The organism is Caballeronia sp. LZ035, from assembly GCF_031451175.1.
Taxonomy (GTDB): domain Bacteria; phylum Pseudomonadota; class Gammaproteobacteria; order Burkholderiales; family Burkholderiaceae; genus Caballeronia.
On record NZ_JARUXS010000001.1, the window covers coordinates 1670991 to 1896934 of the forward strand.

Here is a 225944-nt window from a genome sequence, read left to right on the forward strand (position 1 = left end):
CTTGTGCGTGTAGGTCATCGCATAGTGGTTCGACAGCATCGCGAACACCACCGGCAGCGTGAAATACGTGTTGTGCACCGAGCGCTGCTTGCCGCGCTTGCCGTAGATGGCATTCGGCGTTTCGCCCTTGAGCATTGCCGCGACCATCTTGCGCTGCCCCGGAATGATCACGAAGAACACGTTCGCCGACATGATGGTCGCGATCATCGCGCCGGTGATCAGGTAGGCGGCACGGCCCGCGAACACGTGGCACGCGATGAACGCCGCGACCAGCACATAGATGCCCACGCAGATGCCGAGCAGTTTGTCGTTGGTGCCGAGCACGCGGCACAGCGTGTCATACACGATCCAGCCGGCCATCAGGAAGCCCAGCGCCGCCGACACCGCCACCACCGGACCCATGTCCAGCACGCTCTTGTCGATCAGGTACGTGGACGGCGACAGCAGATACAGGACGAAGAACAGGCCGAAGCCGGACATCCAAGTCGTGTACGACGGCCAGAACGACCAGTGCAGGTTCTCCGGCATGTCCTGCGGCGCGACAGAATACTTCTGCATGTGATAGAAACCGCCGCCGTGCACGTGCCAGAAGTCGCCGAACACGCCGCGACGGCGCGCGTTCGGGTCAGTGGGCGGTTTCAGGCTGTTATCCAGGGCGACGAAGTAGAACGATTCGCCGATCCAGGCGATCGCCACGATGACATGCAGACAGCGCAATACGAGATTGAGCCAGTCGGTGACAAAGCCTTCCATGTACTCCTCCACTACCGATTTGTTTTATGCGCGCCGTCTGCGAGGGGACCAAGGGCAGGGCGCGAAGTCATTGTCCTTAGCGTGTGCTCAACTGCCGCGATACGTGCTGTACGCCCACGGCGAAACCAGCAGCGGCACGTGATAGTGCGACGCCGCGTCCGCGATGCCGAAGCGCAGCACCACGCGGTCGACGAAGCGCGGTTCGGGCACCTTCACGCCCAGCTTCGCGAAGTAATCGCCGGCATGGAACACGAGTTCGTATTCGCCGATGCTGAATTCGGCGCCTTCGAGCAGCGGCGCATCGGCGCGGCCGTCGTCGTTGGTGTGGATGGTCTTGAGCGCGCGGCGCGTGTCGCCGTCGAGCGCGAACAGTTCGACCTGAAGATGCGCGCCCGGGCGGCCGTGCGCGGTGTCGAGGACGTGGGTAGTGAGCTTGCCCATTCGCAGTTTCCTTGAGTTATGCGAGATCTGGCGGAGCGCTGATCCGAAATTCCGCGGCCCCGGGGGCGGGGTGCGTGTGCGGCGGATCGAGGCTCCACGTCAGTGGCTACATACCCGTCGGCGTTTCGGATGCGCGCCGTGTACAGCATTGTAGGAAGTCGCCGCGCGCTGTGCGCCCGCGATAGGAAAGATAATGCCCACCGCATGAGCGCTGTCCAAAACGGCCCTCGTGCGCGTCCGCCGGGTCTCTCGGCGATGCTAACCGCGCCAAAAATCAGGAATATATCGGGGCGCTGAGGACGACCATGCCGGGAGTCTGATTGCGGCCGATTTTTTGGCTGCGGACAGTGGCATTGCGCGCACGATATCTGGATACTGTGCCGCGTCCCGAAGACGGCGACCGACGCTGGGTAACCGGGGCTTAACCGGACCTCAACGCCGTTTTCAGGAGCAACCCAGATGCAAGCCAGAACCCTGCTGGTCAGGAACGCCCACATGCTTGTCACGATGGACGCGCAGCGTCGCGAAATCGTCGACGGCGGCATATTCATCGAAGGCAACCGCATTGTCGTCGTCGGGCCGACGAGCGAACTTCCAGAAAGCGCCGACGACATCCTCGACATGCGCGGCCACCTCGTGATCCCCGGCCTCGTCAACACGCACCATCACATGTACCAGAGCCTGACGCGCGCCATTCCCGCCGCGCAGAACGCCGAGCTGTTCGGCTGGCTCACGAACCTGTACAAGATCTGGGCGCATCTCACGCCTGAGATGATCCATGTCTCGACCCAGACCGCGATGGCCGAGTTGCTGCTCTCCGGCTGCACGACGTCCAGCGATCATCTCTACATCTACCCGAACGGCAGCCGGCTCGACGACAGCATCGCGGCGGCGCGCGAGATCGGCATGCGCTTTCATGCGGCGCGCGGCAGCATGAGCGTCGGGCAGAAGGACGGCGGCTTGCCGCCCGATTCCGTCGTCGAGAAGGAAGACGCGATCCTGAAGGACACGCAGCGCCTCATCGAAACCTACAACGACGCCGGCCGTTACGCGATGCTGCGCGTCGTCGTGGCGCCGTGCTCGCCGTTTTCCGTGAGCCGCGAGCTGATGCGCGACGCCGCGCTGCTCGCGCGCGAGCACGGCGTCTCACTGCATACGCATCTGGCCGAAAACGTCAACGACGTCGCCTACAGCCGCGAAAAATTCGGCATGACGCCCGCTGAATATGCCGAGGATCTCGGCTGGGTCGGCCATGACGTATGGCACGCGCACTGTGTGCAGCTGGACCGCGCGGGCATCGAACTGTTTGCGCGCACCGGCACTGGCGTCGCGCATTGTCCGTGCTCGAACATGCGGCTGGCTTCCGGCATCGCGCCGATTCGCGCCATGCGCGATGCAGGCGTGCCGGTGGGAATCGGCGTGGATGGCTCCGCGTCGAACGACGGCGCGCAGATGGTCGCGGAAGTGCGTCAGGCCTTGCTGTTGCAGCGCGTGGGCTTCGGCCCCGACGCGATGACCGCGCGCGAGGCGCTCGAGATCGCCACGCTTGGCGGCGCGAGGGTGCTGAACCGCGACGACATCGGCGCCCTCGCGCCCGGCATGGCAGCGGACTTCGTGTCGTTCGACCTGTCGCAGACGGCGTTCGCAGGCGCGCTGCACGACCCGGCCGCGGCGCTGGTGTTCTGCGCGCCATCGCAAGTGTCGACGAGCGTGATCGACGGCAAGGTCGTCGTGAAGGAAGGCCGCCTGACGACGCTCGATCTCGGCGCGGTCGTCGAACGGCACAACCGGCTGGCGGGCGAGCTGGCGAACCGGTCTTGAAAAACAAGCGGGGCGCCTTTCAAGCGCCCCGCAACGGCATTACGGCTGATCGATCAGCGAGCGCGTCGCCTCCGCGACGAGCCCGCGCAGCCAGCGGACTTCGTCGGAGTAATGGCAGCGCTCGTGCCACAGCTGGTAGTACTGCATCGGCGGGAAATCGAGCGGCGCGGGCACGACGGCAAGCGGCAGGAAGCGGGCGTAATGATCCGCGAAGAGCCGCGTCGTCGTGAACACGAGGTCCGACTTGATGAGCACGTAAGGCGCGAGATTGAAGTACGGCAGCGTCACGACCACATGGCGCTTGAGCCGCTCGCGCGCCAGATGCACGTCGATCGCGCCGCGCTGGCCGACCGAATAGGGCGTCGGCGCGAGATGCGGGGCGTTCAGATACTGGTCGAGCGTGAGACCGCCGCGCTTGGCGAACGGATGCGTATTGCTGACGAGACAAACGATCTTGTCGACGAACAGATTGGACAGATGCAGTTGTTCGGGCGGCTCCGGCCAGTTGCCGACGACGATATCGAGCTTGCCGTCCTCCAGCGCGAGTTCGTAGTCGAACGCCGGGCCGAGCGAATGAAACTCGAGCGTGGCGTCGGGCGCGGCCTGGCGGAAACGTTCGACGACCGTCGGCACGAACAGCACGTTGAGATAATCGGGGCAGCCGATGCGATAACACCGCACCGACGTCGACGGATCGAAGTTGTGCTGCTGTACCTTGATGCGCTCGATTTCGCGCAAGGCGTTCTGAGTAGGTTCGAGGAGGCGCAGGCCGTATTCGGTGGGCACCATGCCGGACTTGCCGCGTACCAGCAGCGGGTCGCCGGTGATATCGCGCAGGCGGCGCAGTGCCGCGCTAATGGCAGGCTGTGACTGATTGAGCTTGACGGCCGCGCGGGTCACGCTGCGTTCCATCAGCAGGGTGTGCAAGACGCGCAATAAATAAGTATCGATCGCCTCGCGTTGCTGACTCATGTTATCTCCACTATACGTTCTGCCTGATATCAGCAGGGGTTGTCCATATCATTTTTAGTATGTAGCGAAAATTTCGTCAAGGTGTGGCTTACCCGCAAAACGTGGCTGCGCGTGATTTGGCGCGTTATTTTGAGTGATCGACTTGGAGACCCGAATTCTGTACATTCTGCCCGCGGCCCGATTTGCGTGACGTCCGTTCGTCACGCGCCGGTTTCGCGGTAACTTTTTCCAGCCTGGCCTGCTCGGTGGCCGGGCGCATTTCTGGATCTCAATGGGCGACGCCATCCAATCGTCGACGACGCCACCGCGCCTGGCGTTGTCAGGCATCAGCAAGCAGTATCCGTCGGTCAAGGCGAACGACGGCGTGAATCTCGTCGTCATGCCGGGTGAAATCCACGCCGTGCTGGGCGAAAACGGCGCGGGCAAGTCCACGCTGATGAAGATCATCTACGGCGCCGTACGGCCCGACGAAGGCGAGATCCGCTGGGAAGGCGAGGCCATCGAGATCGGCAGCCCGGCGGCGGCGCGCAAGCTCGGCATCGGCATGGTGTTCCAGCATTTCTCGCTGTTCGAGACGCTGACGGTGGGCGAGAACATCGCACTCGCGCTCGACGAGAAGTTCGACATGAAGGCGCTCGGCAAGCGCATTCGCGAGGTGTCGAAAGACTACGGGCTCGATGTCGATCCGCAGCGCCACGTACACAGCCTGACGGTCGGCGAACGGCAGCGCGTGGAGATCGTGCGCTGCCTGTTGCAGAATCCGCGTCTGCTCATCATGGACGAGCCCACGTCGGTGCTCACGCCGCAGGCGGTCCAGAAGCTGTTCAAGGTGCTGCGCCGGCTCGCGTCCGAAGGCTGCAGCATTCTCTATATCAGCCACAAGCTCGACGAAATCCAGTCGCTCTGCGAGAACGCCACCGTGATGCGCGGCGGCCGCGTGACCGGCAATGCCGATCCGCGCCGTGAAACGCCGGCGTCGCTCGCGCAGATGATGGTCGGCCATTCGCTGCCGGACTACACGCGGCGCGAGCACCAGCCGGGCGAGATCCGGCTCGCGGTGAAGAACCTGTCGGCGGCGAGCCCGGATCCCTTCGGCACCTCGCTGAGCACTGTCTCGTTCGCCGTGCACGCGGGCGAGATCTTCGGCATCGCGGGCGTGTCGGGCAACGGCCAGGCGGAACTGCTGGCGGCGCTCTCGGGCGAGATTCGCGACAGACACATTGCCGCCGACGCCGTGTCCATCTGCGGCAAGCCCGCCGCGCGCCTGAGCGCGGGCGGACGGCGGCGGCTGGGCTTCGCGTTCGTGCCCGAAGAGCGGCTCGGACGCGGCGCGGTGCCGGCCATGTCGCTCGCGGACAACGGGCTGCTCACGGCGCATCGCGAGAACATGGTGCGCGGCGGCTGGATCCGATCGGGCGCGGTGCAGGCGTTCGCAGACCGCTGCATCCAGTCCTTCGACGTGCGTTGCGGCGGCAGCGGCGCGCTCGCGCAGAGCCTGTCGGGCGGCAACCTGCAGAAGTTCATCGTCGGCCGCGAGATTCTCCAGGAGCCGAAAGTGCTCGTGGTCGCGCAGCCCACCTGGGGCGTCGATGTCGGCGCGGCAGGCTTCATCCGCCAGCAATTGCTCGATCTCGCGGCGCGCGGCGTCGCGATTCTCGTGATCTCCGAGGAACTGGAAGAACTCTTCGACATCTGCGACCGGCTCGCGGTGATCGCGGGCGGCAAGCTCTCGCCGGTACGCCCGACGAGCGAAACCAATGCGGAAGAAATCGGCCTGTTCATGGCCGGTCTGTTCGACGGCAAGCGCGCGCAGTCGGCCGAACTCGATTCACTCCCGAAGTAAGCGAACGATGATCTTTCCCTATCGACTCGAAGCGCGCCCGACGCCGTCGCGCGCCATGCAGCTTGCCGTGCCGGTGGTCGCCGCGGTCGCGACGCTCGTCATCGGCTTTCTGATTTTCAGCCTCGTCGGCCAGGATCCGCTGCGCGCGATGCACGCGTTCTTCATCGAGCCGCTGTCGAGCGTCAACGGCTGGTCGGAACTCGTGCTGAAAGCGTCGCCGCTGTGCCTGATCGGCCTGGGGCTCGCGGTCGGCTATCGCGCGAACGTGTGGAACATCGGCGCGGAAGGGCAGATGCTGCTGGGCGGCATCGTTGCGGGCGGGATCGCGATCCATGCCGGCGATGCCTCCGGCTGGTGGACGCTGCCGCTGATGATGGCGGGCGGCGTGGTCGGCGGCATGCTGTGGGCGGCGATTCCCGCGTTGCTCAAGAGCCGTTTCAATACCAACGAGATCCTGACGAGCCTGATGCTGACCTACGTCGCGGCGCAACTGCTGATCTATCTGGTGAGCGGCCCGTGGCGCGACCCGGACGGCATGAACTTCCCGATCTCGGCCATGTTCGGCGACGACGCGCTGTTCCCGCGGCTCTACGGCGACTGGCACTGGGCGTGGCTCAAGGGCACGCGCATCAACGCGTCAGTGTTTCTCACGGCAGTCGCCATTCCTTGCGTGTGGGTCTTCATGCGCAAGAGCTTCGCGGGCTTCCGGATGAACGTCGGCGGTCTCGCGCCGCTGGCCGCGCGCTACGCCGGTTTCTCCGACAAGAAGACCATCTGGACCTCGCTGCTGCTCTCGGGCGGCCTCGCGGGCCTGGCCGGCATGGGCGAGGTGGCCGGGCCGATCGGCCAGTTGCAGGCGGGCTGGTCGCCCGGCTACGGCTTCACGGCGATCATCGTCGTGTTCGTCGGTCGGCTGCATCCGGTGGGCATCGTGCTCGCGAGCCTGCTGATGGCGCTGCTCTATCTCGGCGGTGAAGCCGTGCAGACCTCGCTGCAACTGCCGCAGGCGCTCGCGGGCGTGTTCCAGGGCCTGCTGCTGTTCTGCCTGCTCGGCTGCGATCTCTTTGTGAACTACCGCATCACGCGGCGTTCGGCGCATCACACCGCTTAAGCTTAACGAGAGCAGAAGACCATGGATATCAATCAGGCCAGCAACCTCGCGTCCAGCGCCGTCATCGCCGCGATCCCGCTGATGTACGCCGGCGCCGGCGAACTCGTCGCCGAAAAGTCGGGCGTGCTCAACCTCGGTGTGGAAGGCATGATGCTGATGGGCGCCGTCACCGGCTACGCCGTCACCGCGATCACCGGCAGCCCGTGGCTCGGCATCGTCGCCTCCGTGTTCGCCGGGCTCGCGATGGCGCTGCTGTTCGGCTTTCTCACCATCACGATGCTTGCCAACCAGGTCGCCACCGGCCTCTCGCTGACGATCTTCGGCATCGGCTTTTCGGCCTATGTCGGCAAGCCGTACACCTCGGCGGCAGTGCGCGCGAGCATCGACGTGATGCCGATTCCCGGCCTCTCTTCGATTCCCGTACTCGGCCCGGCAGTGTTCTCGCTGACGCCGCTCGGCTATCTCGCGTTCATCATGTTCGCGGTGATCGGCTGGTTTCTCTACAAGACACGCGCGGGGCTCGTGCTGCGTTCGGTCGGCGAGTCGCCGGCGGTCGCGCATTCGGTGGGCTTTCCGGTCGTCGGCGTGCGCTACGGCGCGACGCTCTTCGGCGGCGCGATGGCCGGTATCGCGGGCGGCTATTACTCGATCGTCTATCTGCACGTCTGGCAGGAGCAGCTGACCTCGGGACGCGGCTGGATCGCGCTTGCGCTCGTCGTGTTCGCGACCTGGCGGCCGGGACGCCTGCTGATCGGCGCGCTGTTGTTCGGCGCGGTCATGGCGTTGCAGTTCTATGCACAGGCCATCGGCGTGCCGGTGCCGACGCAATTCCTCGCGATGCTGCCGTACATCGCGACGATCGTCGTGCTGGTGCTGATCTCGCGCAACCCGAACACCATCAAGCTCAACGCGCCGGCTTCGCTCGGCAAGCCATTTTTCGCGGCGAGCTAGCGGACCGTCACGGCGCGCGCGGCGGTTTCGTCCGTTTTTTTGGCTGACCACACTCTGTCACACGCACAACCGATTCACACACAACATCGACCAGGAGAATCACAATGAATAAACCATGGCTCAAGGCCGTCACTGCGACGGTCGCGCTGTCGGCCAGCGTCGCGGCGATGAGCACGCAGGCGGCCGATGCGCCGGGCGTCGCATTCGTCTATCTCGGCAATCCGGGCGATGCCGGCTGGACCTTCGCGCACGACGCGGGCAGCAAGGAAGCCGAGGCGAAGTACGGCAGCAAGATCAAGATCACGCGTGTGGAGAACGTGCCGGAATCGGCCGATTCGGAACGCGTGTTCCGCGATCTCGCCAACAAGGGCAACAAGGTGATCTTCGCGACGAGCTTCGGCTATCAGGATTTCGCGCTGAAGGTCGCGAAGGACTTTCCCGATACCACGTTCCTGACGGCCACCGGTTTCAAGAAGGCGAAGAACTTCGGCACCTACGACGTGCGCATGTACCAGGGCGCGTATCTCGCGGGCGTCGCGGCCGGTTACGTGACGAAGACCAACACGCTGGGCTTCGTCGCCTCGGTGCCGATTCCGGAAGTGGTGCGCAACATCAACGCCTACACGCTGGGCGCGCGCTCCGTGAATCCGAAGATCCACACGAAGGTCATCTGGATCAACAGCTGGTTCGATCCGGGCAAGGAAAAGCAGGCGGCCGAAACGCTGATCGGCCAGGGCGCCGACGTGCTGTTGCAGAACACGGATTCGAACGCGACACTCAACACGGCCGCCGAGAAGCACGTGTATGCCTTCGGCTGGGATTCGAACATGAAGAAGTTTGGTCCGAACGCGCATCTGGGTTCGGTGGTCGCGCACTGGGGCGTCTATTACAACGACGTGATCCAGAAGGTGATCGACGGCAAGTGGAAGAACGATCCGGTGTGGCTCGGCATTCCGCAGAAGGCCGTGGACCTGGAAGACCTGAATACGGGCGTGATTCCCGCGAAGGCGGTGCAGGCGGTTGCCGCGAAGCGTGACGAACTGCATGGCGGCAAGTGGGATGTGTTCAGCGGTCCGATCAAGGATCAGTCCGGTGCGGAGAAGGTGCCGGCCGGCAAGACGCTGACGGATCCGGAACTGCAACGCATCAACTGGTACGTGGAAGGCGTGGACGGTTCGCTGCCGAAGTAAGGATGCTGGCCAGGCGGTCTATCGGGCCGCCATCAAATCAAAAGCCGCGCTCCGTTGCGAAACGAAGCGCGGCTTTTTCATGCGACGTGTGAACGCGTCAATCCTCGAGGCGGATGCCGACCTTGAGCGTCACCTGCCAGTGCGCGACCTTGCCGTCCTCCACGTGCCCGCGCGTTTCCGTGACTTCGAACCAGTGAATGTTGCGCAGCGTCTTCGAGGCTTTCGATAAAGCGACGCGCACGGCGTCGTCGCTGGACTGGGGCGAGGAACCGGTGAGTTCGATCTGCTTGTAGACGTGTTCCGACATGGTGTTCTCCGTTCTTGATGAAGGGCGGCGCGATTGGCCAGTGGCGTCGCGAGAAGCTTGCAATGTCGTTGCAGCAAGGCGCGCGCCATTGCCTGTGGCGGCGCGCGGCTTCCATTAGAGAACATGAAAGCGTGCGGGAATAGTGGGGGTTTGCGCGAGGGACCTGCTCGATCCATGGCCGTGAACGCATCGGGCCTCGCAGGGAGGCCCGATCGATTCGCGCTACGGGAGATGCCGGATGACTCAGCGCAACGGACGTGAAGCGGCGTCACCCGCATCCTGCCGGCGCGCGCCGCGCCGCCTGCGTGCCGAAACGGTGGCGCCGAAGTCGTTCAGGATCTGGGTGCGGGCACGGCTCGCGAAAACAAGGAAGCCGAAGCCGTTGGCCTCGTACCAGTAGCCGCCGTTCTCGAGTCCGTCGAGCGGTTGTTCGAGCGCATTGGTGATGGATTCGACACAGCGCCTGTGCAGTTCGTCGATGGCCGGATAGGGCGGCTGGGCGCCGCGCACGCTGCACAGGAGGACATCGAGTCCGGGCAGCACATGGGCATAGAGCACCGGTTCGTCCTGCGCGCGAGCGCGCGCGATTTTGGTGTCTAGCTGACCGAAAGGCCTGAAATGCCGGAGCACGGCGAGAAACGACTCGTCGCCGTCGGCTTTCACGCGTTTACGCTTTTTCGGGAAGGACATAAAAACTCGCCTGAAAAAGAATTGCAAGAAACGCAGCGTCCTCATGCGGCCACTCCCGTCTTGCGCGCCGCACGTCGATCTTTTATAGCGCATCGATGTGAATAGGTCACGGTGATTCGGGCCAAGGATCACGACCGCCGATTTGCACGGTCTCCTGCCTGATTGCACGATCCTGGCGCACGATTCATGCCGTTGACCGATTGGCGGCCCGCTTGGCATCCAACTGGGCATCCCTCTGAGCATCTAATCCCAATAATAGTCCCGCTCCTGCCCGCAGGAACAGCTTTCGTAAAGAAAAAAGCGGTAGGGCGCACCAACGGAAGTGGGCTGCTGTTTGTGCAGACCCGCGCACGCCGCGCGGGTTCCTGAGATTCTTGAAGGATCGGCTGGCTAGACGCGCGGCGCGTTCTTCAGTTCGTCGCGGATTTCGCGCAGCAGCAGCACGTCTTCGGGCGTGGACGGCGGCGGAGCCGCTTCAGTGGGCTTGCGCAGGTTGTTGATGAACTTGACCATCAGAAAGATGATGAACGCGAGAATGATGAAGTTGATCAGCACCGTGATGAACGAGCCATAGCCGAACACGGCCACGCCGGCGGTTTGCAAGTCCTTGTACGAATCCGGATTGCCCTTGAAGGTTGGGGGTATGGGTCCGAGTTTGACGAAGAGATTGGAAAAGTCGAGGCCACCGGTGGCAAGGCCGACCACCGGCATGATCAGGTCCTTCACGACGGAATTGACGATGGTCGAAAACGCGCCGCCGATGATGACGCCGACCGCGAGGTCCATGACATTGCCCTTCAGGGCGAAGTTCTTGAATTCATCGATCATGCTCATGCGCGGCTTCCTCCAGTTGAAGTTCGGGACGGTGTAACGGGGTAGAGCGGCAGCAAGGGCTATGCCATTGAAACGCCGGTAAGCCGCGCCGCGTCGGGCAATGCGGCGTGGACAGCGTCCATGATAGTCAATTCGACTGCGCGCCGCCCGCGCTCCGCACATTCCGTCTTGCGCCGCGCAGGCCTCACTTCGCCGGCACGCGTCCCTGGCTGATCGCCGCGCAGAACGCGGCGTGATCGGCCACGGTCTGCGCGCCATAACGCTCGGCCCAGCTTGCATAGGCGGCATCGAGCTTGTCCGAGCTGCCGCAATAGCCAGCAATGAGCGCGGCATCGCCGGTGCGGGCGTGGGCGCGCGCGAGCAGCATGCCGAGGCACCAGGCGTAGAAATCGAACGTGGCGCCGTGCAGCCAGTCGACTGGAATCGAGCCGCGAATCTGCTTCATCTGGCGTACATAGAAGTCCCGGCCGGAGATCGTGGTCCAGCCGAGCAGCGCGTCGGACGAACTCTGCATCAGCCGCTGCCCGTGCACGACGCGCCGTCCCTGATGCTGGAACGGCTCGTCCAGCGGCGGCACGAACGGCGCGGCGGCCGGCACGATGCCTTCCTTCACCTGCACGAACAGCGGATCGCCGAGCGCGCGGCCGAGCATCAGCACAAGGTACGCGCGCGTACCGACGCTGCCCACGCCGACCACCCGATGCGCGACATCCGCGACATCGTAGCGTTCGAGCATCATGCGCCACTCGCCGGCGATGGTCTGCAAATAGGCCTTCAGGCCATCAATCACATGATTTTTCTCGGCGGCGTCGAGCTGCGTGAGGATCGGCGGATCGACCTTGAAGCGATAGCCCTTGCCCACTGGCTCGGCCATCTTCGCCAGCATGGTCGCGTGCGACCGCTTCATCGCACGCTCGACGGTCTTCTCGATGGTGGCCTTTTCTTCCGCGTCGAGGCGGGTCGGCGCGTCCATGTGCAGGGCGCTCGCGTAGCTGCGCATCTGCCAGAGATCGTACGGATTCACCTGCCAGAGCGTCGCCATGGTCGTGCGATAACCCGCGCACGCGGACCGCACCGCGCGCTCGCGTCCGGCCAGGTCCACGCCGTTCTCGCGCGCCGCCACATTGATGCTCGCAGTCAGGCGTTTCAGGTCCCATTCCCACGGTCCGACGAGCGTCTCGTCGAAGTCGTTGAGGTCGAACACCACGTCCTGACGCGGCGTGCGGAACAGGCCGAAATTATTGATATGCGCGTCGCCGTCGATGATGACGTTGTGCCCGATCGAAGGCGACTTCGCCAGGTCCCAGGCCATCACGGTGGCGGCGCCGCGCAGGAAGGCGAACGGCGATTCCGCCATGCGCTGCATGCGCAGTGGAATGAGCCGTTCCTGGCGGCCGGCGTTGCCGGCGAGGACGCGCTCGACCGGATCGGGGCGGGCGGAGTCGGGCTGCCAAGCGGCGTGCTGCTCGAACGGCACCGCGTCGCGCAGGGAGCGGCCGGCGGCGCGACTGGCTTCGGCCGTGCCGGCGGCCTGGGGGTTTGTCGGGGTGGAACCGGGGCGCGTGGACAAGGCGGGCTCTCCTTGGGGTTTGGACGCAGCAAGGCGTCCGACAGATGCGCCAGGCGCGCAACGGCGTCATCGACAGGCACGTTTTACACGGTGTACGCGTCGGGCACATGGCGGCGCAAAGAGCCATGCCGCGCATGAACGCCCGATGCAGCGCCAAGCAAGCCGCGCGCCGCGCCGTGTCATGGGCACGCAAAATGCTCTTTTCGATCCGCCTTACACGTCCGCAATGCACGGCCGCAATACACGCAGCAAGCGCCGCACGATCCCGACGCCGCGCGCGTCATCACTCGAATCCGATCATCTCATGCCGAACGAACACCGCATTGCCGAAGGCTCCCCGTTTCCGCTCGGCGCCACCTGGGACGGAAACGGCGTCAACTTCGCGCTGTTTTCCGCGAACGCCACCCGCGTCGACCTCTGCCTGTTCGACGAGAAGGGCGAACAGGAACTGCACCGCATCGAACTGCCCGAATACACCGACGAAGTCTGGCACGTCTATGTCCACGATCTCAAGCCCGGCACCGTCTACGGCTATCGCGTCCATGGTCCCTATGACCCCGAAGCCGGCCATCGCTTCAACCCGAACAAGCTGCTGCTCGACCCGTATGCGAAGGCGCACGTCGGCGAGCTGAAGTGGGACCCGGCGGTGTTCGGTTATACGCTGCTCGCCGAAGGCGACGATCTCACCTTCGACGAACGCGACAGCGCGCCCTTCATGCAGAAGTGCCAGGTGGTCGACCAGAGCTTTTCCTGGACCCACGCCACCCGCGTGCGCGTGCCCTGGGAACACACGATCTTCTACGAAACCCACGTGCGCGGCTTCACGAAGCGCCATCCGGCAGTGCCCGAGCACATGCGCGGCACCTTCGAGGGCCTCGGCCAGAAGGAAGTGGTGGAGTACATCAAGAGCCTCGGCGTGACGTCAGTGGAACTGCTGCCGATCCACGCGTTCGTCAACGACAGCCATCTGACCGACAAGGGCCTGACGAACTTCTGGGGCTACAACACGATCGGCTTTTTCGCGGCCGACCCGCGTTACTTCGCGCGCGGCGCGGGCGCCGTGGCCGAATTCAAGGAGATGGTGGACCGTCTGCACGAAGCCGGTCTCGAAGTGATTCTCGACGTGGTCTACAACCACACGGCGGAAGGCAACGAGCGCGGCCCGACGCTGTCGTTCCGCGGCATCGACAACGCGTCGTACTACCGGCTGATGCCGGAAGAGTCGCGCTACTACATCAACGATACCGGCACCGGCAACACGCTGAACCTGTCGCATCCGCGCGTGCTGCAGATGGTCACCGACAGCCTGCGCTACTGGGTGACGGAGATGAACGTCGACGGCTTCCGTTTCGACCTCGCGACGATTCTCGGCCGCGAGCCCTACGGTTTCGACGAGGGCGGCGGGTTCCTCGACAGCTGCCGCCAGGATCCGATTCTCTCCAGCGTCAAGCTCATCGCGGAGCCGTGGGATTGCGGTCCGGGCGGCTATCAGGTCGGCGGTTTCCCGCCGGGCTGGGCCGAATGGAACGATCGCTATCGCGACACGGTGCGCGGTTTCTGGAAGGGCGACGAAGGCGAAGCGCCCGAGCTTGCGACCCGCATGACCGCGTCCGGCGACAAGTTCAACAAGCGCGGCCGGCGTCCGTGGGCGAGCGTGAACTTCCTGACCGCGCACGACGGCTTTACGCTGAACGATCTCGTCTCCTACAACGACAAACACAACGAGGCGAACGGCGAAGACAACAAGGACGGCCATTCGGATAACAAGTCGTGGAATTGCGGCGCCGAAGGCCCGACCGACGATGACGAGATCCGCACGCTGCGCGAGCGCCAGAAGCGCAATCTGCTGGCGACGCTGCTGTTTTCGCAAGGAACGCCGATGCTGCTGGCCGGCGACGAGTTCGGCCGCACGCAGCAGGGCAACAACAATGCGTATTGCCAGGACGACGACATCAGCTGGGTGAACTGGGATATCGATGAAAACGGTCTCGCGCTTACCGAGTTCGTGCGCAAGCTGACGACCTTGCGGCATACGCTGCCGGTGCTGCGTCGACAGCGCTTCCTGACGGGAGAATATCGCGAGGATCTGCAGGTCGCGGATGTCAGGTGGCTGAGCCCGAGCGGCGACGAGCTGACGCAGGAGCAGTGGGACGACCCGAACATGCGCTGCTTCGGCGTGGTCATGGACGGGCGCGCGCAGGCGACGGGCATTCGCAAGCCGGCGTCGGATGCGACCTTGCTGCTGATCGTGAATTCGTATCACGATGTCGTCGACTTCACGTTGCCGGACATTCCGGGACCGGACGAGTGGATCTGTCTGATCGACACCAATGCACCGGTTCGTGAGGAGTTGCCGGTGTTCGGTTCCGACGATGTCTACCAGGTGACGGGCCGCTCGCTGCTGCTGTTCGCCCTGCAGCCGCGCGGCGCGACGCGACGCATCTTCAAGCGTCTGGAAGAGGCGCTGACGGATGAAATCCCGCCGCAGGGCGAGTCGAGGCCGTCGGAGCCGGGTGGCGGCAGGTGAGTCGCTGATCGGCGGGGCGGTATCATGCGATCTTTGCGATTGCAATCGAAGGCGGCGCGAGCCGCCTTCTTTTTTCTCCTGATTTCGCTGATGGCCGCTTCGACCTTGCATGACCGCGCGGGCAATTGCCTCCGCGCCACGCCCGCCGCATGATGCTGCGGACGCTGCTCTACCTCGCGAACTGGGATCAGCTGGAGCGGATCTGGGCGTTCGTCGTCGGCTTCTTCAAGTTTCTGTGGGGCTTGCTGCGCTTTCTCGGCGGTGGCGGCTGAGCGCGGTTGTTTCTCGCGCCTCCTCAAAAAAAACAGGCCCCGCGTGCGGGGCCTTGTCATGTGCGAGACGGGTGAATCAGGTATCGCGCCAGCCGTCGTCGTTGTTGCCGAGGTCCATGCCGCCGCCTCCGCCACCGTCGCTCCAGTCGTTGGAGCCGTTGCCGAAGTCGAGGCCGCCACCGCCGCCGTTGTTGTTGTTGCCAAAGTCCAGACCGCCGTTGTCGTTCTGCGCCGGGCGATCGACCGGCACATCGCGCTCGATCACGCGGTCGCGTCCGTGCGACAGCGCTTCACCCAGCAGCACGCCAGTCAACAATCCGCCCATGCCGCCGCCAAACCCGCCGCCGCCTTGCTGGATGATGACGGGCGGTTGCCCTTGCTGCGGCGGATAGGGTCCTTGCTGTTGCGGATAAGGCGGCTGTTGGCCACGGCCAAAGCGCTCGGCTTCCTGTGCATACGGCGAACCGTTCGGCGCACCGGCTTGTGCGGCAGCCGGGTCCGGGCGACCTTCGGCGCGGGCCTTGAGGCTCGCAACCTGATTCTCGAGATCCTCGATGGCATAGGGCGGCACCGGATTCTTCGCGTTCGTCAGCGACTCGACGGTATCGCGCAACTGCGCTTCTGCACCCTCGACGTCCTTCAGCAGCGCTTCATGTCCCGGCGCGGTCGAGAGCCGCACGTCGAGCTTGAGCGAGCGCACTTCGTTGAGAAGATCGGTGGCGCGCTTGAGTTGCCCGCGGCGGTCGGTTTCGGCCTGACCGTCGTCGCGTGCGCGGGCGCGCCGCAAGCCCCAGCGCAGCACCAGCGCGATGGCCGCGATCAGCACCGCGAAGCCGATCCACGCACCCATGCCGATGCCGTGCTTCTGCGGCGCGGCAGCCGCAGCCTGGTCCGGGTTGAACGGATTGCGCACCGCCGTCGTGTTGCCACCGTTGTCCGAACGCGGCGAGATATTGGCGCGGGTCGAATCGGCCTGGATGCGCGCCTGCGTCGCCGCGAAGCGCGCCGGGTCGGTGAAGCTCAGCGAAGGATCGATCGTCTTGGCCTGTTGCAAATGCGATAACGCATCGCTGTAGCGTCCTTCGCGATCCAGCACCTGCGCATACAGATAATGCGCGTGGGCATTCTTCGGATGGGCGTCGAGCACTTCGCTCAACTGCGAGTCGGCTTTCTGCCAGTTGCCCTGCGTCATCGATTGCTCGACCTGCTGCGCCGTCGGTACGGCGAACGCGAGCGGCGAAGCGAGCGACAGCGACAAAGCCACGGCCGTCAAAAACTTTTTCATGAGGCGGGCCGGACGCGATAAACGTCCGTCTCCTTTCGAAGCTGCAAACGAAGCTGCAAACATGTCCTGCTCGAGATAACGCATGATGCTCCTACGCGCCGCGAAGCGTTGAGTTCGCGGCGCGCCGGACGAAGTACTTGCACCTGCACGCGCCCGCAATTACTGCGCCGGCGGGTTGACTTGCTTCTTCAGCGCTTCGAGACGATCTTCCACCGACGGACCGCGATTCAGCGCGGCGAGCTTGTCCTCCAGCGCCTTGCCGGATTTCTGATCGGCCGAATTCAGGCGCGCATCCGAGCGGGCGTTGGCCAGCTGAATCTTGTCTTCGAGCTTCTGAAAGTCTTCGGAAAGATTCTTCCCGCCGATCCCGCCCAGCGCGGTGGCCGCGGTGTCCTTCGCCTGTGCGATCTGCTGCTTCGCCTGAAGGATGTTCGAGCGCGCGTTGAGATCGTTGCGGCGTTGACGCATATCGGCGATCTGCGTCTTCAGATGCTCGACTGACGGCTCCAGCGTCTGGAGTTCACCGGCGAGCGCGTCGCGTTCGGTTTCGGCGTTGGCCTGCGCGGCGAGCGCTTCGCGCGCCAGACCTTCATCGCCGGATTGCAGCGCGCGCCGGGCGCCGTCCTCGTATTTCTTCGCCTTGTCGGCGGCGGCGTCGCGCTTGCTTTGCTGCGTCGCGACCTGCGCCTCGATCTCGATGAGCGAGTTCTCCGCCTTCGCAATGCTGTCGTCGAGCTCGCGCACGATCTGGCGCGCGTCACGCGACGGATCCTGCATGGTGTCGGCGGCGTCGTTCAAGAGACCCTTGACCGTGCGGGTGATCGAATCGAAAAGCGACATGTATTTCTCCTGGATGAAGACTGCGGCGCCTGCGCCGCGTGCTCGCTGCGCGCAGCGGGCGTGCGCGGCGCGTAGTTGAAGGGCAAGGTGCGGGATTGCAAGCGTGGCTCGAGAAAAACTTCCCGCGGATGCATGCGAGTGTGCAAGCGCGCCGGGTCGATTCGCCCATTAGAGCACGCCCGCGCTTAATCCGACCTTAACCTGACGTTAAGGAGTGTAACCACCGATAGATGTTCCACGGTTTGCACGGGACGCATCGTCCACGGGCAAGGCGGTGTCAATGGCTAGAACCTGAATCATCAGTGAGCGAGGCGTCTTCGCCTGTACCGAGTGAGTCGTCTTCGTTGAGGGTGTCGTCGGTGTGCGGGAGCGTGCCCGCTGCGGCGCTGGCGGCAGGCGGCTCCGCGTGACCCCGGGGCGGCTGGGCGGCGCGCTTGGTCGCGTTCGCCGCCGCTTCACGCGCCTCGCGCGCAGCGGCCTTGGCGGCGACGCTCTTCAACGCGACATCGAGCGGATCGGGCGCCTTCGGGGCGCGCAAGCGGTCGACGATGCCAGCCACCTTGATCTGCTCGCTGGTGGCGTTGAAGTTCAGCACGGCGCGGCGCATGAGTTCGCTCACGCTGATGCCGAGCGTGTCCGCTGTCTTGCTGATGGCCAGCTTCTGCGCGGGAGTGACGAAGACAACGATGCGTTCGCTGGGTTTGGTCGACATGAGCGGCTCGCAAACAGTAAGGCGATCGTAACCGGACGACTGGCTGGACGAATCGCAACTTCGGTTCATCAAACGGCACGACATCTTTACCGCAGGGTTCGCGCATGACCGACCGGGAACCTGCAATCCATGCATCCATCATATCGGTTTGCGTGTGGACGTGGGTCGGGGGCCGGTGTGCCGCCGCTCTCAGGCCAAATCTTGAGCGCGACGCGAAATCGCCTTGCGTTCAGACACTTGCCTATATTCTCATACAGTTGTCCACAACCCTGTCCACGTCCACTGTGGGTAACCCAACACAGGAGTGGGATAGGGGCCGCAGACGCCCCTCTGCGCACTCGCTTACAAAAAATCCCGGCGGTTTTGCGGTGACGCGCGCGAATTCTTTAAAATGCGCTGTTACCCTCGGTCGAAACCGGCCCGCTCATTCGCTCGCCCGTCTTTGCAGTCGCGCCCGCACAGCAGTGCAGCGGCGCAGCGCGCGCCTCCGGCGCACGCCGAACGAACCCAGTCATGCCTATCATCAAACGACCCGACTCATCGAATTCCACGCGACACGATCGCGAACCCAGCTGGAACGAATCACGCAACCAGGCACGCAACGACTCCGACTCCCGCAGCCGCCCTGGCCGCGGCGGCGGTGACGGCGGCGGCGGCCGCCGTGGCGGCGGCAACGACCGCAATGACAGGAACGGCGGAGGCGGCCGTGGCGGCCGCTCCGTCATGGCGCGCATCGCACTCTGGTTCGCCGGCCTCGTGGCGCTGGGCGCCGTGGTGGGCGGACTTATCGTCGGCTACGCGCTCGTCGTCATGGAGCCGAACCTTCCGTCGCTGAATGCGCTGATCGACTACCGGCCGAAAGTGCCGCTGCGCGTCTATACCGCGGACCACGTGCTGATCGGCGAATTCGGCGAGGAACGCCGCAGCCTCGTGCGCTTCCAGGACATTCCCGACCAGATGAAGAAGGCCGTGCTCGCGATCGAAGACTACCGCTTCTACGATCACGGCGGGGTCGACTTCCTGGGCATCCTGCGGGCGGGCGTCGCCGACCTGATGCACGGCGGCGCATCGCAGGGCGCGAGCACGATCACGATGCAGGTCGCGCGCAACTTCTTCCTCTCGAGCGAGAAAACCTACACCCGCAAGGTGTACGAGATGCTGCTCGCGTACAAGATCGAGCGTGCCTTGAGCAAGGATCAGATTCTCGAGCTGTACATGAACCAGATTTATCTGGGCGAGCGCGCGTACGGCTTCTCGGCGGCGGCGCGCGTGTACTTCGGCAAGGATCTGAAGGACATCTCGCTCGCCGAGGCGGCGATGCTCGCGGGCCTGCCGAAGGCGCCTTCAGCCTACAACCCGGTCGTCAATCCGAAGCGCGCGAAGGTGCGCCAGCAGTACATCCTGAAGCGCATGCTGGACCTGAACTTCATCACGCGCGAGCAGTACGACCAGGCGGCCGCCGAGGAACTCCACACGAAGTCCGCCGGCACCGAGTATGGCGTGCATGCCGAGTACGTCGCGGAGATGGTGCGGCAGATGATGTACGCGCAGTACAAGGAAGAGACCTACACGCGCGGCCTGACGGTGGTCACGACCATCGATTCCGCCGATCAGGACGCCGCCTACAAGGCCGTTCGCAAGGGCGTGATGGACTATGAGCGGCGCCATGGTTATCGTGGTCCGGAAGGCAACATCAACCTGCCGTCGAATGCGGACGACCGCGCGGAGGCCATCGAGGACGCGCTCGTCGATCACCCGGACAACGGCGAACTCGTGTCCGCCGTGGTGACGTCGGCGAGCCCGAAGCAGGTGACGGCGCAGTTCGTCGGCGGCGACACCGCGACGCTGTCCGGCGAGGCCCTGCGCTTCGTCGCGGCCGCGCTGCGCAGCAATGCATCGAAGACGCTGGCCATCAAGCCGGGTTCGATCGTGCGCCTGATGCGCGACGACAAGGAGAAAAGCGGCTGGCAGATCACGCAGTTGCCGCAGGTCGAGGGCGCGCTGGTGTCGATGGTGCCGCAGGACGGCGCGATCCGCGCGCTGGTCGGCGGCTTCGACTTCAACAAGAACAAGTTCAACCACGTGACGCAGGCCTGGCGCCAGCCGGGGTCGAGCTTCAAGCCGTTCATCTACTCGGCGGCGCTCGACAAGGGGCTCGGACCGGCGACCATCATCAACGACGCGCCGCTGTTCTTCCCGGCGACCAACGGCGGCGATCCGTGGGAGCCGAAGGACGACGATCAGCCCGATGGCCCGATGTCCATGCGCACGGGCTTGCAGAAGTCGAAGAATCTGGTGTCGATCCGCATCCTGTCGTATATCGGCACGAGCTACGCGCAGGACTTCGTGACGAAGAACTTCGGCTTCGACAAGGACAAGACGCCGCCGTACCTGCCGCTTGCGCTCGGCGCGGGTTTGGTCACGCCGCTGCAATTGTCCGGCGCGTATTCGGTGTTCGCGAACGGCGGGTTCCGCATCAATCCATATCTGATCGGCGAAGTCGACGATGCGCGCGGCGCCGTGATCTCGCGCGCCAATCCGTTGACGGCGGGCAGCAACGCACCGCAGACACTGGAGCCGCGCAACGCGTACATCATGAACAGCCTGTTGCATACGGTGGCGACTCAGGGCACGGGCTCGGGCACCAATGTGCTGAAGCGCAATGACCTGCAAGGCAAGACCGGCACGACCAACGACGCGAAGGACGGCTGGTTCGCGGGCTATCAGAAGCAACTGGTCGCGGTGGCGTGGATGGGCTATGACCAGCCGAAGACGCTCGGCAGCCGCGAGTTCGGCGCGCAACTGGCGTTGCCGATCTGGGTCGAGTACATGGGACGCGCGCTGCGCGGTATTCCGCAGCAGGAGATGACCCAGCCGGACGGCATCACCACGGTCGACGGCGAGTTGTTCTATGCCGATCGGACGCCGGGCATGGGCTTCGTCGCGAGCGTCGGGCTCGACAACACCAATCCGATGGCCGGCGATGCCACCACCATGGGCGGGGTCGGCCCGGCGGGCATGCAGGCGCCGCCGCCGCAAGTCACCACCGACGAGCGCAAGCAGATCATGGATATGTTCAGCAAGCCGTAACGCGCGGTGACTGCAAGCGCGACGCTGTCAAGCAAACGCGCCGGGTTCGCAAAGAACCCGGCGCGTTTTTTACTTCAGCCGGCTGCTTGTCAGTGACCGGTGGCGCCTGCCGGTTTGACCGAGCAATTCATCTGCAACGTGGACTTGTCCGAGAACGTCAGCGTGAGCGGAATACTGGAGCCGACCTTGAGCGGCTTGGCCGGTTCCTCCAGCATCAGGTGATAGCCCTTCGGCGCGAAGTCGAGCTTGCCGTGGGCGGGGACCTCGACGGAGTCGACCGGCGACATCGTTGCCGTGCCGCCCTTCATTTCCGATTTGTGCATCATCGCCATGCCGAAGGCGGGGGTGTGTGCGTCGGTGAGCGTGACGGGCGTGTCGCCGTTGTTGTCGAGGTTGAAATACCCCGACGACGGCAGCGTGGGCGGCATCGCGCGAATCCAGCAGTCATGCGCTTCGAGCGTAGCGGCCTGAGCGAGAGATGCGCACGCGAGCGCGCCTGCGAGGAGAACAATTTTTTTCATAGGGTGCTCACTTGACGGTGAAGTTGTAGTGGCCTTGCGTGCGATGCCCGTCTGCGGCGAGCGCGGTCCATTGCACCTTGTAGACGCCCGGTTGCAGCGCGGGAAGCGCGACGCTCATGTGCTTCTTGTCGCTGTCGGCGACCACGGATTTTTCGGTGTTGACCTGCGTGCCTTGCGCATTCGTGACGAGTAGCTTGCTGAAGGTCGGTTCGAGCGCTTCGCCAAAGTCGATGGCGACCTCGTGCGGCGCGCTGACCGTCGCGCCGGGGCCGGGTTGCTGCAGCTTGGGCAAGGCGTGGGCGAGCGCGAGTTGCGCTGCCAGGGCGCAGGCGAGCGCGAGCGCGCCGCGCATAAGCGATGATGGCTTCATGACGTGTCCTTGAAGGCTCCGGACGTGGTGTGTCGCGGATGGGTGTTGATGAGGAACGGAGGCGCGGCGCGCTGGGTTCAGGCGCGCGCGTCAGAGGTCAGAGAGCGGCGGGCGGGGCACGGGGTTGTGCAGTGCGCAGTCGTGCGCTGAAGGGTGCGTCGGCGCTGACCAGTGTCGTGAACGGTTCACGGGCGGCTTGCAGGATGCCTGGGCTGGATGGCGCTGCGGGCGGCGTGGGCGCGTGCGCGATGAAGTCGCAATAGGCGCAGGCTTGCAGGTGCGCGAGCCTGTCGTGGTTCGTGCGATGAGCGGAAGCCGGCTGGTCTGAGTGCGCGGTGGGCGCAACGGAAGCGCAGACGGAAGCGAGCAATGCGTCGATGCGCGCATGTTCGAGCGCCTGCGACGCGACGGGCGCAAGCGAGAGCAGCAGTATCGCGCAGAGTGCCGCGATTCCGCCGATCTTCCTGACGATGGCCCGACGCAAGTGATGCATGCCGCGTTCGATGTTTGGACGATGCTGAACGATGGATTATGCCATGGGGGTCTGGCGGGAAGGCGTCGGGTGGGGGAGGCGGTTCGACGCGGGAGGAATGCAGAAGAAGAATTGCAGACAACAAAAAACCCGCTCGATGGCGGGTTGATGTGTACGACGTGTTGCCTGATTCGCTGGCTTGACTGAAGCCGTACTACATAAATCTTCAACTGTGGTTGCGGGGGTAGGATTTGAACCTACGACCTTCGGGTTATGAGCCCGACGAGCTGCCAGACTGCTCCACCCCGCGTCCGTCGAAGAAAAGATTATATGCCATCGCTTACTTGAGCGCAATGGTTTGCTCGTCTTTCGATCCATATCGAACTGAAGTGCCTGCTCGGGGCAACCCCGCCTCAAGTCGCTTTAACACCGATGCATGGCCGCTTCACATGTTGCTCTTGCATTCGCGCGTGTCAAAATCGCAAGCCTCGGCGGTATGCCACGCACAAAGCGGCACAAAGAAAGCGTGGCACTTACAAGCCGGATACCCCTCACGCAAGTCAGTCAAGGAGTCGCACGCTCATGGACATTCCACACGTTCTGCAGGCCATCGCGCATCAGGAACGCACGCTCGTGTTCCCGCAGTTTCATGCCGAACAGGCGTGGCAGATCGGCTCGCAATTGCGCGAGATGGCGGTGGCGCGCGGCGCGGCCGTGGCCATCGATGTGCGTACTTTCGGCCGCAAGCTCTTCTACATCGCGCTCGACGGCACCACGCCCGACAACGCGCGCTGGGTCGAACGCAAGTCACGCACCGTCGAACACTTCCGCCGCAGTTCGTATGCGCTCGGCCTCACGCTGCAACAGGCGGGCACTACGCTCGCCGACAAGTTCAGCCTCGACCCCGCCGCTTTCGCCACGCATGGCGGCGCATTTCCGCTGCGCGTCACGGGCGCGGGCGTGATCGGCTCGGTCGCGGTATCGGGACTGGCGCAGCGCGATGATCACCAGATGGTCGTCGAAGCGCTCTGCGCGGTACTCGGCCACGACTTCAGCCAGCTGTCGCTCGGTCAGGACTAGTCACGACGACCGACACGCACCCTCCAACCCCTCAAAGGAATCGATGCGCTCAACCGCTTATGTCCTGCTCGCGATCGCGATCGTCGCCGAGGTCATCGCGACCTCCGCGCTGCGCGCCTCCGATGGCTTCACGCGCCCGCTTCCCGCCGCGATCGTCGTGGCCGGATACGGGGTGTCGTTCTATCTGCTCTCGCTGACGCTGCGCGCGTTGCCGGTCGGCGTCGTCTATGCCGTATGGTCGGGCGCGGGCATCGTGCTGATCACGCTGGTCGCCGCGCTGCTCTTCAAGCAGACGCCGGATCTGCCCGCGCTGCTCGGCATGGGCCTCATCGTGGCGGGCGTCGTGGTGCTCAACGCGTTCTCGAAAATGAGCGCGCACTGAGAATCATCGAATGACCGGATCGTGCGCACGCAAACGCTGCGGCGTTACTTGCAGCGGACGATCATCGAACGGTTCTTGACGTTCGCCGAGATCACGTTGGTGATGCCGCCGCCGGTCGGGCCGCCTTCCTCGTTGTCCTTCGACACGATGTCATAGCCCGTCGCACCGCACTTCTCGCCGGCCAGGACGTAGCAGCTGGCCCAGCTGGATCCCGCATCGGCGCCGCTGCAGTTGACCGCGTAGCCGGTCTGGCCATCGGGCAGGTTGATCAGCGATGCTTCGTTCGACGATGCACACGCGCCGAGGCTCGCCACCGCGAGCGCCGCCGCGCCGATCAGGGCGGCACGCAACCAGGAAGCGTTCGCAGCGCCGGATGGGGTGGCGCATGCCGAGTGTCGGCGCATGCGCCGGCCGTGATCCTTCATCTTTACCTCGTGAGAGCAAATGACGTTGCGCCGCTCGCAGGACAGTCACAGGACCGTCGCGCGAGGGCGTTTTTTTGAGAGAGGCATTGTCCCATACGCGCCTTACGTGACACGTAAGCGCTTGTTAGCGCATCCCTCTGCCGGGCGCGATGCTTGCGAAAGAAGGCGGACGGGGGCGCGCCGCAGCCAGGCAATCGCGGCGCAATGGAAACAATTGGAACGAATGAACTAATTTCCGGATCCGACGCCTTACTGATCTGATTGCCGGTTGAAATTGCCTGACCGAAGCGTCACGAACTGCGACGCGCGGTCCGCAAAAGGAGGAAGAAACATGGCAGAACGAGTCACGGGGCCATACCGGGGGTATTACATCAGCGCCTCGGCGCGGCTCGTGCAGACGCACGAACCGCCAAGCGGACAGGGACCGATCTACGTCGGATCGGTGAGTCTCGCGCAGGGCGGTCCGGACGACGTGCATCGTTTCGAGGCGCTCGTCGACCTCGGGCCGGAGCAGCGTTTCTCGACCGAAGCCCAGGCGCTCGCACACGTGGAACAGGCCGCGCGCGAGTATATCGACCGCCTGCTGCGTCCGGCATGATGCGCCCCAATCACCTGCGACACGCCGTGCTGTTCGACGTCGCCACCTGTCTCGCCGACTTGTTTCCGAGCGGCGCGGACATCGCGGAGATTGGCGTGGACGCGGCGCCTTCGCTGTTCGTCAGCTGGCGCACGGGTGGGGTGGCCAATCATCCGGGCAACATCGCGTGGGGCGTGCATTACCGCTTCGATGTGCAGGTGCTGCGCGCCTATCCGCAACTCGCCGACGACGCCCGCGAGCGGGTCTGCGAACGCGTGCGCGAGATGAGCCGGCTGCTGGATTTCAATTACGCCGATCCGCTGGCGAGCTCGCTGCTGGTCGTCGATATCGACGAAAACGTGCTTGTCGCGTGATGCATTGTTGCGGGGGGGCTTGGGGTATGGACCGCGAAACGGGCGCGCAGTTACCATAGTCGCCGCACCGCTTCATGCGAAGCCCGAGACATTCGGGGATCTCGCCACCCTTCGCGTGGAACGGGCCGTCACGGCCACGCTACGAGACCATCATGGACATCCGATTTCTCCAGGACGCGCGCGACTATCGCGATTTCAATCTGACCGTCGAATTCGCGGCGCTGGTCGATGGCCGGCGCGTGCCCTGCGCGATTTCGGTCGAGGCGCTCGAAGACCATTTCGGCGCGCAGACCTATGACAGCGCAGGCTGGATCAATGCGTTCGACGCCGGGCGCACGCACATCGAAGCAGTGGCGCGCGAGCATCTGCGCGTGACCAACGGCATGCCGGTGCTGCTGAAGAGCGGCCACTTCCCGCCGGGTCCGGTAACGCCAACGCAGCACTGAAGCACATCCGGATTCCACTCTTACATGGCGTGATGTAAGACCTGCATCGCAGTGCCGGTCAGGCCATGCGGAAAGACGCCGGCGCGCTTTCGCGTTACCACGCAACGGAGTACCATCTGCACACTCGCCGCACGCGATGCGATTCGCTCGGCATAGTACTTGCTCAACGCCATGCGCGTTACTTGAGCAGCCACATTATAAAAATCGCGCGGGGTCGTCATGTTCCATTCCTTTCTTCACTCGCTTGTCGAGTCCAATGCGCTATGGCTCATCTGGGCAGCCGTCGGTGTGCTGATTCTTGCGGTGTGCATCGTGTTCTCGTCGGTCGTCCTGCGCGACTCGGACGAGCCGCTGTACGAGTCGGTCGCGCGTCCGGACAACGACCGCATGCCGGTCTGACCGAGGCATCGGCGGTGCAGGGCGGGGCCGCGCGTTGACTTCAAAATCGACGCTGCCGACCATGCCTCGCATGGGACCGCGAGCACCCCGCACCGAGCAAAGACGCGAGCAGCGCATGGCGCTGCGCGAGCGCATACTCGAAGTCTCGCGCGAGATCGTCAGGCGGGAGGGATTCGCGTCGCTGTCGATGAGAAAGCTCGCCGGCGCCATCGATTATTCTCCCGCCGCGCTCTATCTTCACTTCAGGAGCCGCAGCGAGATCGCGCGGGCACTGTGCATGGAAGGCCACCTGCGATTGCACGAGGCGTTCATTGCGCAGGCGAGCATCGCGGAGCCGGTCGCCCGTCTGCACGCGATGGCGCGCGCATATGTCGACTTCGGCCTGGCCGAACCGCAGACGTATCGGCTGATGTTCATGGAGCCGGCGCGTTCCGGCGAAGCCGCGACTGATGGCATCGATACGAACGCTCCTGCAGTTGCAGAAGCAGCCGACGCCGGCGCGGCGATGCTGACGCCGATCGCAGACGCGTTCCTCGAACTGCGCGCGGCTGGACGCCTGCCGCCGCACGCCGTGCCCGCGGCCTGTGCGGAAGGACTCTGGGCGAGTCTTCATGGCATCGTCGCGCTGAAGCTGAACGGCGCAGCATGGCCCGCCACGCCGGCTGAAACGCTTGTCGAGTTGTCGCTCGAAGCGTGGTGCAAGCAGGCGGACGAGCGCGCCGGCGACAGGCGAATTGCGGGAACCAAACCTCGGAAAGCAGAACCTCAAGGCAATCCAGCGAACCGACCCGACACCTCAACACGATGACCACCGAAGACATTCGAATCGACACTGCCAACGGCATTGGCTTCATTGCGCTCGAACGCCCGAAGGCACTCAACGCGCTGACCGCGCCGATGCTGGGCGCAATCAGCGAGGCGCTGCGCGCATGGCGGCACGACCAGGCGATCCGCGCGGTCGTGATCTTCAGTCCGCATGTGCGCGCGTTCTGCGCGGGCGGCGACATCCGCTTCCTGTACGAATCGGCGAAGGCGGGCACGCGCGAAGCCATCGACGCGTTTTTCACGGAGGAATACAAGCTCAATCACGCGATTTTCACGTTTCCGAAGCCGTATATCGCGGTGGTGAACGGCGTTGTGATGGGCGGCGGGATGGGTATTTCTCAGGGCGCCCATCACACGGGCGGGCTGCGTATCGTCACGCAGTCCACCAAAATGGCGATGCCCGAGACGCGCATCGGGCTCTTTCCCGATGTCGGCGTGAGCTGGTTTCTGGCGCGCGCGCCGGGCGCAATCGGCCGCTATCTCGCGGCCACCGGCGCGACCATGGCCGCCGCCGATGCGCTCTATGCCCGCATGGCCGACGCCTATCTGGACGATGGCGCGTTGCCCGGACTGATCGAATCGCTGCGGCATCAGCGCTTTCTCGACGGCGTGGAGATCGTGCGTTTCGTGCAGGGCGAAACCACGAAGTACAAAGTGGCGCCGATTCCCGAACGCAGCGCGCTCGCCGAGGCACGCACCATGATCGACAAGCATTTTGCGGCGGGCAATGGCGCGTCGATTCTCGCATCGCTCGAGCGCGATGCCGACGCCGGTCACGAGTGGGCGCGGCAGACGGCCCTGGAGTTGCGTGAGCGTTCGCCCTTGTCAGTCGATGTGGCCTTGCAGCAGGTGGACCGCGCGAAGTTCTCGACCATGGCGGAGACCTTGCGTCGCGATCTCGACCTGACGCGCACGGTGTTCGAACGCGGCGACGTGGTCGAAGGCATCCGCGCGCGCATTGTCGACAAAGACAATCAGCCGCAATGGAAGCTTGCGCGGCTGGAGGACGTGAAGGCCGCGGACGTCGAGCGCATGTTCGAAAGTGCGTGGACGCCGGCGGCGCATCCGCTCAGGCTCCTGAAGGACTGAACCGGGCAAGCCCTGGCGTGCACGCGGCCCGATTGAACCTGATCGGGCCGCTTCTGCTTTATTTGCAGCGCAAGCGCGGATCAGCGTGTGTCGCTGCCGGCCATGAACGCGCGCATGAACACGAGTGCGCCCCAGCCCCAGATGGCATTGGCGATGAAACCGGGTGCGAGGCGCGGCAGCATGTTGCCGGCAGGCCAGATGCCGCGCACGGGATCGATGATGAAGACGCCGACCGCCGTCAGCACGATGCCGCCAAACACGAGTGCGCCAATCCACGGCGCGCTGCGATCCGGCGCGACGCGCAGCAGCCACGCCATCAGAATGCCGAAGGCAGCGCTCCAGAGCGCGTTGGCGATGAATTCGGGGATGCCGAGCGGCAGGAACGGCACAGTGGAGAAGCCGGCCGGATCAATGAGACCTGCCGCGTGCAGCAGCGCCAGGGTCGATTCGCGAAAGAAGAGTGCGGCAAGGAAACCGGAAACGAACGGCAGAATGATTTTTTGCATTGGCAGGACCGCTTGGATCGCTTGAAAACATTTCAAGCCCGGAGCCGCGGTTCTCTCGGATTATCGTGACGAGCGCCATTATAGGGGCGTCGCGGGCGCTTCCAGCCCGTTACACGCGCCGTGTCTGACTATTTCGCGATTGCGTCGCTCGCGGGGCTGTGATGCAGCATGCGATCGCTGTTTTGCGGTGGAGTGGGGCGCTTGACCGGCATGTTGTCGGGGTTGTCCGGGCGGGTCGCGCTCGCGGATGGCGCGCCGGGGGTGGTCGGCGGCTTGACCATCGAGGCGCCGTTGTTTGACGGACTGGTCTGGGCTTGCGCGGCGAAGGCGGCGGCGAGGAGGAGAGCGACGGTCGCGAGACGATGACGGGGCATGACGGTTCTCCGGGCGACGCAGGCGAGGTGCCTGACTGGGTTCATGGACAGGTGCAGCAAGTTTCTGCCCAGCCTGCCAGCATCAAGCAGCCACAACCAAACTGCCGCAGTGCGGTAAAATCGCGAATTCCCTTTATCTTCAAACGGCTCGCGCTCTGCGCGCCGCTCCCTCATTCGTTCATGGCCGCCGTACCGAAGCTCAAGTCCCGTCGTGTCTCCGTCGCTCCGATGATGGATTGGACCGACCGTCATTGCCGTTCGCTGCATCGTCTGGTGTCGCGTCATGCCTGGCTTTATACGGAGATGGTGACGACCGGCGCCCTGCTGTATGGCGATGTCGCACGTCACCTTGCATTCACACCGGCCGAAGCCCCCGTCGCGCTGCAACTCGGCGGCAGCGAGCCGGCCGATCTCGCCCGCAGCGCGAAGCTCGGCGAACAGTGGGGCTACGACGAAATCAACCTCAATTGCGGCTGCCCGTCGGAGCGCGTCCAGCGCGGCGCGTTCGGCGCGTGCCTGATGAAGGAGCCGCAGCTCGTCGCGGACGGTGTGAAGGCGATGCGCGACGCCGTGTCGATACCGGTCACGGTCAAGCATCGCATCGGCGTGGATGAGGTCGAGGATTACGCCTTCGTGCGGGATTTCGTCGGGACCGTGGCGGACGCGGGCTGCGAGGTGTTTATCGTGCACGCGCGCAACGCGATCCTGAAAGGGCTGAGCCCAAAGGAAAATCGCGAGATTCCGCCGTTGAAGTATGACTATGCGTATCGGCTGAAACGGGATTTTCCGCATCTGGAAATCTCGATCAACGGCGGCATCAAGACGCTGGATGAAGTCGAAGAGCATTTGAAGCACGTCGACGGTGTGATGCTCGGCCGCGAGGCTTATCACAACCCTTATGTGCTGGCGGAGGTCGATACACGCTTCTATGGCGCGTCCACGCCAGTGCGCTCGCGCGAAGAGATCGAGGAAGCGTTGATTGCTTATACGCGTGCCGAGCTTGCACGCGGCACCTATCTCGGCGCGGTGACACGGCATGCGCTCGGGCTGTATCGCGGCGTCGCGGGCGCGCGCGGATGGCGTCGCGTCCTGTCCGACAGCCGCCGTCTTGCTACCGGCGACCTCGCGATCTTCGACGAAGCACGCGGCCATCTGCGCGAGGCCATGGAAACAATCGAATCCTGAACGCCGATCTGCGGAAAAAGATGCTCAAAAGGGCTAGTCAAGCATAAGCATTGTTCGTATAATCTCGCTTCTTGATTGCTGCGGTAGCTGTTTCGGAGCAGTCGGGATCGCGGTAACAGTGGTGGCTGTAGCTCAGTTGGTAGAGTCCAGGATTGTGATTCCTGTCGTCGTGGGTTCGAGTCCCATCAGCCACCCCACCGAGAATTCGTCGTATTGTCGTATTCGTAGCGCCTCGCCGCTGCACCAGAAAAGCACTGTGTTCTCACAGTGCTTTTTTTTCGCCCGAATTCGCATCCAGCGAACGAGAGACGCTCGAACGGGCACCCATCCCCCACGCCGCCCCATGCTACGATTTTCTCTTCCCCCGGGACGAGATTGGAGGCAGCCATGGCAACCTTGGCGATCGACGGCGTGCGCTGGGTCAACGACCGCGTGACCAGCGTGCGATGGGGCAGTTTCGATCCATCCACGAACGACTGGACCGCGCCCACCACCATCGTGGACGTTCAGCAGGTCGTGGACGCCATCCATAGCGGCAAGGAAGTGCGTACGCTTTTCACGCTCGGCGGGCGGACGTTTCTCGGGCCGAAAGTGGGCGCACTGCCTTACACGAACGGCCATGTGGGTATCGAGGCGCGGGTCCAGGACGGGCAGATCGAAAAATCGCTCGAGGATCTCCCCGCCGTCTGAATGCGGCGCGGCCCGTTTCCTGCGATATCCGATCGCGCGGGCGCAAACGGCGCTGCCGTCAACGCACGCGTAATGCTGACGGACGGCTGCACCCGTTCAGCCTGTGCAACACGCAGCGGCGCTGCATCCGCGACGCCGCAGGTGCGTCACCATCAACGAGGAGGTCGGTATGGCATCGTCGAATGAAGGGAATCTGCGCGCGTTCGTCCAAACCGCGGAACAGGCAGGCGGTTTCGTCTGGGTGATCGCGCTCGTCGATTTTTCCGCGAAGGAAATCAAACGTGCGATGGTCTCCGAGGAAAACTTCTCGACCGCCGACGCCGCGCGCGATGCCGGCAATGACCGCCTGAAAGGCATGTCGAACGACCGCTGAGGCCGGTTCCAGACAGTTGAATCGAACTCGTTCGATGTCTTCGAACGAGTTCACCAAGCCGCTCGTACGGCAACGCGCAAACCCTCGCCCATAATGCCTTCACACTGATCAACGTTCAAAGGAGAACGTCATGAATCGCTTCGAAGGCAAGACAGTCCTGGTTACCGGCGGCAACAGCGGCATTGGCCTGGCCGCCGCGCAGGCGTTCGCAGCTGAAGGCGCGCGCGTCGTCATCACGGGTCGCGACGAGGCTTCACTGGCATCCGCACGCGCCACGCTCGGCGACCATGCGCTCGCCATCCGCAACGTCACCGGCACGGTCGCCGCCGCGCGCGAACTCGCGCAACAACTCTCAGACGCTCATATCCGGCTCGATGCCGTCTTCGTCAACGCAGGCATCGGCATCTTCGCGCCGTTCACCGACATCGACGAGCAAGCCTGGGACGACACTTTCTCGATCAACGTGAAGGGACCATACTTCCAGATCCAGGCCTTGGTGCCGCTGTTCAACGAAGGCGCGTCGATCGTGCTGAACGGTTCGATCAACGCGCACATCGGCATGCCGACGTCATCGGTCTACGGGGCCAGCAAGGCGGCGCTCGTGTCGCTGGCGAAGACGCTGTCGGCGGAATTGTTGCCGCGCGGGGTGCGCGTGAACGTGGTGAGCCCCGGTCCGGTCTCGACGCCGTTGCACGAAAAGCTCGGTATCGTCGATGACGCGCGTGCACAACTGCAAGCCCAGATTCCGCTTGGCCGCTTCGGCAAGTCGAGCGAAGTGGCGGCGACGGTCCTGCATCTTGCCGCGCCGGAGTCGGGCTTCATCGTCGGGACGGAGATCGTGATCGATGGCGGGATGAGCCAGCTCTGATCTCACCCGATGCGGCATGGACCGGCGTCCGGCCATGCCGCGCGCATCATTGCATCGGCCACCAGGCGCCGATTCCCGGCTCGGCGTCAAGGGCGCGCAGGAAGTCGTCGGCGAACGCGGCGCTTGCCAGCTCATGTTCGAGCGAGCCTGCGGTGAAGTCGTGGGGATTCTTGAGGCCTTTGGCGTGGCGGATGATGGCGACCGTTTCAGTCAGGGCGGCGATGGAGTCGAGCGTGTGCGAGTTCATAGCGCACTTTTACGGCAGGGACGGATCAGCCTTTAGAGCGCGGACGCGTAAATTCGACTGCGCCGCGCATCATGTCCTGGTTTTCCGATGCCCTGACACCAGCGCGCCCGCGTCCGGTGCGAGCGTGAAGAGATCGATGACGCCGATCAGCCCGATCAAGCCGACGATCAGGAACGCCACGCTGAAATCTTCCGGGCCGATGCTATGGGCATCGTGCCCATGCAGCCATTCGCCGAAGCGCAGCGCGATGGCGCCAACCGCCACGCCGATGCCCATCGTCATCTGAAACAGCGTGCTGGACAGCGCGGACGCCGCGCTCATTTGCGCCTTGGGCACGTCGGCGAAGCTGAGCGTGTTGAGTGCCGTGAACTGCAGCGAGCGCGACAGCCCGCTCGCAAACAGCACGGCGGCGATCACGAACTTCGGCGTCGCGGGCGCGAGCAGACTCATCGCGGCAAGCGAGAGCGCGGCGAGCACGCCATTCACGATCAGCACGTGCCGAAAGCCGAAGCGGCGCATGACCGGCGTCGTGACGAGTTTCATCGAGAGATTGCCCGCGAACACCGCGAGTGTCAGCAGGCCGGATTCGAACGCGTTCATGCCGAAGCCGACCTGGAACATCAGCGGCAACAGGAACGGCGCGGCGCTGATCGCGATGCGAAACAGCGAGCCGCCGCCCATCGCCACAGCAAAGGTCTTCACGCGCAATGGCGACAAGTCCACGACCGGTTGCGCCGCGCGGCGCAGATGCCACCACGACGCGATGCCCGCGATTCCCCCCACCAGCACGAGCACGCCGATCGAGGTCCAGTCGGCGTCGCCGCGGCCGCTCAGTTCCATCGCGTAGAGCAGCGTGGTGCAGGCGATGCCGCACAGCGCGAAGCCCGGCAGGTCGAAGCGGCGTCGTGCGTCTTCGCGCGTGTTGTCGAGATAGCGCAGCGTGAGCAGAAGGCCGATCAGCCCGAGCGGCACGTTCAGATAGAAGATCCAGCGCCATGACGAATACGTGGTGATGAAGCCGCCCAGCGGCGGTCCGATCACCGGCGCGACGAGTCCCGGCCACGTAATGATGGCGATGGCGCGCATCAGGCCTTCCTTGGGGGTTGCGCGCAGCACGGCGAGCCGTCCGACCGGCACCATCATCGCGCCGCCGATGCCCTGCAGCACGCGCGCCGCGGCGAACGCGGGCAGGGTCGAGGTGGTCGCGCACAGGACGGACGCTGCCGTGAACACGGCGATCGCGCTGCCGAACACGGTGCGCAGGCCGAAGCGGTCGGCGGCCCAGCCGGAGATCGGAATGAAGACGGCGAGCGTCAGCAGATATGCCGTGATGCCGAGGCTCATGTCGGCGGGATGCACGTTGAAGGAGCGCGCCATCTGCGGCAGCGCCGTGGCGATGATCGTGCCGTCGAGGTTCTCCATGAAGAAGGTCGCAGCGACCAGCATGACGATGAGCGACGCGCTGCGCTGGCGGGCGCGGTCGCTTTCGGACGGCATCGGTTCGGGCATTCCTGAACGGGCGGATGGACGGTGGACGAGGCTGCCATTCTAGCCGCGACAGCAGAGCTTGCGCGCCTATGGTAGTTTTCGCGCTTGCCTGAAAGCCAGCCACAGCCAAGGCTGGCGATGTGCTGACCAAGCACTGACGACATGCCGACATAACGCCAACAAGAGGGATTGGACAATGAAGTTTCGGAAACTGGGTGACTCGGGTATCGACGTGAGTCTGATCGGGCTCGGCACCATGACCTGGGGCGAGCAGAACACCGAGCGCGACGCGCACGAGCAGATCGACTACGCGCTGGCGCAGGGCGTCAATCTCGTCGATGCTGCCGAAATGTACCCGGTGCCGCCGCGTCCCGAAACGCAGGGCCGTACCGAGCAATACATCGGCACGTGGCTCGCGCGGAACCCGGCGAAGCGCACCGATATCGTGCTCGCCACCAAGATTGCCGGACCCGCGCGCCAGCCGCACAATCCGCGTCACATTCGCGGCGCGGGCAACCAGTTCGACCGCAAGAACCTGAACGAAGCCATCGACAGCAGCCTGAAGCGCCTGCAGACCGACTACGTCGACCTGTATCAGCTGCACTGGCCCGACCGCAGCACGATGACCTTCGGCCGTTCGTCCTATCCGTATCTCGAGGACGAGTACTCGGTGCCCATCGAGGAAACGCTCGTCGCGCTCGCCGAACTCGTGAAGGCAGGCAAGATCCGCCATGTCGGCGTGTCGAACGAAACGCCGTGGGGCGTCGCGCAGTTCCTGCGCGCGGCCGGGAAGGCCGGCTTGCCGAAGATCGTCAGCATTCAGAATCCCTACAGTCTCGTGAACCGCACCTATGAACTGGGGCTGTCGGAGTTCACGCACCGGGAAGGCGTCGGGCTGCTCGCGTATTCGCCGCTGGCCTTCGGCTGGCTTTCCGGCAAGTACGAAGGCGGCGCGCGTCCGGCCGGCGCGCGCATCACGCTGTACGAACGCTTCCAGCGCTACAGCAAGCCGCAGTCGGTCGCGGCCATCACGTCGTATGTCGACCTCGCCGCGCGCCACGGCCTCACGCCCACACAGCTCGCGCTCGCGTTCGTGAACCAGCGGCCCTTCACGACCAGCACGCTGATCGGCGCGACGACCATGGAGCAATTGAAGGAAAACATCGGCAGCGTGGAGATCGAACTGTCGGAAGAAATCCTGGCCTCGATCGACGCGCTGCACGAGCGTCAGCCGAATCCGGCGCCCTGAAGTTTGCCGACGCATCGGTCGGACACGCCGCGGATTTTCCTGTGTGTTCAGGGATTTGCCACGCTTTTTGCAGGCAGCGCCGCGAATGTGTCAGCATGGAGGTTCTCGCGGCGGCGTGCCTCGTGGGTCTGAAACGCCGAGGCAAGGCGGCGCTTCATGGCCCGACGCGCAGAAAACCGCTTGAAGACATTACCCGCAAGAACGTGCCGCACGTCGCAAGGTAACAAGCAGGACAGGAAGCCCCGCGCGCCCGCATCCTGCATCAACAACGCCGTCTGAACGCCCGTAGCGCCGCATCGCCGCGCGCCACGGCGCGTTCGTCGCAACACTCGCGGTGTCGTGTCGGCTGCAAGGCACTACACTTGCTCGATGGTCCTGGTTGCCCGCTGCGGCGCCTCAAGCCACAGCGCGCTCTTCGCAAAGGAGTCGTCGCTCATGTCTCAAGCATCACCTCAAGCAAAAGACCTCGATCGCCTGTCGATCGATACCATCCGCACGCTGTCGATGGACGCCGTGCAGAAGGCCAATTCCGGCCACCCCGGCACGCCGATGGCGCTCGCGCCCGTGGTGTTCCACCTGTGGCAGAACCATCTGCGCTACGATCCCGACGCGCCGCTGTGGCCGAACCGCGACCGCTTCGTGCTCTCGGTCGGTCATGCGTCGATGCTGCTCTACTCGATCCTGCATCTCACCGGCGTGAAGGAAGTCGACGAACACGGCAAGCCGACCGGCAAGCCCGCGATCTCGCTCGACGACATCGAGCATTTCCGTCAGCTCGACAGCAAGACGCCCGGCCACCCGGAATTCCGCATGACGACCGGCGTCGAGACGACGACCGGCCCGCTCGGGCAGGGTCTCGGCAACAGCGTGGGCATGGCGATGGCCGCGCGCTGGAAGGAAGCCCATTTCAACCAGGGCGGCGATACGCTGTTCGACTATCACGTCTGGACGCTATGCGGCGACGGCGACATGATGGAAGGCATCTCGCACGAGGCGGCATCGCTGGCTGGGCACCTGAAGCTGTCGAACCTGACATGGATCTACGACAGCAACACCATCACCATCGAAGGTCACACGGAGCTCGCCTACAGCGACGACGTGGCCTCGCGTTTCCACGGCTACAACTGGAACGTGCTGCACGTCGATGACGCCAACGACGGCGCCGCGCTCGAAGCCGCGTTCAAGGAGGCGAAGGCGACCCAGGACAAGCCGACGCTGATCATCGTCAAGAGCATCATCGGCTGGGGCGCGCCGCACAAGCAGAACACGGCGGGCGCGCACGGCGAGGCGCTGGGCGAGGACGAAGTGAAGCTCGCCAAAAAGTTCTATGGCTGGCCCGAGGACAAGCAGTTCTACGTGCCCGACGGCGTGATGCAGCACTTCGCCGAAGGCATGGGCGCGCGCGGCAAGAAGCTGCATGCGGAATGGAAGCAGCGCCTCGATGCCTACGGGAAGAGCCATCCCGAGCTGGCGAAGGAAGCCGGGCAGATGCTGGATCACACGCTTCCCGAAGGCTGGGAAGACGCCATTCCGAACTTCGACGCCGATCCGAAGGGTCTCGCCACGCGCGACTCGTCCGGCAAGGTGCTGAACGCGATCGCGCAGCGCATTCCCTGGCTGATCGGCGGCGCGGCGGACCTGTCGCCGTCGACGAAGACGAACCTCAAGTTCGAGGGCGCGGGCAGCTTCGAACATGACGACTACTCCGGACGCAACCTGCACTTCGGCATCCGTGAGCACGGCATGGGCGCGGTCTGCAACGGCATGGCGCTGTCCGACCTGCGGCCGTACGGCTCGACCTTCCTGATCTTCAGCGACTACATGAAGCCGCCGATCCGCCTCTCGGCCATCATGGAAGTGCCGGTCATTTACGTCTTCACGCACGACTCGATTGGCGTCGGCGAAGACGGTCCGACCCACCAGCCTATCGAGCAGCTCGCGTCGCTGCGCGCGGTGCCGGGGCTCACGCTGCTGCGCCCGGCGGACGCGAACGAAGTGGGCGAGTCGTGGCGCGTCGCGCTGACGCACAACAAGGAGCCGTCGTGCCTCGTGCTGACACGCCAGCCGCTGCCCACCTTCGACCGCTCGAAATACGGCTCAGCGGAAGGCGTACGGCGCGGGGCGTATGTGCTCGCCGATGCCGACGGCGGCAAGAAGCCCGAGGTCATCCTGATGGCGAGCGGCAGCGAAGTGTCGCTGTGCGTCGAGGCCTTCGAGAAGCTCACGGCCGAAGGTATCGCGGCGCGGGTCGTGTCGATGCCCTCGTGGGACCTCTTCGAAAAACAGGATGAAGCCTACAAGGAGTCGGTGCTGCCCTCGGACGTGCACGCGCGCGTGTGCGCCGAGCAGGCGGCGACGCTCGGCTGGGACCGCTATGTCGGCCGGCTCGGGGCGCAGATCGTCATGCATACGTTCGGCGCGTCGGCGCCGTTGAAGGCGCTCAAGACCAAGTTCGGCTTCACGCCGGAAGCGGTCGTCGACGCTGCGAAGAAACAGATCGAACGTGTGAAAACCAACGGCAAGGAGTAACGGACATGCAGATCGGCATCGTGGGACTGGGGCGCATGGGCGGCAACATCGGGCGCCGCCTGATGCGCGACGGACACCAGTGCGTCGTGTACGACCACAACCCCGAGGTCACGGCCACGCTCGCGGGCGAAGGCGCGACCGGCGCGAAGGATCTCGGCGATCTCGTCGCGAAACTGGAGACGCCGCGCGTCGTCTGGCTGATGCTTCCGGCGGGCAAGATCACCGAGGACACGCTGGGCGACCTGCGCAAGATCCTCACGGCGGACGACGTGATCATCGACGGCGGCAACAGCTTCTACAAGGATGACATTCGCCGCGCGGCGCAGTTGCGGGAGCAGGGCCTGCATTATGTCGATGTCGGCACGTCGGGCGGCGTGTGGGGCCTGACGCGCGGCTATTGCATGATGATCGGCGGCGAAGAGGCGGTCGTGCGCCGCATCGATCCGATTCTCGCGACGCTCGCGCCCGGACGCGGCGACATCCCGGCAACGCCCGGACGCGAAGGCCGCGATGCGCGCGTGGAAAACGGCTACATGCATTGCGGGCCGGTGGGTTCGGGGCACTTCGTCAAGATGGTCCACAACGGCATCGAGTACGGCCTGATGCAGGCGTATGCCGAAGGCTTCCACGTGCTCGAACGCAAGGACTCGACCGAGCTGCCGGAGAATGAACGCTATTCGCTCGATCTCGCCGATGTCGCCGAGGTATGGCGGCGCGGCAGCGTGGTGTCGTCGTGGCTGCTGGATCTGACGGCGGGCGCGCTCGCCGGTGACGGTTCGCTCGACCGCTATTCAGCCGAGGTCGCCGACAGTGGCGAAGGGCGCTGGACCATCGAGGCTGCGATCGAGGAGGCGGTGCCCGCGCAGGTGCTGTCGGCGGCGCTGTACACGCGCTTCCGCTCGCGCGACGCCGAGTCGTTCCCCGAGCGCATGCTGTCGGCCATGCGCTTCGGCTTCGGCGGGCATCACGAGTTTCCGGTGAAATAGAGGCGGGTTCTCTGCTTGTTTGAAACGGCGGCGCCGGACCTTCGCGGTCCGGCGCCGTTTTCATTTCATCATGCGCCGCCTGAAAAGCCAGGCGCACACGAAAAACGGCACGACGGCATAGGCGCACAGCACGAGCACGTGCAGCGCCCAGCCGTCGAGCGGACGGCCGAGCATCGCAGGACGGATCAGCTCCACCGCGTGATAGAGCGGCAGCACCTGGGTCACGTGCTGCGCCAGCGCGGGCAACTGCGCGATCGGGAAGAACACGCCGGAGAGCAGCAGCATCGGCGTGAGCGCGAGTGTCTGGTAGAACATGAAGAAGTCATAGCCCGGCGCCACCGCCGTCACGATCATCGCCGTGCTGGAGAAGGCCAGCCCGGTCAGCACGATGACCGGCACTGCGATCAGCATCGACGGAAAGCTCGCGTAGCCGAACGCGCCCGCGACGATCATGATCGCGACGCCCGACAGCACCGACTTGCTCGCGGCCCAGACGATCTCGCCCAGCACGATGTCGCCGAGTGTGAGCGGCGTGTGCATGATGGCTTCCCAGGTGCGCTGCACGTGCATGCGCGAGAAGCCGGAGTACATCGCCTCGAAGCTCGACGACATCATCACGCTCGACGCCGCCGTGCCCGCCGCGAGGAACGCGATATACGACACGCCGTCGACATGCCCGACCATCAGGCCGAGACCCAGGCCCAGGCCGAACAGGTAGATCATCGGATCGGCGAGATTGCCGATCATCGACGCGATCGCGAGCTTCTTCCACACCAGGTAATTGCGCCGCCACACGGACATCCAGTGGGTGGCGTTGGCGGGCAGCGCGCTTGAAAGCGGTGTGAGATTGTCCACCGTGGCTTGCGTTTGTTTCCGGCGCGCGGCTTTTGCCTTGGCGCTGGATTGATCGAAGGTATTCATGAGCGTGTGCGGTTCAGTCCACCATCTCGCGGCCGGTAAGGCGCAAGAACACATCTTCCAGATTCGCCGGACGATGCAGATAACGCACGCCGGCGCGGCCGCGTACGAGCGCATGCACGGGTTGCGGGTCATCGACGTAGCAGAACAGCGTCTCGCCGCTGACTTCCATGCGTGCGACGAGCGGTTCCAGTTCGGCGGCGAGGGCTTTTGGATCCGGTCCGTAGATCTCGATCACGTCCGAGCCGATCACCGATTCGATCAGTTCGCCCGGCCTGCCTTCGGCGATCTTGCGGCCTTCCTCGATCACGCACAGGCGGTTGCACAGACGCTCCGCTTCTTCCATGAAATGCGTGGTGAGCAGGATGGTCTTGCCGCGCGCGAGCAGGGAGCGCAGCCGTTCCCAGATCAAATGGCGCGCTTGCGGATCGAGGCCGGTGGTCGGCTCGTCCATCACGAGCACGTCGGGGTCGTTGACGAGTGCGCGCGCGAGCGTGAGGCGCCGCTTCATGCCGCCCGACAGTTCGCCGACACGCGCATCGGCCTTGCTCTCTAGCCGCGCGAATTCGAGCAGCGACGGCACGAGCGCGTCCATGCGCGCACCCTTCAGGCCGAAGTAGCGGCCGAACACGACGAGGTTTTCGCGGACGGTGAAATCGGGATCGAGATTGTCGAACTGCGGCACCACGCCCACACGCTCGCGAGCGAAGCGGGCACGCGCCGGAACGGGCTCGCCGAAGAGCCGTATCGAGCCGCTGTCCGGCGACGTGATGCCGAGCAGCATCTTGAGCGTCGTCGTCTTGCCGGCGCCGTTCGGGCCGAGCAGGCCGAAGCACTCGCCGGGACGCACGTCGAACGAAAGGCCGTCCACGACGGTGCGTGTGCCGTAGTGCTTCCTGACGTCACTGAACTCGATGGCGGGTGTGCCGGCACGCGCTGGCTGCTGCAATGTTTGATCAGTCATGCAATCGTGTTGCGGGAAAAATCGATGGGAAATCCAGCGGGCTAGTGTAATCCAATGCACCAGCGTGGCGCTCGGCGTGCCGTGGCAAGCGGCAAGGCCGTTTCGAAACCGTGCGTGCGTTGCGTGGTTTGTTCCGCCTGTATCGTTCGAGGCTTGTCTGGCAGGAATGTTGCACGGCTGGCACGACGCCAGCTTGCGTATACGGCGTACGCGTCCGGTTAGCGTTTTCCACCGTTGTGACGCTCTGAGCGACACACGATGATGAAGATGTGACACCACGGGAAATCGCATTGCCTTCACGTGCCCCATTCCGATCCGGAACGCCGGCGCGCAGGGCAACTCCGGCCAGGGAGGTCAAGATGGATAGCTATCGAAAAATCCTGCTGTGCTATGACGGCTCCAGAGAGGGTCGCAAGGCGCTGCGTCAGGGCGCGAATCTCGCGCTCGACCTGAAGGCGGAAACGCACATTCTGGCTGTCGTCGACATGCGATCGAGCATCGCACAGAGCGCCGGGCTGCTGACCGACATGGCCTGCGGCCGCTTCGAGGACGCCGCGCGCGACATCCTCCAGGAAGGCGTGGACTGGTTGCGCGAACGCGGCCTGGCGGCGCAGGGACATTTCGCGTTCGGTCATCCGATCGATGAAATCGCGGCGCTCGCCGATCAGCTGAACGTGGATCTGGTGGTCGTCGGGCATCGCTGCCGCAATGGACTCGCGCGCTGGTGGATGGGCGCGGGGAACACGCCGCTGCTCGACCGCGTGAAGTGCAGCATTCTGGTCGCCGTGTGTCAGGCGGGGGAATCGACCGAGGCGGAAGAAGACGCTGCCATGGCGGCCCGGCCCGCCAAGGCCGAAGCGGGCGCCTGAACGACGCTTCAGCCGTCCAGGTTCACCGCGACGAGCTTCCACGATACGAGGCCATCGCGGTGAAAAATGGCTGAGTAGCGGGCGTCGCCTGCGCCGTGCTGATAGGTCACGACGAAAGTGTTCAAGCCTTGATAGCCCGCTGTCGTGGCGGGCGGTTGGGGCGCCGCATCGGGCGCTGGGGCATTGTTGCCCGAAGCCGGCGCTCCCGATGAAACCGGCGGCTCGTTCGTTCCGGCCGGCGGCGGACGTTCGCCGGGTGTGCCGCGCGGCGGGATGCCGTTGAGAATGGCCGCGACACCGTCAGGCGTGGCGTAGGTATCCACCAGCGGACCGACCACCGCCGCGCCGATCATCGCCCCGATGATCGCCAGCGGATTGCCGCTCTTCTGAATGTCCACGCGCCGCGTGAGCAGGGCGGCAACCTGCTCCTTGAGGCTCGCGCGCAGCGCGGGGTAATCGACATATTGGTTGACCGTCTGCGCGTCGCGCGCATCGGCCGCGCGCTTGAGGCGATTCAATGCGATATACGGCGATGCGTAGAGATATCCCAGCAGTCCGATGACGATCAGGACGACGAGCGTGGTCAGGGTGAAGCGGGTAGTGCGGGACATGCGACGGAAGGGCCTCGTGCGGAACGTGAATTCCGATTGACCGCGCATGCGCCCGATAAATCCCGCGAACCGGAATTCAACGTCTGCCGAACCCCGCTTATGCGAGGATTCCGCCCGCCAGTCCGGCGCTTTCCTCGGCGATGCAGCGGTCGAGCATGCGCGACACTTCGTCGATCTTGCCGACCAGGATTACGCGGGATTGTCCACGATAAACGCGCACCGGCGCGCGTTCCGCCGCTTCCGCGTGCACGGTGCTGTTCAGCGACACCCGCGCAAAAGCAGGTTGACGCGACGGCAGTGCGGGCATGTCCGTCTCGAAGAGATCCGGCGTGGTTTCGGCGCGCGGCATGCCGCACGAAATCAGCGTGCGCAGATGACGCAGACGGCCGAATTGGCGGAAGGGCAACAAGCGGGCGAAACGTTCCATGGTGACTCTCCAGACGATAGGGCGCACAGCGGCGCGCCGTGAACGGTGGCCGTCATGCTGGTTTTTCGGTTGAACGCCCGAGTGAGCGTCGCTGCGGTTGGTGAGGTGATATTCCGCTTTGTCCAGGACATTTCTTGTCTCTTTGGGACAAGCGGGACATCAAAATTCCGAATCTTTTCCGAGTCTTGGCCTCATTGATCTCACCAACGCTTATGCGGGGACGTCAGAATTCGCCGGAACGAATCAGGCCGACCGCAATGCCTTCGAGCGCGAACTCGCCGCTGCCGGAGCGCACGAAAATGTTCTCGTAGTCCGGATTCTCGGCGATCAGCTCGACGCCATCGCGATGACGCTTCCAGCGCTTCACCGTCACGTCGTCGCCCAGACGCGCGACGACGATTTGCCCGTCCTTTGCTTCGGTGCGCTTCTGCACGGCGAGCAGGTCGCCGTCGAGAATGCCCGCGTCGCGCATGGACAGCCCGCGCACCTTCAGCAAGTAGTCCGGCTTGCTCGAAAACAGCGCCGGGTCACACGCGTAGTGCTGCGAGATGTGCTCCTGCGCGAGGATGGGACTACCGGCCGCAACCCGGCCGACGAGCGGCAGCGAGAGCTGCATGATGCTCGCATGCGGGAGCGTGAACTGATGCGGCATGTCTTCCAGCCGCTCGATGCGCGTTGCCTCGGCGAGCAGGCGAATGCCGCGCGACGAGCCCGCCGCGAGTTCGATCACGCCCTTGCGTGCGAGCGCCCTGAGATGTTCCTCGGCCGAATTGGCCGAACTGAAGCCGAGTTCGGCGGCGATCTCGGCGCGTGTGGGCGGGAAGCCCGTACGCTCGATCGCGCGCTGGATCAGCTCGAACACCTGCTGCTGCCGCGCGGTGAGTTTGGATGTCTTGTTCACTGGCTCGGACCCCTGGGGCACTGTATGGATGGACAGGTGACTGTATTTTTATACAGTATTCCGCGCTTTTCAAGCTTTACTTTAAGTTCGGCCTTGCAGGCCCCCGATACGCTCGATGCGCGGCCGGAGTGCCTTTCTACGCACAGGAATAAGCTTCTTAGCAGTTTTACGTATAAAAAAGTGAGAAACGATTATTTCTAATCATATAGACGCCTAGTTAGACTGATTCCGTCAATTCGATAAGACGGAGAACGGGGAATGCAAAGCTTGAAATGGGGATTGGGCCGGGGCGCGCGACGCCTGCTTGCGGCGGCGGCACTGACGGCTGCGGGCATCGGCATGGCGGCGTCAGCGAGCGCGGAGACATCGTTCTTGAACGTGTCCTACGATCCGACGCGCGAGCTCTATCAGGACTTCAATCAGGCCTTCGCGAAGAAGTGGAAGGCCGAGACGGGCGAGACCGTCACCTTCAAGCAGTCGCACGGCGGCTCCGGCGGTCAGGCCCGTGCGGTCCTCGACGGTCTGCAGGCCGACGTCGTTACCCTTGCGCTGGCGTATGACATCGACGCCCTGGCGAGCAAGGGGCTCGTCAACGCGGACTGGCAAAAGCGTCTGCCGGACAACGCCTCGCCGTACACCTCGACCATCGTGTTCCTGGTGCGCAAGGGCAATCCGAAGCACATCAAGGACTGGGACGATCTGGCGAAGCCGGGCGTGTCGATCGTCACGCCGAATCCGAAGACCTCGGGCGGCGCGCGCTGGAACTACCTTGCCGCGTGGGCGTATGCGCAGCACAAGCCGGGCGGCAACGAGCAGAGCGCGAAGGACTTCGTGACGAAGCTCTACAAGAACGCGGGCGTGCTCGATTCCGGCGCGCGCGGCGCAACGACGAGCTTCGTGCAGCGCGGCCAGGGCGACGTGCTGATCGCGTGGGAGAACGAGGCGTTCCTGTCGCTGAAGGAGTTCGGTCCGGAGAAGTTCGAGATCGTGGTGCCGTCGGTGAGCATCCTGGCGGAGCCGCCGGTCGCGGTGGTGGACAAGGTCGTCGACAAGCACGGCACGCGCAAGCTCGCCGAGGCGTATCTCAAGTATCTGTATAGCGACGAAGGCCAGCAGATCGCCGCGCGCAACTTCTATCGGCCGCGTTCGAAGACCGTGCCGGCCGACCTCACGAAGCAGTTTCCGAAGCTGAAGCTCTACACCATCGACGACACGTTCGGCGGCTGGGCCAAGGCGCAGAAGACGCACTTTGCCGATGGCGGCGTGTTCGACTCGATCTACCAGCCGCAGTAAGGACAGGTCACGACGACGCGGCGCACCCATGACGCCGCGCGTCGTTCAGGCAGTACCCCGGCAGTACGCGCCTCCCCCGGCGCAAAAGGAAGACTCAAGGATGACGACCTTCACATTCAGGAAACCGAGCGCGTTGCCCGGTTTCGGCCTGACCCTCGGCATCACGCTGGCTTATCTGAGCCTCGTGGTGCTGATTCCGCTTGCGGCCACCTTCGCGAAGACCGCGACGCTCGACTGGGCCCAGTTCGTCCGCGCGGTGACCTCGCCGCGCGTGCTGGCCTCGTACCGGCTGACGTTCAGCGCGGCCCTCGGCGGCGCGCTCATCAACGCCGTGTTCGGCTTTCTCGTCGCGTGGGTGCTGGTGCGCTACACGTTCCCGTTCAAGCGCATCGTCGATGCGATGGTCGACCTGCCGTTCGCGCTGCCCACGTCGGTCGCGGGCATCTCGCTCGCCGCGGTCTATGCGAGCAACGGCTGGGTGGGCCAGTATCTCGCGCCGCTCGGCATCAAGGTCGCGTTTACGCCGCTCGGCGTGCTGGTCGCGCTGACGTTCATCGGCCTGCCGTTCGTCGTGCGCACGGTGCAGCCGGTGCTGGAGGACTTCGAGCGCGAGCAGGAAGAAGCCGCCGCATGCCTTGGCGCGTCGCGCTGGCTGACGTTCCGCCGGGTGGTGCTGCCGTCGCTGTTGCCCGCCTTGCTGACGGGCTTCGCGCTGGCGTTCGCGCGTGCGCTCGGCGAATACGGCTCGGTCATTTTCATCGCCGGCAACGTGCCGATGAAGTCCGAGATCACCTCGCTGCTCATCATCACCAAGCTCGAACAGTACGACTATGCCGGCGCCACCGCACTCGCCGTCGTGATGCTGTGCGTGTCCTTCCTGATGCTGCTGCTCATCAACACCTTGCAGTGGTTCCTGCAACGGCGCACCAGCAAGACCGGAGCCGCGCCCGCACGAGTGTCCCAGGCGGCGGGAGAACCGGCATGAGCAAGGTCCTGCCATTGCAAACCTCGTCGCAGCGCGACACGCACACGCTCAATCCCGTCACCGAACCGCGCGCGGTGCGCTGGCTGCTGACGGGCATCGCGCTCGCGTTCCTGGCGTTCTTTCTCGTCGTGCCGCTCGCGGCCGTGTTCGCGCAGGCCTTCGCCAAGGGCCTCGACTACTACTTCGAGTCGCTGAAGGACCCGGATGCGTGGTCCGCGATCAAGCTGACGCTCCTGACGGCCGCGATCGCCGTGCCGCTGAATCTCGTGTTCGGGCTGGCGGCTTCGTGGGCCATCGCGAAGTTCGACTTTCGCGGCAAGGCGCTGCTCACCACGCTGATCGATCTGCCGTTCTCGGTGTCGCCGGTGATCTCCGGCCTCATCTATGTGCTGATGTTCGGCGCGCAGGGCTGGTTCGGCCCGTGGCTCGCCGCGCACGACGTGCAGATCATCTTCGCGGTGCCGGGCATCGTGCTCGCGACGATCTTCGTGACGTTCCCGTTCGTCGCGCGTGAACTGATTCCGCTGATGCAGGCTCAGGGCAACGACGAAGAAGAAGCGGCGCATGTGCTGGGCGCGTCGGGCTGGCAGATCTTCCGTCGCGTGACCTTGCCCAATGTGAAGTGGGGCCTGCTGTACGGCGTGATCCTCTGCAACGCGCGCGCCATGGGCGAGTTCGGCGCAGTCTCGGTGGTTTCCGGCCACATTCGCGGCCAGACCGACACCATGCCGCTGCACGTCGAAATCCTCTACAACGAATACAACTTCTCGGCAGCGTTCGCGGTGGCGTCGCTGCTTGCGCTGCTCGCGCTCGTGACGCTCGCGCTCAAGCTCCTCGCGGAGCGGCGCATGACGCAGTCCGTAAGCGAAGCCAAAGCCAAAGCCTCCGCCACCGCCCCCGCACAGAACTGACAGGCCGACATCATCATGAGCATCATCGTTCGCAATCTGCAAAAACGCTTCGGCGATTTCACCGCGCTCGACCAGGTCTCGCTGGACTTTCCCGCCGGCGAACTGGTCGCGCTGCTCGGGCCGTCGGGCTGCGGCAAGACCACGCTGCTGCGGGTCATCGCCGGCCTCGAATTCGCCGACGCGGGACAAGTCGTGCTGCACGGCGAGGACGTCGCGGAAGTGGGCGCCCGCGAGCGCCAGGTCGGCTTCGTGTTCCAGCATTACGCGCTGTTCCGTCACATGACGGTGTTCGAGAACGTCGCGTTCGGCCTGCGCGTGAAGCCGCGCCGCGAGCGGCCGAGCGAAGCCGTGATCCGCGAGAAGGTGCATGAACTGCTCAAGCTCGTGCAGCTCGACTGGCTCGCGGAACGCTTTCCTTCGGAACTGTCGGGCGGACAGCGGCAGCGCATTGCGTTGGCGCGGGCGCTGGCCGTCGAGCCGAAGGTCCTGCTGCTCGACGAACCGTTCGGCGCGCTCGATGCCAAGGTGCGCAAGGAACTGCGCAGCTGGCTGCGGCGTCTGCATGACGACCTGCATATCTCGACGCTGTTCGTCACGCACGACCAGGAAGAAGCGCTGGAGGTGGCCGACCGCATCGTCGTGATGAATCACGGCCATGTGGAGCAGGTCGGCAGCCCGCAGGACGTGTACGATCATCCGCAGACTTCGTTCGTCTACGAGTTCCTCGGCGCGGCAAATCGCCTGCAAGGCCAGGTCGATGCCAACGGCTTCACCGCCGACGGCGCCGCCAGCCCGATCGCCGCGCAGGCCCATTTCAGCGGCCGCGCGCTGGCTTACGTCCGGCCGCACGATCTCGCGCTGTATCCGGCGGACGGCGCGCATCGCGACGGCATCACGGTCGGCGTGCGGCGCGTCGTGACGCTCGGCGGCTCGGTGCGCGTGGAACTGGAAGGCAACGCGGGCGGCGTGATTGAAGCGGAACTGGATCGCGAGGCCTGGCGCGCACTGCGGCTCGAAGTCGGCGACGGCGTGACCGCGGTGCCGCGCACGCTGCGCGTGTTTCCGGCGCAATGACACACAGAACCATAGAACAAGCGATAAAAGCATCACGGAGAGACTCCCATGAACTTCCAGCAACTGCGTTTCGTGCGTGAGGCCGTACGTCAGAACATGAACCTGACGGAAGTGGCCAACGTGCTGTACACGTCGCAATCGGGCGTGTCGAAACAGATCAAGGACCTCGAGGACGAACTCGGCGTCGATATCTTCGTGCGCCGCGGCAAGCGCCTCACCGGGCTGACCGAGCCGGGCAAGGAAGTGCATCAGCTGATCGAGCGCATGCTGCTCGACGCCGAGAATCTGCGGCGCGTCGCGCGTCAGTTCGCGGATCAGGACAACGGCCATCTGGTCGTGGCGACCACGCATACGCAGGCACGCTACGCGCTGCCCAAGGTGATCCGCCAGTTCACGGAAGTGTTCCCGAAGGTCCATCTCGCACTGCGCCAGGGCAGTCCGCAGCAGATCGCGCAGATGATCATCAACGGCGAGGCGGACATCGGCATTTCCACCGAGGCGCTGGACCGCTATCCGGATATCGTCACGTTCCCGTGCTATTCGTGGCATCACACGGTGGTGGTGCCGAAGGATCATCCGCTGGTCGGGCGCGAGAATCTTTCGCTGGAGGACATCGCGGAATATCCGATCGTCACCTACGACACGGACTTCACCGGCCGCTCGCATGTCGACCAGGCGTTCGCGAGCGTCGGCGCGATACCCGACATCGTACTCACCGCCATCGACGCCGACGTCATCAAGACCTATGTGGAGCTTGGCATGGGCATCGGCATCGTCGCGGCGATGGCCTACGACGCGAAGCGCGATTCGGAACTCGTCGCGCTGGATACGCAGCATCTGTTCGAGGCGAGCACCACGCGCGTCGGCCTGCGCAAGGGCGCGTTCCTGCGCGCGTATGCGTACCGTCTGATCGAGATGTTCGCCCCGCAACTCGACGAAGCGCAGATCGCCGCGCAACTGCGCGAAGCGGCTTAGTGCAAGCGTGACGTCCTTGCCGGCTGATTTACAATCGCCGGCATGAACCCATCCTCTCTCCCTCGCATCGCCGTGCTCGCAACCGGCGGCACCATCGCCGGATCGGCCGGCGATGCCTCGAAAACCGCGGGCTACAAGGCGGGCGTCGTCGGCGTGGACAAGCTGCTCGACGCGGTGCCCGCACTCGCTTCGGTAGCGAGCATTCACGCGGAACAGATCGCGAGCATCGACAGCAAGGACATGAGCGCAGCGCTCTGGACGACGCTGTCGCGCCGCATCGACGCGCTGCTGGCGCAGGACGACATCGACGGCATCGTGGTCACGCACGGCACCGATACGCTCGAAGAAACCGCTTACCTGCTGCATCTGACGGTGAAGCACGCGAAGCCCGTCGTGCTGACGGCGGCGATGCGGCCGTCCACCGCGTTGTCCGCCGACGGTCCGCTGAACCTCCTCAATGCGGTGACGGTGGCAGCCTCGTCGGATGCGTCGGGCAAGGGCGTGCTGGTGGCGTTCAACAACCAGATTCACTGCGCCCGCGATGTAACCAAGACGAGCACCTATGCCGTCGATGCCTTCCGTTCACCCGAAACCGGCGTGCTGGGCTTCGTGCAGGACGGACGCGTCGAATTCCAGCGCGTGGCCGTGCGGACGCACACCGTGGCGAGCGAATTCGCCGTGACGGATCAATGGCCGATGGTCGAGATCGTCGCGAGTTATGCGGACGCTTCGCGCGTGACCGTCGATGCACTCGTGGCGGCCGGGGTGAAAGGGATTGTGGTGGCGGGCACGGGCAACGGCTCGATGCATGCCGCGCTGACGCAGGCGCTCGCCGATGCAGTGAAACGGGGCGTGGCGGTGGTGCGTGCGTCGCGCGTGGGATCGGGCCATGTGATGCGCAATGGCGCGGCCCCGGATGACGCGTTGGGCACGGTGAGCGCAGGCACATTGAACCCCTACAAGGCGCGCGTGCTGCTGATGCTCGCGCTGGTCAAAGGCGATAACGACCTGCAACGCGTATTCGACATGTACTGAAAAAAACGCGAGCTCACGGCTCGCGTTTTCCATGTTGTGCGCCCGAGCCTCACGCAGCCGGAGGAATGCGCAACACCTGTCCCGGATAGATCTTGTCGGGGCTCTTCAGCATCGGCTTGTTCGCCTCGAAGATCTGATCGTTCTTCGCGCCGCTGCCGTAATACTTCTCGGCGATTTTCCAGAGATTGTCGCCCGACACGACGGTGTAATACTGCGACTCGGGTTCCGAGTTCGGCACGGTCAACTGGTCGTCCACCTTATCGACGTGCTGCACATTGCCTGCGGCGACCAGAATCTTTTCCTTGGTCGCCTGATCCGGCGCCTGTCCCGACACCGTGACCGTGTGCGACGCGCCGTCGTATTTCACATCGAGGTTATCCGCGTTGAGGCCTTGCGAGCGAATATAAGTAGCGATGGCTTCGCCTGCTTTCTGGTTCAGCGCGGCAACATCCGGCGCCGCGGCGGGCGCCGCAGCCTGTGCGGCCGGCGTGGCTGCGCCGAAGAGTTTCTCGCCTGCTTCCTTGATAAAGCTGAGGATTCCCATTGTCTGGCTCCTTGGTTGAAGTGGTGAGACGGCCTGCGACTTTCAGGCAGTTTAGTCGCGCGCACCACCAGATAGTTCTGAGTTTCAACAAAGGAGTTGCAACACCGCTCGTATGGAAGCGGCAGGAATCGATGCATGGCAATCCGACGCGGACACCCGACGACACTCCGTCTGACCGACCAAGGCTTACCCGGCGCAACGCCGGGTGCCGCTCTCGGACCCCACTTGCCGCCCTCAGCCCAGGACGGCATTTGTCCCGCGTGCCCATACGCGGGACGCCCCACGGTTCAGGTGCCGCGCGTTACGCGGCGGCCTTGGCTTGCGCCGGCTCGTCGGCCACCTGGAAGTTGGACATGATCTCGAGCGCGCGCACGAGCGCCGAGTGATCCCATGCCTTGCCGCCGTTCGCGGCGCACACGCTGAAGAGTTGCTGCGCGCTTGCCGTGTGGGGCAGGGCGAGGCCCATCTTGCGCGCGCCGTCGAGCGCGAGGTTCAGATCCTTTTGATGCAGTTCGATCCGGAAGCCCGGGTTGAACGTGCGCTTGGTCATGCGTTCGCCGTGTACTTCGAGGATGCGCGACGACGCGAAGCCGCCCATCAGCGCCCGGCGGACACGCTCCGGATCGGCGCCCGAGCGCGCGGCGAACAGCAGCGCTTCGGCGACTGCCTCGATGTTCAGCGCGACGATGATCTGGTTCGCCACCTTGCAGGTCTGGCCCGCGCCGTTGTCGCCGATCAGCGAGATGTTCTTGCCCATCAGCTCGAACAGCGGCTTCGCGATCTCGAAGGATTTTTCCGGGCCGCCGACCATGATGGTGAGCGTCGCCTCACGTGCGCCGACTTCGCCGCCCGAGACCGGTGCATCGAGATAGTCGCAGCCGAGCGCGTTGATCTTCTTCGCGAATTCCTGCGTGTCGAGCGGCGCGATCGAGCTCATGTCGATCACGAGCTTGCCCTTCGAGAGGCCCTTGGCGACGCCGTCGTCGGCGAACAGCACATTGGCGACATCGGGCGTGTCCGGCACCATCGTGATGACGATCTCGCTGGCTTTCGCGACCGCGGCCGAGTCTTCCACGACTTTGGTCTGTGCGCGAATGTCGTCCGGTACCGGAAACTTGCCGTTCACGACGAGCGCGTGGCCGCCCTTGATGAGATTGCGCGCCATGTGCGCGCCCATGATGCCGAGGCCGATGAAACCGATCGTTGCCATACTGGATGCTCCTCCTTGTGTACTGGTGTCCAGGTGTCCGGGGTTAGGCCGCGCTGCCTGCCGTCACGCCGCCGATGCGTTCGAGCCAGCCCAGGCCCGCGTCGGTGCCGTTGAGCGGCTTGTACTCGCAGCCGATCCAGCCTTGATAGCCGATCTCGTCGAGCAGCGGGAACAGGAACGCGTAGTTGATTTCGCCGGTGCCCGGTTCGTTGCGGCCGGGGTTGTCGGCGAGCTGGATGTGCGCGATCTGCGGCAGATGCTTCCTGATGGTCGCCGCGAGTTCGCCTTCCATGCGCTGCATGTGATAGATGTCGTACTGCAGGAACAGATTGTCCGAGCCGACCGCGCGGATCACGTCGAGCCCGTCCTTCGAGCGGTTCAACGCGAAGCCGGGAATGTCGTAGTTGTTGCACGGCTCCACCAGCAGGCGGATGTTTTCTTTCTTGAGCGCGTCGGCGGCGAAGCGCAGGTTCTCGATGATCGTCGCGCGTGCCTGTTCCGTCGAAACGCCGGCCGTCGGAATGCCGACGAGGCAGTTCAGTTGCGGCACGTTCAGCGCCTTTGCGTATTCGATGGCGCGCGGCACGCCTTCACGGAACTCCGCCACGCGGTCCGGCAGGCAGGCGATGCCGCGCTCGCCCGCCTCCCAGTTTCCGGCGGGCAGGTTGTGCAGCACGATCTTCAAATCGTGGTCCTTCAGGCGCTGCTGAATATCGCTGATCGAAAACGCGTACGGGAACAGGAACTCGACCGCGCTGAAACCCGCGTTCGCCGCAGCCGCGAAGCGGTCGAGGAACGGGACTTCGTTGAACAGCATGGTCAGGTTCGCAGCAAATTTCGGCATGGTTCGGTCCTGATGGTCGGTCAGTGATGAAGGCCGCGCGCCTTCAACGAACGCGCGGCGGCGAAGCAGGAGAATCAGTCCAGCGGCGTGACGGCAGTCGGCGCATCCGACTTGCTCTCCGCCAGTTCCTCGAACTCGTTGATCGCGTCGATTTCGGTGCCCATCGCGATGTTGGTCACGCGTTCGAGAATCATCTCGACGACCACCGGCACCTGATGTTCCGCAGCCAGCGCCTGCGCTTGCTTCAATGCGGGCGCGATCTCCTCCGGCTTGTGCACGCGCAGCGCCTTGCAGCCAAGCCCTTCGGCCACTGCCACGTGATCGACGCCATAGCCGTCGAGTTCAGGCGCATTGATGTTGTCGAACGCGAGCTGCACGCAGTAGTCCATGTCGAAGCCGCGCTGCGCCTGGCGAATCAGCCCGAGATACGAGTTGTTCACGACCACGTGCACGTACGGCAGCTTGAATTGCGCACCGACCGCAAGCTCTTCGATCATGAACTGGAAGTCATAGTCGCCCGACAGCGCGACGATCTTGCGTTGCGGATCGGCTGCCCGCACGCCGAGCGCCGCCGGAATGGTCCAGCCGAGCGGGCCGGCCTGGCCGCAGTTGATCCAGTTGCGCGCCTTGAACACATGCAGGAACTGCGCGCCTGCAATCTGCGACAGACCGATCGTCGTGACGAAGCAGGTGTCGCGGTCGAACGCGAGGTTCATTTCCTCGTAGACGCGCTGCGGCTTCATCGGCACGTTGTCGAAGTGCGTCTTGCGCTGCATCGTGCGCTTGCGCTGCTGGCAGTCCGCCACCCACGCGCCGCGATCCTTCAGCTTGCCGGCCGCCTTCCACTCCTGCGCCACCTCGACGAACAGCTCCAACGCCGCTTTCGCGTCCGACACGATGCCGAGATCCGGCCCGAACACGCGGCCGATCTGCGTCGGCTCGATATCGACGTGCACGAACTTGCGGCCCTTCGTGTACACCTCGACGCTGCCCGTATGACGGTTCGCCCAGCGGTTGCCAATGCCGAGCACGAAGTCGGAGGCGAGCATCGTCGCGTTGCCGTAGCGGTGCGAGGTTTGCAGGCCGACCATGCCGGCCATCAGCGGATGGTCGTCGGGGATCGCGCCCCAGGACATCAGCGTCGGGATCACCGGCACGCCGATGGTTTCAGCGAACTTCACGAGCAGGTCTTCCGCCACCGCGTTGAGCACGCCGCCGCCGGAGACGATCAAGGGCTTGTCGGCGTCGTTGAGCATGGTCAGCGCTTTTTCGATCTGTGCGCGCGTTGCCTTCGGCTTGTAGACCGGCAGCGGTTCGTAGGTGTCGATGTCGAATTCGATCTCGGCCATCTGCACGTCGATCGGCAGATCGACCAGCACCGGGCCCGGACGGCCGGAGCGCATCAGGTGGAACGCCTGCTGGAACACGCGCGGCACCAGCGCCGGCTCGCGCACGGTGACGGCCCATTTGGTCACGGGCTTGGCGATCGATTCGATATCGACGGCCTGGAAATCTTCCTTGTAGAGCCGCGCGCGGGGCGCCTGGCCGGTGATCGCGAGGATCGGAATGGAGTCGGCCTGGGCGGAATACAGGCCGGTGATCATGTCCGTGCCGGCCGGTCCCGAGGTGCCGATGCACACCCCGATGTTGCCCGGCGCCGCACGGGTATAACCTTCGGCCATGTGCGAGGCGCCCTCGACGTGGCGCGCCAGCACATGGCTGATGCCGCCCGACTTCTTCATCGCCGAGTAGAACGGGTTGATGGCCGCGCCCGGCACGCCGAACGCGGTATCGATTCCTTCTTTTTCCAGCACGAGGACGGCTGCATCGACGGCTCTCATCTTGGGCATGGTTGTCTCCTTCAGGGGGCTCTAACTGAAATCGGGAAATGGCTGTCTGCTTTCATGCAGGGTTCGATGCACTTTAAGTCTGTGAAAAAGGTTTGATAAGATCAGCGCGAGTCGCTTTTTACCAAACAAAAAGTATCGAATGACGACGTGGCGCGGTTTGGCGGCCGGCGCGCGTCCGGAGACGACAGATGGACCGTTTCAAGCAGATCGAAACCTTCGTGCGGGTGGCCGAGGCCGGCAGTCTGGCTGCGGCGGCGCTGGAGGAGGGCGTCTCGCCGGTGATCCTCGGGCGGCGCATTGACGCGCTGGAGAAGCGCCTCGGCGTGAAGCTGATGTACCGCTCGACCCGGCGGCTGGTGGTCAGCGAAGAAGGCGCGGCGTTCCTCGACCGTTGCAAGAATTTGCTGGCCGAATGGGATCAGGCGGAAAACGAACTCGCGGCCGGACGGCGGGCGGTGGGCGGGCATCTGATCGTGTCCGCGCCGGCGGCGTTCGGGCGCATGCATGTCGCGCCGCACGCGCCGCGCTTTCTGGCCGACAAGCCCGAATTGCAGATGTCGTTCAATCTGACCGACCGCGTCGTCGATCTGGTGCGCGAGGGCTATGACCTGTCGATACGCATCGGCGGGGCCGTCGATCCGAACTTCGTCGCGGTGAAGCTGGCGGGCAACCGGCGCGTCGTGTGCGGGACGCCCGCGTACTTCAGGAAGCACGGCCGGCCGAAAACGCTCGAAGACCTGCCGAACCACAATTGCCTGGCGTTCAATCTGCAGGGCGGCCAGAACCGCGGATGGTATTTCCGCCGCAACGGCAAGATCGTGACGGTGCGCGTGGCCGGCACGCTCGATTGCAACGACGGAGAACTGCTGCACCGCTGGGCCTCGGAAGGGCTCGGACTGGGCTGGCGATCGACGTGGGAAATCCAGCGGCAACTGGAATCCGGCGAGCTCGAAACCGTTCTGGACGACTTCGAACTGCCTGACTACGACATTCTCGCGGTCTACCCGCAGCAGCGCTACGTGCCGGCGCGCGTGCGCTACTTCATTGATTATCTTAAGGAAATTTTCGCTCAACCGGGTTATTGGAGCCGTCCGCTCACGTTGCCGGGCGAGCCGGTTCACATGGAGACTGCGACGGTCAAGGATCGCTAACTGCCTGAAATCACTACTGAAATCGGCTGAGAAAAGGCTATCCGGCTTGCGATAAGCGCCATTCCACGCTATAGTCTCGGGCTTCTCACTTGCCGCACCGGTCCGACGCCCGGGCGGCTTATATCCACAAGTCAGTACAAGGAGTGAATATGCGTCATTACGAAATCGTCTTCATCGTGCATCCCGATCAAAGCGAGCAAGTGCCCGCCATGATCGAGCGCTACAAGAGCACGATCACGTCGCACGGTGGCCAGATCCACCGCGTCGAGGACTGGGGCCGTCGTCAACTGGCCTACATGATCGAGAAACTCGCCAAGGCTCACTACGTCTGCATGAACATCGAGTGCGACCAGCCCACGCTGGAAGAGCTGGAACACGCATTCAAGTTCAACGACGCCGTTCTGCGTCACCTGATCGTCAAGATGAAGAAGGCCGAGACCGGCCCGTCGCCGATGATGAAGGAAGTGCAGCGCGAAGAAGCCAAGAAGGCGGCCAGCCAGCCGTCCGAAGCGCAGGCTTAAGGCGAATCAGTTCGTCACAGCCACCAAGTTCAAGTGAATCGGCTGCAACTGACAGCAAGCGTCGTGGAACGCGAACCGGTGCGGTACACGCCCGCCGGCATCCCGATCGCAAGCTGCACGTTGCAACACGCCGCAGAAGTCGTCGAAGCGGGCATTGCCCGGAAAATCGAGCTGACCCTGCAGGCGGTCGCCGCCGGAGAGGCGAGCGGCAGGCTGGAAAGCTGTCCGATGGGCGTCGAAACACGCTTCACCGGCTTTCTGGCCAAGAAGAGCCGTAACGCGCGAACCCTGGTGTTTCACATCACAGAATTGCAGGACATTGGAAAGGACTAATCATGCCCCGCCCGACTGGTAAGAAATTCGACAAGCGTCGTCAGCAACAAAACCCGCTCTTCAAGCGCAAGAAGTTCTGCCGTTTCACGGCAGCCGGTGTCGATCAGATCGACTACAAGGACACGGAAACGCTGAAGGACTTCATCGGCGAAAACGGCAAGATCACGCCGGCTCGTCTGACTGGCACGAAGTCGCACTATCAGCGTCAGCTCGACACGGCCATCAAGCGCGCACGTTTCCTCGCGCTGCTGCCGTACACCGACCTGCACAAGGCCTAATCAGACGACGCAATAGGGAAAGCCAAAAATGCAAATCATTCTTTTGGAAAAAGTCGTCAATCTGGGCAACCTGGGCGACATCGTCAAGGTCAAGGACGGCTACGCACGTAACTTCCTGATCCCCGGCAAGAAGGCACGCCGCGCGACCAAGGACGCAATCGCCGAATTCGAAGTTCGCCGCGCCGAACTCGAAAAGAACGCCGCTGAAAAGCTGGCTGCGGCTCAGGCCCAAGGCGAAAAGCTGAGCGGTTTCACCGTGCAGATCTCGCAAAAGGCAGGCGTCGACGGCCGTCTGTTCGGTTCGGTCACGAACGCGGACATCGCCGAAGCACTGAAGTCGCAAGGCTTCGCCGAAGTCGAAAAGGCGCAAGTGCGCCTGCCGAATGGCCCGATCAAGCTGGTCGGCGACCATCCGGTTCAAGTGGCGCTGCATACGGACGTGCTGGTCGACGTCACGGTGTCGGTGCTCGGCGAGCACGCTTAAGTCTGACGCGAGGCATGGCGCCTCGCGAATCGGATTACAAATGGCAGGAGCTGAACGGCTCCTGCCATTTTTTATTGTCCACGCTCGGTCATTGTCCGATAATTCCACCCCATGAACGCTCCGTCCAAAGACCCGCAACTCGACGCGCTGAAGGTCCCGCCGCATTCGATCGAAGCTGAACAATCGGTCATCGGCGGCCTGCTGCTGGACAACGCCGCGTGGGACCGCATCGCCGACGTGATGGCGCAAGGCGATTTCTATCGCTACGACCATCGCATCATTTACGAACATATCGGCAAGCTGATCGCGGCCACGCGTCCCGCCGACGTCATCACCGTCCACGAAGCGCTGACGATGGCCGGCAAGGCCGAGGAAGTGGGCGGCCTCGCGTATCTGAATGCGCTGGCGCAGAACACGCCGAGCGCGGCGAACATCCGCCGCTACGCCGAAATCGTGCGCGATCGCGCGGTGTTGCGCCGGCTGGTGTCGGTCGCAGACGAAATCTCCGCCGACGCCTTCAATCCCCAGGGCAAGGAAGTCCGCCAGATCCTCGATGAAGCCGAGTCCCGCGTGTTCTCGATCGCCGAAGACGGCGCGCGCGGCACGCAGGGCTTTCTCGAAATCGGGCCGTTGCTGACGCAGGTGGTCGAGCGCATCGACACGCTGTACCACACCGCCAACCCCAGCGACGTGACCGGCACGCCCACCGGCTTTGTCGACCTCGACCGCATGACCTCGGGCATGCATGGCGGCGAGCTGATCATCGTGGCGGGACGTCCGTCGATGGGCAAGACGGCTTTGTCGATGAACATCGGCGAATATGTGGCCGTGGAATATGGCCTGCCGGTCGCCGTGTTCTCGATGGAAATGCCCGGCACGCAGCTGACGATGCGTATGCTCGGCTCGGTTGGCCGGCTCGACCAGCACCGCATGCGCACGGGCCGCCTCACCGACGAAGACTGGCCGAAACTCACGCACGCCGTGCAGAAGATGAGCGAGGCGCAATTGTTCATCGATGAAACCGGCGGCCTCAACCCGATGGAGTTGCGCTCGCGCGCGCGGCGTCTGTCGCGCCAGTGCGGCAAGCTGGGCCTCATCATCGTCGACTATCTGCAGCTGATGTCGGGCTCGGGCAGCGGCGGCGAAAACCGCGCCACCGAAATCTCGGAAATCTCGCGCTCGCTGAAGAGTCTCGCCAAGGAACTCGACGTGCCCGTGATCGCGTTGTCGCAGCTGAACCGCGGTCTGGAACAACGGCCGAACAAGCGCCCGATCATGTCGGACCTGCGCGAGTCGGGCGCCATCGAACAGGATGCGGACGTGATCCTGTTCATCTATCGCGACGAAGTCTATAACCCCGACAGTCCGGACAAGGGCACGGCGGAAATCATCATCGGCAAGCAGCGTAACGGTCCCATCGGGCCGGTGCGCCTGACGTTCCACGGCCAGTTCACGAAATTTGACAATTTCGCGGGTTCGCAGACCTTCTACGGCAGCGAGTGAAGTCACTGCCTTTCAGCAGCATTTAAAGGCAGTCAAGTGCCGTGGCGCAAGCATTCTGGAAGGTGCGAAGCGAGCGCGGCGGCATGACGACTGCTTTTCTTTCCCGAATGCAAGCCATGATTTGCGGCGCTTGAGCGCGGCACGTCGGGGTGCGCGCACGGGTACAATATGTCAGTTTGATGTCTGCCTTTAAATTGACCCATTAATCGGGATCGGGATTGTCATGTTCGGTCGCTTCATGCCCACTGAGGGCAAATTCTTCGAAATCTTCAACGCGCACGCCAAGTGCATCGTGGAGGCCAGCCGCGAGCTCGAGCTGCTGATCGACAACCTCGACGAAGCCGAGATGCACAAGCAGAAAGTGCAGGCGAACGAGAAGCGCGCCGACAAACTCACGCATGAAACCATCGACCTGCTGCACAAGACCTTCATCACGCCGCTCGACCGCGACGAGATCCACAAGCTGATCACCACGATGGATGACATCCTCGACCTGATGGAGGACGTCGCCACGGCCATTTCGCTGTATGACGTGCGCGCGGTGACCTCGGAGGCGAGCCAGCTCGCGCACATCAGCACGGCGACGTGCGAGCGCGTGCAGCAAGCGGTCGGGCTGCTGTCCGACATGAAGCGCGCGAGCGAAATCCTGAAGATCTGCGAGGACATCGACCGGCTCGAGTCGGATGCAGATCGCGTGCTGCGCTCGGCCATGTCGAAACTGTTCCGCGAAGAAGACGACGTGAAGACGCTCATCAAGCTGAAGGCGATCTACGAACTGCTCGAGACGATCACCGACAAGTGCGAAGACGTCGCGAACATCATCGAAGGCATCGTGCTGGAAAACGCCTGATCGGCGTCGCGCACAACACCGGTCAAACCATACCCACTGATGCATTCGATTCAACTCGCCATCTGGGCAGTCGTGTTGCTCGTTGTCGTCGCACTCGCGTTCGACTTCATGAACGGTTTCCACGACGCCGCCAACTCCATCGCCACGGTCGTCTCGACCGGCGTGCTCAAGCCGCAACAAGCGGTCGCCTTCGCGGCGGCGTTCAACGTCATCGCGTATTTCATCTTTCATTTGAAGGTCGCCGAAACGGTCGGGAAGGGCACCATCGATCCCGAGATCGTCGATCACTACGTGATCTTCGGCGCGCTCGTCGGCGCGATCGGCTGGAATATCGTCACCTGGATCTACGGCATTCCGTCGAGTTCGTCGCACGCGCTGATCGGCGGGCTGGTCGGCGCGGCGCTCGCCAAGTCGGGCTGGGGCTCGCTCAACTGGGACGGTTTGCTGAAGACGGTCGCGTTCATCTTCATCTCGCCGCTGCTGGGCTTCGTGCTCGGCTCGTTCTTCATGCTGCTGGTGTCGTGGCTGTACTTCCGCACGCCGCCCTCGAAGGTCGACCGGCGCTTCCGACGCATGCAGCTGGTCTCGGCGGGCTTGTATTCGCTCGGACACGGCGGCAATGACGCGCAGAAGACCATCGGCATCATCTGGATGCTACTGATTGCCACCGGCTACGCGTCCGCCACCGCCGATGCCCCACCGATCTGGGTCATCGGCCTGTGCTATCTGTCGATGGGCCTGGGCACGCTGTTCGGCGGCTGGCGCATCGTGCGGACGATGGGTCAGAAGATCACCAAGCTCAAACCGGTCGGCGGGTTCTGCGCGGAGACGGGCGGGGCGATCACGCTGTTCGTCGCGTCGTTCCTCGGCATTCCGGTGTCCACCACGCACACGATCACCGGCGCGATTGTCGGCGTCGGCGCGACGCAGAAGTTCAGCGCTGTGCGCTGGGGCGTCGCGGGCAACATTGTGTGGGCTTGGATTCTCACGATTCCGGCCTCCGCCGCGCTCGCCGCAGCGGGCTGGTGGCTCGGACACCGCTTCCTTTAAGCGTTGCTTAGTACGGTCCGCCCCGCGTATCAGCGGGGCGGGCGCGCGGATCAGATGATCGGCGACGAGACTCCGTCCATCGGAATCAGCGCGCCCGATACGTAACTCGCCCGGCGGCTCGCCAGAAAGACCGCGACGTCGGCGATTTCCTCCGGCTTCGCATAGCGCCCGAACGGCACTTTCGCCTGACTGTCGGCGAGAACCTGATCCCGCGTGACGCCCTGGCGCTTGGCTTCGAGATCGAGCGCTTCCTCGACGCGTTCGGTGAGCGTCGAGCCCGGATTGATCGCGTTGATACGGATGCCGAGTTTCGCATAGTGATGCGCGAGCCCCACGGTGTTGAGCATCAGCGCGGCATTGGCGGCGCCGCCCGCGATATGGATGTCGCTGGCCATCTTCCCACCCATCCCGATGATATTGACGATCGCGCCCGGCTCCGCTTGCGGATCGGCGCGCAGGCGTTCTGCCATGCGCTTGAGCACCACTTGCTGCGGATATACATAGGAGAAGTATTTGGCGTCCATCGCGGCCTTGTAGGCGGCGGCGTCGAGCGTGTCGGGATCGTAGCGTCGGGCGGCGCCCGCGCTGTTGATCAGGATGTCGATGGGGCCGAGCGCCGCGCTCGCTTCCTCGACGACGTCGTCCGCGCTGTGCGCCTCGTGCAGGTCGGCGCGCGCCAGATGCACGTGATAGCCGCTGCTCGCGAGCTGCTCGCGGGCGCGGGCGAGATTGGCGGCATCGCGCGAGACGATGGCCACTTTCGCGCCTTCCGCGGCGAACGCCTTGGCGCAGGCGAAACCGATACCCTTGCTGCCGCCCGTAATCAGCACGACCTTGCCCGCCAGTCCCAGATCCATGGTGTTGCGCTCCGTGGTGAAATCGATCGGAACACGATAGCAGAGGCGCGCGGCGGGCGTCAGTTCGTTCCGGTGGCGAAGCGGGCGATGGGATCGTCGTTCGACGCCGGGCGTGGTGCGGCGAGTGAGCCAGTCGAGGCGCGCATCACGCGTACAGGCGGTTCGGCGGCGGTGGGCGTGGCGTTGTCATACGCCGTTTGCGCCGTGCGTGCCTGCTGCTGCGCCGCACTCGAACTGGACGGCGGCGGCTCAAAGGCGTCGGCGGCGGCCTGGATCGGATCGGGTGACGCGTTGATCGCTGCCGTGGCGGCAGCGGGCGCGGTCGCGCCGGCCGCTTGCGATTGCCGCTGCGCCGCGTTCAGCGATGATGGCGGCGGTTCGAAGGCATCGGCGTTTGCGGCTACCGGGGCCGGCGCCGTCTGGCGCGCGTAGGTCGGCGCAGGCTGCACGGCCGGCGCGGTGGTCTGAACAGCGGGAGGCGCAGCAGGCGCAGGCGATGCCAAATAGGTCGGACCATCGAATGGCGTCGGCGCGGCCTTCGGCGCCGCGACGCGTCGAATGCCGTCGAAACGCTTGGCCCAGTACGGATTGGTGAGGTAATCGAGACGCACCGTGCCGCCCGTCGATGGCGCATTGACGAAGCGCAGCTTGCCGACATAGATGCCGACGTGCGAATGCGCCCGTCCGGTCGTGTTGAAGAAGATCAGGTCGCCGGCGGCGATTTCGTCCGGTTCGACCGATTCGCCGCGCGAACTCATTTCGCCGGTGGTGCGCGGCAGATCGACGGAGGCCGCGCGCCCGACGACATAACGCACGAGCCCGCTGCAATCGAAGCCCGCATCAGGCGTGTTGCCGCCCCAGCGATACGGAACGCCGACGAGCGACATCGCCTGGATGGAGATTTCCTCTCGCCCGATGCTGTGATCGACGAAGGTCGGGAAACCGGGCGGCGGCTTGTAGGTGCGGGTAGCGGCGGTGCTGGACGCGGGCTTGCGCGTGGCCTGCTGCGGCGCGGAACCACACGCGGCGAGCAGCACGGACACAAGAAGCAGCAACCAGATTCGACGCATTGCAGAAAGGCGAGCGCAGGCTCGCCCGAGGATGGCAGTGTGCCGATACTAGCCCGTCGCACGGGCGTGCGGCAAGCGCTGTTGAAGTTTTACATGAAGATTCGGACGTAAGTGTGGCCGTCGCGGAACGGCGAAACGGCGGAATGAACGGATGCACCATGAAAAACGGCCCGGCGGATCGCTCCGCCGGGCCGTGCATTGCAAGCAATCAAGCCGCTTACAGGATGTCCGACGCGTAGTCGGCGAGTCGCGAGCGTTCACCGCGCGCCAGCGTCACGTGTCCGCTATGCGTCCAGCCCTTGAAGCGGTCGACGACATACGTGAGGCCCGAACTGCCTTCGGTCAGATACGGCGTGTCGATCTGCGCGATATTGCCGAGACACACGATCTTCGTGCCCGGGCCCGCGCGCGTGACGAGCGTTTTCATCTGCTTGGGCGTCAGGTTCTGCGCTTCGTCGATGATCACGTACTTGTCGACGAACGTCCGGCCGCGCATGAAGTTCATGCTCTTCACCTTGAGTCGCGAGCGGATCAGCTCCTGCGTCGCGGCGCGGCCCCATTCGCCGGCGGCGTCGTCGGTTTTCTGGAGCACTTCGAGGTTGTCGTCGAAGGCGCCCATCCACGGCTGCATCTTCTCTTCCTCGGTGCCGGGCAGGAAGCCGATGTCCTCGCCCACCGGCACGGTGGCGCGCGTCACGATGATCTCGTTGTAGCGCTTGTCGTCGAGCACTTGCGCCAAGCCTGCGGCGAGCGCCATCAGCGTCTTGCCGGTGCCGGCCTGGCCGAGCAGCGTGACGAAGTCGACTTCCGGGTTCATCAGCAGGTTGAGGGCGAAGTTCTGCTCGCGATTGCGCGCGGTGATGCCCCACACATTGTTCTTGTGATGGCCGTAGTCACGCAGCGTCTGCAACAGCGCGGTCTTGCCGTTGAGTTCGCGCACCACCGCGTGGAACGACGGCTCGCCGTTCTGCGGCTCGAGATAGACGAACTCGTTGACGAGCATCGACGGGCACAGCGGACCGGTCACGCGGTAATACGTGGTGCCGGTCTTGGTGTCCTGCCAGCTTTCCATGCCCTTGGCATGCCGTGTCCAGAAGTCCTGCGGCAGCGCACGCACGCCGGAGTAGAGCAGGTCCTTGTCTTCGAGGACCTGGTCGTTGAAGTAGTCTTCGGCGGGCAGCCCGAGCGCGTGCGCCTTGATGCGCATGTTGATGTCTTTCGACACCAGCACGACCTGGCTCTCGGGGCGCTCCTTCTGCAACGCGCGCACGACGCCGAGAATCTGGTTATCGGCCTTGCCGACCGGCAGGCCTTCGACGGGCTCGATGTCGGTGAGCGTCGTCTGGAAGTAGAGACGGCCGAGCGCGTCACGGTTGCCTTGCGCGGCGAGCGGAATGCCTTCCGTCATCTTGCCCGCATGCGCGACCAGCCCGTCCAGCGTGCGGCTCACCTGACGCGCATTGCGCGCCACTTCGGACATGCCCTTCTTGTGGTTGTCGAGCTCTTCGAGCGTCATCATCGGCAGATAGACGTCGTGTTCCTCGAAGCGGAACAGCGAGCTCGGATCGTGCATCAGCACGTTGGTGTCGAGCACGAACAGCTTGCGCAATTCGGCTTCGGCAGCGGCGCCCTTGCGGCGCTTGGGCACCGCGCGCGCTTCCTTCGCGCTCGCCACGGGCACTGCCGCGTGTTCGACGTGTGCTTGCGGTTCGTCCTGTTTCGACCGGACGGCGGGCGCCGGCTGCAACAGCGCCGCGGTCTGCCGCGATTTGCGGCCACGCGCGGGAATCGTGCCGGGCGCGGGCGGCGGCACGGCCGCGTCCACCTGCGCTTCGGCGGGAACCTGGGTCAGCACTTCGCTGGCGATGGCGCGCAGCGTGTGCGCCGCGTTCGCGGGACGTTCGGCGGTGGCGGTGGCGACACCGCCGTGGGCATCGTCGTCGCTCGCTGCAGCGGGCTTCTTCGACGATTTCGAAGGCCGGGCTTTGGCCTTGTACTCGTCGGACGGAAGGAGATGGCCGAGCTTGGCCGGGGCGGTAGGCAAAGGCATGGTGTTCCCTCGAAAGGAATCGGGTCGTGTATCGTGCGCCGCCTGTCGCATCCTGCTCGTCCGCCCTCGCAGCGAGACGCGTGCCGCAGTTTGCGCCCGGCGGCGCGCTTCAATGTCGAAAACGCCGGTTCGCCTAGGTGTCGATCTGCTCCTCGGGAGTGCGTCCGTGGGTTATCGTGCGGCGGGGAAATGCGTGGCTTCCGCGCGATGCCCAATAAAAAAAGCCGCCGTTCCGACTACCGGAACCAGCGGCTGACTTCTCTTTCAGAGCGCCTGCGCCGACCCGCTGCCTCACCGCCCGGATAACCCGGATCCATGCCGACCGCGCCGCAGGGCGCACGACGGCTCGTGCCGGGAAGGAGGAAAGTGAAGGGACAGGCGCTCATTGCGAACCAATATATCGTGCCTCAAATGGCTTGTACAGCCTCCACGATGGCCTCGACGTGCCCTGGCACGCGCACGCCGCGGAACTCCTGCCGCAGCACGCCCTGGGCGTCGATCAGGAAGGTCGAACGCTCGATGCCGCGCACTTCCTTGCCGTACATCTTCTTCATCTTGATGACATCGAACTGTGCGCAGATGGCTTCGTCGCCGTCCGACACCAGCGTGTAGGGCAGTTCCAGCTTGGCCTTGAAGTTGTCGTGCGACTTCACGCTGTCGCGCGAGATGCCGACCACTTCCGCGCCGGCTTTCCGGAACAGCTCGTAGTGGTCGCGGAACTGCAGGCTTTCGGTCGTACAGCCCGGCGTGTTGTCCTTCGGATAGAAAAACAGCACGACCTTTTTGCCGCGCAGGGAGGAGAGGGTGAACTCGCCGCCGGTTGCGGGTGCAGTGAAATCGGGAACGGGCTGGTCGACAGCGACTGACACGAAGGCTTCTCCGTTGTTGTGGATTGTTGGTGAGGGAGACGATCTGCACGCGCGCCGGGCGCGATGCCCGGGCGCGATTTCAGCCCGGCTGGACGATGAGTTCGCCCGCGCGGCCCGGAATCTCGCCCCACGTGACAGGGTACGTGGGCAGCGTCGCGCGGTCCAGCGCAGCATGATAATCGCCCATCGTGGCGAAGACGTGTCCTTGCGCGCGCCAGCCGGCCAGCAGTTGCCCGAACACGGACGCGAGCTTCTGGCCCTCGAGCTCCGCGTGCAGCGTGAACACCTGGTCGTGCGGGTTGTTTTCGGTGTGCTTCAGCAGATGCGCCGCGACGTTGCTTTCATCGACGCCCGCCACGCCGAGCACTTCGTCGAGCGTCGGCAGGGTGGTCGGCATCTGCACGTGGTTCAGCGTGCGGCCGTCGAGCACGGGGATATAGGGCGTGTGGCCGCGGCCGTCGGAGGCGTAGCGCATGCCCCACGCGTCGATCTGCTCGAACGCGTGGCCGTTCATCTGCCAGCCGGCCGCGCCGTGCGTGACGGGCGGCGCGCCGAAAATCTCGATGAAGCGCGCATGGCTCTGCTGCATCTGCGTCACGGTCCAGTCGCGGTCGCGTGCGCGCACGTTGTCCTGCCAGTACACGTGGTCCCACGTATGGATGCCGCATTCGAAGCCGGCTTCGTGGATGGCGCGCATCTCCGACACGGCTTCGCGGCCGATGTCCGGCCCCGGCAGCAGCACGCCGTACATCAGCGTCTTGATGCCGTAGTGCTCGACCACCGAGGTGCGCGACACCTTCTTCAGGAAGCCCGGCCGGAACACGCGGCGCAAGGCCCAGCCGGTATGGTCCGGGCCGAGGCTGAAGAGGAAGGTGGCGCGCGCGGCGTACTGGTCGAGCAGACGCCCGAGGTTGGGCACGCCTTCGCGCGTGCCGCGCAGGGTATCGACGTCGATCTTGAGGACAATGCGGGCCACGCGGCGTCCTCGCGCTTACGCTTGCTCGACGAGCTTGCGGGCCTCGCCCACATGCCCGCGATACGCTTCGAAGATCTTGCGCAGCGCGTCGTCCATGCTGGCTTGCGGGGCCCAGCCGAGTTCCTGCATCGTGTTGTCGATCTTCGGCACGCGGTTCTGCACGTCCTGGTAGCCCTCGCCGTAGTACGCGCCCGACGAGGTCTCGACGAGCTGCACCTTCTTCACGTTGTCCGAATACTCGGGGAACTCGTTGGCGAGCGCCAGCATCTTGCCCGCCAGTTCGCGCACCGAGAAGTTGTTCGTCGGGTTGCCGATGTTATAGATCTTGCCGCTGGCCACGCCGCCCTTGTTCTCGATGATCTTCATCAACGCGCCGATGCCGTCGTCGATGTCGGTGAACGCGCGCTTCTGCGCACCGCCGTCGACGAGACTGATGTTCTCGCCGCGCACGATATGACCGAGGAACTGCGTCACCACGCGCGACGACCCTTCCTTCGGCGTGTAGATGGAGTCGAGGCCCGGGCCGATCCAGTTGAACGGACGGAACAGCGTGAAGTTCAGGCCTTCCATGCCGTAGCCCCAGATCACGCGGTCCATCAGCTGCTTGGAGCACGCGTAGATCCAGCGCGGCTTGTTGATCGGGCCGTAGGAGAGCTGCGAATTCTCCGGGTCGAACTGCTCGTCGGTGCACATGCCGTACACCTCGGACGTCGACGGAAACACCAGGTGCTTGCCGTACTTCACGGCCGAACGGACGATGGGCAGGTTCGCCTCGAAGTCGAGTTCGAACACGCGCAGCGGCTGTTTCACGTAGGTGGCGGGCGTCGCGATGGCGACCAGCGGCAGGATCACGTCGCACTTCTTGACGTGATACTCGACCCACTCCTTGTTGATCGTGATGTCGCCTTCGAAGAAGTGCATCCGCTCGTGATTCGCGAGGTCGCCCAGGCGATCGGTTTGCATGTCCATCCCGAAGACTTCCCAGTCGGTGGTCTCGAGGATGCGCTTGGACAGGTGGTGGCCGATGAAGCCGTTGACACCCAGGATCAGAACTTTTTTCATGAATGACGAGAGGATTGAGTGAAGCGGCCGAACGCGGTGGCGAATTCGGCAGGGCTGATGACGTGCTCGTCGCCCACGGGTTGACCGTCGGCGGACAGCGGCCGATGGCGCAATTCGTGGATGGCGATGACGCGGCCATCGCCGCACACGCCGAACAGCGCATTATCCGTCACGGCAAGGCCCGGGGGCAAACCGCGCAGCTCACCGAGCCTTTCCGGCGCGATGCCCGGCGCGCCGGTTTCCGGCACGAGCCGCGCACGCGCGACGATGAAGCGGTCAGCGCCGAGATCCGTGAACGCGCCCGGATAAGGCGGCGCCACGGCGCGAACCAGGTTGTAGACGCGCGCGGCCGGCTGGGTCCAGTCGATGCGCCCGTCTTCCGGCTTGCGCCCGCCGTAGTAGCTGCCGGCGGCGAGATCGTTCGGCAGATGCGGCGCTTCGCCCGCCAGCAGCGCGGGCAACACGCGCCAGAGCGTCTGCTCGGCGGCGACCACGGTCTTGTCGAAGACTTGCGCGGCGGTGTCGTCGGGGAGGATGGGCACGGGCGTCTGCGCGAGGATCGCGCCGGCGTCGGGCTTCGCGGCCATTTCATGCAGCGTCGCGCCGGACTCGGTTTCGCCGTTGAGCACCGCCCAGTTGGTCGGCACGCGGCCGCGATACTTCGGCAGCAGCGAGCCGTGCATGTTGTACGCGCCGCGCCGCGCGAGCGACAGCAGCGCTACCGGCAGCATGTGGCGGTAGTAGAACGAGAAGATGAAGTCGGGTGCAAGGCGTTCGACGGCCTCGTGAAGCTCGGGCGACTTCGGATCGGCCGGGGTGAGGGTGGCGATGCCATGCTCCGCCGCGACCCGCGCGACGCTCTCGAACCAGATGTTTTCGCTCGCGCTGTCCTCGTGCGTGACCACCAGCGCGACCTCCACGCCGCGCGCGAGCAGCACTTGCAGGCAACGCACGCCGACGTCGTGATAGGCGAAGACGACTGCGCGCGGCTTCATACGCCGTCTTCCTCGCGCGTGACCACGGCGACCTGCTGCACGGCGTCCTGCAATGGCCGGGTGGCGGTGGGCAGGCCGTCGCGTTCCTCGAGAATGGTCTGCACCAGATAGCGCGGGCGCGCGCGCACTTGCTGGTAGATGCGCCCGATGTATTCGCCCAGCAGCCCGAGCGCGAAGATGATCACGCCGAGCATGAAGAAGGTGATGGCGAACAGGGTGAACACACCCTGGACTTCCGCGCCGAACATGAAGCGGCGGATCAGCAGCAGCAGGAACAGGCCCGCCGATCCCACCGAGAGAATCACGCCGATGAACGACAGCCATTGCAGCGGCACCACCGAGAAGCCGGTGACCAGATCGAAGTTCAGGCGGATGAGGCTGTAGAGCGAATACTTGGATTCGCCCGCGAAGCGCTCCTCGTGCGCCACGCCCACTTCGATCGGGTTCTGCGCGAAGGTGTAGGCCAGCGCCGGAATGAAGGTGTTGATCTCGCCGCAGCGGTTGATCGTGTCGATGATATGGCGGCTGTAAGCGCGCAGCATGCAGCCCTGGTCCGTCATGCGTATCTTGGTGATGCGCTCGCGCAGCCGGTTCATTGCGCGCGAGGCTTTCTTGCGCCACAGGCTGTCCTGACGCTGCTGGCGGATCGTGCCGACGTAGTCGTAACCCTCGTGCATCTTCGCCACCAGCTTGCCGATTTCCTCGGGCGGGTTCTGCAAATCGGCGTCGAGCGTGACGACGATCTCGCCGCGCGACTGCTCGAAGCCCGCGAGGATCGCCATGTGCTGGCCGTAGTTGCCGTTCAGCAGGATGACGCGCGTGGTGTCGGGACGCGCGTGGAACTGCTTTGCGAGCAGCGCCGCCGACTTGTCCCGGCTGCCGTCGTTGATGAAGATCACCTCGTACGACGTGCCGAGCGCGTCGAGCGCCGGGTACAGGCGCTGGAACAGGGCAGCGAGGCCGGCTTCCTCGTTGTAGACGGGGATGATCACCGAAAGCTCGGGGGAAGTCGCCGGAAAATCGAAATGACTCATGTTGCGCTGGTTGTCCCTGGGTTGCCCGTTATTCGGGTGCATGTCTTTGCGTTTCTCTAGGCGTGTTCATCGTCCGAACTGCTCGCAGATCGCATCGATGGACTTCACGACATGATCCACGTCGCCGGTCTCCATCAACGTGAAGAGCGGCAGCGTGAGCGTGGTCGCGCCGAGCTTCTCGGCATGCGGGAACATGCCTTCATGGAAACCGCGCGCGCGATACAGCGTGAACAGATGCAGCGCCGGATAGTGCACGCCCGTGCCGACGCCGCGCGTCTTCATTTCCTCCATGAACTCCGCGCGCGTGAGCGTAAGCCGCTCGAGCGGCAGCGCGATCTGGAACATGTGCCAGTTGGCGTCGCCAAAGTTGCGCGGCGGCAAACCCACGCCGAGCCGCACGGCCGCGCCGCCCTCGAACGCGTCGAAGTACGCGCGCGCCAGCTGGCGGCGCTTTTCGGTGAAGCGGTCGATCTGGCGCAACTGGCCCAGCCCGACGCGCGCCGCGACATCGGTCAGGTTGTACTTGCCGCCCAGCACGTCGCAGTCCATGCCGTCGAGGCCGGTGCGCGTGATGCCTTGCAGACGGTACTTGCGCGCGAGCTCCGCCTCATCCTCGTTGTTGAGCACGAGCGCGCCGCCTTCGATCGACGTCAGGTTCTTGTTCGCGTGGAAGCTGAACGACACCAGGTCGCCGAGTGCGCCGATGCGCTTGCCGTTCCAGCTCGACCCGAACGCCTGCGCCGCGTCCTCGATCACACGCAGCCCGTGCGCCCGCGCGATGTCGTAGAGCCGGTCCATGTCCACCGGGAGCCCCGCCAGATAAACCGGCATGATGGCCTTGGTGCGCGGCGTGATGGCGGCTTCGAGCAGATCAAGGTCGAGATTGCGCGTGACCGGATCGATGTCGACGAACACCGGCGTTGCGCCCACTTCGAGAATCACGTTCGCCGTGGACACCCAGGTCATCGGCGTGGTGATGACTTCGTCGCCCGCGCCGACGCCCGCGATGCGCAGGCCGATTTCCATCGTGCAAGTGCCGGAGTTGAACACGCGCACCGGCCGGCCGCCGCAATACGCCGACAGCTCCGCTTCGAACTGCTGGCTCTGCGGGCCGGTGGTGATCCAGCCCGAACGCAGCACGTCGACCACGCCCTGGATGGTTTCTTCGTCGATGTCGGGCTTCACGAAAGGCAGGAACGGCCGCGAGGTTTGGGTCATGGACTTTTGCGTTGTAGTTGATGATTGATCCGGACAGGGCCGCCGCGGGTCGGGACGCGAGGCGGGCCGCGCTTCAGCCGCGCGCGAGCACCACCACGCCGACCAGGATGATGCCGATGCCGATGAGACGCTGCATCGACATCACTTCGCCGAACAGGTACCACGCCGCGAACGCGTTGACGACGTAGCCGAGCGAGAGCATCGGATAGGCGATCGACACGTCCACGCGCGACAGCCCGACGATCCACACGACCACGCTCAGCACGTAACAGCTCAACCCGCCGATGATGGGCAGCTGCGTGGCAATCTTGAGGCCGACCGGCACGATATTGGCAGGCGTGAAGTCGAAATGGCCCACCGCGTTCACGCCGGCTTTGAGCAGCAACTGGGCGCATGCGTTCAACGATACGCCGATGATGATGCAAATGAAGGAAATCAGGTTCATCGTGAAAGGTCGGGTGCGGGTCAAGGATACCCGGTTCGCCGCCGGATGCCGCACGACCGTGCGGTCAGGCGGCGCGGCCGAAAGGCATTCGAAGGCTCAGGGCTGCGGTTTCTCGACGATCACGCGACGCTCGTCGCGCGCGATCACCTGCATGGGCACGTGACGTTTTTCAAGTTCGTCATAACGGTAGGGCGGCATCAGCGCAAGCGCCGCGTGCTCCGAATCCCAGATTCTGATCCACTCGTCGATGCTCGGCACCCATTTCTGCGGTTCGGCATGCACGCCGAAGGTCAGTTCGTCCGCTTCGCCGACCATGATCATCGTGTGGCCGAGGTAGAAGGGCATCGTGTGATCGAGCTTGGCGATCGAATAGAACGGCGTGTCGGGCGGCAGCTTCGCCATCGCGGCCTTGACGGCCGGCACGAGCTGGACGCCCGAACTCTGCGTGCCGAAGACATCGTGGCCGGAGCCTGCGATCGTGCCCAGCAGCAGCCACGCGGCGCCGAGTCCGGCCGCGCCTGCCAGCACGCTGCGGCGGTTCAGCCACAGCGCGACCAGGGTCACGACGAACGCCACGGCGAGCCCGGCCCATACCCAGAGCTGGAAGACGCGGTAGAGCGCATTCGGCGTGTTGGCGCTCCCCGTCCGGCCGAGGAAGATCGCGCCGAGCGCCGCCGCGACGAGGAACACCGCATAGCCGATCAGATGCATGCGATAGCGCGAGCGCGGGAGCGACGGCAGGTACAGCCCGATCACGAGCGCCAGCGCCGGCGCGATGGGCAGCACGTACGAGAGGAGCTTCGAGTGCGAGGCGCTGAAGAACAGGAAGATGAACGCCGACCAGACGAGGAGCAAGGTCACGGGCGCGAAGCCGTTCGGCTGGCGCGGCGTGCGGATGCCGTGCCACACGCTCTGCGCGGACACCGACAGCCACGGCAGGAAGCCGACCAGCAGCACGGGCACGAAGTAATAGAACGCGCCCGGGCGATTCTGCTCGGGGGTCAGATATCTCTGAAACTGCTGGACGATGAAGAAGAAATTGAAGAACTCGGGATTCTTCATCTGCACGAGCACGAACCACGGCGCGACGATCACGAAAAACACGATCAGCCCGCTGCCTATATAGAGCCGCTTCCACAGCGCCCAGTCGCGCGCGACGAGCGAATAGAGGATCAGGACCGCGCCTGGCAGGATCAGCCCGACCAGGCCCTTCGACAACACCGCTGCGGCCATGCCGGCCCAGCACAGCCACATCCAGCCGCGCACGGCGCGCGCGGCCAGGCCGGGGCGCTGCGCCAGCAGCAGCGCGCACAGCGTGACCTGCATCCAGAACGACAGGGCCATGTCGAGCGTGTTGAAGTGGCCCATCAGGTTCCAGTACGGGCAGGTCGCCAGCACGACGGCGGCGGCAAAACCCGTCATCGCGTTGAACACGCGCGTGCCGGTATAGCCGACCAGCAGCACGCCGGCAAAGCCCGTGAGCGCCGTGTAGAGCCGGGCCTGCCATTCGCCGATGCCGAACCACGCGAAGGTCAGCGCGTTCGCCCAGGTTTGCAGGGGCGGTTTCTCGAAATACTTGTAGCCGTTGTAGCGCGGCGTGATCCAGTCGCCGGTCAGGAACATCTCGCGGGCCATTTCGGCGTAGCGGCCTTCGTCGCTCGGCACCAGATGGCGATAGCCCAGCGGCCCGAACCAGACGAGCGCGAGCGCCAGGACCAGCAGAATGAGCGTGAGACGGGTGAGCGGTAGCCGCGAAGGCGTATCGTTCATGAAGTCGACCTGTCCGATGCCGCGATGCGCGGCGCTAGTGGAACGAAAGGGGCGGCAGCCGCCCGGCGATTCGGGGCGTTCGCGGCGTCGGGCGCGTCTGCGGTGCCTCCGCGACGGTCCGGATCCGCAACTGTGTCCGGCGTCAATGCCCGTCCGTTGCCGTGAATGCCGGCCGGGAGTTTAGCAGCACGCCACGGCGCCACCCGCCCGAATGGGTTCGCCTGCACCGAATTCAGGCGCGCGGCCGGAGTCTGCCAGTCATATCCTTAACGGTTCCTTAGCGCTCGCCCGGACTCGATCAGCGCTCGATCAGCAAGGCCGCCGCCACGCGCCGGCCTTCGGACATCAGGATGTTGTAGGTCCGGCAGGCGGCGCCGAAGTCCATCGTTTCCACGCCGATGCGATGCTGCGCCAGGCTCGCCGTGAGACGCGGATGCGGAAAGCGCAGGCGCGTGCCGCTGCCGAAGATGACCATCTCGGGTGCGGCGTCGACGAGCGCCTGGAAGTGCTCGGGGGTCAACGCATCGAACGATGCAACCGGCCATGCGGTCACCGGCGTTTCGGGCATCACGATCACGCTGCCTTCGTGCCGTTCGAGGTTGATCGCGACGAAATCGTCTCCGTAGCTCGTGATGGTGTTGAGCGCGCTGGTGGAATCCTGGTGAAGTTTCAAAACAGTGATCCGGCAGGGAAGGGATGAAAGACTCGGCCAGCGTTAAGCAACGTGCAAGCCAGCGGACGCGCCGGCCAGGTCCCTCGTGCTCGCCCGCAGGGCGCGGCGGCGCGGCTTTGGTGCATTGCGGAACTGAGCCATAATCAGTAAATTATAACTTTCCGGCTGCCGGGCCCGCTCGCGCCGCCCATTGCGCTCGCTGCCGCCACAAGCCGCCTCCGCGCGCAATCGCCGTCTCCGGCTTGGCCTCCGGTCCGCAACGCTCAAGCCTACCCGGCGCTGCGTCTAGAATATGTCGTCCCGCGCCTGGGGGCGGCTCGCCCGGGACTCAAGCGGCCGGCTTCGAAGGTCTATGGCGAATGTGACTTCGAAGCCCAGTCTTCAGTGAGGCTCCCATCCCGCTTCGGCACGCTCATCCGCCGCTGTCCGCGCGCGAGGCTGGCCGCACGGATGACCGGGCCGGAATCGCGCAACCTTAGTCGGGCAACGCCAGCGTGCAACATCGGCGGCCACGACGCCCAAGCCGCACCCAACCAGACCACGTCCGTCCACACATCCAGACCAGAGCGCCAGCCGTGAAACCGATTCTGAAATCCAACAAGCTGCAAAACGTCTGCTACGACATCCGCGGACCCGTGCTCGAGCACGCGAAGCGCCTCGAGGAAGAAGGCCACCGCATCATCAAGCTCAACATCGGTAATCTGGCCCCGTTCGGTTTCGAGGCCCCCGACGAAATCATCCAGGACATGATCCGCAACCTGCCGGGTTCGTCGGGCTACTCGGATTCGAAAGGCGTGTTCGCCGCGCGCAAGGCGATCATGCATTACACGCAGCAGAAGGGCGTGGAAGGCGTGGGACTGGACGACATCTACATCGGCAACGGCGCGTCCGAGCTGATCGTCATGGCCATGCAGGCGCTTCTCAACGACGGCGACGAAGTCCTGCTGCCCGCGCCCGACTATCCGCTGTGGACGGCGGCGGTGAGCCTCTCGTCCGGCACGCCGCGCCACTACCTGTGCGACGAGGGCAACGGCTGGATGCCCGACCTCGACGACATCCGCGCGAAGATCACGCCGAACACGAAGGCGCTCGTCGTCATCAACCCGAACAATCCTACCGGCGCGCTGTACTCGGATCAGCTGCTGCTGGACCTCATCGCCATCGCGCGCGAGCACGGCCTCATCATTTTCGCCGACGAGGTCTACGACAAGATCATCTACGACGGCCTCACGCACACGTCGATGGCCGCGCTTTCCGAAGACGTGATCACGGTGACCTTCAACAGCCTGTCGAAGAGCTATCGCTCGTGCGGCTATCGTGCGGGCTGGATGGCGATTTCCGGGCTGGTCGAAGAGAACCGCCGTCGCGCGAAGGACTATCTCGAAGGGCTGGGCATCCTGGCGTCGATGCGCCTGTGTCCGAACGTTCCCGGCCAGTACGCGATCCAGACGGCGCTTGGCGGCTACCAGAGCATCAACGACCTGATCCTGCCGGGCGGACGCCTCTACAAGCAGCGCGAACTCGCCTACGAGATGCTCACGGCCATTCCGGGCGTGACCTGCGTGAAGCCGCAGGCGGCGCTCTACATGTTCCCGCGCCTCGATCCGAAGATGTACCCGATCCAGGACGACCAGCAATTCATCACCGACCTGCTGCTGGAAGAGCGCGTGCTGCTGGTGCAGGGCACGGGCTTCAACTGGCCGACGCCGGATCACTTCCGTGTGGTTTTCCTGCCGAACGTCGACGACCTCGCCGACTCCGTGAATCGCATCGCACGATTCCTCGACGGTTATCGCAAACGCCACTCCGCTTAATTTCTCTTTTTAAAGAAGCACGCTGCATGGAACCGATCAAAGTAGGACTGTTGGGCTTCGGCACGGTCGGCAGCGGCACCTTCACGGTGCTGCGCCGCAACCAGGAAGAAATCACACGCCGGGCGGGCCGCGGCATCGAAATCACGCGCATCGCCGTGCGCACGCCGGCCAAGGCCGAAGCGGCCAGGGCGCAGGGCATCGCGGTGACGGACGACTTCAATGCGGTGGTGGACGACCCGTCCATCGCCATCGTCTGCGAAATGATCGGCGGCACGGGCTACGCGCGCGAACTCGTGCTGCGCGCGATCGCGAACGGCAAGCACGTGGTCACCGCCAACAAGGCGCTGCTCGCGGTGCACGGCACGGAGATCTTCGAAGCCGCGCGCGCGAAGGGCGTCATGGTTGCGTTCGAGGCGGCGGTGGCGGGCGGCATTCCGATCATCAAGGCGCTGCGTGAAGGACTGACGGCGAACCGTATCGCGTACATCGCCGGCATCATCAACGGCACGACGAACTACATCCTCTCCGAAATGCGCGACCGCGGCCTCGACTTCGCCACGGCGCTGAAGGCTGCGCAGGAACTGGGCTATGCGGAAGCCGATCCGACCTTCGACATCGAAGGCGTCGACGCCGCGCACAAGGTCACGATCATGAGCGCCATCGCGTTCGGCGTGCCGGTGCAGTTCGAGCGCGCGTATGTGGAAGGCATCAGCAAGCTGGCAGCCATCGACATCCGCTATGCCGAAGACCTCGGCTACCGCATCAAGCTGCTGGGCATCGCGCGGCGCACGGAGCAGGGCATCGAGTTGCGCACCCATCCCACGCTGATCCCGGCGAAGCGCCTGCTGGCGAACGTCGAAGGCGCGATGAACGCGGTCGTCGTGCATGGCGACGCGGTCGGCACCACGCTGTACTACGGCAAGGGCGCGGGCGCGGAGCCGACGGCGTCGGCGGTGGTCGCAGATCTCGTCGACGTGACGCGCCTGCATACGGCGGATCCGGAGCATCGCGTGCCGCATCTGGCGTTCCAGCCGGACAGCCTGTCGAACACGCCCATCCTGCCGATCGACGACGTGACGAGCGGCTACTACCTGCGCCTGCGCGTCGCCGACGTGACCGGCGTGCTCGCCAACATCACGCGCATCCTGGCGGACAAGGGCATTTCCATCGACGCGCTCTTGCAGAAGGAATCCGAGGAAGTGGACGGCGCCGGCAAGGGCGAGACCGACATCATCCTCATCACGCACGAGACGGTGGAAAAGAACGTGAACGCAGCGATCGTGGAGATCGAGGCGCTGTCCACGGTGGTCTCGAAGGTGACGAAGCTGCGCATGGAAGCGCTCAACTGATCAGGTACGTGACATGAACTATATTTCGACGCGCGGCGCGGGCAGCAACGAGCGCCACACGTTCTCCGACATCCTGCTGGGCGGACTCGCAAAAGACGGCGGGCTCTATCTGCCGGCGGAGTATCCGAAGATCAGCGCCGACGAACTCGCACGCTGGCGCACGCTGTCGTACGCGGATCTCGCGTTCGAGGTGCTCTCCCGCTTCAGCGACGACATTCCCGCCGCCGATCTCCGCTCGCTCACGCGCAAGACCTACACGGCGCAGGTGTACAGCAACGTGCGCCACGAGGAAAGCGCGGTGCAGATCACGCCGCTCAGGACGCTTGGCGTGGAGAACGGGACGGCGCTGTCGCTGCTGGAATTGTCGAACGGTCCGACGCTCGCGTTCAAGGACATGGCGATGCAGCTGCTCGGCAACCTGTTCGAGTACACGCTGACGAAACACGGCGAGACGCTCAACATCTTGGGCGCCACCTCCGGCGACACCGGCAGCGCCGCCGAATACGCAATGCGCGGCAAGGCCGGCGTGCGCGTGTTCATGCTCTCTCCGCACAAGAAGATGAGCGCGTTCCAGACCGCGCAGATGTTCTCGCTGCAGGATCCGAACATCTTCAACCTCGCGGTGGAAGGCAATTTCGACCATTGCCAGGACATCGTGAAGGCCGTGTCGAACGATCACGCCTACAAGGCGCGCCACAAGATCGGCACGGTCAATTCGATCAACTGGGCGCGCGTCGTCGCGCAGGTCGTGTACTACTTCCGCGGCTATTTCGCGGCGACCACGGACAACAGCCAGCAGGTGTCGTTCACGGTGCCGTCGGGCAATTTCGGCAACGTGTGCGCGGGGCACATCGCGCGCATGATGGGCCTGCCGATCGACCAATTGGTTGTCGCCACGAATGAAAACGACGTGCTCGACGAGTTCTTCCGTACCGGCGTGTATCGCGTGCGCGGCGCGGCGGAGACGTATCACACCACGAGCCCGAGCATGGACATTTCGAAGGCATCGAACTTCGAGCGTTTCGTGTACGACTTGCTCGGACGCGATCCGGAGCGCGTGCTGCAACTGTTCCGCGACGTCGAGGAAAAGGGCGGCTTCGACCTCGCCGCGAGCGGCGACTTCGCGCGCGTGAAGGAGTTTGGCTTCGTGTCGGGCCGCAGCGGCCATGACGAGCGCGTGAACACCATTCGCGACGTGTTCGAGCGCTATCACACGATGATCGACACCCACACGGCGGACGGCGTGAAGGTCGCGCGGGAAAACCTGAAGCCCGGCGTGCCGATGATCGTGCTCGAAACCGCGCAGCCGATCAAGTTCGGCGAGACGATCCGCGAAGCGCTGAATCGCGAGCCGGAGCGCCCGGCGGCGTTCGCGGGACTTGAAAAACTGCCACAAAGGTTCGATATCGTTCCTGCGGATGCAGACGTCGTGAAAGCGTTCATCGCCGAGCGCACCTGACCATCGGAGCGCGTCCGCCGCGTGCGGCGCGTCGCGAGAACGCACGGGGCGCAGCGGGCATCGCTGCGCCCCGGTTCGTTTTGACGCACGGTTTTGAGGCACCCAGGAAGGGCTTCCAGACCGGAACAAGGCTCAAACCCCGCCAAAAGCTGCTAAAATCGCAGGTTTTTCGTCGTACCCCATTCGAAAGGACGCGCCGTGCTGTCTACCGCCAACATCACCATGCAATTCGGGCCCAAGCCCCTCTTCGAGAACATCTCGGTCAAGTTCGGCGGAGGGAATCGCTATGGGCTGATCGGGGCGAACGGCTGCGGCAAATCCACCTTCATGAAGATTCTGGGCAGCGATCTCGAGCCCAGTTCCGGCAACGTGATGCTGGAGCCGAACATTCGCCTGGGCAAGCTGCGCCAGGACCAGTTCGCCTACGAAGACATGCGCGTGCTCGACGTCGTCATGATGGGCCACACCGAAATGTGGGCCGCGATGACCGAGCGCGACGCGATCTACGCCAACCCCGACGCCACCGACGACGACTACATGCGCGCGGCGGACCTGGAAGCCAAGTTCGCCGAGTACGACGGCTACACGGCCGAGGCGCGCGCGGGCGAGCTGCTGCTGGGCATCGGCATCGACATCAACGATCACAACGGCCCGATGAGCAACGTGGCGCCGGGCTGGAAACTGCGCGTGCTGCTGGCACAGGCGCTGTTCTCGAAGCCCGACGTGCTGCTGCTCGACGAGCCGACCAACAACCTGGACATCAACTCGATCCGTTGGCTGGAAGACGTGCTCAACCAGTACAACTCGACGATGATCATCATCTCCCATGATCGCCACTTCCTGAACCAGGTGTGCACGCACATGGCGGACATGGACTTCGGCACGCTGAGAGTCTGGCCGGGCAACTACGACGACTACATGCTGGCGTCCACGCAGGCGCGCGAGCGTCAGCAGGCCGCCAACCAGAAGGCGAAGGAACGCGTGGCGGACCTGCAGGACTTCGTGCGGCGCTTCTCAGCCAACAAGTCCAAGGCGCGCCAGGCCACCAGCCGTCTCAAGATGATCGACAAGATCAAGATCGAGGAATTCAAGCCGTCGTCGCGTCAGAACCCGTTCATCCGTTTCGAGTTCGAAAAGAAGCTGCACAACATCGCGGTGGTCGCGGAAGACCTGACCAAGAAGTACGACCGCACCATCTTCCAGAACTTTTCGTTGTCGGTTCAGCCGGGCGAACGCATTGCGATCATCGGCGAGAACGGTGCGGGCAAGACCACGCTGCTCAAGTCGCTCAAGGGCGTGCTCGACCTCGATCACGGCACGGTGAAGTGGGCCGAGAACGCGAATGTCGGCTACATGCCGCAGGACACGTACGAAGAGTTTCCGAAGGACGAGACGCTGACCGATTGGATCGACCAGTATCGCAAGGAAGGCGACGATGAGCAGATGATGCGCGGCACGCTCGGCCGTCTGCTGTTCAACGCGGACGACATCAAGAAGAACGTCAAGGTGCTGTCGGGCGGCGAGAAGGGCCGCATGATCTGGGGCAAGCTGATGCTCGGCCGCCACAACGTGCTGCTGATGGACGAGCCGACCAATCACATGGACATGGAATCGATCGAGTCGCTGCAGATCGCGCTGGAGAAGTTCGAAGGCACGCTGATCTTCGTGTCGCACGACCGCGAGTTCGTGAGCGGCCTGGCGGACCGGATCATCGAAGTGAAGACCGACGGCACGTTGCGGGACTTCGGCGGGAATTACGAGGACTTTTTGTCGAGCCAGGGGATTCAGTAAGCCCGCTCGCTGTGCATTAGATAAAACGGCCCGCCTTGCAAGAGTGCGGGCCGTTTTTGCATGCGCGAGATAGCCTACAGCCGGTCGTTACGAAACCGCATCGCCGTGCCTTCGCGCGTGATCCGCTCCCAGATTGCGCGTTTTTCCTCATCCGAGAGAAACACCCAGTTGGACACCTCGATGGCCGTACGGCCGCAGCCTTTGCAGACATCGTCGAAGAGGGTGGAGCACACGCCGATGCACGGGCTATCAGGCAGATCGTGAAGATTGGAAGACATAAGGCTTGGTGGTGGCCCGTCGCCGTCCGCAATACGGACCGGCAACGCGGCGATCTGGAACAAAAACAAAAGAAGACTCAGCGCGCGATACTGTAGCCTATCCGCGCGATCCAGTGATGTCGCTGGTTGTAATCGAGGATATCCTCGCCGTAGCCGTTGAAGTAGCTCACGAACACGTAGCCGCCCCACGCGCTGCCGATCAGCTTGGCCAGCGGATAGGTCAGTTGCGAATCGACGCTGCCGTACCAGTGCTTCGTGCCCTTGCGCAGCGTGGTGGCCAGTTGCAGGCCATCCGGGCTGCCGTACTTCACGAGAAAGTCCACATACCCGCGATAATCCGCGATGTCCTGATTCCCCGACTTCGACAGGTAGTAATAGAACTTCGGCGAGAGCGTCAGGTGATTGCTGTCGAGGTCGCCGAATTCCCAGGTCGGCCGCACGAAGGCGATGTTGATCGCCCGCGAATCCGCGCCGCTCTTGCCATTCGATTCATGCCCGATACCCGCCGCCATGCCCATGCGCGTATAGAGCGGACTGTTCCAGCCGGTGTCTTGCACGTAATAGAACAATTGCGGCTGGAAGCTGATGTCGCGGAACGGCACCGACTCCGCCGAGAGGTTCCAGATGGCCGTCTGCGTGTAACCGAAGTAGAGGTTATCCAGGAAGCCACGCGAGCGCGGATCGTCGGGAAGATGCAGCCGGTACTTGAAGCTGAACTGGAATTTCGCGAGATTGTCGCCGTTCTTGCCATCGGCGAAATAGATGGGCTCGAAGGTCGAGAAGCGGCCCGACAGCAGGGTATCCGCCGTCGAGGTCGGCGCCGCCTGCGTGTTCGCCGCGGCCGTGGCGGTCGCGAGCTGCGCGGGTGTGGTCGCCTGCGTTTCGCGATGCTCGGCGGCGGCCACCTGCGTCTGCGACTCGCCGCGATTGATCGTGACCAGCATCGGCGAGGCGTCGAAGCCCACCGGATCGAGCTTCACCGTGCCGCGTGCCGCATCCGGCCACGGCGCCGAAAACCGCACCCGTCGATACTGCCCCGGCGCAAGCCGCAGACGTTCGGGCACCTTGGGGTCGCGCGTGAGCGTCACGGGCGCGGGCGGCAGGTCGCCGTTGGTCAGATTCACCGTGAGTTCCTTCGGCACATCGATTGCGAGCGCTTTCGCGTCGTCATCGGTATAAAGCAGCGTCAGTTCGAGCGGTTGCGAAGCCGCCGCTTCGCGCGCCGGTTGCAGCACGGCGACGGTAGCGTGCGCGGCGCCGCTTGCGCAAAGCGTGGTGAGCAGCAGGGCGTGAGTGGGAGAAAGCCGTCGTGGGCGGTAAGGCATGTCGGGTTATTGTCCTGTTGCAGGCGAGATCCAGCGCGCTGCGGCGTGCTGTGGCATGGTTCGGCGTGATTCGACGAAGCGGCAAGAAATGCCGCGCGTCGGTACACGGTAGCGAAAATCATGCCTCGCCTTCCGCATACGCGGAAGCTGCCGCATTTATCCCGTAAACACTGCCTGCCAGAGCATCGCGCCATTCAACGCGAGGATGACGCCCGCGCAGCCCCACGCCAGCGCGAGCGGCAGGCGTGCAACCCGCCAGCGGCCCATCAGCCGCGCGTCGGACGCGAAGCTGACGAGTGGAATCACCGCGAGCGGCAATTGCAGGCTCAACACGACCTGCGTCGCGACGAGCAGCGTGTTCGAGCCGTGCTGGCCGAAGCACGCTACCGCCACCAGCGCCGGACCGATCGCGAGCGCCCGCGTCGTCAGCGCACGCGCCCAGCGTGCCATCTTGAGGCGTAGGAAGCCTTCCATCACGGCTTGCCCGGCAAGCGTGCCGGTCACGGTGGCATTGAGGCCGCAGGCGAGCAGCGCGGCGGCGAACACCACGCCCGCCCATTGACTGCCGACGAGCGGCGCAATCAGCCGGTGGGCATCGGCGAGATCCTCGACTTCAGTATGGCCGCTCGCATGAAACACGGCTGCGGCCACGATCAGCAGCGACGCATTGACGACGAACGCCAGTCCGAGCGACGCGAAGGTATCGATGTTTACGCCACGCAGCGCCTGCGCGATCGACACGTCGTCGCGCCCGTGCGCATGCTCCTTGACGAGCGCGGAATGGAGATACAGGTTGTGCGGCATCACGGTGGCACCAAGGACGCCGGCGGCGAGCCACAGCATGCCTGCATCACGCACGAGCTGGGGCGAGGGCGCCACGCCGCGCAGCGCGTCGCTCCATGACGGGTGCGCCAGCGCAAGTTCCACCACGAAGCAGACGCTCACGAACAGGATCAGCGCGGTCACGACGCGCTGCAAGGGCCGCCGCCCGCGGCTTTGCAGCGCGAGCATCGCGAAGGTGCCGACCGCCGAGAACAGCACGCCGGCGGTCAGCGAAATGCCGAACAGCAACTGCAACGCCACCGCGCTGCCGACCACTTCGGCCACGTCGCACGCGATGATCGCGATCTCGCACGCCACCCACAGCGCGAAGTTCGTGCGCCGACCGAAGCGTTCGCGGCACAGCTGCGCGAGATCGCGCCCGGTGACGACGCCCACGCGCGAGGCCACCCATTGCAGCAGCATGCCCATCAGGCTCGCGACCAGCACGACGAAGAGCAGCGAGTAGCCGTAGCGCGCGCCGCTGGCCAGGGCCGTCGCCCAGTTGCCCGGATCCATGTAGCCGACCGCCACGAGCGCCCCCGCGCCGGCGAACGAGTACCAGCGCCCGCCCGAGCGCGGCTCGAGCCGGCGTGGCGTATCCCGCTCGTCCAGGTTCGCCGGGCTCGACTGCGCGTCGGAATTCGCGGCGGACAGCGCGCCAAGCGTGGACGGGTTGGTGTTCATGCGAAGGCGGCCTCGAATAGCGGGCAACGGCGCCGCGATGGCGTGCAGTCGTTGCGGGTTCTGGACGCGCCGCAATGCACGGCGCACGACTCACGCCGTCTATACGGCGCGTGTCGCGAGCCGCCTGTGCGGCGCTCGTGGAATTGGCTCGCAACAACTGTTCCGCTGGCTATTCGTGATCGGATACCTGAATGCATGCGTACGACTCGTGTTCCGCTCGCCGCCTGAAAGCAACTGAAAGGCGGGCCAGGGAAGGACATGCCGGCAGCCGATCACAGATAATGACACCCCATCGGTGCAGCGCGCCCGCGGTCCCTTTGGTGAGTGTGGTTTTATCAGGTGCCGCAGGGGCCGATTAGAGGCTAAAATGCGCGCTCCCGGCGGGTGCGGTTTGGCTCGTCGAAGCTTGCTGCGCAAGCCTTTCAGGCCGGCGTGACGCGCGGCTGTAGATTTTGTGCGACAGGCGGCCCGTTAATTTTTGTCGGGCTTGCGTTTAATGGTAGTTTTCGGGGTTTTGAAGGGCGTCGCGAGCCAGGGTCGGGCTTGAAGCGATCAGGACTCAACCGGTCGCGCAAGCGCGGCACGACGTCGTGACAGTCGCAACAACGGAGAATCGAGATGAACGAGAAACTGGCGGGCCGCATGGCCAAGCTGGCGGGCGCGCTGACCTGCGCCGCGATGTTGACTCCGCTCGCTGCAATGGCGAAGGACACGCAGCTGAACGTGTACAACTGGTCGGATTACATCGCCAAGGACACGATTCCCAACTTCACCAAGCAGACCGGCGTCAAGGTGAAGTACGACAACTACGACAGCGACGACACCCTTCAGGCCAAGCTGCTCACCGGCAATTCGGGCTACGACATCGTCGTGCCGACCAGCAATTACGCCGGCAAGCAGATTGCCGCCAACATCTTCTCGCCGCTCGATAAATCGAAGCTGCCGAACCTGAAGTATCTCGACCCCGATCTGATGAAGCTCGTCGCGGGTGCGGACCCGGGCAATCAGTACACGGTGCCCTGGGCGTACGGCACGACCGGCCTCGGCTATAACGTCGACAAGGCGAAGAAGCTGCTCGGCGACAACGTCGAACTCAATAACTGGGACATTCTCTTCAAGCCCGAGAACATCTCGAAGCTGAAGGCCTGCGGCGTGTCCGTGCTCGACGCGCCCGACCAGATGTTCGCGGCCGCGCTGCACTACATGGGCAAGGACCCGATGAGCACGAACCCGGCCGATTATCGCGCGGCCCTGGCGATGCTGAAGAAGATCCGTCCGTACATCACGCAGTTCAACTCGTCGGGCTATATCAACGACATGGTGGGCGGCGACATCTGCTTCACCTATGGCTGGTCGGGCGACGTCGTGATCGCCAAGCATCGCGCGGTGGAAGCGAAAAAGCCGTTCAAGATCGAGTACTACATTCCGAAGGGCGGCGCGCCGGTGTGGTTCGACGTGATGGCCATTCCGAAGGACGCGAAGAACAAGGACGCGGCGCACGAGTGGATCAACTACATCGAGACGCCGCAGGTGCACGCCGCGATCACCAACGCGGTCTATTACCCGAGCGCGAACCTGGAAGCGCGCAAGTACGTGGACAAGGACGTCGCCAACGATCCGGCCGTGTACCCGCCGCAGGACGTCATCAAGACGCTGTTCCTGCTGAAACCGCTGCCGCCGGAAATCCAGCGTTTGCAGACGCGGCTCTGGACCGAGTTCAAGTCCGGCCGATGAGGCCGATACGCCGGTCACGTTCCTGAAGCGACGAAGCCCCTGGTCCTCCGGGGGCTTTGTTCGTGCGGGAAGCACCAATGACAATGATGGGCAAGGGCGCGCGCTATGCGGCGCACAACGCAGGAGTCGGACAGGCAATCATGAGTGAGCAGTCGAGCGCGTCGCAGGCGGCGCCGAATGGATCCGCGGGATTTGGTGGACCGGGTGGAGTCAATGGCCGGCAGGAGCCGGGCGGCACCTTGTCCGGTGCAAGTCTCACCGACAACTTCGTGCAGGTCGTCGATGTCGTCAAGAAGTTCGGCGAAACCACGGCCGTGCGGGGCGTCAATCTGTCGGTGAAGAAGGGCGAGTTGTTCGCGCTGCTCGGCAGTTCCGGATGCGGCAAGTCCACGCTGTTGCGGATGCTGGCCGGCCTCGAATCCGTGACCGAAGGCCAGATCCTGATCGACGGTGAAGACTTGGCGCAGATGCCGCCGTATCGCCGGCCGGTGAACATGATGTTCCAGTCGTACGCGCTGTTTCCGCACATGACCGTGGAATCGAACGTCGCGTACGGGCTCAAGCAGGAAGGCGTGCGCGGCGCGGAACTGAAGGACCGCGTCGACACCGCGCTCAGGCTCGTGCAGATGGCACCCTACGCGAAGCGCAAGCCCCATCAGTTGTCGGGCGGGCAGCAGCAGCGCGTGGCCCTGGCGCGCAGCCTCGTCAAGCGCCCGAAGCTTCTGTTGCTCGACGAGCCCATGTCCGCGCTCGACAAGCAGATTCGTCAGCGCACGCAGATCGAACTGGTGAACATTCTCGATCAGGTCGGGGTGACCTGCATCATGGTGACGCACGACCAGGAAGAGGCCATGACCATGGCCAACCGTCTGGCCGTGATGAGCGAAGGGCAGATCGTGCAGCTCGGTACGCCGCACGAAGTCTATGAATTTCCGAACAGCCGCTTCTCCGCGCAGTTCATCGGCTCGACCAACCTGTTCGACGGCAATGTCGTGGAAGACGAACCGGACCACGTGTTCGTCGAATCGACGGACCTGCCGGTACGCCTGTATGTGAACCACGGCATCACCGGGCCGCTCGGCATGCCGGTCACGATTTCCGTGCGGCCCGAGCGCATCGCGCTGACGCGCAAGCCGCCCGAAGGCGCCTATAACTGGGGCCGCGGCAGGGTGAGCAACATCGCGTACATGGGCGGCTACACGCTGTATCACGTGACGCTGGATTCGGGCAAGGTCGTGGTGGCGAACCTGTCGAGCCTGGCGATCGGCGAGATCGATTCCCCGACCTTCGACGACGAAGTCTACGTGCGCTGGAGCGCGTCGGCCGGCGTGGTGCTGACGTCATGATGGCGAACCTGTTCAGGCGCATGGGCGTATCGGGGCGCACGCTGGTGATCGGCGGGCCTTACTTGTGGCTGCTGCTGCTGTTCTTCGTGCCGTTCCTGCTGGTCGTGAAGATCAGTTTCGCCGATAGCCAGCTTGGCATTCCGCCTTATACGGAACTGGTCGCGCTGAAGGACGGCGTGCTCAACATCGCGCTCGATTTCTCGCACTACGCGTTCCTGGTGCAGGACAGCCTGTACTTCGCGACCTACATGAACTCGCTGCTGGTCGCGGCGGTCTCGACGCTGCTGTGCCTGCTGATCGGCTATCCGATGGCGTATTACATCGCGCGGTCGAATCCGGCTTCGCGCAATCTGTTGTTGATGGCGGTGATGCTGCCGTTCTGGACCTCGTTCCTCATTCGCGTGTACGCGTGGATCGGCATTCTCAAGAACAACGGCCTGCTCAATAACTTCCTGATGTCGATCGGGCTGATTCACTCGCCGATCGAGCTGTATCACACCAACATCGCGGTCTATATCGGCATGGTGTATTCGTATCTGCCGTTTCTCGTGATGCCGCTGTACGCGCATCTCGTGAAAATGGACCTGACGCTGCTCGAAGCCGCCTACGACCTCGGCGCGAAGCCTTGGAAGGCGTTCGTGCAGATCACGCTGCCGCTCTCGAAGAACGGCATCATCGCGGGCTGTTTGCTGGTGTTCATTCCGGCGGTGGGCGAGTATGTGATTCCTGAACTGCTCGGCGGCGCGGACACGCTGATGATCGGCCGGGTCATGTGGAACGAGTTCTTCGACAACGCCGACTGGCCGATGGCCTCTGCCGTCACCTGCGCGATGGTGCTGCTGCTGCTCGTGCCGATGGCGCTGTTCCAGCACTTCCAGGCCAAGCAACTGGAGGGCAAGCGATGATCAAGACCAGCCGTCCGTTACAGATCACGTCGCTCGGCATCGGGTTTGCGTTTCTGTATATCCCGATCCTCAGCCTGATCGTCTATTCGTTCAACGAGTCGCAGCTCGTGACCGTGTGGACGTCGTTCTCGCTCAAGTGGTATCGCGCACTCTGGTCCGACGACGAACTCATCACCGCGGCGTGGCTCTCGTTGCGCATTGCGTTCCTGACGGCATGCGCGTCGGTGGTGATTGGCACGTGGGCGGGCTTCGTGCTGGCGCGCATGGGCCGCTTCAAGGGCTTCACGCTCTATGCCGGCATGATCAACGCGCCGCTCGTGATTCCCGAAGTGATCCAGGGCATTTCGTTGCTGCTGCTGTTCGTGGAGATGGCGAAGCTGATCGGCTGGCCAGCCGGGCGCGGGCTGTTCACGATCTGGGTCGGCCACGTGATGTTGTGCATGTCGTATGTGGCGATCATCGTGGAATCGCGCGTACGCGAGCTGAATCCGTCGCTGGAGGAAGCCGCGCTCGACCTGGGGGCCACGCCGTTGCGCGTCTTCTTCACGATCACGCTGCCGCTCATTTCGCAGGCGCTGGTGGCGGGGTGGCTGCTGTCGTTCACGCTGTCGATCGACGATCTCGTGCTGTCAGCGTTTCTGTCCGGGCCGGGCTCCACGACCTTGCCGCTGGTCGTGTTCTCGCGCGTGCGGCTGGGCCTCAATCCGGAGATGAACGCGCTGGCGACGCTGTTCATCGCGGTGGTGACGGTCGGGGTGATCGCGGCGAATTACTTCATGCAGCGCAGCGAGCGCAGGCGGCTCGCGGGGGTGATGTAAGCCTTATTTGAAAGACTCGATGGTGCGCGGCCCCACGTCGAAAGGCGCGGGCTGCGTGCATTTCAGGCCTTCAGAGTTCAGACCTTCATACCGCCGCGAGATGGCGCGCGAAGGTGGCCGGATCGGTGTTCGTGCCACACAGCAGCACGCCCACGCGCTTGCCTTGCAGCCGTTCGTGCAGCGGCCCGAGCAGGGCAGCGGTGGCGGCCGCGCAGGCCGGTTCCACGGCGAGCTTGAGTTCGCCGAACAGTTGCAGCATGCCGTGCCGCAATGCGTTGTCCGACACGGTGACGATCTCGTCGATATGCCGCCGGCACAACTCGTAGCTGTATTGCTCGGTGTGCGGCGCCATCAATGAATCGGCGATGCCGTGCATCGCGCCCATCTTGATCGTGTGGTTGGCTTCGAAGCTGCGCTTCATCGCGTCCGAGCCTTCCGGTTCGACGCCATACACATGCAGTGACGGATTCGCGAGGCGCATCGCGGTGGAGACGCCCGCCGCGAGTCCGCCGCCGCCGATCGGCAGGATGACCGCGTCGAGATCCGGCGCTTGCGAGGCCCATTCGTAGCCGAGCGTGGCTGTGCCAAGCACGGTGCGATAGCCGTTGAACGGATGGATGAACACGCGTCCTTCTTCCGCCTCGACGCGGCGCACGACATCGAAGGCTTCCGCGACGTTCTCCGCGAACACGACTTCCGCGCCGTAGCGCCGGCACAGTGCGACACGCGCGGGGCTCGCGCTGCGGATGATCACCACCTTGGCGCCCACGTCCATGCGTTGCGCGGCGTAGGCAACCGCTACCGCATGATTGCCCGCCGACACGCAGGTCACGCCGGCCGAGCGTTCGCTGTCCGTGAGCGCCAGCAGGTTGGAGAACGCGCCGCGCGCCTTGAAGGTGCCGCTTGCCTGCAACAGCTCCATCTTGAAGGTGACGGGCGTGCCTTCGAGCGTCGGGAAATCGTGACGCTCGAACGTGGGCGTGCGCGCGACCCAGGGCGTGAGGGCCATGTGCTGCCCGGCGATGTCGTCGAGCGTGGGGATCGGCGTGCCGTCGATCGTGTTGTCGGAATGGTGCGTGTCGGTGGACATGACGCGAGATGACTCGGGTTGGATCAGCGTGCCTGCGCTTCGACGGACATGCTGTGGATGAACTTGCCGAGGAACGCCTCGCATTGCGCGAGTTGTTCGAGCGACACGTATTCATTCGCCTTGTGCGCCTGTTCGATGTTGCCCGGCCCGCAGACGATGCTCGGCACGCCGGCGTTCGCGAACAGGCCGGCTTCGGTGCCGTAGGCGACCTTGTGCTTCTCCTGGTCCGCGGTGAGGGCGCGCACGAGTTGCGTGATGGCGGCTTGCTCGGTGGCGTCGAGGCCGGGCGCGGAGGCGAGCTTCGTGAATTCGATTGCGGCGTTGCCGTGTTCCTTCAGCATGCGCGGCAGCAGCGTCTCGCGTGCATAGGACTCGATGCGTCCGAAGATCTGATCGGGATCGATGGTCGGCAGGTTGCGGAATTCGAACTCGAAATTGCATTCGGCCGGCACGGTGTTGATCGCGTTGCCGCCCTTGATGGTGCTGGTCTGGCCGGTGGTGAAGGGGACGTCGTAGAGTTCGTCGAACGGACCTTTGGCGCGGAATTCGTCGACGAGGTCGCGGATATGGCAGATGAGACGCGCGGCGTACTCGATGGCGTTGAGACCCTTCGGCGTCAGCGACGAATGCGCGGCGAATCCGCGTACGCAGCAGTGATAGGTGTTGATGCCCTTGTGGGCGATGATCGGGCGCATGGAGGTCGGTTCGCCGACGATGCAGCCGTCCGGTTGCAGACCGCGTTTCTTGAGGTCGGCGATCATCAGCGGTGCGCCGGCGCAGCCTACCTCTTCGTCATACGAAAGCGCGAAGTGGATCGGTTTGGCGAGTTTCGTGGCTTGCATCTTTGGCAGCATCGCGAGTGCGGCGCCAATGAAGCCTTTCATGTCGCAGGAGCCGCGGCCGTAGAGGAGGCCGTCGCGCACTTCGGGCTTGAAGGGGTCGCTGTGCCAGTCCTGGCCGTCGACCGGCACGACGTCGGTATGGCCCGACAGCACGATGCCGCCGTTGGTCTGGCCGTCGTGCGCCGGGACCGTGGCGAAGAGATTGGCCCACTGGCCGCGCGGATCGTTGGTGATCGTGGCTTCGATGCCCGCGCGGTGGAGTTCATCGCGGACGGTTTCGATCAGGCCAAGGTTGGGGTTGCGGCTGACGGTATCGAAAGAAATGAGCTTTTCGATCCAGGGGAGAGAGCGCGGCGAGGCAGTTTTGGATGAGGACGATGAGGCTTCGAGATGCGCCAGGTCAGCGATCTGTGACATTTTTTGGCTCCTGCGGGTAGGGTTTGATCATAGCCCAAAAACGCTCGTTCGCTCGCTTGGGGTTTGGTTTGGCGTTCGCTCTCGCTTTTGCAGACTTCCCGGTTTCGCGTCGGTTGCCAAGGCTCTAACGTTCGCCTGTACTTCTATGGACTTCCCTTGTTCGCGTCGGTTTGCGGGCACTGCCCCTCCCCGGGGCGGGGGTAACTTTCTTTGCGGCTGCAAAGAAAGTCACCAAAGAAAGCAGCTTTCCTACCGCCCAAGGTTCACTTAGCGGCGCAACACAGAATCCTGTTTTTGGCACGGCAGTAGCGAGTGCCCTCATAGGCCATATCGGGCTTGGATCGCGGACCCACCGCCACAACGCGCCGTTCAACGAACTGGTGCAGCCATTGCAAGCGCCGGCCCAGCGCTTCGCGCTGCCGTAGGGTATGCAAGAGAAACCAACGTTCGGTTTGTGCTGTGAGACGGACGCGTCAGCAAGCGAACACCGCATCCCCGATTGACCAGTCGGCGGCGCGTAGCGCTGCGCCAGAGCGTCGAGGGCTGCACCGATCTGTTCAATGGTGCAGTTTCACAGTGGTTACGCCATCCACGCCCGCCCTGGCCTATGAGGGCACTTGCGAGTGCCCAGCCAGTGAAACACTTCTGCGTCGCGAATCTCGTCCGTGGGCGAGAGAGAAGCTGCTTTCTTCAGTGACTTTCTTTGCTGCTGCGTATCGACTCAAGACATAGGTAACAGGTGTGTCAGGACATAGGTAACACATTCAGCTCCTCTTGCCGCGTTCCTTCAAGCAGATGGAGATGGTATCCATTCGATGATGAGCGCAGTACAGATCGTAGCTGCCTTCAATGTCGCTGCATGGCCTAAAGGCGATATGCATGTTGGACAGCGGGCTGGACACCTTGAAGCGTTGCGACTCGAAACGCACGTCACCGTTCAAGCCCCCGCGCACCACCACGTCAGTGTCGCCGTATTCGATCGGCCTCCGGCGTTCCGGATACGCGCGTAAGCGGGTGCGGTAAAGCGAAATCAGCGTGGCCGTGCCCAGCGCCGGATCCGGTCGCTCGTGGTTGTACACGTGGCACCACAAATCGAATGCTTGCTGGGCACTCTTCAGCTTTCTGAAGAAGGAACCGTCGGGATTGATCGTCAGTACGGTGTCGCGCTGCTCGAAGCACCCAATCCACTTTCCCCGTCTTCGCACTAATGCCGTCGGCGGCGCAGAGCCCGCCAATAGGCACCTTCCTGCGTCGCGAACCTCGCTAATTCAAACCTCACCATATTGTTTCTGCTAGCCCAAATCATGATCCATTTCAGACGAACCATTAGTCCGAAGTGTTACCCATGTCATGACACAGGTGTTACCCATGTCTCAGGTCCATACTCGCCTGCAAGGAAACGGACCTGCCCAGGGGAGGGGCGTGCTTATAGACCTGCACGATTAGGGGCAGTCCATAAGCCCACGCAACGAGCGAGTGCCATTCACCAGCGATGTCACGGTTATCCACCACGATCAGCGCTTGATCGTCAGATAAGCCCGGCTGATTGCGGGCCTCGTATGGACCCACAGCCGCGAAGCGAGCCAGGATGCCGGACGATCGCGTACCTCGAGACGCTTGATCGTGCGTTCGGCATCCGCCGATGCCGTGCGGTCGAGCAAACCCGCGCCTACATTCGTGCCCGTATGGCATGTATAAAAATGCCGAAAGCCGGCATCGAGCGCCACGGCGCGATAGTCGTCGTCGTAATAGCCCTGCGGCCAGCATAGATGGTCCGATGTCTCGCCGAGGCGCGTGCGCAGAACCCTACGCGCCGCGCCAAGATCCTCGCGAAGTCGCGCGCGTTTCTCTACGCCCGATTTCGCCACCTGATCCCAGCGCACATGCGTATGCGTATGGCTATGGAATTCGAATGTGCCGGCGTCACGCATCGCGTCGATTTCCGACCAGCGCAGAACGGCCTCATCCGCGCGCCCTTCCTCGATGGCGATCTCGCTCGAACGATGATCGAGCAACGACGGAAGGCGCGCTCCCGCATGCGATGCATTCGCGCGCACGCCACCTTCGCCCGGCCAGCTGCTCACCAGAAAGCACATTGCCGTGAACGCATGTCGCTCCAGCACAGGATGTGCGTGGACCCAGTTGTCGAGATAGCCGTCGTCGAAGGTGATGACAAGCGATTTCGGCGGCACGTCCTCGCCCTGCAGAAACGCGGCGAGCTGCGCTGACCCGAGCGTGCAATAGCCCGCGTTCGCCAGATAGTCCATCTGCGCGGCGAAATGCTCAGGCTTCACAGTGATCATGCCGGGCGACGTGCTGACGTGGTGATACATCAGCACTGGCACGGCGTTCGCGCGCTGTCGGCTCATTGACGATGCCCTCGCTCATGCAATGCGCGCCGGTAGAAAAGGGCCGTTTCATAGGCCATGTCACCCACGGTGAAGCCGCGTTCCGTGATGCGCAGACTCTCGCGGCGCAGGCGCTCGCGTAACGGCGCTTCGTCGATCATGCGCACGATCGCCGCGCGCAAGGCCACCGGATCGCGCGGCGGCACGAGCAACCCGTTCACATCGTGCTGAATCAACTCCGGCACACCGTCGACATGCGTGCCGATGACCGGCAGGCCCGCAGCCATCGCCTCGATGAAGGCCTGGCCGAGCGCTTCCTGGTGCGTGGGCAAGACGAAGAAATCGCAGCCTCGGAAGATGTTCGGAATGTCGGTACGAAAGCCGAGCATGTGGATGCGATGCGCAATCCCGAGACCTTCCACGATGCCCTTGATGCGTTCGAACGCCGGACCGTCTCCTGCCATCACCACATGGAAATCCGGATGCGTTTCGAGCAGCGGACGCACGGCGGCGATCAGGTCTTCGTGTCCCTTCTCGTCGCGCATGATCGCGACCATGCAGGCCACCCGCGCATCGGGTTTGAGGCCGAGTTCCGCGCGCAGGGTCGAATGCGAAACGAGTTCGGGCTTCACGATTCCGTCGTAGATCGTTTCGACCCGCTTCTCCGCGACGCCTGCGGAGATGAGGTAGCGGCGCACGAAATGACTCACCGCGATCACGCGATGAGGAATCCATGTATAGGTTGCAAGCGAGCTGATCGGCAACGCGAGATGCCGCGTACGCACGATGAGCGGCGTGTTCGCGAGTCGGGCCGCCGTGCCCGCGACGAGGCTGTCGTGACCACTGTGTGTATTGAGTACGTCGAAGGCGCGACGCTGCAGCAGTGACTTGATGCGCACCATCGAATGCATGTCGCCGCCGCTGCGCATGCGTGCGTGATGAACCGTAAAACCCTGCTCGACGCAGCGCTGTCCGAGGCGCGCGTCGCCCGGGCAGATCAGTTCGACGGTGTGGCCGCATTCGCGCATCGCGACCATCTCCTTCAGCGTGCGGATTTCCTGCCCGCCCCAGCCCTTCGATGACTCGCTATGTAAGATCTTCAAGCGCCTGGTCTCCCACAACCTTGGCAACGATGTGCCGGAAATATTTGGTAATAATTCGAATGCTTTTCGGCCCTTGGGGGTTCATGAAGAGGCTCAAGGGATTTATCCGGCCCGGAATGGGGCTGACGAGAGACGTCGGATAGAAAGCTTAACGAAAGTGTTTTGCGGGCGAGACCATGCGTGTCAAACGACGCTGTTTTAGGGTCGTTTGGGTTGGCTAGGCGGCTGCCTGACGTGATTGGCTAACGGCAGATGCCTACGATTGGTTGACCGATTCCTAGCAGATTTCTCATGGGGTTTTCGCTGAGTGAACGCTTTGCTTAAGCGCTTTGCCTAAGCGGTTGTGCTTGGCGTTGGCTCAAGCGGTCTGCTTGAGAATCTTGAGGTAGGTGCTTGAGAGATGCATCACAGGAGCGCAAACGTTTGTGCTTGTTCTTTTCTTGCTTGCGCTTCTCTTGTTTGCCTGCGCTTCTATGGATTACCCGGTTTCGCGTCGGTGTATTGGCACTGCCCCTCCCCGGGGCGGGGGTAACTTTCTTTGCCGCTGCAAAGAAAGTCACCAAAGAAAGCAGCTTTCTTACCGCCCAAGGACCACCCAGCGGCGCGACACAGAAGCACCTCACTGGCCCTGCACTAGCGAGTGCCCTCATAGGCCACACCGGGCGTGGACCGCGGACCCACTGGGACAACGCGCCGTTTAGCGAACTGGTGCAGCCATTGAAAGCGCCGGCCCAGCGCTACGCGCTGCCGAAGGGTAAGCAAAGGAAACCAACGAGGGGCGGGGCGGTACAGTGAGATGGACGCGTTAGCCGAGATGGAAGGGTCAGCAAGCAAGCACCGGCAGACCCGATCGACCGGACGGCGGCGCGAAGCGCAGCGCCGGAGCCTGCAAGGGCTGCACCAGTCTGTTCAAGGGTGCGTTGTCACGGTGGGTCCGCGATCCAAGCCCGGTTAGGCCTATGAGGGCACTCGCTAGTGCAGGGCCAGAAACGGGGTTCTGTGCTGCGCCCGTAACCTGACCTTGGGCGGTAAGAAAGCTGCTTTCTTTGGTGACTTTCTTTGCAGCCGCAAAGAAAGTTACCCCCGCCCCGGGGAGGGGCAGTGCCGGGGGTGTCAGTATTTCCGTGTTCGAGGCAGATTGAGTAGTTACACGGAAGGTCGAACGAATCGATCTGCGTAAAGGATAGCGAATTGGTTCATGGCCGTCTTCCAATCATGGGCGGCACTGCCCCAATGCGTTGTGATCCTGCGCAGTGCCAGCCAGATGAGTTTCGTTGCCGCCTCGTCGGTCGGGAAGTGCCCGCGTGTCTTGATGATCTTGCGCAACTGCGAGTTGATATTTTCGATCGCATTTGCCGTGTAGATGATCTTGCGCACGCCCGGGGGGAAGGCAAAGAACGGGATCACGCGATCCCAGGCGTTGCGCCACGCGAGAATGACAGTGGGGAATTTCTGCCCCCATGGACCATCCGCAAAGGCATCAAGTTCAGCCTGCGCCGCTTCCGCACTGGGGGCCGCATAGATCGGTTTGATCGCCGCAGCCAATCCCCGACGGTCTTTCCAACTGGCGTAATCGAGACTGTTGCGGATCAGGTGAACGATGCAGGTTTGCAGCGTCGTCGCCGGAAACACGGCTGCCAGCGCCTCGGGCATGCCTTTCAGACCGTCGGTCACGGCGATCAGGATGTCGTGAACGCCGCGCGTCTTCAGATCGTTGAACACCTTCATCCAGAATTTGGCGCCCTCGGTACTCTCGATCCACAGCCCCAGGATATCGCGCGTGCCGTCAGGCAGCACGCCCAGCGCCAGATATACCGCCTTGTTGCGCACCACGGCATCCTCGCGAATCTTGACCCGCAGTGCGTCGAAGAACACGACCGGATACATCGGCTCGAGCGGCCGCGCTTGCCAGGCTGTCACCTCGGCCATGACCTCATCGGTCACGGAGCTGATGAAGTCTGGCGAAACCTCGGTGCCGTATTGCTCCAGCAGGAAACCCTGAATCTCGCGTACGGTCATGCCCCGGGCATACATGGCGACGATCTTGTCGTCGAAGCCAGTAAAGCGGCGTTCGTGCTTGGGAATCAGGATGGGTTCGAAGCTGCCATCCCGGTCACGCGGCACCTCAATACGCATCGGGCCGTCTTCAGTAAGGACCGTCTTGGCACCCCGGCCGTTTCGCTGATTCGTGACGTTGGCTGGCTTGGCCGCACCGGACGGGTAGCCGAGATGGTGATTCATCTCGCCGCCCAGAGCGCGCTCGATCAGAGCCTTCTTGAGCGCCATCGTCGCTGAATTGATGGCTTCAGCCGTCATTGGACCGTTGCCAAACTGCTCAAGCAGTTCGGCCGGAATCGCCGGGAGATCCACCGGCTGAGCTTTCGGTTTGCGAGGCATAAATTCTCCTTGTGAGCATGTTATGCCTCAAACACGAAATTGCTGACAGGCCCGCAGTGCCAGCAAACCGACGTGAAAACGGGAAGTCCATCGAAGCACAGGCGAAAGACAACGCTCACGCGAAGGACCAAGAGCAGGCGGCAGTGCGAATAAACCGACGCGAATACGGAAAATCCATCGAAGCGCATGGCCACCGAACAAAAGATCCCTCAGAAGAAGAACCCATTCATCGCATAGAAACCGCCGGCTGCCTGACCGGCGCCCCCAACGCTCGGAGGGTCTCCTTGACCGTAGCCAACCGCACAGCAAGATCCGGGCTCCGCGTCTCAATCCGCAACTTATCCTGCCCCGCAAGCTTGATGTGCTTGTGCTTCTGCACCATCGCGATGATCTTCATCCCATCAACCGGCGGGTTCGGCACGAACTGCAACGAAATGGCCTGCTCCCCCGCATCGATCTTGGAGATGCCCAACGGCTTGGCGGCAAGCCTCAACCGATGTGTCTCCACCAACGCATGCGCCTGCGGCGGTAACTTGCCGAACCGGTCCACCAGCTCCTCAAGAATCCCATCGATCGCATCGCTCGATTCGCAATTGGCCAGCCGCTTGTACAGCGACAGACGCTCCTGCACATCGCCGCAATAATCCGCCGGAAGAATCGCCGGTGCATGCAGATTGATCTCCGTCGTCGCGGCAAGCGGCGCATTCAAGTCCGGCTCACGCCCTTCCTTCAGCGCCCGCACAGCATCATTCAGCATGTCGGTATAAAGCTGAAAACCAATCTCGTGAATCTCGCCCGACTGCTTGTCGCCCAGCACCTCACCCGTGCCGCGAATCTCCAGGTCATGCATCGCGAGATAAAAGCCCGAACCCAGTTCCTCCATCTGCTGGATCGCCTCCAGACGACGCTGCGCCTGCTTCGTCAGCGACTGCGGATCATGCACCAGCAAATACGCATACGCCTGGTGATGCGAGCGCCCGACCCGCCCACGCAACTGGTGCAGCTGCGCAAGCCCAAACTTGTCCGCACGATGCATCAAGATCGTATTCGCACTCGGCACGTCGATGCCCGTCTCGATGATGGTCGTGCACAACAGGACGTTCGCACGCTGTCCGACAAAGTCCCGCATCACCCGTTCGAGTTCGCGCTCATGCATCTGTCCATGCGCCACCGCAATGCGCGCCTCGGGCACCAGCGCCTCCAGCATCGCGCGCCGATTCTCGATGGTCTCCACCTCGTTATGCAGGAAGTACACCTGGCCGCCGCGCTTCAGTTCGCGCAGCATCGCCTCGCGAATCACGCCGTCTTCCTCACGACGTACGAAGGTCTTGATGGCAAGACGCTTCTGCGGCGCCGTCGCGATCACGGAGAAGTCGCGCAAACCCTCCAGCGCCATCCCGAGCGTACGCGGGATCGGCGTGGCGGTCAGCGTAAGCACGTCCACCTCGGCGCGCAAGGCCTTCAGTCCTTCCTTCTGGCGCACGCCAAACCGATGCTCCTCGTCGATGATGACCAGCCCCAGCCGCTTGAACTTCACATCGCCGGACAAGAGCTTGTGCGTGCCGATGACAATATCCACCGAACCATCGTTGATCTGCTGCACGGCCGTCGAGACTTCCTTGCCCGTCTTGAAACGCGACAGCTCCGCAATGCGCACCGGCCAGTCCGCGAAACGATCGGTGAAGGTCTGCGTATGCTGTTCGGCTAGCAGCGTGGTCGGCGAGAGAATCGCGACCTGCTTGCCCGCCATCACCGCGATGAAAGCCGCACGCAGCGCCACTTCCGTCTTGCCAAAGCCGACGTCGCCGCACACGAGACGATCCATCGGCTTGCCGCTCGTCATGTCGCCGATCACCGCGGTAATCGCCGCCGCCTGATCCGGCGTTTCCTCGAAGCCAAAGCTCTCCGCGAACTTGGTGTAGTCGCGCGGCTCGAGTTTGAACGCATAGCCCTCGCGCGCCGCACGCCGTGCATAGAGGTTGAGCAGTTCAGCGGCGGTGTCGCGGATCTGCTGGGCGGCCTTGCGCTTGGCCTTCTCCCATTGTCCCGAACCCAGCTGATGCAGCGGCGCGCTCTCCGGATCCGCGCCGCTATAGCGCGAGATCACATGCAGTTGCGACACCGGCACATACAGCTTCGCCTCGTTCTGATACGCCAGATGCAGAAACTCGGTCTCGCCTTCGCCGAGATCCATCGACACCAGCCCCATGTAGCGGCCAATGCCATGCTGCGCGTGCACGACCGGATCGCCCACCTTCAGTTCGGCGAGATCGCGCACCATCGAATCGACATTGCTCGCCTGTTCCTGACGGCGCCGTCCAGGGCGACGCGCAAGCGGTCCGTAGAGCTCGGTCTCCGTGATGATCGCGAGCTTTTCGGATGGCAGCGAGAAACCGTTCGCCAGCGGCGCAATGCCGAGCGTGAACTTGCCGTCGCTCGTCAGCCACTCGTGGAACGTGTCATGCGCTTCGCCGCGCAGGTGATTCTCGGCGAGCAGTTGCTGGATGGTTTCACGTCGTCCCGCCGATTCCGCCACCAGCATCACGCGATTGTCCGTCTGCTCCAGATAATGGCGCAGCGCGAGCAGCGGTTCGTCAGCGTGGCGGTCGAGCGCGAGGCCCGGCAAGGGCGCCGCCCAGCCGCCTTCGGGCACGGCCGGGAACTTGAGCTGCGCGAACGGCTTGGCGAACGTGAAGAAATCGTCGTCCGTCAGGAACAGGCGGCGCGGTTCGAGCAGCGGCCGCTCGCGATCGTGCGACAGAAAGTCGTGACGCTGCTTGGTGTCATGCGTGAAGCGCTTGATGGCCGCATCCAGATCGCCGACAAAAGCCAGTTGCGTACCTTCGGGCAGATAGTGGAACAGCGTTGCGGTGTCGTCGAAGAACAGCGGCAAGTAGTATTCGATGCCCGCCGACGGCACGCCATTGCCCATGTCCTTGTAGATCTGCGAGCGGCTCGGATCACCCTCGAACACTTCGCGCCAGCGGCTGCGAAACGCCGTGCGCGCGGCTTCGTCGAAGGGAAACTCGCGGCCCGGCAGCAGGCGCACGTCCTTCACCGGATAGAGGCTGCGTTGCGTGTCGGGATCGAACGCGCGGATCGAATCGACCTGGTCGTCGAACAAATCGAGCCGATAGGGCAGCGGCGAACCCATCGGGTAGAGGTCGATCAGCGAGCCGCGCACGCAGTATTCGCCCGGCCGCACGACCTGGCTGACATGCTCGTAGCCCGCGAGCGTCAGCTGCGCCTTGAGCTTCGCTTCGTCGAGGCGCTCGCCCTGCTTGAACGAGAACGTATAGGCCGCCAGGAACGACGCGGGCGGCATCCGGTACAACGCCGTGGTCGCCGGCACGATCAGGATGTCGCAGCGGCCTTCGCCGAGATCGTGCAGCGTCGCCAGACGCTCGGAGACCAGATCCTGGTGCGGCGAAAAAGTGTCGTACGGAAGGGTTTCCCAGTCGGGCAACAACCGCACGCGGGCATCGGGCGCGAAGTAGGGGATTTCGGCCGCGAGACGCTGGGCATCGACCGCGCTGGCCGTGACAATCGTCAGCAGCGGCACGCTTTCGCGATACGCCGCGTGATAGCGCGCGAGAGCAAGGGCGTCGGACGAAACGGTCGCGCCGGAGAAGACGAAACGCTGGCCGGGCTTGACGAGGGCGATGGGAGAACTGGACTGCGCGGTGACGGCTTTGGAAGGCATAGGGTGTGCATGGAGCCGTCCGGCGCGCCGTTCGAATAAGCGAACTGGCGTGCGACGGACGTGGTCGCGATGGACCTATTATAAAATCCGGGCTTCGACTTTGACTTGGCCACGTTAAACCACGTTATCCGCCCGTGACTTCGCGCCTCTTCTCACTGATTCCCTGCGCCGGCACCGGCAGCCGTTCCGGCGCCCCGATGCCGAAGCAATACCAGACCGTCGCGGGGCGCCCGATGCTCGGCTACACGCTCGCGGCATTCGACGCATGTTCCGAATTCTCGCAGACCCTGGTCGTGCTTGCACCGGACGACCCGCACTTCGACGCGCGCCGCTTCGCCGGCCTGCGCTTCGTGGTGGCGCGCTGCGGCGGCCCTTCGCGGCAGGCCTCGGTGTACAACGGCCTGCTCGCGCTTGCCAGCTTCGGCGCGCGCGACGACGACTGGGTGCTCGTGCATGACGCCGCGCGCCCCGGCATCACGCCGGAGATGATTCGCAAGCTCGTCGCGGAACTGCGCGACGATCCGGTCGGCGGCATTCTCGCGCTGCCGGTCGCGGATACGCTCAAGCGCGTCGCACCCAACATGCCCGATGTCCCAACCAACGACGTCCATGATGTACGAGTCGCTCGCACGGAATCGCGCGACGGCCTCTGGCAAGCCCAGACGCCGCAGATGTTCCGCGTCGGCATGCTGCGCGAGGCAATCGAACGCGCGCGTCACGACGGCCACGATTTGACCGACGAAGCAAGCGCCATCGAATGGCTCGGGCACTCGCCCAAGCTGATCCAGGGCAGCCTGCGCAACTTCAAGGTGACGTATCCGGAAGATTTCGCGCTCGCCGGCGCGATGCTCTCCGCGTCCGCCTGAAGTACGTCAACCCCAACGTCAACCCCTCACTCAACCAAGGTTTGCATCGATGGATTTCAGAATCGGACAAGGGTACGACGTCCACCAGCTCGTCGAGGGCCGCCCGCTCATCATCGGCGGCGTGACGGTGCCTTACGAACGCGGCCTGCTCGGCCACTCGGACGCGGACGTCCTGTTGCACGCCATCACCGACGCGCTGTTCGGCGCGGCCTCGCTCGGCGACATCGGCCGGCATTTTCCGGACACGGCGACCGAATTCGCCGGCGCCGACAGCCGCGTGCTGCTGCGCGAAGCCGTGCGTCGCGTGACGGACGCCGGTTTCGCGATTGCCAACGTGGACAGCACCGTGATTGCCCAGGCGCCGAAGCTCGCGCCGCATATCGAGGCCATGCGCGCGAACATCGCCGACGACCTCGACCTGCCGCTCGACCGCGTCAACGTAAAAGCCAAGACCAACGAGAAGCTCGGCTATCTCGGCCGCAAGGAAGGCATCGAGGCGCAGGCGGCGGTGCTGCTGCGCAGGACGTCCATCGACGCCTGAAGCATGACCGCCGAGCGGCGCGCGCTCAGCAGAGCGTCGTGCCGCCGACCGGACGGTCGCAGGGACACAACTCGTCGGTCTGCAGCGCGTCGAGCACCCGCAGGATTTCCTCGGGGCTGCGACCCACGTTCAGGTTGTTGACCGACACGTGCTGGATCACGTTGTCGGGATCGACGATGAAGGTCGCGCGCAACGCCACGCCCGCTTCCTTGTCGCGGATGCCCAACTGGTCGATCAGTTCGCCCTTCACGTCGCCGAAGGAGTAGTGATTGAGCTTGCTCAATTCCCTGTGCTCACGGCGCCAGGCCAGCTTGACCAGCTCGTTGTCGACGCTGCCGCCCATCAGCACGGCATCGCGATCCTCGAAATCCCGTGCCAGTTTCGCGAACTCGATGATTTCCGTCGGGCACACGAAGCTGAAGTCGCGCGGGTAGAAATAGATGATCTTCCACTTGCCCGGAAAGGATTGCTCCGTGATGTCCTCGAGGGCGAACTGGCCGTTTTCCTCGTAATGGTTGAACCCCGGCTTCGCCGCGGTGACGGTGAATGCCTCGACTTTGTCGCCGACGGTCTTCATGCAGAGACTCCTAAGGAAGGGATGGAACGCGTTCGAGTCAGACACGCATGACGTCGCCGGGTTTCAACGCCGCGTTCAGCCTTCGAAGCGCGCGCCGCCCTTCATCGACGGGAAATCGATCGTCACTTCGAAGCCCGCGAGCGGCGCGCGGTTGCGCAGGCGCAGCGTGCCGCGCTGCCGGGTGACAAGACGCTGCACGATCGCCATGCCGAGGCCCGTGCCGTTCGCCTGGGTGCGCGCGGTATCGACGCGATAGAACGGCCGTGTGATCAGCGCGACCTGGTCGTCGGGAATGCCGCGGCCTTCATCCATCACCGAAAGCTCCACCTTGCCGTGCGACACGCGCGTCTGCAGCGTGATACGGGCGATGTCGTCGTGCTCGCTGCGGCCATACTTGCGCGCGTTCTCCAGCAGGTTGCCGACGACGCGGCGCGCATCGGTCGGATCACCCTCGATCACGGCGCCGGGCGCGAGATCGGTGCGCATCACGACGCCTTCGTCGGCGTGAAAACGCGCGGCCAGTTCGCTTGCGATCATCGAGAGATCCACGGCTTCGGGCATGCGCTGCATCGGCCGCGCGTAGTCCAGGAAGCGGCCAATGATCATGTCCATCTGCTCGATGTCGTCGATCATCGCGAGCTTGGTCGCCTCGTCCGACGGACTCATTTCGGTTTCCAGCCGCAGCCGCGCGAGCGGCGTGCGCAAGTCGTGCGAGATGCCCGCGAGCATCAGCGCGCGGTCCGCTTCGAGCTGTTCGAGATCCTGCACCATCTGGTTGAAGCTGCGGTTGGTTTCGGCGGCAACGCCCATGCCGCGCTCCGGCAGGGGTTCCGGCGACTGTCCCGAACCGAGCTTGCGCGCGGCCAGCGCCAGCCGCGCGAACGGCCGGTTCACGAGGCTCGTGATGAAGGCCGCGCCGAACAGCGACAACGCCAGCGCGAACACGCCCCAGCCGGCCCATTGCAGGCCGGTGACGGTGTCGAGCTGGTCGCGGTCGAGCGCGACCCAGTAGTCGTCGTCATCGATCTTGAAGCTGATCCACACGCCGGGAATCTCGTTCACCGACTGCGCGATGATCGTGTCGTTGCCAAGCCGGCCGCGCACGTCGCGCTCGATCAGCCGGTTGAGCGACTCATCGGGCTGCAGCTTGTATTTGTCGGTGGTTTCGCGCGGATAGACGCGCACCCCCTCGTTGCTCTCCAGATCCTGCAACAGCGCGCGGCGCAGGTCGGGATCGGAATAGAGCAGGGCGGTGCGCGTGAGCTTGACGACCGCGACGAGTTGCAGCGCCACGCGCTGCGCGCGCGGTTCGCGTTCGATCACGCGAAAGCTCTGGAACCACGCGGTCAGGCTGACCGCGATGAGCAGCGCGATCAGCGCGAAGGTACGCCAGAACAGGCCGCCGAACGCGAGCGCCAGTAGCCGCCTGTCGATGCGCATGGGTCTGTCGGGTTCAGCTCGGGTGATGAAGGAAAGCGTGACGAAACTCGCTCAAGGATCGATCAGGCCGCGCCATCGGGGATGAACACGTAGCCCAGGCCCCACACGGTCTGGATGAAGCGCGGACTGCTGGGATCGGGCTCGATCAGCTTGCGCAGACGCGAGATCTGGACGTCGAGACTGCGGTCGAACACTTCGTATTCACGGCCGCGTGCGAGCTCCATCAGCTTTTCGCGGGACAGCGGCTGGCGCGGATGACGCGCGAACACTTTGAGCACCGAGAATTCGCCGGTGGTCAGCGGAATTTCCTGGCCGTTCTTCGTGAGCGTACGCGTCGCGAGGTTCAGCGCGAATTCGCCGAACTCGAAAACCTCGGTGGTTTCCGAAGGCGCGCCCGGCAATTCGGACGGCGTCTGGCGGCGCAGCACCGCATGAATGCGCGCCACGAGTTCGCGCGGATTGAACGGCTTCGGCAAATAATCGTCGGCGCCCATTTCCAGCCCGACGATACGATCCACATCTTCGCCCTTCGCGGTCAGCATGATGATGGGCGTGCGGTCATTGCTGCCGCGCAGACGGCGGCAGATGGAAAGGCCGTCTTCACCGGGAAGCATCAGGTCGAGCACGAGCAGGTCGAAACGCTCGCGCACCCAGAGCTTGTTCATGGCCGGTGCGTTTTCCGCGACATACACGTTGAAACCTTGCTCGCCGAGGTAACGGCGCAAGAGATCACGCAGGCGCGGATCGTCGTCGACTACGAGAATTTTTGAAGGGTTCTTGGTTTCCATGGCGGCATCTTAGCGCGATTAGTCGAACGTCGAGTTTGTAACAAAAGCGAGTGTAACAGTTGGTTACAAAATTTACGGGGCCTGTGGCACGGCCTAAGGGTTTGGGTCGTACACTCCTTACCGAAGCCCGCCATTCGGTAGATACTCCATTAGACCAGCGCGTCGTGCGGCCCGACCAGCCATGGCAGGACGCGCATGAAAAGACTGAGGCTGTCCGGTTGTCGAGCAACGAAGGGAACAATATGAAGGGAGCGCGGCAACGCGGACCCGTGCGCGCCAGGCGCATTTTCAGAATGACACTTCTTGCCAGTGCGCTCTATGCAGTACTGGGTACGCCTCACGCCCATGCGCAGAATGCTGGTTTCGCGCTCGACGGCAACCGCTCCGACCGTTTTGACCGCAGCGTCGCCACACCTCCCAAACGTTTCGATGGCCGCATGATCCGCGCGCAGCAGCGCGTGAGCAAGGGCGCACCCGGTGCTCACGACAACCAGGCGCCCGCCATGCAATCCATCCAGCAAGTCGATCAGGCGCCGCCCGCGCGCCCGCCGCGCCATACCGTGATGACCGCCGACGAGCGCCGGCTCTTGCGGCAGCATATCGAAGAAGCGGTGCGCGATCTCTACAAGCGCTAGGCGCGCCTCCCCATGAACCGACGCCAGTTCCTCTGCACGACCGGCGCGTTCGCGGGATGGTCAGGCGGCGTCGCATGCGAGCCGCGTGCAGACGCTTCCACGGTTCATCGCGCGCTGGTGCTGGTCGATCTGAATGGCGGCAACGACGGCCTGAACACAGTCATCCCGGTCGGCGATCCACGCTATCGCGCGCTGCGGCCGACGCTCGCCATACCGCAAGATCAGGTCGTGCCGCTCGATGACCGCACGGGTCTGCATCCGTCACTCTTGCCGTTGCTCAAGGTCTGGCAGGAACAGGAACTGGCGATCGTGCAGGGCGTCGGTCATGACGCGACTCACCGCTCGCATTTCCGCTCACGGCAGATCTGGGACACGGCCTCCGATACGCATGAGTACCGCGGCGACACCTGGCTCGCCCATGCAAGCGTGCCGCTTGCGCAAGGCTCGCCTGCCGCCTCGTTCGCGGCCGCATGCACGGCCGCCGCACGCTCGATCGTGCAGCGTGAAGCCGCCGTGATACGCATCGCGCTGCACGGCTTCGACACGCACGAGAACCAGGCGCCGCGACATGCGGCGCGGCTGGCGCAACTGGCGGATGGGCTCATGGAGTTGCGAACCAAGCTGATCGCAGCGGGTGAGTGGCATCGGACGCTGGTCATGACGAGTTCGGATTTCGGACGCTCGGCGCGCGAGAATTCCGCACGCGGCACGGACCACGGCGCCGCCGCGGCGCAATTCGTGATGGGCGGCAACGTGCGCGGCGGTCTGTGGGGCGCGGCGCCGCGTCTCGACGCGCTCGTGGCCGGCGACGGCCTGCCCGTGAGCCTCGACTTCAGGCGGCTGCACGCCACCGCGTGCGCGCATCTGGGCGTCGCGCCATCGTCATCGGTGGCACGCTTCGCGCCGCTGCCGCTAGTGCGCGTCTAGTGCGTTCAACGCGTGCGCCACGTGATCCACAGCTTGCGGATCGGCGTGAGCGAAATGCGTTGATGCAGCAGCTTGAAGTCTTCCCGCTCGATCTCATCGAACAACGCGCAAGCGAGCGCCGCCTCTGCGCGCAGCACGCGCTGCGTGGCGCGTTCGGCGGGCGGCAGGGCGGCAAGGGCCGCGTCGAGCGCCTGACGGGCGCGCGTCGTCTGGAAGCGCATCAGTTCAACGAAAGCGTCGCCGTACTTGCGATTGATGATGTCCGCGGCCGTCACGTTGAAGCGCTGCAATTCGTCGATCGGAAGGTAGATGCGGCCATGGCGCGCATCGTCACCGATGTTCTGCACGCGTTCGGCCAGTTGCAGCGCCGCACCGAGCGGAGCAGCCCACGCGGCGGCGTGCTGCGGCTCGCGCGCAGTCACACGGGCGACGGCCGTCGCGAACGCGCCGCCGGTCTGGTCGAGATAACGCCGTAGGCCGGGCCAGTCGAGATAGCGTGCCTGATCCAGATCCATGCCGAAGCCATCGACGACCGTCGCCAGCAACGCTTGGCCCGCCTCGTCGAGCACGGCGTGCCGGGCGTCGCCAGCATGCGCCTGCAGGGCCTTGGTGACCGGATGAGTCGGCGCGCCTTGGTCGAGCCGGCCGAGTTCGCTTTGCCACCACGCGTGCTTGGTGCGGCCGATGGTCGGATCGCTGGTTTCCTTGACCGTTTCCTCCAGCTCGCGCCGCAGCGCGAACAGGGCGGTCAGGAGCGGCTGCACGGCGGCAGGCGCGCGGCGCAGTGCGTAGTACGTGCCGGAGCCTTCGGGTGCGGCTTTCTGCTGGCAGTAGTCGTCGAAATTCACGAACTTGATGTGTGGGGAGGCAAGGGTGAGCGGGGCGATGTCCGCCGACGCATGGGCGCCCATTTTATCCGCCTGGCGGCGGCTTTGCCGGCGTTCGCCGGTGGCCGCCACCGTATCCGGATGTGCGGCGTACCACTGACGCCGCTCACGCCCGGCGCAACACTGCCGCAATCCGTCCGAGTACGACGTTCCACCGCAGTGCACGCAGTCGGGAGGCGCCCATGGCCCTGAGCAAATCCGAGAACAAGCAGTTCGGCGACCGATGCCTGCCGTTCCTCGTCAAAAGTGTGGCGACGGATTTCGGCTTCGACTTCCGTGTGTGTCCGCGCCAGATGCATGTGTCGCCGACGGTCGGCCTGCACATCACGGCGAACCGCAAGGCCGATGCCCCGCTGTCCTATCCGCTCAACGTCTTCGTGTTCTGGCAGCCCTCGGGGGTGCGGCAGTTTCTGTCGCACGTAGACCGGCCGATCGCCGCGGCGCGTGCGAGCGAACTGTTGCCGAACGAGATCCGGCGGGTTATGAATCACTCCGGCGTGGACTTCGCGGGGCGCTCGCAGGAGAAGGGCGAGGTGATGATGGTCGAACTCGGCGATATCAGCGTCTAGCGAGTGACGACCGCGGGTCTTGCGTCGAAGTGACTGGCCGCATTGTTTCGGGATGCTGCGCGATTGCAAGCTTGCGCAAGACGTGTACAGGGTCAGTCCGGCCGCAGCGGCGCTGCGCTTTCTCAGACTCTCGCCAGCGTTCAAACAGGAGTCGGAAGGGCTTGATCAAAACAGCCTCCAGCACGAGCGCTTACTGACCGGCCTTCAATATCGATTCGACAAGAAAAAACCCGCGTCAGCCGGAACCGGTGCGGGTTTGTTTCAAGTCCGGGGCGAGAGATGCGGATCTCTGGCCGCGTCTACTGCATGAGGGTACGGCAGGCTGGTCTTCGGCTCGATGCAACGCGGTGAAAAACCACGCCGAGAATGCCGAATGCGTTCGATACGCACCGCCGGGGAACCAGGCCTCAACAGCGCCGGCTTCAACAGCGCCAGCTTCAACAGCGAGCCGCGAGTGGTGCGAGGAGCGGGACTCGAACCCGCACGGATCATTTCTGCGCGTGCCTTTGCTCAGTATGGCTGGCCCTATGTTGTCATTCTCAGCCAGCCTTTTTATTCTCAGCCGCCGTGAACATCGCGACAGCTTTTCCTCCCGCGTCCGGGTTAGACGACGGAATCCAGCGCCCATAATTGCGCATGATCGACGTCGTGTCCGAGTGTCCCATCTGCCGCGCGACCCACATCGGATGTTCGCCCGCTGACAGCATCATAGATGCGAATGTGTGGCGCGTCTGGTATGGGTTCCTGTATCGCACCTTCGCATTCTTGAGCGTCGTTTTCCACGCTTCCCATATCTGGTCGTCTCCCTTCCATCGCCCGGACTCCGCGCCGCGCCAGCCCGGATTATGGAAGACTGCTCCGTGCGCGAGCAGCGTATGACGCTTTTGCGCTTCGAGCGCGGCGAGAGCGGGCTCCAGCAGCTTCACGTCGCGCCGACCGGCTACCGTCTTCGTATCTTCCGCCGCACCCTTCGCCGCCCTTGTCATTGCCTTTCGCACGCGCGCCATACCGCGCGGCAAGTCGATGTCCGACCAGTCCAGCGCGATGATCTCGCTCGTGCGCATGCCCGTCCAGAATGCGAACTGAAACAAGTTGGCAATCTGCGGATCGCGCGCCGCAGCAATGACGGCGGCTTGCTCGTGCGCGTCGAGCGGGTCGGCGTGGTCTTCCTCGCGTGGCGGCTCGTTGCGCTCGAAGGTGAACCCGGCAAGCGGATTCGAGTCGAGGATTTCATCAGAGACGGCATCCTTCAGTGCGCTGCGCAGGCAGCTTTGAATATTCGCCAGCCGCTTGTTCGTCACCTTCTCCGTCTGCTGATCGTCGATCGTCGCCAGCCATTCCTTGATCTGCGCGCGGCGCAGTTCGGGCAGGCGCATCTTTCCGAATCGGGGAATCACTTGCCCGAAGATGATGCCTTTGTAATCCCGGTAGGTGCTGGCGGCGATCTGCGTCTTTTTGACTTCGAGCCATCGCTCCAGATATGCGGCGACTGTTTCGACTGTCTGACCGGCAAATGCGGTCTGTGCTGCGCGGGGTGAGTTTGGGAAGACTTGTGCGTAATCGAAGGTGCCGCGCGATATTTCGTACAAAATCGCGGCGCGGTGGTTCTCTGCGCGTCTCAGGTTAGCGGTTGTAGGAGGCAGCGGAATGCGTTCTCGGCATCGCTTTCCCTGGTAGATGAACGAGATTTCGATACTCGACTTTGAGGCCGGTTTAACGCCCCTCCCGTCACGACCCATTTTTCATACCCTTCAGTGTCGATAAGAATCCGACCGTCGGGCGCACGGTGCCATACCGTGCCCTCGGGCCAGACACCCTCGTTACATTTTTTATAGATGGCCGTCCTCGTGTAGCCCGTTGCGGACGACATTTTATCCACGGTCACAAAACGAACCATGTTCGTTACCCCTCATGAATTCTTCGATGTTGCTGGTCACTGCGAGTCCTCACTGCTAGCCTTCGACTGCGCATCGAACACCAGCTCATGGCAGGCCATCACGCACTCATTGCAGATGTCCGCGTCGTCGGGCCCCGCAATCATCTGGCTGACCTCGTCTTGGCTCTTGCCGCAGAAGTTGCACCAATGCTTCGTCTTGGTGACGACCTCGACTTTCCTTTTCACGTCAATCCCTCCACGCGTTGCCGCAGTGGTTGCACACGATCCAGCCGCTGCCTTCCGTCAGGTTCATGCTTCCGCATCTGGCGCACATCACTTGATCTCGATGTTCGGCACGAGCACAGCGGGTTTCCAGACGACCTTGTAGTGGTAGTCGCTCACGTCGGCATCTTCGAGCTGCTGGACAACGTAGGTGACGTTGCGCGACAGACCGAGGAATTCCTTGTGGTAGCGGGTGGCGCCCGTCTTACATACGACAGACAGTTCGCCGTTCTTGTCCGCATTCCCGAGCGAGCACAGCCCCTCGATCGTGAGCATGATCGTGTCGCTCTGTGTGTTGTAGAACACGATGCGGCGCTGGATCTGGAAGTTGTCGGCAGCCTTGGAGAGGTTGCTCGATGCGATGTCGGCGTCATTGCAGCCAGCGAGGAAAGCAGCCGACAGCGATACGATGATGGCGAGCCGGCCGATGGTGATTTTCTTCTTCATGCTCATGTCTGGTCCTTGGTGGGCGAGGGGGCGGCGGGCAGGGGCATCCAGTGCGTGACGGTTGGGCCAAGCTTTTCGACAAACTCGCTGTGTTCATCGCGCCAGCGCTCATCGATCCATTCGGCAAGAACTTCATATTTAGCGACGCCCGTCCACTTGCCGTTGTGCGCCAGAACCCATGTGTTGGAGGTCGGCAGCCGATGCATCACGCTGATCCATCCTGACGGCTGCGCTGGTGCGAGAGCGGCGCGTCGGTTCCACAGTCTTACTGCGACAGCTTCCTCCCACCAATAGGTGGCATTCCGGCACACAGAACAATCGATCTGAACTCGCCCATAAAACGGCCCATCGCCCGCGATTGCTTGTGCGACACCACCGCAAAACGGGCACGGCTTCAGTTCTTCGCTCACGCTCCCTCCGTATCTTTGCTCTGCGCGTCTGCAAGTGCGCGAATCAGATCCGCACAGTCATCACATGCGTTCAGGTATCCGCCGTCGATCGCATCGGCTGCTTCCATCGCGACAGACATCTTGGCCTCATGAGCTTCACATGCCTGAGCAGCCTGTTCCAGCGTCGCACGCTCAACGGCTCGACCGATGATCAGCGCTTCTCTGCGCCACTTGTCGACCTCTGTTCGATTGAAGTCGCAGACGGCCGCAATCGTGTTCAACATTTCGTCATCGGTCATTTGTCGGTCTCCAGAAGGGCGCGGATCTCAAATGCCGCTTCTGCCGGGTCGATGTTTTCATCGCATATCTGTGCCGCGCGCTCCAGCGCACTGCGCTCGGCTGCTTGCCAGCCGTCCCACATGGCTTCGACGTGGGAGTGCGCATAAATCTCGCGGTCCCATGCATCACGGTTCAGTGTCATGTCAAGATGCTTGTAATGCGCTTCGAATCGTTCCCGGCTGGTCATTTCTTTTCTCCTGCAATGGCGTCTTGCTCTGACTCGTGCGCGGCTTTGGCAATACGACTCAGCGAGATTGACAAGGCATCTGCAAGCCTGTCCGCGAGCTGTACTGATACGCGCCAGCTAACGCCATTCTCGATCTCAGAAAGATATGACTTGCTTGTTCCTGATGCTTTCGCCAATTCTTCTAGCGTCATTTCCTCTATTAGACGAGCACCACGCACAAGCTCTGCAAGTGTTCTATAGCGGTCGTAATCCATATTTCACCAGTAGTTAGCCCAAGTCTTACCGCATCGGCTGCAAATCTTGTAGTAGCCATGCACATACGTTTTGTGGATACCGAGTTTGCAAAGGATCATTTCGAACCCCCTTCCTCGGATGCGCGGTTAGCTGCGATGGCGGCGGCTTCATTACGCAATGCCGCCAGCCACTCCACGTCAAGTCCTGCTGATGCCTGTCCGTTCCACAGAAGGAAAGTGTCAATGACATCCTTTAGGACTGTCGCCACTTGTGGCACCCGTACATCATCAGCGGATGCGATGGGGTAGGCATCCGCGCGCTCACTCGCGCCTGCTGCGACACGACTCATTCCGCAATAAGTGCAGAACGCGATTCCTGATGCTGGTTCAACTTCGAAATGGTGCTCGTGCGTGTCCGGCCCAATCGTATCCGGCGTATCACCCATAGCAAGTGCTTTACGATAAATCGCGTCACGCTTCACCGATTGCGCCTCACGCGGTGCGCACTCGGCTTGCGGGGCGATAGCCTCGTCGTAGACCGCCTCTCCGCTTTCTGTGGCAAGCACGGAGGAGAGAGACATAACGACGATGCCGTCGGGCAGGCCGTAGCCGCTCTGTATGTGCGTGATGACTCGCTCGGTGGTGCGGCCTGTGTATTCAAGGGGACGCGACTCACTGCTCATTTCGATCGCGGTGTAGCGCGTCTCTTTCAGCCGGAGCATGTCGCCTACCTTGAAGTCGCGATCAGCGCAGCGAATCTCGTGCGTTTTCTCGCCGCTTAGAATCGCGGAAAACGGCTCATGGTCCGTCTTCAGTTCGTGCGTGAAATCAGTCAATTTCCAATCCCCAATATCGTTGTCGCTGCGTCGAGACAGCGGGTCAGGCGGTTTCAGCCAGCGAGCAGTCGGAATGCTGTCGCAGCCACGATTGGAACTTGCGCGTCGCCAGTGGCTTCGAGCCTGTCCATCCGATGGGCATCGCCATCAGCCATTCGTGATTCGTCGGGATAGGCGTCCCAAACACTCGGACGTACTCTCGACAGTTCGGCCACTTTTGCATCGATTTGCAGGCATAGTTCGCTGTCGCCGTAGGCGTGTGCAAGAAGCCAGTACCGCTCCCGAATGTGGTCAGCGCCCACGTCTGCCGCGGATAGACGAACGGCCCGGACGGAATAACCCATCGCCTCGAGGTCGTCGCCCGCTCTATCGATCGCGCGTCGCTGGGTGTTCTCGGCAAATACGTGCCTGGGAGCGACATCTGCCACGATCCGTCGCATTTCCGGCCAGAGATCATCCGCAACGTTTTTTCCTCGAGCAGCGGAGGAATAGGCTTGACATGGAAACCCGCCAGATACGACGTCAACAACGCCGCGCCATGGGCGTCCGTCGAAGGTACGAACATCGTCCCAAACGGGGAACGGTGCGAGGTGCCCTTCATTCTGTCGCTGCATGAGTCGTCTAGCGCGGTAGGCATCAAACTCCACAGCGCAGACAGTTCTCCATCCAAGCAGCTTGCCGGCGAGAATTCCGCCTCCAACGCCTGCGAAAAGTGCCAGATCATTCATTTCTCTCTCGCAATAGGTGTTTCGGCAATAGGTCAGGCGGTCTTTGTTCCAGGAACAGCGCACAGCGTCTTCTTCACAGCGTCGCTAACTTCCACACGTCCGTCGGGATAATTGGCAAACAATCCATCCTGAAAGTGACCGGTCATCGCTCCGAAGTACGTATTAATCGCCGCTTGCACAGATCCAGATCCCGGAAACAGGTCGTCGACCGTATCTCCTTCCTGCACGTTCAAAACGTCCATCAGCCAGAACACGAACTCGGCAGGCTTTGCGCCGGTAAATCCGCGCTTTAGCGTGATATTCACTGCGCACCAGTCACGCACGGTGCTCTGCTCGCGTGTCCGGCGACGCCCGCCCATTACAATCACCGGCTCCCATGCGTACGCCACGCCGACGCCAGGCTTGAATGAAGCGAAAGGCTTCACCCAAGGCATGATCCGAGCTTCGCGCGGGCAGAGAGGAAGGAGGTCGTGCAGATTCCCGCTGGTCATCGACAAGCCCCATCCGTCCGCATACTCATCGCACAGGCGTTCGATCAGTGCCCTGTGTCCTTCAAGCGTGTCGTACACGGCAGCCTCGGCATGCAAGTGCCCGTAAAACTTTTCAGCGAGTCCGAAGTACGGCGGGTCGGCATAGGCAAATCTCATGTTCTTCTCCTTTATGGGCGCGGGTGCGATACCGCGCCCGGTGGGGTTAGGCTTCGGTCCAGTCGAGCGCTTTAGGCTGAGGCGGGATCGTTTCAAGCGTCGCCAAGTCGATGACCGTGAAGTGGCCGCCGCGAACCCATCCGCCGGTGTCGATGTAATGGACGTTGCCAAGCACGGCCGGCCACTTCAGCGGCGTATGACCGACGATCAGCGCGCGCAGGTCAGGAATGCTGCTTTGGTCTTCTGCCTGAATCCGATCCCGCGACCAAAGCGCTGTCTCGAATATGGCCTTGCGCATCTTGCTCGGCAGGTCAGCGTTATCGAGCGCTGCGGTGAAGGCATTCCACGTCTTGCAAGGGCAATCCGCGTGAACAATGCCGATGCGCCCGGATTCTGTCTCAACCTCGATCGCTACTGGCAGCGCGCCGAATGTGTCTGAAAACTCGACCTGCAAGTAGCGCGGGTTCATGACGTTCCAGCTTCCGCCGTTCATCGCGTAGTTGTCGCGGTCCATATTGCCGCTCGGCCAGCGGATCGCCATGTCTTCGTGATTGCCGCGCACGGCGTGAAACCACGTCAGACCAAGCCAATGCAGCGCAAGGTCTGATTCCGGGCCGCGGTCGACCAGATCTCCCACGCTGAACAGCCGGTCGCGCTCGCGGTCGAAGCCGATTTCAGCCAGGCGCGTCTGGAGCGCGGTGAAATGGCCGTGGATGTCGCCGACGGCGAAGTCACGGCCGATCAGGTTGCGCTCAAAGCGCTGGACGAAGCTCATGCTTTCTCTCCGGTTGCCTTGACGACCGGCATTTCAATGGTCGTCATATGTGCGATTGCCGCCTTGAATACGAGTGAGCCGCTTTCCGGCAGCTCGCACAGGTAATCAGACGGGTTGCGTGACGATCCTTCGCGCAGGATGCAGCGCGCCAGATCGGAGTCGCGCGCGTCGCGCAGCACGAGTCGCTCGCCGGGGCAGACGTCATGCCACCAGCCAAGCTTTTCACGCGGGATCGTGCGCTCCATCTCGCGGCGGCTCTTCAGCTTGACGTGATGAATGTTCATCGTGCTCACGGCAGCGTTCTCCCGGTAACGTCCTGAACATACTTGCGCATCAACTGGACAGCATCTGTCTCTTTGCCGTAGTAGAAGGCATAGAAGATCTTGTCGAGATCGGCAGTGGCGTCATCGGTTTCAGCGGCAAAGGGAACGTCACGCTTGCGGAGTTCCTTCACGAGAAGTTCATTCGAGAGGTCTTCAAGCACTTCGCGTTCATCGACGTACACGTTGACGTAGGGCATAGTTTCTCCTCAGTAACTCGCTTTGCTTGCCGACTGAAACAGCTTCTTGCCTGCTGCTGTTATCGATAGGCCAGCCGGGTTGTACCAGCGCTGCTGACCGTTTTGCCAGGTCACGACAATGTTTGGCTCGGCATACGTGTAGCAGCCGAATCCGACCGCGCTTCCGCTGCCGTCGATGATTACGCTCGTCAGTCCTTCGCGACTCGATAGCTGCGGAATGCCTTCGATCTTCGTGCAGGGCATGTCGGAGAACTGGATCGTGCCGCCCGCGTCGTTCTGCGTGTACATGAGAATCGTGGCGTGCGCGCTGGTCGCGAGAAGGGCGGCGGCCGCAGCGAGAAGGGTGCGTTTCATGTCAGTTACCTGATGCAATGCGCGTCGACTCCGGCTGCGACACTGCATACACTTGCTGGCCGTCAGCGTTCGTCGTGGTCGTTTCCGTCTCGCCCTTGAGCAGCTTGTGCTTCAGGAAGATCGCGCGGATTTTCGGGTCGATGGAAGCGAGGATGTCCAGCGCTGCCGATCGGAGTTCTTTCGCGTTGTCTGGATCGGATGCAGCGGCTTGCTGCACGCGCTCGAAGGTGCGGAGCATCACGCACGATTCGTCGATCTTCGGCGCGCCGCCGCTCACCGCGAAGCCTGGTCCGCCGACGGCAAGGCCAGCCGTGCCGCCGCAATAGTCACCAGAGAACGAGCCTGCGAAGCCAGGGAGGACCGCATTACCGGTCGTGCGCGCCGTATAGCTGCCGCTGTACTCGACCTTGTTCGGGCTGTTGAAGGTGATTTGCTGAGCGTTTCCGGCATTTGTCGCCCCTGCCGTCGATGCGGTACTTGACGTGTTCGACGAGGTGCTTGAGACTTGCGCCATCGCAGTGCTTGCTGCGAAGAGCGCTATGAGGGCGATGAGAGTCGTTTTCATTTGAGGCTCCTGGGCGCGGGGTCGGTCGCACGACCCCGCTACCGGTTATGGGAAGCGCAGCGCTTAGTGGATGAACGAGACGCCTGCGATACCGCCGATTGCACCTACCGCGCCGATAGCGCCGGTCGCGAATTGCGCATTGCCTTGTGCTGCCGTCGTGGTCGAGCCGTATGCCGCACCGCCATTCGCGATGCTGTCGCCGACGTTCGTCGGCGCATTGCCAACTGCCGAGCCAGTCACGCCCGAATTGCTGAACTGCGTCGTGTTGGTGACGACTTGTGCGCCGACGCTATTCACGCCACCGCCGATCGTTGCCGTGCCGCCCGTGTTGTTGAACGCGTTCTGATACGAAGCGCCCGATCCCCCGACCTGCGCGGCCGTCACGGCGTTGCCATTGCTGATGCTTGCTGCCGATCCCGACACGCTGCCGCCGAATGCCGATGCGCCTGCGCCGACGACGATTCCACCTTCAACTCCTGACGCCTGAGCGTGACCGACGAACAGGCTTGCGAGTGCTGCGACTACGATGATTTTGCGAAACATGGTTTTGGTGCTCCTCGTGTAATGCATGTAGCGGACATGCGGCCGTTTTGTTGTTCAAGGGTGGCGGCCGGTACTGATCTCCGGCTTATCGTTTCGCCAGTCGACTCCGGTCGGGATGCTGTCTGCGGGGTGAGCTAGCATCCGCCGCTTCTTGCTTGTCGACTTGTCAGCCGCTACACGACATTTGCGCATCAGCCTGCGCATTCGCCACCCTTCAACAAGCCGGATCACGCGCCGGCACGCGGTTGGTTGAAATTCAGGCAACACGTCGATTCAGTTCGGCGATCATCTGCTCGACCTCTGCGTTGAACTGGAGCAGGCATGGAAGCAGAACGCCATTGATGTAGTCGTCGTCGCGCTCGACACGTTCGTGATAAAGCCGGAAGCGCTCTGAGACTCGCGGGTCGTATGACACGAACATCCAGTACTTCCGTCCTGTCACCATCATGCAACCCTGAACCTGCGGTATATGTTCTTCCGGCATACCGTGGAGGAGGGTGTTGATGTGGACCGCTTCGTCCATGGGGCACTTGGATTCGTACCCACCGTCTCCGTTGATGAGGCCGTCCGGGCTCGCTCCGATGAACGCATAGTCCGAATGCTGCTGAAACTCTGCCTGCATGACGATCATTCCAGTTTCGAGCTCGAACGCCTCTTTTGCGAATGATTCGACTTCCGTTCCCCAGCGCAACGCGTGACCATCGACAGAATGTTTCGCGGTCGATGCCAAGCGCTCGAACACGATTTCGCGCATGTATTTGTCGCGCGCTGCCGTCGGTTTTCCAGCCTTCGTCAAGCTGATCACATCGCCGAAGCGCGACGCAGTCAGGCGGCCAGCGCGCTGAGCGCGCCATTCATCCGTTCGTTGTTCAATGACGTCACTCATGGTTTTCTCCTTCATTCGGAGTGACGTCTTCTGCGCCGGCCATTGCCTTCAGGCGATTCAGTTCGTCGGTGCCGATGGCTTTGCGATCTTCTTTCGTCAAACCTTGCCACGCTTTTGCAAGCGGTTCTGGGCCACCTTCCTTCGCGATCAGTTCGAGGTCGGCGATGATGAACTCGTGCTTGTCGGTGCGAGCGATCTGCGCGGTCTGTTGAGCAGCTTGGGCAATCTGCGTTGGCGTCTGCTTGTTACGCGGCGTGATGTCCTTCTCGGCGGGCAGATAGTCGCCGACTTCCTCAGCGATCGGCATACCCTTCAGCACATCCGGAAAGACGTCGCGCAGCGCAAATGCGCGGGCGCGCATCTGCTTCATGCGCTGCGGGTACTGCGCCCACGGGCCTTGCTTGCCGATCAGGCCGGCTTGCTTTGCATCCGCGTCCGAGAACGTGCGGAACTGCTCCTCTTCGCCACGCCGCTTTACGCGGCAGATTGCGGTGCCGTTTTCATTCGATTCGTAGACGTATTCGCAAACGGGCGAAGCGCGCACAAGCGCGAGCACAGCATCACCCCAAAGTGATGGGCGACCGTTGATGACGGCGATGTTCTGCATCGCTTGCATCGGCTTCAATCCGAGTTCCATGCCCCACTGGATGGCGACAAGAATGTTGCCCGGTTTATCCTGAAAGTCTTTCGGGACGATGCTCGACTTCGACAGGTAATCAGCGAACGTGAGCGCTTCTTCAAGCGACTTGGGCGACAGGTCAAATGACTGCGCCGGAATGAGGTCAGACATGATTTCTCCTGGCCCCAGACTAGGCGGGGCGTTGTGGATTTAGACGGTTTGCAAATCGCGGTCAGCAGCGAACTGTTCGTCAGCGGTCTCAGCGTCGAAGCGCTTCAACCATTCGAGTGCATCGCCAACGGTGACGCTGTAATGCGATGCGAGAGTTCGAACTATTTCGACATCACCGGGGCCGTTCGCGGTGAACTGTTCGTGCTCGCGTCGCTTCTGCTCAGCGATCTTGACTTCCTGTTCAGCGCGGGCGCTCTCGGCTTCGGCGTGTGCGGCTTGCTCTTCAGCGCGACGCTTAGCGGCTGCTGCTTCTTCCTCTGCCCGGCGCTTCGCCTCCGCTGCTTCCTCCTGACGACGACGCTCAGCAGCAATTTCGGCCTGCTGCCGTGCGATCTCGTCGCGCTGCGCCTGCATCTCTGCTTCGTGTGCTTCGCGCTCGGCGCGGAGCTTTGCTTCTGCCGCAAGCCGTTCTTCTCGGATACGTCCTTCTTCTGCGATTCGTGCTGCGCGTTCTGTCACTTCACGAGCACGCTGCGCTTCCTTTTCTTGACGCTCGCGTTGCTTCTGTTCAGCACGCAGACGGGCGAGTTCAGCGCGCTCGGCAGCAAGACGCTTTACTTCGGCTTCGTGCGCTTGCGCGTCGGCCAGCATCTGGGTCAGCTTCTTAAGAGCGTCGGTCTTGGCGATCTCGGCATGGCCGCATTGATCTCCGAACACTTCCGGCGTGATCTCGACGCAAGTGAGCAGTGAATGCGCGTCCGCGATCTCAACGGACGATCGGCCCGCGTAATCGACTGGCGTCGTGCGGATGTCGTTGATGGCCCGCTGGATCGCCGTGAGACGTTGCTCTTCAGCTTCTCGAACAGCGCGCTTTTCAGCCTCACGCGCTTCGTCCCACACGTCGCGGATGCCTTGCAGGCGCGCTTCTTCTGAAGACGTAATCGAAGTGAGACGATCTACTTCCGCGATGACGGCCTTGCTGAACTTCGTCGCGTCATCACGTGCATCTTTGCCGGCCTTCTCGATGCCGACACGAGCGTTCTTCAGCACCATGTAAGCCGAGTGACATTGCGAGCGACCGTCGGCGTTCTTTATTTCGACGATCGAGACAGATTGCTTCACCAGCTCGCGCAGATTCTTTTCGTGCTCAGGCACGCCGAGCACGAGCGAAACGCGCTCAGGCACGGTCAATTTGTTTTTGCTCATGCCAAACCTCGATGTTTGATCCACTTGCCGAGCATGATCCCGACTGGAAGTTGAAGGGCGAGCCAGACGAAGACGTAGCTCATCGGATGCTTCCGTAGGGCTTCGCGAGCCGCTGAACGCGGTTGCACGGTGCCAGCAGGTAGCGATCGCCCAGCGCTTCTTTCGCGCGCTCCAGGCGCTCTTCGTGGCTGTCAACGTACTCAGACCAATCCTTGAGAAGCGCTTTGCGCTGCTCGGTGAACATGTCTTTCATGGCTGATCCCCTACGAGAAGAAGACTGCGAAGACGCCGACGAAAAACACGGCGCCGAAACAGAAAGTGATGGCGGACGCGAAGACGTCGGCATCGTTGAGTTCTTGCTCAGTGACGGATCGCATCAGCGACGCTCCACGGCCATCAGCTCGCGCTGCATCTGAAGGATGTGCAGATTGAGCATCGTTTTTGTCTGGGCCATCTCACGCTCTGTCACCTTGACAGTCAGCGCGTCGCGGGCCATTTCCAGCGTGTCGAGTACCGCTCGCATTTCGTGTTGGTTCATGACTCGATCTCCTCATCCTTGGGCTCGCTGACGCGCTCACCGCATTCAGGACAGACGTGGTCTTCAATCGCGTGGTATCCGCTGATCGAGCCGTAGTCGTAGCCAAATCCTTGGTCAACGATCACGCTCTCGACATTGGTCGTGCAATGCCAGCACCACCCGTAGCGGCCCGGCCTAGGTTCTTTTCTTCGCATGGGTCAGCACCAGCAGATGTCGTCGTAGAAGATCGTCGTGAATGCGTGGTGGATGCGATGCCCGTTCGAGCAAACAAAGTCCAGGCTGTGAAGCACGCCGTAACGCAGGTTCACGTAACTGTGTTGATTCATGGTCACCTCGTGTGGTCTTGTCACGACGTCCTGTCACGGCGTCTTGATAAGACTCAGTAGTGCTTACCGCAATGGACTAAGAAATGACCGCTCCCCGAACGGGCATTTCCAAGCCCACTGTCATGCATCAGCCCGGCTACTCCCGACTGAGTCGGCTCCGGGCCTAGTGCATGGGATCAATCCGCCAGCCGTTCTATAGCTGCATCTGGCAACCAGGCGTCTGGCGGATAGCCTCGGATCTTTCATCAGGAGTCGAGGGTTACGTCCTGCGCCTAGTCGCTCATTCGAGCTATCGGCGTGTACAGCCTTGCGGCTGGTTTATCGTTTCCAACTTGTTAAAGAGCGTCGCCGGGTTCGGCGTCGCGCTGTTCGTTCAGCGCATGAGTTGTATTAAACACGATGTTTAAACCAAAGTCAAAACGTTTTGTTTAATCGCGTTGAAGAAATTTGTAACACGGAGAGGTCGGAGGAGGCTGCTGTGTTGCGCGGGCAACAAAAAACCCGCCGAAGCGGGTTGGGGAGGCGATCGTCAGTGACAGGCTGTGCGTAAGGCTGCGCTGGGGCGTCAGACTCGCTGTTTGATCTTCCGGGCCGGGACTGGGTGCGCCACGTAATACATCCACGTGATTTCAGTCTCGTCGTACAGCATCGTGCCAGGCTCGTTGTAGGACGCGAGCTGGACGCCACCGCGCCGAGACACGAGCCGTTTGAGCATGGTCTCGCCGGTCGTCAGGCGCACCAAGACATCATCCTCAAGCTCTGGGTCAGTTGCCGGCTCGACCAGCGCGAACTCGCCTGGGTTATACCTCGGCGACATCGACGTTCCGACGATCGGCGTAAGGAAAGCGTGCGGATCGCTCGTCGCGACCTCAGCGTATTTATCTGTGGCTCCCACAGGATAGTCCCCATCAGTCCAGATTCTCTCAGGCATTCCGCCCTGAGCACGTCCGACGACGGGGATGGGGCGAAACTTCGATTTGTCTACCGAATACTGGATCGGGATCGGGACATTTCCTGTCCGTGAGTCGGCAGCTTGGCTATTATTATGCGGAAGCTTACCGGCGGCCGAATCCTCGATCAGAGGCAAATTCTCTGCGCTGTCTCGGGTTTGGGCTCGCACCGTTGGCCTGGGTGTAGGATCGGTCTGCGACGCCCCTACTTGCATCGCGCCCTCCCCAAAGAGCAGCCATCGCGCACTGACCCCATGGGCCTTCTCGAATTCCATCGCAAAATTCGAGGGCACGCCACGGCTTTCCCAATTCTTTACCCTTTGCTGCGACTCGTTCAGGAAACGAGCGACGTCGGCCTTCGACAGGAGCGGCGAAGGGGAGATGACGTCGACTGCCTCATAGAGGCGTTTTGTTGAATCTTGCATGGGCGACATCATCCCGCATCTAAACAAATTGTTGTTCAACAAAGCGTTTGACTTTTGTTTAAACGCGGTGTTTAATGGTGCATGGACAAGAAAACTCTCTCTACTCTGGCTGACCGGCAACTGATCGAAAGACTCGGTGGCCCTGCTCAGCTCGCCAAGACTCTTGGGTTCACTACCCGCGGAGGAGTTCAGCGCGTCTACAACTGGAAGGAGCGAGGTATCCCCGCCGCGGTCAAGCTGGAGTTCCCCGAGATCTTCCTTGTCGACCGGCATCAGTCCGAGCCGGCGCCGGCCTGACATCATCTTGCGCACCCGTTTCTGCGTGAGTTTCATTGTTGTTTTTTTACTGGAGAAAGGAGCATGTCCCGAAGAGCCGAGTTTCGAAACGAAGTTAAGACGCGCCTTGAGGGCCGTGTACGACGGCATGCAGACGTTCAAGGCGCTCAACGGCATCGACAGCGATTCCGCCGCACTGGCGCGCATCACGAAGCTGTTTCTGTTCGGCACAGTTGGCACTTTGCCCGCGAATCTTATTGGTGTCAGTGCAGAAGCGTCCCATGTCGGGAGCACGGTGCACGCATGACCGTGGACAAAACGCATCTCGCAGCGGAATTACCCGTACCGGAAGCAGCCGATCTGGTCGCGGAATCGCTTCGATTAGGCGTTTCGATTCAGAAGTACGTCGGGTATCACGTTTTGAAGTCGATTTATGGTGCGCTGCACCCGGAAGTAGTTGCTTTCGGTGAGGCCCATCTTGGGAACACGCGGGAAAAATGACTAGCCAGTCCACTGGCAGATGTGAAGGACCGGTACGAGGCCGGTAACTGCTGGGAAGAGTTCAAACACAAGTCGTTTCTCTGAGACCGCTTTTGTTCGAGTTCAGTACTCCTTACCGGAGAACATCCCATGGAAGACTTTTTTAGCCCGATCTCGGGCCGACGCGTCGCTGAGACCCAGCATGCGTCGTATCACTCGCTTTCCGTGAAGCAGCTCAGCACCACGCAGCAAATGGTGATGGACTGCTTCATCGGTCAGGAGACGCTTCTCACGCGCGAAGAAATCTCGGCGCGCACCAATCTCAAACTCTCGAGCGTCTGCGGACGTGTTCGCGCTCTTCTGGACGCCAGTCGGCTTCAGAAGCGTGGAACTGTGCGCGACGTCGCAACTGGCAAGAGCCAAGAACTTCTCGGGCTGCCGAAGGCGTAATCATGGAACCGTCCAAACTCGACGCGGCACGTCAGGCGCGAATCGACGAACTCTGTCACCTCATGACCATGTGCGATACACGCGACGTCCGCGTGTGCCTGTGCGCCGAGCTGAAGCGTGCGATCAAAGCGCTGAACGATGAGCGTCTCGCGCGCCTGGAAGAAGCCTTCCGGACGGTGGCTCACTGACATGCGCGACTACGCAAAAGTCAGCCCTCAGTTCTGGATCGGCGAGACCGGCAAGAAGCTGCGTAAGGCTGGCGCCGAAGCTCAGGTCGTCGGTCTGTACCTGATGACTTCGCCGCACGCGAACATGCTCGGTCTCTACTACGTCCCGATGCTATACATCGCTCACGAGACAGGCTTGGGCATGGAAGGGGCTTCGAAGGGGCTTCAAAGCTGCATCGAAGCAGGTTTTTGTCAGTACGACGAGGCTTCCGAGATGGTGTGGGTCATGGAAATGGCCACCTACCAGATCGCGACTTCTCTCGTGGTCACGGATAAGCGTTGTACGGGGGTGCAAAACGAGTACGGCGCGCTCCCCGAGAATCCTTATCTGGCGGGCTTCTTCGACAAGTATCGCGCGGCGTTTCATATGACTAAGCGACGCCCGGAAGCCGCTGCAAAGCCAAGCCTCATCGAAGCCCCTTCTAAGCCCCTTGGAAGCCAAGAGCAGGAGCAGGAGCAGGAACAAGATAAAACCTCACCTGACGGTGAGGTAGCAATCGGCGATGCCGATTCCGCTTCCGGCGACAAGTTGCCGAACTGTCCTCAGCAAAAGCTCATCGACCTGTATGCCCATCATCTGCCGACACTGCCGTTCCCCCGCGTCTGGGAAGGCGAGCGACAGAAGTCCATGCGGACCCGCTGGCGCTGGGTGCTGACGGCAACGAAGCGCGACGGCAGCCGCTACGCGACCGACGAGCAGTCGGCTATGGACTTCTTCGACCGATTCTTCCGCTTCGTCGCCGATAGCGACTTCCTGACTGGCCGGAACGGGAAGTGGACGAGCTGCGACCTCGGTTGGCTCATGAAGGCTGAGAACTTCGCGAAGGTCATCCAAGGCAACTACGAGAACAAGGAAGCCGCATGAGCGCCCCCGACATCCAGCGGGCCACTCCGCACAGCATTGAGCACGAGCAAAGCGTCATCGGCGCTCTGCTGCTCGACAACGACGCAATCGACCGCATGGGCGACCTGCGCGCCGAGCACTTTTACCGCAGTGACCACCGCGCCATCTTCGCGCAGATCGTGAAAATGATCGGCTCGGGAGTCGGAGCGGATGCGATCACGGTATACGAGCGGCTGAACGCGGAAGGGCGCGCGGCTGACTTCGGCGGCCTGCGCTACCTGAACGACCTGGCGCAATCGACGCCGAGTTCGGTGAACATCGCGCGCTACGCCGAAATCGTCCGTGACCGGGCGCAGAAGCGCGGGCTACTGTCGGTCGCAGCCGAGATTCAGGATTCCGTCGGCGCGCCGGAGAGCGCCGGCACGCTGATCGACCGCGCGTCGGCGAAGCTTGAGGCGCTGGACGAGGCGACGATCAAACGCGAGCCGAAGCTTGCTGCTCAAGGGCTCATCGACCATATCAGCGCGCTTGAGCGCCGCTCGACCGGCTCGGATCGGGTTATCTCGACGGGACTCAACGACATCGACCGGCAGCTGAACGGCGGCTTGCGTCCCGGCTGGCTAGTGATCCTCGCGGCGCGCCCCGGCATGGGTAAGACGGCGCTGGCGCTGAACATCGCCACGCATGTGTCCATCGACCATAGCGCGCTGTTCCTGTCGATGGAAATGCCCGAATCCGAGATTCACGACCGGAACATCGCGTCGCTCGGCCGCGTGCCCCTCGATACGGTCATGCGGGCGCCGGAAGACGACAACGAGTTCTGGAACCGCGTCACGGCCGCCACGATGAAGATCAAGGATCTGAATCTCTACATCGACGACCAGGCGGCGCTCCGCATGCTCGACGTGCGCTCGAAAGCGCGTCTCGTGAAGCGCAAGGCGGGGCTCGACGTGATCATCGTCGACTACCTGCAACTGATGACCGGCGACGGCGCGAACCGCAATGCCGAGATCGAGGGTATCTCGCGCGGCCTGAAGGCGCTGGCGAAAGAACTGAACGTCGCGATCATCGCGCTTGCGCAGCTCAACCGGAAGGCAGAAGAGCGGCCCGGCCTGCCGAAGCTGTCAGACCTTCGCGATTCTGGGTCGATCGAGCAGGACGCAGATGCGGTGATCTTTATCCACCGCGAGGAAGCGAATCCTGACGCGGGAGAACAGTGGCTAGGGTTCGCGCAGCTTCGATTCGCCAAGTTTCGTCACGGTCGGACGGGGGATGTGGCGCTCACATATTGCGGCGAATTCATGCGCTTCGAGAATCATGCGGGCCCATGGCCGACAGCGAATGCGACGAAGCCTTCGCGCTCAAGGGGGTTCGAATGAGGCGAGCCGCAAAGATTGACGCCAATCAGCCCGAGATTGTCTCGGCGCTTCGAAAAATCGGAGCACGGGTGGTCCCGACGCACACGGTCGGACAGGGATTCCCCGACCTGATCGTTTCGACGCCCGACGGTTCGCGCACGGTCCTCATGGAACTGAAAGACCCGAAGCAGCCGCCGAGCGCGCGAAAGCTGACGCCGGCGCAAGAAGAGTTTCACGCTGCATGGACGGGCGAGATTTACGTGGTCGAGACGCCGGAACAGGCGATCGAGTGTTTGACGAGGAGGGCCGAGTGATGGGCGCGCGGTGGAGTGAAGAAGAGAAGCAGGTGCTTCGCGAGATCTGGGCATCGCCGATTCCGGTGAAGCTTCAGACGCACAAGCTGCCGATGCGAAATATCGACAGCATCAAGCAGATGGGGTCGAAGCTTGGTCTCAACGGAAAGAATAGAGCGTTCTCGCCGCTGCTCGAAAAGATCCGCGAACTCATGGCCGACCGCCAGCCGAGAACATCGCTCGAAGTCGCCATGCGGGTCGGAGGAAGCATCAGCCAGGTGCGCGATCTGATGGACGGCGAGTGTTCGGGCAACCGTTTCCACATCGAGCGCTGGCAGCAGACGGGCAGCAATGGTCGGTGGCAGAAGGTATTCAAGATGGGGCGCGGGAAGAATGCCGAGAAGCCGGCGCCCATGACCAACATGCAGCGCTCACGCCTTTTCCGGTCGCGCGTCGATCAGGACGAATACCTGTTCAAGCGCAAGAGGTACGCGCTGAACCGGGCAATCAAGACAGGCCGTGTCGTTCGCCGTGATCCCTTCACGGCAGCATTCTTTGGAGAAGCACGATGATCCCCTCCAACTTTGACCCTTACTTCGCCGTGATGGGTGTGAAGCGGCGCGACTGGACTCAGCCGGTGAGGACGCCGCAATGAGCACGACGGTCCTGTACCGGGAGTTCCTGATGCGTTCGCCCGCCGTCGGGGCCGCTCTGGTCGCGTTCCTGAAGGCTAACGCCGCAGCGTATGCCGAGCGCGGCGAGCCGCTGCGCGTCATCGTCACGGCCGAAGAGAAGCAGCGGAACGCCTCGCAGAATCGGTTTTATTGGGGCGGCGTTCTGAAGCAGATCGCCGAGCAGGCATGGGTCGACGGTCGGCAGTTCGATAAGGACGCATGGCACGAGTTTTTCGCGAGGAAGTACGGCGTGCTCGACGATCTGGTGCTTCCTGACGGCGAGATCGTGACGCGGCGCAAGTCGACGACGCAGATGACGGTCGGTGAGTTCTCCGAGTTCATCCAGCAGGTGCAGGCGTACGGGGCCGGCGAGCTGGGCGTGGAGTTCACCGCATGAGCCGCGCATCCGAAGAACGCCACATCGGCCGCGTCAAGGAACTTGACTGCGCTGTCTGCGGTGCGGCCGGCCCGAGCGACGCGCATCACATCCTCGAAGGGCGCACGCCGGGCAGGAAGAGTCCGAATTTCTGCGTGATCCCGCTGTGCAAAGACTGCCATCAGGGCAGTTTCAACGGCATTCACGGCCAGCGGCGCATGTGGGAAGTGCTGAAAGTGAGCGAGCTCGAATGCCTGGCGGCGACGATCGAACGTCTATATGGGAGCAAGCGATGAGGCGCTTCGAGTACCAAGACCCGGCGATCGTGCTTGAGCAAAAGCAGGCGGGAACGTGTCTCGGATGCGTGATGCTCGTGAAATCCCGATGGGGCGGCACGACAAAGTACGTATGCAGCAAGGGGTTGCAGAAGGCCGCGCTCGAATGGGTCGAGATGCGCAGGTGCAAAAAATATGAGGCCGACAGCGAATGAACTTTGAAACCTTCGAACAGCGGCTGGACAACTGGGGGCGCACCGTGCGCCTGCCGAAGTTTCAAGAGGGCGTCTGCGCTCAGTGGGCTCGGCTATACGTGGCACTGCGCGACTCGACAGAAACACACGTTGTCATCAAGCCGGAGGAGCGGGACGGCTGGCTGGTCGAAGCAGCGTGGGCGGCAATGCCGAACTACGTTCATAAATGGGTTCTCAAGTACACGTACGTGTGGAGGATGTCACCCGACCAGGTGCAGACGCGGCTGCGCAAGCATCACGGCGCTGTGTTGAGGGGCCGAAACTTCGACCTGATTCTGGCGGAATCGGAGAGGTCATTGCATCAAAGTCTCTCGCGCATCAAGGCGTCGGATTTCATGAAAATTCTTCGTACAGATAGTTGTAAACAGGTGCAAACCTCAATATAATCGCGAGCAGATGACTAAATCCGCCTTTGCGCGTGAGCGATGCTTCCCACATGGGAGGCGAAGCCGTCTCTGAAGCCCGCCACTGAGCGGGCTTTTGCATTTAGCGCGCGCTTTCACGCATGGCGATTCACTCCCGTCACAGACGAGCATGGCCTCAATGATCCGCGTAAGACTGGGCCGGCTCGACCGGACAGCGGCGCAGTAAAACGGGCGGAAGTCTCCCTGATAGTGAGTCGCCAGCCGTGAAAGTGAAGGGTTGCGACTACGCGGCCGCTTTCGTTACGTATTCGCGCTGTGTCTCCTCAGGGGCAGCAATTGCCCGTTCGACGCCTCGACATGTTGTCGGGGCGTTCTCTTTTTGGAGCTGCAAGAATGAGCACTCTCTATTTCAATCCGCTGACGAAGGTGATCTTCGGCAGCGACGACGCACAGGATGCGTCGCACGTGATCACGGCAGATGAGGTCGATACCCTCGTCGCCGGTGGCGCGACTCTCGACCCGAGCGCGAATTCCCTGGTGGGAAACGCTGCTGGTGGTGCCTCGTCGGACGCGCAGGCGAGCGACAGCTCTGCAGCCGTTGCGCCGGATACGGCCGCCGTGGCTGACTCGGGAAACGCTGCAGCCGCTGCCGACGCTGGCGTCCAAGCGGCTGGCGATGCTCCTGCCGTTGGCGCTGATGTGGGAAACGGTGTCCCGGATGCCGTGGCCCCGGATGCGTCTGCGACTACCTCGGATACGGCCGTTGACGCGGGAAACGCGGAATCGACCGTAGCAGAAAGTGCGGCGGTCGGACAAGGCGATGGTTCAGATACGACATCTGCCGCGCCTGCGGCTTCGGAATCGCAACCCGCTGACGCGGGAAACGCGGATGCGGCTGTCGCTGGCTCGCTCAATGTGACAGCCGCGCCGGATGTGAGCTCCGAATCGAGCGCAGATACGCAACCGGAAGCCGCGCCGAGTTCTATCGATCCGTCTACGGTATCGACGGCTGACCCGGCTGTCGTCCCAAACGTGGGTGCCGACACTGCTCCGGCAGCGGATACTTCGGCAGCCGTTACCGACTCTGCGGCATCGACATCTGCCGATGTCCCGCCGGCCGTCGATTCGCCGAGCACCTCCGCCGATGCAACGACTTCGGACGTGTCGTCGGATGTGACCTCCACTGACGTTTCGAACGACCCGACCACGCCTGCGACCGTCATCCCGACGACCGATACGCCGGTGTCGAGCGTCTCGGACGTTCCGGGCGATGGCACGGCCGCGTCGGGTGACGCGGGAAACACTGCCGTTACGCCGACGAGCTCCGACGCGCAACCCGTCGACGCACCGGCGCCGGTGGTGACGAACGCTCAAGCCGATCCCGGCGGCGCTGGCTCGGCTGATCTGAACCCGACGCCGGTCGCACCGAACGTCGACGCTCAGGCTTCGCAGACTGGTGTATCGGCAGACACGGTGCCTGTCGCCACGGCTGCTGATGCCGACGGCGGCGCAGGCAGCGCAGTCAACCCGATCCCGGTCGCACCGGCTGTGACGCCCGCCGCTTCGGATGACGAAGACGCGGAAGACGAGCATCCGCTCCTGATCCTCGCTGAAATCGAAGCTCTGGTGCTGATGATCGGCAATTCGGCCATGCACGAGTTTCACCGCCTGGTGAAGCGCATCGCGGATCTGAAGAACCATCCGCAGGTCAAGCAAGGCGCCGAGTAATGGCCGCGCCGGTTCGCATCAGCGTTCAGGCGGATCTCGCCGCGCTGACGCGCCGGCTCAACGACTTCGAGCGAAAGCAACTGCCGTTCGCGTCTGCCCAGGCGCTGACGGCGGTCGCCAAGCGCGTTCAAGCGGCAGAAAAAGCAGCGCTCCCGCAGGTGTTCGATCGGCCGACCCCGTTCACGGTCAACTCGATCGGCATCAAGGCAGCGCGAAAGAACACGCAGGAAGCGCTGGTGTTCGTGAAGGACATCGCCGCTTCATACCTTGAGCCGTACGAATTCGGCGGCACGCACAAGCTGATCGGGTCGGGCAAGACGTGGCTCAACCCGAAGGACATGGCGCTGCTCAACCAGTACGGCAACTTCAACCGCGCTGTATTGAAGCGGCTCGAAGGACGAAGCGACATCTTCGTCGGGTCGATCAAGACGAAGAGCGGCGAGTCGATCGGCGGTGTCTGGCAGCGGCCGGTCGATGTGAAAGCCGTGAAGCGCAGCGGTAAGCGTGGCGTCGGCATGCGCGGCGTCAACAAGTCGGGGCATCTCAAGCTGCTGATCCGCTTCGGTGACGCGCAGCCAGTCAGGCAACACCTCGACTTCGGAAAGCGTGGGCGCGAAGTGGTCGCGGCAACGTATCGCGCTGAGTTCGCTGCGGCATTCGCGAAGGCATTGGCGACGGCTAAGTAATTCAATCCTTTCTGGCGTTATGGCAATCGAACCGCTCGAACACATCATGTGTAATCGATGCGGGAGCCATAAGTCCGTCCATGACTTCTACATGGACAAGAGGAGAGGGACGCGTCGTCCGGCGTGCAAGGCATGTTGGCTTGCTAATCCGGCAACGAAAGGCGGTCGAAAGACGCCCGAACAGCGTGCAGAGTATCGGCGGCGGAAAGGTGAGACGCAGGCAGAGTACGTTCCTCGCAAGGTAGCGAGCGAGATCGCAGCCCTGAGACGCATTGCGAAAGCGAACGCTGCAGCTTGGGAGATTGTTTCTCGCGCTGGGCGCGCCTTGCTGCATGACTCGCATGTGCGCGTCTATCGCAGCAGTGCTGTGAAGTACAGGCGTCGGTATCACGGCGATCCGCGTTTCGCTATCAAAGAGCGACTGCGCCGCCAGTTGAAGAAGAAGGCGCGGTTATTCCCTAGATTGGATGATCTTCTCCGCGCTGCGATAAACCGCAGAGGGACTAGCAACGTAGTCGAGCGTGTGTGTGGATACACCGCCGAGGAAGCTGCGACTCATTTGGAGCGACTGTTCGTTGACGGGATGAGTTGGCGTCTCTTTGCGAAGGGTGCGATTCACATCGATCACATCCGACCGCAGTCCTCGTTCAATCTGATGGACGAAGGAGAGGTAAGGGCGTGCTGGGCTTTGAGCAACTTGCAGCCGCTCTGGGCGGTAGACAACATCAAGAAGGGCGCGAAATGGGCTGGCGGAGAGGGTATTCCTGGCCGACTCTCGGATGGTGATGGGTAAATGTTGCCGGGTCCTCCGAGCGCCCTCTTTTCAACACGGGCACTGCGCGCGCGCGACCTTTTTCTAGCCACAAAATTTTTGAATTCAGGTAACAGCGCGGCATGAACCAGAGCGACTTCGCGACTCTCCACGGCGTCAGCAGGAAAACCGTGACGAAGTGGAAGGAGCGCGGCTGGATTGTGTTCGCGGGCAATGAGGTTGATGTCGAAGCGTCGAATGCGCTGCTGAAAAAATATCGGCGCGACGGACTGCCGGCTGCGGCCGATCCTGTTACCCCGATGGAAAAAGGTAACAAGCGCAAAACTGTTACCGAAGCGGCCAGTGAGGTAACGCTCGGCGCGGATGAAAGCGCGGCCGAGGTCGCCGACAAGATTCTGACGGGCGCCGTCGATCTGCTCAGCTTCGATGAAGCGCGGCGCTTCAAGGAAAACTACATCGGGCTGAAGGCTCAGCTCGAATATGACCGCGACTCGGGGCTAGTCGTCGACGTGGCAGAGGTCGCGAAGGCTGTCGGCAGCGAGTACGCCAAGGTCAGAACACGCCTCTTGTCGATCCCGGCAGAGCAGGCGCCGCGGCTCCATCGATGCAAGACGCCTTCCGAAGTGCAGGACATCTTGCAGGAGGTCATAACGGAAGCACTCGAAGAACTCACACGCGATGGAGCAGGAAACCCCAAACAGGCGGTATGAGCGCGGCTTTGTTGCGCTGCACACGGCGCTCGTGGCGGCATTGCGTCAGAACCTGACGCCGCCGCCGAAGCTGTCGCTGAGCGAGTGGGCCGAGCGTTATGCCGTGCTTTCGCGTGAAACGAGTGCTCAGACCGGCCGCTTTCGGGCGTTCGGGTATCAGAGGGGCATGCTGGATGCAGTAACCGACCCGACTGTCGAGACGCTCAGCGTCATGAAGTCGGCGCGTGTCGGCTATACCAAGCTGATGGACCACGCGGTCGGGTTCTTCATCCACCAGGATCCTTCGCCAGTCCTCGTCGTGCAGCCGCGCGTCGAGGATGCGGAGAGCTATTCAAAGACAGAAATCGCGCCGATGCTGCGCGACACGCCGGTTCTGGCCGCTATTGCTGGCGATCAGAAGGCGAAGAACAGCGATCAGACGATCCTGGCGAAAGTGTTCCGCAACGGGTCGAGCCTGACGCTTGTCGGCGCGAACAGCCCTGCGGGCTTCCGGCGGATCACCTCGCGCGTGGTCATGTTCGACGAGGTCGACGCCTATCCGGTCGACGGCGCCGGCAATGAAGGCGACCAGATCGCGCTCGGCACGAAGCGGTCGGAGACGTTCTGGAACCGGAAGATCGTGCTGGGCTCGACGCCGACGGTGAAGGGTTACAGCCGGATCGAAAAAAGCTTCCTGCAGAGCGACCAGCGCTATTACTACGTGCCCTGTCCGCACTGCGGTGAGTATCAGGTGCTCGAATGGGGCGGTCCCGAAACCCCTCACGGGATGAAGTGGGATAAGGACGAGAACGGCGAAGGGATACCGGGCAGCGTCTATTACGTGTGCCGGCATAACGGCTGCGTCATCAACGAGGTCGACAAGCCGGATATGGTCGCGCGCGGCGAGTGGCGCGCGTCGAAGCCGTTCAAGGGTCATGCGGGCTTCCATATATGGGCGGGGTACAGCCTCTTCCCGAATGCCTGCTGGGCGAATCTCGTCACCGAATGGCTTCGAGTGAAGGATGACCCGCTCGCGCGGCAGACCTTCATCAATCTGGTGCTCGGCGAGCCGTACGAAGACCGCGGCGACCGCGCGCTGAGCGAGGTTCGTCTCGCGGCGCGCACGGAAGTCTGGGATGCGGAAGTGCCTGACGGCGTCGGCCTGCTCACGGTGGGCGGCGACGTGCAGGACGACCGCGTCGAACTCGAGACGATCGGCTGGGGCCGCAACGAGGAAAGCTGGTCGATCGACCATGCGGTCATCGAGGGTGATCCGGAAAGCGCTGAACTCTGGGCGCGCGTCGACGCATACCTCAAACGGGTGTGGCGCCGGGCGGATGGCCGCGGATTCTCAGTAACGGCGGCCTGTATCGACTCTGGCGGCCACCATACGCAGAAGGTGTACGAGTTCGCGAAGGCGCGGCTCGGGCGCCGCATTTGGGCAGTGAAGGGCGAATCGGCGCGCGGCGGCGCGCGCTCGCCGGTGTGGCCGACGAAGCGACCGTCTTCGAAGACGAAAGCGACGTTCCGGCCAATCATCATCGGCGTGAATGCCGCGAAAGACGTGATCCGCGACCGCTTGCGGCGCGACCCGGAAGACAGCGACGGCCAACTGATTTATCCGGCTGGTTACATGCACTTCCCCAGCGATCGAGACATCGGCTACTTTGCGCAGCTCATCGCCGAGCGATCGGTGACGAAGTTCGCGAACGGCGTGAAGTTCCGTGTGTGGGAACTTCCGCCGGGCCGCGCGAACGAGGCGCTCGACATTCGGGTGTACGGGTACGCGGCGCTGTGCGGCCTGATCCACATGGGCCTGAAGCTGAACCGCCGCGTCGAAGCCGTGCAGGAAGACCCGAGCGATCTCGTTCCCCCTGCCCCGGAAGAGAAGGAGGCGGTCGAGCTCGACGTGCTGACTGGAGCGGCTGGAGCGCGCCCCACGCGCCCCGACGGCCCGATCATCAGGCAGGCAACGCCCGAGAAGAAATCTCGTTTTCGGCGTATCGCCGGCTGAACAGGAGAATCATTTTGCGATGTTTTGACCCGAGCACGAGTCTGCTGGCGGGAATGGATCCGGTCGCGCTGCGCGCGTCGCTCCTGGCCGCGCAGCAGACATACCTCGCGCTGACGTCTGGCGGTCAGATCGAGTCCGCTTCATACACGCAAGGCGACGGCACGCGATCCGTGACCTACACGCGCGCGAACCTCGCGCAGCTTGTCGCGGTGATCCAGCAGCTACAGGCGCAGCTCGGCATCGTGGTCGCACCGCGCAGGGCAAACCGAATCACCTTCACCCGGTAAAAAAAGCATGGAATCGACCGTACAGCTACTTGGTCCGGACGGGAAGCCGTTGCCGGAGCGCAAGGGCCGTGCGCTCGCGCTGAATGGCAGTTACACAGGGTATGGTGGCACCAGCGCATTCGATGCGGCGGACATGTCCGGCCAGCATATGCGGGACTGGAATCCGGTCCTGTGGTCGCCGGATGGTGAGCTCAACCCGTTCCGTGACCGCATCGTTTCGCGCGTGCGCGATCTGGTTCGAAATGACGGATGGGCGAGCGCGGCAGTTACGCGCACGCTCGACAACGTCATCGGTGCCGACTTCCGGCCGATCTCGAAGCCGGACTATCGCGCGCTCGCCGCGCAGACCGGAATCAAAGCATTCGATCACAAGTGGGCTGACGAATTCGGCCGCGCGCTTGAGGCTGGATGGCGCACCTGGGCGGAAGACCCGGCGCATTTTTGCGACGCGCAGCGCAAGCTGACCGTGCCGCAAATGATGCGCCTGGCATTCCGTCACAAGATCGTCGACGGCGACGCACTCGCGATCCTGCAATGGATGCCCGAACGCCTGCCCCGCGGCGCGCATTTCTCGACAGTGCTGCAACTGATCGATCCCGACCGGCTGTCGAACCCGCAGCAGAATTTCGACAACCTGACGATGCGTGGCGGCGTCGAAGTCGATGAATACGGCGCTCCGGTCGCCTATCACATTCGGAAGGCGCATCAGGGCGACTGGTTCAGCGGCAACAAGCAGGTGTCGTGGGAGCGTATTGCGGCCGAAACCGAATGGGGTCGTCCGGTCGTCGTGCATGACTACGACTTCGATCGCGCAAGCCAGCACCGCGGCGGCGCGGGCATCCTGACGCCGGTGCTCCAGCGTTTGAAGATGCTGATCAAGTACGACGGCACCGAGCTCGACGCGGCGATCATCAACGCTATCTTCGGCGCGTACGTGACGAGCCCGTTCGACAAGCAACTCGTGACCGAGGCGCTCGGCGACGGCGAAGACGTCGATGCTAAAACCGTCAATGGGTATCAAGACGCCCGCATCGACTTTCACGACAACACAGATTTGCGTCTCGGCGGCGCGCGGCTGCCGATCCTGTTCCCTGGGGAGCAGATCAACACGGTTTCAGCGTCGCGCCCGGCCGGCAACTTCGCCGAGTTCGAGAATGCGATGCTGCGCAACGTCGCGGCCGGTACGGGCATGTCTGCTCAGCAGATCACCCAGAACTGGGCGGACGTCAATTACAGCTCCTACCGGGCGGCGGCGCTCGAGGCGTGGAAGACGTTCGACCGGCGCCGCAGCGACTTCGGACGCGGATTCGGTCAGCCGATTCTGTGCGCGATCGCGGAAGAGGCAATGGATCTCGGCGAGCTTCCGCTGCCGGCCGGCGCCCCGGAATTCATGCGGGCGCGCGCGGCATACACGCGGGCGTGGTGGATTGGTCCGGGCCGCGGCTATGTCGATCCGCTGAAGGAGCGCCAAGGCGCGGCGCTGGGCATCGAATCAGGTCTTTCGACGCTCGAAGACGAGTCGGCGCAGCTTTCCGGAAACGACTGGCGCGACAACATCGACCAGCGCGCCATCGAGATCGCATATTTCAAAGATCGCGGCATCCCCCTTCCTTCGACGCTTCAGGCTGAAGCAACGGCGGAAGAGGTTACAAAGGAACCGGCAGCGCAATGAACAACCTACTCCCGCGGCTCGCGACGAGGCTATTCAATACGCCCGTCGCGATTCATCCGCGAAAGGCTGAGATCGTCGTCGCGGCGCTCGCGGATCGTCTGGGCATCGGCAGCATGGTGCATCTCGACGGCTCCTCGGTCGCGCCGATGGCGATGGACGACAACGCATACGGATTCGCCGAGCCGGGAAACAACCCGCGCGGCGGGTATGACAACGTCGGTGGCGTGGCGGTCATCGAGGTGCAGGGCACGCTGGTGCAGAAACTCGGCTCGCTCACACCGTACAGCGGCATGACAGGCTATGACGGCCTGCGGCAGAACCTGCTGATGGCCCTGGATGATCCGGACGTCGATGCGATCGCCTTCGACATCGACTCCCCCGGCGGCGAGGTAGCGGGTTGCTTTGACCTAGTCGACCTGATTCACAGCGCGCGCGGCGTCAAGCCTATGTGGTCGGTGCTGAACGAGTCGGCCTACAGCGCGGCTTACGCGCTGGCGAGCGCCGCAGACCGGATCATCGTGCCGCGCACGGGCGGCGTCGGCAGCATCGGAGTCATCTGCGCGCACGTCGACCTGTCCGAAGCGCTCACGAAGGCCGGCGCGAAGGTGACATTCATCACCTACGGCGATTACAAGGCCGACGGGCATTCGGAAATCCCGCTCTCTGACGACGCGCACGCGCGTTTTCAAGCGGACATCAACACAATGGGCGAGCTGTTCGTCGAGACAGTCGCTCGCAATCGGAATATCTCTGCCGCCACGGTGCGAGGTACGAAGGCCGGGACGTTCATGGGCGCGGCAGGTGTCGCGCTCGGACTCGCGGATGAAGTGGCGGCGCCTGATGCCGCGTTTCGAGCCCTGATCAAGTCGATCCGGTCTTAATTTCACACAAGGGAAGCTAAACAATGAAGCTCTCGAAGATCGCGAGCGCGATGCCGTTCGCCCATTTGCTCGGGCTGCCGAGCACCGCTGCAGTCGCGCCGAGCGCGGCGGCCCGCGCGGAAGAAGACGAGGATCGCAAGAAGCGCGATGACGAGTCGGACGACGAGTACGCGAAGCGCATGGAAGAGAAGGACAAGGACGAAGAAGCGAAAAAGGCTGAGCAGGAAGAGAAGGACAAGGCCAGCCGCGCGGACGACGACTCCGACGATGCCGACGCTGAAGCGGACGAGAAAGACGACAAGGAAGAAGGCAAGCGCGCCGGCCGCGCTAAGGGCGCACGTCAACGCGAGCGCGCGCGGTGCGCGGCGATCGTGGCCGAAGGCTTCAAGATCGGTCGCGTGAAGCAAGCTTGCGTCTTCGCATTCGACACGAAGATGTCGGTCGCCGAGGCGATCAGTGCATTGTCGATCGATGCTGATGAGCGCCCCTCTTCCGCAGCAGTGCAGGAAGCGCCTGCCGCGTCGCGCCGTGCCTCGCTGTACGAAAACATGGCGAATGCTCGTCCGGCTAATCCCGGCAATTCCGCTCCTGCAGCCGCGGAACCCGATGCGGCTGACCTCATCCTCGCGGCGAGCAAGAGCCGCCGCGGCGAAAAATAACCCTTCCCCAAACCTGGAGAAATTCAGATGGCTTTGACTCCTACCACGGTCGGGGAAAATCCCCAAGTCCCGTCGGCATCCGCACAGACCTTCGTTCCCGATCAACTGATCGCCGGTCCGAAGCAACTCGTCACCCGCAACGTCACGATCACCGGCGGCCCGTATGTGCGCGGCACGGTGCTCGGCAAGATCACGGCGAGCGGCAAGTTCACGGTCGCGCTTTCGGCCTCGTCCGACGGCAGCCAGTCGCCGACGGCGATCCTCGCTGATTACGCGGATGGCAGCGGCGGCGACGTCGTTGCAGGCGTGTATCTCGAAGGCGAATTCAACGTCAACGCGGTGACGCTCGGCACGGGTATCACCGCAACGGCCGCGCAGGATGCGCTTCGCCCGCTCGGCATTCATCTCAAGTCCTCGGTCACGGCTGCGGACCCGAGCTAAACCTCAACTGAACTGATGTAAAGAGCCCCGCTGATGCGGGGCTTTTCATTTGGGCCACACACTCGGAGAGAGAGCAATGCCCGGAAATCTGAATTACGACACGATCGCCCTGATCAAGGTCGTTCGCAATCTGAAAACAGCACAAAGCTGGATGTTGGACCGGTTCTTCCCGAACATGATCATGTCCGACACGGAGTTCGTCGCAATCGACGTCGACGTCGGCAAGCGCCGGATGTCGCCGTTCTGCTCGCCGCTGGTCGAAGGCAAGCTCGTCGAGAGCCGCCGCTACCAGGCGAACACGTTCAAGCCGCCCTACATCAAGGACAAGCGCGCTCCCGACCTGCGCAAGCCGGTTCGCCGCATGATCGGCGAACGCATCGGCGGCGACATGGCGCCGGAAGAGCGTGAAGCGCAAAACATCGCGTTCGAGATCGAAGATCAGATCGACATGCTGACGCGCCGTCTCGAATGGATGGCCGCGCAGGTGCTCGTCACCGGCACGCTGACCGTTTCGGGCGAAGGCTTCCCGACGACCGTGATCGACTTCGGCCGCGACGGCTCGCTGACGATCGCCCTCACCGGTGGCGCGCAGTGGACCGCGGCGAACATCACCGCAGGCACGGCGAATCCGACCGCGAACATCGAAGCGTGGCAGACGCAAGTATTGAAGTCGTCGGGCGCAGGCGTCACGGACATCATCTTCACGCCGAAGGCATGGAACGGTTTCAAGCTGGATCCGCTGCTCAAGGGCGCGATCTATTACCCGTCGCTCGGACAGAACGGCAACGTCGTGAACATCGGCCCGCAGATTCAGCGAGGCGCTGTGTCCAAGGGCGTGTGGGGGCAGTACAACCTCTGGCTGTACAACGACTGGTATGTCGACGAGAACAACGTCGAGCAGCCGATGCTGCCGGATGGCTCGCTGATCATGACCGGTCCGGACCTCGATGGGACGCGTGCTTTCGGCATGATCATCGATCCGCAATTCAACTACGCTTCGCTGCCGTTCGCACCGAAGACGTGGACGATTGAAGACCCGGCGCAGCGCTTCATGATGATGCAATCGGCCCCGATCATCATCCCGAGCCGCGTGAACGCGTCGCTCGCAGCGACCGTCGCGTAAAGGGTGACTATGGCTACCAACGAAAAGATGGTCGACGCCGTCGTCGCTCGCAATCGCACGCTGCACGATCAGGTCAAGCCGAACGAAGAGCCGGTCATTAAGACGTCCGGGCAGACGGTTCGTCTCCCTGAGTCTGAGGTTGTGCGGCTGCGCAAGCTCGGCTTCCTGGTCCCCGAGAAGGTCGAGGAAGTCAGGCTTGAAGGTGCGCAGATCACCGGCGGCCAGGTCTCGATCAGCGAATCGGAGTGAAGCATGGACTGGGATGACATTGTCGACGCGAAGATTCTCGGGCCGCTGATGGCGAAGTTCGGCACGGCGATCACGTATATGCCGGGCGTCGGCGGGTCATTCCAGATCATCGGTGCTTACGACAAGGCGTTTTTCGGCGTCGATCCTGTCACTGGCTCGACGGTCGTCACGTATCAGCCGACGGTCGGCATTCAGGAGTCTCAGTTCCGGATGGCCGGCATCGAGCCGCAGCAATACGACATGCTCGTGATCAACAAAACCGGCGAGCAGTGGCAGGTGTGCGAGGTTCATCTCGACGGCCACGGCGGCGGCCGGCTGATGCTCAACGTTCCGGGACAAACCGATGCCTGATCAAACTGGCCGCGCTGGGCTTCGCGCTGTGCTGCTGTCGATCTTGCAGACGATCCCAGGAGTCACGGTGTATTCGCCGGGCGACTGGAGCGTGCCGGCGCCGAAGTTGCCGGCGATCAAGCTGCGGCAGGCGAAGGAGCGCAAGGAGTCGAACGGTCGCAACGGGCAGACGTCTTTCACGACGATCGCCGCGTTCGAGATCAAAGCCGAACTCCAGGCGAATTCCGGTCCGGCTGCGTTGCTTGCGGTCGAGACGATCGGCGCCCAGATCGAGGCGGCGATTTTCAAAAGCATTCCGCTTCGGCGGATTGTTCAGAAATTCGCGTTCTGCGACACCGAAACCGATGTAACCGCCGAGGGAGCGCCGCACGTGGCCGGGCTCTCGATCCTTCTGGGAATCGAGATCATGGAAACGTTCGTTCCCGACATCGACACGCAATTGCTGCAGATGGACCTGACTGCAGATCTGACCAACGTCGCCGACCTGAATGGCACGTATCCGAATCCGCCATTTCCCGATGCTGTTACGCCGGCCCCGCGCACGCAGGGTCCCGACGGCCGCGCGGAAGGCGCTGTAACCGTTCAATTTCCTCAATAGGAGCGACGAATGATCGTCAAACCTGCACCGGGCCTCGTAGTGCGGCATCCGGTCACGAAGCAGCAGCTGCCGCCCGAAGGCATCGAAGTGCCGGATGGCGACATCTTCTGGACCCGCGTGCTCAATGACGGTGACGTCGTTCGCGCGGATAACGCGGCATCGCCCGCACCGAAGCAGTCGGGGAGTGCCGCAGAATGACGATTCCTTTCAAGCAGATCCCGCAGAACATCCGCGTTCCGCTGTTCTATGCCGAGATCGACAATTCGCATGCGAATTCGGCGGTGGCGAACCAGCGCGCGCTGCTGATCGGCCCGATGACGTCGGCCGGCGTCGCGACGCCGAACGTTCCGCTGATCTCCGCGGGCACGGGCGATGCAAACCTGCAGGCGGGCATCAATTCGGTGCTCGCTCTGATGACGTCGGCGTATCGCGCGAATGACCAGTTCGGCGAACTCTGGTATCTGCCGGTACAAGACGCCGGCGGCGCCGTGGCCGCGACGGGTACGATCGCCTTCACGTCGGCTCCGACCGCGAACGGCACGATCTCGCTCTACATCGCCGGCCAACTGGTCACGGTCATCGTGACGTCCAGCATGACGACGGCTCAGGTCGCGACGGCAGTCGCCGCGGCGATCAACCTGATCCCGGCCATGCCCGTCACGGCATCGGTGTCGACGAGCACGGTCACGCTCACGGCTGACAACAAGGGCCTCGTCGGCAACGACATCGACGTGCGCTTCAACTATCAGGGCGCGACGGCTGGCGAAGTACTGCCGACCGGGCTGGCTGCGACGATCACCCCGATGGCAAGCGGCGCGACGAACCCGACGCTCACGACGGCGCTCGGCAACCTGCAGGACATGCCTTTCGACTTCATCGCGTGCGCGTTCACCGATGCGGCGTCGCTCGATGCGCTGAAGGCGTTTCTGAATGACTCGACGGGTCGCTGGAGCTGGCAGCAGCAGGTCTACGGTCACGTGTTCACCGCGTACCGGAGCACCTGGGGCGGCCTGACGACGTTCGGCACATCGCGGAACAATCAGCACGAGACGGTGATGGGCTTCAACGACTCGCCGACGCCGGCCTGGCAATGGGCCGCCGCGATTGCCGCCGTGACCGCAGTCAGCGTGCGCGCCGATCCGGGCATCCCGATGCAGACGGTCGCGCTGACCGGAATCATGGCGCCCCCGCTGCAGTCGCGATTCAATCTGAGCCAGCGCAACACGCTGCTCTATGACGGAATCTCGACCTTCACGGTGGCGCAAGACGGCACGGTCGCGATCGAAAACCTGATCACGACCTACCAGCTCAACGCATTCGGCCAGCCGGACAACAGCTATCTCGAGATCGAGACGATGTTCCTGCTCGCGTACGTGCTGCGCCGGCTGCGCACGCTGGTGACGTCGAAATATGCGCGCGTGAAGCTCGCCGCGAACGGAACCCGATTCGGGCCGGGCGCTGGCATCGTGACGCCGAACATCATCAAGGCGGATCAGATCGCCGAGTATCAGGCGATGGAGTACGAGGGTTATGTGCAGGGAAGCGACAAATTCGCGCAGGCGATCGTCGTGGAACAGAACGCACAGAACCCGAACCGTGTCGATGTTCTCTGGCCGGGAACCCTGATCAATCAGCTGCGGATCTTCGCCCTGCTCGCGCAGTTCCGTCTGTCGACCAGCCAGACGTAAGAGTTCGCCAACGCTGTGTGCCGCCCTGACCGGGCGGCTTTTTCATTTGTGGAGAGCCAACGATGGCGAACAATACGAATTTCATCGCCGGGACCGCGTATATCACGGTCGACGGCGTGAATTACCAGCTCGACGGCGAGCTCAAGTACGACGTCGGCAGCGTGACGCGCGAGTCGCTCGCGGGGCAAGACACCGTGCATGGTTTCAGCGAAAAACCGAAGGCGCCGTCGATCTCGGCATCGATTCGTGACTCGGGCGGCCTGAGCTGGGCGGCGCTGAACGCGATGCGCAACAACACGATTGTGCTCGAACTCGCGAACGGCAAGACGATCATCGGCCGGAACATGTGGACCGTCGAGGCGCAGGAGGTCGACACGACCGAGGCGAAGGGCACGGTCAAGTGGGAAGGGTTGCAGGGCGCGGTCACGGAGCAGTAATCGATGAGCGACACGAAAACCATTCAGCTACGCAAGCCGCTCAGTTACGGCAAGGGCGACCAGGCCAAGACCGTCGATTCGATCGCGCTACGCGAGCCGACGGCCGGCGAGTATGAGAAGGCCGAAAAAGCCGCGGGCGTGTACGGACTTCAGATCGCTCTGATCGCGCTGCTGAGCGGCGTTCCGGTCGACGTCATCGATCAGATGTACACCAGCCAGATCGACGAGGCGGCCGATTTCATCGGATCGTTCGGAAAAGAAGCGATCAGCAGCACGAAGGCGAGCGAGGACGAGTTTCAACTCGTTCTTCAAGTGCCGGTGAAGCTGACGGCAGACGATAGTCCGCTGAATGTCGCCTCTCTGAATCTGTCTGAGCCGACGAACCAGCAGAAGCGCAAGGCGGCGGCTGCCGGCGGCTCGTTCGCATCGAGCATCGCGCTCATCAGCCTGATCTCGAATGTGCCGAAAAACGCTGTGCGCGCGATGACGGCGCGGGATTTTATGGCCGCGTGCGCGTATTTCAACGGTTTTCAGCTTCGGCGGACAGCGGACTCGGACGACTGATTGCCGCCATCACGGCCATGCCTGAAGGCTGGGATGAGGCGATCGCCGACCTGACGCATTTCATGCGCTGGGGACCGTCCGACGTCGACGGCATGACGTTTTCCGAGACATTGCGCTGGCTTGAACACGCCAAGCGCATGAAACAACAGATTGGGGCAAAAGCATGAACATCGGAGGCGGCGCAGGCGCAGTGCTCGGCACCACCTCGGGCATCTCCAATCTGGCGAGCTCGTTAGCGGCGCGGCTGGGCGGTTCGGCCGGCTCGTATTTCGACGAGCTGCGGCCGGCATCCTTCCGAGGCGTGCCGTTCGTCTCGCTCGGTGGCGAAGGCGGGTTCGGACGCCGGAACGAGCTGCACGAATACCCGCTGCGTGATACGCCGTGGGTCGAAGACATCGGGCGCGGAACACGGCGCTTTCGCGTGTTCGGTTTCGTGGTCGGTGACGACGTGATCGCGCAGCGCGATGTCATGATCGCTGCGTGCGAGGCGCCAGGCACGGGCGCGCTTGTCCATCCGACTTTCGGGCGCCGCGAAGTCAGCCTGATGGACTTTCGCAGCATTGAGCGGTGGGAAAAGGGCCGTTACTTCGAATTCGAGTTCGAGTTCATCGAGGGCGGCCCGCGCGTTTTCCCGGCGGCTTCGGTCGCGAGCGAAAGCGTCGTCGCAGCGGCGGCTCAGGGTTTGAATCTGGCCGCGGCGCTGAACTTCGCCAGCACGGCGCTCACCGCGATCGCATACGGATCTGCCGTGCTCGGTGCGGTGGTCGACACGGCCGTCGGTTGGTACACCTACGCGAAGAACATCGTCGGCGACGCGCGGAACCTGTTTCGGCTGCTCACGAATCTGCCGGGCGACTTCGGCCGCTTTTCGGGCAGCGCAACCGTGCCGACGTTCAGCAAATACCCGAGCTCTTCGGTCGACACGAGCGGCGCGACGGTTGTCAGCCTGACGAACGCCGCGACCATCTCGCGCGCGAATGTCGGCACGGCGGCCGACACGCTGAACGCCGCGGCGCAGGCGCTCGACGCGGCGACGATCGACGATTTCACTGCCGCAGTGCAGGGCATGACGACCGCAGTTCTGGGTGCGACGACCGACCCGGCGGATTCGATTCGGCTGCTGACGTCGCTGGCGGGTTTCCTGCCGAGCGGCGTGACGACGGCGTCGGCGATCGGCTCTGCAATGTCGGACATGCAGACGGCGTGCTCGGATCTGTTCCGGCGCTCGACGATCGCGGCGGTCGCCACGGCGGCGACGAGTTATCAGCCGACGTCGAGCGACGACGCGGCGCGCGTGCGCGGCCAGGTGCTCGACCTGATCGATTCGGAGATGGATCTCGCCGGCGACCAGTGCGCTGACGAGACGTACGAGGCGCTGCGCACGCTGCGCGCGGCGGTGGTTTCCGACCTGAATCAGCGCGGCGCGGGCCTGCCGTCGATCCGGACGTTCACGTTTTCGGCGTCTCTGCCGGCGCTGACGCTCGCGAATCGGATCTATCGCGACGCGACGCGCGCCGATGAGTTGGTGTCTCAGGCTGACCCGGTTCACCCGGCATTTTTCCCGACGTCGTTTCGAGCTTTGAGCACTTGATCAGTTGAGGGGCTTGTAAATCTGGACAGATTTCCCGTTAAGGCACTTGATTGTTACCAGCGTCTTTTTTAGAAAAATCTGTCCGTCTTTGCCTGCGACCAATCGTTCCATAACGGTCTGTCTAGGCCACTCGCAAGACGATTGGGCGATTTCTCCATTCTCGATAACTGGGTTGATGTCGGATCGCTTTACCCGAAGTAGGGCGGGGGCGTCGCGTAGAGTGCCGTCCGGAATTTCTTCAACAGAAACAAAGTTGGCACGATCATCAAGCGTGTAACTCTGGAACCTGAATCCCTTTGGGAGGTAGCGACATTTGTACACGTCTAGCAGGTCCGGAGTTTCCTCAACATCGATGATTTGTTTTCCGGTCGGACACGCTAACGCCTTGTCCACGGCGACTTGATAGATTGGTTTGGCTGACGCAGTTGCGGCTATTGCGGCGAGGCAAGTCGCCAGGATTAGTTTTCTCACGATTTTTCTCTGTCTTTTTGATGAAGTAGAGATAGTACAGCGCTCATGGCAAATAACCTTCAGATCGTCATATCCGCGCTGGACCGGACCGGATCGGGTTTTCGGTCGGCGAATCGCAACCTGCGCGCCATCGACCAGGCGATGATGCGCACATCGCGCTCGTCGCAGCGCATGACGGCGGTACAAAGCTTCGTGACGGGTGCGACGCGCGCGAGCGCGATGAGTGGCGCCCTGATGGCGAGCGTCGTCGGCGCGGTCGCGCTGGTGACGTCGAAGATCCTATCGATCGAATCGACATGGGCGAACACTGTCCGCAGCGTCAGCAACAAGTCGCTCACGCTCGGCATCGATGCGCGGCAACTTTTCGGCATCCAGAACGCGGCGAAATCGGTCGGACTGAGCGCCGAGCAGGCGTCGTCGTCTGTCGAGGGCGTGACGCGCGGCTACTACGAAGCGTCGCAGGGCCGTGATCCGCAGAAGCGGATGATTTATCAGGCGTACGGCATCAGCGGACGCGACGAAAGCGGGCAATTCAGCTCCGAAAAGCTGATCGAACAGATCGCTAAGGCGGGCGAAAGCGTGAACAGCCGAAGCGGTCCGCTCGCGCGTCATCGTTTGTTCGAGGCGCTCGGCGCCGACGGTCTCGAAGATCTGCTGAACAAGGGCCAAGCCGGCGTGCGTGATCGCTATGCACGCGGCGTGGCGCTCGCACCGAGCGCTGACGACATCCGTCACGCCAATGACTACGCCGAAGCGATGTCGCGGCTCGATCTGCAGTTCGATAAGACGAAATCGACGATTCTCGGCTCGCTGGCGCCTGCGTTGACGACGTTTCTCGGAAATGTCGAACAGATGGTTAAGCAGATCGAACTGCGGGATTTTTCTGTCCACGCAGGCGTCGAGCGCGTCGAACACTTTCTTACTGGAGACGGCGCGCGCACGAATGCAGAGCTTAAGGCGCAAGGCACCGAGAGCAACGTCTCAATAGGAATGACGAAAGCGCAGCAGTTCGGGAACTGGATACGCGGCAACGGCGCGCGCACGAACGCGCAAGTCGCGGCCGAGCCGAACGCCAATGTTCCATATGCGATCGATTACTTCGAGCGGCACGGCATGACGCGGAACGCCGCCATCGGTATGACCGCTGGGCTTTTGCATGAAAGCCGAATTGATCCATCCGCAGAGGGCGATAACGGGCAAGCCTACGGCGTTGCGCAGTGGCATCCAGATAGAGCGGCAGGTTTTGAGAAGTGGGCCGGACACTCGATCAAGACGTCGACGTTAGACGAGCAACTCGGGTATGTGATGCGGGAGCTTACGCAAGGCGACAGCCAGTCGAGAAGGGCTGGGGTGCTGATGCAATCGGCCGCATCGCCGGCGGATGCAGCGAGAATCGCCTCGAAATTGTATGAGCGGCCGGCAGCCGCCGACGCCGAAGCGGATGCTCGGGCGAAAACGGCAGACAGGATCGCCGGATTGTATTCGGCCCCCGGCGCGGCGCCTGCGCAGTCTCAAGACACGGTGCCGGATCGAAAGGACGGCGAGCTGCGCGTAAAGGTCGAACTCGGCAATCTGCCGAAGGGGTCGCGCGCAGAGGTCTCGGGCACGCCGAACGTGAAATCGACGGTAGAGCGCGGCTCGACCGGTTCCACCAGCCAATTCGCACTTGGGGCGACGTACTGATGAATTCGCTTGTCGTTACGCTGCCTGAAAGCGGGATCTCGATCACCGGCTGGACCGGCGCGCGCGTGACGCGCTCGATCGAAAGCTGCACGGGGTCATTCGTGCTGGAAATGACGGAGCGGTTCCCCGCGGAGGTCGACGAGACGTCGATGATCGGCGGGGCGCCGATTCGGATCTCTATCGACGCTGACAATGTGCTCCTGACAGGCTATATCGACACGGTCGAATACATCATCACGCCGCACGAGCACATGATCCGTGCGACAGGGCGCGGCCGGTGTCAGGATCTGATCGACTGCGGCGCGCGGCTCGATCGCATTCTGGCGAACAGCCGCATCGATTCGGTGTGTCAGGATCTGGTCAAGAATTTCGGCGACGACACGGTGGGTCCGATCGGGGTCGTGGTGACGGCAGGCTTGCAGGCCGTTATCGACGAGCTTCCGACGATCCCGTTTCAGTTGGTGTCGATCACCGAGACGCCGTGGGAGATCATCGAGCGCTGCTGCCGCTACACCGGCACGCTGGCATTCGAACTCGAAGACGGGTCTTTGTGCCTGGCGCTCGCCGGCGACGATCTAGGATCTACCGGGCTTGAACTCGGCAAAAACATCGAATCGGCGACGTCGGTGAAAAGTTCGCTGGGTCGGTTCTCCAGCGTCTCGGGCGTGCTGACGAACTACAACAACGCGACCGACATCGGTGTGAACCTGCTGCCGGAGTACACCGCATACGACAAGGGTGTGAAGCGATACCGGCCGAAGTACATCGTTTCCGAGCAGCCGGCCGCCGATCGCACGTACCTGCAGCGCCGCGTCGACTGGCAGATCGCGCGCGCTTACGGCATGTCTCGTCAGGTGCGCGTGTTGGTCGATAGCTGGCTCGATGCGGAGGGCTCGCCCTGGTATCTGAATTATCAGGTGCCGGTCACGATGCCGCTGCTGAAGATTCCGGAGAAAACGCTGCTCTTGATCGTCGAGGCGACTTTCATACTCGACGAGAACGGCACGCACACTGAGATGCTGCTCGCCCCGCGTCAGGCATATCTGCCCGAGCCGCTGGTTCTGCAGCGCATTGATCCGGACATCGCGCCGGAATAGGGAAAACTATGCATGAAGCACTCAACCGGCTCGCGCGGCGGATACAGCTGTTCGTCAGTCGCGCGGTGATCTCATTCGTCGACGATAAGCGGACCGTGCAGTACATGCAGACGCGCATCAACGCGCTTGAGACGGCCGGCGATATTCCGCGGTACGCCGAATATGGATTCTCGTCGAACCCGCCGATCGGTTCCGAAGCGCTGGTCGTCTTCGGTAACGGCGAGCGCACGAATGGCATCGTGATCGCGACGTCGAATGCGACGTATCGCGTGACCGCGCTCGCGAGCGGTGAGGTCGTGTTGCACGACAACACCGGCCAGAAGGTCTATCTGTCGCAGGCCGGCATGGTGCTGGATGGCGGCGGCAAGCCGGTCACCATCACGAACACGCCGGAGATCGATGCCGACACGCCGCTGCTGAAATGCAAGGGCGACATCATCGACAACTACGAGACGAACACGCGCACGGTGGCTGGCATGCGTGCAGTGGCGAACGCGCACGTCCACAGCGGCGTTCAGAGCGGATCAAGCAACACGGGAATCCCGACCACCTTGGAGTGATGCATGACAGACATCTCCATCTTGTGGGATGTGGCAAGCGGGCGCGGTGATTGGGGCTTCTCGCCTTTTTCGATCGCCGGGCAGCAGATAAGCGTCGCGACGCCGGTCGCTTTCGGATACGGCGACGGCGCAGCGACGCAGTTTGCGCTGGCACCTACAGCCGGGCCGATCAGCGCGGTCGTTTCAGCGCAGATCTATCGCAATGACTGGCATGGCAATCAGTTGCTCTACCCGACGCCGCGCACGAACCGCATCCGGCAGAGTGCCAACATGACGGTGGCGCCGTGGCAGACATCGAACGGCACCGCGTTTATCGGCACGGTCACACAGTCGACGGACATCGCGGCGCCTGACGGGACCGCAACGGCGGTTAATAAACTTGTCGTCGTCAATAACAGCAATCTCGGCGCGCGCAGCACGCACACCGCGCCCGCGGGACAACGCACCGGCAGCATATGGGCCTATGTGCCGAGCGGTCAGTCCGGCGTCGTCGGGCTCTGGTTTAACAACGACTACGGCGACACCGAATCCGGTTCGATCGTAACGACCTCGGTGTTCGATGCATGGGTTCAACTCACGTCGACGGCGAACGTCGCCAGCGCGCGCACGTGGCAGGACTTCAATCTCAAAAACGGCAATAACACGAACCTTCCGGTCGGCACGATCGTTTATCTCGCTTTCGCTGAGGACGAGGACGGTGCCGGCGGTGCGTATATCCCGGTAACGACCGCCGATGTCACGGTGACCGACTACACGCTGAGCAGCACCGGACTTGTGACGCTGGCGAGCGCGGCGGCGACCGGAGCGGTGCTCTCGTGGTCCGGCGCATATGTGTCGAACGTGGCGAGCGGCGGCTTTCTTCAGACCGGAAACGATCTGCAGACGGCGGTGCTACTGAGCCTCTTTACGGATCGCGTGGCCAACTCCGACGACTTCATACCGGACGGCACCGGCGACCCGCGCGGCTGGTGGGGCGACGTCGGCGAAGACACGCCGATCGGCTCGCGGCTTTGGTTGCTCGATCGCTCGAAGCAGACGCAGGAGGTGCTGAACAACGCACGCGACTACATCACCGAGGCGCTGCAGTGGCTCGTTGATGACGGCGTAGTGGCCAGCATGGACGTTCAGACGGAATGGACGCGCGACACGTTTCTCGGCGCGCAGATCATGCTCTATCAACCGGCCGGCCCCGGCGTCGCTCTGACGTTCGCATGGGCATGGCAACAGATCTCCTGACATGCCATTCTCAAGAAAAACGCTCTCTACCCTAGTCAGCGAGGTCGCGGCAGACATCAACTCGGCGCTGCAGGGTGCCGACGCGACGCTGCGCTTCACCGTGCTCAAGGTCATCGGCAAGGTGCAAGCCGGCATGTCGAATATGCACATGGCTTATCTCGACTGGATCGCGAAACAGTCTGTACCGTTCACCGCAGAGGATGAGTATCTCGAAGGCTGGGCAGCGCTGAAGAAGGTGTATCGGAAGGCCGCGACCGCCGCGCAGCTGAGCGCCTCGTTCTCTGGCGTCACTGGAACCGTGCTGAACGCGGGGACACAGGTCGTGCGCAGCGACGGCGCGACCTACACGACGGCGTCGACCGCGACCGTCGACGGCATTGGATCGCTGACCGTCACGATAGTCGCGACGGTCGCGGGCTCAGCGGGGAATTCTGGAGCAGGCACGAGCGCGGCTCTCGGCACGTCGGTGCCGGGTCTACAGTCGTCCGGCACGATCACCGGCACGGTCGCATCGGGCGCGGACATTGAGACGAACGACCAGTTGCGCACCCGAATGCTCGCGGCATACCAGAACACGCCGCAAGGCGGCGATGCCAACGACTACATCGGCTGGGCTTTGGCCGTCCCTGGCGTCACGCGTGCATGGGTGGCGCCGAATGGATTCGGCGGCGGGACTGTTGTCCTGTACACGATGTGGGATGTGGCGGAGGCCTCGAATAACGGCTTTCCGCAGGGCACGAATGGGTGTTCCCAGTTCGACAAAGGGCCAGGCGGAACGCCGCGCGGCACGGTTGCCACCGGCGATCAGTTAGTGGTTGCAGACAGCATCGTCAACGAGCAGCCTGTGACCGCCCTCGTGTACTCGTGCGGTCCCGTCCCGAACAGCCTCACCTTCACGATCTCGGGTTTGACGAGCACGACGACCGCGACGCGCGCGGCGATCTCGGCTGCAATCGCCGACGTGTTGTTTCGCGAGGGCGATCCGCGCTCGGGGACGGTGAACCGGTCGGACATCGAGTCAGCGATTGCATCGGTGTCGGGCACGAGCGGCTTCGTCATTACGCTCGTCCAAGGTGTTGTCGGAACGACGACCACGACATATCCGGGCAACATCACGAGCGGAACTGGCCAGTTGCCGGTCCTCGCAAGCGTGATCTACGTGTGAGGCGACATGCTTGCACCGAACTTCAAGGCTGCTGATTTCTTGGCGGCGATGCAGGCGCTCCTGCCGCGCGGGCGTGTGTGGCCTCGCGATCTGGACACAGTTCAGGCGAAGGTGATCGCTGGGCTCGCGCCGAGCTATGAGCGTCAGACGGCACGCGCGAACTATCTGCTGGTCGACGCGTACCCCGCGACGACGTATGAACTGCTGCCCGAGTGGGAAGCGACGCTCGGCCTTCCAGATCCGTGCGCCGGTGCTGCGCCAACGATACAGCAGCGACGCGCGCAGGTCGTAGCGCGGCTCACGAACGTTGGAGGGGCGTCGATTCCGTACCTGATTGGGTTCGCCGCCAGCCTTGGTTACACGGTCACGATCACTCAATACACGCAGGCGCGGTCGGGCATGCTCAAGGCCGGCCAGCCGTGCTGCGGCTACGACTGGAACTTCGCCTGGAAGATCACCGCGCCACTGAACACCGTGGTGCGCGCTGTCGCAGGTGCGATGGCCGCTGGCGACCCGCTCGCCGCATGGGGCAACAAAGTACTCGAGTGTGAATTCCGCGCAATCATGCCGGCGCACACGATTCCAATCTTCGCTTACGCATAAGAGGCACCATGTTTCGAATCGATGATGCAACGGCCACGCCCTCGCTGCCGACGCCGGAAACGGCCGGATCGGAAGGCTATTTCACGGAAGGAAACCCGACCGCCGGCACGCCCGCGACGAACGTCCGTGGATCGTGGCTGAACATGATTCAGGAGGAACTGTGCGCGATTCTTGCCGCTGCTGGGATCGCACGCAGCAAGACGAGTTACAGCCAAGTCAACAGCGCACTGCAAAAGATGTACGCGCCTGTTGTAGGCTCGGTTCGCAATCTCGCAATGAACGTGTCAAGCGTTTCCGCGAGCGCGACGTTGACTGCGGATCAGATTATTGTCGCGAGTGCTCTGAACGGACAGACTTATCAACTGCCGAGTTTCAACAAGACCATCAACCTCGCGAACACCGGCGCGGGCGGTATGGACACCGGTACGTCGCCGACGAGCGGGTATGTCGCGCTGTACGCGATTTACAACCCGACGACCGCTACGAGCGCACTCCTTGCTGTCAATGCGACTTCTGCGGCTGCTCCGAACGTCTATGGCGGCGCCAACATGCCTTCCGGATACACCGTTTCGGCGCTCGTGAGCGTGCGGGCGACGGATCCGACAGGCAAGCTCCAACCCGGCATGCAACGCGACCGGAAAGTGAGCTTCCCGCTAGCGACCTTGCTCTCGACTGCCACCACTGCTGCGAGTGCCACTGCGATGAATGTGGCTGCGGTGATTCCGCCAAACGCCGTGTCCGTCGGCGGCGAAATGGGCGCATCGTCCACAATCGTTTCGGCCGTAGTTTCCCTTCTGGCCGGAGATGCAGCTATGAGTGGGCAGCAGGCGATTTATGGAGGCGCCACGGCAAGTGCGCAGTACATCTGCAATTTCGATGTTGACATTGCTGTGCCGCAGACGTTGTATCGCGTGGCAACGAATTCGAGCGGAACGCCGACGTTCAGCTACTACGCTTCGAGCTATCGCTTTTGAGGAGAAGGCTATGAAAACGATCAACGTTCAGTTTTCCAACTCAAACGAAACCGCCATCATCTCGTTTTTCTGTTCCCCTCAGGATCCTACCGACTGGCCCAATCAAGGTGTCGTTGAGGCAACGGATTCTCGTTGGAAAGACTTCTTCAACTCCCTTCCGGGAGAATCTCAGCGGGCGCTTCCAGTGCCGGAGTGAGCGACGAGATTGTGAAGTTGCTCGCGTTCGGGCTCTTTCGCAGTTCTGCTGCCTCTGCTTCAGGCACGATTCGAATGCTTCCATCGAGATAATGCACTTGATACACGATTTCTTTCATTTTTATATCAGCGAAGATTAATGTTGGCATTTTAACAGACCACGAGAATCGGTCTGACAATAAGGCCTTGACGGCATTTAAGAGGTTCGGTTTGGCTGACCGACCTAATAAACCGGGGCTTTAAGTCCGGTGTCACCAGCAATTGAAAGCGGGCCAGCAGAGCCGTCGAACGAGGAAGCACATGCCTACGGACTCAACTCTGGCGACGATTATCGGAAGCGGCTGCACGTTCTTCACTGTTGGCGTCGGCATATTCATCGATCGATACATCAAGCTGCGCAAGCAACTGGTTGACGTCAAGTCGACTGAATCTCAGGCGAAGCGCGATATAGCGCAGGACGAGACAGACACTGAAAGTTTGAAGCTGCTGCTCGAGTCTGCAAGCCAGTGGAAGAAGCAGTATGAGGCGTCTGTAACGCGCGAGACTCGATACCGTCGGCAGCTGCAGGTTGCCGAGGCGAGGATGCGTCGGTTCGCTGAACAGGCCGCACGGGATCGCGACGAGGACCGTCGCAAGCTTGAGGCCTTGACGCGCCGTGTTGACTCGCTCGAGACCGAAAACAATGCGCTGAAGGCACAACTTGGCGGGCGCCGACGAGAGGATCTGACGTGACAGACGAAATCAAGAAGGCATACAAGCGTTTCGCGGGGCTTGCATCCATATTGCTCATCATGCTCTCGATCTTCTTCGCCGGCATGGCGGTCATGTACTGGATCAATCGGTCCGAGCGAATGCAGCTTGTCAACCGGTTTCCGCAGGCTCGGGCGACAGCCGCTGCTTCCGCGACTGAGGCGGCCGATGCCAAATATGCGACGCAGATCGCGAGTCTGAGGTCAGAGAACGCGACGCTCAAGCAGTCGCAGGAGTTGATCGCGAAGTCGGTGGCGGACACTAATCAGATCGCGTCGTACACACTGCGGTTCCTAGGCGATCGCGCAAAGCTCACCGATGCGCGGCAGGCGGTGCTGATCAAGCAGACGCGACAAGCTACGGCCGCAGCTACCGTCGCCGCGCAGAAGACAGAGGCCGTCGAGCAGAAGGTGAACGTCGCCGCGTCGAAGGCAGACGAGGCAGCGAGTACGGCGAAGGCCGTCGACAAGAAGCTCGAAACCGCTGTGCATCCTGCACTTCCTGCGCAGCCCTGGATCGGCAACCGCCGATAGTCCAATCCCCTTTTCTGCGATGTCATTTAGCGCCGTGCGGCGCGAAGGAAAAGTCATGTCCATCGGAACCATCCTGCTAATCGTGCTCGTGCTGCTGCTGGTCGGCGCGTTTCCGGCGTGGCCCTACTCACACGCCTGGGGTTACTACCCGTCCGGCGGCATCGGTCTGCTGCTCCTCATCGTCGTAATTCTTCTCTTTGCGGGGCGTCTATGAAATTCGAACTCGTTGGCCAGGCGAAGACCGTCCTGTTCAAGTCGTCTGCCTCGCTGCTCGGCATGGCCGCTGCAGCCTTCGGCGCGCTGGCTCAGTTTCAGGATCAGTTGCCGATGATTCAGGCGTACGTGCCGCCGCGAACTTTCGCGCTCGTCTCGCTGGCGTGCGCGATCGCCGTGCCGCTCGCGCGGATCATCAAGCAGGAGCAGTTGCGCGAGGCGACGGCCGCGGCCAATCCGCAACCGGTCGCACCGCAATGATCTGGCTCGATTCCCTGCTGGCGATCTTCCGCAAGCCGGCGCCGGCCGCGCCCGCGGCGCCGGCACCGGTAGCGAAGGCGCCGCCGCTCGAAGAAACCGTCGAGACGCCCGCTGTCGCATCGCCCGCATGGTATCCGCTCTGCGAGGCGCTGACGAAGGCTTCGGAAGGGTGCGTGCTCGTTGCCTATGCCGACCCGGCGAGCGGCGGCGACCCGTGGACGTGCGGCTATGGTGCGACTGGCGAAGGCATCGCGCGCGGAACGGTCTGGACGCAGGCGCGCGCAGATGCTCGGCTGACGGCCGATCTCCTTCGATTCGGGGCTGCGGTGGACAAGCTTGTGACCGTGCCGCTGAGCCCGCAACAGAAGGCAGCGCTCGTCGATTTCGCTTTCAACGTCGGCACCGGGAGTCTCGGGACATCGACCCTTCTGAAGCTGCTCAACGGTGGCGACTATGCCGGCGCGGCGGATCAGTTTGACCTATGGGTGAAGGCGTCTGGAAAAACTATGGCTGGTCTGGTCAAGCGCCGCGCGCGCGAACGCAGTCTCTTTCTCACAGGGGTTTGGTCATGACGCTCATCGTCGCGTTTCTCGTGTCGCATCTCGGAACCATCATCTCTGCTGCCTGCGCGCTCGGAGGTGTCGCCTTTGGCCTCTTTCGGCACAGCCAGGCGTCGAAGGTCGAGGCAACGGCTGCCGCAACTGTTGCAGCGAAACAGAGTCAGGTCGATCAAGCGAACGCTGAAGCGTCGGCAAAAGGCGAGCAGGCCGTCGTCAACCGAGCAGCAGCAGATCAAACCGCCGCAGCCGCCACGCGCGACGACATCGACGCTCAACTCGCCGCCATCGGCGCCATGCGAAAGGATCAATGAATATGCGGGCCACGATTATCTTCTGCGCACTCGCTGTGAGTGGATGCGCGACGACGCCGGCTCCGGCGCCGAGCGTGAAAATTATTGATACCGCATGCGATTGGGTCAGGCCGATCGCCGCGAGCACGGCCGACACGCTGGACACGAAGCGTCAGATCCTCGCGCTCGATCTCGCCATCATCAAAAACTGTCCCGTCAAAAAGAACTGACCGCGAAGTCTTTCGCGCGTCCGTAGAAGCTCCTCTGCAAGGTCAAAAATGTCGATTCCGATAGCGCCATTCTGGGGCGTGAACGGTCACTTCACGTGGAATAACTCGGCGGGGTATGTGCCGGCGAAGTGGGCGGGTAACGCGGCGAGCATGAAAGACCTCGGCATGCTCACGTATCGAAACGGATACGGGGCGTCGAATAGCTCATCGACCGGCGCAGTCACGTCGAGCGACGGGGCGACGTTCAGGAACTTCATCAACAACACGGCAACGCCGAACGGCATTGTCGTGGCGCCGGTTCTCCTGCCGCTCTATCAGACGTCATGGACTGGCGGGACCGCAACCGAGGCGACCGCCTACACGCTCGGCTATAACCTCGGCGTCGACGCCGCGACAAACCTCGCTGGGCTGGTGCCATGGTACGAAGTCGGCAACGAGTTCGATGGCGGCCAGTGGAGCGACGGCAACATCGTCGGCGGGACCGGTCGCGGGAATGTCACTTCCGACTTCAACAACGCGAAGTTCCTGATCTGCCGCGGCTCGATTCGCGGAATGATCGCCGGCATCCGATCGGTCGACACCACGACGCCGATCATGCAGCCGGGCGGGACATGGCTGCATACAGCCTTCTTCGACATGCTGCGGAACGGCTCGACGCCGAGCGCGCCGACGACCTATGACGCGACGAAGATCGTCGACTGGGATCTGTCGTCGTGGCACTGGTATCTGAACAACTACGGCCCGAATGACGACATCGAGAACCCGACCGATCAAGGCGGGTTCAACGTGCTCGCGCACATCGCGGGATGGGGCAAGCCAATCTATATCACCGAGTGCGGCGCGAACGCGATGAACGGCACGACTGCCGTCTATGCGAACGAGGCAGCCATTGCTTCTGCAATCGTCGGCAGCTACCTGCTCGCGCGATTCGTCTCGGTGCGCAATACCTACAACATCAAGGGTGTGCAGTACTACCAACTGGTGGACGCCGCCGGCAACAGCGCAAGTGTTTCGCCGACCGACAACGAAATGATGTTCGGCCTGGTTGCCAGTGACGGCACAACTCAGAAGGGCCGTTATCCGACCGTCAAAAACTTCATCGCAGCAAACCCCGTAACCACCGGAATCACACTCATGGCCTCGAATCTCAAGTACAGCGCAAACCTCAAGAACGCCCAGCAAAACGCGATCACGACGACCGTCGGCGCGAGCGCACTGCTGAATCTTTACAGCGGCACGCAGCCGGCATCCCCCGACACGGCGATCACGTCGCAGGTGCTTCTCGCGACGCTGACTTGCAACGCGACCTTCGCACCGTCGGCGAGCGGCGGCGTGCTGACGCTCAACAGCATCGCGAACGGCACCGGCCTCGCCGCAGCGGGCACCGGCACTAACGCAACGTGGTTCCGCATCACCACCTCGGGCGGCACGGCGCACATCGACGGCACGGTGAGCACCAGCGGCTCGGACCTGAACCTGACGAACACGAGCATCGCCCAGAACCAGACCATCAGCGTATCGTCCTTCACCTTCACGAACGGCAACTAAAAAATGGGCATCCTGACCGGCTCTTCTGCAATCAGCTATAGCGCGGTCAACCTGAGTTCGCCCGTTCAGGCAGACTGGATACAGTACCCCGGATCGACAACGCCTAACCGCAGAAGCGGCGGCGGTTCGACCATCGGTGCTGCGGTCGCGCTGGCCGGCGCAACCTTCGGCGCCTTCACGGGTAGCGAGGTCGCCGTCTCATGGTCAGACGGCACGCCAAACGCGAGCAGCAACGCGACGACAGCAACCGGCGCGATCTATGCGCCGAACAACGGCGTCGCGACGCCTCCAGCCGGTCAGGGTTTCTCATTTACCGTTCCTGCTGATACCAGCACCCGCACCCTAACGATCGTCTGGGGCGCCTATTCGGCCGCGCCGAAGCTCGTCGCGACGCTTTCCGACGGCAGCGCGGCGCCTTACACGCTGACGCCGGCCGGACCCGGCAGTGGGTCGGGCGAGAAGTATCTGACGACGATCACGTTCGCTGCGAATTCCGCAGGGCAGACGCTCACCGTTGCGATCACGCTCGTCACGCCCGCGACCGGCGCGTATGCGTACGTCTCGATGCAGAGCGCCGGATATGTGATCTCGCAAGCGGCCATCTCGGGGATCGACACCGAGCAGGAAGCGAACGACGTCGCGGCAGGATCGGGAACATCGTCGATCACGGGCACGAGCTCGACCATCCAGGCGAAATCGCTCGCCACAGGTTCTGGCACGGGGGCCAATATGGCTAGTTTGAGCGGCTCGTCGGCCGTCAGCTACACGACGGTCAATCTGAGCTCGCCACCTCAGACCGACTGGATTCAATACCCTGGCACGACGACGCCGAACAGAAAGGCGAGCGGCGGCTCGACGATCGGCGCGGTGACGCCGACCGCCGGCGCGGTGCTCGACTCATGGACCGGATCGACGACTGCCGTCACCTGGACCGACGGCACGCCGAACGCCGCGAGCACGACGACGACTCAGGCGGGCGTGCTCGACTCGCCGAAGGGCGTCGCGACGCCGACGGCCGGGCAGGGTTACACCTTCACAGTGCCGGCCGACACGAATTCGCGCACGCTGAAGATCGTCTGGGGCGCGTATTCGACGTCTCCGAAGCTGACGGCAACGCTCTCGGACGGCAGCGCGGCGCCGTTCACCGTCACGCCGGTAGGACCGGGCAGCGGGTCGGTCGAGAACTACCTCACCACGATCACCTATTCGGCGGCGAGCGCCGGCCAGACGCTGACGATCGCTGTCGGCGTGGTCACGCCTGTCGCCGGCGCGTACGCGAACGTTTCGTTTCAGGCCGCGAGCTATGTCGTCACGCTGTCGACGATCACCGGCATCGGCGCGAGCACGGGCGCGAAGGGCGTCACGTCGGCATCGGGCACCGTTCGCATCACCGGCACGTCGGCAGAAACTGAAGCGAATGATGCCGCGGCGGCATCCGGCGGGCCAGTCTCGAGCGGCGCGGCGAGCGCCACGCAAGGCAAAAACACGGCGGCGGCAGCGGCGACCGATGCGATCACCGGATCGGGTGCGCCGTTAGAGGTGAAGGACGTCACAGCCGCGTCGGGCACTGTAGCGGCCATTCCGGGAATCACAGGCACCGGCTCGGCGGTCGAGGCGAATGATACGGTCGCTGCGGCCGGCGTGATGCTGCTCTCGGGTCTGGGCGCAACGAGCCAGGCGAAGAACGGCGCGGCGGCGGCCGGCGGCCCGGTCGCGAGCGGCGCGGGGGCGGTCGTCGAAGCGAATGACGCGGCAGCGTCGGCCGGCTCGCCGGTCGTGGGCGGCAGCGCGGCGCCGTCTCAGGCGAAGAACGCGGCGGCGGCATCCGGCGTCATCACGGCGCTGGGCACGATCAACTGCGTCGGCGCGGTGACGGAGGCGAGCGACACGTGCGCGGCGAGCGTCTCGCTACTGACCAGCGGCGTGGGCGCGCTCAGTCCTCCATCGAACACGGCGGCCGGCGCAGGCAGCGTGCTCGTCGGCGGCGCGGCGGCACCGGCGCAAAGCAGGAATTCGGTGCTGATTCAGGTCGCGTCGGGCGACGCCGGCACGAGCAGCGCGGTTCAGAGCCCAAACATCGCGCAGGCAGATGGATCGGTCCAAGGCATCACCGCTATCAGCGGCGTCGCCACCGTGGTGCAGGCGGTGAACAGCGGCAACGGCATCGCGACATCGGACATCACGGGCGAGGAAGCAGATTCGCAGCTCGCGAACGTCTGCGCGGCAGCCGGCGAAAGTGCCATATCTGGCACTTCGAGCGTCGCGCAGGCGCCGAACACGACCGTCTCATCTGCGCGGCTGCTGGGGGCAATCGACGGCGCTGGCGTGGCCGTTCAGATGCCGAACATCACGAGCGCATTGGCTGGCGTCGCGTCCGCAATCCCGATCGCTGTTTCGTTCCCGATCAGCGCGGAGATCCGGACGTATCGAATCATCTCTGATCAACTGGTCTTTACAGGGAACCCCATGACGTACCCCTATGTCCCGTCCTTCGTGAAAGATCCGCTTGCGGTTCTCGACTTCGACTGGGATTGGTCTGCATGGCTCGGAGAGAACGAAACGATCCTGAATGTCGCCATCACTGCGGCAGACGGGCTGACGGTCGATCGAGCGGCGGCGCAGGATGGAATCGCGACCGCCTGGATCTCGGGCGGCACGGCCGGCACTGACTACGCGGTCGCCTGCACGATCACGACGACGGGCGGACGGGCGGATACGCGGACGGTTGTCGTCTCGGTCAGGCGTCGCTAAGCAGCGGGCACGCGATGGATGCTGTCGCAATCCTGTCATTCCGTTAGCGACTAGGCGGAAATGCAGGCGAATTAATGACAGCCGTCATTCGCTAAGTGCTTGATTTTGATGGGGGTTGGTGGTGCGAGGAGCGGGACTCGAACCCGCACACCCTTGCGGGCGTCAGGACCTAAACCTGGTGCGTCTACCAATTTCGCCATCCTCGCGTCACGGCTTGCGCAGCGGGTTTCTTGACGCCTTGCGGCCTGTCTCGACGCCCGGCGATGCCGCCGTGTCCGGCACCGGTCCAACGTGCCAAGCCCGAGATTCTAACCGATTCGTCTGTCGATGTCCGGGAATTTGCGGCCATGCGGCCGCAGTGCTCCGCGTGCAGCGATGCGTCGCTGGCGTCGCTTGCAGCGCTTGCGTCAATTGCGCGCGTGATGCTCTTCATGCGCATGAAGAGATTGCGGCATGCCGACGCGCTGCCTACAATCTCGTCCAGCCCTTCGCTATCACTTTCACTCCGTCCTCATGACCCGCAACGCGCGCAATCGCTTCGTCGCCTGGCTCGGCATTGCCGCCATGTGGCTTGCCATTGTCGCGCCGGTCATCAGCCAGACGCTCGCGGCCCGCGCAGCCGCCGATGATCCGCAAGCCGCACTCTGCGCCGTCGCTCCTTCCGCTGAAGGCGCACATGCGGCATCGGCATCGCACGACGCCGCCGGCCATGTCGACGCCTGTGCCTATTGCGGCCTGCTCGCACATCATCTGCCGGTCGCGCCGGGCATCACGCCGCAGGCCGCTCGCATCGAGCGCGTCGCGCGCATGGCGCCGCGCGCGCCAGTCGCCTCGATTCATTCGAAGTCGTTCAACGCCGCGCGTTCACGCGCGCCGCCCGTCTATTCCTGAACCCGTTCTTCGTCCGGTACAACCGACGTCCGTCGCGCGTGTGAGCACGACGGTCGCGTAACCGCTCGTCCGTCTCTTCAGGAATTCACGATGTTTCCGCTCATCACGCGCGCGCGGCAGTGTTCGCGCCGCCGTGCCTTCGCGCATTCACGCGCATGGCTTCCCATCTCGCTGATGGCGCACGCGGCGCTCTCGGCGGGCGCTACGCCTGCCGCATCGGCAGTCGAGTCCGCCGATCCCACCGATACCACCGACACCGCCCTTGCGCCCGTACGTATCAGCGCGCAGTCCGCGCCGCGCGCCTCGTCGCTCGACCCGAACCTGCCCGCCACCGTCAACACCATCACCGCCGACCAGTTCCAGTACTGGAACGTGACGTCGACCGAAGACGTGCTCAAGTACGCGCCGAACCTGGCCGTGCGCAAGCGTTTCATCGGCGACCTCAACTCGACCATCGCGGTGCGCGGCACCAGCAACGCGCAGACGGCGCGCGGCCTGGTCTATGCCGACGGCCTGCTGCTCAGCAACTTCCTCGGCAACACCTGGAACTTCGCGCCGCGCTGGTCGATGATTTTCGCGGACGACATCGAACGCACCGACGTGATCTACGGCCCGTATTCGGCGCTCTATCCGGGCAATTCGATTGGCGCAACCGTGGCCATCACCACGCGCATGCCGACCGAGTTCGAATCCGATGCAAAAGTGCAGGGCTTCACCCAGCATTTCAGCCTGTTCGGCGTGGACCGCAATTTCAGTGGCGCGAACACGAGCGCGACGGTGGGCGACCGGATCGGCAGGCTGTCGTTTCTGATCGGCGCCGATCATCAGGAGAACACCGGCCAGCCGTTGCAGTTCGCGACGCTCGCGCAGTCGAAGACGCTCGCCACGGCCGCCGACACGCCCGTCACCGGCGCCACCTTCTATCGCGATCAGTACAACACGCCGACGGCCGTGCTCGGCACGTCGGGCGAGGGCATCGAGCGCACGTTCCAGGACCAGTTGCGCGTGAAGCTCGCGTACGACCTGACCGACACGTTGCAAGCCGGCTTCACGCTCGGCTACTGGCATCAGAAGTACAACAGCGACACGCAGACCTTCCTGCGCGACGCCGCAGGCAATCCGGTGTACAGCGGCCGCGTGAACATCGGCGGCTACGCGTATGACATTCCCGCCGCTACCTTCGCGCCGAGCATGGGCGCGAGCGAAAACACTCTGTACGGCGCGTCGCTGCGCACGCATCACGCGGCCGGCTGGAACGCGGAAGCCGTCGCGTCCTACTTCGACATTTCGCAGAGCATCGCGCGCACGGCCAGCTCCGGCGTGCCCGGCGACGGCCCCGGCACGCTCACCGACGGCAGCGGCTCCGGCTGGAAATCGCTCGACCTGCGCGCGAGCTGGACGCCCTATACACGTTCGGGACCGGCCGCGCATGCGCTGTCGTTCGGCTATCACTACGACGACTATTTCGTCTCCAACGTGACCTCGAACACGGATGCATGGCGCGAAGGCGCGGGTGTGTCCTTCGCCAATTCATTCGGCGGCCGCACGCGCACGCAGGCCGTCTACGCACAGGACGCCTGGCGCTTTCTGCCGCGCTGGGCCTTCACCTATGGCGTGCGCTACGAGAACTGGAACGCCTATGACGGTTCGCGCGCGGTGGGCGCGACGTCGCTCGACTATGCCGGGGCCAGCGAAAGCCACTGGTCGCCCAAGGCCTCGCTGTCGTTCGATGCAACCCAGGACCTGACGCTGCGCGCATCGATGGGACGCGCGTATCGCTTTCCAACGGCGGGGGAGCTGTTTCAAGGGCAGATCAGCGGCACGTCGATCGTCAACAACAATCCGAATCTCAAGCCGGAAGACGATCTCTCGAAGGAACTCAGCGCGGAGTGGATTCACGGCAACGGCCTCTATCGCTTCACGCTGTTTCAGGACGACGTGAAGAACACGATCCTCAGCCAGACCAACACGACCGTGATTCCGAATGTCACGAACTTCCAGAACATCGACCGCGTGCGTTCGCGCGGCGCCGAGTTCGCCTATGAAGGTCAGGACGTGCTCGTGCGCGGCCTCGATCTCGTGGCCAACGTCGCGTACACGCAATCGAAAATCATCGCGAACGGCGGCAATCCGGCGTCGGTGGGGAAGTACTTCTATCGCATCCCGCTGTGGCGGGCGAACCTCGCAGCGACCTGGCGCGCGACCGGGAATACGGCGGCCACGCTCGCGGTACGGTATTCCGGACGGCAATACAACTCGCTGACGAACACCGACGTCAACCCCGACACCTACGGCGGCACCAGCAGCTACACCGTGGTCGACGCCAAGCTCACCTATCGGCCGACGAAACATACCGAACTGGGCGTGGGCGTCGACAACCTGTTCGACGAACGCTATTACGTGTATCACCCGTATGCGGGGCGCACGTTTTATGTGGAAGGGCGCATCGGCATCTGATGCCTTCGGAAGCCTTCGATCTGACACGCACGCACACTTCTGAGAATCGCCATGCTCGCACCCGAATCAACTGCCACTGCCCAGCCCATTCCGGGCGATGTCATCGCACAGCGCCGCACGCTCTGGCGCTGGCACTTTTATGCCGGCCTCTTCGTCATGCCGCTGCTGATCGTGCTTGCCGTCACGGGCACGATCTACTGTTTCCAACCGCAGCTCGAGCCGCTTCTGTATCGCGACCGGATGGTCGTCGCTGATCCGCACGTGCCGCCGTTGCCGCGCGATGTCCTGCTCGCCAAAGCGGTCGCGAGCGAGCCGCGCGGCGCGGTCGCGACGCTCGCGCAGATCGAATCCGATCGCACGCGCAGCGCCGAATTCGTGTTTCGTCTGCCTTCGGGCGAAAGCGAGAGCGTGTATGTGAATCCTTATGACGGCGCCGTGCTCGGCAGACTGTCGGTCGAGCATCGGCTGATGAAACAGGTGCGCGACCTGCATCGCGGACTGATGCTTGGCAAGACCGGCGAACTGCTGATGGAACTGGCCGGCTGCTGGACGCTCGTGATGATCGGCACGGGCGTCGCGCTGTGGTGGCCGGATCGCACGAATGTCCGCAACGGCGGCATCTGGCTGCCGCGCCTGTCATTGCGCGGCCGCGCGTGGTGGCGCGACCTGCATGCGGTCGGCGGCGTCTGGCTCGCGGCGGGCGCGCTTTTCTTTGTGCTGTCGGGGCTGCCGTGGTCGGGATCGTGGGGGCGCGAGTTCAAGGCGCTCGCGACTTCCGCATCGCTTGGGTATCCGAAAGGCGCGTGGGGCGAGGCGCACGTGCATTCGAGCGTGCCCGCGGCGGGCGCGCAGCAGGCCGATGCTCATGCTGGACATGCTGGACACGCCATGCCGATGACCATGGACGATCTGCCGCTCAAGCAGACGCCGTGGGCCGTCGGCGCGACGGTCGTGCCCGACGGCGTCGCCGCGCCGGCTGCGGCCGCGCGGCTGTCGCTGGATCAGGTGGTGGCGCTCGCGGCGCGCAACGGTGTCGCCGATGACTACGGCATCGCGCTGCCGAACACTCCGGGAGGCGTCTATACGGTGTCGTCGTTCCCGGCCGATCCGCGCGACGAACGCACGCTGCACATCGATCAGTACAGCGGCCGCGTGCTCGCCGACATCTCGTACGCGAACTATGGCCGCGTCGCGCAGTGGATCTCGTACGGCACGTCGCTGCACATGGGGCGTTATTTCGGTCTTGCGAACCAGATCGTCTGCTCGGCGATTTCGCTGGGACTCGCCGCGCTGGCGCTGACGGGCTTCGTCATGTGGCTGAAGCGCCGGCCGGCGCGGACCATCGGCGCACCGGCGCGGCCGGCCCGGCGTCCGCCGATGCGCGCGTGGCGCGGCGGCCTGACGCTGCTCGGCATGATCTTCCCGCTGATGGGCGTGACGATGCTCGCGGTGTGGTGCCTTGACCGGATTGCGTTCGGCGGGAAGCGGGTGGCTGCGTGAGGGGCGGGGCGTGAGCGCGAACCGGACTTTTTCGGCATTCGTGTGCGACGGGCGGTCACGTGAGGCGCGGGAAGGGTTCCGATGCCATCGGCACTGGGCCGGTTTTATCGCGAAGCGAGCTTCAGGCACATGCCCTGGTCGGATTTCACATGAAGCATGCGGTCACGTGAGGGGCGGGGCGAAACCCGATGCTTTCGACACGGCCCCAGCCTTATCGCGGACCGAACACCACAAGCGCGAGCTGTCCGGTCTCGCTGGCGAGCAGCCGCGCGGCGTCGCTCAAGACGCAAGAAGGGACCCGGCGCTCGCTGGGCCTCCAACTCAAGCTCAACTTTGACCTCATCGCGACCCGAACTTCAGTCGCGTGAGCTGCTCGGCTTCATTGGCGAGCAGTCGCGCCGCGTCGCGGATGGCAGTGTCGAGCGTGATCGGCCCGGGCGCGGGTGAGAAGCAGCCGTCGAAGAACTCCGACAGACGCGGCAGCGCCGCCGAATCCACTGCGCCCGACAGCAGCGAAGCCGGCACGCCCGCCGTCCGCGCGTGCTTGCAGGCGATGAAGGGCGCCTTGCCGTGCAGCGTCTGCACGTCGGAGCGGCCTTCGCCGGTGATGAGCCAGTTCGCGCCTTCGAGGGCATCGTCGAGGCCGATCTCCCGCGCCACCACTTCCGCGCCCGTTTCGAAGCGCGCGCCCAGCATGTGCAGCGCGAAACCGAGCCCGCCAGCGGCACCCGCACCGGGTGCGTCGCGCTTCACGACACCCAGCGCCGGTTCCAGCAGATCCGCGAAATGACCGAGCGCGGCGTCGACCGGCGCGATCTGCTCCGGCGTCACGCCTTTCTGCGGGCCGAAGACCGCGGTGGCGCCGTGCTCGCCGGTGAGCGGATTGTCCACATCCGACATGCCGATGAACTGCGCCTCCTTCACACGCGGATCGAGTCCCGACGCATCGATGCGCGCGATCTTCGCCAGCGCGGAAGGCACCGGCTCGAGTTCCTGGCCGCCGGCATCGAGCAATCTGAGCCCGAGGCCGACGAGCAGGCCCGCGCCGCCGTCGTTGGTGCTGCTGCCGCCCAGCGCGACATAGAAAGTGCGGGCGCCCGAATCGAGCAGCGCGCGGATCGCCTCGCCCATGCCGAGCGTACTGCGCTCGGTAACGGGCACGGCCATGCCGTCCGGGTCAGTGATGCCGACCACTTCCGCCGTCTCGATGATCGCGCCGCCATCGGCGAGCAAGCCCGTTGCGGCATCGCGCCGTGCGGCCGCCGCGCCGCGCACGTTGAGCAGGCGGCGCTCGCCGCCGGCGGCCAGCATTGCGTCGAGTGTGCCTTCGCCGCCATCGGCCATCGGGCGAATGCGAATCTCGGCGTCCGGCCGCGCGCGCCGGATGCCTTCGGCGATCGCATCCGCGACGCCTTCCGCGGAAAGCGAGCCCTTGAACGAATCGGGAGCGATGACGACTACGGGAGCGGACATGACGTTGGACATGGTGTCTCGACTGTTCTGGTTTGGAAGTGAACGAACGCACGTGCGCGACGCCAAACGCCATTCATTTATTGCATGCGCCTCATGCCTTCGAGTCATGGATTGCGCGAGGTGCCGATTGGTCGCGTGAATCGTGCGCCGGCAAGCTTATCAGCGTGGCGCGCTGCGCAAAATAGCCGCGCGCGGATAACGGAGATTCTGCGCGCGCGGCGCGGCCGCGAAAACGCGGAATTACGCCGAATCCGGGCGCGAATCAGGCGTTTCAGGGGCCGCGGCGGGCCGTCGAGGCCGGCGCACGGATTCGTCGGACAGGGTGGCCTGATTTGTTTGCTAAACTACTGGGCTCTGTTGGCTGACACCGCGTCGGGCGACGGCCCGGCCCTCCGCGAGACGCGCACGATGCATGACATGCGCGCCGCGGTGCCGGTCACCGATCCCGGCCGGCGGCAGCAGCCGGGCCCTGGAAACAGGCCTGGCCAGAGCCCGCATCCGGACCCGCGCCTTTAGAACCGCGGAAGAACCGAACACCGAATTGACGTTTCACTTTAGGACGATTTCAGCCATGGCTAACGTAGTTGAGAACCTCGGCAAGCTCGAACGCCGCGTGACGATTTCCCTGCCGAAAGAGACAGTGCAGAAGGAAGTGGATTCGCGTATCCGCCAGTTGGCCAAGAACGTGCGCATGCCGGGTTTCCGCCCGGGCAAGGTGCCGCTCAAGATGGTGACCCAGCAGTACGCCGGCCAGGTGGAAGCTGAAGTGCTGAGCGACAAGGTCGGCAAGGAATTCTTCGACGTCACCCGCGCGGAAAACCTGCGCGTCGCCGGCCAGCCGAGCTTCGCGCCGAAGGTCGAAGACGCCGCCGACGCCTACGCGTTCGACGCCACCTTCGAGGTCTATCCGGACGTGAAGCTGGGCGACGTCGCCGACGCTGAAATCGAACGCACGGTCACCACCATCTCCGAAGCCGAAGTGGATCGCACGCTGGACATCCTGCGCAAGCAGCGCGTGCACTTCCACGCACGCGGCGAAGCCGGCGAGCACGGCGACGGTGGCGGCGACACGGCCGCCAAGGAAGGCGACCGCGTGACGCTGGACTTCGTCGGCAAGCTCGACGGCGTCGCGTTCGAAGGCGGCAGCGCACAGGACTTCGCGTTCGTGCTCGGCGAAGGCCGCATGCTGCCGGAGTTCGAACAGGCTGCCACGGGGCTGAAGGTCGGCGAGTCGAAGGACTTCGACCTCAAGTTCCCCGAGGACTACCACGGCAAGGACGTGGCGGGCAAGACGGCGCAATTCACGGTCACGGTCAAGAAGATCGAGTGGCCGCATCTGCCGGAAATCAATGCGGATTTCGCGAAGTCGCTGGGCATCGAAGACGGCGACCTGACGAAGATGCGCGGCGAGATCAAGGACAACCTGGAGCGCGAAGCCAAGCGCCGCACGCAGCAGATCGTGAAGAACCAGGTCATGGACGCACTGCTCAAGATTTCCGACCTCGACGTGCCGAAGGCGCTGATTGAGCAGGATCAGCAGCGTCTGGTCGAAATGGCTCGCCAGGACTTGCAGCAACGTGGTGTGCCGAACGCCGCCGACGCGCCGATCCCGGCCGAGATGTTCGCCGAGCAAGCCGAGCGCCGCGTCAAGCTGGGTCTGGTGCTGGCCGAACTGGTGAAGGCCAACGAACTGCAGGCGAAGCCCGAGCAGATCCGCGCTGAAGTCGACGAATTCGCCAAAAGCTACGAAGACCCGAAGGAAGTCGTCCGCTGGTATTATTCGAATCAGCAGCGCCTCGCCGAAATGGAAGCGTTCGTTGTCGAGAGCAACGTCGTCGACTTCGTGCTCGGCAAGGCCAAGGTGACCGACAAGGAAGTCAGCTTCGAGGAACTGGCCAGCGCAACGGCGCAAGCCTGACGCGCGGTGGCAAGGGGCGTGCGAGTCGTGGGTTCACGGCTCTCACGCCTTTTTTGCATTAAAGTTTGGGCGTTTCCAAGCCGTTCTAGTGATGTTCCTTTGTCGTCCAGTATCCCTATTCCGAACAAGGAAATTGCATGACCTTTCGCGCTGAATTGCTCGACACGCTGGCGTCCCACGCGACACGGGACTTCGAAGCCCAGGCGCTCGGCCTCGTTCCGATGGTCGTCGAAACGAGCGGCCGCGGCGAGCGTGCCTATGACATCTATTCGCGTCTTCTCAAGGAGCGCGTCGTGTTCCTGGTCGGCGAAGTGAACGACCAGTCGGCGAATCTCGTCGTGGCACAGTTGCTGTTCCTCGAAAGCGAGAATCCCGACAAGGACATCAGCCTGTACATCAACAGCCCGGGTGGCTCGGTATCGGCCGGCATGGCGATCTACGACACCATGCAGTTCGTGAAGCCGGATGTCTCCACGCTGTGCATGGGTCTCGCCGCGAGCATGGGCGCGTTCCTCCTGGCCGCCGGGGCGAAGGGCAAGCGCGTCGCGCTGCCGAACGCCCGCGTGATGATTCACCAGCCGCTCGGCGGCGCACGCGGCCAGGCATCGGACATCGAGATCCAGGCGCGCGAAATCCTGTACCTGAAGGAACGTCTGAACCAGCTGTTGTCGCATCACACCGGCCAGCCGGTCGAACGCATCGCGCGCGACACCGATCGCGACAACTTCATGTCAGGCGACGACGCGCAGGCTTATGGCCTCGTCGACCAGGTGCTGCACAAGCGTCCCTGATCAGACTTGAAAGGCGCACGAAGCGGCGCCGCGCCACACAGCGCTTCAACCGGGCCGCGCAGGTGCGAATCTGCGTGGCCAGATTGAAGGGCGTATCATGTAACAAGCGTGTCCGGAGGCGTACACATTTATGGCGGACAAGAAAGGTTCCAGTAGCGAAAAGCTGCTCTATTGCTCGTTCTGCGGAAAGAGCCAGCATGAGGTGAAGAAGCTCATCGCGGGCCCGTCGGTGTTCATCTGCGATGAATGTATCGACCTCTGCAACGAGATCATTCGCGATGAAGCGGCCGGTGCAGCAGAAGAGGCCGGACTGACCAAGTCCGACCTGCCCAGCCCGCAGGAAATCAGCGACATCCTCAACCAGTACGTGATTGGCCAGGAACGCGCGAAGAAGATTCTCGCGGTCGCGGTGTACAACCACTACAAGCGTCTCAAGCATCTCGACAAGAAAGACGAAATCGAGCTGTCGAAGAGCAACATTTTGTTGATCGGGCCGACTGGCTCGGGCAAGACTTTGCTCGCACAGACGCTGGCGCGGATGCTGAACGTGCCGTTCGTCATCGCGGACGCCACGACGCTGACCGAAGCCGGTTATGTCGGCGAGGACGTCGAGAACATCATTCAGAAGCTGCTGCAAAACTGCAACTACGAAGTCGACAAGGCGCAGCGCGGCATCGTCTATATCGACGAAATCGACAAGATCAGCCGCAAGTCGGACAACCCGTCCATCACGCGCGACGTGTCGGGCGAGGGCGTTCAGCAGGCGCTGCTCAAGCTGGTCGAAGGCACAATGGCGTCGGTGCCGCCGCAAGGCGGTCGCAAGCATCCGAACCAGGATTTCATCCAGGTCGACACGACCAATATCCTGTTCATCTGCGGCGGCGCGTTCGACGGCCTCGAAAAGGTTATCACCGACCGCACGGAGAAGACCGGCATTGGTTTTGCCGCCAGCGTGAAGAGCAAGCAGGACCGCGACGCGGGCGAAGTGCTGCGTGACGTCGAGCCCGAGGATCTGATCAAGTTCGGTCTGATTCCCGAGCTGATCGGCCGCCTGCCGGTGGTCGCCACGCTCGGCAAGCTCGACGAAGCTGCGCTCGTGAAAATCCTGATCGAACCGAAGAACGCGCTCGTGAAGCAGTATCACAAGCTGTTCGCCATGGAACGCGTGGAACTGGAGATTCGTCCGGCTGCGTTGCAGGCCATCGCGCAGAAAGCCATCCGTCGCAAGACGGGCGCGCGCGGGCTGCGGTCCATTCTGGAACAAGCGTTGCTCGACGTGATGTACGAACTGCCGACCATGAAGGGTGTCTCGAAGGTGATCGTCGACGACAACACCATCGACGGCGACGGCAAGCCCCTGCTCATCTATGAAGATGCGCCCAAGGTGGCGGGTTCCAACTGAAGCAGGCTGTGGCTCGGCGAGAGGCCGTTCATGGCAACGTGAACGGCCTTTTATTTTTTTCGGTTTATTGTGTGGACGTGACTGACGCGATCTTTGACTACCGACTTTTCCCTTCCGATAAAGGCTTGCAATAGCTCTGAACGGCCTTACTTACGACTGAACTGATTCCACTCATGGGGAAATGAAATGTCAGGAACCCAACTCCTCCCGCAGGAACGCATTACGCTGCCGCTGCTCCCGCTGCGCGACGTAGTCGTTTTCCCGCATATGGTGATTCCGCTCTTCGTCGGGCGGCCCAAGTCGATCAAGGCCCTCGAAGCCGCGATGGAAGGCGGCAAGCACATCATGCTCGTCGCCCAGAAAACGGCGGCGAAGGACGAGCCGACCGAAAAAGACATGTACGAAGTGGGATGTATCGCCAACATCCTGCAAATGCTGAAGCTGCCTGACGGCACCGTGAAGGTGCTTGTCGAAGGCTTGCAGCGCGCCAAGACGCTCACGATCGAAGAACAGGAAACGCAGTTTTCCTGCGACGTGATGCCGCTCGAACCCGACCACGCCGACAGCGCCGAAACCGAAGCGCTGCGCCGCGCCATCGTGTCGCAGTTCGACCAGTACGTGAAGCTCAACAAGAAGATTCCGCCGGAGATCCTGACGTCGCTGTCGGGCATCGACGAAGCGGGTCGTCTGGCGGACACCATCGCCGCACATCTGCCGCTCAAGCTCGACCAGAAGCAGCACATCCTCGAGATGTTCCCGGTCATCGAGCGTCTCGAGCATCTGCTCGCGCAACTTGAAGCCGAGATCGACATTCTCCAGGTCGAAAAGCGCATCCGTGGCCGCGTCAAGCGCCAGATGGAAAAGAGCCAGCGCGAGTACTACCTGAACGAGCAGGTCAAGGCCATCCAGAAGGAACTGGGCGAAGGCGAAGAGGGCGCGGATCTCGAGGAACTCGAGAAGCGCATCACCGCCGCGCGCATGCCGAAGGAAGCCAAGAAGAAGGCCGACGCCGAGCTCAAGAAGCTCAAGCTGATGTCGCCGATGTCCGCGGAAGCGACCGTCGTGCGCAACTACATCGACACGCTGATCGGCCTGCCGTGGCGCAAGAAGAGCAAGGTCAACAACGACCTGACCAACGCCGAGCGCGTGCTCGACGAAGATCACTTCGGCCTCGAAAAGGTCAAGGAACGCATTCTCGAGTATCTCGCGGTTCAACAGCGCGTCGAGAAGGTGAAGGCGCCCATCCTGTGTCTCGTCGGGCCTCCGGGCGTCGGCAAGACCTCGCTGGGGCAGTCCATCGCGCGCGCCACGAACCGCAAGTTCGTGCGCATGGCGCTGGGCGGCGTGCATGACGAATCCGAGATTCGCGGTCACCGCCGCACGTATATCGGTTCGATGCCCGGCAAGATCCTGCAGAGCTTGACCAAGGTCGGCGTGCGCAATCCGCTCTTCCTGCTCGACGAAGTCGACAAGATGGGCATGGATTTCCGCGGCGACCCGGCCTCCGCGCTGCTCGAAGTGCTCGATCCGGAACAGAACCATACGTTCGCGGATCACTACATCGAAGTGGACTTCGACCTGTCCGACGTGATGTTCGTCGCCACGTCGAACTCGCTGAACATCCCGCCGCCGCTGCTCGACCGGATGGAAGTCATCCGTCTCTCGGGTTACACGGAAGACGAGAAGGTCAGCATCGCGCAGCGTTACCTGTTGCCGAAGCAGAAGCGCAACAACGGCCTGAAGGAAGACGAGATCGACGTCACGGAGCAGGCGATTCGCGACATCATCCGCTACTACACGCGTGAAGCGGGCGTGCGTTCGCTCGAGCGTGAAGTGTCGAAGATCTGCCGCAAGGTCGTGAAGATGCTGCTGCTCAAGAAGGCCGAGGGCGCCGTGAAGGTCGACGGTTCCAATCTCGATACCTTCCTCGGCGTGCGCAAGTACGACTTCGGTCTGGCTGCGAAGGAAAACCAGATCGGCCAGGTTACGGGTCTCGCGTGGACGGAAGTGGGCGGCGACCTGCTGACGATCGAAGCGGCGGTGATGCCCGGCAAGGGCGGCGTGATCCGCACCGGTTCGCTCGGCGACGTGATGAAGGAGTCGGTGGAAGCGGCGCGCTCGGTCGTGCGTTCGCGTTCGCGCCGTCTCGGCATCACGGACGAGTCGTTCGAGAAGAAGGACATCCACATCCACGTGCCCGAAGGCGCGACGCCGAAGGACGGTCCGTCCGCCGGTATCGCGATGACCACGGCGCTGGTGTCGGTGCTGACCGGTATTCCGGTTCGTGCGGATGTCGCGATGACGGGCGAAATCACGCTGCGCGGCGAAGTGCTGCCGATCGGCGGGTTGAAGGAGAAGTTGCTGGCGGCGCATCGCGGCGGCATCAAGCTCGTGCTGATCCCGGAAGAGAACACCAAGGATCTGGCCGACATCCCCGACAACGTGAAGAACGCCATCGAGATCGTGCCGGTTCGCTGGATCGACCGCGTGCTGGAACTGGCGCTCGAACGCACGCCGGAAGCGTTGCCCGAGGAAGAAGCGAAGGCTGCGCCCGTCGCTGCCGAACAGCAGAAGGACGCACCGGCAGCCGGTGAGTTTGTGAAGCACTAAGTCTCTGTCCGGCGGTGCGGCGTGGGATCATGCACGCCGCACCGTTCAAGGCAGGACTCAAGACCCGCGGGATGTTTCCGCGGGTTTTTATTGCTCGCGCCGTTCTGGCGAAACTTCGTTCTCACTCTCCGAAACAACCGCCGGGTCAGGCTCAACCCTCGTTGACACTGTTCTTTCGGCTACGTCTAATGAGCGCCGCATCCGGACACGATCCGGCTGACTACAACGCGTCATGACAACGTGCCATCAAACGATTCGGGGATCACCATGAACAAGACGGAACTGATCGACCACATTGCGCAGGAAGCCGACATCTCCAAAGCCACCGCTGGCCGCGCGCTGGAGGCGCTCATCGGCGGCGTGCGCGCGACGCTCTCGAAGGGCGGCAGCGTGACACTCGTGGGCTTCGGCACGTTCGCGGTCGGCAAGCGTACGGCACGCACCGGACGTAATCCGCGCACAGGCGCCGAGATCAAGATCAAGGCCGCGAAGGTGCCGAAATTTCGCCCTGGCAAAGCTCTGAAGGATGCGCTAAACTAGCGGACTCGCTGGATACGGCGTCTTGCATTACGAGACATCAAACCAGCGAAGCGCAAGTTGAAAGTCATCGGCCGGGTGCTTAGCTCAGTTGGTAGAGCGGCGCCCTTACAAGGCGTAGGTCGGGAGTTCGAGCCTCTCAGCACCCACCAGGTCAGCATGGCGTCACTTCAACTTGTCGCACGTACTACTCTGGAGCGGTAGTTCAGTTGGTTAGAATACCGGCCTGTCACGCCGGGGGTCGCGGGTTCGAGTCCCGTCCGCTCCGCCAGATTCAAACGAAAGTCCCGCACGCTTCACGGCCTGCGGGACTTTTGTTTTGTGCGTCACGGGCGCTGCGCTTCTCGCGTGCTCGATGCCTTGCTGAAACCCTCCCGGCGAGTGTGTCACAAGGTCACTCAACTCACTGATTCATCGGCCGTTTCGTCTGCGTGGCCGAACCCTGTGGCCAAGGCTTGGCTACCCCACGCGGCCAATTCCCAGTCACCTTTCGCCTTTTCCCCTCCCGCTGTTGTAATATCGAGCGTTTTGTTCCGACAACGCAGCGCTACATGCTCGACTTCTTCCGAAATCACCAGCGCCTGATGATGGCCCTGCTGATCCTGATCGTGGTGCCCGGTCTGGGTATCGTGGGTATCCAGGGTTTCAGCAACTTCTTCGACGAAAACGCCTGGGTCGCCAGTGTCAATGGCCACAAGATCACGCGTCCCGAATTCGACAACGCCTTCCGCCAGCAAGTGGATCGCGCCCGCTCGATGCTCGGCTCGCAGTTCGACGCCAAAATGTTCGACACGCCCGAAGCCCGCGCCGCGATGGTCGACAGTCTCGTGCAACAGCGCGCACTCGCCGACGAAACCCAGCGCCTGCACCTGACCGCCTCCGATGACGCCGTGCGCCGCGCACTGCTCGCCGACCCGGTGATCTCGTCGCTGCGCAAGCCGGACGGCAGCATCGACGTCGAGCGCTACAAGCAGCTGCTCGCCATGCAGGGCATGACGCCCGCGCAATACGACGAGCGCATGCGCTACAGCATTGCCACCGAGCAGATTCCGGGCAGCATTCAATCGACTTCGTTCACGTCGAAGTCGCTCGCGCAAAGCCTCACCGAACTCGCCGAGCAGAAGCGCGCGGTGCAGGGCATGTCGCTGCGCAGCGCCGACTACACGGCGAAGATCCAGCCGACCGACGCGCAGCTCACCGCTTACTACGACGCGCATCGCAACGCCTTCGCCACGCCCGAGACGGCCACGATCCAGTATCTGGTGCTGTCGCCAGGCGCGATCGCGGCGGTGTCGAAGCCGAGCGACGCCGACCTCAAGAAGTACTACGACGACAACATCCAGCGCTACCGCACGGAAGCGCAGGTGCGCGCGAGCCACATCCTGATCAACGCACCGAAGGACGCAAGCGCCGCCGACAAGGCCAAGGCCAAGCAGAAGGCCGAAGCGCTGCTCGCGCAGGTGAAGGCGCATCCGGACCAGTTCGCGCAGATCGCCCAGAAGAATTCGGAAGATCCCGGCTCGGCAAACAAGGGCGGCGATCTCGGTTACTTTGCGCGCGGCCAGATCGCGGGCGGCAAGGACTTCGACGACGCCGCGTTCAGCCTGAAGAAGGGCGAGGTGAGCAACATCGTCGAGTCGGACTTCGGCTATCACATCATCCAGGCCACCGACGTGAAGCCTGCCGTCACGAAGCCGTTCGACGAAGTGAAGGACGCGCTCGCGAAAGACTATGCGGCGCAACAGGGCGCGAAGGGTTTCGCTGACGACTCGCAAGGGTTCACGGACCTGGTCTACGAGAAGTCGAAGTCGCTGCAACCCGCCGCCGACAAATACAAGCTGTCCATTCAGACCGCGACGGTCGGTCCGAAGCCGAATCCGCAGTTGCCGCAGGACAACCCGCTCAACAACGCGAAGTTCCTCGCTGCCGTGTTCGCACCCGATTCGGTGAAGGAGCGCAACAACACGCAGGCCATCGACGTCGGCAACAGCACGATGATCGCCGCGCGCGTGACCGACTACAAACCGTCCGCCGTGCCCGCGTTCGACGCCGTGAAGGACCAGGTGCGCAAGCAGGTCATCGCGGAGATGGCAGCCGCCATGGCGAAGAAGGAAGGCGAGACGAAGCTTGCCGATCTGCAGAAGTCGAAGTCGACTGATGGCTTCACGTCGCCGATCACCGTGTCGCGCAATGATGCACAGGGCTTGCCGCCCGCGGCGCTCAGCGCGATTTTCAAGGCGGATGCAGCGAAGCTGCCGGCTTACGTGGGCGTCGACCTCGGTGCCGACGGTTACGCGATCTATCGCGTGAACGGGGTCGAGAAGCCGGCCACGGTCGCGGCCGACCGCCTGGCCGGTGCACAGCAACAGATCGCGCAGGTGTATGCGCAGGCGGAAATGGAAGCCTACACGGATGCGCTGAAGGCGCGTTCGAAGATCAAGCTCAGTCACGCAACGGCGCCGGATCCCTCGACTTCGAATTGATGCGCTGATCGCAGTATGCAAAAGCCCCGCTATCCGAAGAGTAGCGGGGCTTTTTTCATTCACGCCCGACGCGCTGGAAGCGCGCGGGCAGTCCACTTCGACACGACCTTACAGGCAAGCCTGCACGTCGCCGCTGGCCTGGCTGCCGGCCGCACCCGAAGCGCGGAAGCCGACCCACGAGCCCGAGCCGGTATAGGCCGGGCGAATCACGGCGGCGGCGCCGTTCGGCGGCTGCTGGCCGGGAACGTAGACATCGACGGCCTGATCGTTCGCCAGCGTGTCTTGCGACACGACTTGCTGCTGCGACTTGTCGGCCCACTTCTGGGCGACGCATTGCGCCACGGCCTTCGGCGCCTTCTGACTCGTGCCGACTTGCTGCACGCCGGCAGGCGGTTGGGCGGCACAGGCCGAGATTGCAACGGTCAGGGCGAGAAGAGGGATAAATTTCACGTGACCTCCTTGTCGGATCGCTCTCTCAGTACGAGCGGGGTTATAAGAGTTACGCGAAAGTCTCAGATGACTGAATCGTGGCCGTGTTCCGCGTCAGGTTGAACAAGCCGTGCGGCCGGCGTGTCGACTAATGCGACGCGCCCGCGCCCAGCAAGGGTTTCAAGCTTGGCCAGACGTTGTTCAATAGCAATGGCTGGGCCTGCACCGTCGGATGGATCTGATCGGCCTGGAACATCGAGGGCGTTTCAGCGATGCCCGCCAGCAGGAAAGGCACGAGCGGCACGTTCTTCTCCTTCGCGATGCGCTCATAGACCGCATGGAACTTTTGCGTGTAGTCGGGGCCGTAATTGGGTGGAACATACATGCCGATGAGTAAAACCTTCGCATGCGCAGCCTGCGATGCATCGACGATACCGCGCAGGTTCGCCTCGGTCGTCGTGAGCGGCACGCCGCGCAGTGCATCGTTGCCACCCAGTTCGACAATCACCACAGCAGGCTTGAGCCGCGCGAGCACGGCGGTGAGGCGCGCGCGTCCGCCGCTCGTGGTGTCGCCGCTGATGCTCGAATTCGCGACGCTATAATCGAGACGCTCTTGCGCGAGCTTGCCGCGCAGCAGATTGACCCAGCCGGTATCGCGCGGCAGGCCGTATTCCGCGGAGAGGCTGTCGCCCAGCACGACGATCGCGGGCCTGGTTTGCGTCTGCGCGGGCGTCGCGGGTTGAGGCGCTGCCTGGGCATCCGCTGCCTGCGCCGTGACGCAAACCGCCATCATCAGGCCCAGCACGGGAAGCGTGCCGCGCAAGTTTTTCTTCAGGGTGTCCATGCAAAACAAGATAGAGCCGGTCATCGAAGTTCGGGGATTGAACAAGCGGGTGAAAGACGCAACGGGTGAACTGACCATACTGGATCAGATCGACCTGTCGATCGCGCAGGGCAGCAGCGTGGCGATCGTCGGTGCGTCGGGGTCGGGCAAGTCGACGCTGCTCGGCCTGCTCGCGGGATTGGACAGCGCGACGGAGGGCTCGGTTCGCCTGCTCGGCAAGGAGCTCTCCACGCTCGATGAAGACCAGCGCGCCGCGCTGCGCAGCGGGGCCGTGGGTTTCGTGTTCCAGTCGTTCCAGTTGATGCCGCATCTGACCGCGCTCGAGAACGTGATGCTGCCGCTCGAATTGCGCGCCGAGATGCCGCACCATGAAATCGCCGCACGCGCCCGCGCATTGCTCGATCAGGTCGGTCTTGCGCAACGCATGGGGCATTATCCGAAGCTGCTGTCGGGCGGCGAACAACAGCGCGTCGCGCTGGCGCGGGCGTTCGTCACGCATCCTGCCGTGCTGTTCGCCGACGAACCCACCGGCAGCCTCGACGCCGCCACCGGGTACGCGATCATCGACCTGATGTTCGAGATGAACCGCCGCAATGGCGCGACGCTCGTGCTCGTCACGCACGACGCGGAACTCGCCGAGCGCTGCGACGCGACCGTGACGATCGAAGCCGGACGCATCGTCAACGGGTCGGGCGTATAAAAAAAGCCCGCGACGCGTAGGCGCGCGGGCTTCATTGCAACGAGACAACTTCAGCGCTTCAAGGCCTTGCGCGCCCGCGCGATCAGCGCCGACGTCGACGAATCATGCTTCGCCGGATCGGCACTGGCCGCGGTGATGTCGGCCTCGACCACCTTGCCGAGAATCTTGCCCAGCTCCACGCCCCACTGATCGAACGAGTTGATGTTCCACACGGCGCCTTGCACCAGCACCTTGTGTTCATACAGCGCGATCAGCGCGCCGAGCGTCTGCGGCGTCAGCGCGTCGAGCATGATGGTGGTGGTCGGACGGTTGCCGGGGAAGCTCAGGTGCGTCGCCAGTTCTTCCTTGCCCGGACCCGCCACCTTCTTCGCTTCCTCCAGCGTGCGGCCGAGCATCAGCGCTTCGCTCTGCGCAAAACAGTTCGCCAGCAGCTTCGCGTGATGATCGACGAGCGGATGCTCCGGTGTCAGCACCGCGATGAAGTCGATCGGGATGATCGTCGGGCCCTGGTGCAGCATCTGGAAGAACGCGTGCTGGCCGTTCGTGCCGGGCTCGCCCCAGATCACGGCGGCGGTAGGGTAATCGACCATCGTGCCGTCCAGACGCGCCGACTTGCCGTTGCTCTCCATCTCCAGCTGTTGCAGATACGAAGGCAGGAAGTGCAGCGCTTCCGAATACGGCGCGATCAGATCGCTCTGCGAGCCGAAGAAGTTGCGATACCAGATGCCGATCATGCCCATCAGCACCGGCAGGTTCACGTTGAGCGGCGCGGTGCGGAAGTGCTGGTCCATCGTGTCCGCGCCTTGCAGCAGCGCGTCGAAGTTGTCCGGGCCGACCGAGATCATGATCGAGAGGCCGACCGCCGACCACAGCGAATAGCGCCCGCCCACCCAGTCCCACATCTCGAAGACGTTCTCTTTCGCGATGCCGAACTTGACCACTTCGGCCGGATTCGCCGAGACGCCGACGAAATGTTTCGACAACTGGTCTTCGGGACAGCCGGACTTGAGGAACCAGTCGCGCATCGAGTGGGCGTTGGTCATCGTCTCGAGCGTCGTGAAGGTCTTCGAGACGATGATCGCGAGCGTTTCCTCCGCGTCGATCTGCTGCAGCACGTTGTAGATATCGGCGCCATCGACGTTGGACACGAAATGCGTGTCGAGCTCTTTCGAGGCGAGATGATGCAGCGCATGGACGACCATCTTCGGCCCGAGATCCGAGCCGCCGATACCGATGTTCACCACATGGCGGATACGCTTGCCGGTGTGTCCGGTCCACGCGCCGTCGCGGACCTTGGTGGCGAAGGCGGCCATCCTGGCCTTTTCGGCTTCCACTTGCGCATGGAAGGGCGCATCCGGCGACTGGGCGCGCAAGGCCGTGTGCAAGACCGCGCGATGCTCGGTGACATTGACGATGTCGCCGTTGAACATCGCGTCGCGCTTCTTCGTCACGCCGGCTTCCTCGGCGAGCTGGATCAGGAGCTTGAGCGTGGCCTCGGTGACGCGGTTCTTGGAAAAGTCGATGGAAAGCCCGCCGCCTTCGAACGTCAGACGTTCGGCGCGCGTGGGCGCGCTGTCGTTTTGCGGCGCGAACCAGTCGCGCAGGCGCTCGCCGGAAATGGAGTCGTAGTGCGACTGGAGCGCCGACCAGGCAGGAAGCGAATTGAGCGTCGAGGTTTGGGTCATGAGCGGTCCGTTAGTCTGAGGGTGACAGAGGAAGTCGTTCGTGCAATGCCTGCGCGGCCGGGGTCAGCGTGTGTCGTGAACGCGGTGACGGATGCCGCGGATGCCCGAATCGAAAAGAGTATAGCGACGATGCATGAACGGCTGCTTGCAACGTGTCGCGGGCGCGTTCAGGGGTGATCTTTACGTGCCGCGTAGAAGCGCCGGTTGAGCAGCGCGCGCACGGTCGGCGCGAGTTCGCCCGCGGTCAGGCCGGCCGGGCCGATGCCTTGGTCGGTGAGCGTCTGCGCGGCCAGACCGTGCAGATAGACGCCGGCCAAAGCGGCTTCATACGCGGGCAACTTCTGCGCGAGCAATGCTCCGATCAAACCGCCGAGCACGTCGCCGGTGCCGCCCGTCGCGAGGCCGGCATTGCCGGTCGGATTCACGGCTACGCGGCCGTCTGGCGCCGCGATCACGGTGCCCGAGCCTTTCAGCACGGCGACCGCGCCGTAACGCGCCGACAACTGCCGCGCCGCCGCGATGCGGTCCGCCTGGATTGCTTGCGCATCGCTTTGCAACAGACGCGCCGCTTCGAGCGGATGCGGCGTCAGCACGCACGGGTCGCCCTGCGCGCCGCGTGCCGCGACGGCGGCCGCCAGCGGTTCGTCCCGGGCGACGAGATTGAGCGCATCGGCGTCGAGCAGTTTCGGGACATCGAGCTTCAGGACGTCCTCGAGCACCTTGCGGGCGCGCGCACTCGTGCCCATGCCGCAGCCGATCGCGAGCGCATCCATCTTGTCGAGCGCGAAGCCTTCGACGTGATGCAGCATCAGTTCCGGATGCGGCGGGTCATAGGGCGGAAAGCCGTCGCCCAGAAAGGCGATGTTCACCTTGCCCGCGCCGCTGTAGAGCGCCATGCGCGCCGCCAGCACGGGCGCGCCGCACATGCCGGTGTCGCCGCCGATCACCGCGAGCGAGCCGAAAGTGCCCTTGTTGGTCGCGTTGTCGCGCGGCGGCAGGGCCGGGCCGAACAGCGCGGGCGCATTCAGCACGATTGACGGCGCCGTGCTCGCTTCCAGCTCCAGCATGGCGACGAACAACCGGCCGCTGAGATCGCGTCCCTGCGACGTGAAATGCCCCGGCTTCGCGCCGATGAAAGTAAGCGTGTCGGTCGCGCGCACGGCGTCGCCGCCGCGCACCGGCGTGCCGGTGTCGCTGTCGAGGCCGCTCGGCACGTCGAGCGCCAGCACACGGCCCGCGCTCCGCGCCCGGCGCGTGAGCCGCGCGGCGAGCTCCGCGAACACGCCTTCGAGCGGCCGCGTGAGGCCGATGCCGAACATGCCGTCGACGAGCCAGCCGAAGCCGTCGAACGAAGCGGGCGGCGCGGTATCGATGGGCACGCCCGCCGCACGCGCGGACGCCAGCGCCCAGCGCGCGTCGTCGGGCTTGACCTCGATGGGCATGCACACCTGCACGGCAATTCCCGCGCGATGCAGCCGTTCAGCCATCACGAGCGCATCGCCGCCGTTGTTGCCCGGGCCGGCGACGAGCCACACGGGTTGCGCGCGGCTCGCGGCATCGTGCGACAGGGCGTCCTCCAGCCACTGCGCGGCGGCCGCGCCCGCGCGCGCCATCAGCGTATGCGGCGGCAGCGCGGCCGCGCCGCGTGCTTCGAGCGTGCGCAGTTCGTTCAGTGTCAGGAGCGGGAGCGGTTCGTCTTTCGGCGTGAACCAGGCAGAGCGGGGAACGGTCATGGCGGCGCAGGGAAGGGCGGTCCGGGAATCGGAGCGGTCGGAAACCCGACGCCGTTGCAGCAATCGTGCCCGGCACGCGCACACGAGGTGCGCGGCGAGCGCCGCGCGAACTAGAAGCGTTCGAGACTCAGCGCGGCGAGCGTGTCGGCGGGGAGATCGGGCGTGACGCCGGAGACGAGATCCGCGATCACTTTAGCAGAGCCGCACGCCAGGCCCCAGCCCGCCGGGCCGTGCGCCGCATTGACGAACAGCCGCGGATGGCGCGTCGCGCCGGCAACCGGCAGGCCATCGGCGCTGAGGAGGCGCAGGCCGTCCCAGGCGCGTGCCGCGGACACCCGCGCCGCGCCGGGAATCCAGTCGTGCGTGCCTTGCCCCAGCAGATCGAGCGCGCGGCGCGAGAGCGCGGCGTCCAGCGGCTTGTCGGCCTTGGCGGCGCTCTGCAGCACGCCCGCGCCGCCGACGCGCAGCCGCTGGTGGATGCGCGTCATCGTGATGCGCTTGACCGAATCGACGACGCTCAGATGCGGCGCGCGCTCTTCGTACGCGACCGGCGCCGTGAGCGTATGCACGCGCAGCGGAAACAGCGCTGAGGCGGCCTTGCCTGCGCCTGCCAGCGCGGGCGTGTCCGTTCCGGCCGCGACAACCAGCGCATCGGCCGTCAGCGTTTCGGCGTCGTGCGCGCGCTTTTTGCCTTCGCCTGAAGAAGCCAGCTCCACTGCTGCCCGCGCGCCGTCGAGCCGTAGCGCCACGACCGTCTGCTGCATGCGGAATTGCACGCCGTGTTCCTCAAGGAACTGCTTCAGCTGCTTGGTGAACAGCGGACAGTTCGCGGTGCGCTCCTCAGGCAACAGCACGCCGCCGGCGAAAGCGGGGTCGTCCGGCACGGAAGGCTCGATGGCGACGCATTCTTCCGGCGTCAGCACCCGATGCGGCACCTTGAAGCGTTTGAGAAGCTCGATGGCGGCCTGCGCGTCCTCCAGTTCGCGCGGCTGGCGGAACACGTGCAGGACGCCGCGCCGCTGCTCGAAATCCAGTTCCAGGCGCTGTTCGATTTCGCCGATCACCTGCCGCGACAGGTCGACGAGCGGCGCCAGCAACGTGTACTGGGCCGTGAACGCCTCGGGATCCTGCAACAGCGACAGTTGTTTGACGAACTCGCGCGCGCCGGAGTCGAAGCCGGTCTTGACCACCATGCCGCTCTGCTTCGCGCGGCTCGAGGTCATGAAGGTCGGGCCGAACCAGACATCGAGCGGCGAGGGCAGGAGCGCACCGCCCTGGCCGTAGGTTGCGCCTTGCGCGACGGTCGCGTGCCGCTCGATCACAGAGACGCGATGACCGGCCGCATGCAGCTGATAAGCGGTGGCGATGCCGGCGATTCCTCCGCCGATGACGATGACATCCATGACTGTCGATGCTGAATGGGGTGCTGAACGGCGCCCGTAAGCGCGAGAAACGCGGCGTTGCGCGATGAAACCAGAAGCGCGGCGGACCGGCGCTGAGCGTGGCGCGCACCGGAAGAAAGCGCGCCATGATAGCGCCAAAACCGTTTGCGGGGGCCGGCAATCCGCTTCCAATCCGCACGCGACGGCCGATCGAAAGGAAGCATCGGAAGCCGCGCCACCGCGGCGCATCCAGCGCCAGCAGGACACGACCAGTCAGCCGCCGCTTCCGGGTTATAATCGCGGTCTTCCTTTTGCCTCATGCCGTTTCGCGTGCTCGGTCCGGTTTTGCGAATGTCCAGCTTCGCAGACGGAGCGCCAGACAAGTTTTTTTCGCGCACCAGCGAGCGCCTCGCGAGCGGCACACAGACGTCATCGACGCACCGTCACAATGGCCCACTTCTCGTGTTTCCCCGGCGCTTCGGCCCTCTCCGATTTCCGTCAGACCCGCCTCCTCGAAACGCTCGCCCGCATCGACGCCAACATCGTCGGCGTGCGCGGCCAGTTCCTGCATTTCGTGAATGCGTCGGAACCGCTCACGGATGAAGACAACCGCCGCATCGAGGCGCTGATGCACTACGGCGCGCCCTTCGAGGCATCGAAGGAGCGCGGCGCGACGGAAACCTTCATGGTCGTGCCGCGTTTCGGCACCGTGTCGCCGTGGGCCAGCAAGGCCAGCGACATCGCGCATCACTGCGGGCTCACGAAGGTGCGGCGCATCGAGCGCGGCGTCGAGTACACGGTAATCATGAAGAGCGGCTTCCTCGGCGGCAAGAAGGCGCTTCCCGACGCAGCGCGCGCGGCCGTCGCCGACGCGCTGCACGACCGCATGACGGAAAGCGTCGCCGCCTCGCGCGAGCAGGCGCTGCATCTCTTCGACGAACTGCCCGCCCGGCCGCTGCAAACGGTCGACATCATCGGCACGGGCCGCAGCGCGCTCGAAGCCGCCAACCTGGAACTGGGCCTCGCGCTCGCCGATGACGAAATCGACTATCTGGTCAGTGCGTTCGAAGAACTGAAGCGCAATCCCACCGACGTCGAACTGATGATGTTCGCGCAGGCCAACAGCGAACACTGCCGTCACAAGATCTTCAACGGCGAATGGACCATCGACGGCGCGAAGCAGGACCTGTCGCTGTTCCAGATGATCCGCAACACCGAGAAGCTGAATCACGCGGGCACGATCGTCGCGTATTCGGACAATTCGGCGATCATGCAGGGCGGCATGGCCGAGCGCTGGTTTCCGCGCGGCACGGACGAGCAATACCGGCGTCACGTGGAAATGACCCATACGCTGATGAAGGTCGAGACCCACAATCACCCGACCGCCATTTCGCCGTTCGCGGGCGCGGCCACCGGCTCCGGCGGCGAAATTCGCGACGAAGGTGCGACCGGCCGCGGCGCGCGTCCGAAGGCGGGTCTCGCGGGCTTCACGGTGTCGAACCTGGATTTGCCCGATGCCCGCCGCAATTGGGAAAACGACCGCGACGCCGCTGTGCCGCTCGCCTCGCGCAATCCCGCCGACGCGCATCAGCCGTACGGCCGCCCGGACCGCATTGCGTCGCCGTTGCAGATCATGATCGACGGCCCGATCGGCGCCGCCGCCTTCAACAACGAATTCGGCCGGCCGAACCTCGGCGGCTACTTCCGCACCTTCGAGCAGAACGTGGCGGGACGCGTGCGCGGCTATCACAAGCCCATCATGATCGCGGGCGGCATCGGCAATATTTCGGACCAGCACACGCACAAGCTCGACCTGCCGGCCGGCACGCTGCTGATCCAGATCGGCGGCCCGGGCATGCGCATCGGCATGGGCGGCGGCGCGGCGTCCTCGATGGCCACCGGCGCGAACACCGCCGAGCTCGATTTCGATTCCGTCCAGCGCGGCAATCCCGAAATCCAGCGGCGCGCACAGGAAGTCATCAACAGCTGCTGGCAACTGGGCGACAGCAACCCCATCCTGTCGATCCACGACGTCGGCGCGGGCGGCATCTCGAATGCGTTCCCGGAACTCGTCGATGGCGCGGGCAAGGGCGCGCTGTTCGAACTGCGCAAGGTCCAGCTCGAAGAGAGCGGCCTGTCGCCGCGCGAAATCTGGTCCAACGAAGCGCAAGAGCGCTACGTGCTGGCCATTGCGCCGAACGATCTGCCCGCGTTCCAGGCGCTCTGCGAACGCGAGCGCTGCCCGGTGGCGGTCGTCGGCGTGGCGACCGAGGAGCGTCAGCTGAAGCTCGTCGATGAAGCCAACAGCGGCCAGGAACCCGTCGACATGCCGATGGACGTGCTCCTCGGCAAGCCGCCCAAGATGCATCGCGACGTGAAGCGCGAAAGCGCGCAATTCAACGAAGTCGATGTCACCGGCCTGCCGCTGTCCGAAGTCGCGGTCGAGGTGCTGAAGCATCCGACGGTCGCGAGCAAGTCGTTCCTCATCACCATCGGCGACCGTTCGGTGGGCGGCACGACCGCGCGCGACCAGTTCGTCGGTCCGTGGCAGGTGCCGGTGGCGGATTGCGCGATCACCACGATGGACTACGTCGGCTATCGCGGCGAAGCCATGACGATGGCCGAACGCACGCCGCTCGCCGTGATCGACGCCCCCGCATCCGGCCGCATGGCCGTGGGCGAGGCGGTGACCAATATCGCGGCGGCGCCCATCGCGTCGCTCGACAAACTGAAGCTTTCGGCGAACTGGATGGCCGCCTGCGGCAGCGCAGGCGAAGACGCCGCGCTGTACGACACGGTGCAGGCCATCGGCATGGAACTGTGCCCGGCGCTCGGCATCAGCATTCCGGTCGGCAAGGACTCGCTGTCGATGCGCACCAAGTGGCAGGACGCGCGCGGCGGCGCGCGGGAAGTGGTGTCGCCGGTGTCGCTGATCATCACGGCGTTCGCGCCGGTCGAGGACGTGCGCCGTCACCTGACGCCGCAACTCGTCAACGACACGAACACGGTGCTGATCGCCATCGATCTCGGCCGCGGCCGCAACCGCATGGGCGGCAGCATTCTCGCGCAGGTCACGCAGCAGGTAGGCGACACGGCGCCGGACGTCGACGATCCCGAAGACCTCAAGCGCTTCTTCACGGCCATTCAGGCGCTGAACGCGGACGGCAAGCTGCTCGCCTACCACGACCGCTCGGACGGCGGCCTGTGGGCGACGGTCTGCGAAATGGCGTTTGCGGGTCACGTGGGCGTGTCGCTGAACGTGGACATGCTGACGCTCGACCCCAATCACGAGTCCGATTACGGCGACGCGAAAGACTGGACGAAGCAGACCAGCGGCCGCCGCGAGGACCGCACGATGCGTGCGCTGTTCTCGGAAGAACTCGGCGCGGTGGTGCAGGTGCGCGCGGCGGAACGCGACGCGGTGCTGGTCGCGCTGCGCGAGCACGGTTTGTCGGCGTGCTCGCATGTGATCGGCAAGCCGAACGAAAGCGGCGCCATTGAGGTCTATCGTGACGCGAAGAAGATCTTCGATGCACCGCGTGTCGAGTTGCATCGCGCGTGGGGCGAGGTCAGCTGGCGCATTGCGCGCCTGCGCGACAACCCCGCCTGCGCCGACGCCGAATACGACGCGCTCCTCGACGCCGCCGACCCCGGTATCGCGCCGGTCCTGAGCTTCGATCCGGCAGAGGACGTGGCGGCGCCGTTCATCGCAACGAAAGCACGGCCGCGCGTCGCCATTCTGCGCGAGCAGGGCGTGAACTCGCATCTGGAAACCGCGTACGCATTCGACCGCGCCGGTTTCGACGCGCACGACGTCCACATGAGCGACCTGCTGGAAGGCCGCGCCACGCTGGCTGACTTCGCGGGCGCGGTGGCGTGCGGCGGTTTCTCGTACGGCGACGTGCTGGGCGCAGGCGAAGGCTGGGCGAAGACCATCCGCTTCAATGCGCAACTGGCCGACATGTTCGCCGCGTTCTTTGGCCGCGCTGACACCTTTGCGCTCGGCATCTGCAATGGCTGCCAGATGATGTCGAGCCTGGCCTCGATCATCCCCGGCGCCGAGCACTGGCCGAAGTTCACGCGCAACAAGTCGGAGCAGTTCGAGGCGCGCTTCTCGCTGGTCGAAGTGCAAGCTTCCCCGTCGATCTTCTTCGCCGGCATGGAAGGCTCGCGCATTCCGGTGGCGGTTGCGCACGGCGAAGGCTTCGCCGACTTCTCGCAGCAAGGCGATCAGGCGAAGGCGCTCGTCGCGATGCGTTACGTCGATCATCGCGGCAACGCAACCGAACAGTACCCGTTCAATCCGAACGGTTCGCCGCAGGGCATCACGTCGGTCACCACGCCCGATGGCCGCTTCTCCGTGCTGATGCCGCACATGGAACGCGTGCATCGCAACGTGCAGATGAGCTGGACGCCCGAAGACTGGACCCAGGACGGCAGCCCGTGGCTGCGCGTGTTCCAGAACGCGCGACGCTTCCTCGGCTGATTCGCTGGATCAAGCTCGCCCGACAACGCCCCGAAGTTCACGCTTCGGGGCGTTTTATTTTGTACGGAAGCTTTCTGCACGTTTCAGATTGCCTGTCGGCAGATATCCCAAAAAAATGGGGCCGTAAGTAGCGGGTATAGTGCTCCGACGCGTCCGGGCGACGTGTGTCGTTCACGGAGGCAAGATGCGGCGGTGGGTTTCACATTACTTAGGCATACCTATTTCAAGGGCAGTGACTATCGTCGTCATGGCATGTCTCGTGGCGTCGTGCGGTGGATCAAGTTCGGACGCGGATGCCGACCGCTTGTCGCCTGCAGCGCGAGCCGCCGCCATTGGTGACGCATTGACGGTGCGCGTGGCGATCGACGTCAATGACGCTGCTGTGTCCGGCACGAACTGCGCGGACCTGGGCGCGGACTGGGCCAGTTGCGCGCGCGGCAGGCTGATCCTGGAGAACGGCGGGGCGCGCAGACTGGCAGCGGGCGGCTGGACGCTGTACGTACACAGCATCCGGCGGCTGCTCATGGTCGGGAATCCGGCCATCGCGTGGAAACACATCACCGGCGACCTGTACGCGCTGACGCCCGCGCCGGGCGCCTTTAGGCTGGGCAGCGGCGAGCGGGTCGAGGTGCCGTTCGTCGGGGAATACTGGTACCGGCGCACCAGCGACCTGCTGCCGCGCGCGTATGTCGTGGCGGATGGCGATGCCGGTTTCGCCGTTCTGCGCAACAACGACACCGACGACGAAACCCGCTATGTCGATCATCTTCCGGCCGTGGCGGATGACGCCGCCGCGTTTGCCGCGACGCCCGCTCAAGTGTTGCGGGCGCGGGCCGAGGCCGTTCTACCCGACGTTCGTCAGGTCGCGGCGCGGGCATTGCCTTCAGTGCTGCGCGAAGCGGCCGGTCAGGGCGTCGTGCAGATCGGCGCGGTGGAACTGAACCTGACGGGACTGACGGCCGCGCAGACCTCGGCCCTGGCCACGCGGGCCGCCACGCTCGGGCTCAGTGGACCCGCGGTGCGCGTGAACGGCGTCATCGCCGCCGGCACGCTGCCCGCCGATATCGCGAAGCACGGCGGCTACCGGTTGAGCATCGCATCGGGCGGCGTGAACATCGAAGCCTTCGACGCCGCCGGGCTCTATTACGGCACACAGACGCTCCTGTCGCTGACGCCCGCGGGCGGCGGCAGCGTGCCGGCCATGACAATCGAGGATGCACCGCGCTATGCGCATCGCGGCATGATGGTGGACGTGGCGCGCAACTTTCGCCAGCCGGCCACGCTGCGCCGTTTGATCGACCAGATGAGCGCGTACAAGCTCAATCGGCTGCATCTGCATCTGTCGGACGACGAGGGTTGGCGGATCGAGATTCCCGGCTTACCCGAACTCACCGAGGTCGGCGCAAAACGTTGCCACGACCTCAGCGAGACTCGCTGCCTCGTGCCGCAGCTGGCGTCGGGGCCGGACAATCGTTCGGGCGGCGGCTATCTGAGCCGCGCCGATTACGTGGCGCTGGTGCGCTATGCGGCCGACCGCTTCGTCGAGATCATTCCCGAAATCGACATGCCGGGGCACGCGCGGGCGGCCGTGGTATCGATGGAAGCGCGTTATCGGCGGCTGCACGCACAAGGCAATGAGGCAGCGGCCAGCGCTTATCGCCTGCTCGATCCCGCCGACACCACGAACGCCACCACGGTGCAGTTCTACGACCGTCGCAGCTTCCTCAATCCATGCGGGGACGGTGCGCGGCGTTTTGCGTCGAAGGTGATCGGTGAGATGGCGTCGATGCACCGCGAGGCAGGCGCGCCGCTGGCCATCTGGCACTTCGGCGGCGACGAAGCGAAGAACATCCTGCTCGGCGCGGGCTTCCAGCCGCTCGACGGCACGGACCCCGGCAGGGGACGCGTGAATCTCGCCGCACAGGACAAACCGTGGGGGCGCTCGCCGCAGTGCGCGGCGTTGATCAGAGCAGGGCTGGCGGCCTCCGTCGACGAACTGCCTTCGATGTTCGCACGGCAAGTCAGCCAGATCGTGAGGACGAACGGCATCGGCACCATGGCGGCCTGGCAGGACGGCATCCGGCATGCGAACGGGCCGCAGGATTTCGCGACGTCCAGCGTGATGGTGACGCTGTGGGACACGCTCTTCTGGGGCGCCGCCGACACCGCCCGCACGCTCGACACACAGGGCTACCAGACCGTGCTCGCGCTGCCTGACTATCTGTACTTCGACTTTCCCTATTCGTTCGACCCGAAGGAGCGGGGCTATTACTGGGGCTCGCACGCCACCGACAGTTTCAAGACTTTCTCGCTCGCGCCGGACAACCTGCCGCAGAACGCGGAGATCATGCCCGACCGCGACGGCCGTCCGTTCGAGGTGACGAGCGCGGGTTCGGCGCCGCGCATCGAGGGCATGCAGGGCCAGGCCTGGGCCGAGGTAATGCGCACGGATACGCAGTACGAGTACATGGTGTATCCGCGTCTCTTGGCGCTGGCGGAACGGGCCTGGCATCGGGCGGCGTGGGAGCGGCCGTTCGCGGCGGGCGAGCGCTATCGCCTGGGCGAGACGAACAAGGTCGACAAGGCGGCGCTCGCGAACGACTGGGCGGGTTTCATGAGCGTGGTGGAGAATCGGGAACTGCCGAAGCTGGTGCGGGCGGGCGCGACAGTGCGACCGGGCCTCGCGCTCGCGAGCGGCGGGTGAGTCAGCGCGAGTCAGGAAGAAGACTTGATCTTGAAGCTACGCGGCGCAAGCTCAAAAGCTGGCCGAACGGCCTGACCGCATGGCGCTTGAGCGGCCGCTTGTGATCATCATTCGTGAGCGGAAAAAGAACCGGGAACTGCCGAAGATGGTGCGGCCGGGCCTTGCGCTCGCGAGAGGGGGTGAGTCAGCGCGAGTCAGGCGAAGACATGATGAAGCTACGCGGCGCAAGCTCAAAAGCTGGTCGAACGGCTTGAATGTATGGCGCTTGAGCGGCCGCTTGTGATCGTCACGCGTGAGCAAAAGAAGCACCGGGAACGGCCGAAGCTGGTGCGGCCGGGCCTTGCGCTCGCGAGCGGGGGGTGAGTCAGCGCGTATCAGCAAGAAGCCGCCGCCTGCGATCGTCATGCGTGAACAGGGACTCCATGGCCGGGCAGGCGGCGTTCACGCCGGCAAGCAACGTGCGTTGAAGGCCAGCACAAACACGCCCGTCCGGAAACGACAAAGCCGCCGAAGGGCGGCTTTGTGCCTGAAACAATCCAGCCGTACAGCCTGCCGCTTACTTCACCACGGCCTTCTTGCGCAGACCTTCTTCGAACCCTTGCAGCTTCTCCTGCTGAATCTGCTGGGCGATCTGCGCCTTCACCTGCTCGAGCGGCGGCGGGGCGACGTCGCGGGAATCGTCGAGGCGGATGATGTGCCAGCCGAACTGCGTCTTGACCGGCTCCGGCGTGACTTCACCCTTCTTGAGCTTCTCCGCCGCAGCGCCGAATTCCGGCACGTACGCCGACGGCGCCGACCAGTCGAGATCGCCGCCGTTCTTGCCCGATCCCGGGTCCTTCGAATATTGCTTGGCCAGGTCCTCGAAACTCGCGCCGCCCTTGATCTTGGCGATCAGGTCTTTCGCCTGGGCTTCGTTGTCGACGAGGATGTGATGCAGATGCAGTTCGGTGCCGCCGCCATTCTGTTTGACCAGCTGGTCGTAGCGGGCCTTGATTTCGGCATCGGTCGGCGTGTTCTTCTTCACGAAGTCTTCGATCATCGCGCGCAGCACCACGGTCTGCTGCGCGACCGCCAGTTGCGCCTTGACGTCGGGACGCGACGCGATGCCTTCACGCGCGGCTTCCTGCATCAGGATTTCGCGATTGATGAGTTCTTCGCGCACGGCTTGCTGAAGCTGCGGCGAATCCTGCTGACCTTGCGCGACCAGTTGCTTCACGAGCGCATCGGCGCGCGACGTGGGAATCGGCGTGCCGTTCACGACGGCGACGTTCTGCGCAAACGCGGGGGCCGCCGCGAACGCAGCCAGCAACACCCAGACGCGGGGTTTTTTCAGAGTCATCGGAGAGTCCTAACTGAGCAAACAGACGCCTTCACAGGCGAGATTCAAGAAGCAGGGAAAACGGCAAGCAAGAGGCGCGTATCGGGTCACATGAATCCGCGAAGATTCATCGCCGGGTCGCGCCTAGTCGAATTGTTCCGCGAACTCCTGCGGCGTATAAGCCCGGATGGCCAGCGCATGCACCCCACGCTGCATTTCGTCGGCCAGCGCATCATACACCAGCCGATGCCGCGCCACGCGGGCCCGGCCCGCAAAGCATCCGGCCACGATCGTCACGGTGTAGTGGCTGCCCGAAGCCGCGCCGGCGTGGCCCGCATGGGCCGCGCTGTCGTCGTCGATATGCACGGACTGCGGCGCCAGCGCCGCGTTCAGACGCGCTTCCAGATGGGCGATCTTTGCGGCGGCCGTGGCGCTCATGAAATCGAAGGCATCGCTCATTGACCATCCTCCTTCATGTACTTCGCGAGCCAGAAACTCTGCGCGACGATGAACACCACCAGGCATCCGGTGGCGCCGAACAGCTTGAAGTTGACCCACTGGTCCGTCGTGAAGTGATACGCGACGAACAGGTTCACGATACCGAGCAAGCCGAAGAACACGGCCCACGCGACATTCAATTGTCCCCAGACGCGATGCGGCAGCACGATCTGCTTGCCCATCATCGCTTCGATCAAATTCTTCCTGAAACCCAGTTGCGCGACGATCAGCGCGACGGCGAACAGCCAGTACAGCGCGGTGGGCTTCCACTTGATGAAGGTGTCGTTGTGCAGCACGAGCGTCGCGCCGCCGAACACCACGACCACGCCGAGGCTCACCCACAGCATCGGGTCCACCTTGCGGTGGCGGAAGGCAACCCAGGCGATCTGCAGCAAGGTCGCCGCGATCGCCACGGCCGTCGCGGTGTAGATGCCCCAGACCTTGAATGCGACGAAAAAGAGAATGATCGGAAACAGATCGAACAGAAATTTCATTGGCGTCCGGACGTGAAAGGCGGCGGATAAGGTGCAGCGCATGAACGAACGCCCGCTCGGATTGCAGCGGGCGTCAGACAGTTGAAACAGAAGCGCAAGCCGGTGTCGCGTGCGTGCGCCCGATTACATGGATTCGCTTACTTGGGTTCGAATTGTAGCGCAGCCGAGTTGATGCAATAGCGCAGGCCGGTCGGCGCGGGGCCGTCCTCGAACACATGGCCGAGATGCGCGCCGCAGTTCTTGCACACGACCTCGATGCGCAGCATGCCGTGCGAGCGGTCGGTCTTCTCCTGGACCACTTCACCGTTGATCGGCTTGAAATAGCTGGGCCAGCCGCAGCCGGCGTCAAATTTCGTGTCCGACTCGAACAGCGGCGTGCCGCAGCAGACACAATCATAGATGCCGCGGTCGGTGTGATCCCAGTATTTGCCCGTGAACGGCCGCTCGGTCGCGGCATGGCGCGTGACCTGGTATTGCATGTCGTCCAGTTCGCTGCGATAGGTCGCATCGTCCTTCTGCAGCGGATAGCTCGCGGGGGTGTCGTCGTGGCTCATCTGTGGTTCCTTTGATCTGGCCGGGAAGGCCGTGTATATGAGGACGATCCTACGAAGAACAACTCACTTCGAGATCGCTCGCCCAGTCGGGCGGCAGGCCGGCATAGGCCTCGTTCCCGGGCTGCTCGTCGTAAGGGCGGCGCAACACGTCCAGCAGGCGCGCGACTTCGGAAAAATCCTTCTCCGCCGCCTGCCGGATCGCCTGTTCCGCCAGATGATTGCGCAGCACGTATTTCGGGTTCACGCGGTTCATGGCGTCCGCGCGCGCGGCGTCGTCGCGCGTTTCGTGCGCGAGACGTTCGCGATACTTCACCGCCCACGCGTCGAACGCGGCGCGGTCGAGGAACAGGTCGCGCACCGGCGCGTCGGCGCTTGCATCGGCCTTGCGGAGTTTCGACAGATTGCGGAACGTGAGCGTGAAGTCCGCCCGGTTCGCATGCATGATTTCGAATAGGCCGTTGGCGAGTGCGTCGTCGCCCTCGCGTTCAACGGCCAGGCCCAGTTTCGCGCGCATCGTTGCGACGAGCGCCGGAGCGAAGCGCGTCTTGAAGCCTTCGAGCACTTTCTGCGCTTCCTCGACGACGCGTTCCGCGCGGCCTTCCTCGGGCAGGTTGTCGCCGAACAGCGGCACGAGCGCCTGCGCGAGACAAAACAGGTTCCAGTAGCCCACCTGCGGCTGCCGGCCATACGCATAGCGGCCCTGCGTGTCCGAGTGGTTGCAGACGTGATGCGCGTTGAAGCCGTCCATGAAGCCGAACGGACCGTAGTCGATGGTCAGGCCGAGAATCGACATGTTGTCGGTGTTCATCACGCCGTGACAGAAGCCGACGCCTTGCCATTGCGCCATCAGGTCGGCGGTCGTGCGCACCGCCTCGGCCAGCAGCGCGAGATACGGGTCCGGCTCCGCGCGGCAGTGCGGATAAAAGCGGTCGATCACGTGATCGGCGAGCTTCCTGAGTTCGTCGGGGCGGTCGTTCGAATAGAAATGCTCGAAGTGCCCGAAGCGCACGAAGCTCGGCGCGACGCGCGTAACGATCGCCGCGCTTTCCATCTCCTCGCGGCGCACCGGCAGGTCGGAACCGACGACCGCGAACGCGCGCGTAGTCGGTATGCCCAGGTGATGCATCGCTTCCGAACACAGGAATTCGCGGATCGACGAGCGCAGCACCGCGCGGCCATCGCCCATGCGCGAGTACGGCGTGCGTCCGGCGCCTTTCAGCTGCACTTCGAGGCGCGTGCCGTCGTGCTCCACTTCGCCGAGCGTGAGCGCGCGTCCGTCGCCCAACTGGCCCGCCCACACGCCGAACTGATGCCCCGAGTACACGGCGGCGTAGGGCAGGGCATCGGCTGGCCAGTCACGCGTGGGATTGCCCGCGAAGTAAGCGGCGAAGGCGTCTTTCTCCGGGCCGGTGGCAATGTCCGGATGGAAGCCGAGCGTCTGCGCCGTCTCGCGCGACAGCCCGACGAGATACGGCTCCGGCACGGGCGCGGCAGGCAGGCGAGTGAGGAATGCGGTGCCGAGCGCTGCGAAGGAACCCGGCTTGCCGGCTTCGACGGCACCGGCGATCTGCTGCATCGATGGTGCGTCCGCGGGTGTCTCGTCCCGCGAAACGCTTGGGGAAAACGACATATTGAGCGCCTCTGAGTTAAACGATATTGTAATTCCGCGCCCGCCGGCCTGCAGGGGCCGGCCCAAGCGCCGGCAGGCCATGGATCCGGCCGTCGACCCGGCCATCGACCACCCGAGGACTTCGCCCATGATGTCGCCGCTTCACGGCCAGATGATGGAAGTACCGTTGCTCGCGTCGTCCCTGCTGTCCCATGCCTCGCGCCACTTCGGCGATACCGAGATCGTTTCCCGCCGTATCGAAGGCGACATCCACCGCTACACCTGGCGCGACTGCGAACGCCGCGCGAAGCAGCTCGCGCAGGCGCTGACCGCGCTCGGCGTCGCGCAGGGCGAGCGCGTCGGCACGCTCGCGTGGAACGGCTACCGGCATCTGGAGTGCTACTACGGCGTGTCGGGCATGGGCGCCGTGTGCCACACGATCAACCCGCGCCTGTTTCCGGATCAGGTCGCCTTCATCATCGATCACGCCGACGACGCCTATGTCTGCTTCGACATGACCTTCGCGCCGCTGGTCGAGATCATCGCGCCGCAGTGTCCGAACGTGAAAGGCTGGATCGCGCTCGGCGATGCATCGTGCATCGAGACGCATCTGTCGGACCTGAGCGTGCCCGTGATGAGCTACGAGACGCTCATCGGCGCGCACGACGGCGACTACGACTGGCCGATGCTCGACGAACGCCAGGCTTCGTTCCTGTGCTACACGTCGGGCACGACCGGCAATCCGAAGGGTGCGCTGTATTCGCATCGCTCGACCGTGCTGCACGCGTACGGCGCGGCGCTGCCCGACGCAATGGGCGCATCGGCGAGCGACTCCATTCTTCCCGTCGTGCCGATGTTCCATGTGAACGCGTGGGGCATTCCGCACGCGGCCCCGCTGGTCGGCGCGAAGCTCGTGCTGCCGGGCAAGGATCTCGACGGCCAGTCGCTCTATGAATTGATGGAAGCGGAAGGCGTCACCTATTCGGCCGGCGTGCCGACCGTGTGGATGGGGCTGCTCGCCTATCTGAAGCAGCACGGTTTGCGTTTCTCGACGCTCACGCGCACGGTGATCGGCGGTTCCGCGTGTCCGCCGGCGATGTTGCGCATCTTCGAGGAAGAGTACGGCGTGCAGGTGATCCACGCGTGGGGCATGACGGAGATGTCGCCGCTCGGCACGCTGTCGCGTCTGAGCTACCGGCAGAAGCAGCGGCCGCCCGAGGAGCAGCGGCATGCGCTGGAAAAGCAGGGCCGCGCGCTGTTCGGCGTGGACATGAAGGTGGTCGGCGACGACGGCCGCGAACTGCCGTGGGACGGCAAGTCCTTCGGCGACCTGTACGTGCGCGGGCCGTGGGTCATCGACCGCTATTTCCGGCGTGACGACTCTCCGCTCGTCGACGGCTGGTTCCCGACCGGCGATGTCGCGACCATCGACCCGGACGGCTTCATGCAGATCACGGACCGCAGCAAGGACGTGATCAAGTCAGGCGGGGAATGGATCAGCTCGATCGACCTGGAGAACATCGCGGTGTCGCATCCGCAGGTGGCCGAGGCGGCGTGCATCGCGTGCGCGCATCCGAAGTGGACCGAGCGGCCAGTGATCGTCGCCGTGCTGAAGCCGGGCGCGACTGTCACGCGCGAGGAACTGCTCGCCCATTTCGACGGCAAGGTGGCGAAGTGGTGGATCCCCGACGACGTGATCTTCGCCGAGGAATTGCCGCATACCGCGACCGGCAAGCTGCAGAAGGTCAGGCTGCGGGAGCAGTATCGCGACCACGTGCTGCCGACAGCCGCCGAGAATCCGGCCTGACGCACGGATTCGCCCATTCTGAAGCCCCGGATGCGTACCCGCGTCCGGGGCTTCGTCATCTTCAGCGCGCTTGAGCGTTAAGATCGCACTGTGTGACGATCGTGCTTTTCCGCCTCGCGCGGCCGTCGGCTACGCTCATTCCTTTATCGCGGTCCATCGGGAGACAGCTTCATGGCAGTGGATTATTCGATCCGCGACGGCGTCGCCGTCATCATGCTCGACAATCCGCCGGTCAACGGACTCGGGCACGCGACGCGGCTCGGCATCGTCGAAGGCATCGAGCGCGCGAACAGCGACGCGAACGTATGCGCCATCGTCCTGATCGGCGCGGGCAAGGCCTTTTCGGGCGGCGCCGACATCACCGAATTCAATACCCCGAAGGCCACGCAGGAACCGACGCTCCTCACCGTCATCAAGGCCGTCGAGGGCAGCACGAAGCCCGTCGTGGCCGCGATTCACGCCGTGGCGATGGGTGGCGGCCTGGAACTCGCGCTCGGCGCGCATTACCGCGTCGCCGCGCCGGGCGCGCAGATCGCGCTGCCGGAAGTGAAGCTCGGCCTTCTGCCGGGCGCGGGCGGCACGCAGCGTCTGCCGCGCGCGGTTGGGCTGGAGACGGCGCTCAACATGGTCGTGTCCGGTACGCCGGTGCCGTCCGAGCAGCTCGCGCATAGCGGGCTCTTCGACACCCTGGTACAAGGCGATCTGCTCGACACCGCGCTGAGCTTCGCGCGCAATGCCGCGGCGCGCGGCGGGCCGCATCCGAAGCTGCGCGAGCGACGCATCGAGCATGCGAACGCGGAGGGCTTCATCCACTTCGCGCGCAACAACGTGGCGGCGGTGGCCCGCAATTTCCCGGCGCCGCACAAGTGCATTGACGCGATCGAGAAGGGCGTCAAGGAAGGCTTCGAACGCGGCCTCGCGTTCGAGCGCGAATGCTTTCTCGCGCTCGTGCAGACACCCGAGAGCCGCGCGCTGCGGCATGCGTTCTTCGGCGAACGCGCGGCCGGCAAGATCGCCGACGTGCCGTCGAACACGCCGGTCAGGAAGATCGAGCAGATCGGCATCGTGGGCGCGGGCACGATGGGCGGAGGCATCGCGATGAACTTCCTCAACGCAAAGCTGCCCGTCACGCTGCTGGAAACGAAGCAGGACGCGCTGGATCGCGGTCTCGCGACGATTCGCCGCAACTTCGAGGCGCAGGTGAAGAAGGGCAAGCTCACGCAGCAACAGGTCGAAGAACGCATCGCGCTGATCCGCCCGACGCTCTCGTTCGCCGATCTCGCGCAAGCCGATCTGATCATCGAGGCGGTGTTCGAAGAGCTCGAGGTGAAAGAGCAGGTATTCCGCAAACTCGACGAAGTGGCGAAGCCGGGCGCGATCCTCGCGTCGAACACGTCGACGCTCGATCTGAACCGCATCGCGTCGTTCACGCAGCGTCCCGGCGATGTGATCGGCATGCACTTCTTCAGTCCCGCCAACGTGATGAAGCTGCTCGAAGTGGTGCGCGGCAAGGAGACGTCGAAAGACGTGCTCGCCACCATCATGCAGCTCGCGAAGAAGATCAAAAAGACGGCGGTGGTCTCGGGCGTGTGCGACGGCTTCATCGGCAACCGCATGATCGAGCAGTACATTCGCCAGGCGCTCTTCATGCTGGAGGAAGGCGCGCTGCCCGCGCAGGTGGATCGCGCGATCGAACAGTTCGGTTTCGCGATGGGCCCGTTTCGCATGAGCGATCTCGCGGGCAACGATATCGGCTGGGCGATCCGCAAGCGGCGTTATCGCGAACAGCCGGAACTGCGTTACGCGCGCGTGGCCGATCGCCTGTGCGAGATGGGCCGCTTCGGACAGAAGACGGGCGCGGGCTGGTATGACTATGCGCCGGGCAAGCGCGACGCGATCCCGTCTGCCGCCGTCGACGGGATGATCGCCGGCTTCTCCGCCGAACAGGGCGTCACGCGGCGCGAGATCGGCGATGAGGAAATCGTCGAGCGTCTCGTGCTGTCGCTCGTGAACGAAGGCGCGAAGATTCTCGAGGAAGGCATCGCGGCGAAGGCCTCGGACATCGACATGGTCTATCTCACCGGCTATGGCTTCCCGCTCTGGCGCGGCGGCCCGATGCTGTACGCGGATACCATCGGTCTCTATAACGTCGATCGCGCGCTGCGCAAGTTTGCCGCCCAACCCAACGGCGATGCCTGGCAGCCCGCCGCGCGCATCGCGGAACTCGCCGCCGCCAACGGCCGCTTCAACGCCTGAGCCTTTTGAACATGATGAAACCCGTGGAAGACGTACTGATCGTCGTAGACGTGCAACCCGATTTCATGCCGGGCGGGGCGCTGGCTGTCGCGCGCGGCGACGAGGTCGTGCCGGTCATCAACCGCATCGCGGCCGGCTTTTCGCATGTCGTGCTGACTCAGGACTGGCATCCGCGCTCGCATGTGTCGTTCGCGGCGACTCACGCGGGACGCCGGCCCTTCGAGACGATGACGCTGCCCTACGGCGAGCAGGTGCTATGGCCCGTGCACTGCGTGCAGGACACCGAGGGCGCGGCGCTGCATCGCGACCTGCATGTACCGCACGCGCGGATGGTCGTGCGCAAGGGCCATCACGAACACGTCGACAGCTATTCGGCGTTCCTCGAAGCGGATCGCTCGACGCCGACCGGCTTGACGGGCTATCTGCGCGACACCGGCGCGCGGCGCGTGTGGCTCGCCGGACTCGCGACCGACTATTGCGTCGCGTGGTCGGCGCTCGACGCACGCGCGGCCGGCTTCGAAACCATCGTGATCGAGGACGCATGCCGCGCGATCGACCTGGACGGGTCGCTGGCGCGCGCGTGGCAGGACATGCTCGGCGCTGGCGTGCGGCGCGTGAGTTCGAACGACATCGAAACGAGAGAGACAACATGACCGACGCCGTGATCGTAGCCACCGCGCGCACCGCGCTCGCCAAATCGTGGCGCGGCGCACTCAACATGACCCATGGCGCGACGCTCGGCGGTCACGTCGTACGGGCGGCGGTCGAACGCGCGGGCATCGACCCGGCGCGCATCGAGGACGTCGTCATGGGCTGCGCGTTTCCCGAAGGCGCGACCGGCATGAACGTCGCGCGGCAGATCGCCTTGCGCGCCGGCTTGCCGGCCGCGGTGCCGGGCATGACGGTGAACCGCTTCTGCTCGTCGGGCCTGCAGAGCATCGCGCTCGCCGCTCAGCGCGTGATGACGGGCGAGGGCGAGGTGTTCGTTGCGGGCGGCGTCGAGTCGATTTCCTGCGTGCAGAACGAGATGAACCGCCACATGCTCAAGGAAGGCTGGCTCGACACGCACAAGCCTGCAATTTACTGGCCGATGCTCCAGACCGCCGAGAACGTCGCGCGGCGCTATGACATCTCGCGGGAGCGGCAGGACGAATACGGCGCCCGTTCGCAGCAACGCGCGGCCGCCGCGCAGGCTGCCGGCCGCTTCGATGCCGAGATCGTGCCGATCACCGTGCTCGCCGGCATCGCGGACAAGGCCAGCGGCCGGTTGTTCACGCGCGAAGTCACGCTCGCCGCCGATGAGGGCATTCGCGCGGACACCACGCTCGAAGGCGTCGCGAAGATCCGCACGGCGCTGCCGGGCGGCGTCATCACGGCGGGCAACGCGAGTCAGTTTTCGGATGGCGCGTCGGCCTGCGTCGTCATGAGCGCGACGCTTGCCGAACGCGAAGGGCTGCAACCGCTCGGCCTCTTTCGCGGTTTCGCGGTGGCGGGCTGCGAGCCGGACGAAATGGGTATCGGGCCGGTGTTCGCGGTGCCGAAGCTGCTGCAACGCGCGGGGCTCACCGTCGATGACATCGGCTTGTGGGAACTGAATGAAGCCTTCGCCGTGCAGGTGCTTTATTGCCGCGACCGGCTGGGCATTCCCGACGAGCGCCTCAATGTGAACGGCGGCGCGATCGCGGTCGGGCATCCGTATGGCGTGTCGGGCGCGCGGCTCACGGGACATGCGCTGATCGAAGGCAAGCGGCGCGGCGCGCGCTTCGTCGTGGTGACGATGTGCGTCGGCGGCGGGCAGGGCGCGGCGGGACTGTTCGAGATCGTGTGACCAAAGCGCGGCAAGTCGCGCGTACGTCGCCGCCCGGCGATTTTTGCTACGCTTCAGGTCTTGACCGACATCATGAATCAGGAGCCGCCGTGCTGCGTCACATCGTCATGTGGAAGCTGAAGGAAACCGCCGAGGGCGCCAGCCGCGCAGAGAATGCGCAAAAGCTGAAAGCCCGGCTCGAAACCTGCCGCAGCATCGTGAAAGGGCAGGGACACTTCGAGGTCGGCACCGCTCAGCCGGGCTTCGACTGCACCTATGACGTCGTGCTGGTGTCCGATTTCGACGACCGCGCCGCGCTCGAGGCCTATCAGGTCCATCCGAAGCATCAGGCCTTGAAGGACTTCGTCGCGGCGGTCCGTGAAGACCGTCAATGCGTCGACTACGAGGTATGAGCGCAATGTCCAGCACCGATCCGGCGGGCAGCGGCGTGTCCATCGAAAGCCCGTTCATCGATTCGCTCGGCGTTGATCTCGTCCGCGCGCAGGACGGCGAAAGCGAAGTGTGCCTGCCGCTGCGCGACACGCATCTGAACACCTGGGGCATCGCCCATGGCGGCGTCACGATGACCCTGCTCGACGCCGCGCTGGCGCTCGCCGCGCGCAGCGTCGCGGGCGACGGCGTCGGCGTCGTCACCGTCGAGATGAAGGTGAACTTCATGCAGCCCGGCCGCGGCGAGTTGCGCGGCTACGGCCGCGTGCTGCACCGCTCGACCACCATGGCTTACTGCGAAGGCGAAGTGCGCGACAGCGAAGGGCACTTCGTGGCCAAGGCGCTCGGCACGTTCAAGTACATGAAGCGGCTCGCGGTCGGACGTGACATCGCACGCCAGAAAATGCGTACCGATCCCAAGGCGCTGCCCGGCCCGAGCGACGCGTGACACCGGCATCATCCCTTTGAAGACAGGAGAACCCGCCATGGCAGACGCACCGCTGAACCGTCAGATCCTGCTCGTCTCGCGCCCCGAAGGCGAAGCGTCGGTGAGCAACTTCAAGCTCGTCGAAACGCCGCTCGCGCCGCTCGCCGAAGGTCAGGTGCGGGTCCGCAACCACTATCTGTCGCTCGACCCGTACATGCGCGGCCGCATGGACGACGCCAAATCCTACGCGCCGCCGCAGCCGCTGAACGAAGTGATGATCGGCGGAACGGTGGGCGTCGTCAGCGAGTCGCGCAATCCGAAGTTCGCGGTCGGCGACAGCGTCGTGGGCATGCTCGGCTGGCAGGAGTACGGCACCTCCGACGGCACGATGCTGAACCAGGTCGATGCCTCGCGCGTGCCGCTCTCCGCCTATCTCGGCGCGCTCGGCATGCCGGGCGTCACCGCGTGGTACGGCCTGAACGGCATCATCAAGCCAAAGACGGGCGAGACCGTGGTAGTGTCGGCGGCGAGCGGCGCGGTGGGCAGCGTCGTCGGGCAACTGGCGAAGGCGGCCGGTTGCCGTGCGGTGGGCATCGCGGGCGGCGCGGAGAAATGCCGCTACGTGGTGGAGACGCTCGGCTTCGATGCCTGCGTCGATTACAAGGCGGGCAACCTGCGCGCCGACCTGAAGGCGGCCGTGCCGGACGGCATCGACGGCTATTTCGAGAACGTCGGCGGCGAGATCCTCAACGCGGTGCTGGCGCGCATGAACGCGTTCGGACGCGTGGCGGTATGCGGCATGATCTCGGGCTACGACGGCAAACCCCTGCCGCTGGACGCACCCCGGCTCATCCTGACGCAGCGGCTCTTGCTGCAAGGCTTCATCGTCTACGAGCATCTCGACATCTGGCCGCAGGCGCTCAAGGATCTCGGCGAACGCGTCGCGACGAAGAAACTGCTGTTCCGCGAGAGCATCGCTGAAGGCCTCGACAAGGCGCCCGAAGCCCTGCTCGGCATGCTGCGCGGGAAGAACTTCGGCAAGCAGTTGGTGAAGCTGGTCTGATCGAACCTCGGAAAGCTCAAGTGGACAGTTTCGCAGGCAAGGTTGCCGTCATCACCGGCGCAGGCAGCGGCTTCGGCCGGGCGTTCGCGCAGCAGGGCGCGGCGCTCGGCATGAAGCTCGTGCTCGCCGACCTCGACACCGCCGGCCTCGCCGCCACCGTCGACGCCATCCGCGCACAGGGCGGCGAAGCGCTCGGCGTGACGGCGGACGTCTCGGACCCGGTGCAGGTCGAGGCGCTCGCGCAGGCGGCGCTCGATGCCTTCGGCGGCGTGCATCTGCTGTTCAACAACGCGGGCGTCGGCGCGGGCGGCTTCGTGTGGGAGAACAGCGCCAACGACTGGCAATGGGTTTTCGGCGTCAACGTGATGGGCGTGGCGAACGGCCTGCGCGCCTTCGTGCCCATCATGCTGCGGCAGAACGAGCCCGCGCATATCGTCAATACGGCATCGGTGGCGGGCCTGCTCGCCGCGCCCGCGATGGGCGTCTACAACGCGTCGAAACACGCGGTCGTCGCGCTGACCGAGACCTTGCAGCATGACCTGCGACTGGCGGGCGCGGATCTGATCGGCGTGTCGCTGCTGTGTCCCGCGTTCGTGCCGACCGGCATTGCCGCTGCCGAACGCGCGCGCCCCGACGCGCTCGCCAACGCCGCGCCGTACACCGCATCGCAGAAGCTCGCCGCGCGGCAGCTGACGAAAGCCGTGGAAGGCGGCAAGCTCACGGCGGACGACATCGCCGCACTGACCTTCGACGCCGTGCGCGCGGGCCGTTTCTACGTCATCACGCATCCGGCCATCATGGCTTCGGTGCAACTGCGGCTCGACGACATCGCGCAACTGCGCAATCCCACCGATCCGATGTCGCTCAAGCGGCCGCGTTAGGGTCGTTTTCACTGCTCTTCAACCGATGCCGCTCAATCCCAAGATCGCCCAAATCCTCGAAATGGTGGCGCGCGCGAACCGTCCGCCGTTCCACACGCTGACGCCGCAACAGGCGCGCGCCGCCTACGCGATGAGCGCACCGATCCTCGACATCGCGCCGCTGCCGATGTTCAGCGTCGAGGACGTGCAGGTGCCCACGCGCGATGGCGCAGCGATCGGCGTGCGCGTGTATCAGCCCGTCGAGCCGAACTGGACGCAGCCGATGGCGGGGCTGCTGTATCTGCATGGCGGCGGCTTCACCGTCGGCAGCGTGGCGACGCACGATGCGCTGTGCCGCAAGCTCGCGCACGATGCGGGGTGCGCGGTGGTATCGGTGGATTACCGGCTTGCGCCTGAGCACCGGTTTCCCGTCGCGGTGAACGACGCGTTCGACGCGTTGCAATGGCTCACGCGCGAGGCGGGCACGTTCGGCATCGATGCGGCGCGGCTTGCAATCGGCGGCGACAGCGCGGGCGGCACGCTGGCCACGGTGTGTGCGGTGCTGGCCCGTGATGCGGGCATCGGCTTGCGGCTGCAACTGCTGATCTATCCGGGCACGAGCGCGCGGCAGCAGAGCGCGTCGCACGCGCAGCGGGCAGAGGGTTACCTGCTTTCGGGGGAAACCATCCAGTGGTTCTTCGCCCAGTATCTGCGCGATGACCGCGATCGCGACGACTGGCGCTTCGCCCCGCTCGACGCGGCGGGCGGCGTGCCTGACATGGCGGGCGTCGCGCCGGCGTGGATCGCGGCGGCGGATCACGATCCGCTGTTCGATGAGGATATCGCGTATGCGGAGAAGCTGGAGCAGCAGGGCGTGCCGGTGACGCTCAGGCGCTATGAAGGCATGATCCACGAGTTCTTCAAGATGGGCGGCTTCGTGCCTGAAGTGGCCGATGCGCATGCGGAAGCGGTGAGGGCGCTGCGCGAGGCGTTTGAAGGTGGGGATTGAGGGTTGAGTATTGTCTGAAATGTGGGGCGAGTGGATTCGTCAGGATCACTAGCTGATAGGATCGGCATATAGAGTGATCAGGGGCAAGCTTGCCCTGCACGACCGTCCAATCCAACTGTCTTGTATGTATGTCAGATGACTATGCAGCAGAGCACGGTTTTCCCCGCAGTCCCATGTGTGCGCGTTCAGGGACCCTCGCTCTCTCGTTCAATGGCTCGTCACTTTTGATGCATGCGCAGGATGGACGGTCCTATCCTGCAATTTCCGGGAAACCATTGATCGGGGGAAGGTTTGACTTCTCTCCCGCCCGATATCGAACACGCAATCAAGGTCCCATTCCGCCGGGTCGATATTGGATTCAACCGTCACAGATGTGGACGAACGAATGGTACAGGCCGGCCCTGCGCGCAACTTGGGGAGACCATCGAATCACAATCCACATATTCCCGGGTACGGACACCTTCGGTCGCGGTGGATTCTTTATTCACGGCGGAACGAATTTAAGAACTGCTGGATGCATCAATCTCGGTTCGCGAATGGAGGACTTCGTTCGCGACGTGGAAGCTGCTGTAGCTGATTCTCCGGAATGCTACATTCCTTTGACCGTTCGATACTAAAGACAATGCAAATCAGGAGCTATCGGTCCTTACTGAGGGCGGGGCTATATGCCATCGTTGCTGTTCTTGTTGCTCTTCTCGTCGCGTGGAATAGGCTCGCTCTGATCGAGTACTACGGCGACGGCCCGCCGTACTACTCGCGAACCACCAACATGGACGTATGGTTCAATCCCATCCCCTTAATGACCTTGGTGGACAGCATCGGCGCACTGATCATCGGAGGCATTGTCTACCTGATACGACGCATGCGCTAAGCCCGCGACTTGGAATCCGCGATAGCGGATTCTCCGGAATGCTACATTCCTTTGACCGTTCGGTCCTAAAAACAATGCAGATTACGCGCTACCGGCCCTTACTGAGAGCGGGGCTATATGTCATCGTTGCCCTTCTCGTTGCTCTTCTCGTCGCTTGGAATGCGCTAAACCTGAACGAGTACTACGGCGACGGTCCGCCATACTACTCGCGAACCACCAACATGGATTTATGGTTCAATCCGCTCCCCATAATAACCTTGGTGGACAGCATCGGCGCACTGATCATCGGGGGCATTCTCTATCTGATGCGACGCACGCGCTGAGCCCGCATCTTCGAAGCCGCTGTAATTCATCTCCGGAATGCCTCCATTCCTTTGATCGCTCCATACTAAAACAATGCAGATTACGCGGTACCGGTTCTTACTGAGAGCGGGGCTATATGCCATCTTTGCTCTTCTTGTTGCTCTTCTCGTCGCCTGGAATGCACTCAACCTGAACGAGGCCTACGGCGACGGGCCGCCGTATTACGCGCGAACCACCAACATGGACTTATGGTTCGATCCAGTCCCCATACTCGCCTTGGTAGACGGCATCGCCGCCCTGATCATCGGGGGCATTCTCTACATGATGCGACGCACGCGCGCCAAGCCCGCCTCTTAACCGCCTTTGACCTCGAACTCAAAAGCCCGCTCGAACGCGCCGGGCCGCACGATTCGATGCGAACCGTCATCGTCACTGCGTTCCTTGATGTCGACCGTGAGCCCATGCGCCGTCAAGTCCACGCGCAACGCCGTGGTGCTGCGCGTCCCATACTCGGGCGTCTCGATGAACGCCGCCGACAACACGCGTTCCCGCTCGATCGAAATTCCGGTGGAAGGCAGCAGCGCATCGTTCGCCGTACGCGGGTCGCGCAAGGTGTCGATCAGCACATCGAGTGACGGCCGCTCGTCGGCGTGTATCAGATCGTGCAAGGCGTCGCGCTGCGCCACCAGCTTTGGCCACGGCGTGTTCAGCAGACTGTTCGACAAGCCGTGCACGCCCGCTTCGAGCAAGGCAGGCGGTGCCTCCGCACGATTGCCGTACCAGCCCAGTTCGCGCCGCGTGAAATCACCGCACAGCAGGTTGAAGCCGTTATAGCGCTGCCCTTGCTCGGCCACGCGTTCGAGATACGTCAACGGCGCAAGCCGTTCGCCCGCGAGAAAGTTGCTCACCAGCGTGCCGCGCGTCGGCGCATCCGGGCGTGTCTCGCTCGGTGCGCGATAGTTCGTCAGCGCCGCGAAGCGCCCGTCGCGCGAGACGCCCAGCCACGTGCCGCCGCCCGTGAGATCGCGACCCGCGAGCACGCCCGGCGCGTCGGTCCACCTGTGCATCGGCTCGGTGGTGCGGCGGAAGAATTCATCCCGGTTCGCCGACAGCGTCAGCAGCGCGCGGCGCTCGCCGGGCGCGGCCGAAGGCTGCCAGTCGAAGACGATCAGGCACATGCGCAGGCCTCAGGCATCGGCAGGGAAGGCGTAGGGCAGCGGCGCGAACGCGAGCGCCGGGCCATCGGCGGAACCGACGTGCACGCTGCCGTTGTCGAGCGCAGCCAGCTTGATCTCGACCAGGCAGTCCACGCCGCCGCCTTCCGCCGGCGCCGCGTTGACCACGAGCCCGCATGGCTGGCCCCGATCGTCGGAATGGAACAGCTCCGTGCCGGGCGTCGCCGCTTCGGTGTGCGCGAGCGCCGTGCGCCGCTTGATCGTGCCGCGATACTGGCTGCGCGCGACGATCTCCTGTCCCGGATAGCAGCCCTTCTTGAAGTTCACGCCGCCGAGCACGTCGAAGTTCACCATCTGCGGGACGAACTGCTCGACCGTCGCGTGCGTGATGCGCGGTTCGCCCGCATGGATATCGAGCCAGTCCCACATCTGTTCGGGCACGCGCACCAGTTTTTCTTCGAGTGCCGCGAGTTGCGCCTCGACCAGCGCCTTCGGCCCGACCCACAGGAAGCGCGGCCGGTGCGCCGCGTCCGGCACGCGGATCAGCGCGCCATTCGGACCTTCGACCTTCACATGCACGCCGTCGGGCAGCGCATCGAAGACGCCGGACAGCGCCGCGCGCACGTCGCCCGCGAAGCCGACCGCGGCCACTTCCGGGGTTGCGTCGGACAACTTCGCCTTCAGCCGCAGCACAAACATCGACAGACGCTTCTGCACCGCCGCCTGCGTGTCCTGCGCGATCAGCAGGCGCACCGCGTCGGCCGTGCGCCACATCAGGAACGAGGCCAGCAGCCGTCCCTTCGGCGAGCAATAACCGGCCAGACGCGCCGTGGAGGCGTCGAGATGCTGGACATCGTTGGTGATCTGGTTGTGCAGGAAGGTCGCGGCGTCCTCGCCCCTGACATCGATCACGCCGAACTGCGTGAGCGGCATGAACGCGCCGGCGGTCTTGACGGCTTCGAAATCGGCGGGGGCGAGGGTCGGGGTCTGGGAATTCATGGAGGTCGCGGCTGTCCTTTCAGAGAAACCCGGACCGGTGAAAGCGATTCCGGCACAGGCGGCAAGTTATTATATTGGTCTTATCTCAAGCGTGTTCCGCATGTCCCTTCTGAAGAAATGCGTCGTGGCCATCGTGCTCGCCGCGCTGGTCGCGGCGGCCGTCGCGGGCGGCGTGGTCTGGTGGGCGCAACGCCCCATGGCGCTGGCAACGCCCGAGCTCGACGTCACCATCAAGCCGCACAGCAGTCTGCGCAGCGTGAGCACTCAGTTGAACCGCGGCGGCGTGCCCGTCGAGCCGGAGTTGTTCGTGCTGATGACCCGCGTGCTGGGCCTGTCCGCGCAGCTCAAGTCCGGCAACTACGCGTTCAAGAGCGGCATCACGCCTTATGAGGTCCTGCAGAAAATCGCGCGCGGCGATGTTAACGAGTACGTGGCCACGGTCATCGAAGGCTGGACGCTGCAGAAAATGCGCGCCGAACTGGACGGCAATCCCGCGCTCAAGCACGACACGGCCGGCATGAGCGACACCGACCTGCTGCGCGCGATCGGCGCGGCGGAGGTGGACCGGGCGTCGGCTGAAGGGCTGTTCTTTCCCGACACTTATCTCTTCGACAAGAACACCAGCGATCTCGCGGTCTACCAGCGCGCCTACCGGCTGATGCAGGCGCGTCTCACCGAGGCGTGGAACGCGCGCGCCCCCAATCTGCCTTACAAGACGCCTTACGACGCGCTCATCATGGCGTCGATCGTGGAGAAGGAAACCGGGCGCGCGCAGGACCGGCCGCTGGTCGCGGCGGTGTTCGCGAACCGGCTGCGCATCGGCATGCCGTTGCAGACCGATCCCACTGTCATCTATGGGCTAGGCCCGGCCTATGGCGGCAAGCTCAGGAAGAAGGACCTGCAGACCGACACTCCGTACAATACCTACACGCGCATGGGCCTGCCGCCGACGCCAATCGCGCTGCCCGGCGTGGCCGCGTTGACCGCCACGCTGAACCCCGCCGCCAGCACCGCGCTGTATTTCGTCTCGCGCGGCGACGGCAGCAGCATCTTTTCCGACAATCTCGGCGACCACAACAAGGCCGTCGACAAATACATCCGGGGTCAATGAATGGTGCGCGGCAAGTTCATTACGTTCGAAGGGATCGACGGGGCGGGCAAAACCACGCATCTCGACTGGTTCCGCCAGCAACTCGCGGCGAAGCTTGCGCCGTCCGGCCATGCAGTCGTGATGACGCGCGAGCCGGGCGGCACGCCGCTCGGCGAAACGCTGCGCGGCATCCTGCTGGACCAGCCGATGGACCTCGAAACCGAAGCGCTGCTGATGTTCGCGGCGCGCCGGGAACACCTGGCGCAGGTGATCGAGCCGGCGCTGTCGCGCGGCGACTGGGTGCTGTCGGACCGTTTTACGGATGCCACGTTTGCGTACCAGGGCGGCGGCCGCGGCCTGCCGCGCGACAAGCTCGAAGCGCTGGAACGCTGGGTGCAGGGCGGTTTCCAGCCGGACCTGACCGTGCTGTTCGACGTGCCGACCGACACCGCGAGCGAACGCCGCTCGGCGGCGCGCGCACCGGACAAGTTCGAGCGCGAGTCGGAGGCGTTCTTTGCGCGCACCCGGGGCGAATATCTGCGCCGGGCCGCGGAGTCGCCGCAGCGCTTTGCCGTCGTCGATGCCACCCGGACCATCGAAGACATTCGCAAAGAACTTGAAGAAACGATTGCAAGCCTCTGATTCAAGAAGAAGAAACGATGATCTACCCTTGGCAGACCGATGACTGGCAACGCCTCCAGCAACTGCGCGCGCACTGGCCGCACGCGTTGCTGCTGCATGGCGAAGCGGGCATCGGCAAATTGCAGTTCGCGCAGCATCTGGCGCAAGGGCTGCTGTGCGAGGCGCCCGAGGCGAACGGCGAACCCTGCGGCCACTGCCCGGCGTGCCTGTGGTTTTCGCAGGGCAACCATCCCGACTATCGCGTCGTGCTGCCGGAAGCGCTCGCGGGACTCGCCGTCGCCAACTCGGGCGACGCCGCCGACGCCCCCGCCGACAAAGCCGATGGCGACGAAGGCAAGAAAACGCGCGCACCCAGCAAGGAAATCAAGATCGAACAGGTGCGGGCGCTGCTGGACTTCTGCGCGCTGGGCTCGCACCGGGGCGGCATGCGCGTCGTGGTGCTGTATCCCGCCGAGGCATTGAATGTCGCTGCCGCCAATGCGCTGTTGAAGACGCTCGAAGAACCGCCGTCAGGCGTCGTGTTCCTGCTGGTTTCCGCGCGCATGGACCGGCTGCTGCCGACCATCGTGAGCCGCTGCCGTCAATGGCCGATGAGCGTGCCCGAACCCGCGCAGGCGAACGCATGGCTCGCGGCTCAGGGTATCGACGACGCAGCGGGCCTGCTCGCACAGGCAGGCGGCGCGCCGCTGGCGGCGCTGGCGCTGGCGAGCGACGAGAACCGCGCGTTGCGCGACTTCACGCTCACCCAGCTCGCCGCCGGACCGAACTGCGACGCCTTCGCCTGTGGCGAGAACCTGCAGAAGCTGCCGGTGCCACTCGTGCTCGGCTGGTTGCAGCGCTGGCTCTACGACTTGCTCGCGCAACGCACGGCGGGCCGGCCGCGCTACTTCCCGGGCGCGGCCAAGTCGCTCGCCCGCTGTGCGCAGGGCGCGGATGCCGCCGCGCTCGCCCGCTACATGAAAACCGTCACGCGGCAGCGCGCCGTGGAAAATCACCCGCTCAACGCGCGCCTCGTGTTCGAGGAACTGTTCCTTGGCTATCGCGGCATCTACGTCGGCTGACGCAGTGCCGAAGGCCTTTTTGAATTCACCATGACGCTCCAGTACCGCGACGCCACCTTCGACGATCTGCCCGCCATCGTCGCCATCTACAATTCGACGATCGCCTCGCGCCAGGTCACCGCCGATCTCGAGCCGGTCACGCTCGAAAGCCGTCACGCGTGGTTTCACGCGCATTCGCCGCAAGCGCGCCCGCTGTGGGTCGTCGAGGAGGGCGGCGAGGTCATCGCGTGGCTCAGCTTCTCGGACTTCTACGGCCGCCCGGCGTATGCCCGCACCGTCGAGGTGAGCATTTATCTGCACGAGCGCGCTCGCGGCAAGGGCCTCGGCCGTGCGCTGCTGCGCGAGGCGCTCGAACGCGCGCCTTCAATGAAGGTCGATACCGTGCTCGGGTTCGTCTTCGGGCATAACGAAGCCAGCGTGAAGCTGTTTGCCGGCTTCGGCTTCGAGACCTGGGGCGCGCTGCCGCGCGTCGCGGTGCTGGACGGCGTCGAGCGCGATCTCGTGATCCTCGGCCTGCGTCTCGACACGCAGCGCACCGCCGCACCGCACACGCACTGAGGAGCCGCGCATGTTTGTCGATTCACACTGTCACATCAACTTCGAAGGACTCGCCGACCGCCTGCCCGACGTGCTCGACAACATGCGTGCGCATTCGGTGACGCATGCATTGTGCGTGTCGGTCGATCTGGAAACGCTGCCCTCGGTGCTCGCGATCGCCGAACGGTACGAGAACGTGTATGCGTCGGTCGGCGTGCATCCGGATCACGAGGACATGCGCGAGCCGAGCGTCGAGGAACTCGTCGAGCTGGCGCGGCATCCCAAGGTTTGCGCGATCGGCGAAACCGGCCTCGACTACTATCGTCTCGAAGGCCGCAGCCTGGCCGACATGGAGTGGCAGCGCGAACGCTTCCGCACCCACATCCGCGCGGCCCACCAGACGGGCAAGCCGCTCATCATCCATACGCGCGCGTCGTCGGACGACACGCTGCGCATCATGGAAGAAGAGCGCGCTGGCGTGCCGGGCGGCGTGATGCATTGTTTCACCGAGCCGTGGGACGCGGCCGAAAAGGCGCTTGCGCAGAACTTCCATATTTCGCTGTCGGGCATCGTCACGTTCAAGAGCGCGAAGGACGTGCAGGACGTGGCGCGCCGCGTGCCGCTGGAACGCCTGCTGATCGAAACCGATTCGCCTTATCTCGCGCCGGTGCCGTATCGCGGCAAACCGAATGAACCTGCGTACGTGAGCCATGTCGGACGATTTGTCGCGCAACTACGCGAGCAGCCGGAAGAAGGGCTGGCGCAGGCCACCACGGACAACTTCTTCCGTCTTTTCAAGATCGCGCGGGCAGGCTGAGGGCGGCCGCACCGCGTGTACAAGCAACCCGTTTCGAGGCAATCCGAAGGCAACCATGAACAATTCGTCGATGATTTCCGCTTTTTCCACGGCACGCACGTCAAACGTTTTCGCCACCGGCACGAAGCAAACGAAGGGCTCGGCGTTGCGCCGGCTGGTCGCGGCGGCGCTCGTCGCCGGCTGTGCCATTGCGCAGCCGGTCTGGGCCGCGTCGGTGGATTCGCTCATCAAGGCCGTCAAGTTCGACGACATCTCTGAGGTCAGGAAGCAACTCGCGCAGGGCGCGGATCCGAACACGGTCGACAACACCGGCACGCCGCTGCTCGTGATCGCGGCGCGTGAGAAGTCCGACAAGGTCGGCCAGCTGCTCGCCGAGAATCCGAAAACCGATCTGGAAAAGACCGACCCCGCCGGCGAGAACGCGATGATGCTCGCGGCCCTCAACGGCGACGCGACCTTCGTGAATGCGCTGATCGCCAAGGATGCCGAAGTGAACAAGAAGGGCTGGACGCCGCTGCACTATGCCGCGACCAACGGTCATGACGACATCGTGAAGATCCTGCTGGACCATTCGGCCTATATCGACGCGGGCTCGCCGAACGGCACGACGCCGCTGATGATGGCCGCGCGCGGCGGGCATCTGTCGACCTGCAAGCTGCTGCTCGACGAAGGCGCTGACCTGCGCGTCAAGAACCAGATCGGCATGACGGCTGTGGACTTTGCCCGCAAGTACGAGGCGAAGGACGTCGCCGAGGGTTTGCAGGCCCGCCTCGATTCGATGCAGCAGGGCGGCGCTGCTGCCCCAAGCAGCGCAAACGGTGCAAAATAGCGCAGCGCTGCATGGACACGGGCGCACCCGGCGGTCAGGCGCGGCCGCCCCGGTGCGCCAGACCGTTGTCCGGACCCACGCCGCCGCTCAACATAAAAGGAAGATCATGCTGCGGGAAATCGTCATCGCCTGTGCACTCGCGACACCTCTGTGCGCGTTCGCGTTCACCGGCAACGACCTGAACAAGCTGTGCACCAAGACGGACCCCAACTCGCGCACCGCCTGCGCGGCCTATATCGAAGGCGCGGCGGACGGTGTCTACAACACGATCGAGGCCATCGGCGGAACCTCCGGGCCGCAGGTCGGCCAGTACTTCTGCCTGCCGGCGGACGTGAAACCCCAGCAACTGACGGATGCGGTGCGCAAGTACATCGCCGGCAATCCGGACAAGGCCGATTTCAACGCCACGACCATGGTGTCGCTCGGCCTCGGCAAGGCGTTTCCCTGCAAGGCCGAACGCTGATGGCGGGCTGAGCGGTCAAGCCCGGACGGCAGGAAGGGGGCTGGCGTCCCGCTTGCTAACCGCTTGCTGCTCCGTCCTTGACCGCCGGCCGGCAAGATTCGCTGAACACGGTGCGGCTTCCGCACCCCTGGTTTGTGCCATCGCGCTCGCGCGATGCGCGCCGCCGTATCCACCTCGCCCTGTATCCAACCCGAGGCTGATCCCGCGACCTTCATGCTTTCTTTCGATCACTTCCTCGACCTGGCCGAACGGCCGCTCGGCACCTGGCCGGGCGCGCTGATCGTCGCCGTCATCGCCGTGCTGTTCGCGCTCGGCGTGCATCGGGCCGGCGCGCGCATCCTGACGCGCATCGCGCGACCCTATCCGCTGATGAGCGTCGTGCTGCGCTACATCGACACACCCGCGCGGGTCCTGCTGATCATTCTCGGCATCGGTTTCATGATTTTCGAGGCGCCCGACACGCTGCCGTTCATCGGCGTGCTGCGCGATGTCGAGACCGTCGCGCTGATCGTCGCGCTCACGTTTCTCGCGGCGCGCTCGGCGGGGGCGGTCGGCGAGGCGATCGTGCAGGCGCACCCGCTCGATACCCACGACAACCTCGATGCCCGTCGCATCCACACGCAGGCACGCGTGCTCGCGCGTTCGGTGATGGTGGTGATCGTCATCATCGGCTTCGGCGGGGCGCTGATGGCGTTCCCGAGCGTGCGCCAGATCGGCGCGAGCCTGCTGGCGTCGGCGGGCGTCGCGGGACTGGTCGCCGGTATTGCCGCGCGGCCGGTGCTCGGCAATCTGATCGCAGGTTTGCAGATCGCGCTGTCGCAGCCGATCCGCCTCGACGACGTCGTCGTCATCCAGGGCGAATGGGGGCGGGTCGAGGAAATCACCGGCACTTACGTGTCCATCCGCATCTGGGACCAGCGCCGGCTGATCGTGCCGTTGCAGTGGTTCATCGAGAATCCGTTCACGAACTGGACCCGTAACAGCTCGCAGATCATCGGCACGGTATTTCTGTACGTGGATTACCGCATGCCGCTCGCGCCGCTGCGCGAGGAACTGGAGCGCATTCTTGCGCATGCGCCGGAATGGGACGGTCGCGTACAGGTCTTGCAGGTCACCGACGCGACAGATCGGGCGCTGCAACTGCGCGTGCTCGTCAGCTCGTTCGATTCGGCGTTGAACTGGGACTTGCGCTGCCGCGTGCGCGAGGGACTCGTGAATTTCGTGCAGGCGGCGTATCCGAACTATTTGCCGCGCGCACGGGCGGATCTTTCGACGGACAAGGAAAGCCACGTCGATTTCGCGCCGCCGCTTCAGCGTACGGGCACGGCGCCGGCCGAGGCATCCAGTACCGCCCATACTGCCAATACCCCCGCCGATCCGGTCGCAAGCCGCGGCGAGGCGAGCGGACCCGATCCGCACGCGCACGCGGCGGCGTCTACCGCACCGACGCGGGGCGAAAAAACGTGAAGAATAGAGGCGGCTGAAGGATCGCTCGCCGCGCATGGAAACCCCGCAGGCGATTCGCAGTCGAAAAACAAACCGACATGTTCAATGAGGAAAAGGGCAAGCATATGAGTCGTCTCGTCGTCGTATCCAACCGGGTCGCCACGCCGACCGAAACCAAGGGCTCCGCAGGCGGGCTCGCTGTCGGCGTCTTCGGCGCGCTGAAGGACAGTGGCGGCGTCTGGTTTGGCTGGAGCGGGGACGTGGTGAGCGAAACCGTGGCGAACCAGGGTCCCAAGCTCGAACAGGACGGTGCCGTGACCTTTGCCACCGTGGGCCTGACGAAGAAAGACTACGACCAGTACTACCGCGGCTTTTCCAACGCGATGCTGTGGCCGGTCTTCCACTATCGCAACGATCTCGCCGTCTACGATCGCGACGAATACGCCGGCTACCGGCGCGTGAACGCCTGGCTCGCGCACAAGCTGATCAAGCTGCTCGAACCCGACGACGTCATCTGGGTCCACGACTATCACATGATCCCGTTCGCGGAGGCGCTGCGCTCGGAGGGCATCGACAATCGCATCGGTTTCTTCCTGCACATTCCGTTTCCGTCGCCGCAGATCCTGTTGAACATTCCGCCGCACGAGGAACTCGTCAAATCGCTGTGCTGCTATGACGTCGTGGGCTTCCAGACCGAAGGCGACCGCGTGGCGTTTCACGATTACATCGTGCGCCATGCCCACGGCACGGCCACCGCCGACGGCCACGTCGAAGCCTTTGGCCGCAAGCTGACGACGAACGTGTACCGCATCGGCGTGTTCCCTGATGAAATCGCCGAGCAGGCCGAGCGCGGCGAGGCGCGTCAGGACGTGATGGACCTGAAGCAAAGCCTCGAAGGCCGCAAGCTCATCATGAGCGTGGACCGGCTCGATTACTCGAAAGGCCTGGTCGAGCGCTTCCGCGCCTTCGAGCATTTCCTGGAGAAGTCGCCGGAGTGGCGCGGCAACGTGACGCTCGTGCAGATCGCGCCGCCCACGCGTTCCGACGTCGAGAGCTATCAGCAGATCCGCCAGAACCTCGAATACGAAGCAGGGCGCATCAACGGCCGTTATTCGGGCCTCGACTACACGCCGATCCGCTACCTGAACCAGCGCTACGACCGGTGGAAGCTGATGTCGTTGTTCCGGGAATCGCAGGTCGGGCTGGTGACGCCGTTGCGCGACGGCATGAACCTCGTCGCGAAGGAGTACGTCGCCGCGCAGAATCCGGACGATCCCGGCGTGCTCGTCCTGTCGCAATTCGCCGGCGCCGCCGACGAGATGACGGGCGCGGTGCTGGTGAACCCGCACGATATCGTCGGCACGAGCGAGGCGATTGCGCGGGCGCTGACCATGCCGCTCGCAGAACGCCAGCAGCGCTACGAAGCCAACATGAACGCACTCCGCAAGCACGATCTGGGCGTCTGGCGCGACGATTTTCTGACCCATCTGCGCGGCGTCTCCAAGGCGTAACGGCGCGCCGAAACGATTGTTTCGGCCCTGTAACAGAGCGATGAAAGTGCAAGCGTGCGCTGGGCAGCAGCGATTCTCCTTCGATAATGCGGATAACGCGTGGACGTCCCGCACGCGGCATCCGATGACAGGGCATTGAACTGATGTAAGGGCAAACCTCGTGGCCGGGCTGTCAGCCGGCTGTCATACTCGATGCCGCAGGCGACGGTTCGCGCCACGCGTGCGCTGCCGTCGATATGCTCATGGAGACGAGAACGATGAGAATTGCCCAGATCGCCCCGCTGACCGAATCGGTGCCGCCGAAGCTGTACGGGGGCACGGAACGTGTCGTGTCGTATCTCACCGAGGCGCTCGTGGAACTCGGTCACGAGGTCACGCTGTTCGCCACCGGCGATTCCCAGACCAGCGCCCGACTGGAAGCAGTCTGGCCGCGCGCGTTGCGGCTCGACCCTGCGATCCGCGACCGCATCGCGCCGCACATGCTCCTGCTGGAACTGGTGCGCCGCCGGGCTGAAGAGTTCGACGTGCTGCACTTCCACATGGACTACTACTCGTTCTCGCTGTTCAAGCGGCAGGAAACGCCATTCCTCACCACGATGCACGGCCGTCTCGACCTGCCCGAACAGCAGCCGGTCTTCGATACCTTCGACACCGCGCCGGTCGTCTCCATCTCCGACGCCCAGCGCCACCCGTTGCCGCAAGCCAAATGGGTGTCGACGGTCTATCACGGGCTGCCGGAAGACCTGTACACGCCGCAACCCGTCGAGCAGAAATATCTGGCTTTTCTGGGCCGCATTTCGCCGGAAAAGCGGGTAGATACCGCAATCCGCATCGCGGGACGCTGCGGTTTGCCGATCAAGATCGCCGCCAAGGTGGACTTCGCTGATCACGAGTACTTCGAACGCGAGATCGCGCCGCTGCTCAAGTTGCCTTATGTGGAATTCGTCGGCGAGATCAGCGATAGCCAGAAGGCCGAGTTCCTCTCGGGCGCCCATGCGCTGCTGTTTCCCATCGACTGGCCCGAGCCGTTCGGCCTCGTGATGATCGAGGCGATGGCCTGCGGCACGCCCGTGATCGCCTTCAATCGCGGCGCGGTGCCGGAAGTGGTGGATGAAGGGGTGTCGGGCTTCATCGTCGAGGATGAAATCGGCGCGGTGGCGGCCGTGAACCGGCTGCATACGCTGTCGCGTGAAGGCGTGCGCAAGCGCTTCGAGGACCGCTTCACGTCGCATCGCATGGCGCGCCAGTATCTCGACGCCTACAAGGCCGTCGTGCGCGCGCAGAAACGGGCGCGTTTCAGGGTCATCGACCGCGCGACCACGACCTGATCCGTTTCATCCGCGTTAAAAAAACCGCCGTGTGGCGCGACCCGAAAGTCGCGCGACACGGCGGTTTTGCCATACGGACCCCGCTGCGGTCCGCGATGGAAGGGGATCAGAACTTCAGGCGCGAGACCTTCGTGCCCTGGAGCGAGACATCGGCCATCAGGCCGGCGTTGGTCAGCACGATGGCTTCGACCGGCGCGGTGGCCGTGGTGGTGTCGATCACGCCGTTCGCGCCCATCTTCACGAGTGCGACGGAAGCGTCCGCGCCTGCCGACCAGCCGTCCGAGTTGCGGAATTTGTCGAGCGCGTCCTGCGTCATGAACAGGAAGATCAACGCCTTCGACTGCGCGCCGGCTTGCAGGCCGAACGAGCCGGACGTCGTGCTGTAGTAGCCGACGCTGCTGCCGCCCACGCGCAGCGAACCCTTGCCGTACTGGGCGCCGACGATGAAGCCGGCTTGCAGGACCTGCGGGAACACGAGTACGCCGCGCGACTTCGCGACCAGCTCGCGCGAGCCGCCGACGGTCGCATACAGACGCTGGATGGTGCTGTCGACATCGGCGTCGATGGAACGGCGCTGGTCTGCCGCGCCTGCGGACTGTTCAGCGCCCGAGTTGGTGTTGGTCGTGCAGCCGGCAAGCGCAAGGCCTCCCAGCGCCAGAGCAGCGGTGGACTTGAGCATGAAGTTTCGTCTTTGCATCATTGTTCTCCATCGTGAAATGTGGAAACCCCATAGAGCGGGAGGGTGAAGCACACAAGTTATAGCACGGCCGCAAACCGACACGGTTCTCCGTGCACAGGCTCGAAACCTTGCCGGACGCGGGTTTTCAGGCTTTGCAACATTAGGTTCGCGCTTTGCCCGATGGCAACGCTCGCTCCGAATCCGCTTCCTGTCCCCGTTCCAGCGTCGTAAATGACGCACGTTGCCCGCCGTATCGCGACTGTAAGCTTGCGCTGGACGATGTTTCGACCAGTGGAATGCAAGGTGGAGCTTTCGCCCGAATGACGCCTCGCAAGCAAGCATTAATTTCGCGATGCCGCCATGCAAACGTGCGACAAGACCGCATCAAGCAGTAGCAACGACCGTACCCGACCCGTATTCAGGATGGAGTCGTCGTTTTTACTTTTGTGGACGCAACGGTTGCGGATGCGACCGCGGTGGTGTCCGAAGGTTTTGCCGACGCACCGGACGGCCGGCGCAACGCGCGCCTGACGCCGCCGATCAGCACACCAAGGACGAGCAGAAAAGCGGCCGGAACAATCCAGTAGCCGACGAACGCATGCCATAGATAATCGGCCAGCGTGGCCTTGCGATGCGCGTATTCATCGAGTGCTTCCTGATGCTTGCCAGCGTTCGCGGCGAGGATGTCGGCGGGACAGCCGGCCGCGCGCGCCTCGTCGGGAGCGCCGTGGCAGCGGGCCGCGGCGCCGGCCGCGCGTTGCGCGTCGGTCAGTTCCCAGGTGGAGAGGGCCTTTTGCAGATCGACGCTGTTGTAGGCCATCTCTTCGTGCACTTCATTGACCGCGACGATCAGCACCGGCACGAACCAGAACGTGATTGCCACGAGCCAGCGCCGGAACCAGCGGTTCTTGTGTCTCCATGCCATCCAAAGCCTCCATGCGGGGCTTGCGCTCCGCTCGAAACGGCGGCGGCCGATGGCTTCTGCTTGTATTGGTGAGGGGGCCGCCTCGCGCCATCTTATGAGAAAAAGACGACGGTGCGAATCATCAACTTGGGTGCAGTGCAATAACCGCGCGTATCGAGCGTAAATAAGTGAGACGCCGGCGAGAGAGAATCGCCGCGCATGCAGCGCGGCGCGAGGGATACAGGCGGCTCGCTCAGCCCTTGTTGCTGAGACAGGTCTTCATGAACGTCTTGCGGTCGTCGCCTTTCTTGCCGGACGCCTGCTGGTTGCATGCGGTCATCTTCTGCTGCTGCGTCATCGGCGCGGACGCGGCGGCGGGCGCGGCGGACAGACAGCTCTTCATGAACGCCTTGCGGTCGTCGCCCTTCTTGTCGCCCGCCTGCTTGTTGCAGTCGCCCATCTTGGTCTGCTGGCTGTTCGCAGCGAAGGCCGCGTTGGCGCCGAAGGCAAGGCTCAACACGGCAAGGACGGCGGCGACGGCGGTGGTTCGAATAGTCATGGGATGCTCCCTGATCTGATTGACGGTTATTCTTCGACGACTCGTTCTTTTGAAACACTGTCCAGCCCGCGCATTATGGCAAACCGAATTTGAACGGTGTATGGCGTAAGGTGAAATCAGGAGACGCGCGCGGCGAACCGACGGGCATGCGCCTTGCCACCTTGCAGATGACTTTCATCAAGCGCCATGAAGGCTTTCGTTGCAAAGTGTTCAGCCGCGAAGCGCCTGAAAAACAGCCGACGTATGATCGTGCCGACCGCACTCATCCAAGGAGACGCATCATGTCCACGCCGCTTTCCGACCATTACAAGGGCTTCGAGATCAAGGTGCAGGCGCTGCGCCGCGCGAAGGACCGTGATGATCCGGACGACGGCCCGCGCCACTTCGACATCGTCGTGACGATCGCGCGCAGCGTGCATGGCGACAGCGGGCGCTCGGTCATGTTCGGCGTGCCGGACCAGGAGCCGTTCGAGAGTCCGATCGATGCCACCCGCGCCGGCATCGACTACGCGCGCGACATCATCGACGACAAGGTCGAGGGGCAGTCGGTCAAGGATCTCTGAAGGCTGTGCGTTGCCCTGACGTTCAGTCAGGGCCCGCACGACGGCGCGCGAACGCACGTTCTACACGTAAGCCCGATTGACCTCACGCGCCTCTGCAACGAGAATCGACGGCGAGCAAACGTTGAAACCGTCGCTGAAACCGTTGAATCGGGCTCATTGCGTACGTTCTCCTTTCACGTCCCGCGCGGTTCGTCACGTCATGCTCGCGTTCGCTGCCGCATCGTTGCTTCACGCACAAACCAGACAAACCAGAACAAAGCACTGGAGATCCGCATGAACCGAACCCTTCGCCGACGCGTCTTGTCGGCTGCCGTCGCGCTCGCTGCCTGTTCCGTCCTGCCGTTTGCCTCCACTTCAGCCTTCGCGCAGGCGGCCAGCAAGCCGAAGGTCGCGCTTGTCATGAAGTCGCTCGCCAACGAGTTCTTCCTGACCATGGAAAACGGCGCGAAGGACTATCAGGCTCACAACCCCGCCAAGTTCGATCTCATCACCAACGGCATCAAGGACGAGACCGACACCGCCGCGCAGATCCGCATCATCGAGCAGATGATCGTCTCCAAGGTGAACGCCATCGTCGTCGCGCCGGCGGATTCGAAGGCGCTCGTGCCGGTCATCAAGAAGGCGACGGACGCGGGCATCATCGTGGTCAACATCGACAACCGGCTCGACCCTGACGTGCTCAAGTCGAAGGACCTGAACGTGCCCTTCGTCGGACCGGACAACCGCAAGGGCGCGCGCAAGGTCGGCGACTATCTGGCGCAGCATCTCAAGAAGGGCGATGAAGTGGCGATCATCGAAGGCGTGACGACCACGACCAATTCGCAGATGCGCAGCGCCGGCTTCAAGGACGCGATGGACGCGGGCGGCATGAAGATCGTCGCGCTGCAATCGGGCGAATGGGAGATCGACAAGGGCAATGCCGTGGCGGGGCAGATCCTGAACGCGAACCCCAACGTCAAGGCGCTGCTCGCCGACAATGACAACATGGCGATCGGCGCGGTTTCCGCGATCCGCGCGGCGGGCAAGGCCGGCAAGGTGCAGGTGGTCGGCTTCGACAACATCGGCGCGATCAAGCCGATGCTCAAGGACGGCCGCGTGCTCGCCACCGCCGACCAGTACGCCGCGAAGCAGGCGGTGTTCGGCATCGACGTCGCGCTGAAGGCGATCGCCGAGCACAAGAAGCAGTCGGAACTGTCGCAGGTGGTGGAGACGCCCGTCGATCTCGTGACGAAGTGAAGCGGTTTCGTCAGCGGCGAAACGGTGCCGAAAGCGCCGTTTCGCATTCATCCGGCCTCAAGTTTGCCGCCGCCATGCCGATATGTTTCAGGCGAACGTGCCGTCAGACTGCGCGCGGCGTGCCTGAGGAGCGACACGCCAGCCGCGCGGAATCTCGAGCGAAGATGCACAGCGAAGCCTGGACGCAGTCATGAGCCCATCCAACGACGCAAGCCACGCAAGCGACGCGAACGTGCTGACGGTGACGGGCATCGGCAAGACCTATGTCGAGCCGGTGCTGGCGGACGTGTCGCTGTCGCTCAACGCGGGCCAGGTGCTCGCGCTGACCGGCGAGAACGGCGCGGGCAAGAGCACGCTGTCGAAGATCATCGGCGGACTCACGGACCCGACCACCGGCGCCATGACGCTCGCGGGCCAGGCCTACGCGCCGCGCAGCCGCTCCGACGCCGAAGCGCTCGGCGTGCGCATGGTGATGCAGGAGCTGAACCTGCTGCCGACCTTGTCCGTCGCGGAAAATCTGTTTTTGAACCGCTTGCCGCGCAAGGGCGGCTTCGGCTGGATCGACCGGCGCACGCTCGCGCAGGACGCGCGTCACGCGATGGCGCAAGTCGGGCTCGATGCCATCGATCCCGACACGCTGGTCGGCAGTCTCGGTATCGGACATCAGCAGATGGTGGAGATCGCGCGCAATCTGATCGGCGATTGCCGCGTGCTGATCCTCGACGAACCTACCGCGATGCTCACCGCGCGCGAAGTCGATCTGCTGTTCGAACAGGTCGAGCGGCTCAAGGCGCGCGGCGTCGCGCTCGTGTATATCTCGCACCGGCTGGAGGAATTGCGGCGCATCGCCGAGCGGGCCGCCGTGCTGCGCGACGGCCGTCTCGTGCATCTCGGGCCGATGGCCGAGCTGACCAGCGACCGCCTCGTCACGCTGATGGTGGGGCGCGAGATCGGCGAACGGATCGATCTGGGCGAACGCCGCATCGGCGACGTCGCGCTGAAAGTGGAAGGCATGACGCGCGGCACGGCCGTGCGCGACGTGTCGTTCGAAGTACGCGCCGGCGAGATCTTTGGCGTGAGCGGTCTGATCGGCGCGGGACGCACGGAGCTGATGCGCCTCATCTACGGCGCGGATCGCGCGGACGCGGGCCAGGTGTCGGTGGCGCGCGCCGGACAGCCGCTGCGGCGCGTGAACGTGCAGTCGCCGTCGGATGCGGTGAAGGCGGGCATCGCGCTGATCACGGAGGACCGCAAGGGCGAAGGGCTGCTCCTGAGCCTGCCCATCGCCGCCAACGTTTCACTGGGCAATCTCGGTGCGGTGGCGCGTCACGGCGTGGTCGACACGCGCCGGGAAGCGGCGCTCGCGCAACGCCAGATAGAGGCGATGCGCATCCGCACCTCGGGTCCGGCGCAGGCGGTGTCGGAGCTGTCGGGCGGCAACCAGCAGAAGGTCGTGATCGGCCGCTGGCTCGCGCGCGACTGCCCGGTGCTGCTGTTCGACGAACCGACGCGCGGCATCGATGTCGGCGCCAAATTCGATATCTACGGCCTGATGGGCGCACTGACCCGCGAAGGCCGGACGCTGGTCGTGGTATCGAGCGATCTGCGCGAACTGATGCTGATCTGCGACCGGATCGGCGTGATGTCGGCGGGACGCATGACGGGCGTGTTCGAGCGCGCGACCTGGTCGCAGGACGCGCTGCTGGCGGCGGCGTTCTCCGGCTACGCGCGGCGCGAGGCCCTGCTGCAAGAGCCGATCGCGCCCGACGCGAAGGCGCCCGAAGACAACGTGGAGCATTGAATGAGCGAAGCGAACCTTCCAGCCGATGCACCGAAGAGCGCGAAAGGCGTCGGCACGCGGCTGGGGCTGTCGAATTACCTGGGTCTGGCGGGCGCGCTCGCCGCGATGATCGCGCTGTTTTCGGTGCTGAGCTCACATTTCCTGACTTACGACACGTTCAGCACGATCGCCAACCAGATTCCGGATCTGGTCGTGATGTCGATCGGCATGACCTTCGTGCTGATCATCGCAAGCATCGACCTTTCGGTGGGCTCGGTGCTGGCGCTGGGCGCGTCGGTCGTCAGCGTGGCTGCGCTCAAGTGGCACTGGCCGGCGATTCCGGCTGCGCTGATCGGGCTCGCGGCCGCTGCGCTGACGGGCGCGGTGACCGGACTCGTGACCGTGGCATGGCGGATCCCGTCGTTCATCGTGTCGCTCGGCGTGCTGGAAGGCGCCCGCGGACTCGCCTACCAGATGACGAACTCGCGCACGGCGTACATTGGCGATGCGTTCGATTTCCTGTCGAATCCGATCGCTTTCGGCATCTCGCCGGCGTTTCTGATTGCCGTCGGCGTGATGATAATTGCGCATCTGGTCTTGACCCGGACGGTTTTTGGCCGATATCTCGTAGGGATCGGCACGAATGAAGAGGCCGTGCGGCTCGCCGGCGTCAATCCGCGACCCTACAAGGTGATCGTGTTCGCGCTGATGGGCGCCTTGTCGGGCCTGGCGGCGCTGTTCCAGATCTCGCGTCTGGAAGCCGCCGATCCGAACGCCGGCGCCGGCGTGGAACTGCAGGTGATTGCGGCGGTGGTGATCGGCGGCACGAGTCTGATGGGCGGGCGCGGCTCGGTGATCAGCACGTTTTTCGGCGTGTTGATCATCTCGGTGCTCGCGGCGGGACTGGCGCAAATCGGCGCGAACGAGCCGACCAAGCGCATCATTACGGGCGCGGTGATCGTGGTGGCGGTGGTGCTCGACACTTATCGCAGCCGTCGCAAGCGCGCTTGAGGCGGGTCAAAGCAGGCAGCAAGGGCAGGACGGCGACGGCGCGCGCTCCGCACGGGGTGGAGAAGCGGCTCGAACCGGGACTGGCAACATCGGCGAACCAACGTTCGCGTACGCGCGTACGGGTCGCCGGAGATGTGACGGAAAGCAGGCAGGGCGCGGGGAAGCAGTGCGGCGTGGGCAGCGAAAGCAGCCGGCGTCGCCCGCCTTACGACCAATAAGAGAGCAGTTGGACCAAAGCAAAGCGAAGGACGATGTATGGCGACGATCAAAGACGTGGCAGCCATTGCCGGGGTGTCGTTCACGACGGTATCCCACGTAGTGAACAATTCACGGCCGGTTTCGGCCGACGTGCGGGCGAAGGTGGAGCGGGCGATCCGTGAACTGGATTACGTACCGTCGGCGGTGGCGCGCTCGCTGAAGGCGCGTTCGACGGCGACCATCGGACTGCTCGTGCCGAACGCGACGAATCCGTATTTCGCGGAACTCGCGCGCGGCGTCGAGGACGGCTGCGCGAAGAACGGCTATTGTGTGTTCTTCTGCAACTCCGACGACGACCCCGCGAAGCAGCGCAGCTATCTGCGCGTCTTGCAGGAAAAGCGCATCGACGGCCTGGTGATCGCCTCCGCTGGCGAGGATTCGGTGCTGGCGCAGTGCCTCGCGGGCGCGCGCGAGCCGCTTGTGATCGTCGATCGCAACATCGAGGGGGTGCAAGCGGACCTCGTCCAGATCGATCACGAAAAAGGCGCGTATATCGCGACCCGGCATCTGCTGCAACTCGGGCATTCGGAGATCGGCTGCATTACCGGGCCCGTGCAGACCGCCGTGTCCGCCATGCGCCTGCACGGCTTCATCCGCGCGATGGCCGAGCGCGGCATCGAAATCGAGCCGCACGCGATCCAGCAAAGCGACTTTTCGGCGACCGGCGGTTATGCTGCCGCATCGCAGTTGTTCGACCGCATGAAGCCGACCGCGATCTTCGCGTGCAACGACATGATGGGCATCGGCGCACTGCGGGCGGCGGCCGAGCGCCACATCAACGTGCCGACAGACTGCTCGATCATCGGTTTCGACGATGTCGAGCTGTCGCGCTATACCTACCCGGCGCTGTCGACGGTCGGGCAATCGGTCCGCGCGCTCGGCGAGATGGCCGCGCAGACGCTGATCGAACGCATCACGGGCAAGCTCACCGGTACGACGCGCCGCCGCGTGGTGCCGCCGCGCCTGGTGCGCCGCGAATCCACGGCCGTGGTGCCGGAATCGCGCAGCGTCCGGGCCTGATCCAGCCGGCCACGCCGGTCAACCAGGGAAGCATGATGGGCGAAAGCGCCAAAGCAGGCGATACGAACAAGACCGGGCGCGTGACCGTGGTCGGCAGTCTTAACATGGACCTCGTGGCGCGCGCGCCGCGTTTGCCGAAGCCGGGCGAAACGCTCGCCGGCCACGCGTTCGCGCAAGTGGCAGGCGGCAAGGGCGGCAATCAGGCAGTCGCCGCCGCGCGTCTGGGCGCGCAGGTCGCGATGATCGGCTGCGTCGGCGACGACCCGAACGGCGCGATCCTGAAGCAGAGTCTCGAGGCGGAAGGCATCGATTGCAGCGCGCTTGCGACGAGCGCCGGCGCATCGACGGGCGTGGCGCTGATCGTCGTCGACGATGCCAGCCAGAACGCCATCGTCATCGTGGCCGGCAGCAATGCGCTCGTGACGCCGGCGAGCATCGAGGCGCAGGAGCAGCTGATCGCCGCGGCGGACCTGATCGTGTGCCAGCTCGAAACGCCGCTCGACACCGTGCGCGCCGCGCTCGCCGCCGGTCGCCGCCTCGGCCGCACGACCATCCTCAATCCCGCGCCCGCCGCCCGCAAACTGCCGCCCGACTGGTTCCCGCTGATCGACTATCTGATTCCGAACGAACACGAGGCCGCTACGCTGTCGGGCGTCGCGATCAACTCGACGGAAGATGCGCGCCGCGCGGCGCAGACGCTGAAGGCCAAGGGCGCGCGCAATGTGATCGTGACGCTCGGTTCGGACGGCGTGCTCGCGCTTCTGGACGGCGAAGACGAAGCGGGCATCCATCTCGCTTCGCCGCGCGTGGAGGCCATCGATACGACCGCCGCCGGGGATACCTTCATCGGCGGTTTTGCGGCTGAGCTGGCGCGTGGCACAGCGGTGCGCGACGCGATCGCCTTCGGTCAGCGTGCGGCGGCGATCGCGGTGACGCGGGAAGGCGCACAGCCATCGATTCCGCGGCGCAGCGAAGTTTCGGCATAATTCTTCAGTATTCACTGAAAACGGCGCGTTTTGACGCGCCGTTTTGCTTTTGTTCGAAACAATCTCCTCAAGTCGTCAGGCTGTGCCGCCGTTTACGTCTGGAACGGTCGCGCCCAGGCGGCGCAACCGAAACCAACGGTGAAGGCGCGTCTCGGCTGCGCGCGTTTCTTCGGGCGCAGCGGTCCTGACCCGCACGCGCCCGCCGTCAAGCGGCCGGGCAACCCGCTTTCGAGCGGCACGGGGACCACTCAATGAAACAGGGTTTGACGATCAAGGCGCGCCTCGGCATCGCGATGGCGTTTCTGGGCGCATTGCTCATCGCCACCGGCACGTTGGGGCTCATCGGCATGAGCCACTCGAACGGCGCGTTCCTCGCCACCTATTCGGTGCAGATGCCGGCCGCCATCGCCGTCGGCAACGCGGAAATGTACGCGGCGCGTGAACGTCTCGTCTTCGATCGCGCCGCGCTGCTCGCGGGCACGCCGGAAGTCGCCACCACCGTCGAACGATCGCGCCTGATGCGCGACCGCGCCGACGCCTACTGGAAGCAATACGCCTCGCTGCCCGCTTCGCCCGGAGAAAAACGGCTCGCTGATGCCGCGCAGGACAAGCGTCTCGCGCTGCAAGGCATCGTCGACCGGGGCGTGGCGGCCGTCATGGCGAACGATCACGACGCCATCATCGCCAGCGCCAAGGCGATGCAGGCCACCTACAACGAACTCGCAACGGCCAATGAAGCGCTGCGCGCCTTCCTCACCGAATCCTCGAAGCAGAGTTACGAAGCCGCGCAGAACCGCTTCCTGTGGTTCCGCGCGCTGAGCGTGGGCGCACTTGCGCTCGGCGTCGCGGCGGCCGCGTTCGCATGGGTCTCGCTGCGACGCGCGATCGCGCGGCCGCTGGAAGCCGCGCTCGGCCACTTCGACGCCATCGCCGCCGGCGACCTGCGGCGCGAAGTCGTCGTGACGTCGCGCGATGAAATGGGCCAGCTGCTCGAAGGGCTCGCGAGAATGCGCGCCAGCCTGCTCGACACGGTGCGCAGCGTGCGCTCCGGCAGCGAGTCGATCGCCTCCGCCACACAGGAAATCGCAGCGGGCAATACGGATCTGTCCTCGCGCACCGAGGAACAGGCGTCCGCGCTGCAGGAAACGGCGTCGAGCATGGAGGAACTGACCGGCACCGTCCGTCAGAACGCCGACAACGCACGCCAGGCGAGCACGCTCGCAGCGAACGCGTCGGCGATCGCGGGCAAGGGCAGCGCCGTCGTGACCCAGGTGGTGGACACGATGCGCGAGATCAACGGCAGTTCCTCGAAGATCGCGGACATCATCACGATCATCGAAGGCATTGCGTTCCAGACCAACATCCTGGCCCTGAACGCGGCGGTCGAAGCGGCGCGCGCCGGCGAGGAAGGACGCGGCTTCGCGGTCGTGGCGGGCGAGGTGCGCAGTCTGGCGCAACGCTCGTCGGCGGCGGCGAAGGAAATCAAGGAGTTGATCGATACCTCGGTGTCGCGGGTCCAGTCCGGCTCCGCGCTGGTCGACGAAGCCGGCCGCACGATGGCCGAGATCATCGGCGCGGTGCAGCGCGTGACCGACATCATGGGCGAGATCGCGGCGGCGTCGCAGGAACAATCGAGCGGCATCGAGCAGGTGTCGCGCGCGGTCACGCAGATGGACGAGGTGACGCAGCAGAATGCGGCGCTTGTCGAGGAGGCGG

Annotated in this window: 232 protein-coding genes, 5 tRNA genes and 2 pseudogenes (2 of these 239 cut by a window edge); 143 read left to right on the forward strand and 96 right to left on the reverse strand. The window is 63.8% G+C overall.

All coding sequences use genetic code 11. The features are described from left to right. Positions 1 to 753 carry the 5' portion of a urate hydroxylase PuuD gene (locus QCE88_RS07855; protein ID WP_309900701.1) on the reverse strand. 441 nt of this gene lie to the left of the window's left edge, so 753 of the gene's 1194 nt are visible here — the first part of the coding sequence; it begins with the start codon at positions 751 to 753; its stop codon lies off the left edge, out of view. A gap of 87 nt (positions 754 to 840) precedes the next feature. Continuing rightward, on the reverse strand, positions 841 to 1194 hold the full coding sequence (gene uraH, locus QCE88_RS07860) for a hydroxyisourate hydrolase (RefSeq protein WP_309900703.1): 354 nt from the start codon (positions 1192 to 1194) through the stop codon (positions 841 to 843). 459 nt (positions 1195 to 1653) lie between these two features. Here uraH and QCE88_RS07865 point away from each other — a divergent pair, with 459 nt between their 5' ends. Beyond that, positions 1654 to 3015 carry an 8-oxoguanine deaminase gene (locus QCE88_RS07865; RefSeq protein WP_309900705.1) on the forward strand — a complete coding sequence of 454 codons (1362 nt, stop codon included), beginning with the start codon at positions 1654 to 1656 and terminating at the stop codon, positions 3013 to 3015. A 39-nt stretch (positions 3016 to 3054) separates the two neighbouring features. On the opposite strand, the gene QCE88_RS07870 is transcribed toward QCE88_RS07865, so the two are convergent. Then, a complete protein-coding gene (locus QCE88_RS07870) occupies positions 3055 to 3987 on the reverse strand; it encodes a LysR substrate-binding domain-containing protein (protein WP_061124662.1) in 933 nt (310 codons plus the stop codon). Between the two features lie 271 nt (positions 3988 to 4258). On the opposite strand from QCE88_RS07870, the gene QCE88_RS07875 reads away from it, so the two are divergent. The 4 genes from QCE88_RS07875 (at position 4259) to QCE88_RS07890 (ending at position 9082) form a co-directional block, all read left to right on the forward strand. After that, on the forward strand, positions 4259 to 5830 hold the full coding sequence (locus QCE88_RS07875; protein ID WP_309900707.1) for an ABC transporter ATP-binding protein: 1572 nt from the start codon (positions 4259 to 4261) through the stop codon (positions 5828 to 5830). A 7-nt stretch (positions 5831 to 5837) separates the two neighbouring features. Then, on the forward strand, positions 5838 to 6941 hold the full coding sequence (locus QCE88_RS07880; RefSeq protein ID WP_309900710.1) for an ABC transporter permease: 1104 nt from the start codon (positions 5838 to 5840) through the stop codon (positions 6939 to 6941). Positions 6942 to 6962: 21 nt separating this feature from the next. Continuing rightward, positions 6963 to 7892 (forward strand): ABC transporter permease, encoded by a 930-nt coding sequence (locus QCE88_RS07885; RefSeq protein WP_309900712.1) that lies wholly within the window; start codon positions 6963 to 6965, stop codon positions 7890 to 7892. Between the two features lie 104 nt (positions 7893 to 7996). Continuing rightward, positions 7997 to 9082 carry a BMP family ABC transporter substrate-binding protein gene (locus tag QCE88_RS07890; RefSeq protein ID WP_409018061.1) on the forward strand — a complete coding sequence of 362 codons (1086 nt, stop codon included), beginning with the start codon at positions 7997 to 7999 and terminating at the stop codon, positions 9080 to 9082. Positions 9083 to 9179: 97 nt separating this feature from the next. On the opposite strand, the gene QCE88_RS07895 is transcribed toward QCE88_RS07890, so the two are convergent. The 4 genes from QCE88_RS07895 to QCE88_RS07910 all read right to left on the reverse strand — a co-directional run bounded on the left by QCE88_RS07895 (position 9180) and on the right by QCE88_RS07910 (position 12483). Further along, a complete protein-coding gene (locus tag QCE88_RS07895; protein ID WP_309832023.1) occupies positions 9180 to 9389 on the reverse strand; it encodes a dodecin in 210 nt (69 codons plus the stop codon). Between the two features lie 243 nt (positions 9390 to 9632). After that, positions 9633 to 10124: a hypothetical protein gene (locus tag QCE88_RS07900; RefSeq protein WP_309832024.1), complete on the reverse strand. Its 492-nt coding sequence runs from the start codon at positions 10122 to 10124 to the stop codon at positions 9633 to 9635. 345 nt (positions 10125 to 10469) lie between these two features. After that, on the reverse strand, positions 10470 to 10913 hold the full coding sequence (gene mscL, locus QCE88_RS07905) for a large conductance mechanosensitive channel protein MscL (RefSeq protein ID WP_309900714.1): 444 nt from the start codon (positions 10911 to 10913) through the stop codon (positions 10470 to 10472). Positions 10914 to 11097: 184 nt separating this feature from the next. Continuing rightward, positions 11098 to 12483, reverse strand: coding sequence for a DUF2252 domain-containing protein (locus QCE88_RS07910; RefSeq protein ID WP_309900716.1), 1386 nt, complete (start codon positions 12481 to 12483; stop codon positions 11098 to 11100). A gap of 304 nt (positions 12484 to 12787) precedes the next feature. On the opposite strand from QCE88_RS07910, the gene glgX reads away from it, so the two are divergent. After that, the gene (gene glgX, locus QCE88_RS07915; RefSeq protein WP_309900718.1) at positions 12788 to 15010 is read left to right on the forward strand and encodes a glycogen debranching protein GlgX; all 2223 of its coding nucleotides are present in this window, start codon (positions 12788 to 12790) and stop codon (positions 15008 to 15010) included. Positions 15011 to 15159: 149 nt separating this feature from the next. Further along, on the forward strand, positions 15160 to 15282 hold the full coding sequence (locus tag QCE88_RS07920) for a hypothetical protein (RefSeq protein ID WP_309808134.1): 123 nt from the start codon (positions 15160 to 15162) through the stop codon (positions 15280 to 15282). A 76-nt stretch (positions 15283 to 15358) separates the two neighbouring features. Here QCE88_RS07920 and QCE88_RS07925 read toward each other — a convergent pair whose 3' ends face one another. The 3 genes and pseudogenes from QCE88_RS07925 to QCE88_RS42040 all read right to left on the reverse strand — a co-directional run. Then, positions 15359 to 16567 carry a tetratricopeptide repeat protein gene (locus QCE88_RS07925; protein ID WP_309900720.1) on the reverse strand — a complete coding sequence of 403 codons (1209 nt, stop codon included), beginning with the start codon at positions 16565 to 16567 and terminating at the stop codon, positions 15359 to 15361. 159 nt (positions 16568 to 16726) lie between these two features. Next, a complete protein-coding gene (locus tag QCE88_RS07930; protein WP_309832034.1) occupies positions 16727 to 17407 on the reverse strand; it encodes a PspA/IM30 family protein in 681 nt (226 codons plus the stop codon). A 484-nt stretch (positions 17408 to 17891) separates the two neighbouring features. After that, positions 17892 to 18119: pseudogene (locus tag QCE88_RS42040) on the reverse strand (plasmid mobilization protein); the annotation flags it as partial. Positions 18120 to 18632: 513 nt separating this feature from the next. On the opposite strand from QCE88_RS42040, the gene QCE88_RS07940 reads away from it, so the two are divergent. Continuing rightward, entirely contained in the window at positions 18633 to 21209 is a 2577-nt protein-coding gene (locus QCE88_RS07940) for a penicillin-binding protein 1A (protein ID WP_309900724.1), read from the forward strand. Between the two features lie 89 nt (positions 21210 to 21298). Here the strand turns inward: QCE88_RS07940 and QCE88_RS07945 are convergent, their stop codons facing one another. The 4 genes from QCE88_RS07945 to QCE88_RS07960 form a co-directional block, all read right to left on the reverse strand. Further along, positions 21299 to 21730 (reverse strand): copper chaperone PCu(A)C, encoded by a 432-nt coding sequence (locus tag QCE88_RS07945; RefSeq protein WP_309900726.1) that lies wholly within the window; start codon positions 21728 to 21730, stop codon positions 21299 to 21301. Between the two features lie 7 nt (positions 21731 to 21737). Further along, a complete protein-coding gene (gene copC, locus QCE88_RS07950) occupies positions 21738 to 22100 on the reverse strand; it encodes a copper homeostasis periplasmic binding protein CopC (protein WP_309900728.1) in 363 nt (120 codons plus the stop codon). 97 nt (positions 22101 to 22197) lie between these two features. Further along, positions 22198 to 22593, reverse strand: a complete 396-nt coding sequence (locus QCE88_RS07955; RefSeq protein ID WP_309900730.1) for a DUF2946 family protein — start codon at positions 22591 to 22593, stop codon at positions 22198 to 22200. Between the two features lie 212 nt (positions 22594 to 22805). Then, a tRNA-Met gene (locus QCE88_RS07960) sits at positions 22806 to 22882 on the reverse strand. A gap of 272 nt (positions 22883 to 23154) precedes the next feature. On the opposite strand from QCE88_RS07960, the gene QCE88_RS07965 reads away from it, so the two are divergent. Then, a complete protein-coding gene (locus QCE88_RS07965) occupies positions 23155 to 23652 on the forward strand; it encodes a heme-degrading domain-containing protein (protein WP_309900732.1) in 498 nt (165 codons plus the stop codon). Between the two features lie 43 nt (positions 23653 to 23695). Further along, entirely contained in the window at positions 23696 to 24034 is a 339-nt protein-coding gene (locus QCE88_RS07970) for a multidrug efflux SMR transporter (protein WP_309832047.1), read from the forward strand. A gap of 44 nt (positions 24035 to 24078) precedes the next feature. On the opposite strand, the gene QCE88_RS07975 is transcribed toward QCE88_RS07970, so the two are convergent. Further along, positions 24079 to 24459 carry a hypothetical protein gene (locus QCE88_RS07975; protein ID WP_309900734.1) on the reverse strand — a complete coding sequence of 127 codons (381 nt, stop codon included), beginning with the start codon at positions 24457 to 24459 and terminating at the stop codon, positions 24079 to 24081. A gap of 331 nt (positions 24460 to 24790) precedes the next feature. Here QCE88_RS07975 and QCE88_RS07980 point away from each other — a divergent pair, with 331 nt between their 5' ends. The 3 genes from QCE88_RS07980 to QCE88_RS07990 all read left to right on the forward strand — a co-directional run bounded on the left by QCE88_RS07980 (position 24791) and on the right by QCE88_RS07990 (position 25856). Further along, positions 24791 to 25057: a hypothetical protein gene (locus tag QCE88_RS07980; protein WP_309900737.1), complete on the forward strand. Its 267-nt coding sequence runs from the start codon at positions 24791 to 24793 to the stop codon at positions 25055 to 25057. Further along, the gene (locus tag QCE88_RS07985) at positions 25054 to 25410 is read left to right on the forward strand and encodes a hypothetical protein (protein ID WP_309900739.1); all 357 of its coding nucleotides are present in this window, start codon (positions 25054 to 25056) and stop codon (positions 25408 to 25410) included. Before QCE88_RS07980 ends, QCE88_RS07985 begins: the two co-directional genes overlap by 4 nt. 152 nt (positions 25411 to 25562) lie before the next feature. Beyond that, positions 25563 to 25856 (forward strand): DUF1488 domain-containing protein, encoded by a 294-nt coding sequence (locus tag QCE88_RS07990; RefSeq protein WP_309900742.1) that lies wholly within the window; start codon positions 25563 to 25565, stop codon positions 25854 to 25856. A 20-nt stretch (positions 25857 to 25876) separates the two neighbouring features. Here QCE88_RS07990 and QCE88_RS07995 read toward each other — a convergent pair whose 3' ends face one another. After that, positions 25877 to 26077, reverse strand: a complete 201-nt coding sequence (locus tag QCE88_RS07995) for a hypothetical protein (protein ID WP_309900744.1) — start codon at positions 26075 to 26077, stop codon at positions 25877 to 25879. On the opposite strand from QCE88_RS07995, the gene QCE88_RS08000 reads away from it, so the two are divergent. The 3 genes from QCE88_RS08000 to QCE88_RS08010 all read left to right on the forward strand — a co-directional run bounded on the left by QCE88_RS08000 (position 26076) and on the right by QCE88_RS08010 (position 28169). After that, a complete protein-coding gene (locus QCE88_RS08000) occupies positions 26076 to 26255 on the forward strand; it encodes a hypothetical protein (protein ID WP_309900746.1) in 180 nt (59 codons plus the stop codon). The two genes, QCE88_RS07995 and QCE88_RS08000, sit on opposite strands and share 2 nt — an antisense overlap. A 70-nt stretch (positions 26256 to 26325) precedes the next feature. Next, on the forward strand, positions 26326 to 27063 hold the full coding sequence (locus QCE88_RS08005; RefSeq protein ID WP_309900748.1) for a TetR/AcrR family transcriptional regulator: 738 nt from the start codon (positions 26326 to 26328) through the stop codon (positions 27061 to 27063). Then, the gene (locus QCE88_RS08010; protein ID WP_309900750.1) at positions 27060 to 28169 is read left to right on the forward strand and encodes an enoyl-CoA hydratase/isomerase family protein; all 1110 of its coding nucleotides are present in this window, start codon (positions 27060 to 27062) and stop codon (positions 28167 to 28169) included. The genes QCE88_RS08005 and QCE88_RS08010 overlap by 4 nt, the downstream gene beginning before the upstream one ends. 80 nt (positions 28170 to 28249) lie before the next feature. Here the strand turns inward: QCE88_RS08010 and QCE88_RS08015 are convergent, their stop codons facing one another. Continuing rightward, on the reverse strand, positions 28250 to 28675 hold the full coding sequence (locus QCE88_RS08015) for a hypothetical protein (RefSeq protein ID WP_309900752.1): 426 nt from the start codon (positions 28673 to 28675) through the stop codon (positions 28250 to 28252). A 128-nt stretch (positions 28676 to 28803) separates the two neighbouring features. After that, on the reverse strand, positions 28804 to 29049 hold the full coding sequence (locus QCE88_RS08020) for a hypothetical protein (protein ID WP_309900753.1): 246 nt from the start codon (positions 29047 to 29049) through the stop codon (positions 28804 to 28806). A 180-nt stretch (positions 29050 to 29229) separates the two neighbouring features. Here QCE88_RS08020 and dusA point away from each other — a divergent pair, with 180 nt between their 5' ends. The 5 genes from dusA to QCE88_RS08045 all read left to right on the forward strand — a co-directional run bounded on the left by dusA (position 29230) and on the right by QCE88_RS08045 (position 32165). After that, the gene (gene dusA / locus QCE88_RS08025; RefSeq protein WP_309900756.1) at positions 29230 to 30234 is read left to right on the forward strand and encodes a tRNA dihydrouridine(20/20a) synthase DusA; all 1005 of its coding nucleotides are present in this window, start codon (positions 29230 to 29232) and stop codon (positions 30232 to 30234) included. Positions 30235 to 30355: 121 nt separating this feature from the next. Continuing rightward, positions 30356 to 30431, forward strand: a tRNA-His gene (locus tag QCE88_RS08030). A gap of 190 nt (positions 30432 to 30621) precedes the next feature. Continuing rightward, the gene (locus tag QCE88_RS08035) at positions 30622 to 30924 is read left to right on the forward strand and encodes a hypothetical protein (protein WP_309900758.1); all 303 of its coding nucleotides are present in this window, start codon (positions 30622 to 30624) and stop codon (positions 30922 to 30924) included. A 169-nt stretch (positions 30925 to 31093) separates the two neighbouring features. After that, entirely contained in the window at positions 31094 to 31297 is a 204-nt protein-coding gene (locus tag QCE88_RS08040) for a hypothetical protein (RefSeq protein ID WP_309900760.1), read from the forward strand. Positions 31298 to 31427: 130 nt separating this feature from the next. Next, complete coding sequence (locus tag QCE88_RS08045) at positions 31428 to 32165, forward strand: SDR family oxidoreductase (protein WP_309900762.1); 738 nt, start codon at positions 31428 to 31430, stop codon at positions 32163 to 32165. Between the two features lie 46 nt (positions 32166 to 32211). Here QCE88_RS08045 and QCE88_RS08050 read toward each other — a convergent pair whose 3' ends face one another. Continuing rightward, positions 32212 to 32412, reverse strand: coding sequence for a hypothetical protein (locus tag QCE88_RS08050; RefSeq protein WP_309900764.1), 201 nt, complete (start codon positions 32410 to 32412; stop codon positions 32212 to 32214). A 69-nt stretch (positions 32413 to 32481) separates the two neighbouring features. Next, positions 32482 to 33909, reverse strand: coding sequence for an MFS transporter (locus QCE88_RS08055; protein ID WP_309900766.1), 1428 nt, complete (start codon positions 33907 to 33909; stop codon positions 32482 to 32484). 187 nt (positions 33910 to 34096) lie between these two features. On the opposite strand from QCE88_RS08055, the gene QCE88_RS08060 reads away from it, so the two are divergent. The 3 genes from QCE88_RS08060 (at position 34097) to gnd (ending at position 38664) form a co-directional block, all read left to right on the forward strand. Further along, positions 34097 to 35149, forward strand: a complete 1053-nt coding sequence (locus tag QCE88_RS08060; protein ID WP_309900768.1) for an NADP(H)-dependent aldo-keto reductase — start codon at positions 34097 to 34099, stop codon at positions 35147 to 35149. A 435-nt stretch (positions 35150 to 35584) separates the two neighbouring features. Further along, positions 35585 to 37678, forward strand: coding sequence for a transketolase (tkt, locus tag QCE88_RS08065; RefSeq protein WP_309900769.1), 2094 nt, complete (start codon positions 35585 to 35587; stop codon positions 37676 to 37678). Positions 37679 to 37683: 5 nt separating this feature from the next. Next, positions 37684 to 38664 carry a phosphogluconate dehydrogenase (NAD(+)-dependent, decarboxylating) gene (gnd, locus tag QCE88_RS08070; protein ID WP_309900771.1) on the forward strand — a complete coding sequence of 327 codons (981 nt, stop codon included), beginning with the start codon at positions 37684 to 37686 and terminating at the stop codon, positions 38662 to 38664. Positions 38665 to 38724: 60 nt separating this feature from the next. Here the strand turns inward: gnd and QCE88_RS08075 are convergent, their stop codons facing one another. Together QCE88_RS08075 and nodI are read right to left on the reverse strand one after the other, a co-directional pair. Beyond that, the gene (locus QCE88_RS08075; protein ID WP_309900773.1) at positions 38725 to 39585 is read right to left on the reverse strand and encodes an ABC transporter permease; all 861 of its coding nucleotides are present in this window, start codon (positions 39583 to 39585) and stop codon (positions 38725 to 38727) included. 13 nt (positions 39586 to 39598) lie between these two features. Next, complete coding sequence (gene nodI / locus QCE88_RS08080) at positions 39599 to 40546, reverse strand: nodulation factor ABC transporter ATP-binding protein NodI (protein WP_309900775.1); 948 nt, start codon at positions 40544 to 40546, stop codon at positions 39599 to 39601. Positions 40547 to 40905: 359 nt separating this feature from the next. Between nodI and QCE88_RS08085 the strand changes: the two genes are divergently transcribed. Then, on the forward strand, positions 40906 to 41415 hold the full coding sequence (locus QCE88_RS08085; RefSeq protein WP_309832089.1) for a universal stress protein: 510 nt from the start codon (positions 40906 to 40908) through the stop codon (positions 41413 to 41415). An 8-nt stretch (positions 41416 to 41423) separates the two neighbouring features. Here the strand turns inward: QCE88_RS08085 and QCE88_RS08090 are convergent, their stop codons facing one another. From QCE88_RS08090 to lexA, 3 genes are all read right to left on the reverse strand, one after another. Next, positions 41424 to 42026, reverse strand: coding sequence for a DUF2939 domain-containing protein (locus QCE88_RS08090; RefSeq protein WP_309900777.1), 603 nt, complete (start codon positions 42024 to 42026; stop codon positions 41424 to 41426). Positions 42027 to 42123: 97 nt separating this feature from the next. Continuing rightward, positions 42124 to 42453, reverse strand: a complete 330-nt coding sequence (locus tag QCE88_RS08095; RefSeq protein WP_309900779.1) for a hypothetical protein — start codon at positions 42451 to 42453, stop codon at positions 42124 to 42126. 223 nt (positions 42454 to 42676) lie between these two features. Beyond that, a complete protein-coding gene (lexA, locus tag QCE88_RS08100) occupies positions 42677 to 43354 on the reverse strand; it encodes a transcriptional repressor LexA (protein ID WP_309900781.1) in 678 nt (225 codons plus the stop codon). A 258-nt stretch (positions 43355 to 43612) separates the two neighbouring features. Between lexA and QCE88_RS08105 the strand changes: the two genes are divergently transcribed. The 6 genes from QCE88_RS08105 (at position 43613) to QCE88_RS08130 (ending at position 49627) form a co-directional block, all read left to right on the forward strand. Then, positions 43613 to 44647 carry a sulfate ABC transporter substrate-binding protein gene (locus tag QCE88_RS08105; protein WP_309900783.1) on the forward strand — a complete coding sequence of 345 codons (1035 nt, stop codon included), beginning with the start codon at positions 43613 to 43615 and terminating at the stop codon, positions 44645 to 44647. 100 nt (positions 44648 to 44747) lie between these two features. Beyond that, complete coding sequence (gene cysT, locus QCE88_RS08110; RefSeq protein ID WP_309900785.1) at positions 44748 to 45632, forward strand: sulfate ABC transporter permease subunit CysT; 885 nt, start codon at positions 44748 to 44750, stop codon at positions 45630 to 45632. Continuing rightward, positions 45629 to 46543, forward strand: coding sequence for a sulfate ABC transporter permease subunit CysW (gene cysW, locus QCE88_RS08115; RefSeq protein ID WP_309900787.1), 915 nt, complete (start codon positions 45629 to 45631; stop codon positions 46541 to 46543). Before cysT ends, cysW begins: the two co-directional genes overlap by 4 nt. A 15-nt stretch (positions 46544 to 46558) precedes the next feature. After that, a complete protein-coding gene (locus tag QCE88_RS08120) occupies positions 46559 to 47617 on the forward strand; it encodes a sulfate ABC transporter ATP-binding protein (RefSeq protein ID WP_309900789.1) in 1059 nt (352 codons plus the stop codon). A gap of 48 nt (positions 47618 to 47665) precedes the next feature. Further along, positions 47666 to 48592, forward strand: a complete 927-nt coding sequence (locus tag QCE88_RS08125; protein ID WP_309832106.1) for a CysB family HTH-type transcriptional regulator — start codon at positions 47666 to 47668, stop codon at positions 48590 to 48592. Between the two features lie 42 nt (positions 48593 to 48634). Next, positions 48635 to 49627 carry an asparaginase gene (locus QCE88_RS08130; RefSeq protein WP_309900790.1) on the forward strand — a complete coding sequence of 331 codons (993 nt, stop codon included), beginning with the start codon at positions 48635 to 48637 and terminating at the stop codon, positions 49625 to 49627. Positions 49628 to 49676: 49 nt separating this feature from the next. Here QCE88_RS08130 and lysM read toward each other — a convergent pair whose 3' ends face one another. The 4 genes from lysM to gcl form a co-directional block, all read right to left on the reverse strand. Next, positions 49677 to 50171, reverse strand: coding sequence for a peptidoglycan-binding protein LysM (lysM, locus tag QCE88_RS08135; protein WP_309900793.1), 495 nt, complete (start codon positions 50169 to 50171; stop codon positions 49677 to 49679). A gap of 301 nt (positions 50172 to 50472) precedes the next feature. Further along, positions 50473 to 51381: a 2-hydroxy-3-oxopropionate reductase gene (locus tag QCE88_RS08140; protein ID WP_309832110.1), complete on the reverse strand. Its 909-nt coding sequence runs from the start codon at positions 51379 to 51381 to the stop codon at positions 50473 to 50475. Between the two features lie 43 nt (positions 51382 to 51424). Then, positions 51425 to 52225, reverse strand: coding sequence for a hydroxypyruvate isomerase (gene hyi / locus QCE88_RS08145; protein WP_309900795.1), 801 nt, complete (start codon positions 52223 to 52225; stop codon positions 51425 to 51427). Between the two features lie 74 nt (positions 52226 to 52299). Then, positions 52300 to 54075, reverse strand: coding sequence for a glyoxylate carboligase (gene gcl, locus QCE88_RS08150; protein ID WP_309900797.1), 1776 nt, complete (start codon positions 54073 to 54075; stop codon positions 52300 to 52302). Positions 54076 to 54263: 188 nt separating this feature from the next. Here gcl and QCE88_RS08155 point away from each other — a divergent pair, with 188 nt between their 5' ends. From QCE88_RS08155 to QCE88_RS08190, 8 genes are all read left to right on the forward strand, one after another. After that, positions 54264 to 55226 (forward strand): LysR substrate-binding domain-containing protein, encoded by a 963-nt coding sequence (locus tag QCE88_RS08155; protein WP_309900800.1) that lies wholly within the window; start codon positions 54264 to 54266, stop codon positions 55224 to 55226. 149 nt (positions 55227 to 55375) lie between these two features. Then, the gene (gene rpsF, locus QCE88_RS08160) at positions 55376 to 55747 is read left to right on the forward strand and encodes a 30S ribosomal protein S6 (protein ID WP_309832118.1); all 372 of its coding nucleotides are present in this window, start codon (positions 55376 to 55378) and stop codon (positions 55745 to 55747) included. Between the two features lie 33 nt (positions 55748 to 55780). Next, positions 55781 to 56080, forward strand: coding sequence for a primosomal replication protein N (priB, locus tag QCE88_RS08165; RefSeq protein ID WP_007000151.1), 300 nt, complete (start codon positions 55781 to 55783; stop codon positions 56078 to 56080). Positions 56081 to 56082: 2 nt separating this feature from the next. Beyond that, positions 56083 to 56358, forward strand: coding sequence for a 30S ribosomal protein S18 (rpsR, locus tag QCE88_RS08170; RefSeq protein WP_309900802.1), 276 nt, complete (start codon positions 56083 to 56085; stop codon positions 56356 to 56358). 28 nt (positions 56359 to 56386) lie between these two features. Continuing rightward, positions 56387 to 56842, forward strand: coding sequence for a 50S ribosomal protein L9 (gene rplI, locus QCE88_RS08175; RefSeq protein WP_309832122.1), 456 nt, complete (start codon positions 56387 to 56389; stop codon positions 56840 to 56842). 111 nt (positions 56843 to 56953) lie between these two features. Next, a complete protein-coding gene (locus QCE88_RS08180) occupies positions 56954 to 58345 on the forward strand; it encodes a replicative DNA helicase (protein ID WP_309900805.1) in 1392 nt (463 codons plus the stop codon). A gap of 223 nt (positions 58346 to 58568) precedes the next feature. After that, a complete protein-coding gene (locus QCE88_RS08185; protein WP_309832125.1) occupies positions 58569 to 59195 on the forward strand; it encodes a DUF47 domain-containing protein in 627 nt (208 codons plus the stop codon). Between the two features lie 39 nt (positions 59196 to 59234). Then, entirely contained in the window at positions 59235 to 60245 is a 1011-nt protein-coding gene (locus QCE88_RS08190) for an anion permease (protein WP_309832127.1), read from the forward strand. Between the two features lie 50 nt (positions 60246 to 60295). Here QCE88_RS08190 and QCE88_RS08195 read toward each other — a convergent pair whose 3' ends face one another. The 12 genes from QCE88_RS08195 to QCE88_RS08250 all read right to left on the reverse strand — a co-directional run bounded on the left by QCE88_RS08195 (position 60296) and on the right by QCE88_RS08250 (position 73264). Further along, positions 60296 to 61102: an SDR family oxidoreductase gene (locus QCE88_RS08195; protein WP_309900807.1), complete on the reverse strand. Its 807-nt coding sequence runs from the start codon at positions 61100 to 61102 to the stop codon at positions 60296 to 60298. Positions 61103 to 61161: 59 nt separating this feature from the next. Continuing rightward, the gene (locus QCE88_RS08200; RefSeq protein ID WP_309900809.1) at positions 61162 to 62172 is read right to left on the reverse strand and encodes a C40 family peptidase; all 1011 of its coding nucleotides are present in this window, start codon (positions 62170 to 62172) and stop codon (positions 61162 to 61164) included. Between the two features lie 217 nt (positions 62173 to 62389). After that, the gene (locus QCE88_RS08205; protein WP_309900811.1) at positions 62390 to 64222 is read right to left on the reverse strand and encodes a PhoH family protein; all 1833 of its coding nucleotides are present in this window, start codon (positions 64220 to 64222) and stop codon (positions 62390 to 62392) included. A gap of 407 nt (positions 64223 to 64629) precedes the next feature. Next, positions 64630 to 65091 carry a peroxiredoxin gene (locus tag QCE88_RS08210; RefSeq protein ID WP_309808192.1) on the reverse strand — a complete coding sequence of 154 codons (462 nt, stop codon included), beginning with the start codon at positions 65089 to 65091 and terminating at the stop codon, positions 64630 to 64632. Positions 65092 to 65170: 79 nt separating this feature from the next. After that, complete coding sequence (locus QCE88_RS08215) at positions 65171 to 66067, reverse strand: polysaccharide deacetylase family protein (protein WP_309900813.1); 897 nt, start codon at positions 66065 to 66067, stop codon at positions 65171 to 65173. 15 nt (positions 66068 to 66082) lie between these two features. Beyond that, positions 66083 to 67129 carry a bifunctional UDP-4-keto-pentose/UDP-xylose synthase gene (locus tag QCE88_RS08220; RefSeq protein WP_309900815.1) on the reverse strand — a complete coding sequence of 349 codons (1047 nt, stop codon included), beginning with the start codon at positions 67127 to 67129 and terminating at the stop codon, positions 66083 to 66085. After that, positions 67126 to 68124: a formyltransferase gene (locus QCE88_RS08225; protein ID WP_309900817.1), complete on the reverse strand. Its 999-nt coding sequence runs from the start codon at positions 68122 to 68124 to the stop codon at positions 67126 to 67128. The genes QCE88_RS08220 and QCE88_RS08225 overlap by 4 nt, the downstream gene beginning before the upstream one ends. Then, positions 68121 to 69158, reverse strand: a complete 1038-nt coding sequence (locus QCE88_RS08230; protein ID WP_309900819.1) for a glycosyltransferase — start codon at positions 69156 to 69158, stop codon at positions 68121 to 68123. The genes QCE88_RS08225 and QCE88_RS08230 overlap by 4 nt, the downstream gene beginning before the upstream one ends. 66 nt (positions 69159 to 69224) lie before the next feature. Then, a complete protein-coding gene (locus tag QCE88_RS08235; protein WP_309900821.1) occupies positions 69225 to 70376 on the reverse strand; it encodes a DegT/DnrJ/EryC1/StrS aminotransferase family protein in 1152 nt (383 codons plus the stop codon). A 73-nt stretch (positions 70377 to 70449) separates the two neighbouring features. Beyond that, positions 70450 to 70821 carry an EamA family transporter gene (locus QCE88_RS08240; RefSeq protein ID WP_309900823.1) on the reverse strand — a complete coding sequence of 124 codons (372 nt, stop codon included), beginning with the start codon at positions 70819 to 70821 and terminating at the stop codon, positions 70450 to 70452. A gap of 96 nt (positions 70822 to 70917) precedes the next feature. After that, positions 70918 to 72591, reverse strand: coding sequence for a glycosyltransferase family 39 protein (locus QCE88_RS08245; RefSeq protein ID WP_309900826.1), 1674 nt, complete (start codon positions 72589 to 72591; stop codon positions 70918 to 70920). 298 nt (positions 72592 to 72889) lie between these two features. Then, entirely contained in the window at positions 72890 to 73264 is a 375-nt protein-coding gene (locus QCE88_RS08250) for an Mth938-like domain-containing protein (protein WP_309900828.1), read from the reverse strand. A 575-nt stretch (positions 73265 to 73839) separates the two neighbouring features. On the opposite strand from QCE88_RS08250, the gene QCE88_RS08255 reads away from it, so the two are divergent. The 4 genes from QCE88_RS08255 to QCE88_RS08270 all read left to right on the forward strand — a co-directional run bounded on the left by QCE88_RS08255 (position 73840) and on the right by QCE88_RS08270 (position 79677). Further along, a complete protein-coding gene (locus QCE88_RS08255; RefSeq protein ID WP_309900830.1) occupies positions 73840 to 75078 on the forward strand; it encodes a pyridoxal phosphate-dependent aminotransferase in 1239 nt (412 codons plus the stop codon). A 26-nt stretch (positions 75079 to 75104) separates the two neighbouring features. Further along, positions 75105 to 76427: a homoserine dehydrogenase gene (locus QCE88_RS08260; protein WP_309900832.1), complete on the forward strand. Its 1323-nt coding sequence runs from the start codon at positions 75105 to 75107 to the stop codon at positions 76425 to 76427. Positions 76428 to 76440: 13 nt separating this feature from the next. Beyond that, positions 76441 to 77886, forward strand: a complete 1446-nt coding sequence (thrC, locus tag QCE88_RS08265) for a threonine synthase (protein WP_309900834.1) — start codon at positions 76441 to 76443, stop codon at positions 77884 to 77886. 198 nt (positions 77887 to 78084) lie between these two features. Further along, on the forward strand, positions 78085 to 79677 hold the full coding sequence (locus QCE88_RS08270; protein ID WP_309900836.1) for an ABC-F family ATPase: 1593 nt from the start codon (positions 78085 to 78087) through the stop codon (positions 79675 to 79677). Between the two features lie 74 nt (positions 79678 to 79751). On the opposite strand, the gene QCE88_RS08275 is transcribed toward QCE88_RS08270, so the two are convergent. The 3 genes from QCE88_RS08275 to QCE88_RS08285 all read right to left on the reverse strand — a co-directional run bounded on the left by QCE88_RS08275 (position 79752) and on the right by QCE88_RS08285 (position 82786). Then, a complete protein-coding gene (locus QCE88_RS08275; RefSeq protein WP_309903459.1) occupies positions 79752 to 79955 on the reverse strand; it encodes a DUF1289 domain-containing protein in 204 nt (67 codons plus the stop codon). A gap of 77 nt (positions 79956 to 80032) precedes the next feature. Next, on the reverse strand, positions 80033 to 81280 hold the full coding sequence (locus QCE88_RS08280; RefSeq protein WP_309900838.1) for a phospholipase A: 1248 nt from the start codon (positions 81278 to 81280) through the stop codon (positions 80033 to 80035). A gap of 156 nt (positions 81281 to 81436) precedes the next feature. Beyond that, positions 81437 to 82786: an Nramp family divalent metal transporter gene (locus QCE88_RS08285; RefSeq protein WP_309900840.1), complete on the reverse strand. Its 1350-nt coding sequence runs from the start codon at positions 82784 to 82786 to the stop codon at positions 81437 to 81439. A gap of 618 nt (positions 82787 to 83404) precedes the next feature. Here QCE88_RS08285 and QCE88_RS08290 point away from each other — a divergent pair. The 4 genes and pseudogenes from QCE88_RS08290 (at position 83405) to QCE88_RS08305 (ending at position 87589) form a co-directional block, all read left to right on the forward strand. Beyond that, the gene (locus QCE88_RS08290; RefSeq protein WP_309900843.1) at positions 83405 to 84520 is read left to right on the forward strand and encodes a polyamine ABC transporter substrate-binding protein; all 1116 of its coding nucleotides are present in this window, start codon (positions 83405 to 83407) and stop codon (positions 84518 to 84520) included. A gap of 260 nt (positions 84521 to 84780) precedes the next feature. Continuing rightward, positions 84781 to 85866, forward strand: a pseudogene (locus tag QCE88_RS08295) (ABC transporter ATP-binding protein); the annotation flags it as partial. Next, positions 85863 to 86771: an ABC transporter permease subunit gene (locus QCE88_RS08300; protein WP_309900845.1), complete on the forward strand. Its 909-nt coding sequence runs from the start codon at positions 85863 to 85865 to the stop codon at positions 86769 to 86771. The pseudogene QCE88_RS08295 and the gene QCE88_RS08300, both read left to right, overlap by 4 nt. Next, positions 86771 to 87589 carry an ABC transporter permease subunit gene (locus tag QCE88_RS08305; RefSeq protein ID WP_309903463.1) on the forward strand — a complete coding sequence of 273 codons (819 nt, stop codon included), beginning with the start codon at positions 86771 to 86773 and terminating at the stop codon, positions 87587 to 87589. Before QCE88_RS08300 ends, QCE88_RS08305 begins: the two co-directional genes overlap by 1 nt. A gap of 85 nt (positions 87590 to 87674) precedes the next feature. On the opposite strand, the gene QCE88_RS08310 is transcribed toward QCE88_RS08305, so the two are convergent. The 7 genes from QCE88_RS08310 to mfd form a co-directional block, all read right to left on the reverse strand. After that, on the reverse strand, positions 87675 to 88679 hold the full coding sequence (locus QCE88_RS08310) for a threonine/serine dehydratase (RefSeq protein WP_309832174.1): 1005 nt from the start codon (positions 88677 to 88679) through the stop codon (positions 87675 to 87677). Between the two features lie 23 nt (positions 88680 to 88702). Continuing rightward, a complete protein-coding gene (gene argE / locus QCE88_RS08315) occupies positions 88703 to 89938 on the reverse strand; it encodes an acetylornithine deacetylase (RefSeq protein WP_309900847.1) in 1236 nt (411 codons plus the stop codon). A 764-nt stretch (positions 89939 to 90702) separates the two neighbouring features. After that, positions 90703 to 91173 carry a hypothetical protein gene (locus tag QCE88_RS08320; protein ID WP_309900849.1) on the reverse strand — a complete coding sequence of 157 codons (471 nt, stop codon included), beginning with the start codon at positions 91171 to 91173 and terminating at the stop codon, positions 90703 to 90705. Positions 91174 to 91452: 279 nt separating this feature from the next. Next, the gene (locus tag QCE88_RS08325; RefSeq protein WP_309900851.1) at positions 91453 to 92307 is read right to left on the reverse strand and encodes a polysaccharide deacetylase family protein; all 855 of its coding nucleotides are present in this window, start codon (positions 92305 to 92307) and stop codon (positions 91453 to 91455) included. Then, positions 92304 to 93389: a glycosyltransferase family 4 protein gene (locus QCE88_RS08330; RefSeq protein ID WP_309900853.1), complete on the reverse strand. Its 1086-nt coding sequence runs from the start codon at positions 93387 to 93389 to the stop codon at positions 92304 to 92306. Before QCE88_RS08330 ends, QCE88_RS08325 begins: the two co-directional genes overlap by 4 nt. Positions 93390 to 94535: 1146 nt before the next feature. Continuing rightward, positions 94536 to 95786: an IS256 family transposase gene (locus QCE88_RS08335; RefSeq protein ID WP_309900855.1), complete on the reverse strand. Its 1251-nt coding sequence runs from the start codon at positions 95784 to 95786 to the stop codon at positions 94536 to 94538. 226 nt (positions 95787 to 96012) lie between these two features. Further along, complete coding sequence (gene mfd / locus QCE88_RS08340) at positions 96013 to 99489, reverse strand: transcription-repair coupling factor (protein ID WP_309900857.1); 3477 nt, start codon at positions 99487 to 99489, stop codon at positions 96013 to 96015. A 134-nt stretch (positions 99490 to 99623) separates the two neighbouring features. Between mfd and ispD the strand changes: the two genes are divergently transcribed. Beyond that, a complete protein-coding gene (gene ispD / locus QCE88_RS08345; RefSeq protein WP_309900859.1) occupies positions 99624 to 100355 on the forward strand; it encodes a 2-C-methyl-D-erythritol 4-phosphate cytidylyltransferase in 732 nt (243 codons plus the stop codon). Positions 100356 to 100404: 49 nt separating this feature from the next. Beyond that, positions 100405 to 100896: a 2-C-methyl-D-erythritol 2,4-cyclodiphosphate synthase gene (gene ispF / locus QCE88_RS08350; protein ID WP_309900861.1), complete on the forward strand. Its 492-nt coding sequence runs from the start codon at positions 100405 to 100407 to the stop codon at positions 100894 to 100896. Between the two features lie 25 nt (positions 100897 to 100921). Here ispF and QCE88_RS08355 read toward each other — a convergent pair whose 3' ends face one another. The 3 genes from QCE88_RS08355 to ompR form a co-directional block, all read right to left on the reverse strand. Continuing rightward, positions 100922 to 101473 (reverse strand): peroxiredoxin, encoded by a 552-nt coding sequence (locus QCE88_RS08355; RefSeq protein ID WP_309900863.1) that lies wholly within the window; start codon positions 101471 to 101473, stop codon positions 100922 to 100924. A gap of 75 nt (positions 101474 to 101548) precedes the next feature. Continuing rightward, positions 101549 to 102913, reverse strand: coding sequence for an ATP-binding protein (locus QCE88_RS08360; protein ID WP_309808219.1), 1365 nt, complete (start codon positions 102911 to 102913; stop codon positions 101549 to 101551). A 62-nt stretch (positions 102914 to 102975) separates the two neighbouring features. Then, a complete protein-coding gene (gene ompR / locus QCE88_RS08365) occupies positions 102976 to 103701 on the reverse strand; it encodes a two-component system response regulator OmpR (RefSeq protein ID WP_016345257.1) in 726 nt (241 codons plus the stop codon). Positions 103702 to 103865: 164 nt separating this feature from the next. On the opposite strand from ompR, the gene QCE88_RS08370 reads away from it, so the two are divergent. After that, positions 103866 to 104336, forward strand: a complete 471-nt coding sequence (locus QCE88_RS08370) for a hypothetical protein (protein WP_309900864.1) — start codon at positions 103866 to 103868, stop codon at positions 104334 to 104336. A gap of 12 nt (positions 104337 to 104348) precedes the next feature. Then, positions 104349 to 105263, forward strand: a complete 915-nt coding sequence (locus QCE88_RS08375) for a DUF1501 domain-containing protein (protein ID WP_309900866.1) — start codon at positions 104349 to 104351, stop codon at positions 105261 to 105263. A 5-nt stretch (positions 105264 to 105268) separates the two neighbouring features. On the opposite strand, the gene QCE88_RS08380 is transcribed toward QCE88_RS08375, so the two are convergent. Beyond that, a complete protein-coding gene (locus QCE88_RS08380; protein WP_309903466.1) occupies positions 105269 to 106111 on the reverse strand; it encodes a squalene/phytoene synthase family protein in 843 nt (280 codons plus the stop codon). 221 nt (positions 106112 to 106332) lie between these two features. On the opposite strand from QCE88_RS08380, the gene QCE88_RS08385 reads away from it, so the two are divergent. Further along, entirely contained in the window at positions 106333 to 106719 is a 387-nt protein-coding gene (locus tag QCE88_RS08385) for a hypothetical protein (protein ID WP_309900868.1), read from the forward strand. Positions 106720 to 107258: 539 nt separating this feature from the next. Here QCE88_RS08385 and QCE88_RS08390 read toward each other — a convergent pair. From QCE88_RS08390 to QCE88_RS08500, 23 genes are all read right to left on the reverse strand, one after another. After that, the gene (locus tag QCE88_RS08390) at positions 107259 to 108458 is read right to left on the reverse strand and encodes a site-specific integrase (protein WP_309900870.1); all 1200 of its coding nucleotides are present in this window, start codon (positions 108456 to 108458) and stop codon (positions 107259 to 107261) included. 194 nt (positions 108459 to 108652) lie between these two features. Further along, complete coding sequence (locus QCE88_RS08395; RefSeq protein WP_309900872.1) at positions 108653 to 108841, reverse strand: ClpX C4-type zinc finger protein; 189 nt, start codon at positions 108839 to 108841, stop codon at positions 108653 to 108655. Between the two features lie 87 nt (positions 108842 to 108928). After that, positions 108929 to 109324, reverse strand: a complete 396-nt coding sequence (locus QCE88_RS08400) for a hypothetical protein (protein WP_309900874.1) — start codon at positions 109322 to 109324, stop codon at positions 108929 to 108931. A 2-nt stretch (positions 109325 to 109326) separates the two neighbouring features. Then, positions 109327 to 109734, reverse strand: a complete 408-nt coding sequence (locus tag QCE88_RS08405; RefSeq protein WP_309900876.1) for a DUF551 domain-containing protein — start codon at positions 109732 to 109734, stop codon at positions 109327 to 109329. Then, positions 109731 to 110012, reverse strand: a complete 282-nt coding sequence (locus QCE88_RS08410) for a hypothetical protein (RefSeq protein ID WP_309900877.1) — start codon at positions 110010 to 110012, stop codon at positions 109731 to 109733. The genes QCE88_RS08405 and QCE88_RS08410 overlap by 4 nt, the downstream gene beginning before the upstream one ends. Further along, positions 110009 to 110239: a hypothetical protein gene (locus tag QCE88_RS08415; protein ID WP_309900880.1), complete on the reverse strand. Its 231-nt coding sequence runs from the start codon at positions 110237 to 110239 to the stop codon at positions 110009 to 110011. Before QCE88_RS08415 ends, QCE88_RS08410 begins: the two co-directional genes overlap by 4 nt. Next, the gene (locus QCE88_RS08420; RefSeq protein ID WP_309900882.1) at positions 110236 to 110493 is read right to left on the reverse strand and encodes a helix-turn-helix transcriptional regulator; all 258 of its coding nucleotides are present in this window, start codon (positions 110491 to 110493) and stop codon (positions 110236 to 110238) included. Before QCE88_RS08420 ends, QCE88_RS08415 begins: the two co-directional genes overlap by 4 nt. Positions 110494 to 110588: 95 nt before the next feature. After that, positions 110589 to 111308 (reverse strand): DUF3850 domain-containing protein, encoded by a 720-nt coding sequence (locus QCE88_RS08425; protein ID WP_309900884.1) that lies wholly within the window; start codon positions 111306 to 111308, stop codon positions 110589 to 110591. Positions 111309 to 111361: 53 nt separating this feature from the next. Further along, on the reverse strand, positions 111362 to 112036 hold the full coding sequence (locus QCE88_RS08430) for a DNA cytosine methyltransferase (RefSeq protein ID WP_309900886.1): 675 nt from the start codon (positions 112034 to 112036) through the stop codon (positions 111362 to 111364). 32 nt (positions 112037 to 112068) lie between these two features. Continuing rightward, the gene (locus QCE88_RS08435) at positions 112069 to 112683 is read right to left on the reverse strand and encodes a hypothetical protein (protein ID WP_309900888.1); all 615 of its coding nucleotides are present in this window, start codon (positions 112681 to 112683) and stop codon (positions 112069 to 112071) included. Between the two features lie 46 nt (positions 112684 to 112729). Further along, positions 112730 to 113458 (reverse strand): metallophosphoesterase, encoded by a 729-nt coding sequence (locus QCE88_RS08440; protein WP_309900890.1) that lies wholly within the window; start codon positions 113456 to 113458, stop codon positions 112730 to 112732. Then, positions 113455 to 113703 carry a hypothetical protein gene (locus tag QCE88_RS08445; RefSeq protein ID WP_309900892.1) on the reverse strand — a complete coding sequence of 83 codons (249 nt, stop codon included), beginning with the start codon at positions 113701 to 113703 and terminating at the stop codon, positions 113455 to 113457. The genes QCE88_RS08440 and QCE88_RS08445 overlap by 4 nt, the downstream gene beginning before the upstream one ends. A gap of 44 nt (positions 113704 to 113747) precedes the next feature. Further along, entirely contained in the window at positions 113748 to 113978 is a 231-nt protein-coding gene (locus QCE88_RS08450) for a hypothetical protein (protein WP_309900894.1), read from the reverse strand. 9 nt (positions 113979 to 113987) lie between these two features. After that, positions 113988 to 114332, reverse strand: a complete 345-nt coding sequence (locus QCE88_RS08455; RefSeq protein ID WP_309900896.1) for a hypothetical protein — start codon at positions 114330 to 114332, stop codon at positions 113988 to 113990. A 1-nt stretch (position 114333) separates the two neighbouring features. Beyond that, a complete protein-coding gene (locus QCE88_RS08460) occupies positions 114334 to 114897 on the reverse strand; it encodes a hypothetical protein (RefSeq protein WP_309900898.1) in 564 nt (187 codons plus the stop codon). A gap of 63 nt (positions 114898 to 114960) precedes the next feature. After that, positions 114961 to 115440 carry a hypothetical protein gene (locus QCE88_RS08465; protein ID WP_309900899.1) on the reverse strand — a complete coding sequence of 160 codons (480 nt, stop codon included), beginning with the start codon at positions 115438 to 115440 and terminating at the stop codon, positions 114961 to 114963. 256 nt (positions 115441 to 115696) lie between these two features. Beyond that, a complete protein-coding gene (locus QCE88_RS08470; RefSeq protein WP_309900901.1) occupies positions 115697 to 116326 on the reverse strand; it encodes a YqaJ viral recombinase family protein in 630 nt (209 codons plus the stop codon). Then, the gene (locus QCE88_RS08475) at positions 116319 to 117116 is read right to left on the reverse strand and encodes a recombinase RecT (RefSeq protein WP_309900904.1); all 798 of its coding nucleotides are present in this window, start codon (positions 117114 to 117116) and stop codon (positions 116319 to 116321) included. Before QCE88_RS08475 ends, QCE88_RS08470 begins: the two co-directional genes overlap by 8 nt. Positions 117117 to 117155: 39 nt before the next feature. Beyond that, complete coding sequence (locus QCE88_RS08480; protein WP_309900906.1) at positions 117156 to 118322, reverse strand: hypothetical protein; 1167 nt, start codon at positions 118320 to 118322, stop codon at positions 117156 to 117158. 79 nt (positions 118323 to 118401) lie between these two features. Continuing rightward, positions 118402 to 118575 (reverse strand): hypothetical protein, encoded by a 174-nt coding sequence (locus QCE88_RS08485; RefSeq protein WP_309838777.1) that lies wholly within the window; start codon positions 118573 to 118575, stop codon positions 118402 to 118404. A 123-nt stretch (positions 118576 to 118698) separates the two neighbouring features. Further along, positions 118699 to 118860 (reverse strand): hypothetical protein, encoded by a 162-nt coding sequence (locus QCE88_RS08490; RefSeq protein WP_309900907.1) that lies wholly within the window; start codon positions 118858 to 118860, stop codon positions 118699 to 118701. 197 nt (positions 118861 to 119057) lie between these two features. After that, complete coding sequence (locus tag QCE88_RS08495; protein ID WP_309900909.1) at positions 119058 to 119186, reverse strand: hypothetical protein; 129 nt, start codon at positions 119184 to 119186, stop codon at positions 119058 to 119060. Between the two features lie 565 nt (positions 119187 to 119751). After that, positions 119752 to 120987, reverse strand: a complete 1236-nt coding sequence (locus QCE88_RS08500; protein WP_309900911.1) for a S24 family peptidase — start codon at positions 120985 to 120987, stop codon at positions 119752 to 119754. On the opposite strand from QCE88_RS08500, the gene QCE88_RS08505 reads away from it, so the two are divergent. From QCE88_RS08505 to QCE88_RS08655, 31 genes are all read left to right on the forward strand, one after another. Continuing rightward, positions 120986 to 121144, forward strand: a complete 159-nt coding sequence (locus QCE88_RS08505) for a hypothetical protein (protein WP_309900913.1) — start codon at positions 120986 to 120988, stop codon at positions 121142 to 121144. The genes QCE88_RS08500 and QCE88_RS08505 overlap by 2 nt on opposite strands. Further along, positions 121141 to 121338: a hypothetical protein gene (locus tag QCE88_RS08510; RefSeq protein WP_309900915.1), complete on the forward strand. Its 198-nt coding sequence runs from the start codon at positions 121141 to 121143 to the stop codon at positions 121336 to 121338. Before QCE88_RS08505 ends, QCE88_RS08510 begins: the two co-directional genes overlap by 4 nt. 129 nt (positions 121339 to 121467) lie before the next feature. Next, the gene (locus QCE88_RS08515) at positions 121468 to 121767 is read left to right on the forward strand and encodes a hypothetical protein (RefSeq protein WP_309900917.1); all 300 of its coding nucleotides are present in this window, start codon (positions 121468 to 121470) and stop codon (positions 121765 to 121767) included. Positions 121768 to 121769: 2 nt separating this feature from the next. Further along, positions 121770 to 121955, forward strand: coding sequence for a hypothetical protein (locus QCE88_RS08520; RefSeq protein WP_309900919.1), 186 nt, complete (start codon positions 121770 to 121772; stop codon positions 121953 to 121955). Between the two features lies 1 nt (position 121956). Continuing rightward, positions 121957 to 122859: a hypothetical protein gene (locus tag QCE88_RS08525; RefSeq protein ID WP_309900921.1), complete on the forward strand. Its 903-nt coding sequence runs from the start codon at positions 121957 to 121959 to the stop codon at positions 122857 to 122859. Next, entirely contained in the window at positions 122856 to 124217 is a 1362-nt protein-coding gene (gene dnaB, locus QCE88_RS08530) for a replicative DNA helicase (RefSeq protein WP_309900923.1), read from the forward strand. Before QCE88_RS08525 ends, dnaB begins: the two co-directional genes overlap by 4 nt. Then, on the forward strand, positions 124166 to 124510 hold the full coding sequence (locus tag QCE88_RS08535; RefSeq protein WP_309900925.1) for a hypothetical protein: 345 nt from the start codon (positions 124166 to 124168) through the stop codon (positions 124508 to 124510). Before dnaB ends, QCE88_RS08535 begins: the two co-directional genes overlap by 52 nt. After that, positions 124486 to 125061, forward strand: coding sequence for a hypothetical protein (locus QCE88_RS08540; RefSeq protein WP_309900927.1), 576 nt, complete (start codon positions 124486 to 124488; stop codon positions 125059 to 125061). The genes QCE88_RS08535 and QCE88_RS08540 overlap by 25 nt, the downstream gene beginning before the upstream one ends. 79 nt (positions 125062 to 125140) lie before the next feature. Further along, on the forward strand, positions 125141 to 125560 hold the full coding sequence (locus QCE88_RS08545; RefSeq protein WP_309900929.1) for a recombination protein NinB: 420 nt from the start codon (positions 125141 to 125143) through the stop codon (positions 125558 to 125560). Then, positions 125557 to 125835: a hypothetical protein gene (locus QCE88_RS08550; RefSeq protein WP_309900931.1), complete on the forward strand. Its 279-nt coding sequence runs from the start codon at positions 125557 to 125559 to the stop codon at positions 125833 to 125835. The genes QCE88_RS08545 and QCE88_RS08550 overlap by 4 nt, the downstream gene beginning before the upstream one ends. Further along, positions 125832 to 126029, forward strand: coding sequence for a hypothetical protein (locus tag QCE88_RS08555; protein ID WP_309900933.1), 198 nt, complete (start codon positions 125832 to 125834; stop codon positions 126027 to 126029). Before QCE88_RS08550 ends, QCE88_RS08555 begins: the two co-directional genes overlap by 4 nt. Beyond that, on the forward strand, positions 126026 to 126454 hold the full coding sequence (locus tag QCE88_RS08560; protein WP_309900935.1) for a hypothetical protein: 429 nt from the start codon (positions 126026 to 126028) through the stop codon (positions 126452 to 126454). The genes QCE88_RS08555 and QCE88_RS08560 overlap by 4 nt, the downstream gene beginning before the upstream one ends. 315 nt (positions 126455 to 126769) lie before the next feature. After that, complete coding sequence (locus tag QCE88_RS08565) at positions 126770 to 128161, forward strand: hypothetical protein (protein WP_309900937.1); 1392 nt, start codon at positions 126770 to 126772, stop codon at positions 128159 to 128161. Further along, on the forward strand, positions 128161 to 128847 hold the full coding sequence (locus QCE88_RS08570) for a hypothetical protein (RefSeq protein WP_309900939.1): 687 nt from the start codon (positions 128161 to 128163) through the stop codon (positions 128845 to 128847). Before QCE88_RS08565 ends, QCE88_RS08570 begins: the two co-directional genes overlap by 1 nt. Positions 128848 to 129741: 894 nt before the next feature. Then, positions 129742 to 130329 carry a hypothetical protein gene (locus QCE88_RS08575; RefSeq protein WP_309900941.1) on the forward strand — a complete coding sequence of 196 codons (588 nt, stop codon included), beginning with the start codon at positions 129742 to 129744 and terminating at the stop codon, positions 130327 to 130329. Next, complete coding sequence (locus tag QCE88_RS08580; RefSeq protein ID WP_309900943.1) at positions 130298 to 132322, forward strand: phage terminase large subunit family protein; 2025 nt, start codon at positions 130298 to 130300, stop codon at positions 132320 to 132322. The genes QCE88_RS08575 and QCE88_RS08580 overlap by 32 nt, the downstream gene beginning before the upstream one ends. 53 nt (positions 132323 to 132375) lie before the next feature. Next, positions 132376 to 132609 carry a gpW family head-tail joining protein gene (gene gpW, locus QCE88_RS08585; protein ID WP_309900945.1) on the forward strand — a complete coding sequence of 78 codons (234 nt, stop codon included), beginning with the start codon at positions 132376 to 132378 and terminating at the stop codon, positions 132607 to 132609. Positions 132610 to 132616: 7 nt separating this feature from the next. After that, a complete protein-coding gene (locus QCE88_RS08590) occupies positions 132617 to 134281 on the forward strand; it encodes a phage portal protein (protein WP_309900947.1) in 1665 nt (554 codons plus the stop codon). Next, a complete protein-coding gene (locus QCE88_RS08595; protein ID WP_409018064.1) occupies positions 134278 to 135162 on the forward strand; it encodes a S49 family peptidase in 885 nt (294 codons plus the stop codon). The genes QCE88_RS08590 and QCE88_RS08595 overlap by 4 nt, the downstream gene beginning before the upstream one ends. A gap of 65 nt (positions 135163 to 135227) precedes the next feature. After that, positions 135228 to 135821, forward strand: coding sequence for a hypothetical protein (locus QCE88_RS08600; RefSeq protein ID WP_309900952.1), 594 nt, complete (start codon positions 135228 to 135230; stop codon positions 135819 to 135821). Between the two features lie 27 nt (positions 135822 to 135848). Beyond that, a complete protein-coding gene (locus tag QCE88_RS08605) occupies positions 135849 to 136262 on the forward strand; it encodes a head decoration protein (protein WP_309900954.1) in 414 nt (137 codons plus the stop codon). A 76-nt stretch (positions 136263 to 136338) separates the two neighbouring features. Further along, complete coding sequence (locus tag QCE88_RS08610) at positions 136339 to 137385, forward strand: major capsid protein (RefSeq protein ID WP_309900956.1); 1047 nt, start codon at positions 136339 to 136341, stop codon at positions 137383 to 137385. A 9-nt stretch (positions 137386 to 137394) separates the two neighbouring features. Then, positions 137395 to 137634, forward strand: a complete 240-nt coding sequence (locus QCE88_RS08615) for a hypothetical protein (protein WP_309900958.1) — start codon at positions 137395 to 137397, stop codon at positions 137632 to 137634. 3 nt (positions 137635 to 137637) lie between these two features. Next, the gene (locus tag QCE88_RS08620; RefSeq protein WP_309900960.1) at positions 137638 to 137985 is read left to right on the forward strand and encodes a hypothetical protein; all 348 of its coding nucleotides are present in this window, start codon (positions 137638 to 137640) and stop codon (positions 137983 to 137985) included. Further along, positions 137978 to 138583 (forward strand): hypothetical protein, encoded by a 606-nt coding sequence (locus tag QCE88_RS08625; RefSeq protein WP_309900962.1) that lies wholly within the window; start codon positions 137978 to 137980, stop codon positions 138581 to 138583. The genes QCE88_RS08620 and QCE88_RS08625 overlap by 8 nt, the downstream gene beginning before the upstream one ends. Positions 138584 to 138592: 9 nt before the next feature. Continuing rightward, the gene (locus QCE88_RS08630; RefSeq protein WP_309900964.1) at positions 138593 to 138781 is read left to right on the forward strand and encodes a DUF2635 domain-containing protein; all 189 of its coding nucleotides are present in this window, start codon (positions 138593 to 138595) and stop codon (positions 138779 to 138781) included. Then, the gene (locus QCE88_RS08635; protein ID WP_309900966.1) at positions 138778 to 140271 is read left to right on the forward strand and encodes a phage tail sheath subtilisin-like domain-containing protein; all 1494 of its coding nucleotides are present in this window, start codon (positions 138778 to 138780) and stop codon (positions 140269 to 140271) included. Before QCE88_RS08630 ends, QCE88_RS08635 begins: the two co-directional genes overlap by 4 nt. 62 nt (positions 140272 to 140333) lie before the next feature. After that, on the forward strand, positions 140334 to 140708 hold the full coding sequence (locus QCE88_RS08640) for a phage tail tube protein (RefSeq protein ID WP_309900968.1): 375 nt from the start codon (positions 140334 to 140336) through the stop codon (positions 140706 to 140708). Between the two features lie 3 nt (positions 140709 to 140711). Next, positions 140712 to 141272: a phage tail assembly protein gene (locus QCE88_RS08645; protein WP_309900970.1), complete on the forward strand. Its 561-nt coding sequence runs from the start codon at positions 140712 to 140714 to the stop codon at positions 141270 to 141272. Positions 141273 to 141289: 17 nt separating this feature from the next. Beyond that, on the forward strand, positions 141290 to 141439 hold the full coding sequence (locus QCE88_RS08650; protein ID WP_309900972.1) for a hypothetical protein: 150 nt from the start codon (positions 141290 to 141292) through the stop codon (positions 141437 to 141439). Continuing rightward, complete coding sequence (locus QCE88_RS08655) at positions 141436 to 142863, forward strand: DNA circularization N-terminal domain-containing protein (protein ID WP_309900974.1); 1428 nt, start codon at positions 141436 to 141438, stop codon at positions 142861 to 142863. Before QCE88_RS08650 ends, QCE88_RS08655 begins: the two co-directional genes overlap by 4 nt. Here the strand turns inward: QCE88_RS08655 and QCE88_RS08660 are convergent, their stop codons facing one another. After that, positions 142864 to 143334 carry a hypothetical protein gene (locus QCE88_RS08660; RefSeq protein ID WP_309900976.1) on the reverse strand — a complete coding sequence of 157 codons (471 nt, stop codon included), beginning with the start codon at positions 143332 to 143334 and terminating at the stop codon, positions 142864 to 142866. 141 nt (positions 143335 to 143475) lie between these two features. Between QCE88_RS08660 and QCE88_RS08665 the strand changes: the two genes are divergently transcribed. From QCE88_RS08665 to QCE88_RS08745, 17 genes are all read left to right on the forward strand, one after another. Continuing rightward, positions 143476 to 145017, forward strand: coding sequence for a phage tail tip lysozyme (locus QCE88_RS08665; RefSeq protein WP_309900978.1), 1542 nt, complete (start codon positions 143476 to 143478; stop codon positions 145015 to 145017). Beyond that, positions 145017 to 146114, forward strand: a complete 1098-nt coding sequence (locus QCE88_RS08670) for a phage baseplate assembly protein (RefSeq protein WP_409018066.1) — start codon at positions 145017 to 145019, stop codon at positions 146112 to 146114. The genes QCE88_RS08665 and QCE88_RS08670 overlap by 1 nt, the downstream gene beginning before the upstream one ends. Before the next feature lie 8 nt (positions 146115 to 146122). Further along, positions 146123 to 146674 carry a phage baseplate assembly protein V gene (locus tag QCE88_RS08675; protein WP_309900982.1) on the forward strand — a complete coding sequence of 184 codons (552 nt, stop codon included), beginning with the start codon at positions 146123 to 146125 and terminating at the stop codon, positions 146672 to 146674. A 3-nt stretch (positions 146675 to 146677) separates the two neighbouring features. After that, the gene (locus QCE88_RS08680; protein WP_309900984.1) at positions 146678 to 147910 is read left to right on the forward strand and encodes a phage GP46 family protein; all 1233 of its coding nucleotides are present in this window, start codon (positions 146678 to 146680) and stop codon (positions 147908 to 147910) included. A gap of 1 nt (position 147911) precedes the next feature. Further along, entirely contained in the window at positions 147912 to 149075 is a 1164-nt protein-coding gene (locus QCE88_RS08685) for a baseplate J/gp47 family protein (protein ID WP_309900986.1), read from the forward strand. A 6-nt stretch (positions 149076 to 149081) separates the two neighbouring features. Then, positions 149082 to 149678, forward strand: a complete 597-nt coding sequence (locus tag QCE88_RS08690) for a putative phage tail protein (RefSeq protein WP_309900988.1) — start codon at positions 149082 to 149084, stop codon at positions 149676 to 149678. A gap of 8 nt (positions 149679 to 149686) precedes the next feature. After that, complete coding sequence (locus tag QCE88_RS08695) at positions 149687 to 150652, forward strand: hypothetical protein (protein WP_309900990.1); 966 nt, start codon at positions 149687 to 149689, stop codon at positions 150650 to 150652. A 10-nt stretch (positions 150653 to 150662) separates the two neighbouring features. Next, positions 150663 to 150848, forward strand: coding sequence for a hypothetical protein (locus QCE88_RS08700; protein ID WP_309900992.1), 186 nt, complete (start codon positions 150663 to 150665; stop codon positions 150846 to 150848). Positions 150849 to 151147: 299 nt separating this feature from the next. After that, positions 151148 to 151579: a hypothetical protein gene (locus tag QCE88_RS08705; RefSeq protein WP_309900994.1), complete on the forward strand. Its 432-nt coding sequence runs from the start codon at positions 151148 to 151150 to the stop codon at positions 151577 to 151579. Further along, positions 151576 to 152130: a hypothetical protein gene (locus tag QCE88_RS08710; protein WP_309900997.1), complete on the forward strand. Its 555-nt coding sequence runs from the start codon at positions 151576 to 151578 to the stop codon at positions 152128 to 152130. Before QCE88_RS08705 ends, QCE88_RS08710 begins: the two co-directional genes overlap by 4 nt. 55 nt (positions 152131 to 152185) lie before the next feature. Beyond that, complete coding sequence (locus QCE88_RS08715) at positions 152186 to 152344, forward strand: DUF3309 family protein (RefSeq protein ID WP_309900998.1); 159 nt, start codon at positions 152186 to 152188, stop codon at positions 152342 to 152344. Beyond that, positions 152341 to 152604 (forward strand): hypothetical protein, encoded by a 264-nt coding sequence (locus tag QCE88_RS08720; protein ID WP_309900999.1) that lies wholly within the window; start codon positions 152341 to 152343, stop codon positions 152602 to 152604. The genes QCE88_RS08715 and QCE88_RS08720 overlap by 4 nt, the downstream gene beginning before the upstream one ends. After that, positions 152601 to 153176, forward strand: a complete 576-nt coding sequence (locus tag QCE88_RS08725; RefSeq protein ID WP_309901001.1) for a lysozyme — start codon at positions 152601 to 152603, stop codon at positions 153174 to 153176. The genes QCE88_RS08720 and QCE88_RS08725 overlap by 4 nt, the downstream gene beginning before the upstream one ends. After that, complete coding sequence (locus QCE88_RS08730) at positions 153173 to 153475, forward strand: hypothetical protein (protein WP_309901003.1); 303 nt, start codon at positions 153173 to 153175, stop codon at positions 153473 to 153475. The genes QCE88_RS08725 and QCE88_RS08730 overlap by 4 nt, the downstream gene beginning before the upstream one ends. After that, positions 153472 to 153684 carry a hypothetical protein gene (locus QCE88_RS08735; RefSeq protein ID WP_309901005.1) on the forward strand — a complete coding sequence of 71 codons (213 nt, stop codon included), beginning with the start codon at positions 153472 to 153474 and terminating at the stop codon, positions 153682 to 153684. Before QCE88_RS08730 ends, QCE88_RS08735 begins: the two co-directional genes overlap by 4 nt. A gap of 48 nt (positions 153685 to 153732) precedes the next feature. Further along, positions 153733 to 155232 (forward strand): hypothetical protein, encoded by a 1500-nt coding sequence (locus QCE88_RS08740; protein WP_309901008.1) that lies wholly within the window; start codon positions 153733 to 153735, stop codon positions 155230 to 155232. 3 nt (positions 155233 to 155235) lie between these two features. Further along, complete coding sequence (locus QCE88_RS08745) at positions 155236 to 157983, forward strand: hypothetical protein (protein ID WP_309901010.1); 2748 nt, start codon at positions 155236 to 155238, stop codon at positions 157981 to 157983. 119 nt (positions 157984 to 158102) lie between these two features. Here the strand turns inward: QCE88_RS08745 and QCE88_RS08750 are convergent. Beyond that, positions 158103 to 158189 (reverse strand) — tRNA-Leu (locus tag QCE88_RS08750). A gap of 307 nt (positions 158190 to 158496) precedes the next feature. Between QCE88_RS08750 and QCE88_RS08755 the strand changes: the two genes are divergently transcribed. From QCE88_RS08755 to QCE88_RS08765, 3 genes are all read left to right on the forward strand, one after another. Continuing rightward, positions 158497 to 158874, forward strand: coding sequence for a DUF2946 domain-containing protein (locus QCE88_RS08755; RefSeq protein WP_309901012.1), 378 nt, complete (start codon positions 158497 to 158499; stop codon positions 158872 to 158874). Between the two features lie 90 nt (positions 158875 to 158964). Continuing rightward, positions 158965 to 161331: a TonB-dependent receptor gene (locus QCE88_RS08760; protein ID WP_309901014.1), complete on the forward strand. Its 2367-nt coding sequence runs from the start codon at positions 158965 to 158967 to the stop codon at positions 161329 to 161331. Positions 161332 to 161382: 51 nt separating this feature from the next. Next, positions 161383 to 162831 (forward strand): PepSY domain-containing protein, encoded by a 1449-nt coding sequence (locus QCE88_RS08765; RefSeq protein ID WP_309901017.1) that lies wholly within the window; start codon positions 161383 to 161385, stop codon positions 162829 to 162831. 339 nt (positions 162832 to 163170) lie between these two features. On the opposite strand, the gene QCE88_RS08770 is transcribed toward QCE88_RS08765, so the two are convergent. Continuing rightward, positions 163171 to 164316 (reverse strand): glycerate kinase, encoded by a 1146-nt coding sequence (locus tag QCE88_RS08770; protein WP_309901019.1) that lies wholly within the window; start codon positions 164314 to 164316, stop codon positions 163171 to 163173. 559 nt (positions 164317 to 164875) lie between these two features. On the opposite strand from QCE88_RS08770, the gene tig reads away from it, so the two are divergent. The 8 genes from tig (at position 164876) to QCE88_RS08810 (ending at position 174045) form a co-directional block, all read left to right on the forward strand. Next, on the forward strand, positions 164876 to 166222 hold the full coding sequence (tig, locus tag QCE88_RS08775; protein WP_309901020.1) for a trigger factor: 1347 nt from the start codon (positions 164876 to 164878) through the stop codon (positions 166220 to 166222). Positions 166223 to 166359: 137 nt separating this feature from the next. Continuing rightward, positions 166360 to 167013, forward strand: coding sequence for an ATP-dependent Clp endopeptidase proteolytic subunit ClpP (gene clpP, locus QCE88_RS08780; RefSeq protein WP_061176142.1), 654 nt, complete (start codon positions 166360 to 166362; stop codon positions 167011 to 167013). A 130-nt stretch (positions 167014 to 167143) separates the two neighbouring features. Beyond that, positions 167144 to 168415 carry an ATP-dependent Clp protease ATP-binding subunit ClpX gene (clpX, locus tag QCE88_RS08785; RefSeq protein WP_309832212.1) on the forward strand — a complete coding sequence of 424 codons (1272 nt, stop codon included), beginning with the start codon at positions 167144 to 167146 and terminating at the stop codon, positions 168413 to 168415. A 186-nt stretch (positions 168416 to 168601) separates the two neighbouring features. After that, complete coding sequence (gene lon, locus QCE88_RS08790) at positions 168602 to 171025, forward strand: endopeptidase La (RefSeq protein WP_309901022.1); 2424 nt, start codon at positions 168602 to 168604, stop codon at positions 171023 to 171025. A 267-nt stretch (positions 171026 to 171292) separates the two neighbouring features. Beyond that, positions 171293 to 171565: an HU family DNA-binding protein gene (locus QCE88_RS08795; protein WP_309832217.1), complete on the forward strand. Its 273-nt coding sequence runs from the start codon at positions 171293 to 171295 to the stop codon at positions 171563 to 171565. 73 nt (positions 171566 to 171638) lie between these two features. Then, positions 171639 to 171714 (forward strand) — tRNA-Val (locus QCE88_RS08800). A 42-nt stretch (positions 171715 to 171756) separates the two neighbouring features. After that, a tRNA-Asp gene (locus QCE88_RS08805) sits at positions 171757 to 171833 on the forward strand. Positions 171834 to 172113: 280 nt separating this feature from the next. Next, the gene (locus QCE88_RS08810) at positions 172114 to 174045 is read left to right on the forward strand and encodes a SurA N-terminal domain-containing protein (protein WP_309901024.1); all 1932 of its coding nucleotides are present in this window, start codon (positions 172114 to 172116) and stop codon (positions 174043 to 174045) included. A gap of 108 nt (positions 174046 to 174153) precedes the next feature. Here the strand turns inward: QCE88_RS08810 and QCE88_RS08815 are convergent, their stop codons facing one another. Then, the gene (locus tag QCE88_RS08815; protein ID WP_309901026.1) at positions 174154 to 174495 is read right to left on the reverse strand and encodes a hypothetical protein; all 342 of its coding nucleotides are present in this window, start codon (positions 174493 to 174495) and stop codon (positions 174154 to 174156) included. 127 nt (positions 174496 to 174622) lie between these two features. Then, positions 174623 to 175318: an arylesterase gene (locus QCE88_RS08820; RefSeq protein WP_309903468.1), complete on the reverse strand. Its 696-nt coding sequence runs from the start codon at positions 175316 to 175318 to the stop codon at positions 174623 to 174625. Here QCE88_RS08820 and QCE88_RS08825 point away from each other — a divergent pair. Next, the gene (locus tag QCE88_RS08825; protein ID WP_309901028.1) at positions 175317 to 176018 is read left to right on the forward strand and encodes an ABC transporter ATP-binding protein; all 702 of its coding nucleotides are present in this window, start codon (positions 175317 to 175319) and stop codon (positions 176016 to 176018) included. The two genes, QCE88_RS08820 and QCE88_RS08825, sit on opposite strands and share 2 nt — an antisense overlap. A gap of 50 nt (positions 176019 to 176068) precedes the next feature. Here the strand turns inward: QCE88_RS08825 and pgi are convergent, their stop codons facing one another. The 3 genes from pgi to QCE88_RS08840 form a co-directional block, all read right to left on the reverse strand. Next, on the reverse strand, positions 176069 to 177703 hold the full coding sequence (pgi, locus tag QCE88_RS08830; protein ID WP_309901031.1) for a glucose-6-phosphate isomerase: 1635 nt from the start codon (positions 177701 to 177703) through the stop codon (positions 176069 to 176071). A 167-nt stretch (positions 177704 to 177870) separates the two neighbouring features. Next, positions 177871 to 179436: an NAD(P)H-hydrate dehydratase gene (locus QCE88_RS08835; protein ID WP_309901032.1), complete on the reverse strand. Its 1566-nt coding sequence runs from the start codon at positions 179434 to 179436 to the stop codon at positions 177871 to 177873. Positions 179437 to 179546: 110 nt separating this feature from the next. Continuing rightward, the gene (locus tag QCE88_RS08840; RefSeq protein ID WP_409018068.1) at positions 179547 to 181067 is read right to left on the reverse strand and encodes an FAD-dependent oxidoreductase; all 1521 of its coding nucleotides are present in this window, start codon (positions 181065 to 181067) and stop codon (positions 179547 to 179549) included. Between the two features lie 199 nt (positions 181068 to 181266). Here QCE88_RS08840 and purL point away from each other — a divergent pair, with 199 nt between their 5' ends. Continuing rightward, positions 181267 to 185304, forward strand: coding sequence for a phosphoribosylformylglycinamidine synthase (purL, locus tag QCE88_RS08845; protein WP_309901036.1), 4038 nt, complete (start codon positions 181267 to 181269; stop codon positions 185302 to 185304). Between the two features lie 247 nt (positions 185305 to 185551). Continuing rightward, on the forward strand, positions 185552 to 188008 hold the full coding sequence (locus QCE88_RS08850; RefSeq protein ID WP_309903470.1) for a family 20 glycosylhydrolase: 2457 nt from the start codon (positions 185552 to 185554) through the stop codon (positions 188006 to 188008). Positions 188009 to 188564: 556 nt separating this feature from the next. Here QCE88_RS08850 and QCE88_RS08855 read toward each other — a convergent pair. From QCE88_RS08855 to QCE88_RS08875, 5 genes are all read right to left on the reverse strand, one after another. After that, positions 188565 to 189347 (reverse strand): peptidylprolyl isomerase, encoded by a 783-nt coding sequence (locus QCE88_RS08855; protein WP_309832235.1) that lies wholly within the window; start codon positions 189345 to 189347, stop codon positions 188565 to 188567. Positions 189348 to 189470: 123 nt separating this feature from the next. Then, entirely contained in the window at positions 189471 to 189785 is a 315-nt protein-coding gene (locus QCE88_RS08860) for a BolA family protein (RefSeq protein ID WP_309901038.1), read from the reverse strand. After that, entirely contained in the window at positions 189782 to 190318 is a 537-nt protein-coding gene (locus tag QCE88_RS08865) for a septation protein A (RefSeq protein ID WP_309808244.1), read from the reverse strand. The genes QCE88_RS08860 and QCE88_RS08865 overlap by 4 nt, the downstream gene beginning before the upstream one ends. Before the next feature lie 137 nt (positions 190319 to 190455). After that, positions 190456 to 190872, reverse strand: a complete 417-nt coding sequence (gene msrB / locus QCE88_RS08870; RefSeq protein WP_309901040.1) for a peptide-methionine (R)-S-oxide reductase MsrB — start codon at positions 190870 to 190872, stop codon at positions 190456 to 190458. 49 nt (positions 190873 to 190921) lie between these two features. Beyond that, positions 190922 to 192448: a protein adenylyltransferase SelO gene (locus tag QCE88_RS08875; protein ID WP_409018070.1), complete on the reverse strand. Its 1527-nt coding sequence runs from the start codon at positions 192446 to 192448 to the stop codon at positions 190922 to 190924. Positions 192449 to 192629: 181 nt separating this feature from the next. On the opposite strand from QCE88_RS08875, the gene QCE88_RS08880 reads away from it, so the two are divergent. The 12 genes from QCE88_RS08880 (at position 192630) to QCE88_RS08935 (ending at position 203691) form a co-directional block, all read left to right on the forward strand. Next, positions 192630 to 194288: a 3-(methylthio)propionyl-CoA ligase gene (locus tag QCE88_RS08880; RefSeq protein ID WP_309901044.1), complete on the forward strand. Its 1659-nt coding sequence runs from the start codon at positions 192630 to 192632 to the stop codon at positions 194286 to 194288. Between the two features lie 171 nt (positions 194289 to 194459). Beyond that, positions 194460 to 196544 (forward strand): 3-hydroxyacyl-CoA dehydrogenase NAD-binding domain-containing protein, encoded by a 2085-nt coding sequence (locus QCE88_RS08885; RefSeq protein ID WP_309901046.1) that lies wholly within the window; start codon positions 194460 to 194462, stop codon positions 196542 to 196544. 14 nt (positions 196545 to 196558) lie between these two features. After that, a complete protein-coding gene (gene pncA, locus QCE88_RS08890) occupies positions 196559 to 197197 on the forward strand; it encodes a bifunctional nicotinamidase/pyrazinamidase (RefSeq protein WP_309903472.1) in 639 nt (212 codons plus the stop codon). After that, positions 197194 to 198372, forward strand: a complete 1179-nt coding sequence (locus QCE88_RS08895) for an acetyl-CoA C-acyltransferase (protein WP_309901048.1) — start codon at positions 197194 to 197196, stop codon at positions 198370 to 198372. Before pncA ends, QCE88_RS08895 begins: the two co-directional genes overlap by 4 nt. An 89-nt stretch (positions 198373 to 198461) precedes the next feature. Next, positions 198462 to 198764, forward strand: a complete 303-nt coding sequence (locus QCE88_RS08900; RefSeq protein WP_309832242.1) for a Dabb family protein — start codon at positions 198462 to 198464, stop codon at positions 198762 to 198764. Continuing rightward, positions 198761 to 199249 (forward strand): PaaI family thioesterase, encoded by a 489-nt coding sequence (locus tag QCE88_RS08905; RefSeq protein ID WP_309901051.1) that lies wholly within the window; start codon positions 198761 to 198763, stop codon positions 199247 to 199249. Before QCE88_RS08900 ends, QCE88_RS08905 begins: the two co-directional genes overlap by 4 nt. Positions 199250 to 199286: 37 nt before the next feature. After that, on the forward strand, positions 199287 to 200291 hold the full coding sequence (locus QCE88_RS08910; RefSeq protein ID WP_309901054.1) for an NADP-dependent oxidoreductase: 1005 nt from the start codon (positions 199287 to 199289) through the stop codon (positions 200289 to 200291). A 20-nt stretch (positions 200292 to 200311) separates the two neighbouring features. Beyond that, positions 200312 to 201172 carry an SDR family oxidoreductase gene (locus QCE88_RS08915; protein WP_309901056.1) on the forward strand — a complete coding sequence of 287 codons (861 nt, stop codon included), beginning with the start codon at positions 200312 to 200314 and terminating at the stop codon, positions 201170 to 201172. Between the two features lie 25 nt (positions 201173 to 201197). After that, positions 201198 to 202160: an alpha/beta hydrolase gene (locus QCE88_RS08920; RefSeq protein ID WP_309901058.1), complete on the forward strand. Its 963-nt coding sequence runs from the start codon at positions 201198 to 201200 to the stop codon at positions 202158 to 202160. A gap of 227 nt (positions 202161 to 202387) precedes the next feature. Beyond that, on the forward strand, positions 202388 to 202777 hold the full coding sequence (locus tag QCE88_RS08925; RefSeq protein ID WP_309901060.1) for a tlde1 domain-containing protein: 390 nt from the start codon (positions 202388 to 202390) through the stop codon (positions 202775 to 202777). Between the two features lie 292 nt (positions 202778 to 203069). Then, the gene (locus tag QCE88_RS08930) at positions 203070 to 203354 is read left to right on the forward strand and encodes a hypothetical protein (RefSeq protein ID WP_309901062.1); all 285 of its coding nucleotides are present in this window, start codon (positions 203070 to 203072) and stop codon (positions 203352 to 203354) included. Positions 203355 to 203427: 73 nt separating this feature from the next. Then, positions 203428 to 203691: a hypothetical protein gene (locus QCE88_RS08935; RefSeq protein WP_309901064.1), complete on the forward strand. Its 264-nt coding sequence runs from the start codon at positions 203428 to 203430 to the stop codon at positions 203689 to 203691. On the opposite strand, the gene QCE88_RS08940 is transcribed toward QCE88_RS08935, so the two are convergent. Together QCE88_RS08940 and QCE88_RS08945 are read right to left on the reverse strand one after the other, a co-directional pair. Beyond that, on the reverse strand, positions 203688 to 204512 hold the full coding sequence (locus QCE88_RS08940) for an NRDE family protein (protein ID WP_309901065.1): 825 nt from the start codon (positions 204510 to 204512) through the stop codon (positions 203688 to 203690). The two genes, QCE88_RS08935 and QCE88_RS08940, sit on opposite strands and share 4 nt — an antisense overlap. Positions 204513 to 204521: 9 nt before the next feature. Continuing rightward, entirely contained in the window at positions 204522 to 205508 is a 987-nt protein-coding gene (locus tag QCE88_RS08945; protein ID WP_309901067.1) for a folate-binding protein, read from the reverse strand. A gap of 100 nt (positions 205509 to 205608) precedes the next feature. Here QCE88_RS08945 and mltG point away from each other — a divergent pair, with 100 nt between their 5' ends. The 10 genes from mltG to QCE88_RS08995 all read left to right on the forward strand — a co-directional run bounded on the left by mltG (position 205609) and on the right by QCE88_RS08995 (position 215232). Next, the gene (mltG, locus tag QCE88_RS08950) at positions 205609 to 206619 is read left to right on the forward strand and encodes an endolytic transglycosylase MltG (protein ID WP_309901069.1); all 1011 of its coding nucleotides are present in this window, start codon (positions 205609 to 205611) and stop codon (positions 206617 to 206619) included. Next, positions 206620 to 207240, forward strand: a complete 621-nt coding sequence (gene tmk / locus QCE88_RS08955) for a dTMP kinase (protein WP_309901071.1) — start codon at positions 206620 to 206622, stop codon at positions 207238 to 207240. 17 nt (positions 207241 to 207257) lie between these two features. Next, entirely contained in the window at positions 207258 to 208301 is a 1044-nt protein-coding gene (locus tag QCE88_RS08960; RefSeq protein ID WP_309901073.1) for a DNA polymerase III subunit delta', read from the forward strand. 30 nt (positions 208302 to 208331) lie between these two features. Beyond that, positions 208332 to 208859 carry an N-acetyltransferase family protein gene (locus tag QCE88_RS08965; RefSeq protein ID WP_309901075.1) on the forward strand — a complete coding sequence of 176 codons (528 nt, stop codon included), beginning with the start codon at positions 208332 to 208334 and terminating at the stop codon, positions 208857 to 208859. 10 nt (positions 208860 to 208869) lie between these two features. Continuing rightward, positions 208870 to 209655, forward strand: coding sequence for a TatD family hydrolase (locus tag QCE88_RS08970; RefSeq protein WP_309901076.1), 786 nt, complete (start codon positions 208870 to 208872; stop codon positions 209653 to 209655). Between the two features lie 55 nt (positions 209656 to 209710). Further along, the gene (locus QCE88_RS08975; RefSeq protein ID WP_309901079.1) at positions 209711 to 210484 is read left to right on the forward strand and encodes an ankyrin repeat domain-containing protein; all 774 of its coding nucleotides are present in this window, start codon (positions 209711 to 209713) and stop codon (positions 210482 to 210484) included. A gap of 106 nt (positions 210485 to 210590) precedes the next feature. Beyond that, positions 210591 to 210947 carry a Rap1a/Tai family immunity protein gene (locus QCE88_RS08980; RefSeq protein ID WP_309808262.1) on the forward strand — a complete coding sequence of 119 codons (357 nt, stop codon included), beginning with the start codon at positions 210591 to 210593 and terminating at the stop codon, positions 210945 to 210947. 213 nt (positions 210948 to 211160) lie between these two features. Next, entirely contained in the window at positions 211161 to 212414 is a 1254-nt protein-coding gene (locus QCE88_RS08985) for a mechanosensitive ion channel domain-containing protein (RefSeq protein ID WP_309901081.1), read from the forward strand. Positions 212415 to 212518: 104 nt separating this feature from the next. Next, complete coding sequence (gene otsA, locus QCE88_RS08990) at positions 212519 to 213904, forward strand: alpha,alpha-trehalose-phosphate synthase (UDP-forming) (RefSeq protein WP_309901083.1); 1386 nt, start codon at positions 212519 to 212521, stop codon at positions 213902 to 213904. A 257-nt stretch (positions 213905 to 214161) separates the two neighbouring features. Further along, positions 214162 to 215232 carry a glycosyltransferase family 4 protein gene (locus tag QCE88_RS08995; RefSeq protein ID WP_309901085.1) on the forward strand — a complete coding sequence of 357 codons (1071 nt, stop codon included), beginning with the start codon at positions 214162 to 214164 and terminating at the stop codon, positions 215230 to 215232. A gap of 106 nt (positions 215233 to 215338) precedes the next feature. On the opposite strand, the gene QCE88_RS09000 is transcribed toward QCE88_RS08995, so the two are convergent. The 3 genes from QCE88_RS09000 to QCE88_RS09010 all read right to left on the reverse strand — a co-directional run bounded on the left by QCE88_RS09000 (position 215339) and on the right by QCE88_RS09010 (position 217374). Then, positions 215339 to 215929 (reverse strand): YSC84-related protein, encoded by a 591-nt coding sequence (locus tag QCE88_RS09000; RefSeq protein WP_309903474.1) that lies wholly within the window; start codon positions 215927 to 215929, stop codon positions 215339 to 215341. A gap of 400 nt (positions 215930 to 216329) precedes the next feature. Then, on the reverse strand, positions 216330 to 216836 hold the full coding sequence (locus tag QCE88_RS09005) for a hypothetical protein (protein ID WP_309903476.1): 507 nt from the start codon (positions 216834 to 216836) through the stop codon (positions 216330 to 216332). A gap of 232 nt (positions 216837 to 217068) precedes the next feature. Beyond that, a complete protein-coding gene (locus QCE88_RS09010; RefSeq protein ID WP_309901087.1) occupies positions 217069 to 217374 on the reverse strand; it encodes a PsiF family protein in 306 nt (101 codons plus the stop codon). Between the two features lie 281 nt (positions 217375 to 217655). Between QCE88_RS09010 and QCE88_RS09015 the strand changes: the two genes are divergently transcribed. The 7 genes from QCE88_RS09015 to QCE88_RS09045 form a co-directional block, all read left to right on the forward strand. Continuing rightward, the gene (locus tag QCE88_RS09015) at positions 217656 to 217937 is read left to right on the forward strand and encodes a hypothetical protein (RefSeq protein WP_309901089.1); all 282 of its coding nucleotides are present in this window, start codon (positions 217656 to 217658) and stop codon (positions 217935 to 217937) included. A gap of 273 nt (positions 217938 to 218210) precedes the next feature. Continuing rightward, entirely contained in the window at positions 218211 to 219173 is a 963-nt protein-coding gene (locus QCE88_RS09020; RefSeq protein WP_309901091.1) for a sugar ABC transporter substrate-binding protein, read from the forward strand. A 190-nt stretch (positions 219174 to 219363) separates the two neighbouring features. Next, positions 219364 to 220974, forward strand: a complete 1611-nt coding sequence (locus tag QCE88_RS09025; protein ID WP_309901093.1) for a sugar ABC transporter ATP-binding protein — start codon at positions 219364 to 219366, stop codon at positions 220972 to 220974. After that, on the forward strand, positions 220975 to 221964 hold the full coding sequence (locus tag QCE88_RS09030) for an ABC transporter permease (protein WP_309901095.1): 990 nt from the start codon (positions 220975 to 220977) through the stop codon (positions 221962 to 221964). A 255-nt stretch (positions 221965 to 222219) separates the two neighbouring features. Continuing rightward, a complete protein-coding gene (locus QCE88_RS09035) occupies positions 222220 to 223242 on the forward strand; it encodes a LacI family DNA-binding transcriptional regulator (RefSeq protein ID WP_309901097.1) in 1023 nt (340 codons plus the stop codon). 35 nt (positions 223243 to 223277) lie between these two features. Beyond that, positions 223278 to 224228, forward strand: coding sequence for a ribokinase (gene rbsK / locus QCE88_RS09040; RefSeq protein WP_309903478.1), 951 nt, complete (start codon positions 223278 to 223280; stop codon positions 224226 to 224228). A gap of 251 nt (positions 224229 to 224479) precedes the next feature. After that, positions 224480 to 225944, forward strand: the 5' portion of a protein-coding gene (locus QCE88_RS09045) for a methyl-accepting chemotaxis protein (RefSeq protein ID WP_309901099.1). 239 nt of this gene lie beyond the right edge of the window; only the first 1465 of its 1704 coding nucleotides appear in the window; its start codon is at positions 224480 to 224482; its stop codon lies off the right edge, out of view.

Coding starts and splice junctions, on each gene's coding strand:
- uraH (WP_309900703.1), bottom strand. CDS start 1,194: ATGGGCAAGCTCACTACCCACGTCCTCGACACCGCGCACGGCCGCCCG.
- QCE88_RS07865 (WP_309900705.1), top strand. CDS start 1,654: ATGCAAGCCAGAACCCTGCTGGTCAGGAACGCCCACATGCTTGTCACG.
- QCE88_RS07870 (WP_061124662.1), bottom strand. CDS start 3,987: ATGAGTCAGCAACGCGAGGCGATCGATACTTATTTATTGCGCGTCTTG.
- QCE88_RS07875 (WP_309900707.1), top strand. CDS start 4,259: ATGGGCGACGCCATCCAATCGTCGACGACGCCACCGCGCCTGGCGTTG.
- QCE88_RS07880 (WP_309900710.1), top strand. CDS start 5,838: ATGATCTTTCCCTATCGACTCGAAGCGCGCCCGACGCCGTCGCGCGCC.
- QCE88_RS07885 (WP_309900712.1), top strand. CDS start 6,963: ATGGATATCAATCAGGCCAGCAACCTCGCGTCCAGCGCCGTCATCGCC.
- QCE88_RS07890 (WP_409018061.1), top strand. CDS start 7,997: ATGAATAAACCATGGCTCAAGGCCGTCACTGCGACGGTCGCGCTGTCG.
- QCE88_RS07895 (WP_309832023.1), bottom strand. CDS start 9,389: ATGTCGGAACACGTCTACAAGCAGATCGAACTCACCGGTTCCTCGCCC.
- QCE88_RS07900 (WP_309832024.1), bottom strand. CDS start 10,124: ATGAGGACGCTGCGTTTCTTGCAATTCTTTTTCAGGCGAGTTTTTATG.
- mscL (WP_309900714.1), bottom strand. CDS start 10,913: ATGAGCATGATCGATGAATTCAAGAACTTCGCCCTGAAGGGCAATGTC.
- glgX (WP_309900718.1), top strand. CDS start 12,788: ATGCCGAACGAACACCGCATTGCCGAAGGCTCCCCGTTTCCGCTCGGC.
- QCE88_RS07920 (WP_309808134.1), top strand. CDS start 15,160: ATGATGCTGCGGACGCTGCTCTACCTCGCGAACTGGGATCAGCTGGAG.
- QCE88_RS07925 (WP_309900720.1), bottom strand. CDS start 16,567: ATGAAAAAGTTTTTGACGGCCGTGGCTTTGTCGCTGTCGCTCGCTTCG.
- QCE88_RS07930 (WP_309832034.1), bottom strand. CDS start 17,407: ATGTCGCTTTTCGATTCGATCACCCGCACGGTCAAGGGTCTCTTGAAC.
- QCE88_RS07940 (WP_309900724.1), top strand. CDS start 18,633: ATGCCTATCATCAAACGACCCGACTCATCGAATTCCACGCGACACGAT.
- QCE88_RS07945 (WP_309900726.1), bottom strand. CDS start 21,730: ATGAAAAAAATTGTTCTCCTCGCAGGCGCGCTCGCGTGCGCATCTCTC.
- copC (WP_309900728.1), bottom strand. CDS start 22,100: ATGAAGCCATCATCGCTTATGCGCGGCGCGCTCGCGCTCGCCTGCGCC.
- QCE88_RS07955 (WP_309900730.1), bottom strand. CDS start 22,593: ATGCATCACTTGCGTCGGGCCATCGTCAGGAAGATCGGCGGAATCGCG.
- QCE88_RS07965 (WP_309900732.1), top strand. CDS start 23,155: ATGGACATTCCACACGTTCTGCAGGCCATCGCGCATCAGGAACGCACG.
- QCE88_RS07970 (WP_309832047.1), top strand. CDS start 23,696: ATGCGCTCAACCGCTTATGTCCTGCTCGCGATCGCGATCGTCGCCGAG.
- QCE88_RS07975 (WP_309900734.1), bottom strand. CDS start 24,459: ATGAAGGATCACGGCCGGCGCATGCGCCGACACTCGGCATGCGCCACC.
- QCE88_RS07980 (WP_309900737.1), top strand. CDS start 24,791: ATGGCAGAACGAGTCACGGGGCCATACCGGGGGTATTACATCAGCGCC.
- QCE88_RS07985 (WP_309900739.1), top strand. CDS start 25,054: ATGATGCGCCCCAATCACCTGCGACACGCCGTGCTGTTCGACGTCGCC.
- QCE88_RS07990 (WP_309900742.1), top strand. CDS start 25,563: ATGGACATCCGATTTCTCCAGGACGCGCGCGACTATCGCGATTTCAAT.
- QCE88_RS08000 (WP_309900746.1), top strand. CDS start 26,076: ATGTTCCATTCCTTTCTTCACTCGCTTGTCGAGTCCAATGCGCTATGG.
- QCE88_RS07995 (WP_309900744.1), bottom strand. CDS start 26,077: ATGACGACCCCGCGCGATTTTTATAATGTGGCTGCTCAAGTAACGCGC.
- QCE88_RS08005 (WP_309900748.1), top strand. CDS start 26,326: ATGGGACCGCGAGCACCCCGCACCGAGCAAAGACGCGAGCAGCGCATG.
- QCE88_RS08010 (WP_309900750.1), top strand. CDS start 27,060: ATGACCACCGAAGACATTCGAATCGACACTGCCAACGGCATTGGCTTC.
- QCE88_RS08015 (WP_309900752.1), bottom strand. CDS start 28,675: ATGCAAAAAATCATTCTGCCGTTCGTTTCCGGTTTCCTTGCCGCACTC.
- QCE88_RS08020 (WP_309900753.1), bottom strand. CDS start 29,049: ATGCCCCGTCATCGTCTCGCGACCGTCGCTCTCCTCCTCGCCGCCGCC.
- dusA (WP_309900756.1), top strand. CDS start 29,230: ATGGCCGCCGTACCGAAGCTCAAGTCCCGTCGTGTCTCCGTCGCTCCG.
- QCE88_RS08035 (WP_309900758.1), top strand. CDS start 30,622: ATGGCAACCTTGGCGATCGACGGCGTGCGCTGGGTCAACGACCGCGTG.
- QCE88_RS08040 (WP_309900760.1), top strand. CDS start 31,094: ATGGCATCGTCGAATGAAGGGAATCTGCGCGCGTTCGTCCAAACCGCG.
- QCE88_RS08045 (WP_309900762.1), top strand. CDS start 31,428: ATGAATCGCTTCGAAGGCAAGACAGTCCTGGTTACCGGCGGCAACAGC.
- QCE88_RS08050 (WP_309900764.1), bottom strand. CDS start 32,412: ATGAACTCGCACACGCTCGACTCCATCGCCGCCCTGACTGAAACGGTC.
- QCE88_RS08055 (WP_309900766.1), bottom strand. CDS start 33,909: ATGCCGTCCGAAAGCGACCGCGCCCGCCAGCGCAGCGCGTCGCTCATC.
- QCE88_RS08060 (WP_309900768.1), top strand. CDS start 34,097: ATGAAGTTTCGGAAACTGGGTGACTCGGGTATCGACGTGAGTCTGATC.
- tkt (WP_309900769.1), top strand. CDS start 35,585: ATGTCTCAAGCATCACCTCAAGCAAAAGACCTCGATCGCCTGTCGATC.
- gnd (WP_309900771.1), top strand. CDS start 37,684: ATGCAGATCGGCATCGTGGGACTGGGGCGCATGGGCGGCAACATCGGG.
- QCE88_RS08075 (WP_309900773.1), bottom strand. CDS start 39,585: ATGAATACCTTCGATCAATCCAGCGCCAAGGCAAAAGCCGCGCGCCGG.
- nodI (WP_309900775.1), bottom strand. CDS start 40,546: ATGACTGATCAAACATTGCAGCAGCCAGCGCGTGCCGGCACACCCGCC.
- QCE88_RS08085 (WP_309832089.1), top strand. CDS start 40,906: ATGGATAGCTATCGAAAAATCCTGCTGTGCTATGACGGCTCCAGAGAG.
- QCE88_RS08090 (WP_309900777.1), bottom strand. CDS start 42,026: ATGTCCCGCACTACCCGCTTCACCCTGACCACGCTCGTCGTCCTGATC.
- QCE88_RS08095 (WP_309900779.1), bottom strand. CDS start 42,453: ATGGAACGTTTCGCCCGCTTGTTGCCCTTCCGCCAATTCGGCCGTCTG.
- QCE88_RS08105 (WP_309900783.1), top strand. CDS start 43,613: ATGCAAAGCTTGAAATGGGGATTGGGCCGGGGCGCGCGACGCCTGCTT.
- cysT (WP_309900785.1), top strand. CDS start 44,748: ATGACGACCTTCACATTCAGGAAACCGAGCGCGTTGCCCGGTTTCGGC.
- cysW (WP_309900787.1), top strand. CDS start 45,629: ATGAGCAAGGTCCTGCCATTGCAAACCTCGTCGCAGCGCGACACGCAC.
- QCE88_RS08120 (WP_309900789.1), top strand. CDS start 46,559: ATGAGCATCATCGTTCGCAATCTGCAAAAACGCTTCGGCGATTTCACC.
- QCE88_RS08125 (WP_309832106.1), top strand. CDS start 47,666: ATGAACTTCCAGCAACTGCGTTTCGTGCGTGAGGCCGTACGTCAGAAC.
- QCE88_RS08130 (WP_309900790.1), top strand. CDS start 48,635: ATGAACCCATCCTCTCTCCCTCGCATCGCCGTGCTCGCAACCGGCGGC.
- lysM (WP_309900793.1), bottom strand. CDS start 50,171: ATGGGAATCCTCAGCTTTATCAAGGAAGCAGGCGAGAAACTCTTCGGC.
- QCE88_RS08140 (WP_309832110.1), bottom strand. CDS start 51,381: ATGGCAACGATCGGTTTCATCGGCCTCGGCATCATGGGCGCGCACATG.
- hyi (WP_309900795.1), bottom strand. CDS start 52,225: ATGCCGAAATTTGCTGCGAACCTGACCATGCTGTTCAACGAAGTCCCG.
- gcl (WP_309900797.1), bottom strand. CDS start 54,075: ATGCCCAAGATGAGAGCCGTCGATGCAGCCGTCCTCGTGCTGGAAAAA.
- QCE88_RS08155 (WP_309900800.1), top strand. CDS start 54,264: ATGGACCGTTTCAAGCAGATCGAAACCTTCGTGCGGGTGGCCGAGGCC.
- rpsF (WP_309832118.1), top strand. CDS start 55,376: ATGCGTCATTACGAAATCGTCTTCATCGTGCATCCCGATCAAAGCGAG.
- rpsR (WP_309900802.1), top strand. CDS start 56,083: ATGCCCCGCCCGACTGGTAAGAAATTCGACAAGCGTCGTCAGCAACAA.
- rplI (WP_309832122.1), top strand. CDS start 56,387: ATGCAAATCATTCTTTTGGAAAAAGTCGTCAATCTGGGCAACCTGGGC.
- QCE88_RS08180 (WP_309900805.1), top strand. CDS start 56,954: ATGAACGCTCCGTCCAAAGACCCGCAACTCGACGCGCTGAAGGTCCCG.
- QCE88_RS08185 (WP_309832125.1), top strand. CDS start 58,569: ATGTTCGGTCGCTTCATGCCCACTGAGGGCAAATTCTTCGAAATCTTC.
- QCE88_RS08190 (WP_309832127.1), top strand. CDS start 59,235: ATGCATTCGATTCAACTCGCCATCTGGGCAGTCGTGTTGCTCGTTGTC.
- QCE88_RS08195 (WP_309900807.1), bottom strand. CDS start 61,102: ATGGATCTGGGACTGGCGGGCAAGGTCGTGCTGATTACGGGCGGCAGC.
- QCE88_RS08200 (WP_309900809.1), bottom strand. CDS start 62,172: ATGCGTCGAATCTGGTTGCTGCTTCTTGTGTCCGTGCTGCTCGCCGCG.
- QCE88_RS08205 (WP_309900811.1), bottom strand. CDS start 64,222: ATGCCTTTGCCTACCGCCCCGGCCAAGCTCGGCCATCTCCTTCCGTCC.
- QCE88_RS08220 (WP_309900815.1), bottom strand. CDS start 67,129: ATGAAAAAAGTTCTGATCCTGGGTGTCAACGGCTTCATCGGCCACCAC.
- QCE88_RS08225 (WP_309900817.1), bottom strand. CDS start 68,124: ATGAAGCCGCGCGCAGTCGTCTTCGCCTATCACGACGTCGGCGTGCGT.
- QCE88_RS08230 (WP_309900819.1), bottom strand. CDS start 69,158: ATGAGTCATTTCGATTTTCCGGCGACTTCCCCCGAGCTTTCGGTGATC.
- QCE88_RS08235 (WP_309900821.1), bottom strand. CDS start 70,376: ATGACCCAAACCTCGCGGCCGTTCCTGCCTTTCGTGAAGCCCGACATC.
- QCE88_RS08240 (WP_309900823.1), bottom strand. CDS start 70,821: ATGAACCTGATTTCCTTCATTTGCATCATCATCGGCGTATCGTTGAAC.
- QCE88_RS08245 (WP_309900826.1), bottom strand. CDS start 72,591: ATGAACGATACGCCTTCGCGGCTACCGCTCACCCGTCTCACGCTCATT.
- QCE88_RS08260 (WP_309900832.1), top strand. CDS start 75,105: ATGGAACCGATCAAAGTAGGACTGTTGGGCTTCGGCACGGTCGGCAGC.
- thrC (WP_309900834.1), top strand. CDS start 76,441: ATGAACTATATTTCGACGCGCGGCGCGGGCAGCAACGAGCGCCACACG.
- QCE88_RS08275 (WP_309903459.1), bottom strand. CDS start 79,955: ATGTCTTCCAATCTTCACGATCTGCCTGATAGCCCGTGCATCGGCGTG.
- QCE88_RS08280 (WP_309900838.1), bottom strand. CDS start 81,280: ATGCCTTACCGCCCACGACGGCTTTCTCCCACTCACGCCCTGCTGCTC.
- QCE88_RS08285 (WP_309900840.1), bottom strand. CDS start 82,786: ATGAACACCAACCCGTCCACGCTTGGCGCGCTGTCCGCCGCGAATTCC.
- QCE88_RS08290 (WP_309900843.1), top strand. CDS start 83,405: ATGAACGAGAAACTGGCGGGCCGCATGGCCAAGCTGGCGGGCGCGCTG.
- QCE88_RS08300 (WP_309900845.1), top strand. CDS start 85,863: ATGATGGCGAACCTGTTCAGGCGCATGGGCGTATCGGGGCGCACGCTG.
- QCE88_RS08310 (WP_309832174.1), bottom strand. CDS start 88,679: ATGTCCACCGACACGCACCATTCCGACAACACGATCGACGGCACGCCG.
- argE (WP_309900847.1), bottom strand. CDS start 89,938: ATGTCACAGATCGCTGACCTGGCGCATCTCGAAGCCTCATCGTCCTCA.
- QCE88_RS08325 (WP_309900851.1), bottom strand. CDS start 92,307: ATGAGCCGACAGCGCGCGAACGCCGTGCCAGTGCTGATGTATCACCAC.
- QCE88_RS08335 (WP_309900855.1), bottom strand. CDS start 95,786: ATGCCTCGCAAACCGAAAGCTCAGCCGGTGGATCTCCCGGCGATTCCG.
- mfd (WP_309900857.1), bottom strand. CDS start 99,489: ATGCCTTCCAAAGCCGTCACCGCGCAGTCCAGTTCTCCCATCGCCCTC.
- ispF (WP_309900861.1), top strand. CDS start 100,405: ATGGATTTCAGAATCGGACAAGGGTACGACGTCCACCAGCTCGTCGAG.
- QCE88_RS08355 (WP_309900863.1), bottom strand. CDS start 101,473: ATGAAGACCGTCGGCGACAAAGTCGAGGCATTCACCGTCACCGCGGCG.
- QCE88_RS08360 (WP_309808219.1), bottom strand. CDS start 102,913: ATGCGCATCGACAGGCGGCTACTGGCGCTCGCGTTCGGCGGCCTGTTC.
- ompR (WP_016345257.1), bottom strand. CDS start 103,701: ATGGAAACCAAGAACCCTTCAAAAATTCTCGTAGTCGACGACGATCCG.
- QCE88_RS08375 (WP_309900866.1), top strand. CDS start 104,349: ATGAACCGACGCCAGTTCCTCTGCACGACCGGCGCGTTCGCGGGATGG.
- QCE88_RS08385 (WP_309900868.1), top strand. CDS start 106,333: ATGGCCCTGAGCAAATCCGAGAACAAGCAGTTCGGCGACCGATGCCTG.
- QCE88_RS08390 (WP_309900870.1), bottom strand. CDS start 108,458: ATGGGTCGTGACGGGAGGGGCGTTAAACCGGCCTCAAAGTCGAGTATC.
- QCE88_RS08400 (WP_309900874.1), bottom strand. CDS start 109,324: ATGAAGAAGAAAATCACCATCGGCCGGCTCGCCATCATCGTATCGCTG.
- QCE88_RS08410 (WP_309900877.1), bottom strand. CDS start 110,012: ATGACCGATGACGAAATGTTGAACACGATTGCGGCCGTCTGCGACTTC.
- QCE88_RS08415 (WP_309900880.1), bottom strand. CDS start 110,239: ATGACCAGCCGGGAACGATTCGAAGCGCATTACAAGCATCTTGACATG.
- QCE88_RS08420 (WP_309900882.1), bottom strand. CDS start 110,493: ATGGATTACGACCGCTATAGAACACTTGCAGAGCTTGTGCGTGGTGCT.
- QCE88_RS08430 (WP_309900886.1), bottom strand. CDS start 112,036: ATGAATGATCTGGCACTTTTCGCAGGCGTTGGAGGCGGAATTCTCGCC.
- QCE88_RS08435 (WP_309900888.1), bottom strand. CDS start 112,683: ATGAGATTTGCCTATGCCGACCCGCCGTACTTCGGACTCGCTGAAAAG.
- QCE88_RS08440 (WP_309900890.1), bottom strand. CDS start 113,458: ATGAGCTTCGTCCAGCGCTTTGAGCGCAACCTGATCGGCCGTGACTTC.
- QCE88_RS08445 (WP_309900892.1), bottom strand. CDS start 113,703: ATGGAGCGCACGATCCCGCGTGAAAAGCTTGGCTGGTGGCATGACGTC.
- QCE88_RS08450 (WP_309900894.1), bottom strand. CDS start 113,978: ATGCCCTACGTCAACGTGTACGTCGATGAACGCGAAGTGCTTGAAGAC.
- QCE88_RS08455 (WP_309900896.1), bottom strand. CDS start 114,332: ATGAAACGCACCCTTCTCGCTGCGGCCGCCGCCCTTCTCGCGACCAGC.
- QCE88_RS08460 (WP_309900898.1), bottom strand. CDS start 114,897: ATGAAAACGACTCTCATCGCCCTCATAGCGCTCTTCGCAGCAAGCACT.
- QCE88_RS08465 (WP_309900899.1), bottom strand. CDS start 115,440: ATGTTTCGCAAAATCATCGTAGTCGCAGCACTCGCAAGCCTGTTCGTC.
- QCE88_RS08470 (WP_309900901.1), bottom strand. CDS start 116,326: ATGAGTGACGTCATTGAACAACGAACGGATGAATGGCGCGCTCAGCGC.
- QCE88_RS08475 (WP_309900904.1), bottom strand. CDS start 117,116: ATGTCTGACCTCATTCCGGCGCAGTCATTTGACCTGTCGCCCAAGTCG.
- QCE88_RS08480 (WP_309900906.1), bottom strand. CDS start 118,322: ATGAGCAAAAACAAATTGACCGTGCCTGAGCGCGTTTCGCTCGTGCTC.
- QCE88_RS08485 (WP_309838777.1), bottom strand. CDS start 118,575: ATGAAAGACATGTTCACCGAGCAGCGCAAAGCGCTTCTCAAGGATTGG.
- QCE88_RS08490 (WP_309900907.1), bottom strand. CDS start 118,860: ATGAACCAACACGAAATGCGAGCGGTACTCGACACGCTGGAAATGGCC.
- QCE88_RS08495 (WP_309900909.1), bottom strand. CDS start 119,186: ATGAATCAACACAGTTACGTGAACCTGCGTTACGGCGTGCTTCACAGC.
- QCE88_RS08505 (WP_309900913.1), top strand. CDS start 120,986: ATGCAGACGTTCAAGGCGCTCAACGGCATCGACAGCGATTCCGCCGCA.
- QCE88_RS08500 (WP_309900911.1), bottom strand. CDS start 120,987: ATGCCGTCGTACACGGCCCTCAAGGCGCGTCTTAACTTCGTTTCGAAA.
- QCE88_RS08510 (WP_309900915.1), top strand. CDS start 121,141: ATGACCGTGGACAAAACGCATCTCGCAGCGGAATTACCCGTACCGGAA.
- QCE88_RS08515 (WP_309900917.1), top strand. CDS start 121,468: ATGGAAGACTTTTTTAGCCCGATCTCGGGCCGACGCGTCGCTGAGACC.
- QCE88_RS08520 (WP_309900919.1), top strand. CDS start 121,770: ATGGAACCGTCCAAACTCGACGCGGCACGTCAGGCGCGAATCGACGAA.
- QCE88_RS08525 (WP_309900921.1), top strand. CDS start 121,957: ATGCGCGACTACGCAAAAGTCAGCCCTCAGTTCTGGATCGGCGAGACC.
- dnaB (WP_309900923.1), top strand. CDS start 122,856: ATGAGCGCCCCCGACATCCAGCGGGCCACTCCGCACAGCATTGAGCAC.
- QCE88_RS08535 (WP_309900925.1), top strand. CDS start 124,166: ATGGCCGACAGCGAATGCGACGAAGCCTTCGCGCTCAAGGGGGTTCGA.
- QCE88_RS08545 (WP_309900929.1), top strand. CDS start 125,141: ATGAGCACGACGGTCCTGTACCGGGAGTTCCTGATGCGTTCGCCCGCC.
- QCE88_RS08550 (WP_309900931.1), top strand. CDS start 125,557: ATGAGCCGCGCATCCGAAGAACGCCACATCGGCCGCGTCAAGGAACTT.
- QCE88_RS08555 (WP_309900933.1), top strand. CDS start 125,832: ATGAGGCGCTTCGAGTACCAAGACCCGGCGATCGTGCTTGAGCAAAAG.
- QCE88_RS08560 (WP_309900935.1), top strand. CDS start 126,026: ATGAACTTTGAAACCTTCGAACAGCGGCTGGACAACTGGGGGCGCACC.
- QCE88_RS08570 (WP_309900939.1), top strand. CDS start 128,161: ATGGCCGCGCCGGTTCGCATCAGCGTTCAGGCGGATCTCGCCGCGCTG.
- QCE88_RS08575 (WP_309900941.1), top strand. CDS start 129,742: ATGAACCAGAGCGACTTCGCGACTCTCCACGGCGTCAGCAGGAAAACC.
- QCE88_RS08580 (WP_309900943.1), top strand. CDS start 130,298: ATGGAGCAGGAAACCCCAAACAGGCGGTATGAGCGCGGCTTTGTTGCG.
- gpW (WP_309900945.1), top strand. CDS start 132,376: ATGGATCCGGTCGCGCTGCGCGCGTCGCTCCTGGCCGCGCAGCAGACA.
- QCE88_RS08590 (WP_309900947.1), top strand. CDS start 132,617: ATGGAATCGACCGTACAGCTACTTGGTCCGGACGGGAAGCCGTTGCCG.
- QCE88_RS08595 (WP_409018064.1), top strand. CDS start 134,278: ATGAACAACCTACTCCCGCGGCTCGCGACGAGGCTATTCAATACGCCC.
- QCE88_RS08605 (WP_309900954.1), top strand. CDS start 135,849: ATGGCTTTGACTCCTACCACGGTCGGGGAAAATCCCCAAGTCCCGTCG.
- QCE88_RS08610 (WP_309900956.1), top strand. CDS start 136,339: ATGCCCGGAAATCTGAATTACGACACGATCGCCCTGATCAAGGTCGTT.
- QCE88_RS08615 (WP_309900958.1), top strand. CDS start 137,395: ATGGCTACCAACGAAAAGATGGTCGACGCCGTCGTCGCTCGCAATCGC.
- QCE88_RS08620 (WP_309900960.1), top strand. CDS start 137,638: ATGGACTGGGATGACATTGTCGACGCGAAGATTCTCGGGCCGCTGATG.
- QCE88_RS08625 (WP_309900962.1), top strand. CDS start 137,978: ATGCCTGATCAAACTGGCCGCGCTGGGCTTCGCGCTGTGCTGCTGTCG.
- QCE88_RS08630 (WP_309900964.1), top strand. CDS start 138,593: ATGATCGTCAAACCTGCACCGGGCCTCGTAGTGCGGCATCCGGTCACG.
- QCE88_RS08635 (WP_309900966.1), top strand. CDS start 138,778: ATGACGATTCCTTTCAAGCAGATCCCGCAGAACATCCGCGTTCCGCTG.
- QCE88_RS08640 (WP_309900968.1), top strand. CDS start 140,334: ATGGCGAACAATACGAATTTCATCGCCGGGACCGCGTATATCACGGTC.
- QCE88_RS08645 (WP_309900970.1), top strand. CDS start 140,712: ATGAGCGACACGAAAACCATTCAGCTACGCAAGCCGCTCAGTTACGGC.
- QCE88_RS08650 (WP_309900972.1), top strand. CDS start 141,290: ATGCCTGAAGGCTGGGATGAGGCGATCGCCGACCTGACGCATTTCATG.
- QCE88_RS08655 (WP_309900974.1), top strand. CDS start 141,436: ATGAACATCGGAGGCGGCGCAGGCGCAGTGCTCGGCACCACCTCGGGC.
- QCE88_RS08665 (WP_309900978.1), top strand. CDS start 143,476: ATGATGCGCACATCGCGCTCGTCGCAGCGCATGACGGCGGTACAAAGC.
- QCE88_RS08670 (WP_409018066.1), top strand. CDS start 145,017: ATGAATTCGCTTGTCGTTACGCTGCCTGAAAGCGGGATCTCGATCACC.
- QCE88_RS08675 (WP_309900982.1), top strand. CDS start 146,123: ATGCATGAAGCACTCAACCGGCTCGCGCGGCGGATACAGCTGTTCGTC.
- QCE88_RS08680 (WP_309900984.1), top strand. CDS start 146,678: ATGACAGACATCTCCATCTTGTGGGATGTGGCAAGCGGGCGCGGTGAT.
- QCE88_RS08685 (WP_309900986.1), top strand. CDS start 147,912: ATGCCATTCTCAAGAAAAACGCTCTCTACCCTAGTCAGCGAGGTCGCG.
- QCE88_RS08690 (WP_309900988.1), top strand. CDS start 149,082: ATGCTTGCACCGAACTTCAAGGCTGCTGATTTCTTGGCGGCGATGCAG.
- QCE88_RS08695 (WP_309900990.1), top strand. CDS start 149,687: ATGTTTCGAATCGATGATGCAACGGCCACGCCCTCGCTGCCGACGCCG.
- QCE88_RS08700 (WP_309900992.1), top strand. CDS start 150,663: ATGAAAACGATCAACGTTCAGTTTTCCAACTCAAACGAAACCGCCATC.
- QCE88_RS08705 (WP_309900994.1), top strand. CDS start 151,148: ATGCCTACGGACTCAACTCTGGCGACGATTATCGGAAGCGGCTGCACG.
- QCE88_RS08715 (WP_309900998.1), top strand. CDS start 152,186: ATGTCCATCGGAACCATCCTGCTAATCGTGCTCGTGCTGCTGCTGGTC.
- QCE88_RS08720 (WP_309900999.1), top strand. CDS start 152,341: ATGAAATTCGAACTCGTTGGCCAGGCGAAGACCGTCCTGTTCAAGTCG.
- QCE88_RS08725 (WP_309901001.1), top strand. CDS start 152,601: ATGATCTGGCTCGATTCCCTGCTGGCGATCTTCCGCAAGCCGGCGCCG.
- QCE88_RS08730 (WP_309901003.1), top strand. CDS start 153,173: ATGACGCTCATCGTCGCGTTTCTCGTGTCGCATCTCGGAACCATCATC.
- QCE88_RS08735 (WP_309901005.1), top strand. CDS start 153,472: ATGAATATGCGGGCCACGATTATCTTCTGCGCACTCGCTGTGAGTGGA.
- QCE88_RS08740 (WP_309901008.1), top strand. CDS start 153,733: ATGTCGATTCCGATAGCGCCATTCTGGGGCGTGAACGGTCACTTCACG.
- QCE88_RS08745 (WP_309901010.1), top strand. CDS start 155,236: ATGGGCATCCTGACCGGCTCTTCTGCAATCAGCTATAGCGCGGTCAAC.
- QCE88_RS08755 (WP_309901012.1), top strand. CDS start 158,497: ATGACCCGCAACGCGCGCAATCGCTTCGTCGCCTGGCTCGGCATTGCC.
- QCE88_RS08760 (WP_309901014.1), top strand. CDS start 158,965: ATGTTTCCGCTCATCACGCGCGCGCGGCAGTGTTCGCGCCGCCGTGCC.
- QCE88_RS08765 (WP_309901017.1), top strand. CDS start 161,383: ATGCTCGCACCCGAATCAACTGCCACTGCCCAGCCCATTCCGGGCGAT.
- QCE88_RS08770 (WP_309901019.1), bottom strand. CDS start 164,316: ATGTCCAACGTCATGTCCGCTCCCGTAGTCGTCATCGCTCCCGATTCG.
- tig (WP_309901020.1), top strand. CDS start 164,876: ATGGCTAACGTAGTTGAGAACCTCGGCAAGCTCGAACGCCGCGTGACG.
- clpP (WP_061176142.1), top strand. CDS start 166,360: ATGACCTTTCGCGCTGAATTGCTCGACACGCTGGCGTCCCACGCGACA.
- clpX (WP_309832212.1), top strand. CDS start 167,144: ATGGCGGACAAGAAAGGTTCCAGTAGCGAAAAGCTGCTCTATTGCTCG.
- lon (WP_309901022.1), top strand. CDS start 168,602: ATGTCAGGAACCCAACTCCTCCCGCAGGAACGCATTACGCTGCCGCTG.
- QCE88_RS08795 (WP_309832217.1), top strand. CDS start 171,293: ATGAACAAGACGGAACTGATCGACCACATTGCGCAGGAAGCCGACATC.
- QCE88_RS08810 (WP_309901024.1), top strand. CDS start 172,114: ATGCTCGACTTCTTCCGAAATCACCAGCGCCTGATGATGGCCCTGCTG.
- QCE88_RS08825 (WP_309901028.1), top strand. CDS start 175,317: ATGCAAAACAAGATAGAGCCGGTCATCGAAGTTCGGGGATTGAACAAG.
- QCE88_RS08820 (WP_309903468.1), bottom strand. CDS start 175,318: ATGGACACCCTGAAGAAAAACTTGCGCGGCACGCTTCCCGTGCTGGGC.
- pgi (WP_309901031.1), bottom strand. CDS start 177,703: ATGACCCAAACCTCGACGCTCAATTCGCTTCCTGCCTGGTCGGCGCTC.
- QCE88_RS08835 (WP_309901032.1), bottom strand. CDS start 179,436: ATGACCGTTCCCCGCTCTGCCTGGTTCACGCCGAAAGACGAACCGCTC.
- QCE88_RS08840 (WP_409018068.1), bottom strand. CDS start 181,067: ATGCGCCGCGGTGGCGCGGCTTCCGATGCTTCCTTTCGATCGGCCGTC.
- purL (WP_309901036.1), top strand. CDS start 181,267: ATGGCCCACTTCTCGTGTTTCCCCGGCGCTTCGGCCCTCTCCGATTTC.
- QCE88_RS08850 (WP_309903470.1), top strand. CDS start 185,552: ATGGCATGTCTCGTGGCGTCGTGCGGTGGATCAAGTTCGGACGCGGAT.
- QCE88_RS08855 (WP_309832235.1), bottom strand. CDS start 189,347: ATGACTCTGAAAAAACCCCGCGTCTGGGTGTTGCTGGCTGCGTTCGCG.
- QCE88_RS08860 (WP_309901038.1), bottom strand. CDS start 189,785: ATGAGCGATGCCTTCGATTTCATGAGCGCCACGGCCGCCGCAAAGATC.
- QCE88_RS08865 (WP_309808244.1), bottom strand. CDS start 190,318: ATGAAATTTCTGTTCGATCTGTTTCCGATCATTCTCTTTTTCGTCGCA.
- msrB (WP_309901040.1), bottom strand. CDS start 190,872: ATGAGCCACGACGACACCCCCGCGAGCTATCCGCTGCAGAAGGACGAT.
- QCE88_RS08875 (WP_409018070.1), bottom strand. CDS start 192,448: ATGCAGCAGATCGCCGGTGCCGTCGAAGCCGGCAAGCCGGGTTCCTTC.
- QCE88_RS08880 (WP_309901044.1), top strand. CDS start 192,630: ATGATGTCGCCGCTTCACGGCCAGATGATGGAAGTACCGTTGCTCGCG.
- QCE88_RS08885 (WP_309901046.1), top strand. CDS start 194,460: ATGGCAGTGGATTATTCGATCCGCGACGGCGTCGCCGTCATCATGCTC.
- pncA (WP_309903472.1), top strand. CDS start 196,559: ATGAAACCCGTGGAAGACGTACTGATCGTCGTAGACGTGCAACCCGAT.
- QCE88_RS08895 (WP_309901048.1), top strand. CDS start 197,194: ATGACCGACGCCGTGATCGTAGCCACCGCGCGCACCGCGCTCGCCAAA.
- QCE88_RS08905 (WP_309901051.1), top strand. CDS start 198,761: ATGAGCGCAATGTCCAGCACCGATCCGGCGGGCAGCGGCGTGTCCATC.
- QCE88_RS08910 (WP_309901054.1), top strand. CDS start 199,287: ATGGCAGACGCACCGCTGAACCGTCAGATCCTGCTCGTCTCGCGCCCC.
- QCE88_RS08920 (WP_309901058.1), top strand. CDS start 201,198: ATGCCGCTCAATCCCAAGATCGCCCAAATCCTCGAAATGGTGGCGCGC.
- QCE88_RS08925 (WP_309901060.1), top strand. CDS start 202,388: ATGCATGCGCAGGATGGACGGTCCTATCCTGCAATTTCCGGGAAACCA.
- QCE88_RS08930 (WP_309901062.1), top strand. CDS start 203,070: ATGCTACATTCCTTTGACCGTTCGGTCCTAAAAACAATGCAGATTACG.
- QCE88_RS08935 (WP_309901064.1), top strand. CDS start 203,428: ATGCAGATTACGCGGTACCGGTTCTTACTGAGAGCGGGGCTATATGCC.
- QCE88_RS08940 (WP_309901065.1), bottom strand. CDS start 204,512: ATGTGCCTGATCGTCTTCGACTGGCAGCCTTCGGCCGCGCCCGGCGAG.
- QCE88_RS08945 (WP_309901067.1), bottom strand. CDS start 205,508: ATGAATTCCCAGACCCCGACCCTCGCCCCCGCCGATTTCGAAGCCGTC.
- mltG (WP_309901069.1), top strand. CDS start 205,609: ATGTCCCTTCTGAAGAAATGCGTCGTGGCCATCGTGCTCGCCGCGCTG.
- tmk (WP_309901071.1), top strand. CDS start 206,620: ATGGTGCGCGGCAAGTTCATTACGTTCGAAGGGATCGACGGGGCGGGC.
- QCE88_RS08960 (WP_309901073.1), top strand. CDS start 207,258: ATGATCTACCCTTGGCAGACCGATGACTGGCAACGCCTCCAGCAACTG.
- QCE88_RS08965 (WP_309901075.1), top strand. CDS start 208,332: ATGACGCTCCAGTACCGCGACGCCACCTTCGACGATCTGCCCGCCATC.
- QCE88_RS08970 (WP_309901076.1), top strand. CDS start 208,870: ATGTTTGTCGATTCACACTGTCACATCAACTTCGAAGGACTCGCCGAC.
- QCE88_RS08975 (WP_309901079.1), top strand. CDS start 209,711: ATGAACAATTCGTCGATGATTTCCGCTTTTTCCACGGCACGCACGTCA.
- QCE88_RS08980 (WP_309808262.1), top strand. CDS start 210,591: ATGCTGCGGGAAATCGTCATCGCCTGTGCACTCGCGACACCTCTGTGC.
- QCE88_RS08985 (WP_309901081.1), top strand. CDS start 211,161: ATGCTTTCTTTCGATCACTTCCTCGACCTGGCCGAACGGCCGCTCGGC.
- otsA (WP_309901083.1), top strand. CDS start 212,519: ATGAGTCGTCTCGTCGTCGTATCCAACCGGGTCGCCACGCCGACCGAA.
- QCE88_RS08995 (WP_309901085.1), top strand. CDS start 214,162: ATGAGAATTGCCCAGATCGCCCCGCTGACCGAATCGGTGCCGCCGAAG.
- QCE88_RS09000 (WP_309903474.1), bottom strand. CDS start 215,929: ATGCAAAGACGAAACTTCATGCTCAAGTCCACCGCTGCTCTGGCGCTG.
- QCE88_RS09005 (WP_309903476.1), bottom strand. CDS start 216,836: ATGGCATGGAGACACAAGAACCGCTGGTTCCGGCGCTGGCTCGTGGCA.
- QCE88_RS09010 (WP_309901087.1), bottom strand. CDS start 217,374: ATGACTATTCGAACCACCGCCGTCGCCGCCGTCCTTGCCGTGTTGAGC.
- QCE88_RS09015 (WP_309901089.1), top strand. CDS start 217,656: ATGTCCACGCCGCTTTCCGACCATTACAAGGGCTTCGAGATCAAGGTG.
- QCE88_RS09020 (WP_309901091.1), top strand. CDS start 218,211: ATGAACCGAACCCTTCGCCGACGCGTCTTGTCGGCTGCCGTCGCGCTC.
- QCE88_RS09025 (WP_309901093.1), top strand. CDS start 219,364: ATGAGCCCATCCAACGACGCAAGCCACGCAAGCGACGCGAACGTGCTG.
- QCE88_RS09030 (WP_309901095.1), top strand. CDS start 220,975: ATGAGCGAAGCGAACCTTCCAGCCGATGCACCGAAGAGCGCGAAAGGC.
- QCE88_RS09035 (WP_309901097.1), top strand. CDS start 222,220: ATGGCGACGATCAAAGACGTGGCAGCCATTGCCGGGGTGTCGTTCACG.
- rbsK (WP_309903478.1), top strand. CDS start 223,278: ATGGGCGAAAGCGCCAAAGCAGGCGATACGAACAAGACCGGGCGCGTG.